Source organism: Kushneria marisflavi, assembly GCF_002157205.1.
Classification (GTDB): Bacteria; Pseudomonadota; Gammaproteobacteria; order Pseudomonadales; family Halomonadaceae; genus Kushneria; species Kushneria marisflavi.
Genome location: NZ_CP021358.1, coordinates 2,418,210 through 2,648,895, shown reverse-complemented (window position 1 = coordinate 2,648,895; position 230,686 = coordinate 2,418,210). Strand labels below are relative to the sequence as shown.

Below are 230,686 nucleotides of genomic sequence, written 5' to 3'. Positions count from 1 at the left end.
CCAAACTCCTTCTCGCTGGCCTGCCCCTGAGCCATCTCGGCCATCTGTCCCATACCGGGCAGCTTTTCAAGCAGGCTGCCCATGCCGCCCATGTTCTTGAGCTGCTGGAGCTGGTCACGAAAGTCCTCAAGGTCAAAGCTTTCGCCCTTCTTGATCTTTTTGGAGAGCTGGTCGGCCTTGTCGCGATCAACCTTGCGCTCGGCCTCCTCGATCAGACTGAGCACGTCTCCCATGCCGAGGATGCGCGAGGCCACGCGGTCCGGATAGAAGGGCTCGAGCGCATCGGTCTTCTCCCCCATGCCCATGAACTTGATCGGCTTGCCGGTGATATGGCGTACCGACAGGGCAGCACCCCCACGGGAATCGCCATCGGCCTTGGTCAGGATCACACCGGTCAGCGGCAGGGCCTCGTGGAAGGCCTGCGCCGTATTGGCGGCGTCCTGACCGGTCATGGCATCAACCACGAACAACGTTTCCTGCGGCGAGATGGCACGATGGAGATCGCGAATCTCGCCCATCATGGTCTCGTCGATATGCAAGCGGCCGGCGGTGTCCACCAGCACCACATCAAAGAACTGGATACGGGCGTGGCGAATGGCCGCTTCAGCGATCGCGACCGGCTGCTGCTCGCTGGTCGAGGGGAAGAATTCGACACCGACCTCATGGGCCAGCGTTTCAAGCTGATCGATGGCCGCCGGACGGTAGACGTCCGCCGACACTACCAGCACCTTTTTCTTTTGACGCTCGCGCAAAAAGCGAGCCAGCTTGGCAACGGAGGTGGTCTTGCCCGCGCCCTGCAGACCGGCCATCAAAATGACGGAAGGCGTCTGCTTGAGCTCGAGCGGCACATTGCCCTCGCCCATGGTCGCTTCCAGCTCCTGCTGGACGATCTTGACGAACTGCTGACCGGGCGAGAGGCTTTTGGAGACCTCCTGACCCACGGCTCGCGCGCGAACGCGTTCAACGAAATCCTTGACCACTGCCAGCGAAACGTCGGCTTCCAGCAGGGCACGCCGGACTTCGCGAAGGGTATCCTTGATGTTCTCCTCGGTCAGTCGTGCCTGTCCGGTCACGGATCTGAGCGTATGGGAGAGACGATCTGTCAGGTTATCAAACATGAGCTTCTCCGATGGTGCAGCGGCGGCGGCAGAAACGTGAAAGGCGCCCATGCCGAGACCGGAAAATGTTGGTGCGCATTATAACGGTTCAAGGCGCCGCCATACACCAGCCTGACAAGGATTCGTGAACAACCGGATTTTGATCCACACAAGAGGCCTGTCGCTCCCTCCCCTGACATGTCCGGTTTCGATCAGGGTTGGGTCTCGGTATAGTAGTCAAGCCCCGTGATCTGCATCACGACTCGCACGTCAGGTTCGCGATTTCCATACGGATTGTCATATAACGATGCTCACGCTTTTTTCTGCCCTTGTGGCAGTCGTGTTTTATTGCACCGCCGCCTGCCGTCAGATGCTGTCGCTCACCCGGCGCCTGCCCGTTCGCCAGGGGCTTGTGAATGCGGCCAGCGCACTGGCTGTCGCGGGTCATGGCATCGTGGTCTACACCACCCTGCGCGCACATGAAGGACTGCATCTGGGCATTTCCGAGACCATTTCACTGGTCTTTTTCCTGATCGCAGCCCTTCTATTACTGGCCAGCATTAAAAAACCGCTGATGCCGGCTGCAGTAGGCCTTTATCCCTTGGCAGCCCTGAGTGTCATCGGAGCCGTCGGCTTTCCGCAGTCCAGCATCGAATACGGGTTTACACCGGGCATGCTGGTACACATCGCCACTTCCGTACTGGCCTATGCGCTGTTGATCATGGCCGCCGGCCAGGCCATTTTGCTGGCCATTCAGACGCATGCCCTCAGGCACAACCATCTTCGTGGCATCGTTCAGGTGCTGCCGCCCCTGACGACCATGGAACGGCTGATGTTCGAGCTGATCACCTATGGCATGGCCTTTCTGACCGCCTCGATCATCAGTGGCTTTTTGTTCATCAACGACCTGTTTGCCCAGCATCTGGTCCACAAGACCGTATTATCCCTGCTGGCCTGGGTGCTTTTTTCCATCCTTCTCTGGGGTCGATATCAGCGAGGCTGGCGCGGCTCTCTGGCCATTCGCTGGACGCTGGGCGCTGTTATCGTATTGATACTGGCCTATTTCGGCACCAGGCTGATCGTACAGTTGCTGCATGGCTGATTCGGCCGGCATTCCATGGCAGTTTCTGCCAATGTCGCCTTGACACTCATGACACAAATTTCTAAAAACGACCGATAACTGATTCCGAGGATCCACCGACCTTGAGCGATGACACTCCCCTGGGGCTGATGTTTGCCCTGCTCGTGCTGCTCATTATCCTGTCTGCCTTCTTCTCGAGCTCGGAAACCGGCATGATGTCCATCAACCGCTACCGGTTGAAGCATCAGGCCAATACAGGACACAAGTCTGCCAAACGGGTGCTGCGCATGCTGTCGCGCCCGGACCGCCTGATCGGCGTCATTCTGATCGGCAATAACTTCGTCAATAACCTGGCAGCCTCGATTGGCACCATCATTGCCATTCACTTTTTTGGCGAAGTGTCGGGTCCCGCCATCTCGACGGCGATTCTGACGCTGGTCGTCCTGATCTTTGCCGAAGTCACACCCAAAACGCTGGCTGCCCTGCGCCCGGACAAGATTGCCTTTCCCGCCTCTTTGATCCTTGAACCCCTGCTGCGCGTACTCTATCCACTTGTCTGGCTGGTCAACGGTATTTCCAATGGCCTGCTGCGCCTGGCAGGCGTTCGCGAGATTGATGGCAGCGCCGCCCACCTGACCCGCGACGAGCTGCGCACCGTCGTGCATGAAGCCGGCACCATGATCCCCCGTCGCCACCAGACCATGCTGATCTCGATTCTTGATCTGGAAAATGTCACGGTCAACGACATCATGGTGCCACGTCATGAAGTGGTCGGGCTCAATCTCGAGGACGATCTGGACACGCTGCTGTCAGAAATTCGTACCAGTCAGCACACACGCGTGCCGGTCTACAAGGGCGACATCAACAATATTGTCGGTATTTTGCACCTGCGTAATGCCGCTCGCATCATGTCCCAGCCCAATGTGAGCAAGGCTTCCATTGTACAAGAAGCGCGCGAGCCCTATTTCGTGCCCGAATCCACCCCCCTGCATACCCAGCTGCTCAATTTTCAGCAGCAAAAGCGGCGCATTGGCATCGTGGTCGACGAATACGGCGATGTGCAGGGGCTGGTCACGCTCGAGGATATTCTTGAAGAGATCGTTGGGGAGTTCACCACCGATATTGCCGATACACATCAGGAAATCCATCAGCAGGATGATGGGAGCTACATCATTGATGGTACGGCCAACATCCGTGAGATCAACAAGGTGCTGGGCTGGCAGCTGCCCACCAGCGGCCCCAAGACGCTCAACGGATTGATTCTGGAATATCTGGAATCCTTCCCCGATGCGCCGGCCAGCCTGGAGATCGGCACCGTGCGTCTCGAAATTCTTGAAATCAAGGAAAACCTGATCACATCGACACGCTGCTGGCAGACACAAAGGCGTACAACGCGCGCCGCTGACATGCACCAATAATCAAACCGGACAAATGCGCAAGGGCGCTTTTGGGATTGAATTAAGCCTGTTTTGTTAAGTTGCGCGATATCCATGATGGCCTTTCCAGGAACGCATGATGATATCGCTCACTTTTTCGCACACTTTATGTGCAACAGGTCAACATGATGTTCATGGATAGCCGCCTACTGCGTTTGTGCGCTCTTTGCTGCCTGGCGACGTTCCCGACGCTTGCTGCGATGGCGTATGCCTGCCAGAAGGAAGGCCAGGATGTCTCTCAGGACGAGGTGCTTCAGATGACCGAAAATGGCCATATTGAGCCCTTTCCGGTCATACTCGAGAAAGCGCGCGAATATCGCAGCGGGAAACTGCTCGAGGCCAAGCTCGACTGCGTCGGTCAGCGCTATGTTTACGAAATCGACATGCTCGATCATGATGGACAAATCAGGGCGCTTCGTTTCGATGCCGTCACCGGCAGGCACCTGGATCTGGAAGAAGATTAAAGGGATAACCATGCGGCTGCTATTGATTGAAGACAATGTCCCGCTTGCGGATGAACTGACTGCCCTGTTTACCCAGAACGGCTACGCCGTTGACTGGTGCACGGATGGCCGCGATGCCGCCGTCATGGCCACCAGCGAACCCTTTGACATTATTATCCTGGATCTGGGTCTGCCCGGTCGTCCGGGACTGACGCTGCTGGAACAGTGGCGAGCCGATGGGCTCGACACGCCCATACTGATTCTGACCGCTCGCTCCAGCTGGAGTGAACGCATTACTGGACTGCGTGCCGGGGCTGATGACTATCTGCCCAAACCCTTCCACCCTGATGAGCTGATTCTGCGCCTTCAGGCACTGGTGCGCCGCCGTCACGGTCAGCGTCCCTCTCCAACCATTTCGGTGGCCGGGGTCGTGCTGGACGAAAATGGTCAGAGCGCCTGGCGCACCTCCAATGAAACCCCGGTCAATCTGACCCGAGCCGAGTTTGCGATTCTGCGCTATCTCATGCTTCACCCCGAGCATGTCATCGCCAAGGACCGTCTGCTCGATCACCTCTACGATAGTGAGCACGATCGCAATCCCAACGTGGTCGAAGTCCATATCAACCACCTGCGCCAAAAGCTGGGGCGTGGCGTGATCATCACCCAGCGAGGCCAGGGCTACCGTTTCGGCGGTGATAGCGTCGTCGCCTGATGTCACTGACGCGCCGTCTCGATCTGGGGCTGCTGGCCTCGGTACTGGTAGTCATGCTGTTACTGGCCCACGGCAGCGTGGTGCTTTTTGATTACGTCCTGCGTGACTACCTGACAGAGCGGCTGCGTGAGGACGCCGAAAGCCTGGCCACCCTGCCCGTGGATCGGGACGGCCAGGTTCAGATCGACCCGCTGCGCCTTCGTGCCTCCTTCAATCAGGTCTATTCGGGCCAGTACTTTGTCATCGATATCGACGACAATATCCATCTGCGCTCACGCTCTCTCTGGGACCATCGCCTGAAGCCGGTAGAGGGTGATACCGCCCAGATTCGTCAGGGGCCCGAGAACCAGTCCCTGCTGGCCTGGACCGGCCAATACCATCGCGGCAAACACCATTTCACCATCACCACGGCTCTGGATTACAGCACCGTCACCCGGCGCCTGGACTGGCTCCGCCTGTGCATCTGGGGGCTTGGCGGCATCATGGCGATCCTGCTGGTATTCATCCAGCGCCGCGTCATTCGCCTGGGGCTCATGCCGCTGGAAAAACTGCAGCGCGAACTGGCGCAGCTTCATGAAGGCAAGCGGATGGCGCTGGAAACCCGGGTGCCGGATGAGATCGCTCCATTTGTCGAAGAGCTCAATCACCAGCTCGAACGTATCGAACGTGTGCTCAACCGTTCTCGTGACGGCATCGCCAATCTGGGCCATGCACTCAAGACCCCGCTGTCGGTGATGGAAACCCAGCTGGCACGTCGTGAACTCGAACAGTTTCCCGATCTGCGCAAATCACTTCAGGCGCGTCTGGATGACATTCACCGTCTGGTGGAGAAAGAGCTTCAACGCGCCCGACTGGATACCGGCGAAGTCTCTGCGGCCGCCCGCTTTCAACCGGGCAGCGACATTCAGCCCCTGCTGGACACGCTGCGCGAGATTCACACCAATGTCACCTTCATCAATGACAGCGCACTTCTGGCGCCCCTGCCCTGGGATCGTGACGAGCTACTGGAGATTCTGGGCAACCTGCTGGACAACGCCGGCAAGTGGGCCCATGGCCTGGCACGCCTGACCATGTCCTGTGAAGGGCGACGATTCGTCATGCTGGTGGAAGATGACGGACCCGGTATTCCGGCGGAGCAGCGAAGCCGGGTAATGGGCCGCGGCACGCGCCTGGATGAACAGGTGACCGGCCACGGTCTGGGTCTGGGAATCGTGGAGCAGATCGTTCACCACCACGGTGGCGAGATCAAGCTGGATGAGAGCAATCTGGGCGGACTGGCCGTCACGGTTGAGCTTCCCATGCCGCCAACCCCCTGACCGGGCTGGAAGGTGCCCGCCCTATCCTTTGACCCGACTTTAACCCTGCTCCTGCCGGGACAGGTCGCCATGCTCCAGCGATTCTTCCGGGGCGCGGAAAGGCTTGTTATTGGCGTAACCATCAATACTGGTCTTGAGGGCTGCAACGCTTGCCTGCAGCGACTCTCGGGTCGTCGTCTCGGATGCCATGGGCGCACCAAAACTCAGACAGACCTTCGCGCGAAAACGTCTGGGCATTCCCTTGAAAGGCATACCGCCATAGCGCGATGACCATGATCCCCAGAGGCCGGACAATGCCGCCGGGACCACCGGAACCGGGTCACGCTTGAGAATCAGGTCGATCCCTCGACGGAACTCGTTCATATGGCCATTGCGGGTCAGCCGGCCTTCGGGAAAGAGCATGACCACTTCACCGTTTTGCAGCGCCTTGCTGACCAGATCCAGCGCCCGACGCATGCCCTTGGGATCACGACGCTCCGAAGCCACCGGAATGGCGCCGGCCATGCGGAAGAACCAGTTGAGCCAGGGGGATTCATAAATGGGCTTGTCCATCAAAAAGCGCAGCGGACGCGGGCTGGCCCCCCCCATGACCAGTGCATCCATGAAACTGACATGATTGCAGACCACTATCGCGGCCCCCTCGTCGGGGATATTCTCGATCCCCCGAATGCGCAATCGATACCACATGTTGACCAGTACAAAGATACTGATACGCATCATGGGACGCGCCTGAAGCCCGGTACAGACCAGTGCAGTGAGCAGGGATATGCCTGCCAGCGACGCAAAAAAGGTATGCAGCGATACTTCCAGAATGCCGATCATCACGGCACCAAAGGCTGCTGACAGCACCATGAAAAGCGCATTGAGGATGTTGTTGGCCGCAATCATGCGTGCCCGATGCTCATCACTGCTGCGGATCTGTACCAGCGTATATAGAGGAATAATATAGAGCCCCCCACCGATCCCGATCAGGATAAGATCCAGCAGCATCCACCAGAAGCGCGGCATGCCTACAAGCTCTGCCAGGGTATTGATGCCAGTCCCCAGCGCCGGGTGCACGGCAAAATCGAAACCCGCCAGCGCCAGTACGAAGGCCCCGATGGGAACGAGCCCCACCTCCAGCCGACCAGCCGACAGGCGGGCACAGATCAGCGACCCCAGCCCAACACCCACGGCAAAGGCGGCCAACAGCATGGTCACCGCTCCCGCCTGTCCATGGACGACATGACTGGTCCACAGCGGCAACTGGGTTAAATAACAGGCCCCCAGAAACCAGAACATGCTGATGCCGATCAGGGCTCGAAAGATGCGCGGCGCTCGCCAGGCGCTTGAAAGCACCTGCCAGGATCCCCGCAAGGGCTGCCATTTCAGCTGCCCCCGGAAATGGGCTGGCGCCGGTGGTACCAGCAAGGCCGCCCCCAGTCCGCACAGTGAGACCACCACCAGCGTCATGCCAATCAGCAAACGCGTATGGCTGCCCCCCAGCGCCATGAGGATGCCGGCACCGAGCGTGCCGAGCAAAATGGCCAGAAAGGTGCCCATCTCAACCCAGGCATTGGCCTGCACCAGCTCGGTACGCTGTACATGCTGCGGAAGAATGGCATATTTGACCGGGCCAAAAAGCGCCGACTGGGTCCCCATCATGAACAAAAGCCCCAGCAGCACGGCGTAGGCATCCAGCCAGATGGCCAGCGCCGCACAGGTCATGGTGCCAAGCTCCAGCCATTTAAGCGCGATGATCAGTTGTCGTTTGTCACGATAATCGGCCAGCTGCCCGCCCCAGGCAGAAAACAGCAGATAGGGGAAAATAAAAAGCGCCGCGGCCAGATTGTTGATCAACCCTGCATCCCAGCCCAGTCGGGGAACGGCCACGAAGGTGACCAGCAGCAACAGAACGTTTTTGAAAACGTTATCGTTAAAGGCGCCCAGCGCCTGGGTCCAGAAAAAGGGCGCAAAGAACCGACTGCGCATCAGGCTCAGGACATTTCTCAACGAGCGGCTCCCCCGGCACGCAGACCGGCCAGAATGGTAAACAAAAGCTGATCCAGCAGCTCGGTCACCTCAAGCGCCTGGCCCTGGCCATAGCCCAGCCGCTGATTGAGCCCCAGCTGGACAAGACCGTGCACGCTGCCCCAGAGGGTACGTGCCAGACGGCTGGCCTCAAGATCTGCCATCTGTGGCTGAACTTCCTTGAGGGTGGCCTCGACACGCAGGAAAAGTGCCTCGATCATCCGACCCTGGCGGGTATCGAGCTCCCCCTCTTCAGCCAGTGGATAATCAAACAGCAGCTGCCAGCGATGCGGGTAGCTGTGGGCAAAGTTCCAATAGGCTCTGGCCAGGGCGCTCAGGCGCTCATCGGGGGTACCAGCCTGAAAGGTGTCGATCTGGCCCTTCAGGCTATCCAGCGTTTCAAGGTTGACGTACTGAAGCAGATTGTTGAAGCTGCCATAGAGCTTGAGCAGCGTGCTGGGCGCACAGCCGACATCGCGGGCAATGGAACGCAGTGACAGGGCATGGATGGGATGATCCTTGAGCCAACTGTCGCATGCCGCCATGACGCTGGCATGCAGCTCCTCCGGTGAATGCTGTCTTGGGCGCGCCATGAAAATTCCTGTCTGTTATATTTTGTGATCGAACACTGTTTTCATACAGCATATCCAGCCTGTTTTCAAAAGCAAGAGATATCAGGATGCTTGAAACATACGGGCGGTAAACAATGCTTGTATACGGATACATGATATTTCAGGGGTTGTCATAACCAGACCGCCCATACTGTTCACCATTTTCATGTCGTCAGGAGCGATTGCCATGGCAGGGCGTTTGTACATTGAAGCACTGGATACCGCCCGGCTTCTCGATGATGTCGTGATTGACCACCCTGTCGTGGCCAGCCCCAATCTCGCACCTCGACACTGGCTCTCGATGCTTCGTCTGGAACAGGGCCACATACATCTGGGCCGCGCCTTCTGGGGCATGACACCTTCCTGGCTCAAGGTACTCAATCACGCTCCCCACTGCGCACGTGCCGAGTCGCTGGATGAAAGGCGCATGTTTCGCGAGGCCTTCAGTGCCCGGCGCTGCCTGATTCCCGTCTCCGGCGTCTATATCTGGAAACAGTTGCCGCGCCAGAAGCAGCCCTTTCTGATCACTCGGGTCGACCGTGCCCCATTCATGCTGGCCGGTATCTGGTGTCGCTACATGACCGATACCCGCACGGCCTTCGACTCCATGGCATTGATCACCGTGGACGTTGACGCACCGCTCACGCCCCTGACCGACCGCTTTCCTGCCGTCATCGGTGCCGAGCAGGCAGCCACCTGGCTATCACCCGAGACGCCACTGGTTCAGGCGCGCAAATTACTTGCCCCGGCGCCACCTGCCCTGCTCGGCGCCTTCCCGGTTGAGCGTCTGGTCAATGATCCGGCCAATCAGCAGTGGCACTGTGCACGCCCCACCGGGCATATGCTCACCGCAACACGCGGCGCCATTCACGCTACCGGGCACTAGCCGGTCACCAGAACACTTTCAGCGCACAGGGCAGACCCTGCCCTGGCCGCGCGAGCGATATGGATACCCATGACGACCCCGTCTTCAAACAGTGAACAAGACAAGCGCATCATTCCGGGACCGGGCGACAGCGCCGACTATGAGACGCTGATGCTCGATAACGGCCTGCAGGTACTGCTGGTCCATGACGACAAGGCTGAACGCGCCGGCGCCGCCATGAATGTGGCCACCGGCAGCGCCTTCAATCCTGAACGCTTCCCGGGGCTGGCCCATTTTCTGGAACACATGCTGTTTCTGGGCACCGATCACTATCCGGACCCCAATGACTATCAGCAGTTTTTAAGCGCCCATGGCGGCCATCACAACGCCTTTACCGCCCCTCGCGATACCAACTACTTCTTTGACATTACTCCAGAGGCTTTTGCTCCAGCGCTGACGCGTTTTAGTCGCTTTTTTATTGCACCAACGCTTGATGAGGCTTATGTCGAGCGCGAACGTCACGCCGTCAACGCCGAATATCAGGCGCGCCTGCAGGATGATGGCCGACGCATCGAGGACGCTCTGAGCCAGTCGCTTAATCCCGAACATCCTTACAACCACTTCAGTATCGGCAATCTTGATACGCTCAAGGACCATCCCGACCAGGCCCTTCGCGATGCCCTCGTGACCTTTCACGAAACGCACTACGATGCCAACACCATGTCGCTGGTGCTGATCGGTCCGCAGTCACTGGATGAGCTGTCGTCTCTGGCCCGCGAGCTTTTCAGTGACGTTCCTGATCGCGGTCTGACCCGACGCACCATTGATCAGCCCCTGATCCTCGATGATCAGCTGCCGATGGCCATGGCCGCGCAGTCGCTGGACCAGCAGCATCAGGTCCGCTTTCTCTTTCCCATCCCCGATCCCGAACAGGACTATCGACTCAAGCCGGTCTCATATCTGTCGCACATGATTGGACATGAAGCGCCCGGCAGCCTGCTGGCCTGTCTGCGCCAGCGCGGCTGGGCAGATGGGCTATCGGCCGGCAGCGCCCGCGGTGATGGGCAGCGCGCGCTTTTGATGGTCAATATCGAGCTCACACCACAGGGCAGCGAACATCTCGACGAGATCCAGGCCGCTCTCATGGCCTGGATCGGCCTGATTCGCGACCAGGGGGTCGAGTCCTGGCGCTACGATGAGCAGGCCCGGGTCGTTGAGCAACAGTTTCGCTTTCAGCAGCGCCAGGCGCCGGCCCAGCTGGCCACGGCGCTCTCGGTGGCCATGGCACGCTATCCGATTCAGGAGGTACGCCGGGCCGGCTTTTTGATGGAAGGCTTCAATGCAGCGCGCATTCATGACTATCTAGGCGCCCTGACGCCCGACCGACTGCTGCGCCTATATACCGGCCCCGGGGTGACCGGCGAACAGTGCTCACCGTGGTTCGGTACGCCATGGCAATACGTGCCTATGCATCACGACCGGATCGAGACCGCGCTTGAAGGCCTGGCATTGCCACAGCCCAATGCATTCATCGCCCGGGACCTGAAGCTGATCAACGAAGGCTCGAATGCCACACGATGTATTCTGGACGCACCGGGGCTGGATCTCTGGCTGCATGCCACGGGCGTTTTTGGCGCGCCACGGGTGGAGTGGCGCATCAGCCTGCAGAGCCCACAGGCCGGTCAAAGTGCTCGGCAGTCGGTACTGACCGAGCTGCTGGCGCGCTGGCTGGAAGACAGCCTGTCCGATGTGCTTTATCCGGCACGCCTTGCCGGACAGGGAATGAGTGCTTATGCCCACGCCCGCGGTATGACGCTCTCCTTCTCGGGCTGGCGCGACCGCCAGGTACTGGTGATGACACAGGTCATCGATCAGCTCATGCACGCCGAGATGGAGAGTCACCACCTTCAGCGCGTCAGTCGCAGCCTCAAGCGTCGCTGGCAGGACGAACCTGGTTCGGCCCTGCATGAGCAGCTCAACCGCACGCTGGTTCAGGCCCTGGTAACGCCGGGCTGGACCAGTGAGGCGCGTCTTGCAGCACTTGAAGAGATCACACCCGAGGCTGTGCGAGCGTTTCGTGATCAGTGGCTCAGCGAGCTGCACATTCAGGCGCTCGCTACCGGCGATACCGGCACCGAGCTCGCTCAAGAGATCGGAGAGGCGCTCAGCGCAAGGCTGTCGCCACGGGTAACGCCCGAAGCCATCCCGGATCTGAGCGTGCTTACCCCCACTGCCACACCACCCCTGTTGCGCCCCCGGAGCCGGCGCGGAGATTCAGGCGTGCTGTATTACCTGCAGGGTGAGGGTCGGTCACTGGAGGATCAGGCGCGCCTGGCCATTTTGGGACAGATGATCAGCGCGCCCTTTTTCAATCAGCTCAGAACCGATCAGCAGCTCGGCTATGTCGTTTCGGCGCGCTATCAGCCGCTGCTTGACGCACCAGGGCTGGCACTGCTGGTGCAGTCCCCCGATCATGATACGAGCGTTTTGAACTCGCGTATCGAGCAGTTTCTGGAAGGGTTTGACGAGCTCGTCATGGACATGGGGGAGGAAGACGTTGTGGCCTACCAGCAGGCCGTGGCGGAGCGTCTTGTGGAGCGTGAGCAGCGCCTGGGCCAGATCACCGCACGTCTTTGGCAGGAGCTGGCGCATGGCTGGACCGACTTTGACCGGCGCGAACAGTTGGCGGCGGCCGTCAGTGCCCAGCGAAGCGAGGAGATCCGGGCCGCCTGGCAGGCGCTGCGATCACGCCCGGTGCTGATAACCGGGGCCGATGACGGCGTGGCGTCCAACCTCATGGACGCCCCCTGGCAGCCTTTTCTGATGCTCGCATCATAATCTTTCAGGGCGCCTTGCCAACGGCGCGCTTTCGTCAACGCCTCAGGCCTACCCAAAGGCCTGCGGCGGCATCATGGCTTCAACGTGCATCACCAGTTCCTCGATGCACTGCCGCTCAAGATCGCTCATGTGGCCGAGTTCACCGTTGATCCGTTCGATTTCACGAGCAAAACCGGTCAGCGTCATGGCGGCGACCTTCGGATCGTTCAGACGCTCCCAGCGATCGCTTTCCCAGCGCGTGCGTTCCTGCGAGGTCAGCACTTCCGGGTAGTTACGCGCCTTGTAGCGAAAGAACATCTCTTCCAGACGAGGATCCTGAAAAGAAGGCTTCAGCGCCTCAAGCGTCTCGATCGGAGCCTGTCGGATACGGCCCATCTCGCGCTTGTCACTGTTGGAGAAAAAACCGCCCGAATAGAGCATCAGATCGGGGTCGGCAGGTGGCTCCGGCGGCGCGGCGCTGAACGCCTGCGCCACACGGGTGGCGATATCAGCGCTGCCGGCGAGCTGCTGCCAGTGTCGCTCGGCAGCTTCCCGGTCGATCCCCAGCCGCTCGGCCACGGCATCGTCCACGGCCTTGATCGGCATCAGTACCGGGCTGCGGTTAAGATGAATCACCTTGAGCGGGATGCGCGTCGTCCCTTCTGCCAGTTCGTCGGCGCTGGCAAAGACACGCTCGGCAATCGCCTCGGGACTCAACTCGAACAGCGGCGTCGGGTCCATGGCCAGGTCCACCACAATCACCCCATTGGGGTTGGTGGGATGCATGGCCAGCGGCGCAATCAGGGCACTGCAGCCCCGGCTGGCAGGGTAGCGTCGTGAGACATGCAACATGGGCTTTCGAGTGTTGATATCGAGCAGCGAAGCGACCCGTCGCTTGTCACGCAGCCCCAGCAGATAGTCAAAAAGCTTCTCATTGCGTGCCCGCAAAAGTTTCGCAAGCTCAATGGTCGCCCGAACATCGGCCAGCGCATCGTGGGCATCGCCGTGCTCGATACCATTGGCCACGCTGAGCTTTTCGAGCTTGAAGCTGGGGCTACCGTCTTCACGCATGGGCCACTCGATCCCTTCCGGACGCAGCGCGTAAAAGGCGCGTACGGCATCGATCAGGTCCCAGCGCGAATTGCCGTTTTGCCACTCACGGGCATAGGGATCGATGAAATTGCGATAGAACAGATGGCGTGTGACTTCATCATCAAAGCGCAGCGAGTTGTAGCCCAGCGTGCAGGTATTGCCCTGCTGCATCATCTCCAGAATGCGTCCGGCGAACTCGGTCTCGGGTAAACCTCGGCGCGAGGCCTGCTGTGGGGTAATTCCGGTCAGAAGACACGCCACCGGCTGGGGCAGATAGTCATCGCTTTGGCGACAGTAAAGGACTTCTGGCTCACCGATTTCATTGAACTGATCATCGGTTCGAATGGCGGCAAACTGGGAAGGACGATCGCGGCGCGGGTCGGCACCGAAAGTCTCGTAGTCGTGAAAAAGAAAGGTGACCGACAAGGCAGTGGCTCCAGACAGGGGTTCCAGACAAGGGTCATGGGGCAGGCGAATAAACAATAGCGCCCCTTCAGCAACCTTGATCGCTGAAGGGGCGCCCGGGTGCAGAACTTCAGCCGCGGTTGGGCAGGGTCACGTTCAACTCCAGCACCGAACAGTCATCTTCGCTGTCCAGGCTGATGTTAATGGCGTCCTGCTCGACTTCGACATAGCGCCGGATGACCTCGAGAAGCTCACGCTCCAGCATGGGCATGTAGTCAGGCTGGCCGCGCTGGCCGCGCTGATGCGCCACGATGATCTGCAGCCGCTCCTTGGCGACCGAGGCAGACTTCTTGCGCTCACGCTTTAGAAATTCTAGTAGTTTCACCGACGCCCCCCGCCGAAGATCCGACTCAGAAAACTTTTCTTTTGTAGCAGGTGAAAGCGTAGCGGCTTTTCATCCCCCAAAAGCCTGGCCACGGTATCACTATAGGCCTGCCCGGCGTCGCTGTCCTGATCATGTGTCACCGGTACCCCGGAGTTGGATGCGCGCAGCACCGCTTCAGACTCCGGAATAAGCCCGATCAGTTTGATGGCCAGAATTTCCTGGATATCTTCCAGGTTCAGCATATCGCCGCTGTCCACCCGGTTGGGGTCATAGCGTGTGATCAGCAGACGCTCGACCACGGGGTCCTGACCCTGTTCGGCGCGACGGGTCTTGGACGCCAGCAGCCCCAGAATACGGTCGGAGTCGCGCACCGAGGAGACTTCCGGATTGGTTACCACGATCGCCTCATCGGCGAAATACATCGCCAGCTGGGCACCGCGCTCGATCCCGGCCGGCGAGTCACAGACGATATAGTCGAAGTCTTCCGACAGCTTCTCAAGCACCTGCTCGACGCCTTCAAGCGTCAGAGCGTCCTTATCACGCGTCTGCGAGGCCGGAAGGATATAGAGATTGTCGGAGCGCTTGTCGCGGATCATGGCCTGATTGAGCCCCGCCTCGCCCTGAATGACATTGACCAGGTCGTATACCACACGACGCTCGCAGCCCATGATCAGATCGAGATTTCGAAGGCCCACATCAAAATCGATGACGACGGTCTTGTTGCCTCTCAAGGCCAGACCGGTAGCGATGGCTGCCGCGCTGGTGGTCTTGCCGACCCCGCCCTTTCCTGATGTAACGACGATGATCCTGGCCAAAATGCGCTTCCTGTAACTGTTGCGTTGTAAGGGTGGCTTCGCGGTCAGACGAGTGCTTCTATGGATAACTGATCGTCTCTCAGTCTGACCTGAACCGTCGTATTGAGCAGTGACGGATCGATATCCTCAAGGCGCTTGTAATTGCCGGCGACCGACAGGAGTTCGGCATGCAGCTCATGACAGAAGATGCCGCAGTCACGATCACCGTGGATGCCGGCCAGCGCTCGGCCCCGCAGCGGTCCATAAACGTGGACACTGCCGGCGGCCAATACTTCGGCACCGGCGTTGACAGCGCCAACGACGACCAGGTCGCCCTCGGCGGCGCTGATCTGCTGTCCCGAGCGTACCGTTCCGCGAAAGATACGACCGCCACTGCCAACCTCTTCCATCACGGCCGTTTGCGGTGGCGGGGGCGTTACCGAGGCCAGTGTGCGTGCCTCGCGCGACTCCTGAGGTGGAAACCAGCCCAGCCCCAGTGCCCATGCCGACTGTTTGATGCCTTCACTACCGCCTCTGACTGCCACCGGCAGCAGCTTGTGCGAACGGCATACGGCGCAAAGACGCTCCAGCGCCAGTGAGGTATCATCAAGTTTTTCAACACTCAATACCACTGGCGTATGCTGAAAAAAGGCCGGCGACTGGCTAAGCTTGCCTGCCAGTTGCGCACTGACACGCTCGGGGTCAGGGCTGTTAAGCTCCATGACCGTCATGGGCAGCATGCCGCCCTTGAACGTAAAGGCAGTGGCCGTCTGATCCACCTTGAGACTCATGCCCGGTTTCCTGTCGGATAATGAATGAACGCCCTGAGCGATGATAGTGTTTCCGACCAACGATCATACGGGGTGTGCCGACGTCTGTCAGGTGTCGCCAGTTGCCGACGCCCATCAAGCGCGCGCTGTGCCACAAAGGTAACCCTACGCCACACGTGCGCAGGCCTGTTATCATCTCCCTAACGTCAAAACGCTCATATCGCCCGGTACTCAGCCACCGCCAGTTGCCTGGAAAGACATCGATCTCATGCCCGGATTTCTACAACGTCTGTTTGCGCCGCGCTGGCGTCATAATGATCCCCATATTCGTCAGGAAGCCATTGCCGGCCTGACGGTCGAGCGCGATCACGAAAAACTCGAAACCCTGCTCCATGACGACCACCCCGACGTTCGCCATGCCGCCCTCGCCCGCCTGGCAACGCCCGAGCGCTATCAGACGCTGCTGTCCACGCTGGAACCCGGCGCCGGTCTGTATCGCACATTGCTTGATACGCTGACCGGCAAGGAGCGCACCCTGCTATCGCTGGAACAGCGCCAGCAGGTGGTGGACACCATCGACAAGCCTGACCTTGTTGCGCACATGGTCACACATGCCGACAACCAACAGTTGCGGCTGGCAGCGCTTGCGCGCATCAGCGATGAATCGGCGCTGATCGAGCAGGCCTGTCAGAACTCGATTGCCGGAGTACGTCAGGCCGCCGCCGAGCGCATCGACAGCGATGAAGGACTCGAACGCCTGGCGCGGGAGGCGCGTCGCGACAAGCAGATCATGCGAAGCGCGCGCGACCGGCTCAACCAGCGTCGCGACCAGCGCCGTGAGCAGGACGCCCGTCAACAGCGTCGGGACGACCTGATTGCCGCCATGACCCGTCTGTCGGATCAGCAATGGGAACCCATGCTGCCGGCGCGCTATCGCCACCTGGTGCGCGAGTGGCGCTCGCTGACCGACGATGCCGATGAGTCGCAGCGTCAAAGGTTTCACCAGGTAGAACAGATCACCAGCACCCGCGTAATCGAGCATGACAATGCCGAGCGGGAAGCACGTGCGCGCGAACAGGCCATGGACATGGCCCGCCGCGACAGCCAGCGCATCATTGGTTCGCTCGAGCAGGCCCTGAAGGATCTCGAGCATCACGCCACACTTGATGCCCAGGATGTGGCCCAGCTACAGGCCCATTTCAAGCTGCAGGCCGAACAGTGGCGCGACCTCACTGATCGCATTGCCCCGAGCCAGGAAGACCAGAAACGTTTCGAGGCCCTGTTCCAGAAAGCCAGCGAGCTGACCGCCGCGTGGCAGCGCTTCGAGGACAATGAACAGGCCCTGCGCGGCGCCATCGACAGCCGGGACTTTCAGGCCATCGATCATTCAAGGCGTGCCATTGCCTGGCCGAAGGATCTCCCCTGTCCGACGCTGCTGACCCACCTTCCTGAACCTCCGGCACCGGAAGACAGCACATCCACACGCCCCAGTCTCGACCCTGACCAGTTTCAGCAATCGCTGGATCAGCTGGAAAGCCAGCTGGATCGCGGCGAGCTGCAGGAAGCCACACGCCTGCTCGACAGTCTGATGCAGCGCCGCCTGCGTCTTCCGCCGAACCAGCGTGACCGACTGCAGGCCCGACTCAGCCTGCTCGGGCAGCGCACCCATGAACTGCGCGACTGGCGCAACTTTGCGGCAGCGCCCAAGCGCGAGCAACTGATCGAGGGGATGGAAGGACTTGCGGCCGCCGATATGGATGAGCCCGCCCGTGATCAACAGCATCGCCGTCTGGTACGTGACTGGAAGGCTCTGGGCGATGCTGCCGCCTCACGCGAACGCTCCACACGCTTTCGTCAGGCCTCCGACCGGGTCCGCGAGCAGCTGGCCGGGTTCTATCAGCGTCGTGATCAGCAGCGTGAGACCAATCTGGCCGAACGTGAAAGGCTTTGTGAGCAGCTGGAAACGCTGATTAACCATACGGCAGCCACTTCCGACCCCGACAGTCTGCGTACCATTCGCGATCGCGCCAGAGAGGCCTGGCGTCAGTGGTCACCCGTGCCGAGGGATCGAGAAAGTGAACTGCGTCAGCGCTTTACGAAGTCGCTGCGGGCGCTGCAAACCCTGATCGATCAGCAGGCCCGTGCGGTCGCCCAAGCCAAACAGGCGCTGGTCGATGAGATTCGCGAGCTTGAAGACGCCGACATCGATGACGAACGCCGAGCCAACCAGGCCAAGGCCCTGCAGACCCGCTGGCGTGAACTCGGACGCGCCCCGAGAGGCGAGGAACAGGCCCTGTGGCGCGCCTTCCGTCAGCACTGTGACACCATCTTCGAGCGGCGCAATGCCCAGCGCAATCAACAGCGACAGCAGCGCGACAGCCGGCTCGATCAAATGCAGGCCTTGATCGACCGACTGGATCAGTGGGTGCCCGAGCGCGCCGCTGACCAGACCATCCTTGATGACGCCGAACGCGAAGCCGATGCCCTGATGCCACTGCCCAATGGCCCGCGCACCGGTGGTATGCTCAAGCGCTGGGAAGGGATTCTGCGCGATCGACGCGAGCGGCTGGACCGTCTGGCACTGGGCACCCTGGCCGAACGCTGGCAGCAATGGCAGCCGCTGCTCGAGGCGCATGTTTCGGCAGACAGCCGTGCCTTGAAGGGCGAACCTGCCGACAGTGTCGACACCCCTCTTGCCCTTTCTTCACAGGCGCTGGAGGCCCATCGCCTGCGCAATGAACGTCGTGCCAGCGGCGAGCAGGCCAAGGCACGTGAATGGCTCGAGCACCTTCGTGTACATCTGTCCGTACTGGTGGATGCACCGCTGGGCAGCGAGGACTCTTCTCGCCGACTGGATGTTCAGGTGGCCCGGCTCAATGACGCCATGGGTAACATGCCTGGTCCCATGGAAGAACTTGAGCAGCTGCAGAACCGACTGCTGGCCAGCGGCCCGATCGATCAGGAAGACTGGGCACTCATTGCTCCCCGCCTGGACGAACTCATGGCCATGTTGCAGGAATTTGACACAAACGATTGACACTGTGGCAAAAACGCGTAAGATGCACAGCACGTCGATGCGGGGTGGAGCAGCCTGGTAGCTCGTCGGGCTCATAACCCGAAGGTCGTCGGTTCAAATCCGGCCCCCGCTACCATCGACAATTCATTTGAAAGAGCCGACCTCCGGGTCGGCTTTTTTACGTCTGGTGATCAGCAAGCCACCATCTTCAACGCATCAGCATGACGGTCGTCGGCTCCCTGCTGGTTTCAACATCGACGGGCTCGACGCCCCGCCTTATGGTTTTCGTCATTCATACTGTGACTGATACAGCGGCGCGGGCGCCAGACGCCCGATGCCCGGCCACTTGATGGCCAGATCCAGCGGATCGATCCCGAAGACCAGCCCCAGCAGATTGAATTCAAGCCCTTCATCGCGAGCCACCATGACCCCGAGCAGACCGTAGATCGAGAGCTGATAGCCCGTGCCGCTGGGCGCCGGCCCAATCACCTGCCCCAGAACATGACGGTCATCGATCAGATAGTCCTTGCCCAACGCCAGCGAGGGCATTTCCACATCAAGCTCGGGCACCTGACGAATCAGCCAGGCAATGAAGGTATTGCTGTTGGGACCTGGAAAAACGCGATAGCGCTGCGGCCAGGGGTAGTCATCGACCGCCTGCTCTATATGAGAAATGGCACGCGCAGCCTGAGCACCTCGCAGATCGGCCAGCAGATGTGGAGGCTGTCCGAACCACTCGCGATCCGGTACACCGTCACGCGTGCGCACGGTGGGGCGCCGCCAACCCTGTACTTCATAAGTGGTATAGGTACTGGCCCCCTCCGGCTTGACGGCAATCCAGGTGTGCATGGCAAAGGCACCACGCCAGCTAAAGGCACGTGCCCCATAAAGCTGAACCACCGCGCCATCAAACGCCTCGGCCCGGGGCGCAAGGCCGACAGACTGCCGTCCGGCACTTGACCAGCGCGTCTGGGTATCGATGCCGCCCAGCCACCAGACCCCTGCCGGCCCTGACAGCAGCAGTACCAGAAACGCCAGAACACCTGCCAGCCATTTGATCAGCGTCATGGCACGCTCCCTGCCGATACTCCGAGCACAAGCGCGGTAACCTCTCCTCCGTGATGCATGTTTTGTTCACCCTGTGTGCCGGGCGTCTTGAATTCACCCCGGGTCAGCGCCATAAACAACCCTATATTTGAACGGACCGAGAATCCCTCTTAGCGAGAGCTTGCCATCATGCAGATCGTTGATCCCAAAACCGGTGAACCCATGGGCGCGCCGTCCCCTCAACCCGGCCAGAGCGCCAGCGGCCATGTCGATGCCTCGCAGTTTATCGTCGATGTCGACATGTCCAACTTCCAGCAGGTCGTGCTGGAAGGTTCAATGCAGATCCCCGTGGTCCTGCAGAGCTGGGGCCCTTCAAGCGAGGCCTGCCGAACACTGATCCCGGTACTGGAAAGGCTCGCCCACGAGTACCAGGGGGCCTTCGTACTGGCGAGGCTCAACGTCGAAGAGCAGCCGCAGATTGCCGCCCAACTGGGCATCCGCTCAGGCCCCGACATCAAGCTGATCATGCAGGGCCAGCTTTACGATCAGCTTCACGAAGCGCTGCCCGAGCGTCAGATGCGCGAATGGCTCGGCAAGCACATCGCCGCCCCCGAAGGCGGCACCCAGAGCGTTGAAGAGCAGGTTCAAAACGCTCTGGAAACCGGCGACACGGCCACCGCCCGCGCTCTGCTGACACAACTGATCAGCGATTATCCCGATGATCATGGCTATCGCATCGACATGGCGGGCGTCATGACCCGTGACGGTCATTTCGACGATGCACTGAGCATTCTTGATGCCCTGCCGCCGGAGCATCGCGACGGCGTCAAGGCACGTGGCGTGCGTGCCCGGATCGATTTCGCCCGCGAGGCCCTGTCGGTGGAAGAGATCGAGGCACTCGGCACGCGCGATGACAGCGAGGCACAGTTTCAGCGCGCGCTGCGCGCCGTGGCCGATGGTGATTACGAGCGTGGCCTTGAAGGCTTTCTGGAGCTGATGAAGCGCGATCGCAGTTACGGGGAAGACGCCGCACGCAAGACCCTGCTGCGCGTCTTTGACGCCCTCGGTGGCGACCATCCGCTGACGGTCGCCTACCGTCGTCGCATGTTTACTCTGCTGTATTGATTCCTGCGCAGCCCTATGGCGCCCGGCCCCATTCATGGCCGGGCGCTTTTGTTTTCACGCCCTGTTGTTACACCTCTGACGGCGCCAGCAGCGCATCCATCCGCGTGAGCGCTTTTTCCAGCACGGCGCGCTCGGTGCCAAAGTTAAGTCGCGCAAAGCCGGGCCAGCCAAAATCAGCACCGTTATTGAGCGCCACCCGGGCACGCTTGAGCAGCGCCTTTTGCGGCGACTCGCCAAGACCAGCCTCGCGCAGATCCAGCCAGGCCAGATAGGTCGCCTGCGGGACACTCATCCTTACGCCCGGCCAGCGCGCCACGAACGACTCGATCAGCGCCACATTGTCACGCAGCTGTGCCAGCAGCGCCTGACGCCACGGCTCACCATGGGCGTAGGCGGCTTTCGCTGCCGTCTCGCCCATGATGTTTTCAGACGGCATCAACCCAAGACAGCCACGCTTGAAGCGAGCACGCAGGTCATCATCGCTGATCACCGCACAGGCACTGGTCAGCCCGGCGACGTTGAAGGTCTTGGATGCGGCCCAGAGCGTGATGGTGCGCTTGGCAAGACGGGGCTCTATCATGGCCAGCGGCCGGTGAGCGCTGCCGTCCAGAATCAGGTCGCAGTGCAGCTCGTCGGAGCAGACAATCAGATCATGGCGCTCGATGAAGTCTGCCAGTCGGGCAAGCTCCTCATCATCGAAAACGCGTCCGGTCGGGTTGTGCGGATGACACCAGAGCAGCAGTCGGGTACGCGGCGTCACGGCGGCTTCCATGGCGTCGAAATCCAGTCGCCACAGCGGGTCATTTTCCGTGGGCGCGCGCATCGGTGCCGTCTGGGTGGTGCGCCCGGTATTGTCTGCCACCTTTAAAAAGGGCGGATAGATGGGCGTCACGGTCAGCACGCCGTCACCCGGCTCGGTGAGAGCCAGACTTGCAACATGCAGTGCAGGTACTACGCCCGGCAGCCAGTGCTGCCAGTCGGCGTTGATCTCCCAGCCGTAGCGCTCACGACTCCACTGGCACAGAGTCTGCTTCAGCGTTTTATCGGCATGCGTATAGCCAAAGACCGGATGCGCCAGCCGTTCGGCCAACGCCGTCTGAATGGCTGGTGCCACGGCAAAGTCCATGTCGGCCACCCATAGCGGCAACACGTCTTCATCATACAGATGCCATTTGGTGGTAGGGTACACGCGCCGATCCAGCGGTGTCGTAAAATCAAAGTCGGCACTGTCCTGCGACATGCTGTCTCCCCGAAACTCAGGTCCGGTCAGGCACTGACCGAAACGTGATTGAATGCATGATGTCGTGATGCTGGCGGCATCGTTATCCTTGATTGATCCCACGCTTTTGAACAGATCTCATCATGACCGATAGTGACTTTTATACCAGCGCCATGTCCGGCCTGCCTTCCCTGATCGAGCGCTGGCTCGAGATTGGCGATACCACGCCTGAAAAGCTGGGCATCATTCTGGCCGATACCGCCCGCATTGCCGGGCTCGGAGACCCGGCACAGGACCCGGACGGTGACACGCTCCAACGCTGGGCGGCCCCATGTTCAAACGCGGATCATCCGCCGGCCTGGGCCACGCGAAGCGCGCTTTTTCTGCTTTCCCAGATGCCGGCGCACCCCATGCCTCGGACACCGTCACAGTGTGATGGCTGGGCCTGGGCGTGGGTCCGTCTGCGTCGCTGGGAAAGTCTCGAACAGGCCAGCGAGGCACTGCCGGACTGGCTTGCTCCGGCACTTGAGGCGCGCCTGCCCCAGGCCTGGCATGATCACGGTGCCCAGCGACTCCTTTAAGCGATGCTCATCCGTTCTCAGCGCTGGCGACGACTCGGCGACCTGGGCTTGAAGCCGGCCGGGCGACTCGAGAGCCAGCGGGCAAACTCGGCAATGTCGGGCTGCGCCAGCAGCGCCTCACGCGTGTGGTAGCTTTCAGCCATCTCGCGTTCGCTGAGCATGCGATGAATGTGGTTATGACAGGGCCGACAGATCATCAGGATATCGCCTTTCATCTCCTCGCGGCTGAAGCGCTTGCGAAACCGCTTGCGCCCATGCAGCGCCCGCGGGATCAGATGATGACGCGTCAGCGCCACACCCTGACGCTCGCAAAGCGCACAGCAACTCGAGGGGGTGTCCTCATTTGGTGACATGGCATCTCCCTGACAGTGCCAGAACAGGTTCGCGACCGGACTGACCGTCAGTATAAGATGGTGGTGCACGCCTTGCCGCCGGCCTGGGGCATGTCTATGATGCAACCCCGTTTTCGCACACGCGGCGAGTGCTCTTTTCCTTTCACGATCGTGCGCTTCGTGCCCACGTCGAACTGCCTATCCGACCATGATCATTCGTACCGACCACGCCCCCAGTGACGCCCAGCTCGATATCATCACACAGCAGCTGGGCCGCACACCGCGCGGCCTGCAGGCTGTCAGCGCCGAAGACAGCCACGGCACGCCGCTGGCCCTGCGCGTCGCCCCGCTGGTGGAAGGCAAACCCTTCCCGACGCTTTACTGGCTCTGCAGTCGCGAGCTGACCGTGGCCCTGTCGCACCTTGAAGCCGATGGTGTGATCAAGCGTCTCGAGGCACATCTCAAGGACAACGAGGCGCTGCGTGAGGCCTACCGTCAGAGCCATGAAGCCTACGTGCAAAAGCGCTGGTCATGGATAAGCGAGCAGGAGCGTGCCGAGATCGAGCGACTGGGCTTTACGAAAGCCCTGACCGAACGTGGTGTCGGCGGCATTACCAACTGGCAGCAGGTCCGCTGTCTGCATACGCAGTATGCCCATCACATCAGTGACCATAACGCCATCGGCGCCTGGATCGATGAGCACTATCCGCAGGTTGCCGCAAGCGTTGATTAAACACCGGACCGCGTTATCCGTGTGAACCACCAGCAGCAGGAATCGTCATGAACAGCCATACCCGGCCTTATGAAGGCCTCAGCGTCTGCGTTTACATGGGCTCTCGCAGTGGCCACGCACCGCACTGGCAACAGCTGGCCGAAGCCGTGGGCACAGGCATCGCCCAGCGGGGCTGGCGTCTGGTGTACGGAGGCGGGCGCACCGGCCTGATGGGCGCCTGTGCCAGCGCCGCTCTGGCGGCAGGAGGCGAGGTTGTCGGCGTCATTCCGGACCATCTTGTCGATCGTGAAGTGGCCCACACGGGACTGACCGAGCTGATCAGGGTGCCGGACATGCATACCCGCAAGGCCCAGATGGCGGCCCACAGCGATGCCTTCGTTACGCTGCCGGGGGGCATCGGTACCTTCGAGGAATTTTTCGAGATCTGGACCTGGCGCTATCTGGGCCTGCATGGCAAACCCATCGGGCTGCTCAATCATGAGCACTTCTTTGATCCCCTGCTACAGTTTCTGGATAACACGGTCGAGACAGGCTTTCTCAACGCCGATACGCGCGCCACGCTGATCAGCGCCAGCACGTCGAATGATCTGCTGGATGCCCTGTTCGACTAAATCTCAATTTTTCAGGAGTAGCACTGCATGTACGCCATCGCCGTCAAGGATTCGCACCTTCAGTGGTGTGAGCACAAGGACCTGCCCTCTCCGGGCGGCAGCGAAATTCTGATCGATGTGGCTTGGGCAGGCATGAATCGCGCTGACGTGCTTCAGCGTGACGGTGGCTATCCACCGCCTCAGGGAGCGTCCGAGATTCTCGGTCTGGAAGTCAGTGGCGTGGTCACAAGCGTCGGTCCTTCCGTCGAGCGCTTTCGAGTGGGCGATCAGGTCTGTGCGCTTCTCGCCGGTGGCGGCTACGCCGAGCAGGTTCTCGTCAATGAAGCCCAGGCGCTGCGCATTCCTGAAGGCATGACCCTGCGCGATGCCGCCGCCCTGCCCGAGGTATTTGCTACCGCCTGGCTTAACCTCTACATGGAAGCTGATCTGCGCGAAGGCGAACGGGTACTGCTGCATGCCGGCGCCAGTGGCGTTGGCACCGCCGCCATTCAGCTCTGTCGTGCCTTCAACAACCCATGCTTTGTGACCGTTGGCAGTCAGGACAAGATCGAGGCCTGCAAGTCGCTGGGCGCCGAAGCCGGCTGGAATCGCCACGACGGCAGCTTTGTTGAAGCCGTCCAGAACTGGGGCGGCGTCGATGTGGTGCTGGACCCGGTCGCCGGCGAATATATCGAATGGAACCAGCAGGTGCTCAACCTCGATGGCCGCATCATTTTGATCGGCTTCATGGGTGGTCGGGAGACCCAGGTGGATCTGGGCCGCATGCTGATGAAACGCCAGCGCCTGATCGGCTCGACCCTGCGCTCGCGCTCACCGGCGGGCAAGGGCAGCGTCATGGACGCCCTGCACGCCCATGTCTGGCCGCTGCTGGAGACCGGCCGGGTCAAGCCGCTGGTCGATCGCACTTTCTCCATTCAGGAAGCTGATGAAGCCATGCGCTACCTGGAAGAGAACACCAGTACCGGAAAGGTACTGATGGGCGTTTCCGGCGCCTGAGACCATTTGATCCGGTGACAAACGTCGGACATTAAAAAAGCCCGAATCCAGTGGATTCGGGCTTTTTCGTGTTCTCACCGGAGCCTGGGTCTTCGTTACTGCAGGGCAGGCGCGCTCGCAGAGATCGAGGTCATCTGCCGTACACCCGTAGACGCATCGTCTACCAGACGCCAGTGGCGCGAGCGTTCGGGGTCGACCGGCAGTCCGAGCTCACCATGATCAAAGGCGCGGGACAGGCGCTGCGCAGCACCGGCATGGCCGGCTTCGGCCGCACGGGCATACCAGGTCACTGCTCGATCCACACGACGCGCGATCTGGGTGCAGCCATGCTCATAGATATGACCGACCTGGTACTGCGCTTCGGGATGACCGGCCTCGGCGGCCTGAACGACGCAGCGCACGCCCCGGGCCTTGTCGCGTGCCGACTGGCCACGGCGAAACAGCATCACCCCATAGGTGGAGAGTGCATCCACATGACCGGCATTGGCACAGCGACGAAACAGATGAAGGGTCAAACGACGCTTGTGCGCAGAGCCTTCCAGCCATGGGGCCTGCATCAAACGCGATGCCAGACGATATTCAAGCTGTGTGAATACTTGAGCAGACCGCAGCATAACAACCAACCTTGTGAGTTCCAGCGTTCGATTCATGCCCTGTCTGGCCTGTAGCGTGGCAGGGATCGGGCACTGATGCGAATGACTGTTGCCGTGAAGGTGACTTATCACCTGCAGAACAAGAACAAAAAAGAGGGATAGCCTCAATGTTGTCGCACCTTCGGGTGTTGTTCACCCGGGGCAGCGAGGCCGGCAATATACGCCTGTGTGGGAGGTGACTCAAGCCCTGTGTTTGCCCGCGCATCGGCACCCGTCTAACATGGGCATTCACCCGCTTTTAAAGGCTCTGGAGACCCCATGGAAAGACGTCCTCTCGGTGACAGTGGTATTACGGTCAGCCGGCTTTGTCTTGGCACCATGACCTTTGGCGAGCAAAACAGTGAGGCCCAGGCCCACGAGCAGCTCGATCGCGCGATGGCCGCCGGCATCGACTTTATCGATACCGCCGAAATGTACCCGGTCCCGCCGGGTGGCGAGACCCAGGGCCGCACCGAGGCCTACATCGGCAGCTGGCTGAAGGCACGCGGCCGGCGTGACGATATCGTGCTGGCCAGCAAGGTGGCCGGTGCCGGGCGTGGCATGGAGCATTTGCGTGGCGGGCCGAAACTGTCACGCACGCAGATCCATCAGGCGCTCGATGACAGCCTCAAGCGCCTGAATACCGACTATCTCGACCTTTATCAGTTGCACTGGCCGGACCGCCCCGCCAACTACTTCGGCCAGCTGGATTATCACCACGAAGAGGCACCGGACGCGACACCGCTGGAAGAGACCCTATCGGCGCTCAAGGAAGCCGTGGACGCCGGCAAGATCCGCACCATCGGCCTTTCCAACGAAACGCCATGGGGCACGATGACCTGCCTGCGCCTGGCCGAGACCATGAATCTGCCGCGTGTGGTATCGATCCAGAACCCCTACAACCTGCTTAACCGCAGCTACGAGATCGGCATGGCCGAGATCAGTCATCGTGAAAATGTCGGGCTGCTGGCCTATTCGCCGCTGGCCTTTGGGGTGCTGTCCGGCAAGTACCTGGGCGGCGTCAGGCCGGACGGGGCGCGGCTGACCCTGTTTGATCGCTTCCAGCGCTATAACTCGACGCTGGCCGAGGAAGCCACCTGGGCCTATGTCGATATTGCCCGACGCTTTGATCTCAGCCCGGCCCAGATGGCGCTGGCATGGGTCAACACGCGCCCCTTCCTGACCAGCAACATCATAGGGGCCACTACGCTCGAGCAGCTCGATCACAACATCGCAAGCGAAGGCATGACGCTTTCCGATGAGGTTATCGAGGCCATCGAAGGCGTCCACAAGCGTCTGCCCAACCCCTGCCCCTGAGCCTTACTCCGCACACCCGGAAACAGGCTTTCCCCTCTGGCCTGGCACTGACTTAAGGCAGTCTGACGCCAGCGCCGGAGGGGGTATAATCAGTGACATCATGAGCGGAGAATCTGCATGCTGAGCGTGCTGTCCCCAGCCAAGACGCTGGATTTTGAAACGCCGTCCAACGTGACGATTGCCTCGCAACCGGATTATCTGGACCAGAGCCGGCAGTTGATCGACATTCTGCGCGACTATTCGCCGCAGGCGCTGTCGAAGTTAATGGGCATCAGCGACAAGCTGGCCGGGCTCAACGTGGCCCGCTTCGAGCAGTGGCAGACACCGTTTGATCAGGACAACGCCAAACAGGCGATCCTGGCCTTTCAGGGCGACGTCTATACGGGCCTTGAGGCCTCAGGGTGGCATGAGGATGACCTTGAATGGGCGCAGTCGCACCTGCGGATTCTGTCAGGGCTCTACGGCATGCTCAGGCCGCTGGATCTGATGCAGCCCTATCGTCTGGAAATGGGGACGAAACTTGAAAACCCGGCCGGACGCGACCTTTACGCGTTCTGGCGCGAGCGACTGACACAGGATCTCGATCAGGCCGTGCGCGAGAGCGGCGGTGATCGGGTACTGATCAACCTGGCCTCCAACGAATATTTTGGCGCCATTGATCGCAGGCGTCTTGGCAGTGATGTCATCACGCCGGTGTTCAAGGATGCTAAAAACGGGCAGTACAAGGTCATCAGTTTTTATGCCAAGAAGGCGCGCGGCATGATGAGCGCCTGGATGGTGCAGCAAAGACTTGAAAAGCGTGATGATCTGAAAGCCTTTGACGGGGGCGGCTACCGGTTCAACGCGGAGCTTTCGGATCAGCGCAGCTGGGTATTTACCCGCGAGACGCCGCAAGCGTAATGATGGTCGGTTGACCACCACTCAATGATGCATTTATCGGGAGGATCTCTCATGCGTCATCTATTGATTACCCTGCTCATCGGTCTGATGAGCTTTGGCCTGGCGGTCGAGCACGCCGACGCCAAGCGTTTCGGCGGCGGCAAGAGCTTTGGCAGCTACTCGCGCTCGGCCAGCCCAAGCAGCAGTCAGGCCACGACACCGCCACGGCAGGCCCAGCAGGGCACTCGTGCCGCCGGTGGTGGCATGTCGCGCTTCATGGGCCCGCTGGCAGGCATCATGGCCGGCGGCCTTCTGGCCTCGCTGTTTTTCGGCGGCGCCTTCGACGGTATCCGCTTCATGGATATCCTGCTGATCGCGCTTTTGGGCTTTATTGCCTGGAAGGTGCTGGCCGCACGGCGTCGAGCCACCAATACCGGTGCCCACGACGCGCATCAACAGCCTCAGCAGCGTCAGGCGCACGATTTTGGTGGCACCTCCAGCGGCACGGCTGGTGCCATGGGCGGTGCGGCCATGGCCAGCGAGCCTGCCTGGTTTAGTCGCGAGCAGTTTCTGTCCGGTGCCAAGGAGCACTTCATGAACCTGCAACGCGCCTGGGACAACAACGACTTTGAAAAGATTCAGGAGTTTGTCACGCCTGAACTCTATAACCTGCTGCGCAAGGAGCGTGCCGAGCAGAGCGCCAATAACCAGACCGAGATCGTGCGTCTGTTTGCTGAGCTTGGCGATGTACGCGAATACGGTCAGCAGGCCGAGGCTACAGTGTTGTTCCACGGCATCATGAAAGAGGATGGCCAGGAAAACGAATTCAACGAAACCTGGCATTTGATTCGTGAAGTCCGCGACCAGGCGCCCTGGTATATTCAGGGCATCGAACAGAACAACGTCTGACCCGCCTTGCCGCCGCCCCATCCGGGGCGGCGGTTTCTTTTTTTCTCGCCATCAAGCCATGCTCATCCATCCCGGATGGTTGACCGAGCCTGCCTGTCAGAACACAAGCCTTTTGGTGGCCGTAATGGCCAATGACACCCTGGCTTTCGATCTGCTTATCTGCATCGACCATTCGATACTGTGCACTCCCATCGGATCCGCGTAACGTGATGTTTTGACACGACGCCACCGGAGAGAGCATGTGCCGCCTAAAAGCCATTGGCCCTAACGTGGCACAGCGTGGGCCCACCAATGACAGGTGATTCTCGCCAACGAAAGGTCAGATACCGTCGTGCGCTGATCATGGTGGCGTTTGGCATTGCCCTGGTCATTTTCATGTGGCAGGGCGCACGACTGGCCCGTGAGCAGGCACTGACGGAACTGCGTCATGCCGCTGGCAACGCCCTGCAGCTGTCTCGTGCCAACCTGACCGGCTACCTCACCCGTCACGACTATCTGCCCCACCTGCTCGCCACTCGCGAAAGCGTGCGCCGCTTTCTCGCCCAGGGAGAGGATGAGCTTGCCCCCCTGACGCTCAACCAGCTGCTGGATCGCTCACGCGCCTATGCCGACGTTTCGGACATTTATCTGCTTGATCATGACGGCACCACCATAGCCGCCAGCAACTGGCAGCGCTCCGACAGCTTTCTGGGAAAGAACTACGCCTTTCGCGGCTATTATCGTCAGGCGATCAACGGCCGCAGCGGTCGCTTCCACGCCCTTGGTACGCAGTCGGGCACACGCGGATACTATTTTTCGGCCCCCGTTTGGGCCAGTGGTCAGGCTTCGGATACGCCCCCGGATGGTGTGATGGTGGTCAAGGTAGGCCTCGAAGAGATCGAGCGTGAGTGGCAAAGCCTCGATGCCACACTGCTGGTGGCGGACATCAACGGTATTATCTTCATGTCCAGCGATCCCGACCTGCGCCTGACCGCACTACAGCCGCTCTCCGAGAGCGCCCGCAAGGGGCTGTTATCGACCCGGCGTTATGCTGATGAACCACTGCCAGAGGCAGGGATTGAGGTGCTTGAGCCCCTCCCCGGCGGCGCTCGACGGGTACGCCTTGGCCATCAGGACTATTTGAATCTTTCACAGCCGCTGGCGCGCTTTAACTGGAGCCTGAACATTCTGCAACCAATGAGCCCGGTCAAGCAGGCACAGTGGCTGGGCGCACTGGGGGCCGGCGGCGGCTGGATGCTGATTGCCCTGGGGAGCGCCATTGGCTGGCAGCGTCGGCGATTGCGTCGTGAACGTGAGCGCTTCGCCGAACGCGAGCGTCACACCCTGGCACATGCTCGCGATGAGCTGGAGCGCCACGTGGCAGCTCGTACCCGCGAGCTGGTCACCTCCAACCATCATCTCTCACAGGAAATAGAAGAACGAAAGCGTGCCGAGGAGAGCCTGCGTCAGACTCGCGACGAGCTGGTACAGGCGGCCCGGCTGGCCGTTCTGGGTCAGTTGGCCGCCAGCATCAATCACGAACTCAACCAGCCCCTTGGCGCGATTCGAGCCTATGCTGACAATGCCCGTATATTGCTGGCACGCGACCGCGTCGATGATGCCGACAGCAACCTGGCGCAGATTTCCGAACTGGTAGAACGCATGGCCGCCATCAGCGCTCAGCTCCGCCAGTTCTCTCGCAAGGGGGGCGAGATGCTGAGTGACGTCTCGGCTCAGGCGTGCTTTGACTATGCGCTGCGTCTTTTTCGCGCGCGTCTGGAAGAATCAGACATCACGGTCGTATCACAAATGAGTGAGACCACCTGCTGGGTGCGTGCCGACCCGGTACGACTTGAGCAGGTGCTGGTCAATCTGATCGGCAATGCTCAGCAGGCGATGAGCGAGAGCGTCGAACGCCGGTTAATACTGGTCGTCGAAAAAAACGATGATCAGGTGATCCTGAGCGTTGCCGACAGCGGCCCCGGACTCAGCGAGGAGGTACTTGATCATCTTTTCGAGCCCTTTTATACCACTCGCCCGGCCGGTAATGGCCTGGGTCTTGGGCTGTCGATCTCGCAGCGCATTATCAGCGATCTCGGTGGCCGCCTCGAAGCCCGTAACCGTCCCGAGGGAGGCGCCCTGTTCATGATCCAGCTACCCGCCGCTACCACGCCAGATTCACCACTATCAGAGAGCCCTGCTGATGCCTGACCGCCCGGCCACGCCCGTCATCATCGTTGATGATGAGCCCCATATGCGCTTTACCACCAGCCAGACCCTGGAGCTGGCCGGCTACCAGCCGCTGCCAATGGCCAGTGCAGAAAAGGCACTGGAGGCATTGGAGAAAGACTTTCCCGGTGTGCTGATCAGTGACATTCGCATGCCGGGCATGGATGGCATGGCACTGTTGCGTGAGGTAAACGCTCGCGACCCGGAGCTGCCGGTGATTCTAATTACCGGTCATGGCGACGTCTCCACCGCGGTCACCGCCATGCGTGACGGCGCCTGGGACTTCGTCGAGAAACCCTTTGCCGGCGATGAGCTGATAGAAGTAGTACGCCGCGCCGCCGAAACCCGGCGGCTGGCCCTGGAGAACCGCCATTTGCGGGCCGAACTGGAGGCTCAGCAGTCGGCACCGGGACCACGGCTGGTGGGCCGCACAGCAGCGATCGCCCAACTGGCCACCATGGTGTCACGCATCAGTCAGGTAGAGACAGATGTTTTGCTGTTCGGTGAAACCGGTGCCGGCAAGGATCTGGTCGCCCGAGCCATCCATGAGCGTAGTCGCCGCAGCGGGGCGCCTTTCGTCGCCATTAACTGCGGTGCCGTGCCGGAGAGCATTATCGAGTCGGAACTGTTCGGTCATGAAAAGGGAGCCTTCACCGGCGCGGTAGAGCGACGTATCGGAAAGTTTGAATACGCCCAGGGGGGCACCGTTTTTCTCGATGAGATTGAATCCATGCCACTGGCGCTGCAGGTACGGCTGTTGCGGGTACTCCAGGAGCGTGCCATCGAACGTCTTGGCGCCAATGACGCCGTCGAACTGGATATTCGCGTAATCGCCGCGACCAAGGTGGACCTGAAAGTGGCCGCCGAAAAGGGGCTCTTTCGTGAGGACCTTTACTATCGGCTCAACGTGGTCACCCTGCCGATTCCACCGCTTCGCGAGCGGCGCGAGGATATCCCGCTTTTGTTTCAGCATTTTGCCGTGGTCGCGGCGACCCGCAGCGGCCTTGAGGCGCCTCCACTCGACGGTGCCGGCGTATCTGCATTACTGACCCACGACTGGCCCGGCAATGTGCGCGAACTGCGCAACCTTGCCGAGCGCTATGTATTGATCGGCAGTGCTCACGATTACCGCCTGGACGTCCTGCTTGGCAGTGTTGAGGGCGATGGCGGTGAACTGTCACTGGCCCGCCAGGTCGAGATGTTCGAAAAAAGTCTGATCGATCAGGCGCTGGCCCGCTGTCGCGGCCGCATCAGTGAGGCCTGTGAGCATCTCGACATACCGAGAAAAACCCTCTATGACAAGCTGAAAAAGCATGACCTGCGTGCCGAAGCGTATCGCCGTGACGGCAGCGATGAAAACTAGGCACAGCCACTGACCGCTCAAGAGCGGCACTATCCCTGCTTCGACGCTGCCTTCACCGTTATACTTTAGCCTCAAATAGCGTCCATTCGGCGGCGTTGGCAGCCTCTCCCCCTTCCTGATCACATCATTGTGCGGATTTCCGCACACCTCTCATGTCCGAAAGTGCGGATATCCGCCACTAATCTGCCCTTCTCCACGCGACCAAAGTTGAAACAAAAAGTTTCAAGCCAATGAAATAGTTGAACAAAATGGCAAGTGGCGCATCGCTTGCCACTCCTGATATGTGACGTACAACGACGCCGTGGTCGGTGTCCTTCAAAAAAGTCCAATCATAACGGGAGCTTCATCATGCCTACCCTGTCACGCAATACCCTTGCCCTGACTGTCGCGGCGTCCATGACGACGGCGGCCTCGCTTGCGACCATCGGCGCAGCCCAGGCCGGCGATAGCGTTGACCGCAGTGACTGGCCAGGCAGTATCACCGTGGCCACCGCAAGCCAGGGCGGAACCTACTATGTCTATGGTTCTGGCTGGGCCAACCTGATCGCTGATGAACTGGGCATTTCCGGCGGCGGCGAAATCACCGGCGGCCCGACACAGAACATGGCACTGGTTCACAGCGGCGATGTTGCGCTGGGCCTGACCACCATGGGGCCCGCAGACCAGGCCCTCAAGGGCGAAAGTCCGCTGGCGCCGGGCATGAAGATGGATAACGTCTGTGCGCTGTTCCCGATGTATGAAACGCCCTTTTCGGTCGCCGCCCTTTCCAGCAGTGGTATCGACAGCATCGACGGCATCCCCGATGGCGCCCGTATCGGCTTCGGCCCGGCGGCTTCCACCTCCGACACCTACTTCCCGGCGATTCTTTCCGAACTGGGTGTGGATTATGAACGACGCAACGGCGGCTGGTCCGATCTCGGTAGCCAGCTACAGGATGGCCTGATCGACGTGGTCGCCTTCGCGGCCGGCATCCCCATCCCGGCCGTCAGCCAGCTGGAAGTACAGACCGGCGTCAATTTCATCGAGTTCACCGAAGCACAACAGGAAAAAATCGTCGACGACTTCCCGGTCGCGCCGTTCACCATTCCGGCCAGCACCTATAGCACGCTGGATCACGATCTACGCGCCGTATCGATGTGGAACTTCACCATCGCCAACTGCGATCTGCCTGAAGACTTCGTCTATCAGGTCGTCAAGCTGAGCATGGAAAACAACGACCGCATGCGCGACATCCACCGCAGCGCTGCCAACAGCGTCCCGGAGAACCTCAAGTACAACACTGTACTGCCCTACCACCCGGGTGCCGTGCGCTGGTACGAGGAGAACGGTTACAACATCGACCCCTCGCTGACCCGTCAGTAAGACTCGTCGCCGCCTCGTACGCGGGGCGGCGCCGTTTTTCGAATCACTCGGGGTGACCACCATGTCCAATCAGTACAAGAATCAGACGCCTGAAGATGACCGGATCATCGCCGACGGCGTTGACAGCGATGTCGTCGAGCCAGGCCGGCGTGTCTTTTCAGGCAGGCTCTGGTGGGTGTTCGCCGCCATGGCCGTGGCCTATACCAGCTTTCATCTAATTTCGCTCAATATCTATCCGATCGAAACCTGGACGTTTCGTATCCTTCACGTCTGCGGCGCGCTGATTCTCGGCTTCGGTCTCTATACCGGGGCGCGCTTCGCCGAGGAGGGTGGCAAAACCTCCCCTCGCTGGCTGGACGGTATCGCTGCCATTATGCTGCTGCCTGCCCTCTACGCGCTGGCACAGGTGTTCATGATGCACCAGGCCATGGCCGACGGTGCCATGCGTATTGATCCGGCCATCGAGACCTGGCACTTCGGCGCTCCGCTGATCGTCGCCACCGTAAGTGCCATCGTGCTTTCCTGGGTGATTCGCCGCCCGCGCGGTCATCTCCCCATCGCCGAACTGGTATTGATGGTCTGCGCTGCCACGGCCACCAGCTATCTGCTGCTCATGTTCAATTCACCGCTGCGCGCCGCAACCGGCACCGCTTTCGCACCCATCGGTATCTCGTGGGCAGCCATTGCCGGTTCAATGCTGATTCTGGAGCTGACCCGTCGGGTGGCCGGCATGGCACTGGTGATCATCGCTGCCATCTTCATCGCCTATGTCTTTGCAGGCCCCTTTTTACCTGGTTTTCTCGGCTATCCGGGACTGACGCTCAACCGCTTTTTCAGCCAGGTCTATACCGATGCCGGCGTTCTGGGGCCAACAACTGCAGTCTCTTCGACCTATATCATCCTGTTCATTATCTTTGCCGCCTTTCTGCAAGCGTCAAAGGTGGGGGATTATTTTGTCAATTTCGCCTTTGCCGCTGCCGGCCGCGCCCGAGGTGGCCCAGCCAAGGTCTCCATTTTCGCCTCCGGCCTGATGGGCATGATCAACGGCACCAGTGCCGGCAACGTCGTCTCGACCGGCTCGCTGACCATCCCGCTGATGAAAAAGGTGGGCTACCCGGGGCGCAGTGCTGGCGCCATTGAGGCTGCCGCCTCGACGGGGGGGCAGATCATGCCGCCGATCATGGGGGCAGGCGCCTTCATCATGGCCGAGATTACCGGCATTCCCTATACCGAAATCGCTATCGCAGCGGTCATTCCGGCCATTCTTTATTTCGCCTCGATCTATTTCATGGTCGACTTCGAGGCTGCTCGCAAGGGCATGCGTGGCATGACCCGCGACGAGATTCCGAAGTTCTCGAAGCTGGCCCGTCATGCCTATCTGTTCGCCCCCATCATCATTCTGGTGGCAGCGCTGTTCATGGGCTATTCGGTGATCCGCGCCGGCACCCTGGCCACTGCCTCGGCAGCCATTGTCAGCTGGATCTCACCCAACAAAATGGGACCGGCCGCCATTCTGCGCGCCCTGCAACTGGGGGGCACGATGTCGATCCAGATCATTGCGGTCTGTGCCTGCGCCGGTCTGATTGTCGGCGTCATCGGGCTTACAGGGGTGGGGGCGCGCTTCTCTTCGCTGCTGCTGGGCCTGGCAGGCGTCAGTCAGCTGCTGGCGCTGTTCTTCGCCATGCTGATCAGCATTTTGCTGGGAATGGGGATGCCTACCACCGCCGCCTATGCAGTGGCTGCCTCGGTCGTGGCGCCGGGACTGATTGGCATCGGCATTCAGCCGCTGGTGGCGCACTTCTTCGTTTTCTACTTCGCGGTGGTCTCGGCGATCACACCGCCGGTGGCGCTGGCCTCCTACGCCGCAGCAGGCATTTCAGGAGATAATGCCATGGGCACCTCGGTGGCCTCGTTCAAGATCGGGCTGGCCGCCTTCATTGTGCCCTTCATGTTCTTCTACAGCCCGGCAATGCTAATGGAGGGCAGCTGGCTGGAAATCGCTCGGGTTGGCGTGACCGCCACCATGGGTATCGTACTGCTCTCCGCCACCGTTCAGGCATGGTTTTTCGGCCCGGTAAAGGCCTGGCAACGTGCCGTGATGTTTATCGGAGCGCTGTGCATGATCTATGGCGGTATCTATACCGACCTGGCGGGGGTCGCCATTGCTGCCGGATTGATCGTCATGCAGCGTCGTCACCACAACGGCAGCAACACGCCGAAAATGGCAACGACCTGAAAGGAGAAAGTCGCCATGACAAGGGCCCCACAGTCGGGGCCCTTGTTGTTGAAGACGTTCAGGCATAGACCGGCGCGTAACCCTCAAGTGCCTTTTCAAGTGCGGCCACGCCTGCGGGCACATCAACCGGATACCCCAGCGTTCTGATGCTTGCACCCAGCGCGTGCACGGTTCGAAACAGGTGATGCGTCCGACACTGTTCGCCCATCTGCCCGATACGCACGATGTTGGCACCGAAGGCACCGGAAATTTCTACACCGTGATGGCGCGAGATATGCGCCATCAGATCGGCCTGCGCCAGGCCCTCGGGCAAATGAATGCCCACCACCGAACTCAGCCGCGAGGGCCCTTCGATATAAAGTTCAAGACCCAGCCCCTCTATACCCGCCTGCAGTGCTCTGGAGCAGCGCAGATGACGATCAAAGCGTTTCGGCAGGGTCTCCTGACACACCAGACGCAGCGCCTCGTGCAGCGCCAGAATGCCCGATACCGGCGCCGTATAGTGATAGGATTTTCGGTACCAGAACTGATGTGCCAGTCGAGCATCAAGACACCAGTGGGTCAGGGTGCGCTCACGCTGCTCAATGACCTCCCAGGCACGGTCGGAAAAGGCAATCAGCGACACACCGGGGATTGAACTCAATCCCTTCTGGCCGCCGGTAATCACCACATCAACGCCCCAGGCATCCATCTCCAGCGGCATCGTACTCAGCGTACAGACCGCGTCACAGATCACCAGACAGTTGGCCTCGGAAGCTGCGCGACAGATGGCCGGCAGGGTGTGGTTGAACACGGTGCTGGAGGTCTCCCCCTGCACGATGGTCAACACACGCGGACGATGCGTCCTGATGGCCTCGATAACGTCTGCCTCACTGGCGGCGCAGGCGACGCCGGCATCCAGCTCCACCACCTCTCCACCGGCGCGGCGGGCCATCTCTCCCAGGCGACTGCTGAAAAAGCCATTATTGACCGTCAGCACCCGCGTACCGGGGTCGACCAGGTTGATCACCGCCATTTCCATGGCGGCCGAACCCGGGCCGGCCACGCCCAGAATATGGCGTGATTCGGTCTGAAAGACGTAGCGCGACATCGCCTTCACCTGCTCGATGATGCGCGCCATGGTCTCACCCAGATGATTGATGACGATACCGTTGGCCGCCGCCACCCTGGCCGGAATGGGCACGGGGCCCGCGCCCATCATGAGCAGCGGCTCATCAGGCAAAATGGCTTCCAGGGGGTCGATATCAGGCACGGCATAAGGCATCACCATCTCCTTGAGATGACATCAAACAAAATTGCAGCGCCATGGCGCCGGCATGAACCTTCCAGTATGCCTACGCTCTGAAAACGTCGACAAGCGAAAGATCACCATGATCTGATCAAGGTAATACCTCAGGTCCGAGCGGACATTAGGGGACTCGCAGGTGAAAAAGCCGTTTGAACAACGAGGAAAAGGTGAGGGGCATAGCGGGTCTGCAGGCGCCGAGCGACCCCTGCAGACGTTGGAAAAACGTCAGACGTTGTCCCAGTGCATGGTGTTGTCAAACGCGCCGGGCAGCAGGGAGGTGACCGCATGCACCCGCGTCATGAGCGTGGCATAGTCATCGGCCACCACATTGATGTGGGCCAGCTTGCGCCCGGCGCGGGGCGATTTGCCGTAGCGGTGCAGATGCACCCCCTCAAGTGCGAGCAGCGCAGCGCTATCGCCCTCTTCGCTGATAACATTGACCATGCAGGTCAGACCGCGCGCACTTGTATCACCCAGCGGCAGTCCGGCAATGGCTCGCAGGTGGTTTTCAAACTGGCTGGTGACGGCACCATTCATGGTCCAGTGACCCGAGTTGTGCACTCGGGGCGCCATCTCGTTGGCCAGAAGCCTGCCGTCGCGTGTCTGAAAAAGCTCCAGCGACAGCACGCCGACATAGTCCAGCTCATCCAGCAGCACCTGGATGTAGCCATCCGCCGTGGCCTGCAGGGCCTGATCCACATCCGGCAGCGGCGCCACCGAATAACGCAGAATGCCCTCTTCGTGCTGGTTCTCCGTAATCGGGTACGAGCGCACCTCCCCATCGCGCCCGCGCACGGCAATCAGGGAGACCTCCCGCACGAAATCCACGAACGCCTCGACCACCAGCTGATCGTGGCCGATGCTCTGCCACGCCTCGCTGGCCTGTTCGGGCGTGCGCAGCACGGCCTGGCCCTTGCCGTCATAACCTTCGGTCGTGGACTTGGCCACCACCGGGCAGCCCAGCTCACGGGCGGCCGCTTCGAGGGCCTGCGCGCTGTCGACCAGTCGATACTCGGGCGTCGGGATACCCAGCTGCGAAAACAATGCCTTCTCTTTGGCGCGATGCTGGCACACCGCAATGGCACGGCTTGACGGGTAGACCGGTCGAACCTGCTCAATACGCTCCAAAAGCGTGACCGGCAGGTGTTCGAATTCATAGGTGACCACATCAGCGCGGTCGATGAACGCCTCAAGGGTGGCGTCATCACTACCGGTCAGGAGTTCACCGATGCCGGCACTGGGCGTGCCATTGGGGTCCAGAAGGGTAAATTGCTGACCCAGCGGCAGGCCCGCCAGCGCCATCATGCGTCCGAGCTGTCCTGCTCCCAGAATGCCGATCTGCATGGCCGTCTCTCGCTCATAAACAGGGGGTGAAGGAATCTGCGCCAGTACTTTCAGCAGTACTGTTTTTAGTCGTATTACTCTGCGTCAGGGTCGGGATTATCCAGTACGTTCCGGGTCTGTTCGGCGCGGAAGGCCTCAACGGCGCGACGCACCTCAGGGTCATGCGTGCCGATGATCTGAGCCGCCAGAAGCCCCGCATTGGTGGCGCCGGCCTTGCCGATCGCCAGCGTCCCCACGGCGATACCGCCAGGCATCTGAGCAATTGAAAGCAGCGAATCCATGCCCTTGAGCGCCTTGGACTCGACCGGTACACCCAGCACGGGCAGCGGCGTTTTCGAGGCCACCATACCGGGCAGATGTGCGGCACCACCGGCGCCGGCGATGATGACTTCAATGCCCCGCTCGGCGGCGGTGCTGGCATACTCGAACATCAGATCCGGCGTACGGTGCGCCGAGACAACACGAGTCTCGTAAGCCACTCCCAGACGCGTCAGCATGTTGACGGCATGTTCCATCACCGGCCAGTCCGACTTCGATCCCATGATCACTCCCACGCGCGGCTGCATCGGCACTCCCCTTTTCGGCAATGAACATTCGACAGGAAACAGCGCAGCGCCGGCGATGGCCGGGGCACTGCGTCATGTTGGAAAACCGTGCAGGATACCCGCTCGGGCCAGGGGGGGGAAGTCACCAGAGCCCGGGCAGTGCCGCCGGAGGCGCAACGACCATACCGGCGTAGGGCTTAGCCTGAGTGGCGAAAGCGCTCGGGGATGGTGCGCTCGAAGCTTTCACGCTGTTGAATGTTGTCCCACCAGCGCTGCACGCCCGGATAATCGGCCATGATGTCGCGGCCTTCCGGGGTCATCACCACGTAGGCCATGATCGGCGCCAGCAGAAAATCCACGTAGGAAATGGGGCCGGCCACCAGCCAGGTGCGGTTGCCCAGCGACTGCTCCAGCAGCGAAAACTGATGGCGTACTTTCGGCAGCGCCGCAGCAATGACCGTTTCATCCACCGGTCGTTGCAGCAGGGGATTGATCACGCGCTGCCAGACCAGCTCCATGATCATGGTCTGGTAATAGTAGTTGTTGATCACCGCCGCCCACTGGCGCATGTCGACCCGGTCATCCAGCTGCCGTGGCACCAGCGCCGGCGCCGGAAAATGCCCTTCCAGAAACTCGGCGATGGCGTCGGTCTCATACAGGATACGCCCACCGGTTTCCAGCGCCGGCACCTTGCCAAAGGGATGGCGGCGCAGATGTTCGGGCGAGTGGGTCTCCCCCTTGAGCACATCGACCGAAACCTGATCACAGGTCACGCCCTTTTCCATGAAGAGCATGCGCACCGTGCGCACGTAGGTGCTGCCATCAAAACCATAAAGAACAAAATCGCTCACGCGCTACTCCCTGAAGCGTCGGGCCTGCTGCGCGGTGCCTATCCATCGGCACAGCACATTGACAGGCGTTAACCCAACCGTAGACGTATCGGACCGCGATGCGCCATATCCGGTGACAGTCGCTGCCCTCGGGAAAGAATATCGAGGCGACCCTGACGGGCAAGCTCGAAGGCCACCCGGCGAACGTCATCCATGTGCTCGCGCCAGTGCGCCTCATCAAACAGCTCGCGCGCCACCTCCGAAGGACAAAGGCTTTTGTCATGTCCGCGCCGCCCGGCCAGCACCATCAGCGTTTCAGCAATGGCGGTATCATCCGGGTCACTCATGAAATGGCGCCATCGTGCTGTCATGGACAAAGCAGAGCTTGTTGCCTTCGATATCGCGGCAGTAGGCGGCATAAAAATCCGGTCCGTAACAGTCGCGCACGCCCGGTGGACCTTCGCTGGCCCCACCGCAGGCCATGACCCGACGCCAGACCTCGTCGACACTCTCTCGACAGGGCGACATGAAACTGACCTGAGTACCATTGCCCCAGGTCGCCGGCAGGCCATTGAAGGGATACTGAATGACAAACAGCGGCCACTGCCGGCCCGGATAGTGCCAGATGGCATCAGGTGGACCACCATCGCGCTCGCCTGGCAGACGAACCAGACCCAGCGGCGTCAGAACATGATCATAGAAGGCCGCAAGACGAGGCAGATCGCGCGCACCAAGCTGAATATGGGTAAACATGGATTATGCGTACCCCCTGTCGATGGTGGGGCTCATGATGTGCAACGGGGAAGGATATTCTGGGTGGGCAGGCCGACAGACGGTACTCATGCTGCAGAACTCCTCGAGGTTATTGTTGGGGAGTAAGCTTTTACAGCCGATGCCCTCATACCATAGCCAGCCTTCAGGACAGAAACACCACCCTTTTTGTGACGATGCGTATGCCACCAGAGCCTATCGGCAGAGTCCGTAACCACGCATGCCAAAATGAAAGTGATCACGATGGGCCGCGTTATATTCCGGGCCCAATGAATTGCCAAAGACATCGCAGCTGCCCTTGAAGGCCCGCTTCAGCAGCGCACCGCGTGGTCCCTCATCTTTCCAGTGTCCGACAACCGTTGCTCGGGTGCCATCCTTCAGGCGCAACCCGATCACATCGAAGGCCTCGGCCGTGGCATGTTCGCTGCGTCGGCCACTGGCACGGTGATAGACATTGCGACAGGCAAAGCTGCCGACGTGGTCTACACGAGCAATATCCTGGCCGAATATGTCACGCGCTGCCGGCTGCAGGCGCTGTCGCTCGAACACCACCCAGGACAGCGCAAGCGGACAACTGGCCAGAAAGCTGGTGCCAAATCGGACTGACGTCGAGCGTACCCGCACGGCGTGATCCAGCTGGCATGCACCAATCTCGGGGCTGCCCACTTCAATGTAATCGATGGCTCCCTGTTCACGCGCCCGAGCGAGCGCTGCCAGACAGCGTTGCGGATCCTGATCCAGCGCCTTGAGTTTGAAACGGGTAAGCGGATTAAGCGGATCATCCACATTGAAGGGTGCGAAGGGATTGTATCTTGAAGGTACACGCTCGCTGCCCGGCCACTGCTGCCAGAGCCCGACAGCGACCAGTACCGGAATCAATAAAACGATCAGTACGACGTAGCGCATCTCCCCTCCCGAGCGTTCGACAGGCAAAAAAAATCCCGCATGAAACACATGCAGGAAAGAAGGGGGTGTTGCATTGCATCATGGATGCAAAATGAAGCAGCTTCGAGTCTGGCGGCTCGAAACATGATCAAGGATAAGGATCGGGTGGTTAACGGGCTAATCATCATTGCGGATCATCGAAATAGTCAAAGATGATCGGATCGACCCAAAAAGCCAACCCGACACTATCAATGTGAACCGCCACCCCTTAATCCGACTCGATCTGCCCGGTTCCCCGATCCCGGTGGATTCGACGATTTTTTACCCCCGGTGAGCGGCGAATACGCTCGGCATGGGTATCGGACATCTCATCGGCTTCAAAGGCATCCGCTCCGACCGGTGTTTCATTGTGCTGACGATAGAGATTGAGCAGCATCTGTTTGCGATCGGCCCGCAGCTCCTTGAGCAGTACATAGACCATGCCGTAGATGATCAACGTAAACGGCAGTGCCGATACCACGGCCGCCGACTGCAGACCGCTGAGTCCGCTCTCCCCTCCGGCCGAAATCAGGATCAGACAGATGGCGGCAATCAACACGCCCCAGGTCACTCGCTTGTAGAGCGGCGGATTGAGCGAGCCCTTGTCCGTCATCTGCCCCACGATATAGGCCGCCGAATCGGCCGAAGTGACCAGAAAGATGAAGATCAGGATCATCGCCACGATCGACAGCGGGAAAGAAAACGGCATCTGATCAAACATCACGAACAGCGCCGAGGTGATGTTGTCACTGGTTGCCTGCGCCAGATCCGTCCCCTGAAAGATGTCCATATGGATGGCAGCCCCACCAAAGACGCCAATCCACAAACAGGCCAGCATGGGCGGCACAATCAGTACCCCGAAAACATATTGCTTGATGGTGCGGCCACGCGAGATACGCGCCACGAACGTACCCACAAACGGCGACCAGGCAATGACCCAGGCCCAGTAGAACACGGTCCAGCTGCTGGCCCAGTCGGTATCGGTATAGGGGCTCAGACGCAGACTCATGGTGAAGAAATTTTGCAGGTAGTCGCCAAGCCCTGTGGTGATGGTGCCCAGGATGGCCACGGTCGGCCCGGTAATCAGAATGTAGGCCATCAGGGCCAGACAAAGCCCCATATTGAGGTTGGACAGGCGCTTGATGCCCTTGTCGAGCCCGGAGACCGTTGAAAGCATGTAGCAGATGAACATCGCAAACAGGATGATGCCCTGCCACATCAGTCCTTCGGTGACATCAAAGACGGCATGCAGCCCGCCGTTGATCTGCAAAACCGCAAGGCCGATGGAGGTCGCCACGCCCATGACGGTGGCGACCACCGCAAAGGTATTGAGTATCCCCCCGGCCAGCACACGCCCGCGGCCAAGCTTCGCCGTCAACGGTGCCATGACCGTTGAGACCAGCCCGGTCTGTCCCTTGCGAAACTGGGTATAGGCGATGATCAGCCCTACGACGGAAAAGGCCGCCCACTGATGAACGCCCCAGTTAAAAAACGCATATTGAATGGCCAGCCGGGCGGCCTCGGGCGTTTCTCCCTCGACATCGCCAAAAGGCGGGCTGGAAAAGTGCGTCATTGGCTCGGCCATGCCGTAAAACACCAGCCCTACCCCGAAGCCGGCGGCCAACAGCATGCTGACCCAGGAAAAGAAGTCGTAGGTCGGCTTGCTTTCCTGGGGGCCGAGACGAATCTTGCCGTATTTGCTGAAGGCCAGAATCAGCAGGAAGATGACAAAGCCGAAGACCGAGAACAGATAAAACCACCCAAAGAGATGGGTCACACCGCTGAGTGCGGCGCTGGCCCCGGCACTGAACTGGTCAGGAAAGATGGCACCCATGGCCACAAGAACCACGATAATCATCGTGGAAGCGACAAAGACACGCTGTCTGGGAGCAATAACCATAAGAGCGTCGATCCCCTGTCATTGTTGGATTGTCGTTAAAGACTAGTTCAAAACATCAAGATCAATGCATGAAGGGCGTCGGCGCTTATTGCCGACTGCAGGACAGGGCTGGCCGAAAACGCCCGGGGACTGATCGTTGATGTGCTGGCAGCGCGCATCCGGTACTCAAGAGCACGCCCGGCGCTCACAAAAAAGGGGACACATTTGTGTCCCCCTGTCTTTCTTCACGCCTAAGGACCATTACATCCTGGCATCAATAACGACCACTATCCATAACGTCCCGTTATGTAATCCTCGGTCTGCTTCTTGCCTGGATCGGTGAATATCTGATCGGTCTGACCGCACTCGATCAGCTCGCCCAGATACATGAACGCCGTAATGTCGGACACGCGCGCCGCCTGCTGCATGTTGTGCGTCACGATCACGATCGTATAGTCGGTCTTCAATTCGTGAATCAAATCCTCGATATAGCCGGTCGAGATCGGATCCAGCGCCGAAGTCGGTTCATCAAGCAGAATCACTTCCGGCTTGACCGCGATGGTGCGCGCGATACACAGACGCTGCTGCTGACCACCGGAAAGGGCCTGCCCATTGGTCTTGAGCTTGTCCTTGACCTCATTCCACAGCGCGGCCTTTTTCAGCGCCCACTCCACGCGCTCATCCATGTCACGGCGCGACAGCCGCTCATAGAGCTTCACCCCGAAGGCGATATTGTCATAGACCGACATCGGGAATGGGGTCGGTTTTTGAAACACCATGCCGATCCGGGCACGCAGCAGGTTGATGTCGACACCGGAAGCATGGATGTCCTGGCCATCAAGCAGGATGCCACCTTCGGTCTTCAACCCGGGGTAGAGATCGTGCATGCGGTTGAAGCAGCGCAAAAGCGTTGACTTGCCACAGCCCGAGGGCCCGATATAAGCGGTCACCTGATTGGCCGGAATATCCATCGAGACCTTCTTGATGGCTTGGAAATTACCGTAGTAGAAATCCAGCTCCTGGACCGACAGCTTGGCAGGAGCTGCCGCATGGGGAGTTCCGGAAGCGTTCCTGGAGGTCTGCCTGGGCGCCATGGTGAAATTCTCTGATCGCATGTTCATGAAATGAAAGCCCCTTGATGCCTACTTCTGTGACCGCGCCGCACTGACGCGCGCCAGAATATTGAGCATCAGCACCGCCACCGTCAGTATCAGTGCCCCTGCCCACGCAAGCGACACCTGGGCGGGAATAAACGAATTGATGGTCATGTTCTGGTAAAGCACCATCGGCAGGTTGGGCATTTCGCTGCCCATGTTGAAAAAGTTCCACTGATTGGTATTGAGCGCCGTGAACAACAGCGGTGCCGTCTCGCCACTGATACGGGCACACCCCAGCAGCACACCAGTGGTAATCCCGGCACGAGCGCCGCTGTAGCAGACCCTGAGCACGATCAACCAGCGATGTGCGCCCAGCGCTGCGGCCGCCTCACGCAGTGAATTGGGCACCAGCAGCAGCATGTCCTCGGTCGAGCGAATCACGACCGGAATAATGATCACCATCAGCGCGGCCACCCCGGCCCAGCCCGAAAAGTGTCCCATCGGCAGCACCACCACGGCATAGATATACAGACCGATGATGATCGAGGGCGCCGAAAGCAGCACATCGTTAATAAAGCGAATGGTATTGGCCAGTCGAGAACGACCGCCATATTCGGCAAGCCAGGTCCCGGCGGCAATACCGATGATGGTCCCCCCCACGGTCGCCAGTGCCGTCATGATCAGCGACCCCAGAATGGCATTACCCAGCCCGCCACCGGACATGCGGGTACGCTCGGTAAACACGTCAAGCGACAGCGCCGGCACGCCCTTGGTGACCAGGGTCAGGAGAATCAGAAACAGCCAGATGACCCCAAAGGCCGAGGCCAGCAGTGATGCCGTCATGATGATGCGATTCACCATGCGACGCCGACGATAAACGGGATTCATGACAGCCTCCTTCATGACGGTGCACGCTGGTTCATGCGGTTGAGCATGAAGCGGGCAAGTGCCAGCACGGCAAAGGTAATCAGAAACAGAACCAGACCCAGTAACAGCAGCGCCGAGCGCTGCAGCCCGTCAGCCTCGGAAAACTGATTGGCGATCAGGGCGGCAATCGAGGTGCCCTGCCCGGTGAGCGTGGCGCTCAAAAACAGGTTGTTACCGATTACGAAGGTCACCGCCATGGTTTCTCCCAGTGCTCGTCCCAGCCCGAGGATGACGCCTCCCAGCATGCCGGCCTTTACGGACGGAAAGATCACATGACGCACCACCTCCCAGGTCGTGCAGCCCAGCCCGTAGGCCGATTCACGCATGATGGGTGGCACGGTATGCATCACATCGCGGGTGACGGCAGTGATAAACGGGATGATCATGATGGCCAGAATCAGTCCGGCCGTCGTCAGCCCGGTCCCGGCCGGAAATATCGACGGGAAATGAGACTGCAGAAACGGCGCGAGCACTTCCATGCCCCACATGCCGTAAATGATCGATGGGACGCCCGCCAGCAGTTCAACCATGGTCCCGATGGTGCGGCGCAGCTTCGGCGGACAGATTTCGGTCAGAAAGATCGCGATGCCCAGCGACACCGGAATGGCAATGGCAATCGCAATCAGGGAGGTCACCAGCGTGCCGTAAATGGCCGGCAACGCCCCGAAACGGTTGATGTTGGCCGCCCAGCGGTCATCGGTAAAAAAGGACAGTCCCAGCTCTGACAGAGCCGGCCACCCGGCCAGTATCAGGGAACCGGTAATGGTGCCCAGAAGCAAAAGCACCATCAGTGCCGAGCCTCTGGTCGTGATTTCAAATACCCGATCCACGAGGCCGTTGCGCCTGAGCGCGCTCCGCTCGTGGGCACTTGCCGACAGCTTCTGCATCCGATCGCCCTCTGCGGCCTGTGGTGTGACGCTGCTGCCGGTCGTCATGGCTCATACCTGTGCATAAACGTAGGAGTTGTCAGGTGGACAAAGGCCAGGGCACATGGCCCCGGCCCGAGACATCGAATCAACCGGGATTACTGCTGCCAGATGGCCTTGCCGCTGCTGTCCTTGATCTGCGACCAGACATCCTTTTTGACCATGCTGACCACACTGTCCGGCATCGGGATGTAATTCAGCTCGGTGGCCATGTCGCCGCCGTTTTCAAACGACCAGTCGAAGAAGGCAAGCGCATCACTCGCGGCTTTGGCGTCATCAACCTCGGTGTGCATGAGAATGAAAGAAGCCCCTACGATCGGCCAGCTCTTGTCACCCGGCTGGTTGGTCAGCACCAGGTACATGCCTTCGGCATTTTGCCAGTCGGCATTGGCAGCTGCGGCCTGGAAGGTATCGCTATCGGCGGTCACAAAGTTGCCGGCCTGATTTTTCAGCTGAGCCACGTTCAGATCGTTTTGCTCGGCATAGGCTGATTCGACATAGCCGATCGCACCGTTGATGCCACTGACCTGGCTGGCCACACCACCATTGGCCTTGGCCCCGACACCGGCCGGCCAGGCCACTGACTTGCCTTCACCGATCTCGTTTTTGAACGACTCGCTGACCTGGGCCAGATAGTGCGTAAAGAGGAAGTTGGTGCCGGAGCCTTCTGCGCGATAGACCGGAGTAATCTTGGTATCGGGCAGCGTCAGATCGGGGTTGAGCTGTGAAATGGCATCATCGTTCCAGGTGGTGATTTTGCCCTGATAGATATCGGCCAGTGTCTGACCATCCAGACGCAGTGCACCGTCGTCGACACCTTCCACGTGCACGACCGGCACCACACCCCCCATGATCTGCGGCCACTGGACCAGATTGTTCTTCTTGAGCTCCTCCGGCGTCATCGGCGCATCGCTGGCCCCGAAGGTGACCGTACCGGCCGTAATCTGCTGGATGCCGCCACCGGAACCAATGGCCTGATAGTTGAGGCCGTTGCCGGTCTCGTCCTGATAGCCATCGGCCCACTGCGAATAGACCGGATAGGGGAAGGTCGCACCGGCACCGGTGATGGTAGCGGCCGAAGCGGTGGCCGCCAGCGAGGTAGCGATGAAGGCTGCAGCGACTTGCTTGATCATCAGATTGCTCCGTTACCCTGCGCCAGGACGTTGAGTCGCCCTGCTGATTATCTTGCCGGCCTGTCGAAAAAGGCGCGGCGGCTTCAATACGACGCCAGGTTAGCAACCAAATATGTCAGTTTTATTGCAGCACTGTCATAAACCTCTCTTCCTCATTAGCGCAGCCACTGCCGCACAAGAGCCACACAGGCCATTCCAAGCGCCGTCATCAGCAGCGAACCGGCAAGATGGGCGCCAATGCCGGCCAATGCATTCAGATAGCGACCTTCCTGCAGTTGCCCGGTCATTTCCAGCGAAAAGGTCGAAAAGGTCGTCAGCGCGCCCAGAAAACCGGTCACGACGAAGAGTTTCCAGTGCGGACTCAACTCCGGCAGCAGATTAAACAGCGCAAAGGCGATGCCGATCAGCCAGGCGCCCAGCAGATTGGCCACCAGCGTGCCGGGCGGCAGGGGCGGAAACAGCGCATTGAGCATCAGCGACAGGGCCCACCGCAGATTGGCGCCCAGCGCCGCGCCAAGCCCGATGGAAAGAATGGACAACCACATGCAGCACTCCTCGAATCTCTCAATAATGTCGAGGCCACGGGCGGCAACATCGTGTGATCACGAACCTGCGCCCGTCCCCCGGGGCGTTGCAGGCATCATCAATCACGACGTGTCAGAACGCGATGGTTCGAAGCACATGCTTCGGGAGGCATGCCATCTCCTTTGGAAAATCATTGCACTGCCATGGGGTCGTGACAAGCCATGCCCATGAAGGGTCTTCCCCTGCCCGCCATCGTCGCGTTTGCGTTAACATGGCATTTTTATTCTGTTCACGGGGCGTGACCATGCCGGCAATGGGCCGTTTCAATACGCTTGAAATCCTCAGGACGTCCTCCATCGGGCTTTTCCTCGATGGCGGCACGCTGGGCGATATTCTTCTGCCGACGCGCCAGATACCGCGAGGTCTATCCGCGGAGCCGGGCGATTCGCTACGGGTCTTTTTGTATCTCGATAGCGAAGACCGCCCGATCGCGACGACCGAGCGACCCAAAATTCAGGTCGGCGAGTTTGCCGCGCTCGAAGTGGTCGAGCGCACCCCGGTAGGTATCTTTCTGGACTGGGGGCTGCCCAAGGACCTGCTGCTGCCGCATTTTGAAGAGCGTACCCACCGCCCCCTGCGCCAGGGTGATCGCTGTGTGGTGGTTGCCTATCTGGATGATCGCACCCGGCGCATTACGGCCTCCATGCGACTGGACCGCTACCTGAGCCAGGAGCCGGCCAATTACGCGCGTGATGAGGAAGTCGATCTGCTCATTACCGGCCCGACCGACCTGGGTTTCAACGCCATCATCAACCATCGCCACTGGGGGCTTTTGCACAAGAGCGAAGCGATTCGTCCTCTGCGCATGGGCACCCGGACCAAAGGCTACATTTACCGGATACGCGATGACGGCAAGGTGGATCTGAGTTTGCAGCCCCGCCGTGAAATACTGGCCGAACCGCTTGCCGAGCAGATTCTCGAACGCCTGCAAAAGGCCGGAGGGATGCTTGCCATCAGCGACAAGAGTGACCCTGCCCTGATTCAGCGCACCTTCGGTGTCAGCAAGGGCAACTTCAAAAAGGCCATTGGCGGTCTCTATAAACAGGGGCTGATCACCATCGATGCCGATGGCATACGACAGGTCGACAGACCATGACCAGCGCCAGGCGCTGAGACATCCATATTCCTCATTAACGTTCAGGGATCTTCATGGGCAAGACAACGGGCATTATCGGTACTGCAGCAGTCATCATCGTGGTCGCAGGCGCTGCAGCGCCCTGGTACACCGGCAAGCAGATCGAACAGGAATTCCGCCATGGCGTGGCACAGATCTCCGACAGCGCCCCGACCCGGGTCATCGAGTATGACCGCGGCTGGCGCACTTCCGATGCCGTGACCCGTACCGTGATCGATACTAGGGAAGGCCCCTGGCAGATCGATGTCCATCACCATATCACTCATGGCCCCTGGGGATTTGGCTGGGCACGCATCGATAGCGTCCCCGACTTTGGTGACCAGCAGACCACCGTCGCGCACTATTTCGGCGACCGGCCGGCGCTTGAGGCTACCACCACCGTAGGCTTTGGCAATGATGTCAACGTTGACTGGCAGTCGCCGGCCTTTGACGATACCGAAATTCCCGAAAGCCCCGGCGCGCGACTGGTTTGGGGCGGCATGAAAGGCCATTATCAACTTGACGGCGACCGTACCACTTCCAGTGTCTCGATCCCCTCTCTGGACTTTCAAAGCGACGATGCCACGCTGACGCTCAATGCCCTGAAAATGGACAGCAGCGGTGCCGGCGGCCCCGACTGGCCCAACATGGATAACTTCTGGGACGCTCGTTTCAGGACGACACTGAATCAGCTCAATCTTCAGGATAAGGCAGAGAGCGTGACCCTGAAGCTGGGTCTGGACGGTCAGGGCCAGCTGCGCGACAACGGCGACGACGGCCTATCGATGAACGCCTCCTGGCAGATCAGCAATCTGCTGATGAAGGATCCGACGCTTGCCGAGCCGCTGATCGTTAATAGCGCCACCCAGACTCTGGCACTCAAGCACCTCCCCCGCGATGCCACGCGCCGTCTGTTGACAGAGCTTTCGGATGTGGATGATTCGCTGGACGAAGACCAGGTCTCGGGCCAGGTACAGAATATAATGACACGGTATCTGCTGGAGGCCCTGAAGGGGACGCCCTCGGCCGAAATCACGGTCGCAGGCCTCAATACCCCTCAGGGATCTCTCGAAGGCAAGCTGGCGCTGAACTTCCGTTCGATGAATACCGAGGGCGAGCCGCTCGCCACAGCGCTTGAGCGCGGAAACCTGACGCTGGACATGGCCTCGGACCGTACGCTGCTCACGCACCTGATGACGCTCACAGACCCCAACGCCCGTCCAGAACAGACGCTGGCAGGACTCGAGCAGGAAGGGCTTTTGGCGCGTGATGGCGATCGATTCCGCATGGATATCGAGATGAACAGCCAGGACCTTCGCGTCAATGGTGAATCGCATCCCGAGCTTTACATGATGCTGCCACTACTGCTGATGTCCCTCAACGGCTGATCCATTCGGCCTGGCGTGCACGCCAGGCCATGGTCGCGCTGTGTTGCGTCCCGAGAGATGGCTATAGTGGGAGCGCCGTCAGCGATAAACGACCCAACCGTTACCCTGACGCATCACGTATGACCGGGGTATTTCTTCATTTTTTGTCTACAGCGAGTCATGACGATGTCCCAGAATCCTTCTCGCCCGCTCTATATCGTACATTCAGGGCCCACCCTTCTTGAAACGCCGCTGCTCAACAAGGACAGTGCCTTTTCGCTCGAGGAGCGCGTTCAGTTCAACCTGATGGGCCTTTTGCCGCAAAACATCGAAACGATCGAAGAGCAGGCCGAGCGCGCCTACCAGCAATATGACCAGCAGGGCAGCGATCTGGATCGTCATATCTATCTGCGCTCGATTCAGGACAGTAACGAGACCCTGTTCTTCCGCCTGCTGGAAGATCATCTCGAAGAGATGCTGCCCATCATCTATACGCCTACCGTCGGCGAGGCGTGCCAGTCCTTCTCCCAGATCTATCGCTCTCACCGCGGCATTTTCATCTCCTATGATCACCGCGATTACATTACCGATATCCTGCACAGTGCCACCAAGGACAACGTCAAGGTCGTCGTCATCACCGACAGTGAGCGTATCCTCGGTCTGGGCGATCAGGGCATCGGCGGCATGGGCATTCCGATCGGCAAACTCTCGCTCTACACCGCCTGCGGCGGTATCAGCCCGGCCTACACCATGCCCATCGTGCTGGACGTCGGCACCAACAACCAGGACCTCCTGGATGACCCGATGTATATGGGCTGGCGTCACGAGCGCATCACCGGCGAGGCCTATTACGAGTTCGTCGACCAGTGCATTCAGGGCATCAAGCGTCGCTGGCCCAACGCTATCATCCAGTTCGAGGACTTTGCCCAGGCCAACGCCATGCCGCTGCTGGAGCGCTATCGCGACGAGATCTGCTGCTTCAACGATGACATTCAGGGCACCGCCTCTGTCGCACTGGGCACTTTGTTCTCGGCCTGCAAGGCCAAGAATGAAAAACTCTCCGAGCAGCGTGTCGCCTTTGTCGGTGCAGGCTCCGCCGGCTGCGGCATCGCCGAACAGATCGTACTGGCAATGCAGGAAGAGGGCATCAGCGAAGCCGAGGCCCGCAAGCGCATTTTCATGATCGACCGCTACGGCCTGCTGACCGATGACATGAGCAACCTGGTCAACTTCCAGCGGCGACTGGTGCAAAAGCGTGCCGACATCAGCGATTGGGACACCGGCGGCGGTGACCTGGCCCTGATCGACGTGGTACGCAATGCCAAACCGACCATTCTGATTGGCGTCTCGGGTCAGCGCGGGCTCTTCACCGAAGAAGTCATCAAGACCATGCACCAGCACTGCAGTGAACCGCTGGTGATGCCGCTGTCCAACCCGACCTCACGCATCGAGGCCACCCCGCGCGAAATCCTGGAGTGGACCAACGGTGAGGCACTGGTGTCGACCGGCAGTCCCTTCAAGCCGGTGACCATTGGCGATCGCAAGATCCCCATTGCCCAGTGCAATAACTCCTACATCTTCCCGGGTGTGGGCCTAGGTGCCATTACCGCGAAGGCCTCGCGCATCACCGATGGCATGCTGATGGCAGCCTCCAGAGCGCTGGCCGACTGCTCGCCGGTCGCCCTTGAAGGCAAGGGCGCCGTTTTGCCGCCGCTGTCAGACATTCAGGACGTCAGCCGAAAGATCGCCATCGCCGTAGCCAGGCGCGCCCAGGAAGATGGCGTGGCCCTTGAAACCGATGACGACACCATTCGTCAGGCCATCGATGCCAACTTCTGGCGACCGCGCTACCGTCAGTATCGTCGCGCCTCCTACTAGGCCGAACCATATTGACCACAAAAAGGGCGCCCGACGGCGCCCTTTTCATGTCCAACGATCAACAACTCCTTTCAACGTGCCAGCATGGTTTCGATGACGCAGGCGTGCTGAAGAAGCTGCTCGTCCTGTCCCTGAGGCCGTGACACCATCAGGCCGATAGGCAGCGTCTCGTCCGGCATAAAAAAAGGCAGAGAAATCGAGGCCGCGTCGAGATAGTTGAAGACGCTGGTATTACGCAGTGCCAACCGATTGGCTCGCTGGAACGCCACGGCGTCTTTTTCAATGGCAGCGCGCTTCGGTGGCAACGTTGCCACGGTAGGCAGCACTACCGCATCAAAACCGGCCATCTCGTGTTCGAAACGCTGCTGCCAGCCAGTACGCGGCCAGAGGCGCTGGAGATAGTCGGCCGCGCTGATGTCACGCCCCCCCCTGAGTCGCTCGGCGATTAATGGATCGTAGTCGGCCTCGGCACGCTCGAGCTGTTCACGATGCAGCGCCGCGGCCTCCGGCACGACGAGACCGCCCTGGCGATTGATTGAAAGCGCCTCATCAACCGCCTCAAGTGACAGGCGCTCAACGTGGCAGCCCGCAGCCTCCAGCCGGGCGAGGGCCACCTCGAAACCATCGCGCACGCCGTCATCCAGCTCTTCAAGCAGACCGCCTACGGGCACCACCAGCCGCAGCGGTCGCGGCGTCGGATCAAGCGTGGGCATCGGACTGGCCGCGAGCACCGACCAGAGCTGCGCGCAACACTCGACGCTGGGCGCAATGGGACCGACACAGTCCAGGCTCGGAGACAGCGGGTAGGCGCCCTCCCCGGGAACGCTCCGCTGACTCGGCTTGAAGCCCGTCAGGCCACAGAAGGCGGCTGGAATTCGCAGTGAACCGCCGGTATCGCTGCCAAGCGTTGCCGCAGCCAGACCGAACGCTACCGACGCTGCCCCGCCCGACGTTGAACCACCGGTGATGCGCTCGGCGTCGAAGGGGTTGGGCGGCGTACCGCAGTAATCATTGAGGCCGAGTCCGGAGAAGGCGAACTCGCTCATGGTGGTGCGCCCGGTCAGTACGCTCCCGGCTCGGCGCAGTCGAGCAATGGCCGGCGCATCCTGTGTCGCCGCGTGTGACTCGGCAAGGACTCTTGAGGCGGCGCCGGTCACTTCACCATGCACGTCAAAGAGATCCTTGATGCTGATTGGAAGCCCCGCAAGCGATGCGTTCTGTTCGAGCCGTGACCATTGGTTGCGCAGCCTGTCGGCATCGAAATCGACAAAAGTGGTGGCGGCAACCTCGGGCTGTGCCTCGACTCGCTCAATGAGTGCCTCGAGTGCATCCAAAGCGTTGAAGGCCCCGGACGCCAGCGCCGCCTGCCAATCTACCAGCCGGCGCTGCCTCACGGGGTGAGCCCAGAAGGCCCGCGCGGCCTTAATGCCGCTCACTGGGCGACCTCAAGCTCGATGACGTGGTAGCGGTGACTCAGACGACGGTTCAGGACCGGGTCGTGGAGCGTCATCGAAAAGCATGCGCCGGGCCGAATGCCACCGATGGCAGGTACGGTACCGCACAGCAGCAGAGTATTGGGGGCAAGCGACGCCCCCTGCCTGAGGTTCTCGGGCAGTTTGGCCAGCAGCGTGTCCACGTCCAGCAGCTCCTTGAGTGTCCCCTGCTGATAGGTGACGGAATGACCGCCCTCCTCGATCTCGCTGCCGAGCTCCAGTGCATCCCAGTGCTTGATAATTTCATCCAGTGCCCAGGCCTGTGTGGCGATCGGCTTGGCGCAGAGCTGCTTGGATTCGGCCACCCCCACGGCTTCCAGCTTGCGGTCAGTATGGTCAGATGCAAGCGATACCCAGAGCCGCCCGTCTGCATCGCTCACAAGGCATACCTCTGCTTCGCCCGAGCCTTCACCACCGAGCATCTCGACATTCTCGGCCTGTGTCAGCAGCTGAGCGCTGGCGCGGTAGAACAGCGGTACGCTTGAGGGCGGCTTGACGCCAAGCTCGGCCAGTTCCTCGATGTGATGCTGAACACCGGCCTGATCACGGCCAGCCCAGCCCGCGATGGCCAGTCGTTGCGGAGTAACGGTAACAGGGCCCTGAGGGGTATCAAAAGTCAGCATGATTGGTTTCCGAAGTCATAGGATGAAACTCACAGCGAGTCGGGCAGCCACAGCGCAATTTCCGGGAAGATCACCAGCAAAACAGCCATCAACAGCATGGCAGCGATAAAGGGCAGCGTGCCGACGATGACGTCCGAGAACGGCTTGCCACGTCGCGAGGCCTGAACGATATAGAGGTTGAGCCCCACCGGGGGCGTGATCAGTGCCATCTCCACGAACAGGATCATGACAACGCCAAACCACACCTTGTCGAAGCCGGCGGCGACAATCAGCGGTGTGACGATGGGAATGGTGATGACCATCAGCGACAGTGTCTCGATGAAAAAACCGAGCACGATGAACAGCGCAATCACTGCCAGCAGCAGCGCATAGGGCGAGAGCTCCCAGGCGTTGAGCAATTGGTTCAGCTGCTGAACCAGTCCCGAGGAAGTGAGTGCGAAGTTGAGAAATGATGCCGCCAGGATAATAAACAGCAGCATTGAGGTGGTCTTGACCGTGCCATCGAGGGCGGCCATCAGCATTTTTCGGTCCAGTCGTCGATTGGCAGCCGCCAGCACCAGCGAGACGATGACACCAATCGCAGCGGCTTCGGTGGGCGTGGCCCAGCCGAGATAAATCGAACCGACAATCACCGTAAACAGGATCAAGAGTGGCGTCAGAAACGCCAGACTCCGCAGGCGTGCGCTCCAGCTGGCGACACTGCGCGGCCCGCCAAGCGCCGGCTTCCACAAACAGAGCACCAGCGCCGTCGCCATGAACAGCAGTGAGAGCGTAAGCCCCGGGATCAGGCCGGCCATGAAAAGCCTTGGAATCGAGGTCTCGGTGAGAAACCCGTAGACGATCAGGTTGATCGACGGCGGAATCAGAATGCCCAGCGTGCCACCGGCCGCGATACTGCCGCAGAAAAGTCGTGGATCATAATTGAGCTTTTCGCCCTGCGGCAGTGCCACCGTGGAGATCGTCGCGGCAGTAGCGACGGAAGAGCCCGAGGTGGCCGAAAACAGTGCTGCGGTGGTGATGTTGGCGTGGATCAGCCCACCGGGAAGCCATGAGAGCCAGTGATCCATGGCGCGATATGCCTTTTCGGCAATGCCCGCACGCACAATGACTTCGCCCATCAGCACGAACAGCGGAATGGCAATCAGCAGAAATGAATCCGCCGCCGACCACAGGTTTTGACCCAGCGCACGGGTCAATGGGAAGAACGAGAAAAACTGGTCAATGCCGAAGGCAAGCAGAAAAAGCGTCACTGCTACAGGAATGCCAGCGAGAAGCAGTACCAGAATGCCTATTGAGAGAAACCCAAGCATCAGCGTATCTCCTCGGTGGGCGGCATTTCGGCGAGTTCGCCGTTATCCATTCCAGTCAGCGCATCGAGCGTCGGCACGTCGCGCTGAAACAGTGCCACCAACACCCGAAGCCCCATGATACTGGTAGTGAAAGCAAACCAGCCATAGCCGGCTGCCCACAGAAGCTGGGGAATCCACAGCGGTGTGGCCAACGGCGTGTTGGCGGTGGACCCGTTGGCCAGTGACTTTGCGAGTACAGGCCAGGCGTTGAGAGCAATCACCCAGGCGACAAGATTGAGCGCCAACAGTGATACGACGTTCAGCGTATGCTGCGACAGCGCCGGCAGTCGGCCGTGGACGACATCGATACGGATATGCGCTCTCTCAAGCAGCGTATGCGAGATTCCCCACGCTGAGAGTATTGCCAGCACGTAGCCCGAGTATTCATGAACGCCGGAAAGCGAATGCCCCGCCAGCTTGCGCATCACAATCTCGGCGCCGATGAAAATCACGACGGCCAGCAGCGCCAGACCTATCACGCGTGCAGCAAACCGGGACAGGCCGCGCGTGAAGCACACCAGCCCGTCGAGTCCCTTGATAAAGGTAGACATGAAGCGTTTCTGCCTGTCGAAGGTGGCGATGTCGAGTTGCCGCCCCAGGGGCGGCATCTCGACGCGCGAGGGTCAGGGCGCGTCGGCCTTGAGATCGACGACCTGGCCGACACTCTCGTTCCACTGCCTGATCGTATCCGCATCGACACGTTTAGCCCATGCGGGCAGTACCACATCCTTCAAGGCCTGACGAGCACGTTCGGTATCGGCCTCGGTCGGCTCGACCAGGGTCATGCCAGCGGCCTCACCGGCAGGGCACTCGCCCTGTCCCGTGAGGCAGGCGATGCCGCGCTGGGTTTCGCTTTTCGCATTGGCCCAGACCGGCATCGTGAACTGCTCGTCGATCTGCTTCTGGATCAATTCCTGTTCGTCGGCATCCAGGCTCTGCCACTTGTCCTGATTGATGGCAGTAATGACGTAGTCCCAGCCACCGATGGGTAGCGGTAGTACGTGACTCGATACGTCATACCAGCCGGCGCTGTAACCGGACATCGATCCGGTCACGGCGCAGTCAATCACGCCGCGCTCAAGTGACCCGGGCACTTCATTGAAAGCAATGTTGAGACTCTGGGCGCCAAGCGCCTCGAGAAATTCCCCGGTAGAACGACCGCTACCGCGTACTTTCTTGCCTTCGAGATCGGCCAGACCCGAGATCGGCGTGTTGCAGAACAGCACCTGCGCGGGATAGGGCACGATGGCAAGCACGTGGCTGTTGAAGCGTTGGTTGAGCGCGTTTTCGGCAATGGGACGAAAGGCTTCTGCCACTGCCCGGGCATCTTCACTTTCGGTCGTCATCATGGGCAGATCGAGGCCCTCGAGCTCGGGGGCATCGCTGACGGTGTAGTCTCCTACCGTCATACCTACGTCGAACAGGCCGTCGCCGAGATAGCGAAAGACGTCGCCACTGGCGATCCCCATCTGATCGAAACTGGTGACCTGAGTGGTTATCTCACCGTTGCTTGCCTTTGGCAGCGTTTCACTCCAGAACGGCTGTTCGAACTTCTGATGAAGCTCCAGGCTTCCCCAGCTGCCAACGACGTTGAGCGAGGTATCTGCCGAGGCCGTGGTGGTGACACCGGCACCTATCGTGGTGGCCAGCAGTACAGCAGATAGATGAGAACGAGTACGTGGTTGTCTGGACTGGATCATGGTGATGGGCCTCGCTATTGATATTTGTTGTTGGTGTTGTTTCAAGCCATGACGTAGTGATGAGCTTTTGGATATTACCCGGGTGCAGGCGCGAGTGTCGAAGATGACAGTTTGACTGGAGCGGTGGGACATGAAGGCCCTGTCCTCGCCCGACTCGTGCCGATCTGACAGATCACGGGCATTGGATGCCTCGTGTTGTCATTGTTTCTCGACAATAAAAAGGCAGGAGCGATAAGGCAAATCGATTTTTCTGATCCTTAATGATCGGAAAAACCTTTCATATTCGCATTATGGGGCACATGACAGCGTTTTATGCGTGGCATGAGATGACAGAAAGTTGTGCCAGCGAGGCATTAAAGGGAGTACTGGGGATAGCGCGCCTGGTCTTCACGGGCAATTTCAATGGCCAGTTCAGCAACGCCATCGGCCAGCGACGTATCCAGATGTCGCGGCCAGGACGCTGTAAACTCAAGTTCGGGCAGCTCGATGGGCAGCTCGATCAGCCTCGACTGAACGAGCTCATCATGTACCAGCCTCGGAGGAATGGCCCCGATACCGATACCATCGAGCGTCATGCGAACGATCGTCCATACCGACCCCGAACAGTGGAGCTTGAGATGTGTTAGATGCTGATGGTGAAGCAGATTGCCCAGCTCGCGGTAGGGACGACTGTCTCTTGCAAAGGTGATCAGGGCCAGCTCTGACACCTGCTGAAGTGAAAAATCGACAGGATCAATGCCCAGGTCCGGACTGGCGATCAGTCCCATCTTGTAGTGACACAAAAACCGGTTGAGCACCTCCGGCGTATTGACCGGTCCCATCAAAAAGGCCATATCCAGGTCACGATCATGCAGCTTTTTGGCAAGCCCTGGTGAGCTATCGACTTCAAGCTCCAGCGTCATCTCTGGAAAGCGACGCGCCAGTTCGGCAAGAAATCGTGGCAGCCAGCTATGCGCGATCGACTCAACGACGCCCAGACGTAATGTTCCCTGAAAAGGCGTGGCCAGCGCCAGCATCGCCATGGCTTCCTGGCGCGCCTCCATCAGGACGAGCGCATGCCGGTGAAACTGACGTCCTCTGGGCGTTGGCTTGATAGGACGCTGCGTGCGGTCGAGCAAGGGCTCGCCCACCAGTGACTCCAAACGAGCGATACGATCCGAGACCGAAGGTTGGGTCAGATGAAGGTGACGAGCGGCCAGGCGGAAGGATCCCAGCCGCACGATCCAGACAAAGGCTTCGATTTCCTTGAAGTCGAACATGATTCCCTATCGGTCACGGATAATCCCGGCGAGCATACCTTAATCGCAAGGCCTGGCGCGCATGGAAGTGTCCCCTGCCGATGTCGAAAAACGCTACCCCATAAAAAATGAAGCCCTTTTGCTTCCTATATGCGAGACGCACTGCCCTTCGCGGCCTTTTTGCGTTTGGCCGGGAAGAAGGTGCCGTTACGTAGATCTGCTTCGATTTCCTCGAGCGAGCGTCCCTTGGTTTCAGGCACATAGCGCACGATAAACACCAGGGCGACGATGGTAATCAGCGCATAGAGCCAGAAGGTCCCCGAGGTGCCCAGCGCCCCGATCAGCGACAGCGTGGTCAGGGTCATCAGCAGATTGAAGATCCAGTGACTGAAGGCCCCAACACTGGCCCCTTTGCCGCGTACGAACAGCGGATAGACTTCGGCATTGATCAGCCACAGGCAGACGCCAAAGCTTGAGTTGAGTGCCATGTAGATGGCCAGACACGCCACCAGCGTCCACTGCGCGGCAGGGTTGTCAGGGGAGCCGCCGATAAATAGCGCGCCCATGATGATCAGCGCCACAGCCGAGCCCGGCACCATCCAGAGCAAAAAGCGCTTGCGCCCGATCCGGTCGACCAGAAAGATGCCCAGCACAGTGGCCAGATTGATCAAAACGGCACCGCCCACGGCGGCCAGCACCGAGGCGCTGTCGCCGAAACCGGCATCACTCAGAATGGTGGGCGCATAGTAGATCAGCGCATTGTTGCCGGTAATCTGGGAGAACATCGCAATGCCAAAGCCCGCAATCAGGGCCGGCCGCACCCATGAGCTGAACAGATCCTTCCACTGCCCTTCCGGCTGCGCGGCAATCTCCTTGATCTCGTCGAGTTCCTGCTGCGCGCCCTCTCGATTGCCTCTTACGCGCTCCAGAATGCCCAGCGCCTGAGCTTCACGATGTTTACCCAGCAACCAGCGCGGGCTTTCGGGCAACAACAGCATGCCGATCATTAAAATGACCGAAGGGATAATGCCGAGCGCAAACATCCAGCGCCACTGATGCCCCAGCGCATAGCCGGTGAGATAGGCGACCAGGATGCCAAAGACCACCATGAACTGGAACATCACCACCAGCTTGCCGCGATGCGCCGGTGGCGTGACCTCGGCGATATAGACCGGAATGATCTGTGTGGCACTACCCGCCGATAGCCCCAGAATAAAGCGGGCCAGAATCAGTACGCCCACGCTGGGTGCTGCGGCTGACAGAATCGAGCCAATGGTAAAAACCAGACCGACCAGAGCAATCGACCAGCGCCGCCCGATTCGATCGGAAATGGGGCCGGTGCCCAGGCACCCGACCAGCGCCCCGAGAATAATGGCCCCGGTCACAATCTGCTTGAGCGTGTCATTGAGTGCGAAATCGCGCGCCAGCCCCAGAAGGGCCACACCGATGATGCCGGTATCATAACCAAACAGCAGCCCACCCAGCGCCGCAATGATCGACACCACAACGACCAGGGCTCTCCCGCGAAGCCCCTTCTGTGCGTGCCCTGCATGATGATCCATGAAAACTCCTGAAGCTGGCTGAATCGTGTCAGCGTGACTCTCAAAAAAATGCTCTGATGCAAACATCAGAGCCTGACCGGGATTGTAACCTGAAGCCACACTGATACGATCATTCATTGGCCGCAAGTGAGCCCCTAAATAGTGACATCGTGTTAAAAAATGTCGCTCTATTTATAGAAAGCGAATACAGGCCCCATCCCAGCCGATGCGCCGGTCAGCGCGCACGCGGGTTGCCTCGATGCGCTCGGCATTGGGTCGATCGGTACTGGCCACCCACGCTTTCGCGTCAGCCTCGCTACGCCCAAAGCGCATATGCCGCTCGACCAGCCACTGCTCGCGCAGCTCGGTGTCAACCTCGACATACCAGACCTCATCAAGCAGCGGCCTGACGCGACCCCAAGGCGTTTCCTCCATCAGAAGATAATTGCCCTCGGTGACCACCAGTGGCGTCTGCGGTAATACCGCAATACTGGCCGCGATGGGCTCCTCGATCTGGCGATAAAACCCGGGGGCGTAAACGGTTTCATCCGCTTCTGGCGTGCGAAGCCGCTCCAATAACGACACGTAACCGGCACTGTCGAACGTATCCGGCGCCCCCTTGCGCTCGGCGCGCCCAAGGCGGGCCAGTTCACGATTGGAGAGGTGATAGCCATCCATCGGTACCACCTGCATCTCCTCACCCAGCCGGCTCAGCAAGGCTTCGCTGACGCTGGACTTGCCAGCGCCCGGCGCGCCGACCAGCCCCAGCAGTGCCCGGGGGCGCCCCTTGATCAGTGCTCGGGCAGCGTTGACCACGGCCTCATCGATCATGAGACCTGCAGTATCGTTTTCAGACGTCGTCATCTTCTCTCAAACATCCTTTCTCGCGCTTTTGACATGATATGACCACACAAAAAGGGCCGGCTCCAGAGGAGCCGGCCCTTGAGTCTCAAGCGCGGTATTTACAGGCGCTTTTCGATCATGCCTTCAAGCTTTTCCTGGTCTTCGGCAAACTTGCGGATCCCTTCGGCCAGCTTGTCGTTGGCCATGGCATCCTGGTTGTGCTCCCAGCGGAACTGCCTTTCGGTCATGGGCTCGATTTTCTTGTCACCGGCGCCGGTGTCAGTCACCTTGCGCTCAACCTCACCTTCGGTATTGGCGAGCTTTTCCAGCAGGTCCGGAGAGATGGTCAGACGGTTGCAGCCGGCCAGTGCCAGAATCTGATCAGTGTTGCGGAAGCTGGCGCCCATGACCACGGTGTCGTAGCCATAGTTGCTGGCGTAATCGCATACGCTGCGGACGAACTTCACACCCGGATCTTCCTCGGGGCTGTAGTTTTCGACGCCGTCACGCTGCTTGTACCAGTCAGTGACACGGCCCACGAAGGGTGAGATCAGAAACACGCCGGCCTCAAAGCAGGCACGTGCCTGTGCGTCGCTGAACAGCAGCGTCAGATTGCACTGAATGCCTTCCTTTTCCAGCACTTCAGCGGCGCGAATGCCTTCCCAGGTCGACGCCAGCTTGATCAGCACCTTGTCACGACCGATGCCGGCATCGTCATACAGGTCAATCAGTTTGCGTGCCTTGTCGATACTGCCCTGCTGATCGAAGGAAAGCTTTGCGGCCACTTCAGTGGAGATGCGTCCAGGCACGATATTGGCAATTTCGGTACCAATGACCACGGAAAGGCGATCCACGGCGTGCTCAAGCTGCGCCTCGCGCTCCATACCGCTGGCTTCCTTCTTCACATCGGCCAGCGTCTTGTCGATCAGCTCCTGATAGCCGTCCAGATCGAAGGCCTTGAGCAGCAGCGACGGATTGGTGGTGGAGTCATGCGGCTGATATTTCTTGATCGCTTCCAGATCACCGGTATCAGCGACGACCTTGGAAAGCGCCTTGAGAGACTCGAGCTGAGTTGCCATGTATCACTCCATCGTAACGATTGGGATCAGCCGACGAGCCAACATCGGCTGACCGCGATATTCATGCACGAGCGGTACGCGACCGCCTGCAACGTAAATCCTACCGTGTCAGAGCTTCAGGATAGCGGTCTTTAAGCGTTTGGGCATAGTCTGCATAGACATCTGCATAGCGCGAGACGTTATCCCTGTCAGGGGATGTGAGGGTGGATCGGTCAATATCAACCGCATGGCGGCAGATATCGCCCAGCGCCGTCTTGCGACCCTGCATGTATTCATCGCACCACTGCGCCTGCAGCGCGCCTCCCAGTGCGGCGGCCTCGCGAATCACCGGGCAGACCAGCTCGACATTCATGATGTCGGCAATCATCTGTCGCCAGACTGAACTGTTGGCACCGCCGCCGACCAGACGCAGCTGATCGGGACGAATATCAAACGCTGACAGCAGATCCAGACCGTAGCGCAGCCCAAAGCTTGTGCCCTCCATGACCGCGCGACAGAGGTTGTCTGCCGAGAAGTTATGCGCCGAAAGCCCCAGAAAACTGCCGGTGGCGTCCGGCAGCATCGGCACGCGTTCGCCGTTGAAAAACGGCAGTACTCTGACGCCTTCGGCGCCAATGGGCGCACGTGCCACGGCTGCATTAAAGGCCTTCACATCATGACCCAGCACCTGACTTAACTGACTGGTCGCCGAGGTCACATTCATCGTACAGATCAGGGGCAGCCAGCCACCGTGGCTTGAGCAGAAGTTCGCCACCAGACCGTTGTCGGTAATGGCCGGCTGGCTGGCACTGGCATAGATGGTGCCTGAAGTGCCAAGGCTCATGGTTACGGCGCCGGGCTGAATATTGCCGGTGCCGATGGCACCCATCATATTGTCGCCGCCACCTGCCGAAACGATCACGCTATCCCCCAGCCCCAGACGTCGAGCTACCTTATGGCGCACGGTTCCGGCCGGCTGATGCGGCTCAACCAGCCGCGGCAGCACCCGCTGTGGATCCAGCTCGGGCGCCACCTTCGAAAACGCATCACGATGCCAGCAGCGCTTGCGGGTGTCGAACCACCCCGTGCCCGAAGCATCGCCATATTCGGCAGTATATTCACCGGTCAGATAGAAGTTGAGATAGTCATGCGGCAGCAGGATGTGAGCGATACGGTCATAGGCGTCGCGATGGTGCCGACGCAGCCACATCACCTTGGAAGCGGTGTACCCGGTCTGGGGAATCACCCCCAGCATATTCAGACAGCCCTTCTCGCCACCGAGTGCTTCAACGTACTCTGCATTTTCCTTCGAGGACTCGGTATCGTTCCAGAGCTTGCCCGGATAGACCGGCACCCCCTGATCATCAAGGGCCACCATGCCGTGCTGCTGGCCGGAAACACCGATGCCGCGAATGGCGCCGGCATCGATCCCCGCCGCCTCGATGGCCTGATGGAAGGCGGCCTCGAACGCTTTGACCCACCATTCGGGGTCCTGCTCGCGACGCCCGCTCTCGCGGCTGATCAGCTCGTGGGCCTGCTGCCCTTCACCGATGATGACGCCGTTTTGAGTATCCAGCACCACCACCTTGGTACTCTGCGTTCCGCAATCCACGCCGATATACATGAGCTTGTCCTGTCCGAAAATACTGTCGTGGCAATGGCCTAGCGTACCGATTCCACCGTGGCCCGTGCACCCTGCTGATGCAGACGGGAAAGCGCCTGGGTATAGGCTTCCACAAAGCGTTCGTTATCGACCAGATCACCGAACACTTCCCGGTTTTCGATAAAGGCCAGCGGGTTGGCGCGATTGTGCTGTGCAATCCCGTGAAGTTCATCTCGCATGCGATCGACGATCTCGATCGGTTCATTCTGCTCATCGATGCCTTCAGCATAGCGGGCCCAGCTGGCCACGACCGCCGCAGAGCGCTTGATCTCGCCATCACGCTCGAGCTGCTCGCGGATCACCGGCAAAAGCCACTTCGGGATGCGATCGGAACTCTCGGCGCACAACCTTGCCAGAGTGTCGCGAATCTCGGGGTTGGCAAAGCGTTCGATCAGGGTGCGGCGATAGTCATCGAGATCAACCCCCGGTACGGGCGAGAGCGTCGGCGTGCCCTCCTCGACCATGTAGTTGAGCAGAAAATCAGCGTAGAGCTCGTCCTGACAGACCTCGTGGGCATAGCGATAGCCGTCGAGATAGCCAAAATAGGTCAGGGCCTGGTGACTGGCGTTCAAAAGGCGCAGCTTCATCAGCTCATAGGGCATGACGTCATCGACGACCTGAACACCGACCTCCTCATAGGCGGGGCGCCCCTGATTGAAATGATCCTCGAGCACCCACTGGGTGAAGGGTTCACACACTACCGGCCAGCCGTCCTCGATGCCAAAGCGCTGCTTGATCTGCTCACGATCCTCATCGGTCGTCACCGGCGTGATGCGATCCACCATCGAGTTGGGAAAGTTCACTTCCCTTTCGATCCAGTCGCCCAGCGCCGGATCACGGCGGCGCGCAAAGGCCACAAAGGATTCCTTTGCCACATCCCCGTTGCCCTGGATGTTGTCACACGACATGATCGTAAACGGTGCCATGCCCTTCTCGCGACGGCGCGCGAGTGCTTCGACAATCAGTCCGAAGAAGGTTTTCGGCGCCTTGCCGGCATCCAAGTCATGTCGTACCTCCGGGTGGTCAAAGTTGAACTCGCCGGTGACGTGATGGAAGTTGTAGCCCCCCTCGGTGACGGTCAGCGAGACGATGCGGGTCGTCTCACTGACCATGCGATCAATGACCGCTTCAGGGTCGTCCGGGGCATAGAGGTAGTCAACGATCGAACCGATCACCTGCGCCTCCCAGCGCCCGTCAGGATGCTTCAGCACCAGGGTATAAAGCCCGTCCTGCGCCTTGAGTACCTCCTGCATGCGCCGGTCTCCCGGCATGACGCCGACACCACAGATGCCGAAGTCCATCGCCTTGTCCTCATTCATCAGCGCATCGAGATACATGGCCTGGTGGGCACGGTGAAAGCCCCCGACACCGAAGTGAAGGATGCCAACACTGACATCATCACGGTGGTAGCGAGGCAGTGTGACATCACCGCCCAACTGATCAAGATTGCCTGCCTTCAGCGCTGTCATGAAGTCACTCCCTGTGTTGTCGGACGCCCGTTGTCGAATGTCGGAGCCGCCCGGGATCTGATTACGCGGTGGCCTGTACCGAGGATGCTGCCGGGTCTGTCTCAAGCCCCAGCGCCTTGTCACTGTCGGCATCAAAAAGATGGACATGATCCGGGTCAAAGGCCAGTGCCAGGGTATCACCAATCTGTACATCCAGATGCGCCGCCAGCTGCGCCGTCACGAGCGTTTCTCCCACACGCACCTGCGCCATGGTCACCGGCCCGAGAGGTTCGACAACTTCGACGCTTCCCTCAAGCCGCCCACTGCCACTGACCTCATCGGCTCGATGCAGATGCTCGGGACGAATACCCAGCCAGCACTGCGAACGCTGGGCACTGTCACCCAGCGCCGACTGCTGATGCGGGTTCAAGGTGCAGGAGAAGCCCTCACCCTTGAGGGTGCCGCCCTGATGATCGGCCTTGAGGAAGTTCATTGACGGCGTGCCGATAAAGCCGGCCACAAAGCGGTTAACCGGGCGCTCGTAGAGATTGTAGGGCGTATCGATCTGCTGAATGCGACCGTCGCGCATGACCACAATACGCTGACCCATGGTCATGGCCTCGGTCTGGTCATGGGTAACGTAAAAGGTCGTCACGCCCAGCCGCCGATGAAGCCGCGTAATTTCGGCGCGCATTTCGACACGCAGACGGGCATCCAGATTGGACAGCGGCTCATCCATCAAAAAGACCTGAGGCTGGCGCACCAGTGCCCGCCCGAGTGCCACGCGCTGGCGCTGCCCCCCGGAAAGCGCCCGCGGCTTGCGATCCAGCAGGTGCTCGATATCGAGAATTTTGGCCGCCTCATGAACGCGCCTTTTTACTTCATCCTTGGGCGTTTTCTTGAGCTCGAGTGCGAAGGCCATGTTGTGATAGACGCTCATGTGCGGATAAAGCGCGTAGCTCTGAAAGACCATGGCGATGTCACGATCACGAGGCTCGACATTGCTGACGTCCTGACCGTTGATGCGGATCTCGCCGGCCGTGTTGTGCTCAAGACCTGCGATCATGCGCATGGTGGTAGATTTACCGCAGCCGGAGGGTCCGACAAGTACCACGAACTCGCCATCCTTCGTGATCAGATTGAAATCCTCGACCGCATTGGCGTGCTCGCCGTCCTTCTTGCCCGGCATGCTGTCGTAGCGCTTGGCCACATCTTTAAGTTCTACAATCGCCATTGAAGTGCTTCCTTTTCCAGGCACAGCCCTGCGGCTGCGCAGATCCATTCGATGCGCCTACTTGACGGCGCCAAAGGTCAGTCCGCGAACCATCTGACGCTGAGCAAACCAGCCCAGCACCACGATGGGCGCAATGGTCATTACCGAGGCGGCCGATAGTCGCGCCCAGAAAAGCCCTTCACCACTCTTGAACGAGGCCGTGTACACGGCAAGCGTTGCCGCGTGATAGTCGGTCATGGTCAGGCTCCAGAACGACTCGTTCCAGGCCAGAATCAGGGCCAGCAGTCCGGTCGAAGCAAGCCCCGGCAGCGCCAGCGGCAAAATCACGCGAAACATGGTCTGGGTCGTGCTGGCACCGTCAATGCTGGCGGCCTCAACGATATCTACCGGGATGTCGCGAAAATAGGAGTACACCATCCATACCATGATGGGCAGGTTCATGGAGGTGAACAGCATCGTCAGCCCAAGACGCGTGTCCAGAAGCCCCAGCGAGCGGTAGACCAGAAAGACCGGGATCAGCACGCCCACGGCCGGAATGAATTTGGTCGACACCATCCAGACCAGCGTAAAGTCGGTGCGCTTTGAGGGATAAAACGCCATGGCATAGGCTGCCGGTATCGCCAGCGCCAGACCCACCAGCGTTGACCCCAGCGCCGTGATGACCGAGTTGATGGCGTAGTGCCAGTAACCACTGCCCTGGGCCAGCGCGCTTTTGAAGCTGTCGAGCGTCGGCGAGAAAATGAAACTCGGCGTCATGCTGAATGCCGTCTGCTCGGTCTTGAGCGCCGTCAGCACTACCCAGAGAATCGGAAAGAACATGGTGATGCCGATCAGCCAGGCCAGTAGCGTCAGCAACGTGCCACCAAAGCCCTTTTGGCGCCCGGGGGTTTGATCAACGGTAGATGAAGTCATCGCTGGCTCCCTGCGTTGAGGTTACCGGCCACAAACCGGATCAGGAATATGGCGCAGATGTTGGCAAGCACGACAGCGCCGATGGCCGCCGCCGAAGAAAGCCCGATGTCATACTGGAAAAACGCACCCAGATAGATGTAATACGGCAGATTGGTGGTCGCCGTCCCCGGGCCACCACTGGTGGTGGCGTAGATCTCGGCAAAGGAGGTCAAAAAGAAGATGCTCTCGAGCATGATGACGACATAGAGCACCTGCCCCAGATGCGGCAGTACGATATGGCGAAATTCCTGCCAGCGATTGGCCCCATCCAGACGTACTGCCTCGAGCTGATCCTCGGGCAGCGACTGAAGCCCGGTGAGCAGGATCAACAACGCAAAGGGCGTCCACTCCCAGCTGATCATCATGACCACCGACAGCAGCGGATAGCTGGAAAGCCACTGAACAGGCTCAAATCCCATCGAGCGCATGACCCATGAAAACAGCCCGTAAACAGGGTCCAGCAGCATGTACTTCCAGATCAGGCCGGTGACGACCGGCATGACAAAAAACGGCGAAATGGCCAGCGTTCTGGCAATGCCTCGTCCTACAAAGGTGCGATTGAACAAAAGCGCCAGCGCCAGCCCTGCCACGACCGTGACCAGAAGGCAGGTCGCGACCAGAAGCAGCGTGTTGAGCAGTGCATCCCAGAACACGGGATCGGTAAAGAGCAGCTCATAGCTCAAAAACCCGGCGAAGCCGCGCATATCCGGCATCATCAGGTTGTAGTCCTGCAGCGAGTAGTACAGCGTCATCGCCAGAGGAACGATCATCCAGACCAGCAGAAACAGCACTGATGGAGCCATCAGTCTTTTGGTAGGCGCACGCCGTTTGGGTGACGCATTGGAGGGAGGAGCACTCATGTCGCGGGCCTCGAATGGCGGAAGTCATCAACGGAGGAAACCACGCGGGAAGGCGCCCGCGTGGTCGAACGTATTACCGACGATCAGTCACCGGTGATGGCTCGATTATTTGGCGACATCGGCACGACGCATCAGTCGCTCGGTAAAGGCCTGCGCCTGGTCAAGGCCCTGATCCACGCTGGTCTGACCGCTCAGGATGCCGGCCATGATCTGACCCACTCGCGTACCGATGGCCTGGAACTGCGGAATGCTGATGAACTGAATGCCGGTATAGGGCACGGGATCAGCCGTCGGGTGCTCCGGGTCGGCACTTTGAATGGCTTTTTCGACCAGACCGGCAAAGGGGGCGACGTCCTGGTACCCTTGGCTCTCATAGGTCGATTCACGCGTACCCGGCGGCACCGACAGCCAGCCGTACTGGTCAGCCACGCTCTGGATGTAATCAGCCGAGGTTGCCCAGTCAACAAAGGTCTGTGCCGCTTCCGGGTGATCTGCCGATTCAGGCACTGCCAGGGCCCACGCATACAGCCAGCTTGAGCCGGCCTCGGTTTTCTCGTGTGGCGCACGAGCAAAGCCCACCTGATCGGAGACCTTTGAGTTGTCCGGGTTGGAGAGATAACCGGCCGCTACCGTCGAGTCCACCCACATGCCGCACTGGCCGTTGGCAAAGAGCGTCTCGGACTCGGTGAAACCATTGGAAGTCGAGCCCGGCGGTCCGTACTGCGTCAGCATCGTCTTGTAGGCGTTGGCGGCGTTTTTCCACTCCTGAGACGTCAGCTGGGGTTCCCACTGCTCGTTGAACCAGCGCCCCCCAAAGCTGTTGACCATGGTGCTGAACAGCGCCATGTTTTCGCCCCAGCCCGGCAAACCGCGCAGGCAGATGCCATAGACGCCATTTTTGGGGTCGTGCACTTTCTGGGCAAATTCTTCTATCTGGCTCCAGGTGGGCTGGTCAGGCATCTCGATGCCGGCCTTTTCAAACAGATCCTTGCGGTAGTAGGTCATCGAGGACTCTGCATAAAACGGCAGGGCATAGGGCTTGCCTTCATAAGAAAGGCCCTGACGAACACTGGGAATCAGATCGTCGACCCGGTAGCTTTCCGGCAGATGATCCATCGCCTTGAGCCAGCCATTTTTGGCCCAGATGGGCGTTTCATAGTTGCTGACCGTAATGACGTCATATTGGCCACCCCCGCTTGAAATATCGGTCGTGATCTTTTGACGCAATTCGTTCTCGGCCAGGGTCACATAGTTGACCTTGATATCCGGATGCGCCTCGTTGAAGGCCTTGGTCATCTTCTGCATGGTGACCATATCTGGATTATTGACGGTGGCCACCGTAATGGTGGTCTGTGCCTGCGCAAGGCCTGCGCACCCAAGTCCCGCCAGCAGCATGATCCATGGTGTTTTCATTGTAGAGATTACCCCGGGTGTTGGTGGGCCCCTGTGGCAAGAGGCACAGAAATGATTGATATGTTTTTGTCATTTTTTAACATTTGCCATCATGCGCCTATCGTTCAACAGGACAGGCGTTAAGGCAACCTTGCCTGCCTGTAAAAAATACAATAATATCATTAACTTAATTTTTATTAGACCAATTGACGTGTCCATGTAGAAAAGCAACAAGTCTGTATACCGACGAATGGCGTAGCTTCCAGAAGCACTTTGAAGGCGCCGATGATGACAAAAAATGATAGATACTGATGAACGCATCATGACACGACCAATGCCGTTCTTGTCGCCACCACAGATCAGGACACCTCATGGAGCCGCCATCACCTTCCACAAGAGTTCGTCTCAAGGATGTTGCCCGCGCCGCAGGGGTCAGCACGATCACTGTCTCCCGCGCTTTCAGCGCCCCTGAACAGTTGCATCCCCAGACTCGTCAGCGTGTACTCGACGCGGCACAGGCAATGGGGTACGTGGCAAGACAGCGTCCGACCGGCGAGGAAAACCGACGCCCGGTGATAGGCGTTATTAACCCTCAGCTGGACAATCCCTTTTTTCATGACCTGGCCTGTGCTTTCAGCCAACAGGGAGAAGCGCGCCGCATGGACGTGCTGATCATGGATTCCCATGATTCAGCCGCTCAGGAAGAAGCTGCCGTGGATCGCCTGATCGCCTGCGGTGTGGACGGCATCATCCTGACCGTCATCTCCGCTGATCGACGTTATCGCCCTCCCTATTTCGAGCGTCTGGAAAAGGCAGGCATTGCCGTTATTCTGGTGGACCGTGAGGTCACGGCCCCCCACTATGGCGGTGTCTACATCGACAACCTGGACTGCGGCTATCAGGCGGGAATGTGGATGAGAGAACAGCCGGTCGAGCGACTGCTGATTCTCTCCGGACCACCGGACTCGCTGGTGACCATCGGGCGGGTATCAGGGATACGCGAGGCCATGGCAGGCAGTCGCATCACGCTTGAGGTGAACTATGGGGATTTTTCCATGACGCCTGCCGAGCAGTTTCTGGAGAAGAGACTCGATCAGCCCCCGCTGCCTGATGCCCTGATTGGCATCAACAACCAGATCACGCTGGGCATTCTGGCGGCCTATCGACGGGCCGGCCTCCCCCTGCCCGGGCAGCCCGGCGGCCCCCGTCTTTTCTGCATCGACGGGATCGCCTGCGCCGAACTGCTGGGTATGGATATGCCCTCCATTCGTCATGATCTAAAGACCATGGCCACCCAGGCCATGGATCTTGTCGAGGATGCCCTGCGCTCCGGCAGCCGACGCGGGTCTCGCCAGGTCGTGCGAGGCCATCTTCATTTGCCGGGAGAGACGGCCTGACTGACGGTTCAGGGACGCGCAGCCCCACCGCCCGGCGCATCACCATTCGGTGCGCCGCCGGTATCCGATCCTTCGTCATGTGAGTCGGGAGGCGCGACCATAACGTCCTGACCCTCCCGTCGCACTTCGCCCGAGCGCGCCCCTTGCAGATGCTCCAGCAGGCCATCAAGGTTTTCCAGATGGACACTGGTGCGCGGTACGGCCAGGTCGAAGCCTTCTTCATCCATACGACGCTTGAGGCGCAAATTGAATTCTCGCGTCACCTCCCACTGCATGACCGGAGCAGTCCGAAAACGGGCCCGTACGATGGCCGAGCCCTCGGTAAAGCTTTCCACTCCCTGCATTTCGAGCGCCGACCAGATCTTGAAGCGAAACAGCGGATCGTTGCGCATACCGCCGGCCGTCTCCTCGATCATCTCGATGGCCCGATCGATGGTCATGCGCTGCGGAACGCGTACGCGGAACATGGCGTAGCCAAACTCTCGCGAATAGTTCTGCACTGCCTTGATCTGACTGAAAGGTACCGAATGCACGATGCCATCCAGATCACGCAGCCGGATGGTGCGCAGGCTGAGCTTTTCGACCGTGCCCAGATTGCCGCCCACATCCACAAAGTCATCGATGGCCAGCGTGTCCTCTACCAGAATGAAAATGCCGGTAATCAGATCCTGCACCAGTGTCTGGGCACCAAAGCCGACGGCCAGACCGATGACCCCGGCACCGGCCAGAAGCGGCGTCACGTTAACGCCCAGGTTGGCCAGTGCCACGATCGTGCCGATCACCAGGATGGTGACAAACACCACATTGCGCATCAGCGGTGTGATGGTTTCGGCCCGCGCCCGACGTGCGCGCCCGCGCTGGGAACGCGAGGTGGAAGTCATGGCACGATGAATGGCCGTATCGGTCAGAATCCAGATCAGCCAGCAGATCAGCACCGTCAGACCGATACTGATCAGCGGCTGGGCAATACGCTCGCCCACTCCACCGGTTCGTCCGAAATTGAGCAGCGAAAAGCCCCAGGCCTGAGCGGCACACTCGGCAAAGACGACCCAGCAGGCCAGATGGCACAGCACATAACCAAATCGGGTCAGACGTCGAATATAGAGTGAGCGGCGCGGCCGCTGGCGCACCTGCTGACTGTTGCGACGCAAAAGGCCTGTCACGATCAGGGTCACGATCATGAGGCCGGCCGTTAAAAGCGCGCGCGCGAAGACCGAGCGTACATCACCGCTGTAGGTCAGGATGGCCAGCAGCGAGGCGGCCACGATCAGCAGCGCCGGAATGTGCCAGACCTTGCCCAGCACTTGAATCAGGTCACTGATGGCCCCGCCCTGGCGACGCTGGCTTAACGGTCGGTTTCGAATCAGATGACGAATCGGACGACGAAAGCGCACCACGAAAAAGCCGGTCAGCACGACCGCCGTGATGTTGATCACTTCCGCACTGAAGCCAGCCAGCTGGCTGCCGAGTGCCTCATTAAGCAGTGAAGCGTTAAGGGCATCTCCCAGCGCGGCCACACTGCCGATATAGAAAAGAGGCCAGGCCGCCTGCTGACGCAGCAGCCGCAGCGCCGTACGTCGATGCCCCCAGGAAAACAGCGAAAAGACCACCTCACAGACAGAGGCAAAGACCATGCCGCATAGCGCCGCCCACCCAAGCGTAGTGGCCAGGATCATGCCGGGTGAGGGACCCATTCGAAAAATCATCACCAGGGTGACGGCAAAGGCCACCCCCATGGGCAGCAGTCGACGCAAACAGTAGCGTATCAGCGTGACGGCGGTCGGCTGCTCGGGCAGTCGCTGCACGACACCATAATGCTTGCCCACCAGCCTGATCAGCGCGTAAAGCAGCAGTCCGATCACCATCTGTACTGCCAGCGTCATCAGAAAGTCACGAATTAATGACCAGCGACTGTCGTGACTGCCAAATCGTTCGGACATATCCTCCAGCGCGCTGTTGCCTCGGCGCTGCCAGCTCTCGACCAGGCTGCGACCCTCTCCGTTCTGACCGGTTACCTCCTCAAAGGTGGTGGCCAATGCGCCCAGCAATCCGCGCCCGGACGTCCCCTCGGCATTGTCGCCGTCGATACGCGCCTGACTGGCCTCGCGAAGTTCGCGCAGCCCCTTTAGCAGCGAATCGCGCTGCTGGCTGTTTTCAAGCGTCGAGATCAGCTGATCCAGCGAGTCGCGCATCTGCTGGGGAGAGACCTGCTCACTGCCGCTGGCGCCGTCCTTGTTACCCGCTCCTAGCCCGGCAAGTTCGGCAGCCGAAGCGTTCGCCTTCGGCACCCCTGCCAGTACGATCACCACCAGCATGACGATTGCGCCCAGCCGGCGCATGGCTGTCAGCGCCCAAAGCCCTGTTGTCGCCTGCATCCCCTGATATTCCTTTACTGTCCAACCGGCAGGCAGCGTGACCTGGTCAAGCCTGGTCGACAAGTCATTAAGCCCCTTTGCGGACAAAACGCTGCTTATCCTTGTGGGTGGGATCATTTTTCACGATCATAACGGCTGAAAACCGCCCATATGGGTCGAGCCTGACCGGAAAACGGTTGAAAAAATCTTGACGCTGGCCCATCATACCCGGCCATTAAATTTGGCTGACCAACATCTTTCCGGAGCGCGCCATGAAAGCAGGCATCCATCCCCAGTACCGCACGGTGATCTTCCACGACACCAATGCCGATACACACTTCAAGATTCGTTCGACGGTAAGCACCAGCGAAACCATCGAGTTTGAAGGCGAGACCTATCCGCTGGTACGTCTGGATATTTCTTCTGCATCGCATCCCTTCTATACCGGCCAGCAGCGTCAGGCCAGTTCCGAAGGTCGTGCAGCACAGTTCCGTCGTCGCTTCGGCAACTTCGGTACGCGCAACAACGCGCAGTAAGACTCCGGGCGCGCTTCGCCCGCGTCATACGGCCTTGTTCGGGCCGATATTCCGAACATTGCAGCGCTCCTGTATGCCCGAAAGGCTTTCTTTCGGGCGTCAGGGCTGCCCCGCCCTACCCCGCAAGATACGCAATCCCCCCTCGAAATATCCCCTGACATAAAACTGAATCACGCAATTGGGCATGAACCTGCCACACGCGCTATTGTCTTATTATCAGCCATTTTGATTCAGCCACTACCCGTGAGGAGTGTTTACATGGCAGATCAGAGTTATAACGCCGCCTGGCGCATGGCCGAAGAGATGAAGACACGCGCCCGGGCCGCGCAACCCTCTCGCCAGCCCGGTGCCCTGAAAATGCTGGGCGCCTGGATGGTATTTGGTCTTCTCCTGATGCTCGGCAGCGTACTGGCCCTGTTTTTCGTTCTGCTGGGCTGGGCCATGATGCCCCTGGTGCGCCACCGCATGAAAAAGCATGCCGAGCGTCAGGGACAAACATGGCAGGGGCAGACAGCTGCCGGTGGCGGCCACGCCACGCTTGAAGGTGAATACGAGATTCGCCGTGACCCACATGCACAGCATCACTGATCTAAATACCCTGATCCGTTGCTGAAAAAAGCCGGCACTGCCGGCTTTTTTTGTGACCGATCACACGCTCCTGCCTTCCTCCCCATTGAATTACCGATAGCATGCCCCGACGTCACACATGATAAGCCTGCTAATGATATGCTGGCGGCAGCGCTACTTCGCAATCAACAGAGGCCACCATGTCCCTACTTGCCAATACTCGCCTGTCCGTACTGGATCTGGCCCCCGTGCGTCAGGGCGGCACCATCAGTGAGACGTTCGACAATACGGTGACTCTGGCGCGTCATGCCGAGGCGCTGGGCTATCATCGTTTCTGGCTGGCCGAGCACCATAACGCCGCCGGCATCGCAAGCGCCGCCACCTCGGTGTTGATCGGCCATGTGGCCGGCGCGACTTCGACCATCCGGGTCGGTTCCGGTGGCGTCATGCTGCCCAACCATCCCCCGCTGGTGGTGGCCGAGCAGTTCGGCACGCTGGCCACGCTCTATCCGGACCGCATCGATCTGGGGCTGGGGCGCGCCCCGGGCACCGATGGCGCCACCATCGCCGCGCTGGGTCGCAATCCTCAAAGCGGCGTGCATGACTTTCCTCAGCAGGTTGCAGAACTTGCTCGCTACCTTGGTGATGAGCAGCCAGGACAGCGCGTCAGCGCCTGGCCGGGACAGGGCACTCATGTGCCGCTCTGGTTGCTGGGCTCCAGCGGCTACAGCGCTCAGCTCGCCGCACACCTGGGGCTGCCGTTCGCCTTCGCCGGCCAGTTTGCGCCTGGCTACATGATGGAAGCGCTACGACTGTATCGGACCCAGTTTCAGCCTTCAGAGGTACTCAGCGAGCCCTACGCCATGGCCGGCATTCCACTGATCGCCGCTGACACCGATGAAGAAGCGCAGTATCAGGCCACCACCCAGCAGCAGAAATTCCTGTCACTCATCCGCGGGCGTCGTATTCAGCTGGCGCCACCAGTACGGGAGATGGACTGGAGCCCGCACGAGCAGGCCGCCATTTCCAACAATCTGGGCGCCTCCATCGTGGGCGGACCGGACACCGTTCGACGGGAACTCGAAGCCTTTATCGAGCGTACGGGGGTCAATGAAGTGATGATCAACTCGGATTTCTTCGAACATGCCGACCGGCTGCACAGCTATGAAATCCTCGCCGAACTCCGGTCGGGACGCCGTTAAATGCCCCGACCGGCAGGCGTCAGGCAGGACTGCCTGACGCCCCCACCCTATCCTTTGCGGCCAGTGCCCGGTTGGTGACAAACACAACCACTGCGATTGCCGCGCCGGCAATATCGGTCCAGATACCCGGGAAGATCAGCATCAGCGCGCCCACCAGTGACAGCAACCGCATGATCATGTTGACCTTCGTCCACAGATACCCCTCGGCGGCCACCGCCAGCAGGGTGACCCCGGCCACGCTGGTCACCAGTACCATCGCGATATTGGCGATCGTTGAGTCAATCATCAGCATTTCGTGGGCGAACACGAACATGAAGGGCACCACGAATCCGGCAATGGCCAGCTTCATGGCCTGAAAGCCCGTGGCATTGGGCGAGCCCCCACTGATGCCGGCACCGGCATAGGCGGCCAGCGCCACCGGCGGGGTCAGGTTGGCAAAGATGCCGAAGTAGAAGACAAACATGTGCGCCACGAACACGGCCGTGTCATTGCTGCCGGAGAGCTCGCGAAACAGCGGGAGGTTCAAAAGGATCGGCGCTGCCATGGTGCTGGTAATGATGTAGGTCGGGATACTCGGCAGCCCCATGCCCAGCACGATGGATGCCAGCATGGTCAGAAGCAGCGTGACCATCAGCTGGATCATTGGGCTGGGAATCTGCGAACCCAGCGCCACAACGGCATCAGCTGCTTCCAGCGCGATACCGGTGAGCGTGGCAACCCCCACGATGATGCCCACCGCCCCACAGGCGACGGCCACCGGAATGGCGTTGCGAATGCCCCCTTCCATGGCATCGACACAGTCACGCGCGGTCATGGTTTCGGCAACGATGCCCTTTCTGGCTCGCAGCGCGTTGACCATCACCGGCACCGCGATCACCGCCAGCAGCCACAGTCGATCAATGCCGACATCGGGAATGCCGCGACCCACGATCAGACCCTCCAGCTGCGGCTGAAAGATCAGCGCCAGCAAAATCAGCGACAACCCGATCACCACACGGCGCGTACCGCAGATTAACACCGTGGCACCGATCGACCAGAAGGCGGCAAAAAACGGTGCGCGACCATCGGCCAGTAGCCAGATCAGCACCGCCATGGGAATCAGAAGATGGCCGCGCTCGACCATAACGGCCCGCACCGGCGAAAGCTGGTCCCGCGGAATGCCCTTGAGACCGTTGCGCAGCGCGCGCAGATGGACCTGGATCAAAACACCGAGATAGAAGAGCAGTGCCGGAATGATGCCGGCCAGCATGACCTGGGTATAGGGCACCGACAGCACCTCGGCCATGATGAAGGCAGCTGCCCCCATGATGGGCGGCAGGATCTGACCACCCACGCTGGCCGCGGCTTCCACGGCGCCGGCAAAGTTCGGCTTGTAGCCGGTCTTTTTCATCAGCGGAATGGTGAAGGCACCGGTCGTAACCACATTGGCAATCGCTGACCCGTTGATCGAGCCCAGAAAACCACTGGCGATGACCGCCACCTTGGCCGGCCCGCCCCGGGAATGCCCGGCGACCGCCAGCGCCAGATCATTGAAAAGCTGACCAAGCCCTGACTTGCCCAGAAAGGCGCCAAAGAGAATGAACAGGATGATGTAGCTGGCCGATACGGCAATGGCCGAGCCCAGCAGGCCTTCAGTGATGTAGACCAGATGCGACATCAGCTGACGACCGATCGCCATCAGGATGTTCGGATTAAGCTCGGGGTAGAACGACAGCCGGGCGTAGATGCCATAGGCCAGAAAGGCCGTGGCCAGCAGTGTCAGTCCCCAGCCGGTCACACGACGGGTGGCATCCAGTACCAGCAGGATGGCCACGATACCGATCACCATGTCCAGATCCGTAATACGCCCGGCAGCCAGAATGATGCGCTGGGTGGAAAGGATCATGTACACGCCGATACCAAGCGCCACTACCGCCAGAATCACATCGCGTATCGGTACCCGGTCCCGCGCCCCCTTACGAGTAAAGGGATAGAGCACAAAGGCCAGTGCCAGCAGCGTATAGAGGTGAATGCTGCGCTGCTGAATATCGATCAGCGGTCCGGCCGTTGACGTATAAAGATGGAACAGTGCCAGCAGCACGCCAATGACGGTGACCACACGGGCAAACAGTGGCGGAAGGCTGTGGCGAATGGCGCTTTCGCGGTCATATTTCTCGAGCAGAGCCGGGTCCAGTGCTGCCGTATCCTGCGTCCCGGCCAGACCGCCGGGCAGCTCGGCGCCATCATGCTTGTCATCCGGGGTATTGCGGCTATCCACCCGTGTGTTCATGTTGTTCTCTCCGTACCGACCCGGGATTTTGATGTTCACGGGTCATTCGGTGCCACCAGGGGCGCCACAGGGCAGCCATGACCATGATCGGCGGCAACCGTTGTTGTTGGAAGTGCAGAATCGGCGCCGGTCCGAGCGCAGCGAGGTCGAACCAGTAGCCACCATATTCAAGGCGATAGTGTTCGCGCTCGGCGGCCTGTACCAGCAAGGGATCTACCGACCGATGGAGGCCCTCGAGCACGACCCAGCCGTGCTCGAGACGGCTGGGTCGGCCGGTGTCCGGCACACCGGCGCCAAAGGTCTTGAAGCGACTGCGCACCACATCGACGCCGCCCTGGGTCAGCTCGAAGGTTTCAGTCCAGTCCTCCCGCTCGACCGAATGCTGCCAGCGCAGCGAAAACCGCGTGCCATCATCGCCGGAGAACGCGTAGCGCCGCTCATCAGCGCTCCCGGCATGAAGCTCGCTGACCACCAGCCACGGCCGGGGCCAGCAAAGCACCAGCAGCAACATCAGGGCATACAACAAAAGCCAGCCGCGACGATGCGACACGCGCTGGCTCAGGTAGCGTCGTTGCTGTTGGCGTTGTTATCGGCCGCATCGCTGCCACCGGCGTCAAATCCGGCATCACTGCCCTGAGCGCTCTCCTGGCGGCTGTCGTAATAACGCTTTGCCCCGGGGTGCACCGGCAGAACCAGATCCTTGTCCAGCGTGTCGGAACCCACTTCCTTCAGGGCACCCACCGCGACCTGCCCGGAGCCCAGATATTCATCAAAGCGGCGAGCCAGATCCTCGGCCACATCATCACGCATGCTGGCCGGCGCGATCAGAAGATTACGGATGGAGACGGTGTTGACGGGCTCGGAGAGATCGTAACGTTCGGCTGCGCCGGCAGGAATGGTGTAGCTCTGGTAATAGGGGTAGTCAGCCATCAGTTTTTTGGCGGTATCGCCATCGATGTTGACGAACTTGATGTCCCGGCTTTGCATCAGGCCGGTAATGTTGCTGTTGGGCACGCCCGAGGTGAAAAACGCAGCATCGAGATTACCGTTGCTCATTTCGGTCACGCTGTCGGCATAGCCGGTATGACTAACGCGCGCCAGATCATCGTAATCAATTCCGGCGGCGGACAGAGCGATCTTGGCACTGGCTTCCACGCCCGAACCTACCTGACCGACACCGATGCGCTTGCCGGCCATATCCGCGATGCTGTTGATACCGCTGTTATCCAGCGCCACGACCTGCACCACGTTGGGATACAGCCCGGCAATCGCCGTGATATCGGCAGGGTTGTTCTCGAACTGGTTCTTGCCGTTGACGGCGTCATAGGCCACATCGCTCATGACGATGGCCAGCTGATTCAGGCCGTCCTGAATATTCTGAATGTTTTGTACCGATGCACCGGTCGAGACGACCTGGACGTTGCTGATCACCGGGCTGGCTTCCAGCACGGACTTCAATGCGCCGCCCAGCGCGTAATAGGCGCCGGAGGTGCCACCGGTCCCAAAGACCAGCTGAACCGGCTCTGCCGCAGCCTCGCTATTGCCGTCCTGCGTTTCGGCACTATCCGGTTGGGCGCTTGCAGCGCTGTCGGCCTTCTGGCTGTCGCTATCATCGCTGCAGCCACCCAGCATCAGCAGTGCCAGTGAGGCCGCGATCAGTCCGCTCTTGTAATCCATGGTGCCATCCCCTGATTCATTGGAATTCGCACGCCCTTGAGTCATCAGGCGCTGTCATGCGGGATCAATGTATACAGGGGCCATGTCGTAACACAATGTACCTGACGCTCTCCGAGCGCCAGGCATGGCATCCATTGGTCGTATTGAAAATATCAGACTGCTCTGATTCAAGCATTTCAGGGCAAGCGAAAGCGACCGGCGAAATCATCGATCAGCCCGGCCAGCGCTTTTGGCATTTCCATCGGCAGCAGATGGCCGTGATCGGGAATGACTTCAAGACGCGGCGAAGCGAACTGACCCAGCACCAGAGCTTCCTGCGTCTTCGGAGGTAGTGAAGGGTCCTGATCACCCACGACAATCAATGTGGGATAGTCCAGCACACCGACAATGTCGGAAAAATCCTCCCGACTGCCGTGACGCGGCCAAGCCTGCCAGGCCGCAGGTGAGGCCCGCATGGCATCTTCCACGGCATCCTGATAGCGCGCAGGAGAAATGCCCTGGGCAATCGCACCATCGATAAAGGCTTCGGCCTGCTCACGACTGTGATCAAAGGCCTGCTGAAACTCGCGCTCTTCATCGCTGACCGGCTGCGGACCGGCCGGAGCCGGGGCCACCAGCACCATCGAGATGAGCCATTCGGGCCGCCGAGCGGCAAGCACCATGGCGACCTTGCCGGAAAAGGAATGACCGACCAGCACCACGCGCTCAAGGCTCAGCGCATTGATAGTCTGCTCGACCTGATCCGCCATGGCACGAGTATCAAAGCCCTCGATATCGGCAGCGTCACCAAATCCCGGCAGATCGAGTGCAATACATCGATGCTCAGGCCCCAGATGCTCGATGACCTCGAGCCATTCCCGATGTGAATTGCCGAAAAAATGCAGCATGACCAGCGCGGTATCGCTCTGGCCCCGATCGATCAATGGCAGCATGTTCTCTCCCTGACGCATGCGTTGAACAAACGTATTGAGCATAGCTGTCGTCACTGCATGTGACAGTGAGGGATTGTCGGGGATAGCGCAGGCATGTCTATACTGATGCCCATACTCCGGTAATGCCGGCCCCTCGAACGATGACAGAGGATGCATGCCCATGAATGCCAGCGGTTATATTGTGGCCAGTGACAGCGCCATCATTGGCATTGGAGAGACCATCAGGGAGGCTGCCACGCAGGCACTTAAATGGAGCGATGATTATGACGGCATCGATGCGCTGATCTCGGATATGGAAAGCGATCTGGAAAAGGCGCACGAAGAGGATGGCAAGCCCTACCTGAGGCGTGCCACCGCCGCCCTTATGGATGCCGTGGAAAAGGGGGGCACGCCGGAACAATGGACCATCATCGATAACATTGCCTGTACGGCCGAAGAGGCCATCGAGCACAACAGCTAGCGCCCCACCCTTTCCTGTCACGACGCTGCTTCAGAGCAGCCGTCGAATCCCAGGCAGACTCCCCAGCCACTTCTGAGCCCGGACCAGCAGATTGCCGGGCTCTTTCGTCAGCCTCTGGGCCTGATTATCCTCATCCACCGTGACCCACGACAGTTGCCCCTGGTCATCCAGCTCGACCCTGAAGCTGCTGTCCGGGCGAAGGGCACGCTCGATCACCTCATCAAGTTCTGACGCCAACCCTTCATGATCGACGTTCAGCCCCATTTCGTTGTTCCACCAGGTCGAGCGTGGATCAATATTGAAGGAACCGATAAAGAGTCTCCTGTCGTCCATGACCATGGCCTTGCCATGCAGGCTGGACGCCATGATGCCGAAATGATGCCTGCGACGACGGTGGCGTGGCTTGTGGCCGTGTCGCAGCTCATGCATATGCGCTCCCTTCTCGAGAAAGCGTCGCCGCCAGGGCGAATAGCTGCCATTGACGATCGGCGTATCACTGGCCTGCAGGGAGTTGGTCAGCACGGTCACATCCACGCCTCTTTCCAGCAAGGCTTCGATGTCGATCACATCACGCTCACTGGGAATGAAATAGGCCGAGACAATTTTGATCCGGGTTTGGGTGTCAGCCACCATCGCCCCGATGGCCGGCCCCATGATCAGATCACGGGAGGGATAACCCGGCTGGCATGGCTTGTCCGGATGGTCCCAATACAGCTCACCGTGGGCCTGAACCAGCTCGCCCAGGCCCTCTTCAAGCGCGCGCTGCTCGCCATGGTGGATGGACAAAAAAGCCGAATCCGCCAGCTCTTCACCGGATAACTGCTGCCGAAGCTCTTCACGCAGGTCCTGCCAGTCATGATCTGGCGTTTCCGAGATCAGGGAGGTCAGCGTGCTGACACAATGCCCATGCCAGTACTGGCTGAAGCATTCACGCATCTGCGCGGCCACCGGACCGTCGGCCACAAGCATATCCAGATCAGCAAAATTGTATTCACTATTGGTGATGAAATAGTCATCACCGAGATTGCGGCCGCCGGCAATTCCGACCACGCCATCCACCAGCCAGAGCTTGTTGTGCATGCGTCGGTGCGAGCGCCGAATGGTCAGAGCCATGGCCAGTCGATGGCTCCAGGTATAGCGCCGCCAGAAGGTCACCGGATTAAACAGGCGCACCTCGATATTGGGATGGGTCTGCATGGCGCGCAGCATGCCCTGCACACCGATTGCGCTCATGTCATCCACCAGCATCCTGATTTTGACGCCGCGCTCGGCCGCAAGCAGCAGCTCGGCCATCAACACTCGGGTGGTAACGCCGTCCTCAAGGAGATAGCTCAGGCTGTCGATGCTGTCCTGAGCGTAGCGTGCCAGATGAGCACGCACTTCAAAGGCGTCAAGGCCATCAGAGAGCAGCCGCATGCCGCTGGTGCTGTCTGACGCCTGCCCATGCTGTTCCGCCCAGCGTTTCAGGGCATCGGCATTGATATCATTGGTCATGGAAGGACTCATGGTCGCGATGCTTCAGCGACCGATTGCGGTAATAGCGACGCAGCAGAGCAGCGTAAAGCGCTGCCACGAGCATGGCGGCCAGGACGAGACCCTGGGACGGACGTTTCAGATGCTCAGGCAGCAGGGTCTCAAAGAGCACGATCAGAATAAAGCCGATGGCCTGAGCGGAGATGGCAATAATTCTTGGCGTATCGCGACGCCGGGAGCGTCTGGCGCGGAAGTCGGGCATGAAAATCACCGGCAAACATGGATCAGCAAGCATGACCGGACACGCCGGCCTGTCCAATTCTAACGCATGATGGAAAAAACGAATGGATCTTCCCGAGCGTATCCTGCTCTCTCCGATACCGCTGGCCGTAGCCTGCGCCACTGCCACCCTGTTGACGGCACACCTCATCAGCCCTTCGACACGGGCCACCACAACGCGCTGGGCACTGGGCGCGCTGGTGTTCTGGGCGGTCGGCGCAGCGCTTCTGCCATGGTTTGGCGGTCCCGGCGCCTTCAGAGTGCCATGGCCCGCGCGGCTCGGATACCTCGAACTGGCGCCCGCCGGCGGATTGATCGCTCTGCTGGCGTGGACGCTGTGGTACTGCCGCCAGCGCTCCGGGCTACGCAGACGCCTCTGCCTCGTGATCATGGTATCCAGCGGCCTCTGGTGGGGACTGGAGCAGTGGCGCACGACGCTGGCACCGCCGCTGCCCGACACCCTGCCCACGCTCAGCCTTGAGTCTCTTGAGGGCCGCTCGGTCACACCAGCCAATGAAACATCAAACCGTTATCTCCTTTTATGGCGCAGCGACTGCAGCACCTGCCGACAATGGCTTCAACGGCTGGCCGAACAGCCCATCGGACAACAGGGAGAGCTGATACTGGTCAACCAGGGCGAATCGCTTCTCAGCGCGATCCGCTATCTGGACCAACATCCTGACCAGCGTCTCGAGCTCGAGGATACCGCGCTACTGATGGACCCACGCCAGCACCTGCTGGCCCTGACCGGGCAGCGCCACCTGCCGGTACTGCTGCACGTGGCGCCGGATAACACCCTGACGCGCATCTCCAATCTGTCGACCATCATGGGGGATAGATCACAGCGGCAGTAACCTCTGCTCACATCAGTGCCCCGCCGCCCCTCTCTTTTGGTTAAGATAGGCACCCTTTTCGAAGGTCACCGCCCCAGGGCCATGCTGCATGGCAGGCCATGGTAGTGACCCACGGCAGTTCATCCCCCGTCGATGACCGATTCACATCTGTACCCGCGCGCCCGAGAGGCGACATTTTCGAGGCATCATGAGCAATTTTACTCCCGGTCAACGCTTCATCAGTGACGGCGAAACCGAGCTGGGCCTTGGCACCATACTGAACTGCGACGCGCGTAGCGTGACCGTCCTGTTTGCCGCCAGCGATGAAACCCGAACCTACAGCGTGCGCGAAGCGCCCCTGACCCGCGTGGTCTTCGGTCGCGGTGACCGTATCGATACCGATGACGGCCAGGTGCTGCTGGTCAGCGAGCTGCGCGATGAGGGTGGTCGAATCATCTACATCGGCCAGGACAGCAACGGCGAGCGTGAGCTGCCGGAATCGCGCATCAGCGACCGCATGCAGTTTCATCAGGCTCGTGACCGACTGCTGACCGGCCAGATCGACCGCAATGATGCCTTCAATCTGCGCTATCGCAGTCTTCAGCATCTGGCACGCGTCGAGCGCCATCCCGGCTTCGGCCTGTCCGGCCCGCGCATCGACCTGATTCCGCACCAGCTGCATATCGCCGATGATATCGCCAGTCGCCGTCTGCCCCGCGTACTGCTGGCCGACGAGGTCGGCCTTGGCAAGACCATTGAGGCAGGCCTGGTGCTGCATCGCATGCTGCTGACCGGTCGCGTCGAGCGCGCCCTGATTCTGGTGCCGGACAGCCTGGCGCATCAGTGGCTGGTCGAGCTGCTGCGCCGCTTCTCCATCGAAGTCACCCTGCTCGATGAGCAACAGAGCAAGGCCCGCGGCAACGATGGCAATCCATTTGAGTCGGCACAGCTGGTACTGGCCAGCCAGCAGTGGCTATTTGCCAACCCCGAGCGCCAGAGTCAGGCCCAGGCCTGCAACTGGGACCTGCTGATCGTGGACGAAGCCCAGCACCTTGAATGGGATCCGGAAAACGGCGGCGATACCGGTTACCAGTGCGTGGAAGCGCTGGCCACCCAGCACACCGGGCTGCTGCTACTGAGTGCCACGCCGGAGCAGATGGGCGACGTCAGCCACTTTGCCCGCCTGCGCCTGCTGGACCCCGAGCGCTATCACGACATTGATGCCTTCAGGGCCGAACAGCGCGGCCACGCAACGCTTGCCGAGGCCATCGAGGCGCTGGAACACCTGCCGGAACAGCCAGAGCATCGCGATGTCCTGCATCCCATCGTCGCAGACGATCCACAGGCGCTCGCCCTGCTCGAGCAGCTGATGGGAGCCGGAGAGGATAAACAGCCCTCGCTTCGTGAGTCGCTGCGGCGCGTGCTGCTTGACCGCTATGGCATCGGCCGGGTCATGTTCCGCAACAGCCGTCGCCATGTCAGCGGCTTCCCGGTACGTCACCTGCACGTCAGCGAGCTGGAAAACCCGGGCGCCTATCGCCGCATCGAGCAGCGCATCAGCCGCGACGAAGACTATCTGGACAGCCTTCTGATCGAAACCGGTCTGGATTACCCGGAAATTCTGCTCTACCCCGAAGCGACCTTCGAGGCGCGCCGGCAGGATACCCAGGACGATGAGCGCTGGTGGCGGCTCGATCCGCGCATGGCCTGGCTGCGTGAATGGCTCAAGAGCCACCCGGGCGAGAAGGCACTATTGATCTGCCATTACGGCGAAACTGCCCGCGAACTGGCTGCCGGCCTGCAGGTGCTGACCGGTCTACATGTGCCGGTCTTTCACGAAGACATGACGCTGATCGAGCGCGACCGCGCGGCGGCCGCCTTTGCCGAGGCCGAGGATGGCAGCCCGCTGTTGATCTGTTCGGAAATCGGCTCGGAAGGACGCAACTTCCAGTTCTGCCATCATTTGATCCTGTTTGATCTGCCGCCGCACCCTGACCAGCTGGAACAGCGTATCGGGCGCCTGGATCGAATCGGCCAGCAGCACGACGTCGAGATTCATCTGCCGATCATGACCGGCAGCCCGACCGGCGCGCTACTGCGCTGGTATCAGGAAGCACTGGCGGCCTTCGAGGCGCCCAGCGGCCTGGGCAGCGTGGTCAGCGATGCCCACGGCGATGCACTGTTCGATGCGCTGCTGGACCAGGAGGCACTGGACGAGGTCATCGAAGAATCCCGAACGCTGGCCGTGCAGACGCGCCAGGAGCGGGAAGCCGGTCGTGATCGCCTGCTCGCATGGAGTTCATTTGACGCCGGTCACGCCGATGAGATGATCGAGGCCGTACAGGCACTCGATGATGATGCAATGCTTGATCGTTACCTCGATCAGGCACTGGACGTCTTTGGCATTGACACCCGGGAAACGGATGAAGGACTCACCTATCTGCACCCCGGGTCTCACATGGTCGATGGCATGCCCGGCCTGATCCGTGGCGAGGAAGGTTTTACCGCTACCCGTTCACGTCAGCGCGCACTGGCCCGCGACGATCTTCAGCGCCTGTCCTGGGAACACCCGCTGGTACGTGAAATGCTCTCCCGAGCGACCAACGAGAGCATGGGTAATACGGCACTGGCACTGCTGGCCCATCCTTCCATTCCGGGCGGCCGATTCATGCTGGAGGCCATCTTTCGAACACGCACCAGTGCGCCGAAGGCGCTTCACGTCAATCGCTTTTTCCCGCCCGCCACCGTGCGTGTGCTGCTCGATGAATCAGGCCAGGTGCTTTCCGACAAGGTGTCCTTTGGCGGACTGGCCAGGAACCTGCGTCACGTCAAGAAAGGGGTCGCCCGGAATCTGGTACGCGAGCGCCAGCAGCAGCTGCGCGAGCTGTTTGATCAGGCCGAGCAGCAGGCCGAAGCAGAACTACCCGCGCTGGTAGAAGACGCCCGCGCACAGATGGCTGCCCAGCTGGAGGGCGAGATCGATCGACTGACGGCACTGGCACAGCGCAACCCGGACGTGCGCGCTGAAGAAATTGACATGCTGCGTCACGAACGCGCCGCGCTGGATGAGGCCATCGCCGGCACCCGTCTGCAGCTCGATGCCGTGCGTGTCATTGTGACCGTCGACCCGCAGTAAGCGGGCCGCCGGTCAAATGGGCATGTCGCGCCGCTCAGGCGGCGCGACGCTCGATGGCGGTCAGTGCCTTTTCAAGCGTAGGGTATTCAAACCGGAATCCGGCGGCTTCAAGCCTTGCCGGCACCATTCGGGCACCGGTCAACAGCAGCTGCGACATTTCCCCTAGCGCCAGTGATACTACGCTTCCCGGCATCACAAAGGGTGCCGGCCGATTCAGGCTGGCCGCCAGCGTGCGCGTAAATTTCGCATTGGTTACTGGCGCAGGAGCGCCGGCATTCCAGGCCCCCGAGATGTCGTCGCGCTGAAGCAAAAAGTCGATGATGCGCACCAGGTCATGACGATGAACCCAGGGCATGTACTGACGCCCCTTGCCCAGTCGCCCACCGAGCCCCAGTCGGAACATGGGGCGCATGGGCTTGAGCATTCCGCCATCCCGGTCCAGTACCAGTCCGATCCGAAGACAGGCCACTTGCATCTGATCCGTGGCCAATTGCTGCGCAGCCTCCTCCCACTCTCGACAGAGTCTGTGGGCGAACTCCTTGTGCGGCGAGGTCTGCTCGGTCACTTCCCGACTGCCCTGATCACCGTAGTATCCCATCGCCGAGCCCGAAATCAGGCGAGCCGGCGGTGTTGCCAGACGCTGGCAAAGCTCGCCGACATCATGTGTGGCCTTGAGACGCGAATCGATCAGCTTCTTTTTTTGCGCCTCGCTCCAGCGCCGATTAAAGATGGGCTCCCCGGCAAGATTGACGATCGCCCCCACGGACTGGTCGGCAAAATCGATCGCCGAAGAGCGTGCCATCACGGGCACCCTGATGGTGGCCTGAGCCTTGTCCGACTGGCGAGACACCACCATCAGCGTATGTCCCTGCTCATGCCAGTACCGGCACAGCGCCTGACCGACAAAGCCGGTGGCTCCGGTGATCACTATATTCACGTCGCTCTCCCCCGATCCAACGCATGGCAATCGCAAGGATTCGCCATGACTGTTGATCATTGCGTGGAAACTTTTATCGAACCGTTTTTAACGTCAACGCCGTTCTGGTACATATAACGTACAAGATTTATCCGGGTTTCGCCCGATACCTGCGGCGCAGCCATGACCGTTTCCCTTCAGACAATTTGAGGCCTTCGTGGACTTCTTGCACAATATAGCCGTCATTGGCGCCGGCATGGCCGGGCTGTCTGCCGCGCGGGCGCTACAGCAGGCGGGAAGGAATGTACAAATTTTTGACAAGGGTCGACGCCCGGGTGGACGAATGTCCTCCAGGCACAATGACCATGGTCTGTTCGATCTTGGCGCCCAGTATTTCACTGTTCGCGACCCCGAGTTTGCACAATTCATCACGGCTTTCGAACAACAGGGCAGCGTCGCGCGCTGGCCCGGTATCATGGCGCGCCAGATCGACGGGCAATGGCAGGCGCAACCTCCCGAACATCCCAGATATTCGGGCATGCCCTCGATGGCGGCGCTGACCGATGCGCTGTCCGAACCCATGAAGGTTCATCAGCAGGTGCGTATCACCTCAATGACACGTACCGGCTCGACCTGGACACTCGAGGATCAAAAGGAGCAGCAATGGTCGGGATTCGATCATGTCATCGTGGCCATACCGGCACCGCAGGCAGCGTTGTTGCTAAAGGGGATCAGCACATCGCTTCGACCGCAGACCAACATGTCCCCCTGCTGGAGCACGTGGGTGCGATTCAGGGGCGCTCTGGACATGCCCTCGGGCATTGAAAACTGGCATGGGGCCCTGCTGGAGTCGTCACCGGTGCTGCGCTGGGCAGGGCGCAATCAGACACGGCCCGGGCAGCATGAAGGTGAGCGACTCACGCTTCTGGCCAATGACGACTGGTCTGACAAACACCTGGAAGACGCCGCCGACCAGGTGGCCGACAGGATGATCAAAGCCTTTCAGGACTGTTATCCCGCGCCGCTTCCAGCCATTGATGCCTGCGGCGCGCACCGATGGCGATATGCCCAGCCCTGCCAGACGCCAGAGAACACCCCAGGCTATCTCATTGAAAAGCCGACGCAGCTATCCCTTTGTGGCGACTGGTGTATCGATGGTCGCGTCGAGGCCGCCTGGCTATCGGGCAGCCGGCTGGCACAGGCCCTATGTGGCCAATGACAACATTTACCCATGCACATGAACGGCCAACCCAATACTTTGCTGACTCAGGAATGATACCGATATGACAACTGCACTGATCGTACTGGCCCACGGCTCCACGGACAGCCGCTGGCAGGCACCGTTTGAAACGCTGGAACAACGTCTCAAGGCGCGCATGACCACACCGGTACGACTGGCCTATATGGAGCTTTGTGACCCACTGCTCGAAAACGTGGTCGCCGAACTGCATGCCGATGGGTTCAATGACATCGATATCCTGCCGCTTTTTTTTGCGGCGGGTCGCCATCTGCGTGAAGACGTGCCGGGACAGCTGGATGCCCTGCGTCAAACGCATCCCGAGCTTTCCTTGACCCTGCTCGACCCGGTAGGACAGCACCCATCATTTGCTGATGTCGTGGTCTCGATCGTGGCCGAAAACCAGCGTGACAGCACTTGTACAGAATAAAGTTTGGCGTACAACATCTGTGCAAATACTGCTACACTATAGACATACACAGGTTAAATTTATTTGTTCGACCATGATGGCTAACGCAATCATGCATGCAGGTCGAATTGCTCATTTTCGCAACGTGGCGTACCAATCGGTATTCACGTTCCTGCCAGCAGGAACTGCGAAGGAGGCTCTCGTTTATTATGACTGAGAAAGTGGCAAGTGCTGTCGGCGGACCGCTCTATCCCATCAGGGAAGTTTCGCGTCTGACCGGCGTCAATTCGGTAACGCTGCGTGCGTGGGAGCGCCGTTACGGGCTGATTCAGCCAAGACGTACCCCAAAGGGACATCGTCTTTATGCTCGCGAAGACATCGAGCGGGTTGAACGTATCCTGCAATGGCTCAACCGGGGGGTTCCGGTCAGCCAGGTGGGGGAACTGCTCGATCAGGCTTCGACCGAGACTTCAGCTCAGGAAGATGGCGGTCAGGCACCGACTTCCGATGAATTCGCGCCGGATCATGACTGGCAGGGTCAGCGTCAAGAGGTTATCGATGCCGTGTCCGAATTCGATACCAACAGGCTCGAAAATCTGTTTACTCGAAGCATGGGGCTGTATCCGGTCAACACGGCCATTGCCCGCCTATGGCAACCAGTTGTCGAGCATCTTGAAAAGACCTGGGCGGAGCATTCTACCCCCATGGCCCAGCGCTGCTTTCTGGAATCCTTTCTGAGAACCCGCCTCGGCCTGCGGCTGTACCATGGTAACCATGAAAATACCGAGCCGCGCATCCTGATGAGCTATCTGCCCGGGGGCTGTAGTGCACTCTGGCAATTGCTGTTCGCCTTTACGGCCAGCAGCGCCGGCTTCTACATTACGCTGTTTGATGGATCGGTGCCTCTCAGCGAGCTGATTGAGGCCGCCCGGTGCAAAAACGCCAGAACCATCGTTCTCTCCGGTGCCATGGAAGCCGATATTAACGGACTGCGCCAGCAGCTTTCAGAAGCGTCCTATCAGGGGATTTTGCCCATCCGCGTGGCAGGTTCCATTACGCGACAGCTGCGTGACACGGATGAGGATAACCTGAGTGCATTGGCCAGCGACCCCGCGCGAGCCATCGCGCAATTGAGACTGGCCACTGCCCGTCATGGCTGATGCCGACAATGTCATGGATCGACTGCAACCCGCCTTATGGCGGGTTGCTTGCGAAAGGAGCCTATGAATGGGTAGCAAGCGACAGCTGGTCTGGTTCAGGACCGATTTAAGGTGTGAAGATAACACGGCCCTTCATCATGCAGCGCAATGCGGCCCCGTCATCGGTGTGGTCTGCTGGACCCCGCAACAATGGCGGGAGCATGGGCATGGCGATAACAAGCTCGACTTCTGGCGCCGCGGTATAGAGGCGCTGTCGAATCATCTTGACCGTCTCAATATTCCTCTCAGGATCATTGACGCCGAACATTTCGGAGCATTGCCTGACCGGCTTCTTGAGCTTGCAGAGACGCTCGAATGCGAGGCCATACACTTCAACGATGAGTATGGGCTTAATGAGCGATGTCGTGACCGACAGGTCAGCGAAGGCTTTCATCAGCGCGAACTGGCCGTGCACCGCTATACCGATCAGATTGCCTTCACACCCGGCGAACTTCTGACCGGAGACGGCCGCTATTACAGCGTCTTTACACCTTTCTATAAAAGCTGGCTCAAAAATATTGGCGCCAACCAGCTGCAGCAGTTTGATGCTCCAGAAGCACAGGCTGCCTTGAGCGATGTTGTTAGCGATGAGCTTCCCGAACTCAAGGCCAGTCATGCGGTGATCAATAGTGACGACTGGCCTGCCGGTGAAGAGGCAGCGCAGGATCGTCTGGCCCGCTTCCTGCAAAAAAGAGCGCATCAATACGACAGCGGACGCGACTTTCCTGCCATGAAGGCGACCAGCGGGCTCTCGGCCTGGCTGGCGCTGGGCATGATGTCATGGCGTCAGTGCATCAACGCCGCTGCAGCCAGAAATGGCGGACATCTTGGTGACGGAGACAGCAATCTAAAAAGCTGGATCAGCGAGATCATCTGGCGCGAATTCTATCAGCACGTTCTGGTCGGTTTTCCCCGCGTCAACCGCCATCAGCCCTTTCAGGAGCATACGAAGGCACTGGCCTGGCGAGACAGCGACGAGGACTTTCAACGCTGGTGCGAGGGCAATACCGGCTATCCGCTGGTCGATGCGGCCATGCGCCAGCTGACTACGACCGGATGGATGCATAACCGCTTAAGAATGGTCACCGCCATGTTTCTCAGCAAGCATCTGCTGATAGACTGGCGGCGCGGCGAGGCCTTTTTTTTGCAGCATCTGGTTGACGGTGAACTGGGTGCCAATAACGGAGGATGGCAGTGGGCAGCCTCCACGGGAACGGATGCGGCGCCCTATTTCCGCATCTTCAACCCGACCACCCAGTCCAGACGTTTTGACCCGGAAGGCATGTTTATTGCAGAGTTTGTGCCCGAACTGGCAAACGTTGAGGCTAAAAAGCGTCATGCGCCCGATGCCGCCACCTGCAAACACATCGGTTATCCGTTGCCCATGGTGGATCATCGCGCTGCGCGTCAACGAGCGCTGGACGCCTTCAAGGCATTAAGTTAAACGTAGCTGAAGAGCGATGCCGAGGCTGCAGGCCCGCCCACTGGCGCTGGCGTGCATTTCGCCACCTCTATCAGTACACTAAGCGCGCTCCGTCAGGAGTACCTATTCCTTTGATTTCCGGAACATCTCAGTGACCACGCAACACTCCTTTAACCGTGATCAGCTGCTCGCGTGCAGTCAGGGCGAACTTTTCGGCCCTGGGAATGCACAGCTGCCAGCACCGAACATGCTGATGCTGGATCGCATCACCAACATTCAGGAAGCGGGTGGCAAATACGGCAAGGGCGAGCTGATCGCTGAGCTGGATATTAACCCTGACCTCTGGTTTTTCCAGTGCCACTTCCCGGGCGACCCCGTCATGCCGGGCTGCCTGGGCCTTGATGCCATGTGGCAGCTGCTGGGTTTCCACCTGGGCTGGCTGGGCAACCCCGGCCGCGGCCGCGCGCTGGGATGTGGTGAGGTCAAGTTCTCCGGACAGATCCTTCCGGATGCCGAGAAGGTCACTTATCATATTCATATCAAGCGGGTGATCACGCGCCGCCTGATCCTTGGCATCGCCGATGGCGTTCTGTCCGTGGATGGCCGCGATATCTACGAAGCCAACGACCTGCGCGTTGGCCTGTTCACCTCCACTGCGAATTTCTGATGGGGAGGCTCCCATGCGACGAGTGGTAGTCACTGGCCTGGGCATTGTCTCCTGCCTGGGCAACGATCAGCATCAGGTCCTTCAGTCCCTGAAGGAAGGCCGTTCGGGTATTCGCTTTCGCGATGAGTATGTCGAACGCGGAATGCGAAGCCATGTTGCAGGCGTTGTGGACATCGACCTGGACGCTCTGGTCGACCGCAAACAGCGCCGTTTCATGGGAGATGCGGCCGCCTACGCCTATGTTTCCATGCAGCAGGCCATAGAGGACTCCGGTCTTTCGCCTGATCAGGTGTCCAACGTGCGCACCGGTCTGATTGCAGGCTCGGGCGGCGCGTCATCTGCCAACCAGGTAGAAGCCGCTGATATTCTGCGCGACAAGGGGCTACGCCGAGTTGGCCCCTATCGCGTGACCCGAACCATGGGTAGCACCGTATCTGCCTGTCTGGCCACACCCTTCGCAATCAAGGGGATCAATTACTCCATCTCCTCGGCCTGTGCGACCTCGGCTCACTGTATCGGCAGCGCTGTCGAGCAGATTCAGCTGGGCAAGCAGGATGTCGTCTTTGCCGGCGGCGGTGAAGAAGAGCACTGGACCCTGTCGTGTCTGTTTGATGCCATGGGCGCACTGTCCACCAGCTACAACGACTGCCCCGAGAAGGCATCTCGCGCCTATGACACGGCACGCGACGGCTTTGTCATCGCAGGCGGTGGTGCCATGCTGGTGCTCGAAGAGCTTGAGCATGCCAGGGCACGTGGCGCCAAAATCTACGCCGAGGTGGTGGGCTACGGTGCCAACTCCGATGGCCATGACATGGTGGCCCCTTCTGGTGAAGGTGGCGCTCGCTGCATGCAGCAGGCAATGTCGACCGTCAAGGGCGACATCGACTACATCAATACGCATGGCACTTCGACACCGGTTGGCGATATGTGCGAGATCAAGGCCCTGCGTGATGTCTTCGGTGACAGGGTTCCGGCACTTTCCTCGACCAAGTCGTTGACCGGACATTCTCTGGGTGCCACCGGCGCACAGGAAGCGATTTACTCGCTTCTCATGATGCAACACGATTTCATCTGCGCATCCGCCAATATTGATGAAATCGACCCGGAAGCCAGCGATCTGGATATCGTGACAAAGCGTCGCGACGGTGTACGCCTCGAGCGTGTCCTGTCCAACAGCTTTGGGTTTGGCGGCACCAATGCCTGCCTGATCTTTCAGCGCATGGCCGACCAGCCGTCCTGACCGCCAGCATCGCAATGCCAGGCAGTACTAGGTAAAAGCAGTACTCAGGCAAAAAAGGGCGCCCCAACGGGCGCCCTTTTTCATGCCATCCAGCGCCTTGTTTTTCGGCACCTGTCACGATCGACCTGATTCTATAGTGCGCTGGCAGAAGCTTCTTCCAGTGCCGGCCTGGACACCTTCGAAATACGTGCCAGCTCCTGCTCGATCCACTGCTCGACTTCCCGCGTCACCTCATCCGGCTTGCGATCCCGAGTGACAATGGGCTGCCCAATGACGACATTGATTTGCCCGGGCGTTTTGATAAACCCCTTGCCAGGCCAGTGCTCACCGGCATTGTGGGCGACCGGCAGTATCGGCACCCCGGCCCTGCAGGCCATGTGTATACCACTCTTGTTGAAGCGGCGACGCTCACCGGGCGGCACGCGGGTACCTTCAGGAAACAGCAGGACGGAAAGCCCGGAAGCCAGACGGGCCGCACCTTCAGTCAACACCAGCCTGAGTGCCCTCGAGGGTTTTGATCGGTCCAGCGGAATCGGTCTGAGCATTCTCAGCGCCCAGCCAAAAACCGGAATCTTCAGCAACTCCTGCTTGAGCACCGTACACATGGGCGATTTGATGGTCTGAAGAAACAGGGTTTCCCACTCGCTTTGGTGGTTGGACAGCAGCACGCAGGCCCCATCAGGGATATGCTCACGACCTTCCACACGATAACGTACGCCGCAGCAGAGGCCGAACCAGAACACGATGAAGTGGTTGTAAAGGTTCAGGACCCTAAAGCGTCCGTTGAGCGGCAGAAAAAAGGCCAGCGGCACGAGAGTGACGGCACTGACAATAATGGCCATTAGATAGCCGGTATAAAACAATAGACTGCGTAGCGCCTTCACGGCCCCTTCTCCTCGTCAAAGCGTGCCTGACACCACTGCTCAAGCATGGCATCCAGCGCCAGCCGCCAGGGCTTTTGATGAACGCCAAAGGTCTCAAGCATCTGACGACAGTTGAGGACGCGTCTTAGCGGCTGATCATGATGGTGGTGCAGCGGCGTGATCTCGCCAAGGGTCAGATCAATGTTTCTTCTGGCGAGCTGAATCTCCAGCTGATGGCGCACAACGCCATGAAAGGTATAAAGACTGACCGGTTCCACGCCGGCGAGATGATAGGCCCCCCAGGCGTTGGCACCCGAAAACTGCTGCGACAGCATACCGATCACGGCACGGGCCACGGCCTGAGCGGGCGTTGGACAGACAATTTCATCTTCTGCAGCACGCTGGCACTTGCCGTCCACCAGCTCATCCAGCATGCGCGCCAGCCAGGCATTGCGACCTTCCAGCGCCATCAGCGGCCCGGTCCGTACGATAAAGTGCTCGGCCAGCCCTGAACGAATCCGGTTGCCCGTCTCCAGCAGACGCTGCAGCCCCTCATCCCGGGGCGAGGGCAGTACGCTTTCTTCGATGGGCATGTCCGACCCGGCATCAAAGATCTGATCGCTGACGAACCAGACCAGCGGCACGCCATGTTCGCGACAGGCCGTCATGACAGCTTCTACCTGTTCGACATGCTCGATTATCTCGGCGTAGTCGACACCGGCCGGACACAATAATGGTGGAAAAATGACAGCGTCCGGCGCCCATGCCTTCAACTGCGGCAGCGGGCATTGACGGGAACGCTCGATGATCAGCTCGACATCGCTTCGCGAGTCGCTTTCATTGATGAGCGCCCGACCAAGGCAGTGATCGGCATCAAGCAGTAATAGTTTCATTGAGTTTGCGGCCCGACAGAAAATGACGTCACTCTTGGCGGGCAGTGACGCGGCAGGCCCGACACTTTACAAAAAAAACCCATGGGTTGCACTGTCCGGAGGCTGCGTCATGCCAAAGGCCATACGGCGGCAAGCCCTTGATCATCGTCTATGATCAGTCAAGGACTCACGAGACGTTCACCAGACAAGAAGCCTGCCTGAATGACAAAAGAAGCCACCATCGTAACGCGCCATCGCAGCGGCAAGGGGTTTACATATCGCGACGCTGCGGGGAAAACTCTGAAGGACCAGCAATGGCGGGAATGGATCAAGGGCCTTGCCGTTCCGCCAGCATGGCGCGACGTGACCATCACGCTCGATCCCGAGGCGCGCATTCATGCCACGGGAAGAGACAGTGCCGGGCGCAAGCAGTATGTCTACAACAGCCAGTGGCGTGAGCAGCGGGAGAAGATGAAATTCGATCGCATCGTCGATTTTGCCCAGCGGCTATCGACCATGCGACGCATTACCGGTCAGCACATGGCCCGCGATGGCATGCCACGAGAGAAGGTACTGGCCTGCATGGTCAGACTGCTGGATACGGCCTATTTTCGCCCCGGTAACGACAGCTATAGCGAGCAGAACGATTCCTATGGGCTGACCACCATGCGCTCACGCCATCTGACCATCAACGGCGACGAGCTGATTTTCGACTACCAGGGCAAAAGTGGCCAGCAGCAGCACAAGGTGGTTGAAGATGAAAAACTGGCGCAGATTGTTGGGGAGCTTGACGACATCCCGGGCTATGAAATCTTCAAGTACTTTGATGATGATGGACGCAAGGTACGTGTCGATAGCCAGGACCTTAACGACTATATCCATGAGGTCATGGGGGAGCGCTTTAGTGCCAAGGACTTTCGGACCTGGGCCGGCACCTCCATTGCAGCGCTCGCCCTCGATGAACTGGGCATCGGCGATGATGACGATGCCAGCCAGTCGTATATTCGTGAAGCGGTAGAGCGCGTCGCTGCTCGACTGGGTAATACGCCCAGCATTGCACGAGCAAGCTATATCGACCCGCGCGTCATCGAAAACTATCTTGACGGTCGCTTGCTAAGACATTTTCTGGAGCAGATCGAGGATGCCCTTGATCAGGATGATCTGACAGGCCCTGAAGAGCGGGCCATCCTGAAGCTTCTTCAGGCCCGTCTGAAAAGAAAACGCTGACCTCATGAAAAGACCCGCCGAGGGCGGGTCTTAGCAACGCTTGGCAACAGCTGATAACTAGAACGGAATTTCGTCGTCGAAATCATCGAAGCTGCCAGGGTTGGGGGCGCCACTACCCTGACCCTGCTGGTTGCCCGGGCCACCACCCTGCTGGTTACCCTGACTGCCCTGCTGAGGACCTTGACCATAGTTGTTCTGGCCCTGCCCGTAGCCACCCTGATTCTGACCACCCGCGGGGCTGTTCTGGCGGGCGCCGCCGCCCTGCTGGTCGTAACCGCCCTGCTGGCCATAGCCACCGCCACCCTGACCACCGAAGTCACCGCCCTGAGCACCGCTGCGGCTATCCAGCATCTGCATGTCGTTGGCCACGATCTCGGTTGAATAACGATCCTGACCATCCTGGCCCTGCCACTTGCGGGTCTGAAGACGCCCTTCGATGTAAAGCCGCGACCCCTTTTTGACATACTGCTGCGCAATTTCGGCCAGCTTGTTGAACATCACAACGCTGTGCCACTCGGTGCGCTCCTGACGCTGACCGCTCTGGCGATCGGTCCAGGTATCGGTGGTTGCCAGACGCAGATTGCAGACAGGACTGCCGGAGGGCAGAAAACGTACTTCCGGGTCCTGACCCAGATTACCGATCAGTATGACCTTGTTCACCCCACGGGCCATGTTTCTCTCCAGTGCCGGCTGGCATGTTTAAACGAATGAACTGACAAGGCCATTGCCTTGACATGATCGTCTATAATAACTGTATGGATATTCACTGCAATGCAGGCCTTGCCACGCATATCCCCGAACGGACAAAAGCGCCACTTTGCGCGGCGACTTTTCATGTGCCCTGACAGGCACCTGCCCTTTGTGGCGTGCAGCCCCTATTTTACCGGGCTGGGCACCACATGGAAAACGCTGTGCACTGCATTTTGCGCCTCGCTTTCAACTCCTTCTATAGTGTCTTTCCGACGCCGGCGATGAGGTAGGTATGGATCGTATTTCGGTGAGTGGGGCCCGCACCCACAACCTGAAGAACATTGATGTCGAGCTGCCCCGTGACAAACTGATTGTCATTACCGGGCTCTCCGGATCAGGCAAGTCTTCTCTGGCCTTTGACACCCTGTATGCAGAAGGGCAGCGTCGCTATGTCGAATCGCTGTCGACCTATGCACGCCAGTTCCTCTCGATGATGGAAAAGCCCGATGTTGACCACATCGAGGGGCTGTCACCGGCCATTTCCATCGAACAGAAATCCACATCGCACAATCCGCGCTCGACCGTTGGTACCATCACCGAAATATACGACTACCTGCGCCTGCTCTATGCCCGGGCAGGGACGCCGCGCTGCCCCGATCATGAACTCGATCTCGAGGCGCAGACCGTCTCACAGATGGTCGATCAGACGCTGGCGCTGGAAGAAGGCACCCGTGTCATGCTGCTGGCCCCCATTATCAAGGGCCGCAAGGGCGAGCATCAGCAGGCGTTAACCGAACTGCGTACCCAGGGTTTCGTGCGTGTCCAGATCGATGGTCAGACGTATGAATTCGATGAGCTGCCGACGCTGGACAAGAACAAGAAGCACGACATCAGTGTCGTGGTGGACCGCCTGAAGATCCGCGAGGACATCGAACAACGTCTGGCAGAGTCCTTCGAAACCGCGCTGGGGCTTGCCGATGGTGCCGCTGTGCTGCATTTCATGGACGACGACCGCGAAGACATGATTTTTTCATCGCGCTTTGCCTGTCCCATCTGTGGCTACTCGATCGCCGAACTCGAGCCGCGCATGTTCTCTTTCAACAATCCTGCTGGCGCCTGCCCGAGCTGCGACGGGCTGGGGGTGCATCGGTTCTTCGATCCCGACAAGCTTATCCGTCAGGACGAACTCTCCCTGTCTGAAGGCGTCATCAAGGGATGGGACAGACGCAGCATCTACTATTTCAACCAGCTGGAAGCCGTGGCGGCGCACTACAGGTTCGAGCTGGAAACGCCCTGGAAGCAGTTGCCGCAGCGCGTTCGCGATGTCGTTCTGCATGGAAGCGGTCGCGAATCCATTTCGTTTTCCTACGTCAATGACCGTGGCAAGAAGGTCTCACGCGAGCATGCCTTTGAAGGCGTGCTGCCCAATATGGAACGCCGATATCGGGAAACCGATTCAAGCATGGTCCGTGATGATCTATCGCGCCATCTGGCCGTACGCCCCTGCCCGACCTGTCATGGCAGCCGCTTACGCCGCGAAGCGCGTCATGTTTTTGTCGATGACCACTCACTACCGTCGGTCGTGACCAAACCGATCGGAGAGGCTCGAACCTTTTTTGGCACCATGGACCTTCCCGGTCGCCGCGGAGAAATTGCCTCACGAATTCTGTACGAGATCACCAGCCGTCTCGAATTTCTGGTCAACGTCGGTCTCGACTATCTGACGCTGGAGCGCAGCGCCGATACCCTGTCGGGCGGTGAGGCTCAGCGCATTCGACTGGCCAGTCAGATCGGAGCCGGACTGGTAGGGGTCATGTACATTCTTGACGAACCCTCCATTGGCCTTCACCAGCGGGATAACGATCGTCTCCTGCAGACCCTGACCCGTCTTCGCGACCTGGGCAATACGGTCATCGTGGTTGAACACGATGAAGATGCCATCCGCTCTGCCGACCATGTACTCGATATTGGCCCTGGCGCCGGGGTCCACGGCGGCCAGATTATCGCTCAGGGCACGCCGGATGAAATCGAGGCCAGTCAGCACTCGCTGACCGGCCAGTATCTGTCAGGCACTCGGCGCATCGAAATCCCCTCGCCGCGCACGCCGATCAATCCGGAGAAGATGCTGCACCTGACCGGAGCCTGCGGCAATAATCTGGACGATGTGGATCTGGCACTGCCGCTGGGGCTTTTTGTCTGCGTAACGGGTGTGTCGGGCTCCGGCAAGTCCACCCTGATCAATGCCACCCTGATGCCAGTGGCTGCCCGGGAGCTCAACAAGGCCACAACACTGACGCCCTCTGCGCACAAGGCCATCGAGGGTCTTGATCAGCTCGACAAGGTCATCGATATCGATCAGAGCCCCATTGGACGAACACCTCGCTCCAATCCTGCTACCTATACCGGGATCTTTACGCCCATCCGCGAATTGTTTGCCGGCACGCCCGAGGCCCGCTCGCGCGGGTACAAGCCGGGGCGTTTCTCGTTCAACGTCAAGGGCGGGCGCTGTGAAGCGTGCCAGGGTGAAGGCATGATCAAGGTGGAGATGCACTTCCTGCCGGACATTTATGTACCCTGTGACGTCTGTGGCGGCCGCCGATATAACCGGGAAACCCTGGACGTGCTCTACAAGGGTCAAAGCATCCACGATGTGCTGGAGATGACGATCGAGGAGGCCGTGGAATTTTTCTCTCCGGTGCCCGCCATCGCCCGTCGCCTGCAGACCCTGATGGATGTCGGACTGTCCTATATCAAGCTTGGGCAAAGTGCGATTACGCTCTCGGGCGGGGAGGCGCAGCGCGTCAAGCTGGCACGCGAGCTGGCCAAGCGTGATACCGGCAAGACGCTTTATATACTCGATGAGCCTACTACGGGACTTCATTTCGAGGACATCAGACAGCTGCTGGGCGTTCTTCACCGACTGCGCGACCAGGGTAATTCGGTCGTGGTCATTGAACACAATCTTGATGTCATCAAAACAGCCGACTGGGTCGTTGATCTGGGCCCCGAGGGCGGTTCCGGAGGCGGACACATCATCGCCGAAGGCACTCCCGAAGAGATCAGCGAGCAGGACGTTTCGCATACAGGACGCTTTTTGAAACCGCTGCTGGCGCGCGGCTACTAACTCTTGAGAAGTAGCTCTCTACAAGCCGGGGAGGACACGGCCGGAAGCCATCGTGCTTCCGGCCCTTTTATGCGGCAGTGACAGCGCTGAGACAATCCGGATCAATGTCGGGCAGGGCCTGAAAGGCGGGCCTTGCATAGTAATAGCCCTGATGACGCGTGATACCCTTCTGGTAGAGCCAGCGCGCCTCTTCCAGCGTTTCGACGCCTTCAGCCACCAGCCCTATCCCGAGAGTCTGTGCCATCGAACAGATATGGCCCATCAGGTTTTGACGCCGCACATCCTGGCCAATATTGCTGATCAAAATCCGATCGAGCTTCAGATGACTCGGGGATAAAACCGTCAGAAGATCGAGATTGGCATGGCCGGTCCCAAAGTCATCCAGCGCCACGCTAAATCCCATCTCGTGATATTCCTCAACGATGTGACGCAGATGATCCCGGTCGGTCACATGCTCGTTTTCGGTTATCTCGAAAATCAGGTTATTGAGGGACCACCCTACCCGCTCGGCCACTTTCAGAGTCGCACGTATGCAGGCGCGCGGCTCGTAAACGGCATTAGGCAGAAAATTGATTGACAGCCTTGTGGTCATGCCAAGCTGGCTGGCCATCTCGATCGCCCGCACCCGACAGGCCTGATCAAAGGCATAAAGATCCTTGGGGGTGACCTGTGACAAAACCGACCAGGCAGACTCTCCATTGACACCACGCACTAAAGCTTCATGCGCAAAAATGCCGCCGTTTTCCAGATCCACGATAGGCTGAAAAGCCATGGTGAAAGAGAAAGGCAGATCGCTTTGGCAGTTCTCACATTCCCCGTTGATGAAATGACATCCCACGACAGGTACTCAAAAGGCTGATTGAACCGTCAGTATGGGTGAGAAAACCTTTTTTCAGAGACAAAAAAAGCCGACCCGGAGGTCGGCTTTTCTGACGATAGCAGGAAGAGCGGTTTATTCTTCGCCGCTGGCTTCTGCTGCTACCGGGCGATCAACCAGCTCGACATACGCCATGGGCGCATTGTCGCCAGCACGGAAACCGCACTTGAGAACGCGAACATAACCACCCGGACGGGCGTTGTAGCGCGGACCCAGCTCGTTAAAGAGCTTGCCAACCGTATCCTTGGAGCGGGTACGGCTGAACGCCAGGCGGCGATTGGCCACACTGTCATTTTTCGACAGAGTGATCAGCGGCTCAATATAACGACGCAGCTCCTTGGCCTTGGGCAGCGTGGTTTTGATCATTTCATGCTCGACCAGCGAGATGCACATGTTCTGGAACATGGCATTACGATGCGAGCTGTTACGGCTTAGATGACGACCGGTTTTACGATGACGCATGGATAAGATTCCTTACCAATCTGGGGCGCGAGTCACCCGTTCAGGCAGAGGCCTTGTCGTCTTTCAAACTCGCCGGCGGCCAATTATCCAGCCGCATGCCAAGTGAAAGATTACGGGCCTCGAGAACGTCCTTGATTTCATTCAACGACTTCTTGCCGAGATTGGGTGTTTTAAGAAGCTCTACTTCGGTGCGCTGAATCAGGTCACCGATATAGTAGATATTCTCGGCCTTGAGGCAGTTGGCACTTCGGACAGTCAATTCGAGATCGTCAACAGGACGCAGTAGAATCGGATCAATTTGATCTTCCTCTTCCTCTACTTCCTGTTCTTTCTCGGCTTCAAGATCGACGAAGGCAGCCAGCTGCTCCTGCAGAATGGTTGCAGAGCGGCGGATGGCCTCTTCGGGATCCAGCGTGCCATCTGTTTCCAGATCAATGACCAGCTTGTCGAGGTCGGTGCGCTGTTCAACACGCGCCGCTTCAACAGCATAGGAAACACGGCGAACCGGCGTATACGTGGCGTCAAGCTGCAGACGTCCGATAGCGCGTGACTCGTCATCACGCTCGGCACGAACATCTGCAGGCTCGTAACCACGGCCGCGCATAACGCGCAGCTGCATTTTCAGTTCACAGCCATCATTGATATGAGCAATGACGTGATCCGGATTGACAATCTCGATGTCATGATCGGCGGCGATGTCGCCGGCGGTCATGATGCCCGGGCCCTGCTTGTTTAGCGTTAATACAACGTCATCGCGGCCATGCATCTTGATGGACACGCCCTTCAGATTCAGGAGGATTTCAATAACATCTTCCTGAACACCTTCGATTGCGCTGTACTCATGCAGAACGCCTTCGATCTCTGCTTCTGTAATCGCACACCCGGGCATGGATGACAGCAGAATACGACGCAGGGCGTTCCCGAGAGTATGACCAAAGCCGCGCTCGAAAGGCTCGAGCACGATCTTTGCATGATTCGCGCTGACTTCTTCGACCTTGATGTCGCGAGGTCTTAGAAACTCTGTCACTGAACGCTGCATATGAACACCTATCAGGCTGCCAAACGGTTAATCCAAAAAAGCTCAATGCTTATTTGGAGTACAGCTCGACAATCAGGTTTTCGTTGATGTCGGCAGACAGGTCGCCGCGCTCAGGCAGAGCCTTGAAAGTGCCTTCCATCTTCTTCGAGTCAACGTCGACCCAGCTTACATCGCCACGGTTGCCAGCAAGCTCGAGGGACTGCTGAATACGCGACTGATTCTTGGCCTTTTCACGAACGCTGACCACATCACCGGGACGGACCTTGTAGGACGCCACGTTGACGGTACGACCGTTGACGGCGATGGCCTTGTGGCTGACCAGCTGGCGAGATTCGCTGCGAGTCGAGCCAAAGCCCATGCGATAAACGACGTTGTCGAGGCGAGTCTCGAGGAGCTGGAGCAGAACTTCACCAGTGGCTCCCTTCTGACGCGCGGCTTCCTTGTAGTAATTGCGGAATTGCTTTTCCAGTACGCCGTAGTAACGACGGACCTTCTGCTTTTCACGCAGCTGCGAGCCGTATTCGGAAAGACGCTGACGGCGCTGACCGTGTTGACCCGGGGGAGTCTCTGACTTGCATTTCTTCTCGAACGCCGTAACACCGCTCTTCAAAAAGAGGTCGGTGCCTTCGCGACGAGAGAGCTTGCACTTCGGACCAGTATAACGTGCCATGAGTGTGTCTCCTTAAACGCGACGCTTTTTCGGCGGGCGGCACCCGTTGTGCGGGATGGGTGTCGCGTCGGTAATGCTCTGCACGCGAAAACCGGCGGCATTCAATGCGCGCACGGCGGACTCACGGCCGGGCCCCGGGCCCTTGACCAGTACGTCGACGTTTTTCACACCATACTCGGCTGCAGCGGTAGCTGCACGTTCACTTGCCACTTGGGCAGCGAACGGGGTGCTCTTGCGAGAACCACGAAAACCCGAACCACCGGCAGTGGCCCATGAAAGAGCGTTGCCCTGGCGGTCTGTGATCGTCACGATCGTATTGTTAAAAGAGGCATGGATGTGGGCAACCGCATCCACTACCTGCTTTTTAACCTTTTTACGGTTACTGCGCGGGTTAGCCATGTTTGATGTTCCTGAATTCTAAACGCCGGACATGCGTTTATTTGCGAATCGGTTTACGCGGTCCCTTGCGGGTACGCGCATTCGTCTTCGTGCGCTGCCCGCGCATCGGAAGACTGCGACGATGGCGCAGACCACGGTAGCAACCCAGATCCATGAGACGCTTGATATTCAGCGTAATCTCACGGCGAAGGTCACCTTCCACGGCATATTGGCCAACTGCAGTACGCACTTCGTCGAGTTTCTCGGCGGAGATATCTCCAACCTTGACGTCGGGTGCGATACCCACCTGCGCACAGATTTCCTTAGCGCGGGTGCGACCAATACCGTAGATGTAGGTCAGCGAGATCGCCGCATGCTTGTTGTCCGGGATATTGACGCCTGCAATACGGGCCATCAGCTTTCTCCGAATTTGAGCGGCTTGCTCGGTTAATCGTCTGTAAAAGGCGCAATAGCATATCTCCCCTGATAACTCTTGGCAAGGGGTATGCATTACAACCTGTCTCTTTGGCAGTGAAGCTCAAGCTTCCCGCCCTTACCGCAATCACAGTGAAACTGTATGACGGCATGATCAGACCGTGCGGCCTGAGTGGCAAATGGCAGGCCTGAACAACGACCTGCCATCACCGGGAGATGTCAGCGCATTACACCGCCGCTGCCATACCCCTTGAGGTTTGACTTCTTCATTACGGACTCATACTGACTGGACATCAGATGAGACTGAACCTGCGCCATGAAATCCATGACCACCACCACCACGATCAGCAGCGAAGTGCCGCCAAAGTAGAAGGGCACCTGCCATGCCACCATGAGGAACTGGGGCATGAGGGAAACCAGGGTAATGTAGAGAGCGCCAAACAACGTAAGACGCGTCATGACCTTGTCGATATAACGCGAAGTCTGCTCGCCGGGGCGAATGCCCGGCAGGAATGCTCCCGATTTCTTCAGATTATCTGCTACATCCTTCGGGTTGAAAACCAGAGCGGTGTAGAAAAAACAGAAGAAAACAACGGCAGTGGCAAACAGCAGAATATACAACGGCTGACCCGGCCCGAGAGCCTGGGAAATGGTCGTCAGCCACCCCATGTTTTCGCCCTGACCAAACCACTGTCCCAGCGATGCCGGGAAAAGCAGAATGCTCGAAGCAAAAATGGGCGGAATAACGCCGGCCATGTTGACCTTCATCGGCAGATAACTGCTCTGGCCGGCATACATCTTGTTGCCGACCTGTCGACGCGGATAGTTGACCGTAATACGGCGCTGTCCACGCTCGATGAAAACCACAAAGGCGACCGTTGCAATACCCAGTACACCGAGTGCCAGCAGCGGCAGTACATTCCAGGCACCATCATTGCGCGCCAGTTCGAATGACTGCCCGAGCGCACCGGGCAAACCGGCAACAATACCGGCAAAGATGATCAGCGAAATACCATTGCCGATCCCTTTCTCGGTAATCTGCTCACCCAGCCACATCAGGAATACGGCACCAGCCACAAACGTGGTGACTGCCGTAAAGTAGAAGCTGAAATCGGCGCTGTAAGCGACCCCGTTACTGACAAGCCCTACTGACATGCCGATCGCCTGGATCAATGCCAGCAACACCGTGCCGTAGCGAGTGTACTGGCTGATCTTTCGACGGCCGGCCTCGCCTTCCTTCTTCAGCTGTTCAAGCTGCGGCGAAACCACGGTCAGAAGCTGCATGATAATTGATGCAGAAATATAGGGCATGATGCCCAGTGCAAAAATACTCATGCGCTGCAGGGCACCACCCGAGAACATGTTGAACATGCTCAGAATGGTGCCCTGATTTTCTCTGAACAAGGCAGTGAGCTGGTCAGGATCGATACCGGGGACTGGAATGTGGGCACCGATGCGATACACCACGATTGCGATAAAAACGAACCGTAGGCGAGCCCATAGCTCGCCCAGACCGCTTTGCATGTTAGCCGGTACTTTTCCTGACTTTGCCATTTAGTCCTCTACCTTGCCACCGGCGGCTTCAATGGCAGCCCGTGCACCCTTGGTGACTTTCAGACCACGTACGGTAATGGCGCGATCGAGGGTGCCAGACAGCACAACCTTGGCAAAACGCGTGGCATTTTTCAGTACGTTGGCCTTTTTCAGGCTTGCCAGATCCGCAACGTCGCCTTCGACATTGGCCAGGTCGTTAAGACGAACTTCTTCGCTGACCAGTGACTTGGCGGACGTAAAGCCGAATTTGGGCAGACGACGCTGAAGCGGCATCTGACCACCTTCGAAACCCGGCTTGATGGAGCCGCCGCTACGAGAGGTCTGACCCTTGTGACCGCGACCAGCGGTCTTGCCCAGGCCGGAACCGATACCGCGACCAACACGCTTTTCAGCGTGCTTGGCACCCGGTGCCGGGCTCAGGCTATTCAGTTTCATGGTCATTACTGAGCTCCTTCAACGCGAACGAGGTAGTTGACCTTGTTGATCATGCCACGAACGGCAGGTGTGTCTTCAAGTTCAACCGTATGGTTGATACGACGAAGACCCAGCCCGCGCATGGTGGCCTTGTGCTTTTCAAGTACGCCGATCGTGCTGCGTACCTGAGTAACCCTGATTGTGGCTGACATGGCGCTTACCCCGTAATCGCTTCGACGGACAGGCCACGCTTTGCCGCAACGTCCTCGGGAGAACGCATGGAAGCGAGGCCCTTGACGGTTGCGCGCACGACGTTGACCGGATTGGTCGAGCCATAGCACTTGGCCAGAACGTCATGTACACCGGCCAGTTCCAGTACCGAACGCATCGCACCACCTGCGATGATACCGGTACCTTCAGAAGCAGGCTGCATGAAGACCTTGGAAGCGCCATGGTTGGCACGTACCGGATACTGCAGCGTGTTACCGCGCAGCTCGACCTTGATCATGTTGCGATGAGCCTGATCCATCGCCTTCTGGATCGCGACCGGCACTTCACGCGCCTTGCCACGGCCAAAACCGATACGACCATTGCCATCGCCTACGACGGTCAGAGCGGTGAAACCGAAAATACGGCCACCCTTGACCACTTTGGCAACACGGTTGATCTGAACAAGCTTTTCCTGCAGATCGCCGTTGCCCCTCTGTTCGTTATTCGCCATCGTTGAACCCTTTAGAATTGCAGGCCGCCTTCGCGCGCGGCATCAGCGAGGGCCTTGACCCGACCATGGTACCTGAACCCGGAACGGTCAAAGGCAACTTCAGTAATTCCCGCTTCCTTTGCGCGCTCGGCCAGCAGAGTACCAACGCGAGCAGCGGCGTCGGCATTGCCGGTCGCATCTTCACGCAGCGACTTGTCGAGCGTGGAGGCGCTGACCAGTACCTGGCCACCGTCTGCGGAAATAATCTGAGCGTACATGTGACGCGGTGTGCGATTGACACTCAGACGATTGATACCAAGTTCGCGGATCTTGGCGCGCGTGCGGCGGGCACGACGGAGACGAGCTTCTTTCTTCGCGTTCATAACCCTGCCCTATTTCTTCTTGGCTTCTTTACGAAGGATGCGTTCATCGCTGTAACGAACACCCTTGCCCTTGTAGGGCTCCGGCGGACGGAACGAACGAATCTCGGCAGCCACCTGACCAAGACGCTGCTTGTCAGCGCTCTTGAGAACGATCGTGGTGTTTTTGGGCGTTTCAACAACCACGCCTTCAGGCACCTTGTAATCGATCGGGTGAGAGAAACCAAGTGTCAGGTTGAGTGTCTGACCGTTGGCCTGAGCACGATAACCTACGCCGGTAATTTCCAGCGAACGGGTAAAGCCTTCAGTAACACCAACGACCATATTGTTGACCAGAGCGCGGGTAGTACCGGCCATGGCCCAATTCTTGGCTGAAGCGCTGGGTTCGAACGTCAGCTGGTCTTCCTGCTGACCAATCACAACATCGTTGTGAACGTTCATTTCCAGCTGCCCCTGACCGCCCCGGACGGTCAGCCTGCCTTCCTCGAGCGTGACTTCCACACCGCTGGGCAGCTTAACCGGGTATTTTGCAATCCTGGACATCATAGACTCCTAGAATACGGTGCAGATGACTTCACCGCCGACGCCTGCCTGGCGCGCCGCACGATCGGTCATGACACCTCTGGAGGTGGACACAATGGCCACTCCCAGACCGTCTGCTACGCGCGGCAGCTCATCCTTGCCCTTGTAGCTGCGAAGGGAAGGCTTCGATACACGCTGAATGTGCTCGATGACCGGCTTGCCTTCGAAGTACTTGAGGACAATCGTCAGGTCAACCTTGACGTCGCCTTCAACGGAGAAGTCGGCAATGTAACCTTCTTCTTTCAAAACACGCGCGACTTCGACCTTGATCTTGGAAGACGGCATGGTCACCGTCTCCTTGGTCGCCATCTGCGCATTACGGATACGAGTCAGCATATCCGCGAGTGTATCCTGCATGCTCATCGATAACGCTCCTGATGCGATTACCAGCTGGACTTGGTCAGGCCCGGCACGTCACCGCGCATGGCCGCTTCGCGCAGTTTGTTGCGCCCAAGTCCGAACTTGTTGTAATAGCCGTGCGGACGGCCGGTGACGCGGCAGCGATTGCGCTGGCGCACCGGGCTCGAATCACGCGGCAGTTTCTGCAGCTGCAGCTGCGCATCGAAGCGCTCTTCGTCCGAACTGTTGACGTTGCTGATGATCGCCTTGAGCTCTGCACGACGGGCTGCATACTTGTCTACCAGCTCGGCGCGCTTGCGCTCGCGCTCAACCATGCTTTTCTTTGCCATGATTACACCTTTATTTCCGGAAGGGGAAGTTCAGCGCACTCAGGAGTGCACGAGCTTCTTCGTCGGTGCCGGCAGACGTCGTGATGGTGATATCCAGCCCGCGAACACGGTCAACCTTGTCGTATTCGATCTCGGGGAAGATGATCTGTTCACGCACACCCATCGAGTAGTTCCCACGACCATCAAATGATTTCGCATTGAGGCCACGGAAGTCACGAATACGCGGAATCGCGATGTTTACCAGCCGGTCAAGGAAGTCCCACATACGCTCGCTGCGCAGGGTCACCTTGGTACCGATCGGCCAGCCTTCACGTACCTTGAAGCCCGCAACTGACTTGCGAGCCAGAGTTACGATTGGCTTCTGGCCGGAAAGCTTTTCCAGATCAGCCACGGCATTATCGATCAGCTTCTTGTCGCTGGTCGCATCACCGACGCCCATATTCAGGGTCACCTTGGTGATCCGGGGCACCTGCATTACGTTGGCGTAGCCAAACTGCTCTGTGAGCTTGGCCATCACCTCGTCTTTGTACTGCTCTTTCAAGTTCGCCATGTTGCCACCCGAATCGCGTTAGGCGTCGATCTGCTTTTGCGTCGACCTGAAGATACGGATCTTGGTACCGTCGTCATTCATCTGAAAGCCGACCCGATCCGCCCTGCCGGTCTCCGTATTGAAGATAGCAACGTTAGAACCGTGGATCGGAGCCTCACGCTCAACGATACCCCCTTGATTGCCGGCCATCGGGTTGGGCTTGGTGTGACGCTTGATCATGTTCACACCTGAAACCACGTAGCGCCCGTCCTGCAGAACCCGCTTGACGGTACCGCGCTTGCCCTTGTCCTTGCCGGCGATGACGACGACTTCATCATCACGTTTGATCTTGCGCATAATTCCGCCTCGCTCCTTACAGCACTTCGGGCGCCAGGGAGATAATCCGCATGAACTTCTCGGTACGAAGTTCGCGGGTTACCGGCCCGAAAATACGAGTGCCTACCGGCTGCTCGTTGGCGTTGTTCAATAAAACCGCCGCATTGCCATCGAAGCGGATAAGAGAACCATCCGGACGGCGAATTCCGCTGCGTGTGCGTACTACAACGGCCTTGAGCACCTGACCCTTTTTGACACGGCCACGCGGAATCGCTTCCTTGACCGTGACCTTGATGATGTCGCCAACACGGGCGTAACGGCGGTGAGAGCCACCAAGGACCTTGATGCACTGGACCCTGCGCGCTCCGCTGTTGTCAGCGACATCCAGCATTGTTTGCGTTTGAATCATCGGTTTTCTCCAAACCTGAACTGATGCACGGGTTTAGGCAGATGCCTTACCCTCTGGCCTGCTCGACGACTTCAACCAGAGTCCATGCCTTTTTCTTTGAAAGCGGCCGACACTCTTCGATGGAAACCAGATCGCCGATGTGGGCCTGATTGGTTTCGTCGTGCGCATGCAGTTTGGTGGAGCGCTTCATGTACTTACCGTAAATCGGATGGCGCTCACGACGCTCGATCATGACAACGATCGATTTTTCCATCCGATCACTCACCACACGACCGGTGAGCCTGCGTGCTTGCTTTGCCTGTTCTTCGGCCATTTCAGTCCACCTTCTCGTTGAGCACAGTCTTCACGCGCGCGATGTCGCGGCGAACCTGTTTGAGCAGATGGTTCTGGCTCAACTGACCGGTAGCCTTCTGCATCCGCAGGTTGAATTGCTCGCGCAGCAGTTCGAACAGCTGCTCATTGAGCGCTTCGGTCGACTTGTCACGAAGTTCCTGAGCTTTCATTACATTACCGTCCGTTTCACAAAGGTAGTGGCAACGGGCATCTTCTGAGCCGCGAGACTAAACGCTTCACGCGCCATCTCTTCCGATACGCCTTCAATTTCATAGAGAACCTTGCCGGGCTGAATCTGAGCGACCCAGTACTCGACGGAACCCTTGCCCTTACCCATACGGACTTCGAGCGGCTTTTCGGAAATCGGCTTATCCGGGAACACACGGATCCAGATCTTGCCACCACGTTTAACATGACGCGTGATAGCACGACGGCCGGCTTCAATCTGACGAGCAGTGATACGACCACGGCCGGTCGCCTTGAGGCCGTACTCACCGAAGCTCACGCTACTACCGCGATGCGCCAGACCGCGGTTGCGGCCCTTTTGCTGCTTGCGGAATTTGGTACGCTTGGGCTGTAACATCGACTATCCCCTTACTTGGAACCTTTCTTCTTGCCGGGAGCGCCAGTCTGCGAATTATTCTGCTTCGCACGGACTTCTTCGATCCCACCAAGAATTTCGCCCTTGAAGATCCACACCTTGACACCGATGACACCGTAAGTGGTGTGCGCCTCGTAAATCGAGTAATCGATATCGGCACGCAGGGTGTGAAGGGGAACACGGCCTTCGCGATACCATTCCGTACGCGCGATCTCTGCACCACCAAGACGACCGGAAAGCTGAATCCGGATACCCTTGGCGCCCAGACGCATGGCGTTTTGTACCGCCCGCTTCATGGCACGACGGAACATGACGCGACGCTCAAGCTGACCGGCGACATTCTGCGCCACCAGCGCAGCGTCGAGTTCAGGCTTGCGAACTTCCTCGATGTTAACGTGCACAGGCACGCCCATCAGATTGGTCAGGTCGCGACGCAGACGCTCGACATCTTCACCCTTCTTGCCGATCACGATACCCGGACGTGCGGTATGGATGGTAATACGGGCGTTGTTGGCCGGACGCTCAATGTGAATTTTACTGACAGAAGCGCTTTTCAGACGCTCGGACAGAAAACTGCGAACTTCGAGATCGTTATTAAGCTTGTCGGCATAAGCACCGCGCTCGGCGTACCACACGGAAGTGTGGTCCTTGACGATCCCGAGACGAATACCGACTGGATTGACTTTTTGACCCATCTGGTCGACTCCTACTTCTCGGCTACCTTGACGGTGATATGGCAGGTACGCTTCATGATGCGATCCGCACGGCCCTTGGCACGCGGCAGAATACGCTTGAGCGTCATGCCCTCATCGACACAGATGGTCGAGACGCGAAGCTCGTCGATGTCCATGCCGTTATTTTCTTCCGCGTTGGCGATAGCGGATTGCAGTACCTTTCTCACCAGCACAGCCGCCTTTTTGGGCGAAAATGCCAGGATATTCAGTGCTTCTGCGACCGGCTTGCCCCGCACCTGATCTGCCACCAAACGAGCCTTCTGGGCGGACAGGCGAGCGCCGCGCAATTTAGCAGCTACTTCTTCCATTATGGTCCTCTCCCTTACCGCTTGGCTTTCTTGTCAGCCGCGTGACCGCGATAGGTGCGGGTGGCAGCAAATTCGCCCAGCTTGTGGCCCACCATCTCTTCAGAGACGTGAACCGGTACATGCTGGCGACCGTTATGGACAGCAATGGTGAGTCCTACCATATTGGGCAGGATCATCGAGCGACGCGACCAGGTCTTGATCGGTTTGCGGTCGCTCTTTTCCACAGCCGCCTCAACCTTCTTCAAAAGATGAAGGTCAATGAAGGGACCTTTCTTAAGTGAACGTGGCACAGCCGTTACCCCTTAAATACTGATGTTTGGCCTTGCGGCACCGTTTATCTGGCTTTGCGACGACGCACGATAAGCTTGTCGGTACGCTTGTTCTTGCGCGTCTTGTGACCCTTGGTCGGAATACCCCAGGGGGTTACCGGATGACGGCCACCACTGGTACGACCTTCACCACCACCATGCGGGTGATCAACCGGGTTCATCGCGACGCCGCGAACCGTCGGACGTATGCCTCTCCAACGCTTGGCGCCGGCCTTGCCGAGCTGCCCAAGGCTATGCTCGGAGTTGCCGACTTCGCCCAGCGTGGCGCGACATTCAGCCAGGATACGACGCATTTCACCGCTACGCAGACGCACGGTGGCATAGTTGCCTTCACGTGCGACCAGCTGAGCACTGGTACCCGCGCTGCGTACAAGCTGCGCGCCCTTGCCGGGCTTGAGCTCGATGCAATGAATGGTCGAACCAACCGGAACATTGCGCAGAGGCAGAGCGTTGCCCTGACGAATCGGTGCATTGACACCCGACTCCAGGCGATCGCCTTCTGCAACACCGCGAGGGGCAATGATGTAACGGCGTTCACCGTCCACATATTTCAGCAGTGCAATGTGTGCGCTGCGGTTCGGATCGTATTCAAGACGCTCGACGATGGCCGGAATGCCATCCTTGTTACGCTTGAAGTCCACCAGACGATAGTGCTGGCGATTGCCACCACCCACGTGACGGGTAGTGATACGACCGTTGTTGTTACGACCGCCCGAGCGAGATTGTGCTTCGGTCAGCGCCGCATACGGACGCCCCTTGTACAGTCCTTCGGTGACGACCTTCACCTTATGGCGACGGCCGGCGGACGTGGGTTTTGTCTTGACTACTGCCATGATCCGTTCTCCTGCCTCACTCGGCGCCGGTGAAGTCTTCGAGCGTTTCGCCCGCAGCCAGGGTGACGTAGGCCTTGCGATAGCCGCTGCGATGACCTTCACCACGAGCGTTACGCTTGACCTTGCCCTTCATGTTCAGGACTTGGACGCTGTCGACCTTCTTTTCAAAAAGGGCTTCAACGGCCTTTTTGATTTCGGGCTTGGTAGCATCACTGGCGACCTTGAAGACGTACTGATTACGCTCTGCAGCGTAGGCAGCCTTCTCGGTCATGTGCGGACCAAGCAGCACCTGGAATACGCGTTCCTGATTCATGCCAGCTTCTCCTCGAACTTGCGGAGGGCGGGTACGGTCATCAGCACCTTGTCATAGGCAATCAGGCTGACAGGATCCGCGCTCGACGCTTCGATGACATCCACATTGGGAATGTTGCGAGCGGCCAGATAGAGGTTCTGATCCAGCTCGTCAGTCACGATCAGCACCTTTTCCAGACCGAGGTCGGAAAGACGACCAACCAGCTGTTTGGTCTTGGGGCTGTCTACGGTAAAGGCATCAACAGCGACCAGACGTTCCTGACGCACGAGCTCCGAAAGGATGGAGCGCATGGCAGCGCGGTACATCTTGCGATTGACCTTCTGAGAGTGATCCTGCGGACGGGCCGCAAAAGTCACACCACCGGTACGCCAGATCGGCGAACGGATGGTACCGGCACGAGCACGACCGGTACCCTTCTGACGCCACGGCTTCTTGCCACCGCCGCTGACGTCAGAACGGTTTTTCTGTGCACGGGTACCCTGACGTGCGCCTGCCAGATAGGCAGTCACGACCTGGTGAACCAGCGCCTCGTTGAATTCCTTGCCAAAGGTGTCGTCGGAAATCTCGACGGCCCCGGCTCCTGCACCTGCAAGATTGAGATTCATCGTTACCTACCCCTCAGCGAGCTTTGACAGCGGTGCGCACGATCACATCGCTACCGGCAGCACCAGGTACGGCGCCCTTGACCAGCAACAGATTGCGTTCGGTGTCGACACGGACGATTTCAAGGCTCTGAACGGTGACACGCTCGTTACCCATCTGACCGGCCATCTTCTTGCCCTTGAAGACGCGACCCGGCGTCTGGCACTGACCGATGGAACCCGGCGCGCGATGCGACAGAGAGTTACCGTGAGTGGCGTCCTGCGTGCGGAAGTTCCAGCGCTTGACTGCGCCCTGGAAACCCTTGCCCTTTGACGTACCAGTGACGTCAATGAGCTGGCCTGCTTCGAAGAGGGATACGGTGAGCTCGCTTCCGGACTGCGGATCTTCTTCGCCTTCGGAAAGACGGAATTCCGCGAGGAAACGACCGGCCTCAACACCTGCGCTGGCATATTGCCCGGCAATTGCCTTGGTGAGGTGCTTGGCCTTGCGCGAGCCTGCAGTAACCTGCACGGCACGGTAACCATCAGACTCGAGAGTCTTGATACGCGTGACGCGGTTAGGCTCGACTTCAATTACGGTTACCGGCACGGATGCGCCATCTTCGGTAAAGATACGGGTCATACCGCTCTTTTTACCGACTAAACCGATAGACATGTTCAGTCTCCTTTAGTGTACGGGGCTATCACCCGCTATGGCTGCCCTTTCCAGAGCATTCCACTAGCACATTGTGTGACGCCATCCCGGCGTGAGCGGCGGGGCGTATGCCCTAAAATGCCGCGTGAGTGACTAGTGTTGGGTTAATCAACCTTGATCTGTACGTCCACACCAGCTGCCAGATCAAGCTTCATCAGTGCATCAACCGTTTTCTCGGTCGGCTCAACGATGTCCAGCACACGCTTGTGGGTACGAATCTCATACTGATCGCGCGCGTCCTTGTTGACGTGCGGAGAAATCAGGATGGTGTAGCGCTCACGCCTGGTCGGCAGCGGAATGGGACCGCGAACCTGCGCACCAGTGCGCTTGGCAGTATCCACAATTTCCTGTGCGGACTGATCGATAAGACGATGATCAAAGGCTTTCAAGCGAATGCGAATCTTCTGGTTCTGCATTACCCGGGACTCCAGGGAAATTCAAGACGATGTCTGACGCCGATGGGCGCCTGACCGCCTACGCACGCCTTAAAAGGATGCGCATTATAGGCAGGCACTCGCTCAGAGTCAAACATGCATATGACAAAGGGGCCTCCCGACGGAGGCCCCTTTAGATTTCGAGCCGCTAAATCACTCGATGATCTTGGCAACAACACCAGCGCCAACGGTACGACCGCCTTCGCGGATAGCGAAGCGCAGGCCGTCTTCCATGGCGATCGGAGCGATCAGAGTGATCACCATTTTAACGTTGTCGCCCGGCATAACCATTTCAACGCCTTCCGGCAGTTCACAGGTACCGGTCACGTCAGTGGTACGGAAGTAGAACTGCGGACGGTAGCCCTTGAAGAACGGCGTGTGACGACCACCCTCTTCCTTGGACAGGATGTAGACTTCGGACTCGAACTTGGTGTGCGGCTTGATGCTGCCCGGCTTGGCCAGAACCTGACCACGCTCGACGTCATCACGCTTGGTACCACGCAGCAGGGCACCAACGTTCTCACCAGCACGACCTTCGTCGAGCAGCTTACGGAACATCTCGACACCGGTGACGGTAGTCTTGACGGTGTCCTTGAGGCCGATCATCTCGACTTCTTCGCCCGGCTTGACGATACCGCGCTCGATACGACCAGTTACAACGGTACCACGACCGGAGATGGAGAAGACGTCTTCGATCGGCATCAGGAACGGCTGATCAATGGCACGCTCAGGCTCGGGGATATACTCATCCATGGCGCGAACGAGGTTGGCAACGGCGGTAGTACCCATGCCATTGTCGTCCTTGCCTTCCAGTGCCATCAGGGCGGAACCGATGATGATCGGCGTGTCGTCACCCGGGAAGTCGTACTCGGACAGAAGCTCACGAACTTCCATCTCGACCAGCTCGAGCAGCTCTTCGTCATCGACCATGTCAGCCTTGTTCAGGAAGACAACGACAAACGGAACACCCACCTGACGAGACAGCAGGATGTGCTCACGAGTCTGCGGCATCGGGCCGTCAGCTGCGGAACAGACCAGGATAGCGCCGTCCATCTGGGCAGCACCGGTGATCATGTTCTTGACGTAGTCAGCGTGCCCCGGGCAGTCAACGTGCGCGTAGTGACGCGTTTCAGACTGGTATTCAACGTGTGCTGTCGAGATCGTGATACCACGCTCACGCTCTTCAGGAGCGTTGTCGATGGTAGCAAACTCACGCCAGTCACCACCGAATACTTCGGCAGAAACACGTGTCAGGGCCGCAGTCAGCGTAGTTTTACCATGGTCAACGTGACCGATGGTGCCTACGTTTACGTGCGGTTTGGAACGTTCAAATTTTTCCTTGGCCACTGCTATAACCTCTTTATCAGCTAACGGTTATCATTTCTGGTTGATGACGGCTTCGACGATGCTGGACGGTGCCTCATCGTACTTCGCAAACTCCATGGAGTAGCTTGCGCGGCCCTGGGTCTGAGAACGCAGATCGGTCGCATAACCGAACATCTCACCCAGCGGCACCATGGCACGGATAACCTTACCGGAAGTAGTGTCATCCATACCCTGAACAAGACCACGCCGACGGTTAAGGTCGCCCATGACATCACCCATGAAATCTTCGGGTGTTACCACTTCGACGCTCATCACCGGCTCGAGCAGTACTGCTCCGGCCTTGCGTGCGCCCTCCTTGATTGCCATGGAAGAGGCAACCTTGAAGGCATTCTCATTGGAGTCGACGTCGTGATAGGAACCGTCATACAGCGCTACCTTGACGTTGATCATCGGATAACCGGCGATGACACCGTTCTGCAGCTGCTCAAAGGCACCCTTCTCGACTGCCGGCACATATTCCTTGGGTACTACACCACCGACGATCTCGGAATTGAACTTGAAGGTCATTTCCGGATCATCACCGCGATCCTCATCCGTCAGCGGCTCGATGCGCAGGTAGACATGACCGAACTGGCCACGGCCACCGGACTGACGAACAAACTTGCCTTCCTGCTCGACGCTCTTCTTGATCGTCTCGCGATAGGCAACCTGCGGCTTGCCGATATTGGCTTCGACCTTGAACTCGCGACGCATGCGGTCGACAAGAATGTCGAGGTGAAGCTCGCCCATACCGGAGATGATGGTCTGTCCGGTTTCCTCGTCAGTCTTGACGCGGAAAGAGGGATCTTCCTGAGCCAGCTTGCCCAGAGCGATACCCATCTTCTCCTGGTCAGCCTTGGATTTCGGTTCAACGGCAACCGAAATAACCGGCTCGGGAAATTCCATTCGCTCAAGAACGATCTTGGAGTTCGGGTCACACAGGGTATCACCGGTAGTGACATCCTTGAGACCGACACAGGCAGCGATATCGCCTGCGTAAACTTCCTTGATCTCCTGGCGGCTGTTGGCGTGCATCTGAACGATACGTCCAACGCGCTCCTTCTTGTCCTTCACCGAGTTGTAGACCTGGTCGCCGGAGTTGAGCACGCCAGAGTATACGCGGATAAAGGTCAGCGTTCCGACGAACGGGTCGGTCGCGATCTTGAAAGCCAGTGAAGAGAAGGGGGCGCTGTCATCGGCTTCACGGGTTTCAATGGTCCCCGCAGCGTCATCCAGCTCACCTTCGATGGCCTTGACCTCGGTCGGCGACGGCAGATACTCGATAACCGCATCCAGCATGGCCTGTACGCCCTTGTTCTTGAACGCCGAGCCACAGGTTACCAGTACGATTTCGTTGTCCAGCGTACGACGACGCAGACCAGCCTTGATTTCCTCGATGGAAAGCTCACCGCCTTCGAGATACTTTTCCATCAATTCTTCAGAGGCTTCAGCGGCAGACTCGACCATATGCTCGTGCCATTCCTGAGCCGTTTCCTGCAGCTCAGCGGGAATGTCGACGAGGTCATAGGTCATGCCCTTGTCTTCTTCATTCCAGAGAATGGCCTTCATTTGAAGAAGGTCGATGACACCCTTGAATTCATCTTCCGCACCCCAGTTGATCTGGATCGGTACGGCATTGGCGCCCAGACGCTTGCGCATCTGCTCGACAACCATGAAGAAGTCTGCACCGGCACGGTCCATCTTGTTGACGAACACCATGCGGGGAACTTCATAACGGTTGGCCTGGCGCCAGACGGTTTCGGTCTGCGGCTGAACACCGGAGCTACCACACAGTACGACGATCGCACCATCAAGCACACGCAGGGAGCGTTCAACCTCGATGGTGAAGTCAACGTGCCCGGGAGTGTCGATGATGTTGATGCGATGCTCATCGAACTGCTGATTCATGCCGCTCCAGAAACAGGTGGTCGCAGCAGAGGTGATGGTAATACCACGCTCCTGCTCCTGCTCCATCCAGTCCATGACAGCGGCACCTTCGTGCACTTCACCGATCTTGTGAGAAAGACCCGTGTAGAAGAGCACGCGTTCGGTGGTCGTTGTCTTGCCGGCATCAACGTGGGCGCAGATACCGATATTGCGGTAGCGCTTAAGAGGAGTCTTGCGTGCCACGATAGCGTATCCTGTAGTTGGAAGCGCCTTCGTTTGAAGGCGCTTCTATTAGAAGCGGTAGTGAGAGAAGGCCTTGTTGGCTTCAGCCATACGATGGACGTCTTCACGCTTCTTGACAGCAGCACCCTTGCCTTCAGCCGCGTCCAGCATTTCGCCGGCCAGCCTCTGCACCATGGTCTTTTCACCACGATTGCGTGCCGCGTCCACCATCCAGCGCATTGCCAGCGCCTGACGACGGGAAGGACGCACTTCAACGGGTACCTGGTAGGTAGCACCGCCAACACGACGTGATTTAACTTCGACCATGGGCTGGATGGCTTCCAGTGCCTTGTCGAAAATGTCCAGCGGCTCATCATTGGAGCGTTCGGCAACCCGATCCAGCGCACCATATACGATGCGCTCGGCGACGGATTTCTTGCCGCTGATCATCAGATGGTTCATGAACTTGGCCAGGCGCTCACTTCCGAACTTGGGATCCGGCAGGATGTCGCGCTTCGCCGCAATACGTCTTCTAGGCATGATAAGCCCTCAGTCAGAAGAGTCTTTCAGGTAAACCCGGGACCAAACACCTCAGGGTGCGCTGCCCGGCCTTACTCTTATCAGACCGTGTAAATTAAATGGATACCGATCAGGATTTCGGCTTTTTGGTGCCGTACTTCGAGCGCGACTGCTTACGGTTCTGAACACCGGAGGTATCCAGAGCACCGCGTACAGTGTGATAACGCACACCCGGAAGATCCTTTACGCGGCCGCCACGGATCAGGACCACAGAGTGTTCCTGAAGGTTGTGGCCTTCACCACCGATATACGAAGCGACTTCGTAACCGTTGGTCAGACGAACACGGCAGACCTTACGAAGTGCCGAGTTCGGCTTCTTGGGAGTGGTTGTATAAACGCGCGTACAAACACCGCGGCGTTGCGGGCAGGCCTGCAGCGCAGGCACGTCGCTTTTGGCCTGCGGGCGCTTGCGGGGCTTGCGCACCAGCTGATTAATCGTTGCCATAAAAGGCTCGCTCCAATGATGATGATACAAAACAGCAGGGACAGGACGCACCTATCCCTACTGTTAAAGGCTGCGAATTCTAAGGGTTTGCCCACAAGGGCGTCAAGCCCTGCGCCATATCAGACACAGGGCTCGAGTCCCGTTAGAGGTCGTCGTCAGCGTCCAGGGCGGTCAAATGCTCACCCAGCTGCTGTTCGACATCGAAGGCCGAAGGATGCGGATCTCGCGTAGCGCCCTCCTTCCTGCGACGACGTTCGGCATGATGGGTAAGACCCGTACCTGCCGGAATAAGACGGCCAACTACCACGTTCTCCTTCAGGCCACGCAGATAATCGCGCTTGCCGGTCACGGCAGCCTCGGTCAGTACACGTGTGGTTTCCTGGAAGGAAGCCGCCGAAATGAAGGACTCGGTCGCCAGCGATGCCTTGGTGATACCCAGCAGTACACGGTCATACTTGGCAGGGAACTTCTCCTGCTCATGCAGCCGTACATTCTCGGCCAGCACACGTACCAGCTCGACCTGATCGCCCGGAATCAGCGTGCTGTCGCCAGCATCAGTGATCTCTACCTTGCGCAGCATCTGACGCACGATGGTTTCGATGTGCTTGTCGTTTATGCCAACGCCCTGCAGACGATAAACATCCTGGATTTCAGCCGTGATGTATTTGGCCAGCTCACTGACGCCCAGCAGACGCAGGATATCGTGCGGATTGCTGGGGCCATCGGAAATGACCTCACCACGCTCGACGGTTTCGCCTTCAAAGACACCAATCTGACGCCACTTGGGAATCAGCATTTCGACCGGATCACCATCGGTGGGCGTAATCATCAGACGACGCTTGCCCTTGGTTTCCTTGCCGAAAGTGATGGTACCCGTGGTTTCGGCCAGTACTGAAGCCTCCTTGGGCTTGCGCGCCTCAAACAGGTCGGCAACGCGCGGCAGACCACCGGTGATGTCCTTGTTACCGGACGCTTCCACCGGAATACGAGCGACCACTTCACCAATGCCGATAGCGGAGCCATCGTCAACGGAAACAATCGCATTACCAGGCAGCATATACTGTACCGGTGTATTGGATCCCGGCAGGGAAACCGCTTCGCCATGCTCGTTTTGCAGCATGATCATCGGACGCTTGTCGCGGCCGGATGTCGGTCGGTTACCGGACTCGATCACTTCGATGGAGGACAGGCCGGTCATCTCATCAACACTACGGTTGATGGTGACGTTTTCTTCCATATCCGTGAACTGAATACGGCCCTGCACCTCGGAAACGATCGGATGCGTGTGCGGATCCCACTTGGCCACAACCTGACCGGATTCAACCTGCGCGCCATCCTTGATGGACAGCTCGGCACCATAGGGCAGCTTGTAGTACTCACGCTCACGACCATGCTCATCGGCAACGGCCAGAGCACTCGAACGAGACACCACGACCAGCTTGCCGTCGCTGCGCTCAACATGCTTCATGTTGTGCAGTCGCACGCTACCGCCATGCTTGACCTGAACACTGTCCACGGCCGAAGCACGAGAGGCCGCACCACCGATGTGGAAGGTACGCATGGTCAGCTGGGTACCCGGTTCACCGATCGACTGTGCCGCGATAACACCTACCGACTCACCAACGTTGACCACATGTCCGCGGGCCAGATCGCGGCCGTAGCAGGACGAGCAGACACCGTGTGCCGTTTCACAGGTAATGGTCGAGCGCACCACAATCTCGTCAACACCCATGGTATCGAGACGGTTGCACCAGGCTTCATCCAGCAGCGTGTTGCGTGGAATCAGCACTTCTTCGGTCTGCGGATCAATGACGTCACGCGCCACGACGCGACCCAGAACACGCTCGGCCAGAGAGACGATGATATCGCCACCTTCAATGACCGGATGGAGCGTCAGGCCTTCTTCCGTGCCGCAATCGACCTCGGTCACGACCACATCCTGAGCCACGTCAACCAGACGACGCGTCAGATAACCGGAGTTAGCCGTCTTGAGTGCCGTATCTGCCAGACCCTTACGAGCACCGTGCGTCGAGATGAAGTACTGCAGTACGTTCAGCCCCTCACGGAAGTTCGCGGTGATCGGCGTCTCGATGATCGAGCCGTCCGGCTTCGCCATCAGGCCACGCATACCGGCAAGCTGACGGATCTGGGCGGCGCTACCACGCGCACCGGAGTCCGCCATGATGAAGACGCTGTTGAACGAATCCTGCTCAACCTCGTTACCTTCACGATCGGTCACTGTTTCCTTGGAAATACCGGTCATCATGGCACGGGCGACCTTGTCGTTCGCCTTGGACCAGATATCGATGACCTTGTTGTATTTCTCGCCTGCCGTAACAAGACCCGAAGAGAACTGATCCTCGATTTCCTTCACTTCGTCCTCGGCCGCTTCGATAATCTCCTTCTTGGAGTCGGGGATTACGAAGTCGTTAACGCCGATGGAAGCACCTGACCAGGTGGCCAGACGGAAACCGGTATACATCAACTGGTCGGCAAAGATGACGGTTTCCTTCAGACCCACCAGGCGATAGCCGGCGTTGATCAGCTGGGAAATCGCCTTTTTCTTCATGGACTTATCGACCATTTCGAACGGCATGCCGCGCGGCACGATGCGATACAGCAGCGCACGTCCCACGGTGGTGTCCTTGACCGAGATCTGCTCGACAAGCTCACCGCTCTCTTCATCACGCGCCCATTCGCTCAGACGAACACGAACGCGAGCATGAAGATCGACACTCTGGGTACCGAAGGCGCGCTCAACCTCGTTGAGGTCAGAGAAGGCCATGCCTTCGCCCCTGGCCCCGATGCGCTCGCGGGTCATGTAATACAGACCCAGTACCACGTCCTGCGACGGGACGATGATGGGATCACCGTTAGCCGGCGACAGCACGTTGTTGGTCGACATCATCAGTGCACGCGCTTCGAGCTGGGCTTCCAGCGTCAGCGGCACGTGTACGGCCATCTGGTCGCCGTCAAAGTCGGCGTTGTAGGCCGCACAGACCAGCGGGTGCAGCTGAATCGCCTTGCCTTCGATCAGCATCGGCTCGAACGCCTGGATACCCAGACGGTGCAGCGTCGGCGCACGGTTAAGCAGCACCGGATGCTCACGAATCACGTCGGCAAGGATGTCCCAGACTTCGGGCATTTCACGCTCGACCAGCTTCTTGGCGGCCTTGATGGTCGAGGCCTGACCGCTGCCCTGCAGCTTCGAATAGATGAACGGCTTGAACAGCTCAAGCGCCATCTTCTTGGGCAGACCACACTGATGCAGACGCAGTGTCGGACCCACGGTGATCACCGAACGGCCGGAGTAATCGACACGCTTGCCCAGCAGGTTCTGACGGAAACGCCCCTGCTTGCCCTTGATCATGTCAGCCAGTGACTTCAGCGGACGCTTGTTCGAGCCGGTGATGGCACGACCGCGACGGCCGTTGTCCAGCAGGGCATCGACAGACTCCTGAAGCATACGCTTTTCATTGCGGACGATAATGTCCGGCGCAGACAGATCCAGCAGACGCTTGAGACGGTTGTTACGGTTGATCACACGACGATAGAGGTCGTTAAGATCAGATGTTGCGAAGCGACCACCGTCCAGCGGCACCAGCGGACGCAAATCCGGTGGCAGTACCGGAAGCACTTCCATGACCATCCAGCCCGGATGGTTGCCAGAACGATAGAAGGCTTCCAGCAGCTTGAGGCGCTTGGACAGCTTCTTGATCTTGGTATCAGAGTTGGTCTGCGGAATTTCCTCACGCAGACGGTCAATCTCTTCACCCAGATCGATATCGGACAGCAGCGCCTGTACGGCTTCGGCACCCATGCGGGCGTCAAAGTCGTCGCCAAACTCTTCAAGCGCTTCGAAATACTGCTCATCGTTGAGCAGCTGACCACGCTCAAGCGTCGTCATGCCGGGATCGATGACCACGAAGGACTCGAAATAGAGCACGCGTTCAATATCACGCAGGGTCATATCCAGCAGCATGCCGATACGCGACGGCAGCGACTTCAAAAACCAGATGTGCGCGACGGGAGACGCCAGCTCGATATGGCCCATCCGCTCGCGACGTACGGACGCCTTGGTGACTTCGACGCCGCACTTTTCACAGATGATGCCACGGTGCTTCATGCGCTTGTACTTGCCGCACAGGCACTCGTAATCCTTGACCGGACCAAAAATCTTGGCACAGAACAGGCCGTCACGCTCTGGCTTGAACGTCCGGTAGTTAATGGTCTCGGGCTTTTTGACCTCGCCAAACGACCAGCTGCGGATCATGTCCGGAGAAGCAAGCGAAATCCGAATGGCATCAAACTCTTCGGACTGCGCCTGCGATTTAAGAACTTTGACCAGATCTTTCATGGGGTCGGCTCCGTTGCGGAGTTGTCATGAGCGGGGCCCGATTACTCAGGGCCCCGCGGACCTTCATAGGTAAAGGCGGCGTTTAGCCTTCCAGCTCGATGTCGATACCCAGCGAGCGGATTTCCTTGACCAGTACGTTGAAGGATTCAGGCATACCCGCCTGCATGCTGTGATCACCGTCGACGATGCTCTTGTACATCTTGGTACGCCCTTCAACATCATCGGACTTGACCGTCAGCATTTCCTGCAGCGTATAGGCCGCGCCGTAGGCTTCGAGTGCCCACACTTCCATCTCACCGAAGCGCTGGCCGCCGAACTGCGCCTTGCCACCGAGCGGCTGCTGAGTGACCAGCGAGTACGAACCGGTAGAGCGCGCATGCATCTTGTCATCCACAAGGTGGTTGAGCTTGAGCATGTACATGTAGCCAACGGTGACCGGGCGATCAAACTTCTCGCCGGTACGGCCATCATAGAGCGCCATCTGACCGGAGTCAGGCAGGTCAGCCAGACGAAGCAGTCCCTTGATTTCCTGCTCATGGGCACCGTCAAACACCGGCGATGCGATCGGCACGCCTCTCGAGAGGTTCTTGGCCAGTGTCAGCACTTCCTCATCGGTCAGCTCGTCGATGTTTTCCTGGCGCCCACCGCTGGTGTTATACACCTTGTGCAGGAACTCACGAATTTCGGTGAGTTGCTGCTCACGGGCATTTCGCATCATTCGGTCAATCTTGACGCCAAGGCCGTGAGCCGCCATGCCCAGGTGGGTCTCGAGAATCTGACCGACGTTCATGCGTGACGGAACACCCAGAGGGTTGAGCACGATATCGACCGGCGTGCCCTCATCATCGAACGGCATGTCTTCAACCGGCATGATGGCCGAGATGACACCCTTGTTACCGTGACGACCAGCCATCTTGTCACCCGGCTGGATTCGACGCCTGACGGCTAGATAGACCTTGACGATCTTCAGAACGCCCGGTGCCAGATCATCGCCCTGAGTGAGCTTGCGCTTCTTGTCCTCGAAACGCTCCTCCATCTCCTTGCGACGAAGTTCCAGCTGTTCGTCAGCCTGATGCAGCAGCTCATTGAGCGCTTCATCCTGCATACGAATCTTCGACCACTGAGAGCGCGGCAGCTCTTCAAGGTACTCGTCGGTAACCACGTCACCCTTGGAAAGCTTCGGCCCACCGTTGACCGGCTGGCCGGAAAGCGTGCGCTGCAGGCGTTCAAAGGTCGCGTTTTCGGCGATACGATAGGTTTCCTGAAGATCCTTGCGCACTTCATCGAGCTGCTGCTGCTCAATGGAGAGCGCACGCGCATCCTTGTCGACACCGTCACGGGTGAAGACCTGAACGTCGATAACCGTGCCGCGCATGCCGGTAGAAGCACGCAGCGAGGTATCCTTCACATCACTGGCCTTCTCACCGAAGATGGCACGCAGCAGCTTCTCTTCCGGTGTCAGCTGGGTTTCACCCTTCGGTGTTACCTTGCCCACCAGAATGTCGCCCGGGTTGATCTCTGCACCGATATAGACCACACCTGACTCGTCAAGCTTGCCTAGGGCCGCCTCGCCCACGTTGGGGATATCCGAGGTGATTTCTTCGGCACCCAGCTTGGTATCACGAGAAACGCAGGTCAGTTCCTGGATATGGATCGTGGTAAAGCGATCCTCTTCAACCACGCGCTCCGAGATCAGCATGGAGTCTTCGAAGTTGTAGCCATTCCAGGGCATGAAAGCGATACGGATGTTCTGACCCAGAGCCAGATCACCGGTATCTACCGACGGGCCGTCAGCCAGAATATCGCCAATGGCGATCCTGTCTCCCTGGCGCACGATCGGGCGCTGGTTCTGACAGGTGTTCTGGTTGGAGCGGACGTACTTGGTCAGGTTGTAGATATCAACGCCGGCTTCACCACCGATGATTTCATCTTCATTGACCCGAATAACGATACGCTTGGCATCGACGGAATCCACGAGACCGCCACGACGAGCCACGGCGCAAACGCCGGAGTCGCGTGCCACAAAACGCTCCATGCCGGTGCCGACCAGCGGCTTGTCGGCCTTGAGCGTCGGTACCGCCTGACGCTGCATGTTCGAACCCATCAGGGCACGGTTGGCGTCATCGTGCTCCAGAAACGGAATCAGAGCCGCGGCCACCGATACTACCTGACGCGGAGACACGTCCATCAGGGTCACCTTGTCAGGTGCCATGAAGGTGGTTTCACCGCGGTGACGAACCTGCACGAGGTCATCAATCAGCTGGCCATTTTCATCAACGGTAGCCGAAGCCTGAGCGATGATGAAGTCCCCTTCCTCGATCGCCGACAGATGCACCACCTCATCGGTAACCTGACGATTTTCCACCTTGCGGTAAGGCGTCTCCAGGAAACCATAATGGTTGGTGTGGCTGTAGGTGGCCAGCGAGTTGATCAGACCGATGTTCGGACCTTCAGGTGTCTCGATCGGACACAGACGGCCATAGTGCGTGGCGTGAACGTCACGGACTTCGAAGCCGGCACGCTCACGGGTCAGACCACCCGGCCCGAGCGCGGACACACGACGCTTGTGCGTGACCTCGGACAGCGGATTGTTCTGGTCCATGAACTGGGAAAGCTGAGAAGAACCGAAGAACTCCTTGACCGCCGCCGCAACCGGCTTGGCATTGATCAGGTCCTGCGGCATCAGGCCTTCGCTTTCGGCCATCGACAGACGTTCCTTGACCGCACGCTCGACGCGAACCAGACCAACGCGGAACTGGTTTTCGGCCATTTCGCCAACGCTACGGATACGACGGTTACCCAGGTGATCGATGTCATCGACATCGCCAAACCCGTTACGAATATTGATGAGCTCTCTGAGCACATCAATGATGTCGTCATGGGTCAGAACCCCCGGGCCTTCGTCGGTATCACGACGCAGACGACGGTTGAACTTCATGCGACCAACGCCCGAGAGGTCGTAACGGTCTTCGCTGAAGAACAGATTGTTGAACAGAGACTCGGCCGCTTCCTTGGTCGGCGGCTCTCCCGGACGCATCATGCGATAGATCTCGACCAGCGCCTCGAGCTGAGAGCCAGTGGAATCAACACGCAGGGTGTCAGAGATGAACGAGCCGGTGTCCAGGTCGTTGGTGTACAGCGTCTCAATGGTCGTGATACCGGCCTGACCCAGCTTCTCGAGCATTTCAAGCGTCAGTTCGGTATTACAGGCGACCAGCAGCTCGCCGGTGTTGGGATCAACCTGATCCTTTGCCAGCGTCTTGCCAAGGAGATACTCCATCGGCACGTCGAGACGCTCGATACCCGCCTTTTCCAGCTGACGGATATGCTTTTGCGTGATTCGACGGCCTTCTTCAACAATGACGTTACCGTCATTGTCGGAAATATCGAAGCTCGCAGTGTCGCCACGCAGACGCGAGGGCACCAGCTGTACGGAAAAGCCGTTTCTTTCGACGTGATAGACATCGGTGTCGAAGAAATAGCCGAGAATGTCCTCGGCACTGTAGCCCAGTGCACGCATGAGCACGGTGGCCGGCAGCTTGCGGCGACGGTCAATACGTACAAAAACGTTATCGCGCGGGTCAAACTCGAAATCCAGCCAGGACCCGCGATAGGGAATCACACGTGCCGAATACAGCAGTTTGCCCGAAGAGTGGCTCTTGCCCTTGTCGTGATCAAAGAACACGCCCGGGCTGCGGTGGAGCTGAGAAACAATAACGCGCTCGGTACCGTTGACCACAAAGGTACCGTTTTCGGTCATCAGGGGGATTTCCCCCATGTAGACTTCCTGCTCCTTGATATCCTTGATCGCCTTGTTCGAAGACTCGCGATCGTAGATGATCAGACGTACCTTGACACGTAGGGGTGCTGAATAGGTCACACCACGAAGCTGGCACTCCTTGACATCAAAGGCAGGAGTACCAAAGCGGTAACTGACATATTCGAGTGCCGCGTTGCCCGAAAAGCTTTCAATCGGGAACACGGACTTGAAGGCGGCATGCAGACCAATATCATGGCGACCTTCAGGGGCACGATCCTGCTGCAGGAAGTCATAATAGGAATCAAGCTGGATGGCCAGCAGGTAAGGCACATCCATTACTTGGGGCAGTTTGCCGAAATCCTTGCGGATGCGTTTTTTCTCAGTGTATGAGTAAGCCATCTGTAATCCCCAGCTTGTTCACCATGAGTGACTGGCGTGATCGGTACACCAGCGGATTGGCTCCATCAGGCGCCAACGGCAAGCTTCCTGGAAGAAAGCTCGCCGCTTGAAGTTTTCCGGATCGCCTTAGCGTACTAGGCATGGTGCTATGAGCACGCTAAGCCCATCCGGCAACAGAAAAAGGCCGGCGGCGGTCAGCTCATCTGACCGCCACCAGCCGTCATGCTATAACGCTTTCAGGCAGAACACTGATTACTTGAGTTCCACGGAAGCGCCAGCTTCTTCCAGCTTCTTCTTGGCTGCTTCAGCATCGTCCTTGGACATGCCTTCTTTCAGGGTGGCCGGAGCACCGTCAACAGCGCCCTTGGCTTCCTTGAGGCCCAGACCAGTGATCTCGCGAACAACCTTGATGACGTTAACCTTCTTGTCACCAGCGGCAGTCAGAACCAGATCAAACTCGGTCTGCTCTTCAACGGCTGCGGCTTCACCGCCGGCACCCGGACCTGCAACAACTGCTGCAGCGGCGCTGACGCCGAACTTCTCTTCCATCGACTCGATAAGGTCGACGACTTCCATGACGGACATTTCAGCAACAGCGTTGATGATGTCTTCTTTGCTCAGTGCCATGATTGCATTCCTGTACTTTGCGGGGCAAATGACTGCCCGATGAAATTTGCCGGGATGATACGCCGATCAGGCGGCTTCTTCTTCCTGCTTCTGGTCGCGCAGCGCTGCAAGCGTGCGTACCAGTTTGCCGGCAGAAGCTTCCTTCATGACGGACATCAGCTTGGCGATAGCTTCGTCGTAGGTCGGCAGGCTTGCCAGACGATCGATATCCTGCGCTTCGATCAGCTCACCTTCGTAGGCCAGCGCCTTGACTTCAAACTTGGGCTGTTCGCGAGCGAAATCCCTGAGCAGACGCGCGCCGGCGCCTGGATGCTCAAGAGAAAACGCCAGCAGAGACGGACCAACAAAAGTCTCGTTCAGACACTCCCAGGAAGTGCCCTGCAGGGCGCGGCGAGCCAGCGTATTACGCACAACGCGCAGCTGGACGCCATTATCGCGAGCCTTTTTACGCAGCGCCGTCATGGCGCTCACGTCGACACCGCGAGAGTTGGCTACGACAACGGAGAGCGCCTGTCCGGCAGTTTCGCTGACCTCAGCGACAATTGCCTTCTTGTCTTCAAGACCCAGGGGCATATTTTCACTCCTCGTGCCGGTCATCCGAAAGAATGACCATCGTGGTTACCATCTGCTGAAGACATACAGCAGAGTGGATGATGGCGTGTTGCCGGCTGGCAACAGGCGCCATCTGCGCAGGCCACCTGCTCTGGGCAAATGATTAAGCCGCCCCTTGGGACGACACCTGCGGTCTTTGACGGCGCCCCGTTCCACCACGGGCACGGGGACCGCAAAGCAATCTGTTGATATCGATCAATTCAGGTAGGAATGATCGACAGTAACGCCAGGCCCCATTGTCGTGGACAGGGAAACCTTTTTGATATAAACGCCTTTAGAGGTGCTGGGCTTGAGCTTTTTCAGATCATTGACCAGAGCTTCCAGATTGCCACGCAGGGCTTCAGGCGTGAAATCGACCTTGCCGATACCCGCATGAATGATGCCGTTCTTGTCAGTACGGAAACGGACCTGACCTGCCTTGGCATTCTTGACGGCAGTCGCCACATCAGGCGTCACGGTGCCAACCTTGGGGTTGGGCATCAGGCCACGCGGACCCAGAATCTGGCCCAGCTGACCGACGACGCGCATGGCATCCGGCGCTGCGATAACAACATCAAAGTCAAGGTTGCCCTTTTTGACTTCTGCTGCCAGATCGTCCATGCCAACGATTTCGGCACCGGCTTCACGAGCCGCATCAGCCGCTGCGCCCTGAGCAAAGACCGCAACGCGAACGTCACGACCAGTGCCGTTGGGCAGTACGGTAGCACCACGAACAACCTGATCCGATTTACGCGGATCGACACCCAGGTTGACGGCGATTTCTACACTTTCCTTAAATTTCACGGAGGAAATCTCGGACAGCAGTGCAGTCGCTTCATCAACACTGTAGACACGCGAAGCATCAACACGGTCGCGAATCAGCTTCATACGCTTGGAAAGCTTGGCCATGATCAGAGACCCTCCACGTTCAGGCCCATGCTGCGAGCAGTACCAGCAATGGTACGCAGTGCAGCTTCAAGATCGGCAGCCGTCAGGTCAGGCTCTTTCGTGCGAGCGATTTCTTCAATCTGCTCACGCGTGACTGTACCGACCTTCTTCTTGTTCGGTTCACCAGAACCGGACTTGATGCCTGCAGCCTTTTTGAGCAGCACCGGCGCCGGGGGCGTCTTGGTGATGAACGTAAAGCTGCGGTCGGAATAGACGGTGATGACGACAGGCGTCGGCAGACCGGCTTCCATATCCTGGGTTTCTGCGTTGAACGCCTTGCAGAATTCCATGATATTGACGCCGTGCTGACCGAGTGCCGGACCTACCGGCGGACTGGGATTGGCTTTACCCGCTGCAACCTGCAGCTTGATGTAAGCCTGAACTTTCTTGGCCATGATGAACTCCGATTGGGTAATAGCGCCTTGCGGCTCCCCCGACTATCGATGCAGCGTTGCTGCATCACCAGCACCCATGAAGACTAGAGCTTCTCGACCTGCGAGAACTCGAGTTCAACGGGTGTCGAGCGCCCAAAGATCAGAACACTGACCTGCAGACGGCTCTTCTCATAATTGACTTCTTCGACCACGCCATTGAAGTCTGCAAACGGACCATCGGCAACCCGGACGGTTTCGCCGGCATCGAACATGGTCTTGGGACGTGGCTTTTCAGTACCATCCTGTACACGACGCAGAATGGCTTCTGCTTCGTTCGGCGTAATGGGAGCAGGTTTTTCAGGCGTTCCGCCGATAAACCCCATTACCCGAGGTGTTTCGTTAACGAGGTGCCAACTGCGGTCATCCATCGCCATTTCAACCAGCACGTAACCAGGATAAAACTTGCGTTCGCTTTTGCGACGCTTCCCATCGCGCATTTCGACGACTTCTTCCGTAGGCACCAGAATTTCGCCGAAGTGGTCTTCCATTTCGTAAAGCTTCACACGCTCAATCAGTGAACGCATGACCTGTTTTTCAAAACCGGAATAGGCGTGGACAACGTACCAGCGCTTAGTCATGCAAGCTCCTAACCAATAAGAGTCGACACCAGCCAACCGAAGAACATATCAATCAGCCAGAGCAACAGGCCTACAATGACAACTGCGCCCAGCACGATAGCGGTCGTTTGAAAGGTTTCCTGGCGGGTGGGCCAGACAACACGCTGAATTTCCTTCTTCGCGTTTCTGGCAAGCGAGGTCAATTCGCGACCCCTGCTGGTCGTCAGTGCAATACCCAGAGCTGCCACTACCAGCACGACAACGCCGATCACTCGATAGATCATCGGCTGATCGGCAAAATAGACATTACCCGCTACCGCAACAGCGACAAGCACCACAGCAGCAGCCCACTTGAGCGCATCAAAACGGGTATCCTGCACTTCGGCGGTCTGTTTCATGGGGAAGAAAACTCCTCAGGAGTGCGGCAATCGATTTACACACAAAAGCTGCCAATCTGAGGAAGACTGGCAGGCCAGGAGGGACTCGAACCCCCAACCTGCGGTTTTGGAGACCGCTGCTCTGCCAATTGAGCCACTGGCCTGTAACATCGTCGTCGTGAACGCCTTTGCGAGCGGCATGCACGATACCAAAAAGCCCGATGCACGACAACCCACACCGGACTAAAAAGGGCGACCCTTAACGGCTCACCCTGAATGGAGCTCATGGACGGAATTGAACCGTCGACCTCACCCTTACCAAGGGTGTGCTCTACCCCTGAGCTACATGAGCATAACCCTTTACACAACTGGAGCGGGCAGCGGGAATCGAACCCGCATCATCAGCTTGGAAGGCTGAGGTTCTACCATTAAACTATGCCCGCTTACCCAATCTTTCAACCCCTCTTTAAGCGGCCGAAAAAAATCTTGGTGGAGGGAGGAGGATTCGAACCTCCGAAGCTCGCGCGGCAGATTTACAGTCTGCTCCCTTTGGCCACTCGGGAATCCCTCCAACTTGGCGGCAAATTATACCGATCCAAGACGGGCTGTCAAGCCCTCGTTCCATTTAACTCGAATGCCTTGCCTCATGGAACGCGGCGCATTCTGTCAGAGCATTTGCGTAAACGCAAGCGCCTTGCGCATTTCCGTCAAATCAGCTGGCACCATCACTTCAGGCATGCCGGCCAGCAGTCCTCGTTTCTCATCCGGGGTCAATGGAAAAAGCACCTCAAGACCCGCATAAACCATGTCCGGCCAGCAGGCATGCGGCAAGCGGAGACCTTTTGAAATCAGTGGAGCATCGCCACCGGTAATCAATAACGGCAACGCCATGTTCTGACTGTCACAGAGCTCCATGTAGAGGCGGTTGATGGCACTGATGGCCGCCATAAAGACCCCATGATTGACAGCGTCCACGGTATTGGTGCCAGGCGACAGCGCATGAAGAGCCTCCTCTTCAGGATCGATCACTATCTTGCGGGTTCCCAGCTTGAGACTCTCCTTCATGAGTCGAAGCCCTGGAATGATATACCCGCCGAGGTGCTGGCCGCTGGGCAGGACGGCATCCATGGTAATGGCACTGCCACAATCCACGGTGCAACATCCTCCCGTCAGCTGATATCCCGAGAGCACCCCCAGCCAGCGATCCACCCCCAGCCGCTCGGGCGTCTCGTAGCCATTGCGGATACCAAGCGCCTCGGGCGTGGAGTGCGCGACATGAATGGCGCCAACGCGTCGCTTCAAAAGCCTGACCGTGTCTTCCAGCACATCCTGACGGGCCACGTTGGAGATACGAATGACATCAACAATCTCCAGATCGGGGATATCCGCACCTGACCGCCATTCATCCCGCGTCCACATCGCACCACGGGCGCGGATGCTGCTGGTATCACGATCCTTGAGGCGCCACTTTGACAGCGTATTGCCAATATCCAGATCCAGAATCATGAGCCGCCACGCAAACTGACTTCGCCACCGGCAAAGCGCTTGTCCTCACCACCGATGCTGACCATCAGATTACCGGTATCATCCACGCCCTTCGCGACCCCCTCACTGACGGTATTACCCTGATAGATTCGAACCGCCCTGCCCTGATAAACGTGATAAGCATTCCACCGATCACGCCACGCGGCAAACCCGGTCTGCTCAAAACGCTCGAGCATTTTTATGTGCGCTTCGATCATGGCGCTGACCAGCACATTGCGTGAAACATGAGGTGCCAGCTCGGAAAGTGTCGCAATCGACTGCCCGATACCGGCCTGCCCCTGTTCGGAAAGCCGAATATTGACCCCTACCCCGATGACCACCTGACAGGGCCCGGAAGTATCCCCTCGAACCTCGACCAGAACCCCCCCTAGCTTGGAGACGCCCTCAGACGTCGACACCAGCAGGTCATTGGGCCATTTCAACTGAATGTCCACACCCTGATTTGATAATAGGTCTGCCATGATCACACCGACCGCCAGACTCAGCCCTTCAAGGGCCCCTACCCCGCTTTCAAACTGCCAGCCGATGGAGAAGTGAATGTTGCCACCCCACTCACTGTAAAACGATCGACCGCGCCGACCACGTCCGGCGCTCTGCCATTCAGCAAGGCACACCTCTGCATGACCGGCCCCCTGAGCAAAGCGCTCCAGCAGGAAGGTGTTAGTGGAGCCTATCGAATCCTCCACAAAAAGATGTCTGAGATGCTGGCGCGCCGTGCGCGACAGGTTGGCTACAATGTCACCTCCGCGAAGAGGCTCCGGCGGATCAAGAAGACGATACCCGCATCCTCTTGCAGTCTCGACAGACAACCCCAGCCCCTCGAGCTTGCGCAGCTGTTTCCACACCGCTGTCCGCGACACCCCGATTTCCTTGCCCAGCGCCTCACCTGAATGGAAGGCACCATCGCTCATCAGTCTGATCAGATCGCTGACACTCATGGAATTGCGTTCATATCCTGAAACCCTTGTATCCGCCTGCACGACGGCATTGTTCTTTAAAACCCTGTGCAAGGCACGAAAACAAAAAGGGTACCCCTTTGGGTACCCTTTGTAATCTCCGAACGCGCGATTTGATCTCAGTGATATCCCTCGCCATGGCGCACCTTGCCTCGAAAGACATAGTAGCTGTATGCCGTATAGGCGAGCACGATAGGCACCAGAATCACATACCCCACGATCAGAAACGACTGGCTGGCGCGCGCCGAAGCCGCATCCCAGAGGGTAATGTTCGGCGGAATGATCAAGGGGAAGAAACTGATGACCAGTCCCGAGAGCCCAAGGAAAAACAGGCCCAGCACCTTGAAGAAAAGCCGACGCTCATGGGAGTGCGTGACACCGTTCCAGATACTCCAGGAGAGCAACGCGACCAGAATCGGCACCGGAGCAAACCATGCAATATTGGGGAACGTAAACCAGCGCTCGGCGATACGTCCATTGGAAAGCGGCGTCCAGACGCTGATCACGATCATGGAAGCCACCAGCAGCAGTGTCAGCGGACGGGCCAGCTGGTAAAACCGATTCTGTAGATCGCCTTCCGTCTTCATGATCAGCCAACCGGCGCCCAGCAGCGCATACCCGGCCATGAGCGCCAACCCGGTAAACAGGGCAAATGGCGAGAACCAGTCAAAGGTTCCACCCTGATAGGCACGCTCCGACACCGACAAACCATTGACGATCCCCCCTAGCACAACGCCCTGACTAAAGGTTGCCACCATGGCGCCACCACTGAAGGCAAGGTCAAACCACTTGCGAGAGCGGTTGGACTTGAAGCGAAACTCAAAGGCAATTCCCCTGAAGATCAACGCCAACAGCATCAGGATCAGGGGAAGATACATGGCCGGCAGAATCACCGCGTAGGCCAGCGGGAAGGCACCATAAAGACCGGCGCCCCCAAGAATCATCCAGGTCTGGTTGCCATCCCACACCGGTGCCACGGTATTCATCATGACATCGCGATTTTCATCACCCTTGATGAAGGGAAACAGGATCCCAACACCAAGACTGAAGCCATCCATCATGACGTACATGGCGACGGCAAAACCGATCAGCAGATACCAGATGACTGGCAGGTCAATTGTCATTGCTCATGGCTCCCAATCAATTTTGCTCTTCGAAACTGCCGTCGGCTGCCGACATTGGCCGCTTGGGCTGACGTTCATGGCCCGGACCACCGGAAGGCACCATATTCATCGGCTCGGATTTGATCAGTCTCAGCATGTAGTAGATCCCGATGCCAAAGATAATGGCATAGACCACCATGAAACCGACCAGCGTTGTCATCATGCTGGCCACACTATGCGTCGAAACAGCATCCTCGGTGCGCAGCATGCCGTAGACCACCCAGGGCTGACGACCGGCCTCTGTCGTAATCCAGCCAGCCAGCAGGGCGATAAATCCTACGGGGGTCGTAAACAGCGCAATCCGCTGGAACCAGCGCGCCTCGTAGAGCTGTCCTCTCCAGCGCAGGAAGAGACCGACAACCCCCATCCCGAGCATCAACATGCCCAGACCTACCATGATTCTGAAACTCCAGAACACCAGTGGCACATCAGGCCATTCATCACGCGGCCAGTCCTTGAGCCCCTGAATCTTGCCATCAAGGGTATGGGTCAGGATCAGGCTGCTGGCATAGGGGACCTTCAGCTCAAAGTGGTTGGCACCATCATCCATGCTTGGCAGGGCGAACAGTACCAGCGGCATCCCTTTCTCATCCGGCTCGTTTTCCCAGTGCCCCTCCATCGCCGCCACCTTGGCGGGCTGGTGTTCCAGCGTGTTGAGGCCATGCATGTCACCGGCAATGATCTGCACCGGCAGCGCTACCAGAATGGCCCACATGGCCATGGAGAACATCTTGCGCGCCGCCTGATCACGGCGATCGCGCAGCAGGTGATAGGCACCAACCCCACCCACAACGAAACCGACCGAGATAAAGGCAGCCAGCCCCATATGGACGATGCGATAGGGAAAGGAGGGGTTGAACATGATTTCAAGCCAGTTCGCAGGCTCGAAGCGTCCATCAATGACCTCATATCCGGCAGGAGTCTGCATCCAGCTGTTGGACATCAGAATCCAGGTCATGGAAATCAGCGTACCGATAGCCACAAGGCAGGTCGCCGAGAAGTGCAGTCGCTTGCTGACCCGTCCTTCACCAAACAACATGATTCCGAGGAAGCCGGCTTCCATGAAGAAGGCCGTCAACACCTCATAGGTCAACAGCACCCCGGTGATGTCCCCCGCCCTTTCGGCAAAGCCACTCCAGTTGGTGCCGAACTGATAAGCCATGACCACGCCGGAGACCACCCCCAGCCCGAAAACCACAGCAAAAATACGCACCCAGAAACGGTACAGATTATGGTAAATCTCATTTCCTGTTTTTAACCACAGTCCTTCCAGCACCATCAGGTAGCTTGCCAGACCGATCGAAAAAGCGGGAAAAAGGATATGAAAGGAAACGGTAAAGGCGAACTGAAATCTCGCCAGGTCTAAAGCTTCAAACCCCAGCATTGGCTTGGCTCTCCTGCTTTGGGTTCTGGATAGTCACGGAAACTATGAAGTTAGAGCATTCAAGCGGAAAAGTGAAAGCCTCGGGACATCATGTCGCATGGCTACAGCACCGCAGCAAGGCAGGGGAATGGCATCAGGGAGGATGGAAAAGACAATGCTGATCGACGAGGACGTCAATACAGCATTGAATGGACTAAACGTTGAGAGACACCGGCAGATCACGCTGCGCCGTTGTGGTTTCCGGTGCAGACTTCTGATAGTCGATGGCCATCACCGCACTCAATACCGTGACGACCAGTATTGAGATACCAAAGAGCTGACGGGCCCAACGGCCATCATCCCCCTGGTGATAACGAGCAACGGCGATATAAAGCCAGTAGAGCGTCATGACGGTCATCACCACCAGATAGACGTAGCCGGTATACCCCGTAAACGTCAAAAGCGTGGCGGCCACCCCAAAGGCCACAATATAGGCAACTGTCTGGCGTTTGGCCGTCGTCACCCCCTTCGCAACAGAGAGCACGGGAATGGAAGCGGCCCGATAGTCTTCCAGCCTGAAAATGGCAATCGCATACGAATGCGGCATCTGCCAGAGGCTGAAAATCAGCAGTACCAGCCATGCCCCCAGGTCAAACTGATTGCTGACGGCACAGTATCCGATGACTGGCGGTGCCGCACCGGACAGGCTACCAATCAGCGTGCCATGGACCGAGTGACGCTTGAGCCAGAGGCTGTAGGCGCCAACATAGATGGCAAAGCCGAACAGGGCCACACCCGCAGACAGCGGATTAGCCACCATCAATAAAAGTAAAAAGCCTGCTGTACCCAGCAGGCAGGCCATGATCAGCGCAGAGCGAACATCGATCGTGCCTTCGACAAGCGCACGCTTTTGCGTGCGCGCCATGTATTCGTCAATGTCACGATCAATGACATTGTTGAACACACAACCGGAAGCAACGACCAGCGACACCCCGATAACGGTGGCGAAAAACAACAGCAGGTCGATGCTTCCTTTCGAGGCCAGAAAGAATCCCCCTGTTACCGAGATCAGATTGCCGAAGACAATGCCCGGCTTCGTTAGCAGGAGATATCTTTTGAGCATCGGGTCAGACTTCTTACATCCCTACCATCAGATTATGGTTGAGATGGAACATGATCCACAGCGAGCCCACTACCACGATGGCCACGATCAGAATCGTGAACCAGAGCGAGATCATGTTCCAGCGTGGCCCTGAGTCTTCATTGAGATGAAGGAAGTACATGACCTGCACCACGATCTGTACGACCGCCATGATCATGATGATCGCAAGCGTTGTCATACCCGATAGTGCGCCGGTCATGACCAGACCAAAGGGAATAATGGTCAGGATGATGGAAAGAATCAGGCCCGTGGTATAGGACTTGACGCTGCCATGATCGTGACTTTCCGGTGATTGATGCTGATTGGACATTAAATGGCCCCCATCAGATAGACGATGGTGAATACACAAATCCAGATGATGTGCAGGAAGTGCCAGAACAGGCTCAGACACATCAGACGCGATCGGTTCATGTCGGTCAGACCCCTGGTGGCAATCTGAATCAACAAAACGATGGCCCAGATACACCCGGAAGTGACGTGCAGACCGTGCGTACCTACCAGCGTAAAGAACGACGACAGGAAGGCACTACGCTGAGGCCCCGCCCCTTCAGAAATGAAGTGATGGAACTCGTAGATCTCGAGACTGACAAACACGATACCCAGTACAAGGGTCAGCGCCAGCCAGAGCATGGTGCCCTGACGATTGCCCTTGTTCATGGCAAGGGTTGAAAGCCCGATCATGAAGCTACTGGCCAGCAGTACAAAGGTTTCTACCAGAACAAAGGGCAGCTCGAACAGCTCATGCGAGGTGGGGCCGCCGGCATAGTTCGTGCCAAGCACTGCATAGGTTGCAAAGATGGATGCAAACAGTATGCAGTCGCTCATGATGTAGATCCAGAAACCAAAGACTCTGGTCGCTACCGGATCATGATGTTCATGCTCATGGTGCTCATGCCCGTGGGCATGAGCGTCCTGATTGGTCATTGATTGAGTCGACATGTGTTACGCCTGATTTGACAATTTTTGATAACGCTGACTTTCGATGCGCTCGACTTCGGCAGCAGGAACGTAATAGTCAATATCGTCGTTGAAGGTACGCAGCACGATGGTGATGAAGATGCCTACAGCCGAAGCAATCGCCAGCCACCAGATATGCCAGATCAGTGCAAACCCGAATACCGCGGCTATGATGCCGATGAAGAACCCGGCCGAGGTATTTTTCGGCATGTGGATGTCATGATATTCGGCAGGCTTTTGTTCACTGACGCCGTTTTCCTTCATGTGCCAGAAGGCATCACGCTCTTCTACAACGGGAATATGCGCAAAGTTGTAGAAGGGTGCCGGTGAAGGAATGGACCATTCAAGCGTACGACCGCCCCACGGGTCACCAGTCTCATCGATGTTCTGATGACGATTCTTGATGCTGACGAAGAGCTGCAGCAGTTGGCAGGCAATACCGCAGGCAACGATGCCGGCACCAATGGCAGCAACGATCAGAGGGAAATGCCAGTCCGGATTGTCATAGCTGTTCAGACGACGTGTCATGCCCATGAAGCCAAGTGCATACAGCGGCATGAAGGCCGTGAAGAAGCCCACGATCCAGCACCAGACAGAAGCCTTGCCAAGCTTTTCATCAAGCTTGAATCCGAACACTTTCGGGAACCAGTAGGTGAAACCTGCCAGGTAACCGAATACAACACCGCCGATGATGACGTTATGGAAGTGGGCAATCAAAAACAGGCTGTTGTGGAGCACATAGTCAGCGCCCGGTACGGCCAGCAGCACCCCGGTCATTCCACCGATCGTGAAGGTGATAAGAAAGCCCAGCGTCCAGGCCATCGGAACAGTGAACTGAACGCGACCTTCATACATGGTGAACAGCCAGTTGAAGATTTTGACCCCGGTCGGGATCGCAATGATCATTGTGGCAATACCAAAGAAGGCATTGACGTTGGCACCGGCACCCATCGTGAAGAAGTGGTGCAGCCAGACGACAAACGACAGCACAGTGATGGCGACCGTGGCGTAGACCATGGAGGTGTAGCCAAACAGACGCTTCTTGCAATAGGTCGCAACAACCTCAGCGAAAATGCCAAAGGCAGGCAGGACCAGAATATAAACTTCCGGATGCCCCCAGGCCCAAATGAGGTTGACGTACATCATCTGGTTGCCACCCATGTCATTGGTAAAGAAATGGGTACCAATGTAGCGATCCAGCGTCAGCAACGCGATGGTGACCGTCAGGATCGGGAAAGCGGCAATGATCAGCACAACACTGCAAAGCGATGTCCAGGTAAACATCGGCATTTTCATCAGCGTCATGCCCGGGGCACGCATTTTCAGAATGGTGACGAAGAAGTTCACGCCGGTCAGCAGGGTACCGATACCTGATATCTGTAGACTCCATATCCAGTAATCCACGCCTACGCCCGGACTGTACTGAATATCGGACAACGGCGGATAGGCAAGCCAGCCTGTAGCAGCAAATTCGCCCACACCCAGAGACACGTTGACCAGAATGACACCAGCCATCGTGAGCCAGAAACTCAGCGAGTTCAGGTACGGAAAGGCCACGTCACGAGCGCCGATCTGAAGCGGCACCACAATGTTGATCAGACCCACCATGAACGGCATGGCCATGAAAAAGATCATGATGACGCCGTGAGCGGTAAAGATCTGGTCATAGTGTTCAGGTGGCAGATAGCCCTCTGCTCCCCCGGAGGCAATGGCCTGCTGGGAGCGCATCATGATGGCATCGGAAAAACCACGGATCAGCATGACAATGGCAACGATGATATACATCACGCCCAGGCGCTTGTGATCCACGGAGGTAATCCACTCTCTCCAGAGATAGCCCCATTTCTTGAAATAGGTGATGGCGGCAACGATGGCCAACCCCAGCAGTCCCGCGACACCAAGAACCACCATAACAATGGGTTCATGGTAGGGGACGGCTTCAATAGTAAGTTTGCCGAACATGTTTACTCCTCAGCCCCATGATGCGAGCTATCGCCCGACGTGATGTAACTGTTGACAATATCGGTATACAGGCCAGGCGTGACGGTAGAGAAGTACTCGACCGGATTGTCTCGACTGGGCTTGGCCAATTCATCGAAACTGTCCTGCTGCAGGGTTTCCGAAGACTGTCGAACGCTTTCGACCCACTGCTGGAAACCTTCATCCGACGTTGCCAGTGCCTTGAAGTGCATACCGCTGAAACCGTGGCCGCTGTAGTTGGCCGACATGCCAGGGTAGGTGCCTTCTTCGGAAGCCAGCAGATGAACGGTATTTACCATCCCTGCCATGGCATAGATCTGGCTGCCCAGCTGCGGAATGAAGAAGGAGTTCATGACGCTCTCGGAGCTCACCCGGAACTCGATCGGTGTATCGACCGGGAAGGCCAGCTCATTGACCGACGCGATTCCCTGCTCCGGATAGATGAACAGCCATTTCCAGTCCAGTGCCATGACCTCAACGACGATGGGATCCCTGTCGGATTCCGGCACGCGATGTGGATCAAGGGCATGCGTACTGCGCCAGGTCAAAACACTCAGAATGAAAACGATCGCCAGCGGGATAGCCCAGACAACCACTTCAATCTTGTTGGAGTGAGACCAGTTGGGCGAGTACTTTGCATTCTTGATGTAGTTATAACGCCACGCGAACAAAAGCGTCATGACAATGACGGGAATGACCACGATCATCATCAGGAAGAACGATGTCATGATCAGGTATTTTTGTTCAGCGCCAACCGGCCCCTTGGGATCGAGGAGACTTGATCCCGTACAACCACTGAGCACAAGTGCGACAGTAGCAAGCAGTGACACCCTTTTAAGAATGTCTGGATAGTTCCATTTTCTCATCTCACGCTCTCTTGAACGGCCAGCTTGAACACTTCGCTTTTGTCCGGCCGGAGGGCCGGAAATGCGTGACAGGTACCTGCCCGTGTCCGATCACGGTCTGACAGCAACGCTCACGGATGGCATTTACCACGTCAGACAGTCTGACATTGCAGGGGTGCCTGATGGTTTTATCGTTGGAAGTGACTGTCCTGGACAGATATTTCCCGTCCTTGACGGCTCACAGCACGGAGGTGACATGGAAGTCATCTGACTGGCTGAAAGCGGCAGGCATGACAGCCCTGCATGGTGCTATAAGCTACCACTGCTATTGTTCAGTTTTTCACCTATTGACTTCAAGTGCTGTGACAAAAGCTTATTTAGACCTTGGCATTAGAAAGCATCTACCAAAAGGGCCTTCAGGTAAGTGAACACTTCGCCATCAACCCATGTGCGACAAGCATTCTGTAGGGGCAGCAGTTAAAAACGGCAGGTGAAAAGCACTGAACCAATGCGACAAAACACCGCGGCATGATACATGGAACCTTTCATCAATTCCATTCGTCACAAGGGGATTCCCCTTTCTGCCCGGATCACCTTGCCGAGTTTCCATGCCCTATCCATTTGCTGCTGAACGGCATGTCAATTTCCTGCAGGCCTGTCAGACCGTTAAAATGATGCCCTGTCACAGGGTTTTCGGAGAATCATGAAACATATTTCACTCAACGCAGGCGAATACCGCGCCATTGCAGGCCTGGGCATGCTGTATGCCTTTCGCATGCTGGGCCTTTTCATGGTATTGCCCGTGCTCGCCCTCTATGCCAGAGACCTGGAAGGCGCGACGCCTTTTCTGATTGGTATTGCATTGGGAGGCTATGGTCTGGCGCAGGCCATCTTCCAGATTCCCTTTGGCACCCTCTCTGACCGGTTGGGCCGCAAGCAGATCATTGCTCTTGGGTTGCTGCTCTTTTTCGCAGGCAGCGTCATGGCAGCGCTTTCAACCACCATCTACGGCGTAATCGCCGGGCGCTGTTTGCAGGGTAGCGGTGCCATTGCCGGCGCACTGATGGCATTGCTGGCAGACAAGACGAGAGAGGAAACGAGAACCACCGCCATGGCAGCCATCGGGATGAGTATTGGCGTTGCCTTTGGCCTGGCAATGGCGCTGGGGCCGTTTCTGGCAGAAGTCTTTGGACTTTCAGGCGTTTTCTGGAGCACCGCCCTGCTGGCTCTTGTTGGCCTTCTGATTTTATGGCGACTCGTACCCTCTGCACCGGCAAGGCAGCATCGTGATGTTGGGGTAGACCCTCGGCAACTGAGAAAAATGCTGTTCAAGAGCGAGCTTCTTCGCCTGAATTTTTCAATCTTTGCCCTTCATGCCATTTTGACCGGCTGTTTCATTGCACTGCCCATCAGGCTCGAAAACCTCGGAATCGATGCCCAGTATCATGGCTGGGTATATCTGCCCGTTATGGCTGCCGGCTTTTTTGCCATGGTGCCATTGATCATTGCAGCCGAGAAGTATCGTCACATGAAAAAGATTTTCATGGGTGCTGTCGCGGCCATGACACTGGCACTTTTAGGCCTTGGTGAGACAGCGCAAACCAAATGGGTATTGATTCTGCTGTTATTGATATTTTTTACCGGTTTCAACCTGATGGAAGCCATGCTGCCCTCCATGATCAGCAAACTCTCACCTGCCGGCGCCAAGGGCACGGCCATGGGTGTGTATTCTACCAGTCAGTTTCTGGGCGCCAGTGTGGGCGGTGGTCTGGGAGGCGCAGTGGCCGGTCATTTCGGTATCGATGCCGTTTTTCTTTTTGCCGCTGCGTTGGGTGCACTATGGTTTTTGACCATCTTGAACATGACCGCCCCCAAACATCTTTCAAGTGAAGTTGTTTCTCTGGAAGGAAAAAGAATTACTAACAGTAGCGCGTGCAGCAGAGAGCTCAAGAACATTGCAGGCATTGAGGATGCACTGGTGGTCAGGGAGGAAAACGTGGCTTATTTGAAAATTGATCGTGACGCCATTGATCGTGAAGCACTGACTCGCTGGCTACAGATATCGCCGTAATATTCTAAAAATTTGCAGTGATAATGGCTCGTTAAAAGGCATCCATCAGGATGCCTTTTTTTGTTGGTATTAATTCGCGACCCAATACAATAATGCTTTCTCGGGAATGTTGTCTTAAGGCCATTATCAGAGTCATTTGTTTCTTCCGTGGAAGCGATTAGAGCCAGCTGAAACGCTGTTATTCTCGGCTGTTAAAGACTGCCCTCACGGGCCAACTTCCTGTTCGTCCGGCCCACACGTCACCCGGCGGCCGACGTGGCCGCCCGGCTGCGAACTGCCGGTATTCTGGTACGCCACTTCGGTACGCCCGGCCTGTCGGACTGGCTGCGCATTTCGATCGGCACCGAGGCAGAGATGACGGCCCTGACCGCCGCGCTGACGGCCATGAACGAGACGTCCTGAGGTGGGGTGCCCTCGCCCGCCGGTCACGCCAGTGACCGGGCAGGGCCGGCCGGCTCATGGCCGGTTTTTATCAAGCATACATAAAAGAACCCCGGTCCATTGGACCGGGGTTCGGAAGGGGTGCCTGACGATGACCTACTCTCACATGGGGAGACCCCACACTACCATCGGCGCGGAGCCGTTTCACTACCGAGTTCGGGAAGGGATCGGGTGGTGCCGGCACGCTATGGTCGTCAGGCAATTCTGCAGACCGGCTGCTTTAAAGCAGCGGGTCAAAATCGGGATCATGCTGATCATTACATCAACGTTTTCGTGTGATGCGAACCACTTGGGTGTTATATGGTCAAGCCTCACGGGCAATTAGTACGCGTCAGCTCAATGCATTGCTGCACTTACACACCGCGCCTATCGACCTCGTCGTCTTCGAGGGCCCTTCAGGGAGCTCGAGGCTCCAGGGAAGTTTCATCTTGAAGGGGGCTTCCCGCTTAGATGCCTTCAGCGGTTATCCCGTCCGCACATAGCTACCCGGCGGTGCCATTGGCATGACAACCGGTACACCAGCGGTGCGTCCACTCCGGTCCTCTCGTACTAGGAGCAGCACTTCTCAAACTTCCGACGCCCACGGCAGATAGGGACCGAACTGTCTCACGACGTTCTAAACCCAGCTCGCGTACCACTTTAAATGGCGAACAGCCATACCCTTGGGACCGACTTCAGCCCCAGGATGTGATGAGCCGACATCGAGGTGCCAAACACCGCCGTCGATATGAACTCTTGGGCGGTATCAGCCTGTTATCCCCGGAGTACCTTTTATCCGTTGAGCGATGGCCCTTCCATACAGAACCACCGGATCACTAGAACCTGCTTTCGCACCTGCTCGACATGTCCGTCTCGCAGTCAAGCACCCTTATGCTCTTGCACTCATTGCACGATTTCCAACCGTGCTGAGGGTACCTTAGTGCTCCTCCGTTACTCTTTGGGAGGAGACCGCCCCAGTCAAACTACCCACCACACACTGTCCTCACACCGGATCACGGTGCGGAGTTAGAACGCCGATGATACCAGGCTGGTATTTCAAGGTTGGCTCCACCCCGACTGGCGTCGGGGTTTCAAAGCCTCCCAGCTATCCTACACAAGTAACATCAGCGTCCAGTGTGAAGCTATAGTAAAGGTTCACGGGGTCTTTCCGTCTAGCCGCGGGTACACTGCATCTTCACAGCGATTTCAATTTCACTGAGTCTCGGGTGGAGACAGCGTGGCCATCATTACGCCATTCGTGCAGGTCGGAACTTACCCGACAAGGAATTTCGCTACCTTAGGACCGTTATAGTTACGGCCGCCGTTTACCGGGGCTTCGATCAAGAGCTTCGCCTTGCGGCTAACACCATCAATTAACCTTCCGGCACCGGGCAGGCGTCACACCCTATACGTCCGCTTACGCGTTGGCAGAGTGCTGTGTTTTTAATAAACAGTTGCAGCCACCTGGTCTCTTCGGCCGGTCAGGGCTAGGGGAGCAAGTCCCGTCACCCTGGCCGGCGCACCTTCTCCCGAAGTTACGGTGCCATTTTGCCTAGTTCCTTCACCCGAGTTCTCTCATACGCCTTGGTATTCTCTACCTGACCACCTGTGTCGGTTTGGGGTACGGTCGCATGTTATCTGAAGCTTAGAGGCTTTTCCCGGAAGCGTGGCATCAGTGACTTCCAGACCGTAGTCTGTTCGTCTCGCGTCTCGGCTTTATAGAGGACCGGATTTGCCTGATCCCCAGGCCTACTCGCTTTTACCAGGACAACCAACGCCTGGCTCACCTAGCCTTCTTCGTCCCCCCATCGCAATAACATCCGGTACGGGAATATTGACCCGTTTCCCATCGACTACGCTTTTCAGCCTCGCCTTAGGGGCCGACTCACCCTGCTCCGATTGACGTCGAACAGGAACCCTTGGTCTTCCGGCGGGGGAGGTTTTCACTCCCCTTGTCGTTACTCATGTCAGCATTCGCACTTGTGATACCTCCAGCATACCTCACGATACACCTTCGCAGGCTTACACAACGCTCCTCTACCGCGCATCCATAAGGATGCACCCGCAGCTTCGGTACCCGGTTTGAGCCCCGTTACATCTTCCGCGCAGGCCGACTCGACCAGTGAGCTATTACGCTTTCTTTAAAGGATGGCTGCTTCTAAGCCAACCTCCTGGCTGTCTGTGCCTTCCCACATCGTTTCCCACTTAACCGGGATTTTGGGACCTTGGCTGGCGGTCTGGGTTGTTTCCCTTTTCACAACGGACGTTAGCACCCGCTGTGTGTCTCCCACGCTGTACTCACCGGTATTCGGAGTTTGCCTCGGGTTGGTAAGCCGGGATGGCCCCCTAGCCGAAACAGTGCTCTACCCCCGGTGGTAATACGTGAGGCGCTACCTAAATAGCTTTCGAGGAGAACCAGCTATCTCCGAGCTTGATTAGCCTTTCACTCCGATCCACAGCTCATCTCAGCATTTTTCAACATACTTGAGTTCGGACCTCCAGTCAGTGTTACCTGACCTTCATCCTGGCCATGGATAGATCGCCCGGTTTCGGGTCTATTCCCAGCAACTAAGTCGCCCATTTAAGACTCGGTTTCCCTGCGCCTCCCCTATTCGGTTAAGCTCGCTACTGAGAATAAGTCGCTGACCCATTATACAAAAGGTACGCAGTCACAGAACAAGTCTGCTCCCACTGCTTGTACGCACACGGTTTCAGGATCTATTTCACTCCCCTCGCCGGGGTTCTTTTCGCCTTTCCCTCACGGTACTGGTTCACTATCGGTCAGTCAGGAGTATTTAGCCTTGGAGGATGGTCCCCCCATGTTCAGTCAGGGTTTCACGTGCCCCGACCTACTCGATTTCACAATGCTCGGATTTCGGCTACAGGACTATCACCTGCTATGGTCAGACTTCCCAGACTGTTCGCCTATCGGTTGCACTGCTTAAGGGCTGGTCCCCGTTCGCTCGCCGCTACTGGGGGAATCTCAATTGATGTCTTTTCCTCGGGGTACTTAGATGTTTCAGTTCTCCCGGTTCGCCTTCATGAGTTATGTATTGGCTCATGAATACTCATCTTGTGATGAGTGGGTTTCCCCATTCGGAAATCGCCGGGTCGCAGGTCATTTGCCACCTCACCGACGCTTATCGCAGGCTGTCACGTCCTTCATCGCCTCTGACTGCCTAGGCATCCACCGTGTGCGCTTAATCGCTTGACCATATAACCCCAAGGGGTCCGGTCTCACAATCACACGACATTTACTGAAATACATACGACATTATGTATCGCAGCAAATTTATACGTTGTCTGCCGGCCGGGTCACAACGCCCATCCGAAGATGAGGTGTTCACCGACCGACAGGTCAGCATGATCCACATTGTTAAAGAGCGTACTGTCAAAAAGACAGTCAGAAATCATGTCGATGATTGTCATCATCATGACTTTTGACTGTGGTTTCATCAGTATCGAGCGAGATTGTGACACCGAGCTGTATGGTGGAGCCTAGCGGGATCGAACCGCTGACCTCCTGCGTGCAAGGCAGGCGCTCTCCCAGCTGAGCTAAGGCCCCGACAGGTTGGTGGGTCTGGGCAGACTCGAACTGCCGACCTCACCCTTATCAGGGGTGCGCTCTAACCAACTGAGCTACAGACCCAGGCATCTTCGCTCTATCCGATCAGGCAATTTGTGTGGACGCGCTGGTTCGCGTGAGCACTTGTCGTTTAAGGAGGTGATCCAGCCGCAGGTTCCCCTACGGCTACCTTGTTACGACTTCACCCCAGTCATGAACCACACCGTGGTGATCGCTCTCCCGAAGGTTAAGCTAACCACTTCTGGTGCAGTCCACTCCCATGGTGTGACGGGCGGTGTGTACAAGGCCCGGGAACGTATTCACCGTGGCATTCTGATCCACGATTACTAGCGATTCCGACTTCACGGAGTCGAGTTGCAGACTCCGATCCGGACTGAGGCCGGCTTTATGGGATTGGCTTCACGTCGCCGCTTCGCAACCCTTTGTACCGGCCATTGTAGCACGTGTGTAGCCCTGCTCGTAAGGGCCATGATGACTTGACGTCGTCCCCACCTTCCTCCGGTTTGTCACCGGCAGTCTCCCTGAAGTTCCCGGCCGGACCGCTGGCAAAAAGGGATAGGGGTTGCGCTCGTTACGGGACTTAACCCAACATTTCACAACACGAGCTGACGACAGCCATGCAGCACCTGTCTCTGCGTTCCCGAAGGCACTCTCCCATCTCTGGGAGATTCGCAGGATGTCAAGAGCAGGTAAGGTTCTTCGCGTTGCATCGAATTAAACCACATGCTCCACCGCTTGTGCGGGCCCCCGTCAATTCATTTGAGTTTTAGCCTTGCGGCCGTACTCCCCAGGCGGTCGACTTATTGCGTTAACTGCGCCACCAAACCCTCAAGGGGTCCAACGGCTGGTCGACATCGTTTACGGCGTGGACTACCAGGGTATCTAATCCTGTTTGCTACCCACGCTTTCGCGCCTCAGCGTCAGTGTCAGTCCAGAAGGCCGCCTTCGCCACTGGTATTCCTCCCGATCTCTACGCATTTCACCGCTACACCGGGAATTCCACCTTCCTCTCCTGCACTCTAGCCTGCCAGTTCCGAATGCCGTTCCCGGGTTGAGCCCGGGGCTTTCACATCCGGCTTGGCAAGCCGCCTACGCGCCCTTTACGCCCAGTAATTCCGATTAACGCTTGCACCCTCCGTATTACCGCGGCTGCTGGCACGGAGTTAGCCGGTGCTTCTTCTGTGGGTGATGTCCTTCATGACGAGTATTAATCATCATGCCTTCTTCCCCACTGAAAGTGCTTTACAACCCTAAGGCCTTCTTCACACACGCGGCATGGCTGGATCAGGGTTTCCCCCATTGTCCAATATTCCCCACTGCTGCCTCCCGTAGGAGTCCGGGCCGTGTCTCAGTCCCGGTGTGGCTGATCATCCTCTCAGACCAGCTACGGATCGCAGCCTTGGTGAGCCTTTACCTCACCAACAAGCTAATCCGACATGGGCTCATCCGATAGCGCAAGGTCCGAAGATCCCCTGCTTTCTCCCGTAGGACGTATGCGGTATTAGCTCGGGTTTCCCCGAGTTATCCCCCACTATCGGGCAGATTCCCATGCATTACTCACCCGTCCGCCGCTCGTCAGCGGGTAGCAAGCTACCCCTGTTACCGCTCGACTTGCATGTGTTAGGCCTGCCGCCAGCGTTCAATCTGAGCCATGATCAAACTCTTCAGTTTATTTTGAAGCTTTGAGATTCTTTATCCGGCCCTGCAAAAGCAGTTCCGAAAGGCGAATCAATCCGGGCTCGAGGTCAAACTAGTACTCTTGACGAGTGTTCGTCTGCTCGATTATCTATGTGACTGGTGTCACACGAGCCAGACGCCCACACAAATTGCCTGATCGACTTGTTAAAGAGCGTCTCGAAGATGTTGCCTCAGTCGCCGTGGCGGCTGCTTCGAGAGAGTGGGCATTTTACAGCCCTGAATCGAAAAGTCAACCTCTTTTTTTCGATCCGGAAGTCGGCGGCTGGATTTGAAATCCTGATTGAGCGACCAAAACCTCAGTCAAAACAATCACCTGCAAACTTCCCCGCTGCCTCGTCGCCGTGTGCTCCGTGGCAGCGGATGCGTACTTTATAGATCAGACCCCGAGCGCGCAACCCCTTTTTTCAAAAAGATTTGCTGATGCCTTTCAAACCACTATCAACACCTTTACACGAGCTGCGGCGCAAGAGCGTTTCCAGCAATTCCCTGACATAAAAGAAAAGCCCGCAGCTGATATCAGCTGCGGGCTTCATGGATCATCCTGATCCTCAAACACCACCATCCATGGTGATGTTTTGAAATTTACACCGAGGCTTCCCTTCCTTGGGTGCAACGCTTCCGTGCGTCCGCTGCCTCGGTGTTTGTATAAGTTATCTGAATGTAGCGGTCATGTCCAATTTTTTTATACCAAAACTGCTGCAAATGTATGACCTGTACAAAAATCAGCTTATGCCTTGTGCAAGCGGACTCTGGCATAACGCTTTTTACCGGCCTGGATCACATAATCATGGCCGACAGCGAGCATATGTCCTGCTTCAACCTTGCTGCCATCCACCCAGACACGCGCGTTTTTCAACATGTCCCTGGCCTGAGCCCCGTTATTGGCAAGGCCGGCACGATTGAGGATCAAGGCGATGGGCGCCTCGGCCATGTCTTCAACAGCCACATCGACCTCCGGCAGATCATCCGGCAATTCGCCTTCCTTAAGCTGATTTCCGCTGGCGCGATGCGCGCTGGCGGCAGCTTCTTCTCCATGAAAGCGGGCCACCAGCTCACGCGCCAGCACCATTTTGATATCGCGCGGGTTGGCGCCACTGTCCACATTACTCATTAATGTCTGGACCTCTTCCATGGGCTTGAGCGAAAGCAGCTCGAAATAGCGCCACATCAGAGAATCCGGCATGGAAACGATCTTGTTGAACATTTCCCCCGGTCGGTCAGTAATGCCAACATAGTTGCCCAGCGACTTGGACATCTTCTGCACACCATCAAGACCTTCGAGCAGCGGCATGGTCAACACCACCTGCGGCGTCTGCCCATAATGCTTTTGGAGCTCGCGCCCCATTAACAGGTTGAACTTCTGGTCGGTGCCGCCGATTTCGATATCGGCTTCCAGTGCGACCGAGTCATAACCCTGTATCAGCGGATAAAGGAATTCGTGAATGGCGATGGGCTGATTGCCGCGATAGCGCTTTTCAAAATCATCGCGCTCCAGCATGCGGGCGACGGTAGTCTGCGCGGCAAGGCCAATCAGATCCGCGGCGGACATGGCCCCCATCCACTGAGCATTGAAGACCACCTTCGTGCGCTCGGGATGAAGCACCTTGAACACCTGCTCCTGATAGGTACGCGCATTGGCCATGACATCTTCTTCCGTCAAGGGCTTTCGCGTCACGCTCTTGCCGGTAGGATCTCCGATGCGCCCGGTGAAATCACCGATCAGAAACAGTACCTCATGACCAAGGTCCTGGAACTGGCGCAGCTTGTTCAGGAGTACCGTGTGCCCCAGATGAAGATCGGGTGCCGTAGGATCGAAGCCAGCCTTGATGCGCAAGGGCCGTTCCAGAGAGAGCTTTTTCTCGAGCTCTTCCTCTACCAGTACCTCGTGGACACCACGCTTGATCAGCGCCAGCGCATCGGCAACATCGGTCATGACCTGCCTCTCCTGTATTTGGATGATTGCAGCTGCCCTCCTCTCGCAGGATCTGCGCAAGAGCAGCAGGAAATGTGGGGCATGATAGCATGGCGTCAAACGCAGAGGCCGCCCCGGCAGGAGTGAACAGATGAGTCTTGTAATAGGTCTGATGTCCGGTACCAGCCTGGACGGTATCGATGCCGCGCTAGTGGAGTGCGACAATCATCATCGCCCCGTTCTCCGGGAAGCCACGGGGATCGACATGCCGGAACCCCTGCGCCGACAGCTATGGCAGCTGTGTCACGCCAGGGAAGCAGCCTTCGACACTCTGGCCGAGACCGAAGAGGCGTTCTGCCGTCTGCAGGCACAGGCCGTCAGCGCATTACTCAAGAAAAGCGACATTGCAATTGATGACATCGCCGCCATCGGCAGCCACGGACAGACCATCGAGCATCGACCAGGCGGCTCATTTCCCTATACATGGCAACTGGACAATCCCTCACGACTGGCCGAGCTGACCGGCTGTCGGGTCGTGGCCGACTTTCGCCGGCGTGATCTGGCCGCCGGCGGCCAGGGAGCACCGCTGGCGCCTGCCTTTCATGACGCTCTTTTTCGTGACCGCCAGCAATGGCGGGTGCTGCTGAACCTGGGTGGCTTTGCCAACGTCACCCTGCTACCACCTGAAGGGAGCGACATTCCGGTTGTCGGCTTTGATACCGGCCCTGCGAATGCCCTGCTGGATGGATGGTATACCCGCCATCATGAGGGACGCTTTGATCGTGATGGCGCCTGGGCCGCCCAGGGGCACTGTCAGAAGCCTCTGCTGGAACGTCTTTTAAATGATCCCTTTTTTGAAAGTGCACCGCCCAAGAGCACCGGGCGGGAGCATTTCCACCTGCCGTGGCTGGAAAGCCATTTAAAGGAAGAAGCACCCGCCGATGTACAGGCAACGCTGCTGGCACTGACGGTTGAAAGTATCGCTCGCGAACTGGAGCGCCATCTTCCCCCGGATACGCAATCAGATGCCCGTGTCATTCCCTGCGGCGGTGGTGCGCACAATATCGCCCTGATGAAGGCGCTGAGCGTCAGACTGTCACCGATCCGGACCGAGCGATGTGAAACACTGGGCTGGTCGCCGGACTGGCTGGAAGCCGGTGCCTTTGCCTGGCTTGCCTGGCGACGACTGGAAGGCCTGGCGGGTAACCTGCCCTCTGTTACCGGCGCCGCAGGCCCACGCATTCTGGGCGGGATATATGAACGCTGACTGACGTGCAAAGGGAGTGATCGGCGCACAAGAAACTCGATTACCCACCATGCTCTTCACGCAGGATCAATCCTTCGGCCGCCAGTCGAGCCATGGCCGCGTCCAGGGTCTGCATGCCCAGCCCGCCACCGGTCTGAAGCGCCGAATAAATCTGCGCCACCTTGTCTTCACGAATCAGATTTCGAATGGCAGGCGTGGCGATCAGAATTTCGTGGGCGGCAATTCTCCCCCCACCGATACGACGGACCAGCTGCTGGGAGATCACCCCTTGAAGCGACTCGGACAGCATGGCACGCACCATCGCCTTTTCATCTCCAGGAAAGACATCCACGATACGATCTACCGTTCTGGCCGCCGAGGTAGTGTGAAGCGTGGCCAATACCAGATGGCCGGTCTCGGCCGCTGTCAGGGCCAGCCGCATGGTTTCCAGGTCGCGCATTTCTCCGACCAGAATGACGTCAGGATCCTCACGCAGGGCAGAGCGCAGGGCGCTGGCCACATTATGCGTGTCGCGCTGCACTTCGCGCTGGTTAATGAGGGCACGCCTGGAGTGATGCACAAACTCGATAGGGTCTTCGATGGTCAGCACGTGCTGAGCTCGGGCCCCATTGATATGATCCACCATGGCCGCCAGCGTCGTGGACTTGCCCGAGCCGGTCGGTCCCGTCACCAGCACAAGCCCATGCGGACAGCTGGCAAGACGCCGAAAAACGTCTCCAAGCCCCAGTGACTCAAGACTGGGGACATGAGCCGGAATGGTACGAAAAACGCCAGCGGCGCCCCTGTCCTGATGAAAGGCGTTAACACGAAAGCGCGAGACGCCGGGGACATCGATAGAAAAGTCGAGTTCCAGTGCCTCCCTGAAATTCTGCTGCTGCGGCTGACTCATGACCGCCATCAGAAGGCGCTCAACGTCCTCGTGTTCAAGTGCTGGCGCGTTGAGGCGACGAATTTCGCCGTCAACGCGCATCATGGCAGGCAAACCGGCCGACAGATGCAGATCCGAGGCGCCCTGTTTTGCCGTAAAAGCCAGCAGTTCGGTAATATCCATGCGTTCGCAGTTCCGGACGTCACAAAGAGTGATCACTCATGAGCGATCAGCAGTCACACGCGACCCCCGATCAGAGCCACGCCATAAAAGGCAATATCGTCGCGATGCGCCACCGACTTGAGCAGGCCCTTGTTAATGCCGGCCGGCCAGCCGACAGTGCGGCGATACTGGCGGTCAGCAAGACCAAACCAGCGGCGATGCTGCGTGCGGCGTTTGACGTCGGACAGCGCCTTTTTGGCGAAAATTATCTCCAGGAGGCGCTGGAGAAACAGCGCTCGCTAACAGATCTTGATGGCATTGAATGGCACTATATCGGCGCGATTCAGTCCAACAAGACGCGAGATGTGGCCGAGCATTTCAGCTGGGTCCATACCGTGGATCGCGAAAAGATTGCCCGACGCCTGAGTGAAGCCCGCCCGCCCGCCATGGGGGCGCTTGATATCTGTCTGCAGGTCAATATCAGCCGGGAAGAGTCAAAATCGGGTGTGATGCCCGAAGCACTGTCGGCATTGGCAGAGCAGGTATTGGCCCTGCCCAATCTACGTCTGCGTGGCTTGATGGCCATTCCGGCCGCCAGCGATGACCCGGCGCAACAGCATCTTTCTCATGCCAGGCTACGCGAGCTTTTCGAGGAATTGACCCGGCGTCACCCTGAAGCGCCTCTGGACACCCTGTCGATGGGCATGAGCGGTGATATGGAGGCGGCCATTGACGAGGGCGCCACGCTGGTCAGACTGGGCACGGCCATTTTCGGCAGCCGCGACTGAATCCCCCCGACAACAAGGACCCTTATCATGGCAAGTCAATTGACCTTCATCGGCGCCGGCAACATGGCCAGCGCCATCTTCGGCGGCCTGATCGATAACGGCTACCCGGCAGAGGCCATTACGGCCACCTCGCCGGATGAAGACATGCTCAAGCAGCATCGCGCGCGCTACGGCATTCAAACCACCAGCGACAATATCGCCGGGGTCAGTGAAGCCGACGTTGTCATTCTGGCCGTCAAGCCACAGATCATGCGCCAGGTCTGCGAACCGCTGCAGGATGCCCTGCAGATCAGCCGCCCCTTGATCATTTCCATTGCCGCCGGCCTGACCATTGAGACGCTGGGTCAGTGGCTGGGCGATGACAGCCTCCCGATCGTGCGCTGCATGCCCAACACGCCGGCACTGGTCGGTGAGGGCGCCACCGGTCTTTATGCACCGTCCGGCCTTGGCGAATCGCATCGCGCCCTGGCCGGCGAACTGCTGTCGGCCGTTGGTATTGTCGAATGGGTCGAAGAAGAAACCCTGCTCAGCGCCGTGACCGCCATTGCCGGCAGCGCGCCCGCCTACTTCTTCTATATGCTGGAAGCCATGGAAAACGCGGGCGTGGAAAGAGGACTGTCACGCGACACTGCACGACGACTGGCGATTCAGACGGCGCTGGGCGCAGCCCACATGGCAAAAGAAAGCGAACATGACCCGAAAACGCTCAAGCAACAGGTCATGTCGCCGAAAGGTACTACGGAGCGTGCCATTGCCAGCTTTGAGCAGGCCGGCTTCGAGAAAATGGTGGACGATGCCACACTGGCCTGCTTCGATCGCGCCGAATCGCTGGCACGTGAACTGCGGGATCAGTAAATTCACTGTATCAGTCATCTTGTGACGACATAACGGAGAGTCTCCATGGGGAGCGCACTGGGCGATACCGGCATCATGCTGGTCAATACCCTGATCAATCTTTATCTGTTTGTGCTGATGCTGCGCTTTTTGCTGCACGCCTCACGTGCCGACTACTACAACCCCATCAGCCAGGCGATCGTCAAGGCGACCTCGCCTCTGGTGGCCCCCGTGCAGCGCATCCTGCGACCGGCCGGACCCATTGATATTGCAACGCTTGTGGTCGCACTGGTGTTCAAGATGGCAGGCATCGCCCTGATCTGCATGGCGATATTCGGCTTTCCGCCCATCGGCCTTCTGGTGGTGGCGGCGCTGGCCGGCGTGGTCAATGCCATTTTGAAAATCTACTTCTTTGCGATGATCATCATGATCATTCTGAGCTGGGTTGCCCCACAGTCCGGCCACCCAGGCGCCCTGCTGGTGTTTCAGATCACCGAGCCGGTCATGGCACCGGTACGACGCGTTATCCCTTCCATCGGCATGATCGACCTTTCTCCCATCGTGGTCTTTTTGCTGATCAACGTACTCGACAGTTTTCTGGTCGGGGCACTCAGCCGCGCTGCCGGACCACTGGCACCGCTGATTTAAGGTCTTGAAAGGCTGCCGTGTCCTCGCACGGCAGCCTCCCGCCAGCACCTCACCCCGATTCCTGCAACGATATGCTACAGTGCGACTCCGACGGCAGGTCGCAATCTCGACCTGCCCAGCCTGACCGGATTTGAGTGCTGATGCCCGAGACACTGTCTTCTACCTCGGTTGGCCTGGTAACGCCGCAGGTCGCCCGCTTCGATACGCCCCTCATGCTTGCCTGCGGCCGTGAACTTCCAGCCTTTGAGCTGGTATATGAAACCTACGGTACGCTCAACGAAACGGCCAGCAATGCGGTCCTGATCTGCCATGCCCTGTCGGGGCATCATCATGCCGCCGGCTATCATCACGTCGATGACCGAAAGCCCGGCTGGTGGGATGCTCATATCGGCCCCGGTAAAAGCATTGATACCCGGCGTTTTTTCGTGATTTCGGTCAACAATCTGGGGGGCTGTCACGGCAGTACTGGCCCTTCCAGCGAAAACCCGGCCACCGGTCGCATCTGGGGCCCTGACTTTCCGCTCATGACCGTGACGGACTGGGTTCATAGCCAGGCGATGCTGGCCGATCGGCTGGGCATCCAGCAGTTTGCGGCCGTGGTCGGCGGGAGTCTGGGTGGCATGCAGGTGCTGCAGTGGGCGATGACCCTGCCAGAGCGCGTGGCCAATGCCACCGTCATTGCGGCCACACCGCGCCTCTCGGCACAAAACATTGCCTTCAATGAGGTCGCACGTCAGGCCATTCGCTCTGATCCCGAGTTTTTTGATGGCTGGTACAGCGAACACCAAACGCTGCCCAGGCAGGGCCTTCGACTGGCACGAATGGTTGGTCATATCACCTATTTGTCGGAACATTCGATGGGCGCCAGGTTCGGTCGCGACCTGCGTACCGACAGCCTCAATTACGGCTACGATGTCGAGTTTGAGGTGGAGTCCTATCTACGCTATCAGGGCGACACTTTCTCGACACGCTTTGATGCCAACACCTATCTGTTGATGACCAAGGCGCTGGATTATTTTGATCCGGCCGGCGAGCACGATGATAACCTGCCTCAGGCCCTGTCGACGGCAAGCTGTCGTTTTCTGGTAGTCAGCTTCTCGACCGACTGGCGCTTTGCACCGGCCCGGTCACGTGAACTGGTCGATGCCCTGCTTCGCGCCGGCAAGCACGTCAGCTACGCCAATATCGACTCCCCTCATGGGCATGATGCCTTTCTGCTACCCAATGAGCGCTACGAAGCCGTGCTGGGCGGCTTCATGACGCGTATCGCCAACGATGTGGAACGTGCTGCCGGAGACCATGCGTAATGCGGGCTGATCTTGCACTGATTTATGACTGGGTGCCTCAGGGCGCTCGCGTTCTGGACCTGGGCTGTGGCGACGGTACCCTGCTGGCGGCGCTCTCGGCGCAGAAACAGGTGACAGGCTATGGACTCGAAATCGACAGCGACGGCATTTCCCGCTGTCTTGAAAAGGGCGTGGATGTCATCGAACAGGATCTGGACCAGGGACTTGCCAATATCCCCGACGACGCCTTTGATCTGGTCATCATGACGCAGGCGCTTCAGGTATTGAGACGCCCTGATCTGATGCTCGATGAAATGCTGCGGGTCGCCAATGAGTGCATCATTGCCTTTCCCAACTTTGCCTGGTGGCGCCACCGCCTGTCGCTGGGACTCAAGGGCCGCATGCCGGTATCGCGCTCGCTGCCGCATGCCTGGTATGACACCCCAAACATCCACCTGTCGACCTTCCGGGACTTTTCCGATCTGTGTCGCATGCAGGGGCATACCATTACTGACCGGGCAGTGGGCAATGGCAGCAAGGAAGGTCAGTGGCGTCACCGGCGCTGGCCCAATCTTTTCGGCCAGGATGCCATTTTCAGGGTCAGGCGATAAAATCCGGCGCTCGAACACCCTGGACTTTGGTAGCATGACCTGATCATTTTGCGACCTCAGCGAGGCCTGGACATGAATTTTCATACCCGCAAGTGGATCAAGCCTGAAGACCTCAACCCCAACGGCACTCTCTTTGGCGGCAGTCTTCTAAAATGGATCGACGAAGAGGCGGCCATTTATGCCGTCATTCAGCTGGGCAATTCGCGCGTCGTGACCAAATACATGTCGTCCATTAATTTCGTCTCCAGCGCGCGTCAGGGGGACATTATCGAGCTGGGCATTACCGCAACCCGATTTGGCAAGACCTCGCTGACCCTGCACTGCGTGGTGCGCAACAAGATCACCCACAAAAACATTCTGACCATCGACGAAATTGTCTTCGTCAACATGGGTGATGACGGCCGCCCGGCACCACATGGCAAGACCCGGATCACCTATCTTCGTGACCGTGACCTGGAAGGCCCGGACAGCGCCACCTGACCCTAGTGAAGACGGCGAAAGCGACAGGCCGTTATCTTCTCCGGGGTAATCTCACAGCCCAGCATCATGACCTCGACGCCTGCCTCGCATGCGCCCTCAAAGGTGCGGGCGTAGGCAGGGTCCAGATGTGCGGCCGGGCGAACGTCATCAATACCGCTGTGGGCGACCAGAAAAACCAGTACGGCCCGGTCACCACCTGCTCGCAAGGCCATCAGTGCTTCAAGATGGCGCCGCCCGCGGGTACTGACGGAATCCGGAAAGTAACCACAGCCCTCTTCCTTCAGCGTCACCTGCTTGACCTCCAGCCAGACGGCCTCGCCGCTCCCGGGCGTCAGCCGAAAATCGAGTCTTGAATCTTCGACCCGGACCTCACGCTGCAGCGCCCACTCCCTGTCCAGGGGAAGAATGCCACCACTTTCGATGGCCTCCTGCACCAGTGCATTGGCACGCCCGGTATGAATGGAGGCCATCGCACCATCCGGCAGCTCGATCAGCTCCCACGTCCATGGCAGACGGCGCTTCGGATTGTCATGCCAGGATACCCATACACGACAGCCGGGGACATTAACGGCGCGCATTGAGCCGGTATTGGGGCAATGGGCCGTGATCACACGCCCATCATCGAGACGAATGTCGGCCAGAAAACGTTTGTAGCGCGCGATAAGCACCCCCGACCAAAGAGGCGGTAGTTTCATGAACTCCCCCCTGCGGCCGATAGTGCAGTGTGAACTACACTCATGAGGTGATTTCCAGTCCTGCAGACTTTTGTTGAGACCAGCTTGCAATCAGCATGGATTTCCTATACATAGCTCTACCCTGAATCATGCGATGCGGTAATCAGGAACAGTCTTGCAGGCTTACGGCATCGCCTTTACCTGCAGTGAGGCAATCTCCCATGGCAGTAGCCGAGACGCAGTCGCCCGATACCTTCACGCCCTATGAGCCAGCGCCGGGCGAAGAGTACATGAATGAAAAGCAGCTGGCACACTTCCGCCAGATCCTGCTCAACTGGAAAAACGATCTGATGGCAGAGGTCGATCGTACCGTTCGTCATCTTCAGGAAGATGCGAACAACTACGCTGACCCCGCCGATCGCGCCACACAGGAAGAAGGCTTCAATCTTGAGCTTCGCACTCGTGATCGCGAACGAAAGCTGCTCAAGAAGATCAACGAGACCATCGAAAACATCGATGAAGATGACTATGGCTTTTGCGAAGCCTGTGGCATCGAAATCGGTATTCGACGCCTCGAAGCCCGGCCCACGGCCACGCTCTGTGTGGATTGCAAAACCCTGTCGGAATTGAAGGAAAAACAGCTCGGAGGCTGAATGCCGGGCACAAGGCATGCTGAACATGGCCCCGCGGTCGTTGGTCGCTTTGCACCAACGCCTTCGGGGCCATTGCATTTTGGTTCCCTGCTGGCCGCACTGGCCAGCTGGCTGGACGTGCGGGCTCGAAATGGGCGCTGGCTGCTAAGAATCGAGGATATTGATCCTCCCCGCTGCCCCCCCGGCGCCAGCGACACCATTCTCCGGCAGCTCGACGCCTTTGGCCTTTATCACGACGGGGCCATCGAGTATCAGCGACATCGTGACAGCGACTATCAAATGGCGCTGGACACCCTTGTCGCGCGTGGCACGGCCTATCCCTGTAGCTGCTCTCGAAAGGAGTGGCAGCGTTTCAGGGTTTATCCTGGCTGGTGCCGCCAGGGGCCCCTGCATCCCGAAAGAGAGTGCGCCTGGCGCCTTCGCACTGATCTCGGTGAGCCAGAAGTCTGCTGGCAGGATCGACGATTGGGCCATCAGCGCTGGTCGTTGCCTGAATTGGGGGATGTCGTACTCAAGCGCCGCGATGGGCTATGGGCCTATCAGCTGGCGGTCGTGGTCGATGATGCCCGTCAGGGGGTAACAGAAATCGTTCGCGGTGCTGATTTACTCGATAACACCCCCTGGCAGATTCGCCTGCAGCAGGTACTGGGGTATCCCACACCCGAGTATCTTCATCTTCCACTAGTGGTTGCCGCAAACGGGCAAAAGCTTTCCAAACAGAACCTGGCGCCTGCCCTCCCCCTTCAACCTGACGCCGTGCGCCTCCTGCTGCATGAAGCGCTGACACTGCTGGGCCAATCACCGCCCGCGGCACTGCGCCAGGCACACGTCAATGATCAGCTCAAAGCCGCTCTTGAGGATTGGCAACCGCACAATCTGTCTATCAGGGATGTTCAACGCACGACATCAAACTGACCTATATCGACCATCGTCGTCTTTTTTTACTGCACGTTACGCGTATGCTGACCCTAACCAACAAAGATAATGCACCAAAAAAAAGCGCGAAGACATTTTTATGCATCTTTATAGTGCAAAAGTGGGGTGCGTCAGGTAACTGAACTTATCGCTGGCTAGCCCAAACAGCACTCTTCTTCGTAACCATATGAATAGAAAGACTTATTTTTTAACTGGCACGTGTTCTGCAAATAATTAGGCGACTGAAGAAGAATAATAGTGATCGCTTGAACCGGCTGATAACAATAACAATGGCCTGACCCCGATCAGACAGACGACTGCGAACAATAACAATACGAACAGTCTGTCAATAACGTGCCCAAGAGCTCATAACAACAATAACGGCTCGCTGGCATACGAGGTTAATAACAACAATAAACGTCCTCCAACTACCAGAACGCGATGTCACTGCAGCGTTGTCAAACAACAACAACACAACCCTGCGACACTCCGGAATAATAACAAAACCACTGGAGCAGCCTGCTGGCTGTCGTCATGGAAGATTGTTTTGAATACGAGATGTTCGCGGCCGTTACTGCACAACAACAAGAGATCACGGGCTATCGCCTTTGGTGAACATGGTACGTATTCAGGGCGATGCGCCATCACGAAGAAAAATACAAGGCAGCACGATGGGCGGGGAGACAGACATTGTCTCCCCGTTTTCATTCTCAATTCCTGACTTGTATGACAGGCTGCTTTGCAAGCTTTTGCTGCTCGGCTACACTGGGCTTCTGATCGGCGTTACGACATATCAGGACGCAGACAGATCGGGACACCATGGCCTTTATAGAACTGGCCCCCGGAATTCTCATCAGGTCAACATGGCTTCAACTTGACGCCCACCATTCTTCCCCGCGACCAGCATCCAATTTCTCGACGAATGCTCAGCGAAAATGCGCTGAAAGTACTTTATCGTCTTAACCAGGCAGGCTTTGAAGCCTATCTGGTGGGTGGCTGTGTCAGAGACTCTCTTCTTGGGCAGGTGCCCAAGGATTTCGATGTTGCCACCAGCGCCACACCAGAACAGGTTCGCAATGTCTTTCGCAATGCCCGCTTGATCGGCCGACGATTTCGTATTGTTCATGTTCGCTTCGGGCGCGAAATCATTGAGGTCACTACCTTTCGTGGCGGCCATGACACCGAAATGGCCGAACGTCACTCACAACAGTCCGAAGAAGGACTTTTGCTGCGTGACAACGTCTGGGGCAGTGTCGATGAGGACGCGCTTCGCCGTGACTTCACAGTCAATGCGCTCTATTACAGCGTGCGCGATTTTGCCATTCACGACTGGACCGGCGGCCTTGAAGATCTGGAGCACCGTGTCCTTCGTTTGATTGGAGACCCGGATCTTCGTTATCGGGAAGATCCGGTTCGCATGCTTCGCGCCGTGCGATTTGCCAGCAAGCTTGATTTCACGCTGGCGCCCGAGACGGAATCACCGCTGGCGGACTGTGCTCCCCTGCTGCTGCAGATTCCATCAGCTCGCCTGTTTGAAGAAGTGCTCAAGCTCTTTCTTTCAGGTTACGCCCTGAGCACCTATCAGGGGCTCAGGCGTTACGGACTCTTTGCCATGCTCTTCCCGGGCACCGAAGAATCGTTTGCACAGCTGAGCTGGGCTGAAAAAATGGTCGAGCAGGCGTTGATCAACACCGATGAGCGTATCCGTGCTGACAAGCCGGTCACTCCGGCCTTTTTGTACGCGGCGCTACTCTGGCCGGCCACAGTGGCCCAGACGGCGCAGTTGATCGATGAGGGCATTCCACCTGTCCCGGCTGCACAGCAGGCCTCGCAGCAGGTATTGAACCGTCAACTGCAGCATACGTCCATTCCCAAGCGTTTCAGCCTGCCCATGCGCGAAATCTGGGACATGCAGCTGATGCTGCCGCGAAGGCGGGGCAAGCGGCCCTATCAGACGCTGACGCATCAACGTTTCCGCGCGGCCTACGACTTTTTGCTGCTCAGGGAAACGGCCGGTGAAATCGCCTCGGGCCTGGGGCTCTGGTGGACCCGTTTTCAGGAAGCCAGCGAGACCCAGCAGCGCGAGATGGTGCAAAAGGTCGAGCAGGGACAGGACGATATTGCTGTCGACGACGATGCGCCTGAAAGCATGCCCATGCCCTCGCGCAAGCCCAGACGTCGCCGAAGACGTCGTACGCCACGGGATGGTCAGGAGTGAGCCACAGAGCGTGGGTCGGGCTGAGCAGTAATCTGGACCATCCTCAACGGCAGGTATCCATGGCTTTCGAGGATCTGGCAGGACTGCCCCTGACCACGCTCAAGACTCGCTCATCGCTTTACAGCAGCCGTCCGGTCGGTCCACAGGACCAGCCTGACTTCGTCAACGCCGTGGCGGTGCTGGAGACGCGGCTTTCTCCGCTGGCACTGCTTGATCAGCTTCAGGCGCTGGAGCAGCGTCACCGGCGTGTACGAAAGCGTCACTGGGGACCACGTACGCTGGATCTGGACCTTCTGCTTTATGGTGACCAGGTGCTCAATCTCCCACGCCTTGTCGTGCCTCATCTCTGGCTATGCGAGCGTGCCTTTGTGGTCCAGCCCATGCTGGAAATTGACCCTGAACTTCGCCTGCCCGGTGGCCTGTCATTGAGGCAGCTTCCGTCAGCATCGCCCACCAATGACTTGAAGCGCCTGCCTCTCTGACCCTAGACTCGATCAGCCATATTGGCTGCCAAACGTCGAGGGATGCATGACCCGCCCCATTACCATCAGAACGTTGAACGAACGTCGAGCAGCGGGAGAGCCCTTCAGTTGCCTCACCGCCTATGACGCCACCATGGCAACCCTGGCAGGCAATGCCGGCATCGAGGTTCTGCTCATCGGAGACTCCCTGGGCATGGTGCTACAGGGACATGCTTCAACCCTGCCCGTCACACTGGAAGACATGGTCTATCACACTCGTTGTGTCGCAAGGGCAGAAACGCCCAGCCTGATCATGGCGGATCTCCCTTTCATGACCAATATCACGCCATCCCGGACCATGGAGGCGGCCGGACAGCTGATGCAGGCCGGCGCTCACATGATCAAGCTCGAAGGTGAGGCCTGGCTTGCCGAGACCGTGACGGCCCTGACGCAACGCGGCGTCCCTGTCTGCGTGCATATGGGACTGACGCCGCAAAGCGTTCATGCGCTGAGCGGCTATCGCGTTCAGGGACGTGACACCCAGCAGGGCGATGCAATGCTCAAGGCTGCCAGAACACTGGAACAGGCTGGGGCCGGCATCATTTTGCTTGAATGTGTGCCTCGCGAGCTGGCCGGTCGCATTCGAGCGGCACTCAGTGTGCCGGTCATCGGCATTGGCGCCGGCCCCGATGTTGACGGTCAGATTCTGGTCATGCACGACATGCTGGGCGCCACGACAGGACAACCACCGAGGTTCGTCAAGGACTTCATGACAGAATCCGGCAGTATCGAGGGTGCTTTCAGGGCCTATCACGAGGCAGTCAGGACACGCAGCTTCCCCGCGCCAGAACACTGCTTTTGATCTTGAACATGGATATGACACGTCATGCAAACGTTTGACGATATTACAAACCTTCAGTCAACACTGTCGACATGGCGCCGCAAAGGCTATCGAATCGCGCTGGTGCCGACCATGGGCAACTTACATGAGGGTCATCTGAGACTGGTGGATGCTGCACGGCAACATGCTGATCGCGTCGTGGCCACCATTTTTGTCAACCCACTACAGTTTGGCCCTGATGAGGATCTGGAGCGCTATCCGCGCACGCTTGCCGAGGACCAGCGGCTTCTAACCGAACGCGGCTGCGATCTTCTGTTTGCGCCGAACGTCGACACCCTCTATCCGCAGGGGCAGTCCGCCTTGACCCGAGTCAGCGTGCCGCAGGTATCAGAAGGTTTGTGCGGCACGCATCGCCCCGGGCACTTCGATGGTGTCGCAACCGTGGTCAGTCTTCTTTTCAATCTAACGCGCCCCGATGTGGCCTGCTTCGGAGAGAAGGACTTTCAGCAACTGGCCGTCATCCGAAAACTGGTACGCGATCAGCACATGCCCATCGACATCATTGGCGTGCCCATTGCCCGCGATCACGACGGTCTGGCCCTCTCCTCGCGTAATCACTACCTGGATGACAAGGCACGTGCCAGAGCCGGCCGACTTCATGAATGTCTCCTGGAGAGTGCTCGACGTCTCGAGCAGGGTGAGCCCAGCGAGCAGGCACTGACGAAGGGGCTGCAACAGCTGGAGGGAGCCGGTTTTCAACCCGAGTATCTGGCCCTTTGCGATACCGAAACGCTACGTCCGATCAACACATGGCAGCCCGGCTCGGTACTGCTGGTAGCGGCTCGACTCGGCAGTACCCGACTGATCGATAATCTGAGTTTTCCCACGTGACAGGGTGGCAATCGGCACGGTCCGAGGACATGAATGCATTGATCGAGTGGATCGACTCACCGGAGGGACTGACGCAATGGGGCGGCCCGTCGCTGACATGGCCTGTAGATGCAGCTCGATTGTGGCAGCAGATCGATGCCGACACCCTGCCGTCCTTTTCGCTGAAAGAGGACGGCGAATTACAGGCATTCGGACAGCTGTCGCCGCGTGATCAGCAGACGACCTGGCATCTGTGTCGGCTGATTGTCGCGCCTCATCTTCGCGGCCAGCAGCTGGGCGAAAGGCTTTGTCGTTATCTCGAGGCGCAGGCAGCTCACCTTGGCGGGACACGAGTCACGCTCAACGTTGCTGTCGATAACCAGCCCGCCCTTCGGCTATATCAACGTCTTGGCTATATCAGTAGCGCGCCGGTTGATGAGCGTGGCGTTCAACCCATGGCGCGACAGCTTTAAGACCTGCGTGAACAGACTGCAACCCTGTCCTTCGGATACAAAAAGGGCCTGACTCCGGTCAAACCGGAGCCAGGCCCTTATATCGAAGCCTTCCTGTTACCAATCACAGCGTCAGTCAGACTGATGCTATGAGCCGGCAGCAGGCAGCAGGCATCTGGAAAATTATTCTTCCAGCGTGGCTTCGAAGGCAGCTTTCTCTTCTTCGCCAACTTCCTTGATGGAGAGCTTCACGCGACCGCGGTTGTCGATATCCAGTACCTTGACGGTCACCATCTGCCCTTCGCTGAGGAAGTCACGCACATCGTTGACGCGCTCGGGTACGATCTGGGAGATGTGTACCAGCCCATCGGTACCCGGCATGAAGTTGACGAATGCACCGAAGTCGGCGATGCGTACGACCTTGCCGCGATAGAGCTTGTTGATTTCCGCTTCAGCAGTGATGCCCATGACCGTGTCGACAGCCTTTTGCGCCCCCGCCTTGGTTTCGGCATAGATTCGCACGCTACCGTCGTCGTCGATATCGATCGAGGCGCCGGTATCTTCACAGATCTGACGGATGGTCGCGCCGCCCTTGCCGATGACGTCACGAATCTTCTCGGGATCGATCTTGAGGCGTGCCATGGTGGGCGCATGCTCTGCCACTTCGCCACGGCTCTGCGCGATCACGCGATTCATTTCGACCAGGATATGCTGGCGCGCATGGAAGGCCTGCTCGAGCGCCTTTTCCATGATTTCTTCGTTGATCCCTTCGATCTTGATGTCCATCTGCAGCGCGGTGATCCCGTCAACGGAACCCGCTACCTTGAAGTCCATGTCGCCAAGATGGTCCTCGTCACCCAGGATATCGGTCAAAACGGCGAAGCGATCGTTTTCCTTGACCAGACCCATGGCGATACCGGCCACCGGCGCCTTCAACGGTACACCGGCATCCATCAGCGCCAGCGAAGAACCGCAGACGGACGCCATCGAGCTTGAACCGTTGGACTCGGTGATCTCTGAGACCACACGGATCGAATACGGGAAGTCGTCGGCCGAGGGCAGCATGGCAGCAACACCACGGCGCGCCAGACGGCCATGACCGATCTCACGACGCTTCGGCGAGCCAATAAAGCCGGCTTCGCCTACGCTGTAGGGCGGGAAGTTGTAGTGCAGCATGAAGCGATCGTGGCGCTCGCCATCAAGACCTTCAACCAGCTGCGCATCGCGGGTGGTACCCAGTGTTGTGGTGACGATGGCCTGGGTTTCACCGCGCGTGAAGATGGCAGAGCCATGCGTGCGGGGCAGTGCACCAACTTCGATATCAAGCGCGCGAACGGTGGCATGATCACGCCCATCGATACGCGGCTCGCCGTTAAGCACGCGCTCACGCACGATACGCTTTTCGAGTTTGGCAAAGCCATTGCTGACGTCTTCGCTGCTATAAAGCGCGGCGTCGCCTTCACAGAGCTGGGCCTTCGCCTGAGTCTTGAGCTCACTCAAACGATCCTGGCGGGCCATCTTGTCGGTAATCCGATAGGCCTCACCGATGCCGGCTTCATATCCGCTGGCCAGTGCATCCTTGAGCGCTGCGTTTTCGGACTGCGGCTGCCAGTCCCATTTGGCCTTGCCACCTTCGCTCACGAATTCGTTGATGGCCTTGATGGCCACCTGCATCTCTTCATGAGCAAACAGGACGGCGCCAAGCATTTCATCTTCGGAGAGCTCTCTGGCCTCGGACTCGACCATCAGCACGGCCTTTTCGGTACCGGCCACGACCATGTCGAGCTCGGATGCCTGCAGCTCTTCCTGAGTGGGGTTGATGAAATAGCCGCGCTCGTTGGTAAACGCCACGCGTGCCGCGCCGATCGGGCCGGCAAAGGGCACACCGGAGATCGCCAGCGCCGCCGAGGTCCCCAGCATGGCTGCGATATCAGGATCCTGATGCCGCTCTGCCGAGAGTACCGTACAGACGACCTGCACTTCGTTCATGAAGCCCTTGGGAAACAGCGGGCGGATCGGGCGATCGATCAGACGCGAGGTCAGCGTCTCCTTCTCACTGGGACGCCCTTCACGCTTGAAAAAGCCGCCAGGGATCTTGCCGACCGAATAGGTCTTTTCCTGGTAATGCACGGACAGGGGAAAGAAATCCTGACCGGGTTTGGGGTCCTTGCGGGCCACGACCGTGCACAGCACGACTGTGTTGTCCATGGTGACCAGTACGCTACCGGTAGCCTGGCGAGCCAGACGGCCTGTTTCCAGCGTGACGCTGTGATTGCCGTATTGAAATGTCTTTTTAACCGCGTTCAATGCGCTGTCCTTTTCTCGTAAACCATTCATCTGCTTTCAATGCCATCTTAAAATCAAACGCCCCAGGTGTCACTCTCACCCGACCGGCACCATAAAAAACAGGCGGCTCCCGAAAGGGGAGCCGCCTGTCAGTTCGTACCGGAATGGCGACGCAATCAGCGACGCAGGCCCAGACGAGAAATGATCTGCTGGTAGCGATCAAAATTTTTGCGCTTGAGGTAGTCCAGCAGCTTGCGGCGCTGGTTAACCATGCGGATCAGACCACGACGCGAGTGGTGGTCCTGCTTGTGATCCTTGAAGTGGCTCTGCAGCGTGACGATGTTGTCAGTCAGCAGAGCAATCTGAACTTCCGGCGAACCGGTGTCGTTCTCGGCAGTGGCGAATTCCTTGACGATTTCGGCCTTGCGTTCGGCAGTCAGTGCCATGTTACTTCTCCAGTTTAATATGCCTAAGCATTGATAAATGTCGAAGACCACGCATATTTGCAGTCTTCGCGAACCCTACCGACGCTCGTCGGCAGTATTGATCAGCCGGCGAGGCGAACACTGCCCCGACCCGCTGATGGTGACCACGCCCAGAAGGCTTTGGTCATGATAGAGCCTGGCAACACTACCCTCGGTCAGCTCAAGCGTCTCAAGAGCAATAGGCTGCCCCTGCAGAATACGACGCGCCCCGTCATCATCGGTACTCAGTGCCGGAAGATGACTGATCAGCGCATCCACGGGCAGCAACCTTTCAAGACGCTGCTCATCGCTCATGGACTCGAGCGCCTCGATATCAAGCATGTTGCTGTCATCAAAGGGACCGGTTCTCAGCCGACGCAGCCCCTCAAGATGCGCGCCACAACCGAGCCACTCACCGAGATCCTCGGCCAGAGTACGAATGTAGGTGCCCTTGCTGACGCTGACATCCAGCGAGAAGCCCTGCGCATACCGTGATGTGAGCGCGATATCATAAATGCTCACACGTCTGGGTGCACGCGCAATCTCTCTTCCGGCACGAGCGTGCTCGTAAAGCGGACGTCCCTGATGCTTGAGTGCCGAATACATCGGCGGCACCTGATCGATCTCGCCCAGAAAACCGGACAGCGCGCTTTCGATATCACCATCGCTCAAGGAAGGAACGGCACACTCCTTGAGTATCGCGCCTTCACGATCACCGGTGTCGGTCACGGCGCCCAGACGAACATCCGCCAGATAGCGCTTGTCAGCATCCAGCAGCCAGGATGAAAACTTGGTCGCCTCACCCAGACAGATAGGCAGAAGCCCGGTCGCCATGGGGTCCAGCGTACCGGTATGCCCGGCCTTTTGTGCCTGGAAGAGCCTGCGCACCTGTTGCAGTGCACGGTTTGACGTCACACCTTCGCCTTTATCCAGCAAAAGCACGCCATCAATAGGCCTCCCGCGACGTCGCCTTGCCATCAGTCGCGACGCTCCGAATCCTCATCGTCCTCTTCCGGGGCACGATCACGATCGGACTGCACGGCACGCTCGATCAGACTTGATAGCGCATGACCGCGGCTGACGGACTCGTCAAAGTGAAAGCGAAGCTCGGGCACATGCCTGAGCTTCATGGTCCGGGCAACGCGGGATCTGAGAAATCCGCTGGCGCGCTTGAGCACGGCCAGATTCTCACGAATGCGCTCCGGATCATTTTCACCCATCAGAGTGACGTGAACATCGGCATAGCCCAGATCACGACTGACATCGGCCGACGTCACCGTCACCATGCCCAGCCGGGGATCCTTGACTTCACGCTGGATCAGCTGCGCCAGCTCGTGGGCCAGCTGCTCGCCTACCCGATCCGTACGACTGAATTCACGCATGAATCGCTCCCGTCATGGGTGCAGCGCTCACAGGGAGCGCTGAACCTCGATCTGGTCGAAGACTTCGATCTTGTCACCGACCTGGACATCATTGTAGTTACGTACGCCGATGCCGCACTCCATGCCGTTACGCACTTCGCTGACGTCGTCCTTGAAGCGGCGCAGGGATTCCAGCTCCCCTTCATAGACCACCACGTTTTCACGCAGGACACGGATACGCTTGTTCCGGTGTACGTTGCCTTCAATTACCATGCAACCGGCGACAGCGCCGATTTTCGGAGCGCGGAAGACGTCACGAACCTCGGCCACACCCACGATGTCTTCACGCCATTCCGGCGCCAGCATACCGCTCATCGCCAGCTTGACCTCATCGATAAGCTGATAGATGACGCTGTAGTAGCGCAGATCCAGGCCTTCACGCTCGACGATTTCACGTGAAGAGGCATCGGCACGGACGTTGAAGCCAACGATGATGGCATTCGAGGCCACGGCCAGGTTGGTGTCGGTTTCGGTAATGCCGCCCACACCTGAGGAAACCACAGCCACCTTGACTTCATCAGTCGACAGCTCTTCAAGTGCGCCGCGAATGGCTTCCAGCGAGCCCTGCACGTCGGCCTTGAGTACGATGTTGACCGTTGCGGTTTCGTCCTGACCCATCTGGCTGAACATGTTCTCCAGCTTGGCCTTCTGCTGGCGTGCCAGACGCACTTCGCGATACTTGCCCTGACGGAAGTTGGCCACTTCACGCGCCTTCTTCTCATCGGCCACGACCATGAAGTCATCACCGGCTTCCGGCGTACCGCCCAGACCAAGAATCTCGACCGGCATGGAAGGTCCGGCTTCATCGACCTGCTTGCCCAGCTCGTTGACCAGCGCACGTACGCGACCGTAATGGAGACCGGCCAATACCACGTCGCCCTTTTTGAGCGTTCCGTTTTGTACCAGTACGGTGGCGACCGGGCCACGGCCGCGATCCAGACGGGACTCGACCACAACACCCTTGCCGGGTGCCTCGGGAACCGCCTTGAGCTCCAGAACTTCGGAGACCAGCAGAACGGCTTCCAGCAGTCCATCAATGTTTTCACCGCTTTTGGCAGAAACATGAACGAACTGGGTATCACCGCCCCACTCTTCCGAAATCACACCGCGCTGAGACAGCTCGTTGCGGACACGATCCGGATCAGCACCAGCCTTGTCGATCTTGTTGACCGCCACGACCAGCGGGACACCCGCGGCCTTGGCATGCTCGATGGCCTCAACTGTCTGCGGCATGACACCGTCATCGGCTGCCACCACGAGGATAACGACGTCCGTGGCCTGTGCACCACGTGCACGCATGGCCGTAAAGGCAGCGTGGCCGGGGGTGTCGAGGAAGGTCACATCACCGTTTTCATGCTCGACGTGATAGGCACCGATATGCTGGGTGATACCGCCGGCTTCACCGGTGGCAACCTTTGTACGGCGAATGTAGTCCAGCAGCGAGGTCTTGCCGTGGTCAACGTGACCCATGACGGTAACGACCGGCGCACGCGTGATCTGTTCGCCTTCGTAGGAGATGTTCTCGAGTACTTCCGTCTCGAGTGCGTCTTCCTTCACCAGCTTGGGCGTATGTCCCATCTCTTCAACCACGATCGCGGCAGTATCCTGATCGATGGTCTGGTTGATGGTGACGGCTGCGCCCATCTTGAACATGGCCTTGATGACTTCGTTGGCCTTGATGGCCATCTTGTCGGCAAGGTCTGCCACGCTGATGGATTCAGGGATCGGCACTTCGCGGACGATATTTTGAACCGGCTTCTGGAAGCCATGTGCGTTGTCGCTGCGACCGCTGCCGCCACGACGGCTGCCACGGCGCTGCTCGGCACGCTTGACCTTTTTGCCGCCACGCTTGCGTTCGTTGCGCTCGCTACGCTCATCGGCATCATCGCGACGTTCGTCACGACGACCACCCGCTGACTTGCCACCTTCTCCGCGACGAGCAGTACGACGACTGTTGTCATTGCGCGGCTCGCGGGGAGGCGCTTCAACGGCAGGCGCGCTGTCGCCGGTATCTTCCGAAGGCGCAACAACGGCAGCTTCTACCGGTGCGGCGTTGCTCGCGGTCGTTTCGGTGACAGGTGCTGTCGACTCGGCAGTCGCTGCTTCTGTTGCGGCCTGTGCAGGCGCTTCAGATGCTGTCGGTGCCGCGGCATTGCCGGTCTGCTCGGCCGCGGGCGCCTGATCCTGAGACTCCTGCTCGCCGTTTTCCTCGTCGCCACGCTTGACGTAGGTACGCTTTTTACGAACCTGCACCTCGATGGTCTTGTTGCGACCATCGCCGGTGCGAATCTTGCTGCGCGTCTTGCGCGTCATGGTAATGCGGTTCTTGTTACCGCGTGCACCAGCGCCGCCGTGGCTTTTGGTGAGATAATCGAGCAGCTTCTGCTTGTCTTCTTCCGAAACGGCATCATTTTCTGCCTTGTGAGGCAGACCTGCTTCGCTCATCTGCTCCAGCAGGCGGCTGACATCACGCCCCACCTTGCCGGCAAATTCCTTGACTGTTGTTTCTGCCATTTATGACCTCCTGAACCCGTGACCTGTCGCGATACGATGGATTATTCGAACCACGGCGCCCGGGCCGTCATGATCAGTGCCGCTGCGCGTTCTTCATCCATTCCCTCAATATCCTTGAGGTCTTCAATGGACTGCTCGGCAAGATCTTCCATGGTGATAATTCCTCGCCCGGCCAGTCGGTAGGCAAGATGCTGATCCATACCCTCCATCGAGAGCAGATCCTCGGCGGGCGCGGTGCCGTCCAGTTCTTCTTCGGATTTGATCGCCAGATTGAGCAATTCATCCTTGGCACGCGCACGCAGCTCTTCGACCAGCGACTCATCAAAGCCGTCGACTTCCAGCATCTCTTCCAGCGGGACATAGGCCACTTCTTCCAGCGAAGTGAAGCCCTCTTCCACCAGCAGTCGTGCCATCTCTTCATCAACATCCAGATGGTTGATGAAGTATTCGATATAGCTGTCGAGTTCCTGCTCGCGGCGCCCTTCGGCTTCCTCCTCCGTCATGACGTTGAGCGTCCAGCCTGTCAGCTCACTCGCCAGACGTACGTTCTGACCACTGCGGCCAATAGCCTGCGCCAGATTGTCTTCACCGACCGCGACATCCATGGCATGCGTGTCTTCATCCACCAGGATGGAAGCCACATCAGCAGGGGCCATGGCATTGATGACCAGCTGAGCAGGATTATCGTCCCAAAGCACGATATCCACACGCTCGTTGCGAAGTTCGTTCGAAACGGCCTGAACCCTTGAACCACGCATGCCGACACAGGCACCAACAGGATCGATACGACGGTCGTTGGTCTTGACGGCAATCTTGGCACGAGAGCCCGGATCACGCGCCGCACCCTTGATTTCAATCAGCTGTTCCGAGATTTCGGGAACCTCAATGGTAAACAGCTCCACCAAAAACTCGGGCCGTGTACGGGACAGAATCAGCTGGGCGCCGCGCGCTTCGGGATCCACACGCCATAGCAGGGCCCTGACACGCTCGTTGAGACGATAGCGCTCGCCCGGAATCATTTCACCGCGCGGCAGAAAACCTTCTGCATTGTCGCCCAGATCAATGATCAGGCCATCACGTGTGGTTTTCTTGACACTTCCGCCTACCAGCTCGCCTTCACGCTCGGCGTACTGACGCACGATTTCGGCGCGTTCGGCTTCACGCACCTTCTGTACGATGACCTGCTTGGCTGTCTGGGCAGCAATTCGACCAAACTCGGCCGATTCAATCTGTTCTTCCACCACGGCGCCCAGCCCCAGAGGCTCATCGCGTTCTTCTGCGGCGCCCAGCGGTATCTGACGTGCCGAGGTGATGTAGTCTTCATCAGGTACAACAGTCCAGCGCCTGAAGGTGTCGTAATCGCCGGTATTGCGATCGATACGCACGCGAATGTCGACATCCTTGCCTTCGTAGCGCTTGCGGGAGGCGCTGGCCAGCGCCGCCTCGACGGCTTCGAAAATAATGTCGCGGGGGACACCCTTTTCATTCGATATTGCATCGACGACCAGCAAAATATCCTTGCTCATGCCTGTGCCTCGCCAGAAAAGTCCTTGTTGTCATCAAGCATCAGTTATCAAACCCGGGCACGACACGTGCCTGCTCAATGGTCTCGATAGGAAATCCATACTCTTCGTCATTGAACTGCAGCAGCACTTCATCACCATCAACACCTGCCAGCAGCCCCTTGAAACGGCGCTGGCCTTCAAAGGGCGCGCGCAGCTTCAACGTAATCGTGTGACCGGCAAACCGGGCAAAATGTGACAGGGAATAAAGTGGGCGATCCATCCCGGGAGAGGACACTTCAAGCTGATACTGTCCGGGGAGAGGGTCTTCAACATCCAGAAGAGCACTTACCTGCCGACTAACATCGGCGCAATCATCCACACCAACACCATTTTCGTGTTCGATATAGACAACCAGCTTGGAATGCTTACCCTGGGCACTGTAATCGATGCCCCAGAGCTCGAAGCCGAGCGCTGCGACGGCGGGTTCTATCAGCGTATGCAGTGTTTCTTGCCTGGTTGGCACGACATGGCCTCCTGCAGTGGCATCAGGCACCTGAGCGAAAATACAGGAGAGCAGATGAGGTGACTGATGAGCGATCTTGTTGCGCTGTAACAAAAAGCCCCTTCAATGGAAGGGGCTTTTCGGGAAAAAATTTCCATCCATTGACACTTGGATGGTAGCGGGGGCCGGATTTGAACCGACGACCTTCGGGTTATGAGCCCGACGAGCTACCAGGCTGCTCCACCCCGCATCAATAGCGCAATCAGTATAAGGACTTTGTCCTGCCGAATCAACATGATCCGTCTGTCGCGACTTGCAGCTCCGATGGTGCCGAAGGCGGGACTTGAACCCGCACGACCATAAGGTCACTACCCCCTCAAGATAGCGTGTCTACCAATTCCACCACTTCGGCTTTCGGTTTGACAGAAACCTGCTTTCTGTCTTGCTCGGCATTTCTGCCGAACCAGTGACAAAGCCCTGCTGGATCGAGCGCCTCATCACTGGCGCGAGATTATGCATCCCATGACATGATTCGTCAAGCGATGCATGACCTCATGCATCAATTATCGTTGCTGCTGCCTGTAGAAGGGACGCTCAACCCATCGTCACTACCACTTTCAGTGTCCTGCTGGGCAGCGGGCGCCTGAGGCGCGTCGTCACCATCATCCAGACTCGGCGCACTGGTACGCTGCTGCTCGATCACGCGGGCATCGGGAATACCGCTTTGTGAATCACCGCCACGATCAACCAGCCAGGCAAGCCCCAGCGACGTTACAAAGAACAGCGCAGCGAGCACGCCTGTCAGACGGGCAAGTGTCTTTGAGGCACCCTGCGAGCCCAGTACCGTTTGTGAAGCACCGCCTCCAAAGGCAGCGCCAGCCTCGGCTCCCTTGCCGCGCTGCAAGAGCACCAGCGCAATCAGGCTGATGGCAAGAAGGACGTGAATCAAAATGATGGCAACGTACATTTAATCAACCTGCTGCGTGACAAATCGCAATAAAGTCATCGGGTTTAAGCGAGGCGCCGCCTATCAGCCCCCCATCGATATCCGGCTGGGAAAGAAGATCGGCAGCGTTGTCGGCCTTCATGCTGCCGCCATAAAGCAGGCGCATGCCTTCTCCCAGAGCGGGATCCTTGCCTGACAGCCAGGAACGAATCATGGCATGCACCTGTTGCGCCTGCTCAGGCGTGGCGGTGCGGCCCGTACCAATGGCCCAGACCGGCTCATAAGCAATGACCAGCCGTGAGCACTGCTCCTGTGAAAGCGCATCCATGACCGTTCGAACCTGACCCAGCACCACCGTTTCCACCTGATCTGCTTCACGCTCTTCGAGCGTCTCACCCACACACAGTATGGGAATCAGACCGGCATCAAGGGCTGCCTTGACGCGAACAAGCACGGCCTGGTCATCTTCATTGAACAGGGTACGGCGTTCGGAATGTCCCACCAGCACATGGCTGACACCGCACTCGCTCAGCAGAGAGGCGCTGACTTCACCGGTATAGGCCCCGGATGCTTCAGGGTGGAGCGTCTGGGCACCGAGTTCGACATCACTCCCCTCCAGCATCTTCCCTGCTGACATAAGCAGCGTGAAAGGCGGGATAATGGTGACATCAACACTGGAGGAAATCCGCGCCGACGACAGTGTCTGACTCATGGTTTCCAGCAGCGCCAGCGAACCATTCATCTTCCAGTTGCCGGCAATCAGCGGCTTACGCATGGTGACTTCTCCCTAGCCTGTCGGGAACAGGAAAGTATTGGTAGACGCCTCCGCAAGGAGGGCGATGTTAATGGAGCGATGGCGTGAACACAACCACGCCCCGTTTTCTTCAGCCCTGGGCAGATGTCATTCCCTGCTCGATTTCATCGGCAATTTTCTGTGCCAGCGCCTGAACATCAAAGCGCGGACGGCCTTCAACCATAACGCGAATCAGTGGTTCGGTGCCCGACGGCCTGAGCAGCACACGCCCGGATTCACCCAGCGTCTGCTCGACATCTCGGACGGCCCCGGCCACCGGAGCGCTTTCCATCAGCGCAGTCTTGTCAATGCCGGGCACCAGACGCACATTGACCAGTGCCTGAGGCGCCTTTTCCATGCCTTCCAGAAGCTCTTCAAGGCTACGCTCTTCGATGACCATGGTGGCCAGTACCTGCAGGGCAGAAACAATGCCATCGCCAGTCGTCTGGGCGTGACCGCACAGGATGTGCCCGGAAGATTCTCCACCAAGCTGCCAGTTACGTGCCTGCATCTGCTCGATGACATAGCGGTCACCAACCTTGGCACGCTCAAAGGGAATCCCCAGCGTCTCAAATGCCGAAGCCAGGCCAAAATTGCTCATGAGGGTGCCCACAACCCCACCCCCCAGCACACCACGACGATGACGATCGCGTGCAATGATGTAGAGGATGTCATCCCCATCCACAATACGTCCGGCATGATCCACCATGATCACACGATCGCCATCGCCATCAAAGGCGATGCCGAGATCAGCACCGGTCTCGAGCACTTTCTCTCGCATCACTTCCGGATGCGTCGAACCGACCTGCTGATTGATATTGAGGCCATCAGGCGTCACACCCAGCGTGATGACCTCGGCGCCCAGCTCGCGAAAGACATTGGGCGCAATGTGATAGGTTGCCCCGTTGGCACAGTCGATGACAATTTTCAGGCCATGCAGGCCAAAGCGATTGGGCACTGTCGACTTGCAGAATTCGATATAGCGTCCGGCGGCATCCTCGATGCGCACTGCCTTGCCCAGCCTGTCCGGACCGACCGTTTCCTGAAGTCCTTCAAGCTCACGCTCGATCTCGTCTTCAAAGGCATCAGGCAGCTTGGTGCCATGCTGTGAAAAGAACTTGATACCATTATCCTGATACGGATTGTGTGAGGCGCTGATGACCACGCCAGCACTGGCACGCAGCGTACTCGTCAGATAGGCGATACCGGGCGTGGGCATCGGGCCCAGCAGGGCTACATCTACCCCGGCTGCTGAAAAACCGGCTTCCAGTGCTGATTCGAACATGTATCCGGAGATACGGGTATCCTTGCCAATCAATACACGTGCACGCCGGTTCTGACGCGCAAAGACACGACCGGCCGCCCAGCCCAGACGCAGCATGAAATCTGCCGTAATGGGCGCCTGTCCCACTGTGCCGCGAATCCCGTCCGTCCCGAAATATTGTCTTGCCATTACTATTTGCCTTCCTTGAGTACTGCACGGGTCATGCCAACAGCATCAGCGCTGGCAGCGACATCGTGTGTTCTGATAATCCAGGCGCCCTTGCTGATGGCAAGGGTCGTCAACGCCAATCCACCATAAAGACGCTCATCGACTTCACGAGATAGCGCACGACCAATCATGCCCTTGCGAGAAGTGCCTACCAGCAGGGGGTAGCCCAGATGCTGGAGATACTCTAGGCGATTCATCAAGCGCAGGTTGTGCGCAAGCGTCTTTGCAAAGCCAAACCCCGGATCTACCAGCAGCCGTTCACCAGTGATACCGGCATTGCGACAGCGATCAATCTGATTCGCTAGAAAGGTCGCCACCTCTTCTTCAATAGGATGCGCATATTGCGGGTCATTTTGCATGTTATCGGGCTCGCCCACCATATGCATGAGACAGATGGGCAGCCCCGTGGCCGCAGCCGCCTCTAAAGCCCCGTCACGCTTCAGAGAGCGAACATCGTTAATCATGCCGGCGCCTGCCTTCGCCACGGCCGTCATGACTTCCGGCGCACTGGTATCCACTGATACCAGTGCGCCAAGCTCATCTGTCAGGCGCTCCACAATCGGCAACACCCGATCCATCTCCTGCTGTACACCGACAGGCGTCGCGCCGGGTCGAGTGGATTCGCCTCCTACATCGATAATGCTCGCACCTTCGCGGAGCATTTTTTCAGCACGACGTAGTGCTGCATCACCCACGGCATGGTGCCCACCATCGGAAAAGGAATCCGGCGTCACATTGAGAATGCCCATCACCTGCGGACAATCCAGCGACAGTTGATGATGGTCACCGCACGGCATGAAAGTAGCTGCTTTTGACATGGTGATTCCTGAAGCCTGACCGCTTGATCAGTCATTGTAATCATTGGTCATAAAAAAACCGCCCCGGAGGGCGGTCATCATGATACGTAAAACAGGGATCAATGTCCGGAAGAGCCGCCCAGCGGATCAGAGGGACGCCGCCGTGTATCATCAGCGCTGTCTGCATCTCCATCCGGGTCCTCAACCGGTCGCACATCAGAAGAGCTGGTATCCGGCGCACTCAGACCACCGCTCGGGCCACTGCTGCCAGGCTCCTTGGGCGGACGCGGATCGCGCCCTTCCATGATGTCGTTGATCTGATCGGCATCGATGGTCTCGAACTTGATCAGCGCATCGGTCATCGCATCAAGCTTGTCGCGGTTATCATGCAGAATCTGCTCGGCCTGCTTGTAGCACTCATCAATGATGCGGCGAATTTCGCGATCCATTCTCGATGATGTTTCTGCCGAACTGAACTTGCTGCCACCGCCACCCGGGCCACCAAGGAACTGATGTGACTCATCCTCGTCATACATCAGCGGGCCCATCTCCTGTGACAGCCCCCACTTGGCTACCATGTTATGAGCAAGCTCCGTGGCACGCTTGATATCGTTGGAAGCGCCTGTAGTGACACCATTGGGCCCCAGCGTCATCTCTTCGGCGATACGACCACCAAACAGGGAGCATATCTGGCTGATGATCTGCTGACGTGTATAGCTGTAGCGATCCTCGTTGGGGAGGAACATCGTCACACCCAGCGCACGACCACGGGGGATAATGGTGACCTTGTAGACCGGGTCATGCTCAGGCATCAACAGACCGATGATGGCATGGCCAGACTCGTGATAGGCCGTATTGCGCTTTTCCTTTTCGGACATGACCATTGAGCGCTTTTCGGCCCCCATCATGATCTTGTCCTTGGCCATTTCAAGCTCGGCCATCCCGATCAGCCGGCGATTCTTTCGTGCCGCAAAAAGGGCGGCCTCATTGACCACATTGGCAAGTTCCGCCCCGGAAAAGCCCGGCGTTCCACGTGCAATCATCTCCGGCTTGACGTCATCGGCCAGCGGTACCTTGCGAAGGTGTACACCCAGAATGTGCTCGCGTCCGCGAATGTCGGGAAGGCCCACGGTCACCTGACGGTCGAAGCGGCCCGGACGCAACAGTGCGGGATCAAGCACATCAGGACGGTTGGTGGCGGCAATGACAATGATGCCTTCGTTAGCCTCAAAACCATCCATCTCGACCAGTAACTGATTCAGGGTCTGCTCTCGTTCATCGTGTCCGCCACCCATGCCGGAACCACGCGAGCGTCCTACCGCATCAATCTCATCGATAAAAATGATGCAGGGTGCCTGCTTTTTGGCCTGCTCAAACATGTCGCGCACACGTGAAGCACCCACCCCCACAAACATCTCGACGAAGTCGGAACCGGAAATGGTGAAGAAGGGCACCTTGGCTTCGCCGGCGATGGCCTTGGCAAGCAGGGTTTTACCGGTACCCGGAGGGCCCACCATCAAAACGCCACGCGGAATTTGACCGCCAAGACGCTGAAACTTGGAAGGATCCTTCAAAAAGTCGACCAGCTCTTCGACTTCTTCCTTGGCCTCATCACACCCGGCCACATCCTTGAAGGTTGTCTTGACCTGTTCATGAGACAGCAGCTTGGCCTTGGACTTGCCAAAGCTCATGGGACCACCCTTTCCAGCACCCCCACCCTGCATCTGACGCATGAAGAACAGGAAGATGCCCAGAATCAGCAATATGGGGAAACTGGCAATCAACAGCCGTGACCAGATGCTCTGCTGATCAGGCTTTTTGCCTATTACCGTTACATTGTTGCTGAGCAGATCGTCCATCAGACGCGGGTCTTCCGCAGAAGGACGGATGGTCTGGAAGGTTGACCCGTCATCGCGCTCACCGCGGATGTCGTAACCATCAATGGTGACCTGACGGATCTGGTCATTTTGCACCTGCTCGACGAACTGTGAATAGTTCATCGCCTGCGGCGAATTATCGACGCTGAAATTATTGAATACCGTCAGCAATACTGCAGCGATAATCAACCATAGGATCAGATTCTTGGCCATGTCGTTCAAGGGGACACCCTCACTACGTGATTCTGCCTGCCAGGCGTGGCCCGGTATGTGTCGGATAGCTTGGGGCGCGGCCTGTCAATTACAAGCTCATGCGTAAAAACCGCGACCCAGCAGATATACTTCCCGCGATTCTGGACGCGAGACATAGGGCTTGCGAGTCACTACCTTATCGAACCGAAGGCGCATTTCCTTTAGACACTGATCAAAACCCTCGCTCTGGAAGATCCGGATCAGGAAATCGCCAACCGGCATTAGTGCCTGCTGGGCCATCTGCCAGTTCCACAGGATAGATGGTCCCCGGCTGATCGATGGCCATCTGCCCGCCCAGACGGAGGGCCATGTCTGATAGCACAACGTTGATCTGCCGATTGCCCAGCGCCTCGAGCATAGCATGCAGCGTGCTTTACTTCCGTAAAGTCACCCTGAATGAAATCCACACCCGCAGTGGCATCCATTTCGAGGATATCAGTGGCAACGATATGCCCTTAATCCCCGACTCGGACCATGGCGACCTGACTCCATCCACCACACCCACATCCACTATACTCATATCCGGTTGTAAAAAGACGATCGCGATCATCGATTTCAGGCAGCTTGTAGCTGGCACGAGAACGGTAGCCATCGGCCCGGCTGCGCTTTACCCAGATATCGTCAAAATGCTCCTTCATCCAGCCATTACCGGCTGAAGCCTTACTGCCGGCAGGGGGCATTTTGGCGCGTGTCACGTTAACTTCCGAAAAAAGGGGTTGCCGTGCCATAGCGATCAAACACCAGCATTTGCTCAGGAAAGACACCTGACATGCGACAACCGTTGGCGCCACGGCCGTCGTCTGGAGTAAGATGATTGCACATGAAAAGGGATCGAGAGTTTTCAACATATCATGAGCCTTACAGCGGCACAAAAGAAAACCCTGCGTAGCGTCGGCCATATTCTCAACCCGGTTGTCCGGATTGGTGACAAGGGCCTGACCGAGGGTGTCATGGGTGAGCTCGAGCGAGCACTCACCGACCACGAACTGATCAAGATCAGCATTGCCGGCGCCGAACGCGACGAGCGGGCCGAGATCATTCAGCATCTGCTTAAGCAGTCCGGCGCCGAGCTGGTACAAAGTATCGGCAAGACAGCCCTGCTCTATCGCCACAACCCCAAGGCAGACCCCAGGCTCTCAAACGTGGCCCGCTACACCCAGTAATCATCATATGGTGCTGATGGATGGCACCGGTGAGCTGAACGCAAAAAGCCCCCGACAGTGTCGGGGGCTTTTTTAATGCGTGCCGATCAGATAACGCTGATCACTCAACGTGCTCGACACTATCGATTTCATACTCGACGTCACCGCCAGGGGTGCGCACATTGACAACATCACCTTCGGACTTCCCTACCAGCGCACGGGCGATGGGCGAATTGACCGAAATCTTGCCGTCCTTGATGCTGGCCTCATCCTCACCGACGATGCGGTAGGCCACCTCTTCGTCGGTGTCGAGATTCAGGAGCCTGACCGTGGTGCCAAAAATGACCTTGCCGGTATGCGGCACCTTGGTGACATCAATGACCTGAGAATTGGACAGACGCGACTCGATTTCCTGAATCCGCCCCTCGATAAACCCCTGCTGCTCACGCGCGGCGTGATACTCCGCATTCTCCTTGAGATCGCCGTGCTCTCGCGCCTCGGCAATGTCTGCAATCACGCGCGGGCGATCAACACCCTTGAGCTGGTTAAGCTCTTCACGCAGGGCCTTTTCGCCCTGCACTGTCATCGGAACCCTGGTCATGCCGTTACACTCGTATGGAGTTCCTGAAGTCGCCGCACGGTAATCTCGTTACCATATTCAAGCGCCATGCACACGGCACTGGCCCCTGCCAGCGTGGTGGCATAAGGGACCTTGTGTGACAGCGCCGAACGGCGAATCATGGAAGAATCGTTAATGGCCTGCCGCCCCTCGGTCGTATTCACGATGTAGGCAACCTCATCGTTTTTGATCATATCGACGATGTGGGGACGGCCTTCAAACACCTTGTTGACCGCCTCGACCGGCAGGCCGGCAGCTTCCAGTGCCTGCGCCGTGCCCTGCGTGGCAATCAACGTAAAGCCTAATGTTAACAGAGAACGCGCCACGTCAATAACGCCCTCCTTGTCCGGGTCACGAACCGACAGGAACGCCCGACGGTCACCGGTCAGCGCCGGGATCGCCTCGCCTGCGCCCAGCTGAGCCTTGTAGAAGGCCTCGGCAAAGGTGGTTCCGGTCCCCATGACCTCACCGGTCGATTTCATTTCCGGCGTCAGGATCGGGTCCACACCCGGAAACTTGTTGAAGGGGAAGACCGCTTCCTTGACGCTATAGAAATCCGGAATGTGCTCGCGGGTAAACTCAAGCTCTGCCAGTGTCTTGCCGGCCATAACGCGCGCGGCCAGCTGGGCCAGCGAGCGGCCGATGCACTTGGAGACAAAGGGCACGGTGCGTGAAGCGCGCGGATTGACCTCGATGACATAGACCTCGCCGTCCTGCCAGGCCAGCTGAACGTTCATCAGCCCCACGACATTGAGCTCCAGCGCCATGCGCTGCACCTGATCACGCATGCGGTCCTGAACATCCGCCGGCAGCGAATAGGGCGGCAGTGAGCAGGCCGAATCACCGGAATGCACGCCGGCCTGCTCGATGTGCTGCATGATGCCGCCGATCACGACATCCTTGCCATCGCTGATGGCGTCGATGTCGACTTCGATGGCGGCATTGAGGAAGTGATCCAGTAGCACCGGCGAGTCGTTGGAAACCTTGACCGCGTGGGTCATGTAATTCTCGAGCTCATCAGCCGAGTAGACAATCTCCATGGCGCGCCCACCCAGCACATAGGACGGACGCACGACCAGCGGATAACCGATTTTGGATGCCTTGACGAAGGCATCCTCGAAGCTGCGTGCCGTGGCATTATTGGGCTGCTTGAGACCGAGCTTCTCGATCATCTGCTGAAAACGTTCGCGGTCTTCAGCGCGATCGATGGCATCCGGCGAGGTCCCGATAATCGGCACGCCAGCGGCTTCCAGATCGCGGGCCAGCTTCAGCGGCGTCTGGCCACCAAACTGCACGATGACCCCCACCGGCTTTTCCTTTTCGACAATGGCCAGCACATCCTCGAGCGTCACCGGCTCGAAATAGAGACGGTCGGAGGTGTCATAATCGGTCGAGACGGTTTCAGGATTGCAGTTGACCATGATGGTCTCATAGCCGTCTTCACGCATGGCAAGCGCGGCATGGACACAGCAGTAATCGAACTCGATACCCTGACCGATTCGGTTGGGGCCGCCGCCCAGTACCATGATTTTCTGGCGATCGCTGGGATTGGCCTCGCACTCCTCCTCATAGGTGGAGTACATGTAGGCCGTGGACGTGGCGAACTCGGCAGCACAGGTATCCACCCGCTTGAAGACCGGACGAACATCCAGCGCCTGACGGTGTTCACGGAAGGCCTTTTCGCTGACCCCGATCAGTCGGGCCAGGCGCGCATCGCCAAAGCCGCGACGCTTGTAGAAATAGACCTGCTTGCGGCTGAGGTCGCTCAGGGAGGTCTTGGCAATCTGACCTTCCAGAACCATCAGCTCCTGAATCTGGATCAAGAACCAGCGATCAATTTTAGTGAAGTTAAACACTTCATCCAGTGAGAGGCCGGCCCGGAAGGCGTCGGCCACAAAAAAGATGCGGTCAGCGCCCGGACGCTGCAGTTCGCCCTGCATCAGCTGGCGCGATGCTTCATCAAAATTCGAAAGCTTGGGATCAAGCCCGTCCACACCGATTTCGAGACCGCGAAGCGCCTTTTGCAGCGACTCCTGGAAGGTGCGCCCGATGGCCATGACCTCACCCACCGACTTCATCTGAGTGGTCAGACGATCATTAGCCTGAGGGAATTTTTCGAAGGTAAAACGCGGAATCTTGGTGACGACATAATCGATGGCCGGCTCGAACGATGCAGGCGTGGCGCCACCGGTAATGTCGTTTTGCAACTCGTCGAGCGTATAGCCCACTGCCAGCTTGGCTGCGACCTTGGCAATCGGAAAACCGGTGGCCTTGGACGCCAGCGCCGAAGAGCGTGATACCCGCGGATTCATCTCGATGACCACCATGCGCCCGGTATCCGGATCAACGCCAAACTGCACGTTGGAACCGCCGGTTTCGACGCCGATCTCTCTGAGTACCGCCAGCGATGCGTTCCGCATGATCTGGTACTCTTTATCGGTCAGCGTCTGCGCCGGCGCGACCGTAATGGAGTCGCCAGTATGCACGCCCATCGGATCAAAGTTTTCGATGGCACAGACGATGATGCAGTTGTCGCTCTTATCGCGCACAACTTCCATCTCGTACTCTTTCCAGCCCAGCAGCGACTCGTCGATCAAAAGCTCATGGTTGGAAGAAAGTTCAAAGCCGCGATGACAGATCTCTTCGAACTCTTCACGGTTATAGGCCACACCGCCACCGGAGCCACCCATGGTGTAGGACGGGCGAATAATGCAGGGAAAGCCCAGCTCGGACTGGATCTCCCACGCCTCTTCCATTGAATGCGCCACCTTGGCCTTCGGGCATTCAAGGCCGATATTTTTCATCGCCTTGTCAAAAAGGTCTCGATCCTCGGCCTTCTCGATGGTCCTGGCATTGGCACCGATCAGCTCGACACCGAATTCATCCAGAATACCGCGACGGTCCAGCTCGAGGGCGCAGTTCAGCGCGGTCTGCCCCCCCATGGTCGGCAGCACCGCGTCGGGGCGCTCGCGCTCGATGATGCGCGCCACGGTCTCCCAGGTAACCGGCTCGATATAGGTGGCATCCGCCATGACCGGGTCGGTCATGATGGTAGCCGGATTGGAGTTGACCAGAATGACCCGGTACCCCTCCTCACGCAGCGCCTTGCAGGCCTGGGCGCCGGAATAGTCGAATTCACAGGCCTGGCCGATAACGATGGGGCCAGCGCCAATGATCAGAATGCTTTTCAGGTCGGTACGTTTTGGCATGACGATTTCACTGCGTCGAAAAATGGGATGCGAACAAGTCGGATGCGATGGCGGCCCGACGACGGCAGAAGTCGCCGCCGGGACCGTGTCAGGCTGCCTGACGGCGGCCCTCCATCATGGCCACAAAGCGATCAAACAACGGTGAAACATCATGTGGCCCGGGACTGGCTTCCGGGTGCCCCTGAAAGCTGAAGGCCGGCGTATCGGTCAGCTCGATGCCCTGCAGGGTGTGGTCAAAAAGCGATCGATGCGTTGCCCGCACGTTGGCCGGCAGGGAAGCCTCGTCAACAGCAAAACCATGGTTCTGGCTGGTGATCATGACATGGCCGCGATCGATATCCAGCACCGGATGATTGGCGCCGTGATGCCCCTGCTTCATCTTGATGGTTTTTGCCCCGCTGGCCAGTGCCAGCAGCTGATGCCCCAGACAAATGCCAAAGACCGGCGTCCCGGTGGCCAGAATTTCCTGGATGGCCCGAATGGCATAGTCACACGGCTCCGGGTCGCCCGGACCGTTGGCCAGAAACACGCCGTCCGGATTCATCGCCATCACCTCACTGGCCGGCGTCTGCGGCGGCACAACGGTCAGGCGGCAACCCCGGCTGGTCAGCATTCGAAAGATGTTGTGCTTGGTACCGAAGTCATAGGCCACCACGTGCCAGGGGCGTTCGCGCTGGCGAAAATCGGCGTAACCCTTGCTCAGCTGCCACTCACCGTCATGCCACTCATGAATCTCGCGGGTACCGGCCTCGCGGGCCAGATCCATCCCCTTGAGCCCCGGAAAGGCTTTCGCAGCCGCCAGCGCGCGTGCCACGGCTTCATCACCCTGGGCATCTGCCCCGGCCACAATGGCACCGTTTTGTGCCCCCTTGTCACGCAGAAGTCGGGTCAGACGGCGCGTATCGATATCGGCAATGCCCAGAATGCCGTGGGCAGCCAGATAGTCGTCGAGGGCACGGACGCTGCGGAAATTGCTGACCAGACGGGGCAGATCACGAATGACCAGGCCGGCGGCATGAATGCGGTGGGATTCGACATCCTCTTCATTGATGCCGGTGTTGCCGATATGGGGGTAGGTAAGGGTCACAATCTGGCGAGAGTAGGAAGGGTCGGTCAGGATCTCCTGATAGCCCGTCATGGCCGTATTGAAGACCACCTCGCCACTGGTTTCTCCGTCGGCGCCAATGGAGACGCCGTGAAATACGCTGCCATCCTCGAGCGCCAGAATCGCGGGTTTGATCAATGCAACGTCCTCCACAGGGCAAAAGAAACTGTCAGCGAAAGCGACATGCCACAACGCTGACCGCAAAACCGGCCGTCTGGCGACCCCGTCGACCATGCCCTCCCGGTATGTCCTGGTAACAGACACGCCCCCGGGCTGCAAAAAAGCGGGACGAAACCCTGAAGGGCTTCATCCCGCTTTTGTTTTATCGCCATGGTCTGCGGGTTCGACCCGGCCAAATTGTGCCGATAATATCGGATTTCACCCCCGCATGCCATCACACAATGATCAGGCCTGTGGGTCATCGGACAAGGCCTGCTTGAGCCCCAGCACATCCTGCATGTCGTAATGACCGGCCTTCTGATCCATCAGCCAGTGCGCTGCCCGTACCGCACCACGTCCGAAGGTCAGCCGACTCGACGCCTTGTGGGTAATCTCGATGCGCTCGCCCTCGGCCGCAAAGAGCACGGTGTGCTCACCCACAATGTCGCCACCGCGCACGGTGGAAAAGCCGATTTCCCGTGCACTTCGAGGGCCGATCTGACCCACGCGCTGATAGACGCCATCGGTTTTCAGATCACGACCCAGCGGTTCGGCCACCGCACGCCCCATCATCAGGGCCGTGCCCGAAGGCGCATCGACCTTGTGACGGTGATGGGCCTCAATGATCTCGATATCGAAGCCCGCATCGCCCAACGCGCGTGCGGCCGTGGCGAGCAGGTTGAGTGATAGATTGACGCCGGTACTCATGTTGGCCGCAAACACGAAAGGCACGCTTGAAGCATACCCTTCCAGCGCGCTCAACTGCTCATCGTTGAACCCGGTGGTACCGATCACGAGACGTTTGCCATGTCTGGCGCAGATGGCCAGGTTCTCAAGCGTCAGGGCCGGCGAGGTGAAGTCGATCAGGACATCAAAATCATCGACAATCTCTTCCAGGCTGCCACAAAGCATGATCCCCAGGCGCCCCTGACCGGCCAGCTCACCGGCATCGGCTCCCTTCAGGGAGCTGTCCGGTCGCACAACGGCGCCGGTCAGCCGGGCACTGTCATCACCGTTGACGGCCTCGATCAGCATTTTGCCCATGCGTCCTGCCGCGCCCATGATGGCAATTCGTGTCACACGTCCCCCTGCTTTCTATTCATGTTGATCGTTTGCTCCCAGGCTTCTCTGCCACTATAACCCATCAGACCTTGCAATCGGACGGCGCCATGGCGGACAGACGTACTCACCCCTCCCTTGCAGCAGCCACTCTGGCGCTGTGCCTGATTCTGCTGCCCGGCTGCACCCGAGCGGGCATCGTTGATCCCGGCGGCCCGCCGGGTGGCTCCAGCCCCGTGCGCCTTGATTGGTGCGGCATGCTGGAGCTGCCGGACCGTATGCCCGATGGGCAGCCGCTGGGCGGTCTGTCGGCCCTGGCATTCGATCAGGAAAGCCATCTGCTATACATGCTTTCCGACCGGGGCCGTCTCTACCGCGCCCGCCCCCACTTTGATGATCAACAGCAGCTGACCCGCCTCGAGCTGCTGGATTCGGTGCCACTGCTCGACCATCATGGCAAACCGCTTGAAATGCCCTTGGCAGACAGCGAGTCCATGGCACTGATCAAGAGCCATCAGGGAGAAACAGAACTTTTGATCGGCTTTGAACGCCAGCATCGGCTGCAGCGCTTCACGCTTGAAGGGAAACCCGTGGGAGAGGCACTGCGACCGTCGGCCCTGAATGGCGCGCAGCACAACGGCAGCCTGGAAGCACTGGTCAATCACCCCGAGCATGGCCTGATTGGCGGACTCGAATTTGCCTCAAAAGGCATGGATGACAGCGAAAGCCGCCTGTTTGACCTTGAGGGCCACCAGTGGCGCTGGCAACGCAGCGATGATGACAGCGGCCTGACGGCCATGGCACCGCTGGGCGATGATCTTCTGATGCTGGAACGCGATTTTAAAATCGGCAGACCCCTGATCATCTCGCTGCGCCGGGCTCACCCTTCCAACGCCACACCGGATGGCGTGGTACCGGGCGACACCCTTGCGCGGCTGGTCAGCGATGAAGGCTGGCGGCTGGACAACTTCGAGGGGTTGGCCCGTATTGCTCCCCAGCGCTACCTGATGGTCAGCGACGACAACTTCAGCTGGCTGCAGCGATCACTGCTGGCATGCTTCAACGTCCCGGAGTCTGCCAGATAGCCCGGGCCTGGCTGACGGTTTCAATCGGAGAGCGATTCTGCAGGACCAGCAGCGTTTTCTGCCATCAGCGCCTCAAGCGTCGTCACCTCGCCACAGCGATCCGGCGTGTAGCCCTCCAGAGCGTCCACGCCGGCCAGAAACCGCTTTGAGGCCATATAGCCCAGCAACGCCTGAAGGTTGTCCTGGGCCAGGCGATCGGCATGACAGATCAACAGATAGTGCTCGGTGGCCAGCGGTACAAAATCAAGGCCGAACTGCGCCGCAGCGGCCTCCACGCCAAAGCCCGCATCTGCCATGCCTGCTGCCACGTAGGCCGCCACGGCCGTATGCGTAAACTCCTCATGTCGGGCACCCGGAAAATCGGTGTTATCCATCCCTTCTTCCGCCAGCAGTAGATCAAACAGCATGCGGGTGCCGGAGCGTTCATTACGTTGAATGAACCGGATATCACCAGTCATCAGATCTCTCATGGTACTCACCCGATGACGATCCTCATGACGCAGCATCAGCCCCTGTCGACGCGTCACGAAGCGAATGACGCTCAGGTTCTGCCCGGACAGCCAGGGGCGATAGACCGCCATGACCTGCTCGGCCAGCCGCGGCGCCACCGGCAGGTGAAGACTGGCCAGATCGCACTCCTCACGCCTGAGCCCTTCAAGCGCCTCTCTTGAGGTGCAATAGCGCAGATCAAGCTCCCCCGGGAAATCCGGCAGCAGTGCAACCGCGTAGCCATGGCTGGCATGCAGGCGTAGCACGGAATGGGCGCCATCCAGCAGCTGCTGCAGCTGGTGGTTGAGTTCGGAGGCCATGCTGTCGATCTGAGGCCCCAGCCGCGCGCGTACCCGCTGCTCTGCCCACAAAAGCTTCTCCCCCAATGGGGACAGTTTTGTGCCATGGCCACGGCGCATCTCTACCAGCGACATGCCGAAAAAGGCCTCGGCGCGATTAAGCAGATTCCAGGCATGCCGATAGGAAACGCCGGCCCGGCTGGCGGCCTGGGTGAGCTTGCCGGTCTCGAGCAGACCGGCCAGCAGCACAAACAGCACCGGATCGAGCAGCTCGCCATGCTCGCGATAAAAGCGCCAGGCCGGGACGATATTCAACTTTTTGCTAAGCATTTTCGTTCATATTTTGCCGTCGTATAGAGAGTGCTAATTTGGTCGCGAACGTGACCCTGACTTAAAGCAGTTATGAATAACGATTCCTATAAGACGATCGGATGAGCGCTGTCGCTTTAATCCTCCGACCTGATGAGATCCGGCCATGTCACAGACCCATTCCCCCGTCGCCGATGCCTGGACGCCGGCGCAAATTCAGGCAGTGATTGACGCCCACCGTTCAAGGCCGGGCGCCATGCTGCCGATGCTGCATGCCATTCAGGACCGCTTCGGCTTCATTCCTGACGAGGCGGTGCCCATGATTGCCGACGCCCTGCGCCATACCCGCGCCGAAGTGCACGGCATCATCAGCTTCTATCACCACTTCCGCACGCATCCGGCCGGGCGCAACGTCGTTCAGATCTGTCGCGCCGAGGCGTGCCAGTCGGTGGGCAGCCGCCAGCTTGAGGCCCATGCGCTAAAGACGCTTGGCATCGATTATCACCAGACCACGCCGGATCACGAGTTCACCCTCGAGCCGGTCTATTGTCTGGGTAATTGCGCCTGCGGCCCCTCCATCCGCGTCAACGATGACATTTTTGGTCGCATGACCCCCGCACAGTTCGATGAATTGACAGATGAGCTGTCGACAACCGTCGTGGAGGTGAAGTGATGACCGTGACCGTTTATGTCCCCCGGGACACCACGGCGCTGGCGCTGGGAGCCGACCGGGTCGCTACTCGTCTTGAGCGCGGCGCGAAGGCTCGCAATGTCGATATCAACATTGTGCGCAATGGTTCACGCGGCCTGTTCTATCTGGAGCCCCTGATCGAGATCGACACGCCTGAAGGCCGCATTGCGTTTGGCCCGGTTACCCCAGCAGATGTCGAATCTCTGCTGGAGGCCGGACTGCTTGAAGCTCGCCAGAAGCATCCGCTCTCGCTCGGACTGACCGAAGAGATTCCCTATCTCAAGCGCCAGCAGCGTCTGACCTTCTCGCGTATCGGCATCACCGACCCGATATCGATCGAGGACTACACGGCCCTGCGCGGCTTTGAAGGCCTGAAAAAGACGCTGGCACTGGAAAGCCAGGCCGTCGTCGATGAGGTCAAGACCTCCGGCCTGCGCGGTCGCGGCGGTGCGGCCTTTCCTACCGGCATCAAGTGGCAGACCGTGCATGACCAGCCCCCGGGCCAGAAGTACGTGGTCTGCAACGCCGATGAAGGCGACTCAGGCACCTTCGCTGACCGCCTGGTGATGGAGTGTGATCCCTATCTGCTGATCGAGGGCATGACCATTGCGGGCCTCGCCGTGGGCGCTGATCAGGGCTACATCTATCTGCGCTCCGAATATCCGCTGGCGCACGCCATCCTTGATGAGGCAATCGAGCGCGCCGTCAACGCCGGCTATCTCGGCGACAACATTCAGGGCAGCGGCCGCGCCTTCCACCTGGAAGTGCGTCTGGGGGCCGGCGCCTATATCTGCGGCGAGGAAACCTCCCTGCTGGAGAGTCTTGAAGGCAAGCGCGGACTCGTGCGCGCCAAGCCACCGCTGCCCGCCATCGAAGGGCTTTTTGGCCGGCCTACCGTGGTCAATAACGTGCTATCACTGGCGGCGGTGCCCTTCATCATGGATCAGGGCGGTCAGACCTACGCCGATTACGGGCTGGGCCGCTCGCGCGGCACACTGGCCATTCAGCTGGCCGGCAACGTCAAGCGCGGCGGACTGGTGGAGCTTGCCTTTGGCACCAGCCTGAGAGAACTAATGGAAGGGTTTGGTGGCGGCACCCTGAGCGGACGGCCACTCAAGGCAGTCCAGGTTGGCGGCCCGCTGGGCGCCTATCTGCCTGAAAGCCAGTGGGACCATCCAGTCGACTATGAAGGCTTTGCTGCCTTCGGCGGGGTGGTGGGCCACGGCGGTGTGGTGATGTTTGACGATAGCGTCGACATGGGCGATCAGGCCCGATTTGCCATGGAATTTTGCAGCGTGGAGTCCTGCGGCAAGTGCACGCCGTGCCGAATTGGCGCCGTGCGTGGCGTGGAGGTGATCGATCGCATTCGCGCCGGCGAGTCATTTGAGAAGAACCTCGCCCTGCTCACCGATCTCTGCGACACCATGGTCGATGGCTCGCTGTGTGCCATGGGCGGCATGACGCCGTTCCCGGTCCAGAGCGTCATGAAGCATTTCCCCGATGACCTGACACCTCGACAAGCCGTCACGGCGGGAGGTACGACATGCTGAACTACTTCGATCCCAAACAGGCCGACCCACATACCTTCAATGCAGGGCTGGGCGGTGTCGGTGACTATCAGAACACCTTCAATCCGGCTTTTTTCGACCGCGATCTGGGCACACCGGCGCGCACGTCCGAAACGCCGGTCGAACTGACCATCGACGGCACTGCCATTCGCGTGCCGGAAGGCACCTCTGTCATGCGCGCCGCCGCGCTGGCCGGCATCACCATCCCAAGGCTTTGTGCCTCGGACAATCTCGAGGCGTTCGGTTCGTGCCGACTCTGCGCGGTCGAAATCGAGGGGCGGCGCGGCATGCCGGCCTCGTGCACGACACCGGTCACCGAAGGGATGAATGTCACGACGCAGAACGCCAAAATCGCCAGGCTGCGCCGCAATATCATGGAGCTCTACATCTCCGATCATCCGCTGGATTGTCTGACCTGTCCGGCCAACGGCGACTGTGAGCTGCAGGACATGGCCGGCGTCGTGGGGCTTCGCGAAGTGCGCTATGGCTTTGATGGTGCCAACCATCTCGACGCCGAAATCGACGATTCCAACCCCTACTTCAGCTTCGACCCCAGCAAGTGCATCGTCTGCTCACGCTGTGTCCGTGCCTGCGGTGAGGTGCAGGGCACCTTTGCCCTGACCATCGAAGGGCGCGGTTTTGACTCGAAGGTGGCCGCCAGCCAGAACGAACCCTTCATGGATTCCGAGTGCGTCTCCTGCGGTGCCTGTGTTCAGGCCTGCCCCACCTCAACACTGATGGAAAAGAGTGTCATTGAGGAAGGCGTGCCGGAACACAGCGTCGTGACCACCTGCGCCTACTGCGGCGTGGGCTGTTCGTTCGAGGCGCAGATGAAGGGTGACAAGCTGGTGCGCATGGTGCCCTACAAGGGTGGCGATGCGAACCACGGTCACTCCTGCGTCAAGGGCCGCTTTGCCTTTGGCTACGCCACGCACAAGGATCGCATTCGCGAGCCGATGATTCGCGACTCGATCGATCAGCCCTGGCGCGCCGTCTCCTGGGAAGAAGCGATCGGCTTTGCGGCCCGCCGTCTCAAGGAAATCCAGAACCAGTACGGTCGCGACAGCGTCGGCGGCATCACCTCGTCGCGCTGCACCAATGAAGAGACCTATCTGGTCCAGAAGTTGATCCGTGCCGCCCTTGGCAATAACAACACCGACACCTGTGCCCGCGTCTGCCACTCGCCGACCGGCTACGGCCTCAAGACCACGCTGGGCGAATCGGCCGGTACACAGACGTTTGATTCGGTCATGAAGGCCGACACCATTCTCGTGATCGGGGCCAACCCGACCGATGCCCACCCGGTGTTTGCCTCGCAGATGAAACGTCGCCTGCGCCAGGGCGCGACGCTGATCGTCGCTGATCCGCGCCGCATCGACCTGCTCAGCACGCCTCACGGCGGTCAGGGCCTGCATCTGGCGCTCAAGCCCGGCACCAACGTGGCACTGGTCAATGCCCTCGGCCATGTGGTCGTCACCGAAGGGCTTGAGGACACTGACTTCATCGCGCGCCGCTGCGACACCGAGGGCTATCAGCGCTGGCGCGAATTTATTTCTGACCAGCGCCATGCACCGGAAGCGGTGGAAGCCGAGACCGGCGTACCTGCCCAGAAGGTTCGTGATGCCGCGCACGCCTATGCCACCGCCGGCAATGGCGCCATCTACTACGGACTGGGGGTGACCGAGCACAGCCAGGGCTCGACCACGGTCATGGCGATTGCCAACCTGGCGATGGCGACCGGTAACATCGGTCGCGAAGGCGTCGGCGTCAATCCGCTGCGCGGTCAGAACAACGTGCAGGGCTCCTGCGATATGGGCTCGTTCCCGCACGAGCTGCCGGGCTATCAGCACGTGGCCGACCCGGATATCCGCCAGCGCTTTGAAACTGTCTGGAACGCCAAACTCGATGACGAGCCGGGGCTTCGTATCCCCAACATGTTCGATGCCGCCATCAATGGCACCTTCAAGGCACTCTATGTACAGGGTGAGGACATTGCCCAGTCCGATCCCAATACTCAGCACGTCGAATCGGCCCTGTCGGCGCTGGACTGCCTGATCGTTCAGGACATCTTCCTTAACGAAACGGCGAAATACGCTCACGTACTGCTGCCGGGCGCCACCTTCCTTGAGAAGAACGGCACCTTCACCAACGCAGAGCGTCGCATCAACCGTGTACGTCGGGTCATGCCGCCGGTCGCCGGCAAGGAAGACTGGGAAGTGACTCAGGATCTGGCCAACGCACTGGGCTATGCCATGCACTACAGCCATCCGTCCGAGATCATGGATGAGATCGCCAGCCTCACACCGACCTTTACCGGCGTCAGCTATGACAAGCTCGAACAGCTGGGCAGCATTCAGTGGCCCTGCAATGATGACTATCCGCTGGGCACACCCACCATGCACGGAGTGGACTTCCCGATCGGCAAGGGGCACTTCGCCATCACCGAGTATGTGGCGACCGAGGAGCGGGTCAACGCACGCTATCCGCTGCTGCTGACCACCGGACGTATATTGAGCCAGTACAATGTGGGCGCGCAGACAAGGCGTACCGCCAACAGCAGCTGGCATTCGGAAGACGTGCTGGAGATCCATCCGGCAGATGCCGAGGATCGTGGTCTGCGTGATGGGGACTGGCTGGGCATTCGCAGCCGTGTAGGGCATACCGTACTGCGCTGTCTGATCAGCGATCGCATGGCGCCGGGCGTGGTATACACCACCTTCCACCATCCGGGCAGCGGTGCCAACGTGATCACGACCGACAATTCGGACTGGGCGACCAACTGTCCGGAATACAAGGTGACCGCAGTACAGGTCGAGAAGGTGTCACAACCCTCGTCGTGGCAGCAGCAGTTCCAGCGTTTTGATGAACGCCAACAGCGCTACCTGGCCAACGCCGAGTCACCGGAACCGGCGCTCAAATGAGCGCCGTCATCCCGGAATTCATCCAGCATGCGAGGTTGCCATGAACGATCCCGTTGTTCCGCTGATCAGGATGGTCAATCAGATCAGCCTCAATAATCGCCATCATGCCAGCGATGAGGCAGCGGCCGAGCAGATTGCCGGTCATCTCAAGAAGTTCTGGGCCCGCGACATGAAACGCCAGATCATCAAGTACGCCGAGACTGACGGCAGCGAGCTGGACCCCTTGTCGAAACTCGCCGTGGCACGCCTCAAGACCATGTCTGTTGTGGTCAGGGACTGGGAAGAGACCTCAGATGCAGGTTGACTCCGGCACCGTATTTTTTTGAACCGCTCTACCGATGGCCCTGCCTGCAGGCAGGGCCATTTCCTTCCCTGATATTTCTTGGACCAGAACAGCCTGCCAGGCTGGCTGTTGCCGATCTGTCTGTCACGGACTTTCCCGTGTTCCGCTACTCGACGTCGTGCCTGAAACCTCGCATAATGCCGAAAAAATGCGAATGATAAACCTTATCATCACATGACAGAATGCTGTCTGCCATCCCATTTACAGCGTGTCTCCCCCTCTCTGGCCATTACAATGATCATGAAAAGAAACCTGCTGTTTAGCGCTTTTATGGCACTCGCCCTGCTCTCCGGCGCCGCTCAGGCGAAGGAGGCCGTGGTCACTGACATCGCAGGCCGCGAGGTTCATATCGAAACGCCGGTCAAACGCATGATTTTGGGAGAAGGGCGCCAGATCTATCTGCTGGGCGTGCTGCAGCCGAAGACGCCCTTCAAGGGCGTAGTGGGCTGGCGCGATGACCTCTCCCAGGCTGACCCGGAAACCTGGGCCGCTTATGCCGCCAAATTTCCCGAGATCAGTAATATCCCCACCTTTGGGGGCTTCAAGGATGGCACCTTTGATGTGGAGCAGGCCGCTTCACTCAAACCCGATGTCGTCTTCATGAACATCGAGTCACAGACGGCCACCGAGGATGCCGGTTACGAGGACAAGCTCGCGGCCCTTGGCATTCCCATCGTCTATGTCGATTTTCGAGAAGATCCCATCAAGGACACGCCGGCCTCCATTCGACTCATGGGCGAACTTCTGGGCAAAAGTGATGAGGCGGAGCGCTTTATCAACTTTTCCAACGAACAGATGGCACGCGTCACTGATGTGATCGAGAAGGCCGACCCTGAACGTCCGCGTGTGTTCATTGATCGTGCCGGCGGTTATAGCGATGACTGCTGCATGAGCTTTGGTCCGTACAATTTCGGTGATTATGTACGCATCGCCGGTGGCAAAAACATTGCCGACGATATTATTCCGGGCACCTTTGGCACCCTCAACCCCGAACAGATCATCGCCTCCAACCCGCAGCAGGTTGTGGTGACCGGCGGTGACTGGGAGGCTTATGTGCCGGGGGGTGGCTGGGTGGATGTCGGACCTGGCGCCGACATGGCAGAGGCTCGACGCAAGCTCGAAGCCCTGACACATCGTACTGCCATGACGGGCATCGATGCTGTCGCTCATGACCAGGTCCATGCCATCTGGCATCAGTTCTATAACAGCCCCTACTATTTCGTGGCAATACAGCGGCTGGCCAAATGGTTCCATCCAGAGCTTTTCAAAACCCTTGATCCCGATGCCACCATGCGTGAACTTTATGAACAATTTCTGCCGCTGAGCTATCAGCCAGGGTACTGGGTGTCACTCGAGGCAGAAAATGAATAGGTTGACGGCAGCCGTGACTTCTTCTGCACAGGGACGCAACTTCTATCGTGCCATGGTCCTGCGACGCCAGCTGATCCTGCTGGGGCTTCTGGTCACCCTGTTTTTAAGCTTTTGCATTGACCTGGCACTCGGGCCGGCCCGTTATGACCTGACCCAGGTACTGAGTGCACTGCTGACACCGAACTCGGTCAGCGAACAGCTCAGTGTCATTGTCTGGCAAATCCGCATGCCGGTCGCTCTGATGGCCATTGTGGTCGGCGCCAGCCTATCGATCGCCGGCGCACAGATGCAGACCATCCTGAGCAACCCGCTGGCAAGCCCCTTTACGCTGGGCATTTCCGCCGGCGCCGGATTCGGTGCCGCACTGGCACTGGCGTTTGGGGTGTCGATCATCCCAGCCGCCGTGGATTATGTCGTACCCATCAATGCCTTTCTGGTGGCCATGCTCACAGCGCTGATGATTCACCTTTTGAGCATGCGGCGCGGTGTGACGATTGAAACCATCGTGCTGCTGGGCATTGCCATGGTGTTTATCTTCAACGCACTCATGGCCCTGATTCAGTTCTTTGCCAGTCAGCAGGCGCTGTCGGCGGTGGTGTTCTGGACCATGGGCAGTCTGACCAAGGCCACCTGGCCCAAGGTCTGGGTCGCGCTGGGCGTGCTGGCCATCGCGATTCCGCTGCTGGCACGACACGGCTGGGCGCTGACGGCCATGCGGCTGGGGGATGCCAAGGCAGAGAGCATGGGGGTGCGCCCGCGCCGACTTCGTCTCCAGGTGCTGATGCTGGTCTCGCTACTGGCGTCGGTGTCGGTGGCCTTTGTCGGCACGATCGGTTTTATCGGACTGGTGGGACCGCATATAGCCCGGATGCTGGTGGGTGAGGATCAGCGGTTTTTCCTGCCGGCCTCGGCTTTGTGCGGTGCTCTTATTCTTTCTGTAGGGTCAGTGATTTCCAAGATGCTGATTCCCGGCACGGTGATTCCGATCGGCATCATCACCTCGCTGGTCGGCATTCCGTTTTTCCTCTTTCTTGTTCTCAAACAGAAGAAATCGACATGGTAAGCCTGACGCTTGAACAGGTGACCGCCCACTACGGCAAGCGCGAAGTGCTTTCGAGCATTACCACGCCAACGCTGTCGGGCGGTCAGGTCGTGGCATTGCTGGGCCCCAATGCTGCGGGTAAATCCACGCTGTTTCGACGCATCATGGGCCTGCTGTCCGGCAGCGGTCATGTCCGGATTGCCGGCACACATGCCGAGCGACCGGTGGCCTACATGCCGCAGGAGACCCGCATCGATGCAGTGTTAAGCGTTTATGAAAGCGTGCTGCTGGCACGCATGCAGGGTCGCCGTCTCAAGGTCCAGCCCGAGGATCTGGCCCAGGTGGATGCTGCCCTTGAGGAGCTTAATCTTCAGGCGCTGGCCCAGCGCGACATCGGCGACCTCAGCGGCGGACAGCGCCAGCTTGTCAGTGCTGCCCAGGCGCTGGTGCAGTCTCCTGACATTCTGCTGCTGGATGAACCCACGTCCGCACTTGACCTGCATCGCCAGATCGGGCTTTTAAGCGTGCTTCGTCGACTGGCCGAACAGCGCCAGATGTTGATCATCGTGGCCCTGCACGATCTGGGACATGCCCTGCGCTTTTCCGACCAGTCCATCGTACTGGCAGGGGGAGCGCTCAAGGCATGCGGCCCAACACGCGCCGTGGTGACCGCCGAGCTTCTGCGCGAGGTCTATCAGGTCGATGGCCGCATCGAGAGTTGCACAAGAGGGTGTCCGCTGCTGGTGGTCGAGACCGCGCTTTAGACTCGGTTGATCAAGGCGTTCAGCGCCTGAATCACTTCAGCACTTCCACCCTGACCGGCGCCACGCCGCTGCGGATCATGCCAATCTGCTCGGCCGCCGCGCGGGAAAGATCGATGATGCGCCCTCTGGAAAAGGGCCCGCGGTCGTTGATGCGCACTACGGTCTGGCGCTGATTGTTCAGATTGGTGACGCGCACCCGAGTACCAAAGGCAAGCGTGCGATGGGCGGCCGTCATGGCACTTCTGTTGTAGCGCTCACCGCTGGCAGTACGCGCGCCCTGATGTCGGTCACTGTAATAGGATGCTTCCCCCGAGGCACTCGCCCCCGGCGCGTCAGACATCTGCTGACCGGCGCACCCGGCCAGTGCGAGCAGACACAACAGTGCCAGAATTGGCTGAACTTTTGACCAGTCTCTGTTTGGCATTGACGCTCTCGACATGACTTCATGCTCTCCATAAAAAACGCACCGCAGTCTATCAGAGCTGCGGTGCGTTTTTTTGGGCTGGCGTACGGTGGCGTCAGTGACCCTTCACTTCAATATCGACCTGAATGTTGCCACGCGTGGCCTTGGAATACGGGCACATCTCATGGGCCTGAGCGATCAGCTTTTCTGCTTCGGCCTGAGGCAGCGCCACTTCAGCCGTCAGCTTGACCGACAGGTTGTAGTCATGATTTTCCGCATCCAGCGTGACATGCGCTGCGACCGGAATATCATCAAGCTTGTGGCCCTGCTGGCGCGCAACACCCATGGCGGCGCTGGAGAAGCAGGCCGCATAACCGGCGGCAAAAAGCTGCTCGGGGTTAGTGGCATCAGCACCGCTGCCCGGCATGGCGAGATTGACATCGAGGATGCCATCATCGCTTCTGGCATGCCCCTTGCGCCCGCCTGAAACATTAACAGTGGTTTCATACATGACTGCCATGATGCTCTCCCTGTGTTGAAAACCTGCCCAAAGCGTAGCTGATACCGTTCCGGGACGCCTGCCCGCGTACCGACATAAAAAAACCCTGCCAACGGACAGGGTTTTGAGATCGACTCGAGCGCTTAGGGGCGCATGTCATCGAAAAACTTTTTCACGCCATCAAACCAGCGGCTTTTACGCGGCGAATGGCGCGTATCGGTGCCATCCAGACTTTCCTGGAACTGGCGCAGCAGCTGCTTTTGATCTTCATCAAGGTTGACCGGCGTTTCCAGTACGACCTTGCACATCAGATCACCCGGAGCACCGCCTCGAACCGGCTTGACGCCCTTGCCGCGCAACCTGAAAAGCTTGCCGGTCTGGGTCTCGGGCGGAATGCGCAGCTTGACGCGACCTTCCAGCGTCGGCACTTCGAGCTCGCCGCCCAAAGTAGCATCCACGAAATTGATGGGCACCTCACAATAGAGATCACGCCCGTCACGCTCGAAGATGGCATGCGCCTTGATCGACACCTGTACATACAGATCGCCTGCCGGGCCACCATTAACGCCGGCTTCGCCCTCGCCGTTGAGGCGAATGCGGTCACCGGTATCAACGCCGGGCGGAATCTTGACCGACAGGGTACGCGTTTCCTGAACACGTCCCTCGCCGTTGCACTTGCGGCATGGCGTATCGACGGTCTGTCCCTGGCCATGACAGGTCGGGCAGGGCTGCTGCACGGCAAAGAAGCCCTGCTGCATGCGAACCTGACCCATGCCGTTACAGGTCGAACAGGTGCGCTTGCTGGTGCCGGGCTCGGCGCAGTCACCGTGGCAGCGATCACACTCGACAAGACGCGGCACACGAATATCGACGGTCGTGCCGGCAACGGCTTCTTCCAGGTCGATCTCGAGGTTATAACGCAGATCGCTGCCTCGGGCGGCACCACCGGGGCCACGGCGTCCGCCGCCGCCACCAAAGATATCGCCGAAGACGTCGCCGAAGATGTCGCTGAAGCCGCCCGCGCCACCGGCGCCACCAAAGCCACCGCCACCGAAGCCACCGCCCTGTCCATCAACACCAGCATGACCGAACTGGTCGTAGGCTGCCCGCTTGTCGCTATCGGCCAAGACTTCATAGGCGTCGGAGACCTCGCGGAACTTCTCGGCGGCAGATTCATCGTCGGGATTGCGATCCGGATGATATTTCTGAGCCAGTCGGCGATAGGCCTTCTTGATTTCCTTGTCGTCGGCGCCGCGCTCGACGCCGAGGACCTCATAGTAGTCACGCTTGGACATGGTGTAACGGATCCTCCGAAGTCTGACACCTGCAAAAACAACGCGGGAGCAAGGCCCCCGCGTTGTACAGATCAGGCGTGGAAAGCCTTACTGTTTTTTCTGGTCGTCGTTGACTTCTTCGTAGTCCGCATCGACCACATCATCGCTGCTCTTCTTGGCGCCTTCCGGCTGTTCACCCTGGGCCTGTTCGCCCTGCTCGGCATACATCTTCTGCGCCAGGTTACCGGAAGCTTCTGTCAGGGCATCCAGTTTCGGCTGGATCTGCTCCGGATCGTCGCTCTTGAGCGCTTCTTCCAGTTCGCTGATGGCCGTTTCGATGTTCTGACGATCTTCGTCAGTAGCCTTGTCACCAGACTCTTCAAGCGTCTTGCGCGAGGCATGGATCATGCCATCGGCCTGGTTGCGCAGCTGAACGAGCTCCTCGAACTTCTTGTCTTCGGCCTCGTGCGCCTCGGCGTCCTTGACCATCTGATCGATCTCGTCGTCGGAGAGACCGCCGGAGGACTTGATCACGATCGACTGTTCCTTGCCGGTCGCCTTGTCCTTCGCCGTGATGTTCAGGATACCGTTGGCATCAAGATCAAAGGCGACTTCAATCTGCGGTACGCCACGCGGTGCCGGCGGAATGTCGGCCAGGTCAAAACGACCCAGTGACTTGTTCTGTGCCGCCTGCTTGCGCTCACCCTGCAGGGCATGGATGGTCACTGCCGTCTGATTGTCCTCAGCCGTGGAGAAGGTCTGTGTCTTCTTGGTCGGGATCGTGGTGTTCTTTTCGATCAGCGGCGTCATGACACCCCCCATCGTTTCGATACCCAGCGTCAGCGGCGTGACGTCGAGCAGCAGTACGTCCTTGACGTCACCGCCCAGAACGCCGCCCTGAAGCGCAGCACCCATGGCAACGGCTTCGTCCGGGTTGACGTCCTTGCGTGCTTCCTTGCCAAAGAACTCGGCAACCTTCTGCTGCACCATCGGCATGCGCGTCTGACCGCCAACCAGAATCACGTCCTGAATCTCGCTGTTGGAAAGGCCGGCGTCCTGCATGGCCGTCTTGCACGGACCGAGCGAACGCTGTACCAGATCCTCGACCAGCGATTCGAGCTTGGCGCGAGTAACCTTGACCGCCAGGTGCTTGGGACCGGTCTGGTCTGCCGTGATGTAAGGCAGGTTGACTTCGGTCTGCTGAGCAGAGGAAAGCTCGATCTTGGCTTTCTCGGCCGCTTCCTTCAGACGCTGCATGGCGAGAGAATCGCCAGACAGGTCAATGCCGGAATCGGTCTTGAACTGCTGAACGAGATAGTCGATCAGCTTGAGGTCAAAGTCTTCACCGCCCAGGAAGGTATCCCCGTTGGTGGCAAGCACTTCAAACTGCTTTTCGCCATCAACGTCAGCGACTTCGATGATGGAGATATCGAAGGTACCGCCGCCCAGGTCGTAGACCGCGATGGTACGGTCGCTACCCTTGCTGTCCATGCCATAGGCCAGAGCGGCAGCGGTCGGCTCGTTGATGATGCGCTTGACCTCAAGACCGGCAATACGACCGGCATCCTTGGTGGCCTGACGCTGAGAGTCATTGAAGTAGGCCGGTACGGTGATGACCGCTTCAGTGACTTCTTCACCGAGGTAGTCCTCGGCCGTTTTCTTCATCTTTTTCAGAACTTCAGCGCTAACCTGCGGCGGCGCCATCTTCTTGTCATTGACCTGAACCCAAGCATCGCCGTTGTCAGCTTCAATGATGCTGTAAGGCACCATCTTGATGTCCTTTTGAACAACATCATCCTTGAACTTGCGACCGATCAAACGCTTGACCGCATACAGGGTGTTGTTCGGGTTCGTCACGGCCTGACGCTTGGCGGCCTGGCCGACCAGAGTTTCGCCGTCATCGGTATAGCCGATGATGGAAGGCGTAGTACGCGCGCCTTCAGCGTTTTCAATTACGCGGGTCTTGTCGCCATCGAGCACAGCCACACAGGAGTTGGTTGTGCCAAGGTCGATACCAATAATGCGTCCCATAGTGTCACCTCGAAAAATCTTCTGAACCAAAATTGCTTTCGATGCGCAGCCAACGCTGCGTGGATGTCTGCCTATGTGTGGGCATTACGCTGCTTTTCAAGACCCCACACGTAACGTTACCGACAAATCATCCGAAAAAGGGCCGTCAGGCCTGCTTGCTCACCACCACCATGGCCGGGCGTACCAGACGACCGTTGAGCGTGTACCCCTTTTGCATGACGTCCATGACCGTATTGGGGTCCATGTCCGGATTGGCCACCTGCGTCATGGCTTCATGGTATTGGGGGTCAAAGGGCTCACCGTGCGGATCGAGCTGCTCGACGCCAAACTTGCCCAGCACATCGAGCTGCATCCTGAGCGTCATCGACACGCCTTCGCGATGCGTTTCACTGACATCTTCGCTCATGCTTTCAAGGCCCTTTTCAAGGCTATCCACGACCGGCAGCAGTTCCTTGACGAACTTCTCGAGCGCAAACTTCTTCGCCTTTTCGGCATCCTGCTCGGCACGACGGCGCACATTCTGGGCTTCAGCCGCAGCCCGAATTTGCTGGTCCTTTGCCTGCGCCAGTTCCTGCTCGAGCTCGGCTACCCGGCCGGCCAGAACGTCTGCTTCCTGTTCACTCTGGCTCAGGACGGCATCGTCATCTGACGCCAGCTCGCCTTCGATATCCTCAAGGGTATCCGTATTGTCGGGCTCAAGCGGCTGCGGTTCGGCTTCACGCTCGGCACGCTCGAGTTCTTCATCCCTTGGATCATGCGGCTTGTTGGTCATACCCCACTCCTGACTCGCTGTGTCTACTGTTGGATCATGGCGCTCATCCTGCGCGTGTACCGGCTGTCAGTGCGTCATCCCGTAGAGCGACATTGATGCTGAAAACTGTTTATCCAGATGGGGCATACCGAGGACGATCTCAAGGCGTAATGACGATGAAATTACCAATTCAGGGTATTGAAGCCTGTTTATAGCCGCTGTATAAAAACACACTCACTGTATATAAAGTCAGTTTCTATCCACTAAGCCCAGTCATCTGCGACAACGCACACGGGAGTGGCCATGCTGTCTCAGCTATCCATCAGTAATTACGCCATCGTCGAGCATCTGGAACTGGATTTTCGGGATGGCATGACGGCCATCACCGGTGAAACCGGTGCCGGCAAGTCCATTCTTCTGGATGCCCTGTCGCTTTGCCTGGGTGAAAGAGCCGATGCCGGCAGCGTGCGCCACGGTGCACCCCGTGCCGATCTGGCCGCGCGTTTTGATATCGAAGGACTGCCGGAAGCGCGTACCTGGCTGGCCGAAAGGGACCTGGACGAGTCGGAATGCCTGTTGCGCCGCTCAGTCACTGCCAATGGGCGTTCGAAGGCTTGGATCAACGGTGTACCGGCCACGCTTGCCGACCTCAAGGCCCTTAGCGAGCACCTGATCGATATCCATGGCCAGCATGCTCATCAGACCCTGATGCGCGAAGAGACACATCTGCGTCTGCTGGATGACTTTGCCGGCCACAGCGAGCATGTTGAGCAGCTCACACAGATCTATCGCCAGTGGCAACAGGCCAGTCGACGCTTGAAAGCCGCCCGGGAAAGTGGTGACGAACAGCAGGCACGCTGTCAGCTGCTGCGCTATCAGGTTGAAGAACTCGATGCATTGTCCCTGGGCGAAGAAGAGCTTTCAGTGTTGGAAGAAGAGCAGACCCGCCTGGCCAATGCTGAGGAGCTCATCACTCAGGCACAGTTTGCCGCCGACTGCTGCGACGATGATGAAAGTGGCGCCCTGTCCCGACTGGCGCAGGCCCGACAGCGTCTGGAGCAGCTGCCCGGCAGCGACAATGGCGCCTTGGCCAACATTCTGGGGATGCTTGGTGATGCCTGTATCCAGTTACAGGAGGCAGGGTATGAACTGCATCGCTACGTCAATGCTACCGAGCTTGATCCGGATCGTCTGATGACGGTCGAGTCGCGCCTGGCCGAGATTCATCGCATTGCCCGTAAGCATCACGTCATGCCCGAGGAAGTACCGGCACTGCATCAGCGCCTGCAGGCAGAACTCTCCGGGCTTCAGGATGGCGGGGAAGACATGGATACCCTGGTAGAAGCTACTGAAGCGGCGCGCAATGCCTGGCGCGAACTGGCCCGTCAGATTTCCGAGCAGCGCACCGAAGCAGCTCGCCGCATGAGTGCAGAAGTAAAATCGCAGCTGGCCTTTCTGGGCATGGAAAAGGCGGACTTCACCGTGGACGTCGCACGCAGGGATACCGCTCAGCCCGACGGCATGGATCGGGTCAGTTTCCTGATCAGCGCCAACCCCGGGCAGCCGGCACGTGCCCTGACCCGGGTCGCCTCGGGCGGTGAGCTTTCGCGAGTGAGCCTTGCCATCCAGGTTGTGGCGGCTCAGCACAGCACTATCCCGACGCTGGTGTTTGACGAAGTGGATGTGGGTATTTCAGGCGCTACCGCAGAAATCGTCGGTCAACTGCTGCGCCAGCTGGGCGGTCATGGGCAAATTCTCTGTGTCACGCACCTGCCCCAGGTGGCTGCACAGGGTCATCAGCATCTGCATATCGAAAAACAGGCGGATGAGCGCACCACGCATACCACCATGGCGCTGCTCGATGAGGGCGGACGGGTCAGGGAGCTGGCGCGAATGCTGGGGGGCGTACACCTTTCAGAACGCACGCTGGCGCATGCCCGCGAAATGCTGGACGTCAGTCAACGATCTGCCCACTAACCGGCAAGGCCTTTAATTTGCTGACATCAAAACGCCGCGAACATTCGCGGCGTTTTTGTGATCACCCAAGTGTTCGTCGTTTTGATCAGCGGCGATTGCCACCGCCATCCTGACGCGTCGCGCTGGAGCCCTTGGGACGGACATAAAGCACCAGAGCGTGATCGACCAGCTCGTAGCCGCGCTCTTCGGCAAGTTCACGCTGACGGCGCTCAATATCGCGATCGAAAAATTCGACGACTTCACCCGTTTCGAGACACAGCATATGGTCATGATGCTCTTCCTGAGACATCTCGAATACGGCATGGCCGCCGTCAAAGTTGTGACGTACTACCAGACCTGCGGATTCAAATTGCGTCAGGACGCGATAAACGGTAGCAAGACCGACGTCTTCACCGGAATCCAGCAGCGCCTTATAGACGTCTTCAGCGCTCATGTGCAGATCCTCTTCCCGAGTCGCCTCGAGGATCTGAAGGATTTTTACGCGGGGCAGGGTCACCTTGAGACCCGCCTTGCGTAACTCCTGATTTCTATCGGCCATGGTAGCTCTTCGCAGTCTCTGGATGTATCGGGTATGATCGATCAAGGCAAACGATAGGGAAAGTCCCAGGCAAATGCAAAATACGCTCAAGCTTATAGTTTTTTCTTTACTGATCAGTCTTTTAGCAGCTTGCGTCTATAAGCGCGACCTGCCTCAGGGCAATCTGATCACTCCCGGCATGGTATCGCAACTACAGCCCGGCATGAGCCGTCAGCAGGTAGTGCAGATCATGGGAAGTCCTCTGCTCTACAATGCCTTTGACGATTCACTCTGGAACTATGTCTATCGGCTGAAGGATGCAGACGACAATATCACTGAAAAGCAGGTTTCGCTCGTCTTTAATGGCAATCAACTGGCCAATATCCAGACATCCGGCGATATTGATGCCAACCCTCGGGTACAGCAGGAGGATGCCCCCGCTTCCGCGGCGGCAGCCGGTCCAGGAGAAGTGATTTCACCTCTGGGTCAGCCCACTCCAGGCCCTGATTCGGTCGACCCAACCCTGTAAGACGTTATAACAACCCCGTAAGGCGTTATAAAAGTGGGTGATATTCAGACCTTTCGTCGGGCACGGGCCCGGCGAGCCTGCTTCGGATCGACCTGAAGCGGCCGGTAGATTTCGATGCGATCTTCCTGTTGCACTAGCTGATTGGCGGGCGATTTAACATGCTCACCGAAGATCCCAAGCTTTAACGTCTCCAGAGGCACGTTTTTCAATTCGTCGATCCGGTCACAAAGCCCCGAGGCTTCCAGCGCCCCCAGCACTGTAGTCTCTGGAGGTACGGTGATGACCTCCAGGTACTGAGCCTCGGGTGTGGCCCAGACAACCTCACAGGTAATGCCGTCCACTTCGTGAGTCATCAACGGCCATACACCTTGTCGGCACGCTCGATAAAGGCATCTACCAGCTGACCGGCCAACTGATTGAAAAGCCGTCCGAAAGCCATACCCAGCAATCGACTGGAAAACTCAAACTCGAGATGCAGTTCTACCCGGCAGGATCGGTCATCAAGCGCCACGAATTTCCAGTAGCCTTCAAAGCGTTTAAAAGGGCCGCTGGCTAGAGACAGGTCAATACGATCAAAGGGTTTGAGGGCATTGTGGGTGCGAAAGGTCTGCTCAATCCCTCCCTTGCCCAGGGTCAGCTCCCCAACAAGATGGTCTTCTTCCCTTTCGACCGTACGCGCATTGCGACAGTTGGGCAGAAATTCCGGGTAGCGTTCAAAATCATTCACCAGATCAAACATCTGCTGATCGGTATGGCGCACCATCGCGGAGCGATCAACGGTGGGCATGCCCTTCTCCCATGACGCAGGCACGCTCAGCGCGTACCATGGTTGACGTTTGTTCACACATGCTTGAATGATATCACGCCTCCCCCCATTTTAAGGTGAGCACGCGCATGTGATGTATCGCATGATTTTTATCGTCAAGGAGATGACATTTCGATGGGCAAGAAGAAACATCAGCCCTCAGGCAATCTGATTGCCCAGAACCGCAAGGCGCGCCATGAGTACCACATTGAAGAGAGCTTCGAAGCAGGGCTTGCGCTATCAGGCTGGGAAGTAAAAAGCCTTCGCGCAGGCAAGGCGCAGCTGACGGATACCTACATTCTGGTACGTCGTGGTGAAGCCTGGCTCATGGGTGCCCATTTTACGCCCTTGAATACCACCAGCACGCATGAGATTGCCGAGCCGGCTCGAACCCGCAAACTGCTGCTGCATAGAAAGGAAATTGCCAAAATCTTTTCGCGCACGCAGGACAAGGGGCATACCTGCGTACCGCTGAGACTTTACTGGAAAGGTCATCTCGTCAAATGTGAGCTGGCACTGGTGGTCGGCAAGCAGAAGCATGACAAGCGCGAAACGGAGAAACAGCGGGACTGGCAGCGCCAGAAGGCACGCGTGGTACGCGAGCAACGCTGATCGAGCGAAAGCTTCATTGTCATATGGCGCGGATAGCAATTGGCGCTTACTGCAATTGTTGCTACACTCTACGCTGATCTGGGGGCGTTATGGATTCGACGCCGGTTGCAGATCCTGAGGTGCATGCCGAGAGCGTAACGTATCTCGTAAATACCACGTTACTCTAAAATAGTCGCAAACGACGAAAACTATGCTCAAGAGGGCGCGCTGGCAGCTTAAACCCTGCTGGTAACCTTCTTACCCCGAAGCGATGTGCCTGTTCATCGTAACGGGGCTATGAGCTACAGCTGACAGGATCGTGGTTGGCTTTGTTCTCGCGTCAACCGCTAAACATTAGAGAGCCCGTCGCATCGGATCCTGCTCGTCGGAGCCGGTGCGGTTGAACCAAAAGACGAAACTAAGCATGTAGAGCTGATGGACGAGTGCCGGCGGACGGGGGTTCAACTCCCCCCGCCTCCACCAAACATAAAAAAAGCCGCTGATTTTTTCAGCGGCTTTTTTTATTTCATCCGCTTTTGACAATCAAGTATAGAGATAGATATGTAAATCTTATAAATACCGAGATGGAAAAGCGTTTTTGATACTCGATAAAAAGATCAGGATTTGTAACTGTCATACCACAAAAAATAGTTTGCTAGCTTGTATAGATACTTGTATCAAGTTGAAAGTCTATAATAATTGTCATTATGCACGTTCCAGCCTACCTGTCAGGACAAGCAGCACGATTTAATATCCTGCCCCGCTAACAAGCCTTTTAACTGCTCGGCTTGCAGCGGTAATTATGCAGAAAGTAACAAAAGATACACAAAGTGACTTGCAGCACCACTTCGGCACATACCGGTGGTGAACACGCTGCCAATATAACGCTATCGCAGCTAATGACTATCGGAATGATGTTTCCCATGGATGGTGCCGTAACATTTCTCAGGTCAAACTGAAGAAAATTTACGACTACCTTCATACACGGTTCAGCGAGATATAAAGATATATTATTTCGTTAACCGGCAGGGTTATTCATGGCCAGTACCGGGCATCGCCCGATAGAGCATTCCGATTTAATGGACAGCTGTATCGCAGGGTATCCAAGACTGAAGGAGGGCATATGCCCAGGGCCGTAAAAAACCTGTTTGCCGACTCGCTGACGGCTGAATCGGAGCCTCAAATGAAGAAGCAGGACAGCAGGGTTGTCGATGTGGAGAAAAGGGACCGCATCGATGAGTTCCTGCGCCTGGCGCGTCGCAGCATCATGAATGTCCTTCCTGACAAGTGGCATACAGCGCTTCGTTATCGACGTGTATTTGGCGAATTTCCTGACCTGAAGAACCCGCGCACCTTTAACGAAAAAATTTGCTATCGCAAGATTAACCCTCAACCGATCTATTCCGTGTTGAGTGACAAGATTGCGGCGCGCGACTATGTAGCACATACCATTGGTGAACAGTACCTGGTGCCCTGCTATGCAATAGAGTCCGAGCCGACGCCGGCCACCTATGCAGCGCTGCCGGAAAGTTTTGTCATGAAGGCCAATCATGGCTTCGGGTATAACCTGCTTGTACGTGACAAGGCCGACCACCCGTTTCCCCAGGTGTATAATCTGGGACAGCACTGGCTGGGACAGGATTTCTACGATGTTTGTCGGGAAGCCCATTATCGTCAGATCAAACCACGCCTGATCTTTGAAAAACTGCTTCTGGATGACCTTGGTAACATTCCGAAGGATTTCAAATTTCACTGCTTCCAGCGTGAAGGTGAAGATCCGGTTGTTTTCATCGAAGTTACTCATGACCGCTTCACCAACTACAAGGTCGATTTTTACAATCAGGACTGGGAGCTGGTAGAAATTCGTCGTCCCGAGGTCAGCACCGGGCAGGCGATGCCACGACCACAGCAGCTTGACGAGGCCCTTGATCTGGCACTCAAGCTCGCCAACGGTTTCTCTTACGTTCGGGTTGATTTCTATCTGGTGGGTGATGCCATCTATTTTGGCGAAATGACCTTTACCCCGACGGCAGGCCTAACCAAATTCAAGGATCGAGAGACCGATCATCAGTGGGGCGCTCTGTTCGACATTTAAACGGTCCTGCACGACATGGCAACCGCCGGGTTGCCATGTCAGCATGCATGCTCGCTGCTAAGCATCGGGATTCAGCGGCATTCGCAGATCACGCTGCCATCGGCGTACTTTCAGTCGTTGACGACGTTTGCCCAACTGCTGTGTCCCGATCGTCTCGGGAATGAGACTCAATTTTTTGTCGTCATCATATTTCATGTTGAATCGTCGACTGGCTCCTATCGGACTCGTTTCGGCGCCGAAAATCATGATCAGACGAATTTCAACGCTGCTAAAACCTTCTTCTCCTGTTGGACGACAGCTTTTATCAATGCTGATGTCATGCTCGCTGGCGACCTTTTGCAATAGAGTTCGAAAGGTTCCGGCATTCATGTACTCTCCGGACCCCAACGGCCCCTGTCGTGTCACCTGACGCAACTCCCTCATATCAGCCTCGTTGCCATCTTCGCCCTGCTCATCAACAGTATCCGTAACGTCAGTCACATACTGCCCATCGCTGGTTTCAAGCTTGACGATGATGCTATCGACGAACACTGCAGACTGACTCATGTTGCTGACGATGCATCGCGAATCGATCCCACGCCCGTAGCCATGATTGATAATGATCTGTGGGCGACGCTGCATCCTGAAATTATGCAAAAGCAGCTGCAGATAAACACCCCAGATCAGGAGCATGCCGACACTGGTCAGCCCACTGAAGACCGTGGCATTTTCCTGTATCCAGTCCCATAAATTACTTAAAAAATAAATCACTACTGTCCCCTGAAAATAATACCCCGGATAACGCTTCGGCCATTCAGTGATACAGGCCAGCTACCGGACAAGCATGGCTTAAAAAGCAATTCCCCGCCCGGATACGCATCTCTATCGACCAATAGACGTCTTAAGCAGGCATACAAGGAGATGATGCCAACTATAGTACCAGACAGGTGGGCGCATTCTGGCGACCACTACATGAAGCATGGCTCGTTCGTCAGTGACATCAACGCTGTTGTGGACCCCAAGCGGTCCAGGGAGTGCATCATGATTCATCATGTCTGGGGCCTGATGGCTCACCCTCATCGAGAATGGAAACATATTGAAGATGAACACGAGACCGCGACACACATGTATGCCAGCCATGTGCTGTTATTGGCTGCCATCCCTGTAGTAAGCGCGTTCATTGGCACCACAACCGTTGGCTGGGACTTCGGACGCTCGGCGGTCGTAACGCTTTCGACCACAAGCGCCCTGCAATTGGCAATCCTGTTCTACCTGGCCATCCTGGGTGCCATCGCCCTGATGGGCTTCGTCATTCATCGCATGGCCCAGCGATATACCGTGCATCCCGACCTGAACCGCTGCATCGTTTTTGCCGGATATGTGGCCACCCCAATGTTTCTGGCAGGCCTGGTTGCCCTGTATCCAATGGTATGGCTTTGTGTCGTCGCGGGTGTGGCAGGGCTTTGCTATACGGGATATCTGCTTTATCTGGGCATCCCGGGCTTTCTGGGTATAGATCGCAAGGAAGGCTTCATCGTTTCCAGCTCAACGCTGGGCATTGGCGTACTGGTGCTTGAGGTACTTCTTGCCATTGCCGTGCTGCTGTGGGGATATGGGGCACATCTGGTTTATTAAACTCAGAAGCGTAAACCTGGAATGAAACTGAAAAATATGTAGTGGAGATAAATAAAAAGGGAGCTGCCATTGGCAGCTCCCTTTACAGCAGAATTTAATCTACCGACTTACTCGGGGCGGATTGCAGAAGCCTGCAGACCTTTTTTACCCTGAGTGACGTTGAAGGAGACTTTTTGGCCTTCCTGCAGCGATTTGAAACCTTCTGCCTGAATTTCGGAGAAGTGTGCGAACAGATCGTCGCCACCATCGTCAGGAGAAATGAAACCGAAGCCTTTGCTGTCGTTGAACCACTTAACAGTGCCAGTTGCCATGCTTTTGATACCTGTGCAATAAATTAATGATGGTTAGCCCACCGCGGGCACAAACAAGATAGCCATTCATATGCTCTCGACAGGATCGATTACAACTGACGATATACTGCCTTGTTAACCACCCGAACCATAGTGCACCTATCACTCTACCGGGTCAAGTAACCCTTTGGTAGGGGTATGCGATACGCACACTACAAGTAAGACATTTAACTCAGATAAGAAGCAAAGTCAACAGAAAAGGTAGGCATCAAAGCGCCTGCCGTTACAACTGGCACTTCTGATACTGAAATATCGACTTGAGCCATAAATCGACGACTCGGTCATGCACTTCAGATTGATCCAGGTCTGGCCTGCCTAGTTACAAAAAAACCGCCATGATGGCGGTTTCTTTTATCGATATTGCATTTGTTTAATGCAACTCGAAATGGTGCCGGCTGAAGGAGTCGAACCCTCGACCTACTGATTACAAGTCAGTTGCTCTACCAACTGAGCTAAGCCGGCTTATTCAGCAAGTAATGCGGAATAAAGTGGCTGGGGTACCAGGACTCGAACCTGGGAATGCCGATACCAAAAACCGGTGCCTTACCACTTGGCTATACCCCAGCAGATGGTGGCCAGAGACGGAATCGAACCGCCGACACGGGGATTTTCAATCCCCTGCTCTACCGACTGAGCTATCTGGCCGTTGCCAACGGCTGCGTATTAAATCGAAAACCTCTTCTCAGGTCAATACCTGTTTTGAGATTATTTCAAAAAACTATTGAGACGGGGGAACATAGCCCTCAGCACTGTCGGTCTCTTCGTTATTAAAAAATCGTGTCATCTGCGTCATCAGGTAGTCACGCGTTTCAGGATCAAGCATGTTAAGACGCTTTTCATTGATCAACCGCGTCTGTAGTGCCTGCCATTCCTCCCAAGCCTTTTTCGAAACATTGTCATGAATGTCCTGCCCTCTGGCACCGGGCAGAGGTGGCATCTGCAGCCCTTCCATGTCCTGCTGATACTTGCGGCAAAATACCGTACGAGTCATTGCAATACCTTTTGTCAGGACGCTTTCAAAGAAGCGAAGAGGATGACAGGGATTCCAGCAGCGCCTTGACCGGTGCTGCCAATCCTATGCTGTCAGGTTGGTCCGGATCATACCATCGCCGCCCAGACACGGCGGGATGACCACCGCGTCGAGACAGGTGCGCCTGAACCGGTGTGATCTCAAGTCGAAAGTGCGTGAAGACATGCGTAAAGCACGGCCACTGCTCACCAACAATGCTACCGGGCATCTCCCGGGCCAACCAGGCCCTGAGCGCCTCATGATCGTCAAACTGCGGCATCCCCCATAGCCCACCCCACAAGCCGCTTGAAGGCCGCTGCTCGAGCAGCACATGCCCATTGCCATCACGCAGCATGAGCATCAGTGTTTGACGAACGGGTTTTTCCTTTTTCGGCTTTGACGCCGGGAAGCGATGCTCTTCCCCTCGTGCATGTGCCACGCAGTCAGCTTCAAAGGGACACAGAAGACAGCTGGGACGCCGACGCGTACAGAGCGTGGCGCCCATGTCCATCATGGCCTGAGTGAAGTCGGCACAGCGCCACTGGGGGGTATAGTGCTCGGCCAGCTGCCAGAGCCTTTTCTCCACCTCGGGCTTGCCTGGCCATCCCTCGACACCATGCAGACGCGTCAACACGCGTTTAACGTTGCCATCCAGAATGGGCGCCCGCTGGCCGGTGGCCTGAGCAATGATGGCACCGGCCGTTGAACGGCCAATGCCTGGCAGCGCGCTCAGCGCCGTCACGCTCTCGACCGGAAATACCCCGTCATGCTCGCTGACAACGCATTGAGCGGCACGATGCAGGTTGCGGGCACGGGCGTAATATCCAAGCCCGGTCCAGAGGTGCAGCACCTCGTCCTGCTCGGCCGCTGCCAGCGTCTCGACATCCGGAAAGCGCTGCATAAAACGCTCAAAATAACTGATGACGGTCGTCACCTGGGTCTGTTGCAACATGATTTCTGATACCCAGACACGGTAAGGGCTTCTGTCCTGCTGCCAGGGCAGATGGGTGCGGCCATACTGATCAAACCAGCCCAGTAGCCGGGTGCGAAAATATTCGGCATCCAGCGGCTGCGGGGCCTTGATAAAAGTACTCACGGATTGGCTCTCGCCTGGATAGGAAACTCGAAAGGTGCCGACGCTCTGCTTGAGCAGGGCGCCGGCCATACGACGTGGTGACTGAAAACGGGGTTACTGAAAAAGCCCCTTGATGGCATCTTTCAGGTTGCTGCCGGACGCTTCACCCAGCTTCTCCTCGATCCGCTGCCCCAGCTTGCCTTCCAGCTGGCGGTCTACATGCTCACGCAGCTTTTCCTTGCCTTCATTGGTCGCAGTCTTTTGCAGGATGGCACTAAAGGCGTCGGCATCGAAGCGACACCACTGTGCCGGGGCATCGCTCAGGCTTCCCGAGCAATGTAGTGGCAGCGGTATATGGCTCAAGGTCGAACTGACCGGGCACCCTTGGGTATCAGCGGTGTTGACCAACCGAGCGGCCAGTGCCATATCCAAATCCTGTGCTTTCAGATCGACCTGGCCGTTACCGGTAATATCCACACCGGGCAGCGCCACGTTCAAATCGTCGTTTTGAATGACACCGTCCACAATGTCGACACTGGCGGCAAACCGATCAAACTCGGTGTCGCTTCCCCATTCATGTGAGGTGTTATTGCCCTGAAGCATGGCAGCCGTCGTGCACAGCTGCCCGGGCAAGTTGATGCCCATCATGGCCCCATCAGAGATGGTAAACGACGCCTTGCCATCAAGATGGTCAAGCCATGTGTCATTACCCTCAAGGGTGGATGACAGCGCAGCGCGGGCATTGAGCGTACCGCGAAAAAGATCGTCACGCCCCAGCGCATCCTTTAGCAGGGGCTGCAGCGCCACACCGGTCAGCTGCGGCTCAAACGAAAGCGATGCCGATGAAGCCGCAACATTCATGGCGCCGTTGGCCTTGAGCGCCCCATCATAGAGATCGGCATTCAATCTTGAGAGACGATAATGCCCTTCACGCCCCTGCGCCTTCAGAACGACGTTCTCGAGCTGGAATTTTCGTGCCTTGAGCGTCTCGAGAGTCAGATTCAGATCAAGGTCCAGCGAGCGGGCCAGTGCCAGAGTACTTTCATTGAGGGAAGCCCCGGCGTTAGCGGCCGGCGGTGCGCCATCAGCTCGGGGCTGCGGTGCCTGGTCGGACGATGCCGCACTGGCCGCACTCGGCGGCAAATAGCGATCGAGATCCAGCGAGTCTCCCTCAAGGCTGGCGTGAAGAAGCGGCGACCCCAGCCCCACCGAGACGCTTCCCTTGAGAGCGGTATCATCAATATCGACCGCTAGATCCGTGAATTTTGCCAAGCGCTGGTCGCCTTCAACCCGGGACGACAGTCCCACCCGCTGCAGGGCCTGCGCATCTGCGGTAGCCGGCAGTTTTCCCAGCCGTTCCAGCCAGCTGCGAAGATCGGCAGGCGCCATGTCGATCTGCCCCTGCCAGTGCAAATCATTACTCAACTGACTGGCCTTGCCGCTGCCGGTCAGCCGCAGCAGCTGGCCGCTTGTGAGTGCAAACGAGGTCAGGCTGGCCTGATCCTCCGCCAGCGATACTTCACCACTGGCCTCAACCCCGAGCGGCAAGGCATGCTCGCCCAGCGACGGTAAATAAAAGGTGCCATCAAGAACTGCGCTGTCAACGCTGTAGCGCTGCTGATCAAAATCCGCGGCCAACCTTGCGGCCTTCAAACCAAAACTCTGCTCATGAGTGTCGTCCAGAGCGGACAAATGCATTGCCCCTTTCAGCGCAAGATTGTCGAGACTGTAGACTGCGCTGTTCAGATCGAGGCTGGCCTGGCTTTTCAGGCTGATCGTGCCGTTCATTTCAGGCTGGCTGCCCTTGACAGCGAATGAAAGCTCCAGCGGAAAGGCGCCGCCGGAAGTCACATTGGATGCCTGAAGGGCCAGTGAAGACAGCGTCATGTTCCGGTCATTCTGATGATCTTCGAAATGTACCTGACCATCGCTGACCTGCACGCTGGCGATGTCCATGGCCAGAGGCCGATCGCCGGCCGATGCGACACTCTGTGGCCGTCGTGAGGGAGAAGCCGGCTGATCGTTGCCCTGTCGCGCGACGGTCTCGACCAGTGTTTCCCAGTTGCCATGCCCCTGCGCATCGCGCTCCAGATTGAGACGAAGGCCATCCAGCGTGAAACCATCAACTTCAATATTGCCACTCAACAGCGGGGCGAAGCGTAGCCGCGCCTCAGCCTGTCGAAATGCTGCAAAGGGCGCCTCATCATTACTCTGATCGGGAAGACGGGCCGAAGCATCTTCAACAGTGACACCGATGCGTGGATAGAAGGTCCAGGAGAGCGGACCGTTCAGTGACAGCTCAAGCCCCGTACGCTCGCGCACAGCATCTGCCAGACGCGGCTTGAGATCATTGGGATCAAGAAAGGTCGTCGCATAGATCACCACCGCCACGGCCAGCAGCCCCAGAACCCCGATCGCCGCCAGCACTATCCTGAACAACGCTTTCATTGAATACTCTCCCCAGGATATTTCCCGCCCGATAATCGCATCAACAGACCCCGACATCATGCCAGAGGCCGACCTGTCGGTGGCGGGCGTTAGTGTAGCGGATGGTCACCGCCCTTCTCTATAATGGCGCGCCGATGTCATGGCCCGAATGCCTGACCACAGCATTCTGGCGCATCGAGCCGCGCGGGCGTGAGCCGCTTTTGATATCGTTATGATCCATGACGCCCTTGAGGCGATGATCTTCTTTCTGCAGGGAGCCTTCATGACCCAGTCGCCGCGACGCGCCAGCATCTCACGCCACACCAGCGAAACACGTATCAGCGTTTCGCTTGACCTTGATGGTCAGGGCGAACTCAAGGCCGATACCGGCGTCCCCTTTTTCGAGCACATGCTCGATCAGATCGCCCGCCATGGCATGATCGACCTCACCATCGATGCCGATGGCGATCGCCATATCGATGATCACCATACGGTCGAGGATACCGGCATCACCCTGGGCCAGGCCTTTGCCGAGGCACTGGGTGACAAGCGAGGCATCCATCGCTACGGTCATGCCTATGTCCCACTGGACGAGGCGCTGTCACGGGTGGTGATCGATTTTTCCGGCCGCCCGGGGCTTTTCATGAATGCCGAGTTCACGCGCGCGACCATTGGCGCCTTCGAGACCCAGCTGGTCTCCGAATTCTTTCAGGGATTCGCCAGCCACGCGCGTGCCACCGTCCATATCGATAACCTGAAGGGCGACAATGCCCATCATCAGGTCGAGACCATCTTCAAGGCCTTCGGTCGCGCCCTGCGCATGGCGGTTTCCCCGGATGAACGCATGGCCGGGCGAATTGCCTCGACCAAGGGCAGCCTGTAATTCAACACCATCCGACCGGCGTGTACCCGGTCGGCAAGGAGTGTGTCCAGCATGACGATTGCCATCATCGACTACGGCATGGGCAACCTGCACTCGGTGGCCAAGGCCATCGAGCACGTCAGCCCCGATGAGCGTGTGACCATCACGCGGGATGCCCGCGCCATCAAGGGCGCCTCGCGCGTGGTACTGCCCGGTCAGGGCGCCATCCGTGACTGCATGGGGGAACTTGAACGAACCGAGCTGACGGGTCTGGTCAAGGAACTCCTGAGAGATGCCAGCAAGCCGTTGCTGGGCATCTGTGTCGGTCAGCAGATGCTGATGGAAAAAAGCGAGGAAAACGGCGGTGTACGCTGTCTGGGCTATATGCCCGGCCGGGTGACACGCTTTGACGACACGGCTCTGGACGAACAGGGTCAGCGGCTCAAGGTCCCCCATATGGGATGGAACCGTGTTCATCAGCATCATATGCACCCTCTGTGGGAAGGCATTCTGACCGGTGAGCGGTTCTATTTCGTGCACAGCTATTTCGTACAGGCCGATGACGATGCCCATGCGATGGGCTACATCGATTACGCCGGTAGCCGCGCCCATGTGGCCACCGGTCGTGATGCTGTCTTTGCCGTACAGTTTCACCCGGAAAAAAGTGCCGATGCCGGCCTCAGACTGCTGGCAAACTTTGTGGCCTGGTCGCCCTGACAGCCTCTGCGCCCAGGCCCCTTCACGACAAGGATAAAGGAATTCCCATGCTGGTCATCCCCGCCATCGACCTGAAAGACGGTCAGTGTGTTCGCCTCAAGCAGGGCCGTATGGAAGACTCGACCACCTACGGTGAAGACCCGGTGGCCATGGCCCAGCGCTGGGTGGATGCCGGCGCGCGACGCCTGCACCTGGTGGACCTCAACGGCGCCTTCGAGGGGCGCCCCGTCAACGCCGAAGCGGTCAGGGCCATTGCCGCCCGCTTTCCGGACCTGCCCATCCAGATCGGTGGCGGTATCCGCACCCGCGAGGTGATTCAGAGCTATCTCGATGCCGGCGTCAGCTGGGTCATTATTGGTACCCAGGCCGTGCGCGACCCGGACTTTGTTCGGGAAATGTGTCGCGAATTCCCTGGCCACATCATGGTCGGCCTCGATGCCCGTGACGGCTATGTCGCCACCGACGGCTGGGCAGAAGTGTCCACCATGCGCGCCGTGGATCTGGCCCGCCATTTCGCGGAAGATGGCGTCAGCGCCATCATTTATACCGACATTTCACGTGATGGCATGATGAACGGCGTCAACGTTGAAGCGACCGTCGAAATGGCCAGCCATGGCGGTGTACCGGTGATCGCTTCCGGTGGCGTGACCAACATGGAAGACGTGCAGAAGCTGGCAGACGTGTCCGCATCGGGCATTGTCGGTGCCATTACCGGCCGGGCCATCTACGAAGGCAAGCTTGATCTTGCCGAGGCCCAGACTCTGTGTGACACCATTGAAGCCCAGCGCGGCTGATGGTTCGGAGAAGCACATGACACTGGCAAAACGCATTATCCCCTGTCTGGACGTGGATCGTGGCCGTGTGGTCAAGGGCGTCAATTTTCTGGGCATCCGGGATGCCGGCGACCCGGTCGAGGTGGCACGGCGCTACAACGAACAAAATGCCGACGAGATCACCTTTCTCGACATTACCGCCAGCCATGAGGCGCGTGGCACCACACTGGACATGGTCAGCAGGATTGCCGGTGAGGTCTTCATCCCGCTGACCGTCGGCGGTGGCATTCGCAGCTGCGACAATATTCGTGCCCTGCTCAATGCCGGTGCCGACAAGGTGTCGATCAACACGGCAGCCGTCACGGACCCGGACTTTGTCTATGAAGCTGCCGAGCGCTTTGGCAGCCAGTGCATCGTCGTGGCCATCGATGCCAAGCGGGTCAGTGAGGACGGCGAGCCACCGCGCTGGGAAATCTTTACCCATGGCGGGCGAAAGGCGACCGGGCTGGATGCCGTGGACTGGTCCCGCAAGATGGTGGAATACGGCGCCGGGGAGTTACTGGTGACCAGCATGGATCGTGACGGGACCCGGGAGGGCTTTGATCTGGGGGTGACACGCGCCATCAGCGATGCCGTCTCGGTGCCGGTCATCGCCTCGGGCGGGGTAGGCAATCTTGATCATCTGGTGGCGGGTGTGAAGGAAGGCGGTGCTGATGCGGTGCTGGCCGCCAGCATCTTTCACTTTGGCGAATACACCATCGAGCAGGCCAAGCAGTACATGGCCGATCATGGCATCGAGATGCGCCTTTAGTGCTGCCCTCTACACGGCGTCGACCTCGACGCCGTGTGCCCGCAGGCTCCGCTTCTTGTCTATTCAGCCGTCAGGCCCAGATTACTGACGCCCTCGTTTTTCCCCAGCATTCGCAGCGCACGCAATCCTTCACGATCCAGTGTCTGCGTCTCGACGCTCTCCAGTACTGCCAGCTGGAAGGCCCGCTCGTCGCTCATCAGCTCGTTTTCCTCGATCAGAGCCTCACGCTCGGTATCGTCATGGATGGCGTCACCGGCATTCATCTCGATAAAGCGCTCGACGCCACCAATGGAGAGGCGACTGACGTCCACACTTGCCTCACCTGCCGGGCCTGATAACACATCCACGCAGGCCGACAGGGCCAGGGTCATGTCACGGGCAATACGCGCCCCGAAGCTGTCATCATCTTCCGGCGGTTCACAGGCCACGAGCTTTTCACCCTGGCGCTCGAAATCGATGCGGGCATCGCGAATCCCCAGACTCTCCCAGATCAGCGCCAGCAGGCTGGCCACGCCGTGAGCATCTCCCGCGTCGCCGATCTCGGCATAGAGGCGATAGTTCGGCATCAGTCGTTCACTCAATGCGGCCATGAAGGCCAGCGACTGACGTGGTGACAGCGCCCGCAAACGCTTTTCAAAACCCTGCGCGATCATGGTGGGCATCGCTTGTGCTCCCTGCTCGAAATCAATTCTGCTGATGATGTCATAACCTGCCCGATTTCAGGGATGGCCTGCCAATGCGGGCATGCTCGATAAAATGCGTTTGATCGCCCGTCAGGGCCAGAAAAAATGCGCCGGAATCCGCCCGCGCGCGTCAAATACCACGCCCTCGGCGTTCAACAGCTCGCGCTGCCGGCGGGCCCCGTCATGATCGGCAAGGCGACCGCCGGCAGCAACGACTCGATGCCAGGGCAGCGTATGCCCCTCGGGCAGCAGGCGCAGCAACGCGCCGATCGAACGCGCTGTGGCACCTTCCGTCATTTTGGCGATTGCGCCATAGGTGGTCACCCGCCCTTCGGGAATACGGGCAATAATGGTCGTGGCCTGCTCACGTACCTCGTCACGCATGGGATTTTCCGGTGATTGTCCAGATCGGTGTATGCTGAGTGATCAAATTATCGTTATCCATCATGGCCCTATCATGCATATCTATTTTTTGCAGCATGCGTCTCATTTTGGACCGGCCCGACTGGCGGACTGGCTGACCAGCATGGGCCACAGTTTCAACGTCTGTCGCCTTTATGCCGACGAAGTGCCACCCCGCCCCGGCGACTTCGACGCCCTGATCGTGCTGGGCGGCCCGGAACAGATCGTGGCACACGGCTGGACCAAACGTGAACAGCATCTTCTTGAGCGTACGCTCAAAAGCTCAAAACCGATCATGGGGCTGGGCTATGGTGCCGAGCTGATCGCCGAGGCGCTGGGCGCCATCGTATCGCTCAATACGCACGGTGAGTTTGGCTGGCACGCCGTCCGCGGCAATGAGGACGGCGACCTTGACCTGCCCGAGCGCTTTGACGCCTTTCTCTGGCATCGGCGTATCTTCGGACTGCCGGAAGGCGCCATCTCGGTCGGGGCCAGCGAGGCCAGCCCCCTGCAGGGGTTCACCTGGGACGGCGCCCGGGTAGTGGCCATGCACTGTCATCTGGAAGCCACCCATGACTGGGTAAAAACGCTGGTCGAAAAGGAAGCCGGCAGCCTGGCGGCCTCCGGACCCTGGGTGCAATCGAGCGACGAGATGCTTGATGACAGCCGCCGCTTTGCGCAGCAGGCGGCCGTACTGGATCGGGTCATGATCGACTGGCTGCGTCTTTAACCCTTATTCGACATCACCACTGCGACGCTGCTGGTCGACGGCCTCACGAACGAAGGCCAGCACCTCCTGCCACGTCCCGGTAAACGCCGGCTCATGCTCGTTCTGGCGCAGCTGATAGTGATACATGGGATCGTAGTACTCGCTCAGCAGCGGGGACAACCAGCCATCATGAGCCTGACTGTCATCCGTGGTGACATGGGTCTCGAAAGCCTGCTGCTGAAGCTGCAACAACCGCTCGAGACGCGCATTGCCCAGCCGCTTCCTGAGGCGCACCAGCGCACTGATCAATTGACGGCGCATCAGCGACCAGCCGAGCCACGGGCCATAGGACTGGCGATATTGCGTCCAGAGATCATCGATATAGTCCCGTCGGATCTGAGCCAGCCGCCATTCCAGCGGCATCTCGATCAGCACTCGAGGCGCGGCACAAAGGCCCTGCCAGAGCGGCAGTGGAATCTCGACACTACCAATGCGGCGGGACTCATCTTCAAAGACATAGGGCGCCCGGCGTGCGGCCAGATCCATCGCCAGTGCGTGCTCAAAGTTGATCTGCGTTGGCGGCTGCCCCGGCTGGCGGCCAAAGCTTGACCCCTTGTGACGCGCATGACCTTCCAGGTCAATGCCACTGTCGAGTGCCTTGATCATGTCGGTCTTGGCACAGCCGGTCAGTCCGGCGATCACCAGCGACGGCGCCTCGGCTGCCTGCTCGGTGAGCGACATCAGCGTTCGACGCGCTGCCTTGAATCCGCCTTTCAGACGTGACACCTCAAGCCCCGTCTCTGCCAGCCATTGCTGGGCAATGCCTGAGCGCTGACCGCCACGGGCACAGTAGATCAGGGCATCGGGATGACGTGAGAGTGCCTCGCGCCAGGCCTCGACGCGACTTTCCTTCAAGGCACCGTTAACCAGCTGATGACCTAGCCGGAGCGCGGCATCCCCCCCCTTTTCACGGTGGCAGGTACCGACCAGGGCGCGTTCGTCGTTGTCCATCAGCGGCAGGTTGATGGCACCGGGCAGCGCCCCTTGCGCAAACTCGATCGGCGCACGGACGTCGATCAATAGCGATGCCCCCTTGAGCCGGTCCAGCGTCGGCGTGAGCTGCTCTCCCTTATTGCTGGACATGGAAGACCGCTTCGCCCTCGCGCGCCACACACTCACCGAAGGCTTCAAGCGTCAGGCCGTGCTCGCGACCGATGCGCTCGACGTCATCTTCATAGGCAGGGTCGACCGCCAGCACCAGACCGCCGGAGGTCTGCGGATCACAGAGCCACTGCCAGTGATAGTCATCCATGGCCGGCATCAGTTTGCCCATCGCGCGATGATTACGCTCTGTACCACCGGGGACGGCGCCCTGACGAAGATAGCCATCCGCCTCGGGGATACGCGGCAGACGTCTGAAATCGATCCGGGCAGCCACGTTGCTGGCCGTGCAGACTTCACCCAGATGCCCGGCGAGACCAAAGCCCGTCACGTCGGTCATGGCATGAACGCCCGGCACGGTCGCCAATTTCTGGCCAATGGCGTTGGTACGCAACATGGTGTCACGTGCCAGCCCATGATGTTCCGGCGCCAGCAGGCCACGCTTTTCGGCCGTGGTCAGTATGCCCACGCCCAGCGGCTTGGTCAGATAGAGGCGGTCACCGGGACGAGCGCCGTTGTTGCGCTTTAAATGCGCCAGCTGCACCAGACCGTTGACCGCCAGGCCAAAGATGGGCTCAGGGGCATCGATGGAGTGCCCGCCCGCCAGCGCCAGCCCCAGCTCGCGACATACGGACTGGGCACCGGCCAGCACTTCTCCGGCAACCTTGGGTGAGAGCTTGTCGATCGGCCATCCCAGAATGCCCAGCGCCATGATCGGACGGCCCCCCATGGCAAAGACATCGCTGATGGCATTGGTCGCAGCGATACGACCAAAATCAAAGGGGTCATCCACGATCGGCATGAAAAAGTCGGTCGTGGCGATCAGGCCCTGACCATCGCCCAGATCATAGACGGCGGCATCTTCGCGATCCTGGTTGCCAACGATCAGCTTGTCACTGAAAGCGCCGGGGCCTGCGTTTTTCAGCATGCTATCCAGCACATCCGGTGCAATCTTGCAGCCACAGCCGGCTCCGTGGCTGTACTGGGTAAGACGAATCTGTGTCATGAGCGGTTCCCTTTTTGATCTGCAGTATACTCGATGGCGCCCTCTTTGCTGTGGCACCGCCGCCGGCCTCTCGGCCAGCCATTACCCTTTATCCGGTTTGATCAGATGGCCTCGAGCGCCTCGGAGAGACGATCCACGGCGATCACTTCCATGCCGGCCGGCGATTTTTTGGGCGCGTTGCCCCGCGGAACAATGGCACGGGTAAAGCCATGCTTGGAAGCCTCGATGATGCGCTCCTGCCCGCTGGGTACCGGACGGATTTCTCCGGAAAGACCGACCTCGCCGAACACCACCAGCTCGCGCGGCAGCGAGCGGTTCTGAAGGCTTGAGACCACCGCCAGCAAAACCGCCAGGTCGGCGCTGGTTTCCAGCACCTTCATACCGCCGACCACGTTGACAAAAACGTCTTGATCGCCGGTAAAAAGGCCACCATGGCGGTGCAGCACGGCCAGCAGCATGGCCAGACGCTGGGCATCAAAGCCGACCGCCACGCGCCGCGGGTTGCCCAGCGCCGACTCATCCAGCAGCGCCTGAACCTCGACCAGCAGCGGCCGGGTGCCTTCCCAGACCACCATCACGAGACTGCCGGGCGCCATCTCCTCACCGCGAGAGAGAAAGATCGCGCTGGGGTTTTTCACCTCCCGAAGCCCCTGCTCCATCATGGCGAAAACACCCAGCTCGTTGACCGCACCAAAGCGGTTTTTCTGCCCGCGCAGGGTGCGAAAGCGTGAATCGGAGCTCCCCTCCAGCAGCAGCGAGGCATCAATCATGTGCTCCAGTACACGGGGTCCCGCCAGAGCGCCATCCTTGGTGACATGTCCGACCAGCATCAATACCGTGCCGGTCTGCTTGGCAAAACGGGTCAGCGCGGCGGCCGATTCACGCACCTGGGCCACGCCGCCGGGCGCCGATGAGACATCTTCCAGATGCATGGTCTGAATGGAATCGATGATCAACACCGCCGGCTTTTCCCGCTCGGCCATGCTCAGAATGGTTTCCACACTGGTCTCGGCCAGCATGGAAAGCCCCTGAGTCGGCAGCGATAGACGGTGGGCGCGCATGGCTACCTGAGAAAGCGACTCCTCCCCGGTGACATAGACCACGCGGTGCTGCTGAGCGAGGTGACAGGCCGTCTGTAAAAGCAGCGTGGACTTGCCCGCGCCCGGATCACCGCCCAGCAAAATGGCACCACCGGGCACCAGCCCCCCGCCCAGTACGCGATCGAATTCATCATAAGTGGTCGAAAAGCGCGGCAGTTCGCTCAGATCGACCTTTGATAGATCTGTCAGCGCCACGCTGGCCCCGCCGGCATAGCCCTGACGGGCAGCACCACCTGAACTGCTGCCGGGACGAGCAGCACTCGAAAGGCGTATTTCCGTCAGCGTGTTCCACTCACGGCAGCTGCTGCACTGCCCCTGCCACTTTGAATACTCGGCACCGCATTCGGTGCACACAAATGCACTTTTGGCCTTTGCCATGCTGCCTGTCCGTCCTCTTTGGTGATTTCAGACATGAAAAAGGGCGGCTTGGCGCCGCCCTCTGTTTGATACTGCCCAAAGGGCAGCACTTTCGCGATTACTGCTGTCGGGTCAGACGCAGGGTCTGGCCGTTTTCAAAACGACGCAGCTGCGGATCCACCAGCTCGAGTGTGGAGTCGTTAACACGCTCGAAGTAGTAGACCTGACCTTCACCGGAGGGCGTCAGCTCATACACGGTCGCTGACGGATCATCCTGCATGCCGCTGATCACATCCCAGTTGCCGCTGTAGGTTTCAGTCGGCGGATTCTGCGGATGGTTCTGGTACTGTGCTTCCAGCTCGAACGTCCGATCCTGCGGGTTGGTCGCCTTCTCATCGCCCTGCAGATTGACCGTCAGTGCGATGCCGCTGCAGTTGCGACACGGCAGAGTACCCGTATAGGTGCGCGTTTCGGTCTGGGCCTGTGAAGACGAGGCCGTGGCACCTGTGCTGTCAGTACCCTGCTGCTCACCCCCAGTACCAGCACAGCCCGCCAGTAGCGCCATCAGTGCCGAACCGGCCAGCAACGTTTTCATCTGCATGAAGCTTACTCCTGATGCCTGTTTTTTGGCCGCTCAAGCGACCGGTGCCCCCTAGCATAGCTGCTCGTCGGGGGCACCGGAAAGACACCCGTGCAGATTAGGGTCACTACGGCAGGGTTAATGCCTTTTAGCGTGTCTGATCCGGCAGGAACGGATAATCGGTATAGCCCTTCTCATCGCCACCGTAGAAGGTATCCGGGTCAGGCTCGGCAAGCTCGGCACCAACACGAAAGCGCTCGGGCAGATCGGGGTTGGCAATGAAGGGCCGACCAAAGACCGCGGCATCGGCAATGCCGCGCTCGATCAGATCCACTTCGCCCTGTGCCGTATAGTGTCCACAAAAGAGCAGGGCACCGTTACGAAAGCGTGCACGCAGGGCGCGACGGAAGTCATCGGTCAAATGAATATCGCCACCGGCCCAGTCAGGTTCGTTGACGTGCAGATAGGCCAGCTCACGGACATTGAGCTGTTCGGCCAGATAGAAGGCCATCTGCTCGGACGCCTCGTCCTTGAGGCCGAAGATCTCGATAAACGGTGAGATGCGAATACCGACCCGGTCATAGCCAAAGACGCTGGCCACGGCATCAACGACCTCGAGCACGACCCGGGCACGATTTTCGATCGAACCACCGTAGCGGTCGGTACGCTGGTTGGAACCGGTCGCCAGGAACTGCTGCAGCAGATAGGCATTGGCAGCATGGACTTCGACCATGTCAAAACCGGCGCGTCTGGCGCGCATGGCGGCCTGACGATAATCCTCGACCAGCTCGGGGATCTCTTCGGTTTCCAGTGCACGGGGCGTACTGGCATCTTCCCGACCGGAGCTGCCGTCTTCGAATTCGACAAAGGCCTGAGCGCCTTCACCGCGCAGGGCGCTTGGGGCGACAGGCTGCTGACCGTCAGGCTGGACGCGTTCGTTGGACACACGGCCGACGTGCCAGAGCTGCAGCGCAATGCGTCCACCGCGCGCGTGAACGGCTTCTACCACGCCTTTCCAGCCGGCTTCCTGCTCATCGGTCCAGATACCCGGGGTATAGACATAACCGGCCGCCGTCGGTGAGATGTTGGTGGCTTCGGCGATAATCAGGCCGGCACCGGCACGCTGACCATAATAGATTTCCTGCAGGCGACCGGGGATGCGATCCGGTGTGCGTGCGCGTGTCAGCGGCGCCATGATGACGCGATTGGGAATTTCCAGCGAGCCCAGCTGAAGCGGTTCGAATAGAACATCGTGCATGCGAGAACCTCCTTGTTCGATGACTCTGATAAAAGCAAGGGAATTTGAGTCAGCCTCCTATATGGAGACTGTTAGCCTGCTTATCAAGTCACCCGGTTCAAATTGGCTCATTTCTCCAGGTCAGGGCGAGCCGAATCCTTCGATCAATCGCTGACGCAGGACATCCATTCCCCAGTGTGCACTGTCCTGATTCGGCAACATGCCTGACTGCCAGCCCCATTTTGCAAATTGGTTCAGCACGCTTGAATCCCGGGTCATGACATGCACCGGCACATCCATGCTGGCGCCTTCCCCGGTAATCAGTGAGGCCGGCTGGTGATCTCCCATGGCGATCACGACCAGGTTATCGTCACCGTAATGGGCCACGAAGGAAGCCAGGGCCTCAAGCGCGTAGTCGATGGACTTGAGATACTGTGCCCGAACACGATCACTATCCTGCCAGACCACATCGGGCGGATCTCCGGCATTGGCCCACTGATTGAAGATACGACCATCACCGACCCGATCCCACGCCACCATGGGCGGGATGGGCGTCCAGGGCGCATGACTGGTTAACGTCGCGATTTCAGCCATGACCGGGGCTCGATCTCCGGGAGCCAGTGCCAGCCTTTGAAGGACCGACCAGGTGTACTGATCCGGCATGGTGATCCAGTTAAAGGGGTCGCCCTTGTAACCGAGATTTCGGGCATCGAGCACCTCGTCAAATCGGAAGTAGCGGTTGGCCAGCCACTCGCGGGTCAATGCCGGCTCAACGGCCATGGTCTTCCATCCGGCGCGATTGAAAAGACGCGCCAGCGACACACGATCGGTGCCCATCAGCCAGTTGTAGCGCCGCTGCGAGTCGATCCAGAGCCCTGACTGCAGTGTGGCATGAGCCAGCCAGCTCTGACCACCCACCGTGGGCGAGGCCAGCCAGGCACTGCGCGCGCCAAAACCTGCCTGCCCCAGCTCACTATCGATGGCGGCCATGCGCGAACGCATGACGCCGGCGTAGCGCTCATCTTCAAGAGCTGTACGCCCATAGGATTCGATAAAGACAAAGAGAACATCGCGCCCTTTCAGGCCGGTGAGTAGACGCTCGGCCGGCATCTGCGCAGCAGGGTCGTGAAGGGCATATTCTTTCAGTGCCGCCAGATCACGAAGGTTCTGGCGGGACTGGTCAATGTGCTCAACAATCAGGCGCGATGAACCAGCCGGTCGTGGCACGTCATGCCAGACCAGGCCGGCCAGAGAGATCACAAGCCACCCTGCTGTTAGAGAACGGAGCCATCTGCGCTGACCTGCAGGCTGATTCGACGTGTTCTGGCGCGACAGAAGTGACCACCCTGCCATGGTGATACCCAGCATCAGTAGTAGCGTCGTGACCAGCACACCGGCCAAAAGCCAGGCCTTGTCAGCCCCCACCGTGCCGCTGAAGACATTCCATCCCGGCCCTATAAGACGCCAGTCGGAAACGGGGTCAAAAATGCGCCAATACGCCTGAAGCGCCACCATGTCGGCCAGCTTGATCAGCGCCAACAGCAAAAGAGCAATTGCCACTACTGGTGCCAGAAAACGACTCACACGATATGGCAGGCACCACAGCGCCATTACCATGAGAGGCAGCTCAAGCGGAGGCCACCACGCAACGGGTGAGCCCAGCGCGCCGATTTGATTGGGGAGGGCCAGCACGACATAGCCCAAAAGGAGGGTAACTCCCATGACACTGGTACGCAGGATCTTTCCAGACACCGGTCTGCCCCTCAACATTCAGTAAAGCTCCTGAGATTAGCAGAGACGCATGGGCGAGGCTTGCGAACGCCACGGGCAGGGGTCAACATGATCCTACCGTATTATTCCCTTGCAGAGAGCCACAATGAGCAAGTTCTGGAGTCCTGGAGTAGCAGCACTGACACCTTATGTGCCCGGAGAACAACCCCGGCAGCGCATGATCAAGCTCAATACCAATGAGAACCCCTATCCGCCGGCCAGCGGCGTAGAAGAGGTACTTCGACACTTTTCCTGTGAGCAGCTGCGACGCTATCCGGATCCGGAGTCGCTCGCACTGCGCGACATGCTGGCGCGCACCTATAACGTGACTCGCGAGCAGGTCTTTGTGGGTAACGGCTCGGATGAAGTACTGGCCTTTGCCTTTCGCGCCTTCTTCCTGCGTGAAGGCGAAGCACTGGCCATCCCGGAATACACCTACAGCTTTTATCCGGTCTACTGTCAGCTTTATGGCATCGATCTGGAAAAGATTGCTCTGAACGAGCGGTGGGAAGTGCCACTGGCACATTTCCCCGAGAACGGACATGCCGGGATCGCCTTTGCCAACCCGAATGCTCCGACAGGCCATGCGCACTCGCGTGCAGACATCAAGTTATTGCTGGAGCGTCAGCGTGAACGCGTAGTGCTGGTCGATGAAGCCTATTATGGTTTTGGCAGTGAAAGTGTCGTGCCGCTGATCGATGAGCACCCCAACCTGCTTGTGACAGGCACCTTTTCAAAGTCGCGCAGTCTTGCGGGCATGCGCATTGGCTTTGCTATTGGATCAAGGGAACTGATCGAGGGATTGGAGCGCATCAAGGACTCTTTCAACTCTTACCCCATCGATCCACTGGCCAGCGCCGTGGGGATCGCCGCACTGGAAGATACCCGGCACTATGAGGAGTGCCGTCATGCCATCATGGCGACGCGTGAGGCCACTACTCAGGCATTAGAGGCGCTGGATATCGAAGTGCTGCCGTCACAGGCCAATTTCATGTTTGTTCGACCCAGACGGCATGATGCCGTGTCAGTAGCTGCGCATTTGCGCGCTTCCGGCATACTGGTACGCCATTTTGGTACACCGGGTCTTTCAGACTGGCTGCGTATATCGATCGGCACCGATGCGGAGATGACGGCCCTGACCGACGCCCTCGCCGCACAGGACAGGGCGGGCTGAGACACCGCCCTGCCCGGTCACGTCAGTGACCGAGCAGGGCCGGCCGGCTCACGGCCGGTTTTTATCAAGCGCACATAAAAGAACCCCGGTCCATTGGACCGGGGTTCGGAAGGGGTGCCTG

At 58.4% G+C, this 230,686-nt stretch carries 215 protein-coding genes, 12 tRNA genes, 4 rRNA genes, 1 other RNA gene, 1 pseudogene and 1 riboswitch (2 of these 234 only partly in view); of the genes and pseudogenes, 76 read left to right on the top strand and 157 right to left on the bottom strand.

Going from position 1 to position 230,686, the window contains the following annotated elements:
- Positions 1-1,118, bottom strand: the 5' portion of a protein-coding gene (gene ffh, locus B9H00_RS12105; RefSeq protein ID WP_086901854.1) for a signal recognition particle protein. 295 nt of this gene lie to the left of the window's left edge; the window shows 1,118 of its 1,413 coding nt (coding positions 1-1,118); its start codon is at positions 1,116-1,118; the stop codon falls past the left edge of the window.
- Positions 1,119-1,404: 286 nt separating this feature from the next.
- Here ffh and B9H00_RS12100 point away from each other — a divergent pair, with 286 nt between their 5' ends.
- The 5 genes from B9H00_RS12100 (at position 1,405) to B9H00_RS12080 (ending at position 6,085) form a co-directional block, all read left to right on the top strand.
- On the top strand, positions 1,405-2,199 hold the full coding sequence (locus tag B9H00_RS12100) for a cytochrome C assembly family protein (protein WP_086900856.1): 795 nt from the start codon (positions 1,405-1,407) through the stop codon (positions 2,197-2,199).
- 101 nt (positions 2,200-2,300) lie between these two features.
- Positions 2,301-3,596: an HlyC/CorC family transporter gene (locus tag B9H00_RS12095; protein WP_086900855.1), complete on the top strand. Its 1,296-nt coding sequence runs from the start codon at positions 2,301-2,303 to the stop codon at positions 3,594-3,596.
- 152 nt (positions 3,597-3,748) lie between these two features.
- Entirely contained in the window at positions 3,749-4,078 is a 330-nt protein-coding gene (locus B9H00_RS12090; protein ID WP_147376546.1) for a PepSY domain-containing protein, read from the top strand.
- A gap of 10 nt (positions 4,079-4,088) precedes the next feature.
- Entirely contained in the window at positions 4,089-4,769 is a 681-nt protein-coding gene (locus tag B9H00_RS12085) for a response regulator transcription factor (protein WP_086620708.1), read from the top strand.
- Positions 4,769-6,085 (top strand): sensor histidine kinase, encoded by a 1,317-nt coding sequence (locus B9H00_RS12080; RefSeq protein ID WP_086900853.1) that lies wholly within the window; start codon positions 4,769-4,771, stop codon positions 6,083-6,085. Before B9H00_RS12085 ends, B9H00_RS12080 begins: the two co-directional genes overlap by 1 nt.
- 39 nt (positions 6,086-6,124) lie before the next feature.
- On the opposite strand, the gene B9H00_RS12075 is transcribed toward B9H00_RS12080, so the two are convergent.
- Together B9H00_RS12075 and B9H00_RS12070 are read right to left on the bottom strand one after the other, a co-directional pair.
- Positions 6,125-8,077 (bottom strand): MFS transporter, encoded by a 1,953-nt coding sequence (locus B9H00_RS12075; RefSeq protein ID WP_236944264.1) that lies wholly within the window; start codon positions 8,075-8,077, stop codon positions 6,125-6,127.
- A complete protein-coding gene (locus tag B9H00_RS12070) occupies positions 8,074-8,688 on the bottom strand; it encodes a TetR/AcrR family transcriptional regulator (protein ID WP_086900851.1) in 615 nt (204 codons plus the stop codon). The genes B9H00_RS12075 and B9H00_RS12070 overlap by 4 nt, the downstream gene beginning before the upstream one ends.
- Before the next feature lie 205 nt (positions 8,689-8,893).
- Here B9H00_RS12070 and B9H00_RS12065 point away from each other — a divergent pair, with 205 nt between their 5' ends.
- Both B9H00_RS12065 and B9H00_RS12060 read left to right on the top strand, forming a co-directional pair.
- A complete protein-coding gene (locus B9H00_RS12065) occupies positions 8,894-9,592 on the top strand; it encodes an SOS response-associated peptidase (protein ID WP_086900850.1) in 699 nt (232 codons plus the stop codon).
- 69 nt (positions 9,593-9,661) lie between these two features.
- Positions 9,662-12,409 carry an insulinase family protein gene (locus B9H00_RS12060; RefSeq protein ID WP_086900849.1) on the top strand — a complete coding sequence of 916 codons (2,748 nt, stop codon included), beginning with the start codon at positions 9,662-9,664 and terminating at the stop codon, positions 12,407-12,409.
- A 48-nt stretch (positions 12,410-12,457) separates the two neighbouring features.
- Here B9H00_RS12060 and sbcB read toward each other — a convergent pair whose 3' ends face one another.
- The 4 genes from sbcB to minC form a co-directional block, all read right to left on the bottom strand.
- Positions 12,458-13,924 (bottom strand): exodeoxyribonuclease I, encoded by a 1,467-nt coding sequence (sbcB, locus tag B9H00_RS12055; RefSeq protein WP_086901853.1) that lies wholly within the window; start codon positions 13,922-13,924, stop codon positions 12,458-12,460.
- 91 nt (positions 13,925-14,015) lie between these two features.
- Positions 14,016-14,270 (bottom strand): cell division topological specificity factor MinE, encoded by a 255-nt coding sequence (minE, locus tag B9H00_RS12050; RefSeq protein ID WP_086900848.1) that lies wholly within the window; start codon positions 14,268-14,270, stop codon positions 14,016-14,018.
- Entirely contained in the window at positions 14,267-15,085 is an 819-nt protein-coding gene (gene minD / locus B9H00_RS12045) for a septum site-determining protein MinD (RefSeq protein WP_086900847.1), read from the bottom strand. Before minD ends, minE begins: the two co-directional genes overlap by 4 nt.
- Before the next feature lie 44 nt (positions 15,086-15,129).
- Positions 15,130-15,855 (bottom strand): septum site-determining protein MinC, encoded by a 726-nt coding sequence (gene minC / locus B9H00_RS12040; protein WP_086900846.1) that lies wholly within the window; start codon positions 15,853-15,855, stop codon positions 15,130-15,132.
- Between the two features lie 247 nt (positions 15,856-16,102).
- Here minC and B9H00_RS12035 point away from each other — a divergent pair, with 247 nt between their 5' ends.
- Positions 16,103-18,871 (top strand): DUF349 domain-containing protein, encoded by a 2,769-nt coding sequence (locus tag B9H00_RS12035; protein WP_086900845.1) that lies wholly within the window; start codon positions 16,103-16,105, stop codon positions 18,869-18,871.
- Between the two features lie 38 nt (positions 18,872-18,909).
- Positions 18,910-18,986: transfer RNA gene (locus B9H00_RS12030), tRNA-Met, on the top strand.
- 152 nt (positions 18,987-19,138) lie between these two features.
- Here the strand turns inward: B9H00_RS12030 and B9H00_RS12025 are convergent.
- Positions 19,139-19,918 (bottom strand): DUF3750 domain-containing protein, encoded by a 780-nt coding sequence (locus tag B9H00_RS12025; RefSeq protein WP_086900844.1) that lies wholly within the window; start codon positions 19,916-19,918, stop codon positions 19,139-19,141.
- 168 nt (positions 19,919-20,086) lie between these two features.
- On the opposite strand from B9H00_RS12025, the gene B9H00_RS12020 reads away from it, so the two are divergent.
- Positions 20,087-21,022: a tetratricopeptide repeat protein gene (locus B9H00_RS12020; protein ID WP_086900843.1), complete on the top strand. Its 936-nt coding sequence runs from the start codon at positions 20,087-20,089 to the stop codon at positions 21,020-21,022.
- Positions 21,023-21,089: 67 nt separating this feature from the next.
- Here B9H00_RS12020 and B9H00_RS12015 read toward each other — a convergent pair whose 3' ends face one another.
- A complete protein-coding gene (locus tag B9H00_RS12015; protein WP_086901852.1) occupies positions 21,090-22,262 on the bottom strand; it encodes a MalY/PatB family protein in 1,173 nt (390 codons plus the stop codon).
- A 122-nt stretch (positions 22,263-22,384) separates the two neighbouring features.
- Here B9H00_RS12015 and B9H00_RS12010 point away from each other — a divergent pair, with 122 nt between their 5' ends.
- Entirely contained in the window at positions 22,385-22,822 is a 438-nt protein-coding gene (locus B9H00_RS12010; RefSeq protein WP_086900842.1) for a hypothetical protein, read from the top strand.
- Between the two features lie 17 nt (positions 22,823-22,839).
- Here the strand turns inward: B9H00_RS12010 and B9H00_RS12005 are convergent, their stop codons facing one another.
- Positions 22,840-23,175 (bottom strand): hypothetical protein, encoded by a 336-nt coding sequence (locus B9H00_RS12005; protein ID WP_086900841.1) that lies wholly within the window; start codon positions 23,173-23,175, stop codon positions 22,840-22,842.
- Positions 23,176-23,362: 187 nt separating this feature from the next.
- On the opposite strand from B9H00_RS12005, the gene B9H00_RS12000 reads away from it, so the two are divergent.
- From B9H00_RS12000 to B9H00_RS11990, 3 genes are read left to right on the top strand one after another with little or no spacing between them, the layout of a single operon-like run.
- Positions 23,363-23,887, top strand: a complete 525-nt coding sequence (locus B9H00_RS12000; RefSeq protein ID WP_086900840.1) for a DUF501 domain-containing protein — start codon at positions 23,363-23,365, stop codon at positions 23,885-23,887.
- 47 nt (positions 23,888-23,934) lie between these two features.
- Positions 23,935-24,498: an LOG family protein gene (locus B9H00_RS11995; RefSeq protein WP_086900839.1), complete on the top strand. Its 564-nt coding sequence runs from the start codon at positions 23,935-23,937 to the stop codon at positions 24,496-24,498.
- A 27-nt stretch (positions 24,499-24,525) separates the two neighbouring features.
- On the top strand, positions 24,526-25,494 hold the full coding sequence (locus tag B9H00_RS11990) for an NAD(P)H-quinone oxidoreductase (RefSeq protein ID WP_086900838.1): 969 nt from the start codon (positions 24,526-24,528) through the stop codon (positions 25,492-25,494).
- Positions 25,495-25,589: 95 nt separating this feature from the next.
- Here B9H00_RS11990 and B9H00_RS11985 read toward each other — a convergent pair whose 3' ends face one another.
- On the bottom strand, positions 25,590-26,108 hold the full coding sequence (locus B9H00_RS11985) for a tetratricopeptide repeat protein (RefSeq protein WP_086900837.1): 519 nt from the start codon (positions 26,106-26,108) through the stop codon (positions 25,590-25,592).
- Positions 26,109-26,405: 297 nt separating this feature from the next.
- Between B9H00_RS11985 and B9H00_RS11980 the strand changes: the two genes are divergently transcribed.
- The 7 genes from B9H00_RS11980 to B9H00_RS11950 all read left to right on the top strand — a co-directional run bounded on the left by B9H00_RS11980 (position 26,406) and on the right by B9H00_RS11950 (position 36,400).
- On the top strand, positions 26,406-27,443 hold the full coding sequence (locus B9H00_RS11980; protein WP_086900836.1) for an NADP(H)-dependent aldo-keto reductase: 1,038 nt from the start codon (positions 26,406-26,408) through the stop codon (positions 27,441-27,443).
- Positions 27,444-27,560: 117 nt separating this feature from the next.
- A complete protein-coding gene (gene yaaA, locus B9H00_RS11975; protein WP_086900835.1) occupies positions 27,561-28,343 on the top strand; it encodes a peroxide stress protein YaaA in 783 nt (260 codons plus the stop codon).
- A gap of 51 nt (positions 28,344-28,394) precedes the next feature.
- Positions 28,395-29,231, top strand: a complete 837-nt coding sequence (locus B9H00_RS11970) for a Tim44 domain-containing protein (protein WP_169713440.1) — start codon at positions 28,395-28,397, stop codon at positions 29,229-29,231.
- Positions 29,232-29,522: 291 nt separating this feature from the next.
- Positions 29,523-31,421 carry a sensor histidine kinase gene (locus B9H00_RS11965; protein ID WP_086900833.1) on the top strand — a complete coding sequence of 633 codons (1,899 nt, stop codon included), beginning with the start codon at positions 29,523-29,525 and terminating at the stop codon, positions 31,419-31,421.
- Entirely contained in the window at positions 31,414-32,802 is a 1,389-nt protein-coding gene (locus B9H00_RS11960) for a sigma-54-dependent transcriptional regulator (RefSeq protein WP_086900832.1), read from the top strand. Before B9H00_RS11965 ends, B9H00_RS11960 begins: the two co-directional genes overlap by 8 nt.
- Before the next feature lie 348 nt (positions 32,803-33,150).
- Entirely contained in the window at positions 33,151-34,164 is a 1,014-nt protein-coding gene (locus B9H00_RS11955) for a TAXI family TRAP transporter solute-binding subunit (RefSeq protein WP_120211704.1), read from the top strand.
- A 61-nt stretch (positions 34,165-34,225) separates the two neighbouring features.
- On the top strand, positions 34,226-36,400 hold the full coding sequence (locus B9H00_RS11950; RefSeq protein ID WP_086900831.1) for a TRAP transporter permease: 2,175 nt from the start codon (positions 34,226-34,228) through the stop codon (positions 36,398-36,400).
- Between the two features lie 58 nt (positions 36,401-36,458).
- Here the strand turns inward: B9H00_RS11950 and B9H00_RS11945 are convergent, their stop codons facing one another.
- From B9H00_RS11945 to crcB, 13 genes are all read right to left on the bottom strand, one after another.
- Complete coding sequence (locus B9H00_RS11945) at positions 36,459-37,664, bottom strand: pyridoxal-phosphate-dependent aminotransferase family protein (RefSeq protein ID WP_086900830.1); 1,206 nt, start codon at positions 37,662-37,664, stop codon at positions 36,459-36,461.
- A 249-nt stretch (positions 37,665-37,913) separates the two neighbouring features.
- Positions 37,914-39,032, bottom strand: coding sequence for a 5-(carboxyamino)imidazole ribonucleotide synthase (locus B9H00_RS11940; protein ID WP_086900829.1), 1,119 nt, complete (start codon positions 39,030-39,032; stop codon positions 37,914-37,916).
- Positions 39,033-39,106: 74 nt separating this feature from the next.
- Entirely contained in the window at positions 39,107-39,598 is a 492-nt protein-coding gene (purE, locus tag B9H00_RS11935) for a 5-(carboxyamino)imidazole ribonucleotide mutase (protein ID WP_086900828.1), read from the bottom strand.
- Positions 39,599-39,774: 176 nt separating this feature from the next.
- Positions 39,775-40,428, bottom strand: coding sequence for a glutathione S-transferase family protein (locus tag B9H00_RS11930; protein ID WP_086900827.1), 654 nt, complete (start codon positions 40,426-40,428; stop codon positions 39,775-39,777).
- Positions 40,429-40,496: 68 nt separating this feature from the next.
- The gene (locus tag B9H00_RS11925) at positions 40,497-40,754 is read right to left on the bottom strand and encodes a DUF3253 domain-containing protein (protein WP_086900826.1); all 258 of its coding nucleotides are present in this window, start codon (positions 40,752-40,754) and stop codon (positions 40,497-40,499) included.
- The gene (locus tag B9H00_RS11920) at positions 40,747-41,160 is read right to left on the bottom strand and encodes a VOC family protein (protein ID WP_086900825.1); all 414 of its coding nucleotides are present in this window, start codon (positions 41,158-41,160) and stop codon (positions 40,747-40,749) included. Before B9H00_RS11920 ends, B9H00_RS11925 begins: the two co-directional genes overlap by 8 nt.
- A 213-nt stretch (positions 41,161-41,373) precedes the next feature.
- A complete protein-coding gene (locus B9H00_RS11915; protein WP_086900824.1) occupies positions 41,374-42,084 on the bottom strand; it encodes an extensin-like domain-containing protein in 711 nt (236 codons plus the stop codon).
- A gap of 247 nt (positions 42,085-42,331) precedes the next feature.
- Positions 42,332-44,002 (bottom strand): BCCT family transporter, encoded by a 1,671-nt coding sequence (locus tag B9H00_RS11910; RefSeq protein ID WP_086900823.1) that lies wholly within the window; start codon positions 44,000-44,002, stop codon positions 42,332-42,334.
- Between the two features lie 266 nt (positions 44,003-44,268).
- Positions 44,269-45,096, bottom strand: a complete 828-nt coding sequence (gene pstB / locus B9H00_RS11905) for a phosphate ABC transporter ATP-binding protein PstB (protein ID WP_407656582.1) — start codon at positions 45,094-45,096, stop codon at positions 44,269-44,271.
- Positions 45,097-45,123: 27 nt separating this feature from the next.
- Positions 45,124-45,966 carry a phosphate ABC transporter permease PstA gene (pstA, locus tag B9H00_RS11900; protein ID WP_236944263.1) on the bottom strand — a complete coding sequence of 281 codons (843 nt, stop codon included), beginning with the start codon at positions 45,964-45,966 and terminating at the stop codon, positions 45,124-45,126.
- An 11-nt stretch (positions 45,967-45,977) separates the two neighbouring features.
- On the bottom strand, positions 45,978-46,940 hold the full coding sequence (pstC, locus tag B9H00_RS11895; RefSeq protein WP_236944262.1) for a phosphate ABC transporter permease subunit PstC: 963 nt from the start codon (positions 46,938-46,940) through the stop codon (positions 45,978-45,980).
- Positions 46,941-47,029: 89 nt separating this feature from the next.
- The gene (gene pstS / locus B9H00_RS11890) at positions 47,030-48,064 is read right to left on the bottom strand and encodes a phosphate ABC transporter substrate-binding protein PstS (RefSeq protein WP_086900821.1); all 1,035 of its coding nucleotides are present in this window, start codon (positions 48,062-48,064) and stop codon (positions 47,030-47,032) included.
- 155 nt (positions 48,065-48,219) lie between these two features.
- Positions 48,220-48,609, bottom strand: a complete 390-nt coding sequence (crcB, locus tag B9H00_RS11885) for a fluoride efflux transporter CrcB (protein WP_086900820.1) — start codon at positions 48,607-48,609, stop codon at positions 48,220-48,222.
- Positions 48,610-48,691: 82 nt separating this feature from the next.
- Positions 48,692-48,779: riboswitch (Fluoride riboswitch) on the bottom strand.
- Between the two features lie 114 nt (positions 48,780-48,893).
- On the opposite strand from crcB, the gene B9H00_RS11880 reads away from it, so the two are divergent.
- The 3 genes from B9H00_RS11880 (at position 48,894) to B9H00_RS11870 (ending at position 53,008) form a co-directional block, all read left to right on the top strand.
- On the top strand, positions 48,894-49,745 hold the full coding sequence (locus B9H00_RS11880; RefSeq protein WP_086900819.1) for a CvfB family protein: 852 nt from the start codon (positions 48,894-48,896) through the stop codon (positions 49,743-49,745).
- Positions 49,746-49,798: 53 nt separating this feature from the next.
- Positions 49,799-51,151, top strand: a complete 1,353-nt coding sequence (locus B9H00_RS11875; protein ID WP_086900818.1) for a DUF945 family protein — start codon at positions 49,799-49,801, stop codon at positions 51,149-51,151.
- Positions 51,152-51,316: 165 nt separating this feature from the next.
- On the top strand, positions 51,317-53,008 hold the full coding sequence (locus tag B9H00_RS11870) for an NAD-dependent malic enzyme (RefSeq protein WP_086900817.1): 1,692 nt from the start codon (positions 51,317-51,319) through the stop codon (positions 53,006-53,008).
- A 71-nt stretch (positions 53,009-53,079) separates the two neighbouring features.
- Here the strand turns inward: B9H00_RS11870 and B9H00_RS11865 are convergent, their stop codons facing one another.
- The 15 genes from B9H00_RS11865 to B9H00_RS11795 all read right to left on the bottom strand — a co-directional run bounded on the left by B9H00_RS11865 (position 53,080) and on the right by B9H00_RS11795 (position 70,422).
- Positions 53,080-54,444 (bottom strand): amidase, encoded by a 1,365-nt coding sequence (locus B9H00_RS11865; RefSeq protein WP_211329573.1) that lies wholly within the window; start codon positions 54,442-54,444, stop codon positions 53,080-53,082.
- Positions 54,441-55,124 (bottom strand): DUF2848 domain-containing protein, encoded by a 684-nt coding sequence (locus B9H00_RS11860; RefSeq protein ID WP_086900816.1) that lies wholly within the window; start codon positions 55,122-55,124, stop codon positions 54,441-54,443. Before B9H00_RS11860 ends, B9H00_RS11865 begins: the two co-directional genes overlap by 4 nt.
- 29 nt (positions 55,125-55,153) lie before the next feature.
- Complete coding sequence (locus tag B9H00_RS11855; RefSeq protein ID WP_086900815.1) at positions 55,154-56,434, bottom strand: TRAP transporter large permease; 1,281 nt, start codon at positions 56,432-56,434, stop codon at positions 55,154-55,156.
- Positions 56,434-57,024: a TRAP transporter small permease subunit gene (locus B9H00_RS11850; protein WP_086901847.1), complete on the bottom strand. Its 591-nt coding sequence runs from the start codon at positions 57,022-57,024 to the stop codon at positions 56,434-56,436. The genes B9H00_RS11855 and B9H00_RS11850 overlap by 1 nt, the downstream gene beginning before the upstream one ends.
- A gap of 72 nt (positions 57,025-57,096) precedes the next feature.
- Positions 57,097-58,173, bottom strand: a complete 1,077-nt coding sequence (locus tag B9H00_RS11845) for a TRAP transporter substrate-binding protein (protein WP_086900814.1) — start codon at positions 58,171-58,173, stop codon at positions 57,097-57,099.
- Between the two features lie 353 nt (positions 58,174-58,526).
- Positions 58,527-59,432: a LysR family transcriptional regulator gene (locus tag B9H00_RS11840; RefSeq protein WP_086900813.1), complete on the bottom strand. Its 906-nt coding sequence runs from the start codon at positions 59,430-59,432 to the stop codon at positions 58,527-58,529.
- Between the two features lie 125 nt (positions 59,433-59,557).
- The gene (locus B9H00_RS11835; protein ID WP_086901846.1) at positions 59,558-60,973 is read right to left on the bottom strand and encodes a sugar porter family MFS transporter; all 1,416 of its coding nucleotides are present in this window, start codon (positions 60,971-60,973) and stop codon (positions 59,558-59,560) included.
- 171 nt (positions 60,974-61,144) lie between these two features.
- Entirely contained in the window at positions 61,145-61,816 is a 672-nt protein-coding gene (locus tag B9H00_RS11830) for a nucleoside/nucleotide kinase family protein (protein WP_086900812.1), read from the bottom strand.
- 98 nt (positions 61,817-61,914) lie between these two features.
- Entirely contained in the window at positions 61,915-62,874 is a 960-nt protein-coding gene (tal, locus tag B9H00_RS11825) for a transaldolase (RefSeq protein ID WP_086900811.1), read from the bottom strand.
- 100 nt (positions 62,875-62,974) lie between these two features.
- Positions 62,975-64,477 carry a xylulokinase gene (xylB, locus tag B9H00_RS11820; protein WP_086900810.1) on the bottom strand — a complete coding sequence of 501 codons (1,503 nt, stop codon included), beginning with the start codon at positions 64,475-64,477 and terminating at the stop codon, positions 62,975-62,977.
- A gap of 38 nt (positions 64,478-64,515) precedes the next feature.
- Positions 64,516-65,985 carry a mannitol dehydrogenase family protein gene (locus tag B9H00_RS11815; RefSeq protein WP_086900809.1) on the bottom strand — a complete coding sequence of 490 codons (1,470 nt, stop codon included), beginning with the start codon at positions 65,983-65,985 and terminating at the stop codon, positions 64,516-64,518.
- Between the two features lie 61 nt (positions 65,986-66,046).
- Positions 66,047-67,198 carry an ABC transporter ATP-binding protein gene (locus tag B9H00_RS11810; protein WP_086900808.1) on the bottom strand — a complete coding sequence of 384 codons (1,152 nt, stop codon included), beginning with the start codon at positions 67,196-67,198 and terminating at the stop codon, positions 66,047-66,049.
- Between the two features lie 57 nt (positions 67,199-67,255).
- Positions 67,256-68,110 carry a carbohydrate ABC transporter permease gene (locus B9H00_RS11805; RefSeq protein ID WP_086900807.1) on the bottom strand — a complete coding sequence of 285 codons (855 nt, stop codon included), beginning with the start codon at positions 68,108-68,110 and terminating at the stop codon, positions 67,256-67,258.
- Positions 68,107-69,009, bottom strand: a complete 903-nt coding sequence (locus B9H00_RS11800; RefSeq protein WP_086900806.1) for a carbohydrate ABC transporter permease — start codon at positions 69,007-69,009, stop codon at positions 68,107-68,109. The genes B9H00_RS11805 and B9H00_RS11800 overlap by 4 nt, the downstream gene beginning before the upstream one ends.
- Before the next feature lie 105 nt (positions 69,010-69,114).
- Positions 69,115-70,422, bottom strand: a complete 1,308-nt coding sequence (locus B9H00_RS11795; RefSeq protein WP_086900805.1) for an ABC transporter substrate-binding protein — start codon at positions 70,420-70,422, stop codon at positions 69,115-69,117.
- Between the two features lie 350 nt (positions 70,423-70,772).
- Between B9H00_RS11795 and B9H00_RS11790 the strand changes: the two genes are divergently transcribed.
- Positions 70,773-71,798 (top strand): LacI family DNA-binding transcriptional regulator, encoded by a 1,026-nt coding sequence (locus B9H00_RS11790; RefSeq protein WP_086900804.1) that lies wholly within the window; start codon positions 70,773-70,775, stop codon positions 71,796-71,798.
- 8 nt (positions 71,799-71,806) lie between these two features.
- Here the strand turns inward: B9H00_RS11790 and B9H00_RS11785 are convergent, their stop codons facing one another.
- On the bottom strand, positions 71,807-74,173 hold the full coding sequence (locus tag B9H00_RS11785; protein WP_236944261.1) for a mechanosensitive ion channel family protein: 2,367 nt from the start codon (positions 74,171-74,173) through the stop codon (positions 71,807-71,809).
- 251 nt (positions 74,174-74,424) lie between these two features.
- Here B9H00_RS11785 and B9H00_RS11780 point away from each other — a divergent pair, with 251 nt between their 5' ends.
- From B9H00_RS11780 to B9H00_RS11770, 3 genes are all read left to right on the top strand, one after another.
- A complete protein-coding gene (locus B9H00_RS11780; RefSeq protein ID WP_086620751.1) occupies positions 74,425-74,688 on the top strand; it encodes a type B 50S ribosomal protein L31 in 264 nt (87 codons plus the stop codon).
- Positions 74,689-74,946: 258 nt separating this feature from the next.
- Positions 74,947-75,276: a hypothetical protein gene (locus tag B9H00_RS11775; RefSeq protein ID WP_086900803.1), complete on the top strand. Its 330-nt coding sequence runs from the start codon at positions 74,947-74,949 to the stop codon at positions 75,274-75,276.
- Between the two features lie 179 nt (positions 75,277-75,455).
- Positions 75,456-76,457: an LLM class flavin-dependent oxidoreductase gene (locus B9H00_RS11770; protein ID WP_086900802.1), complete on the top strand. Its 1,002-nt coding sequence runs from the start codon at positions 75,456-75,458 to the stop codon at positions 76,455-76,457.
- A gap of 19 nt (positions 76,458-76,476) precedes the next feature.
- Here B9H00_RS11770 and B9H00_RS11765 read toward each other — a convergent pair whose 3' ends face one another.
- The 4 genes from B9H00_RS11765 to B9H00_RS11750 all read right to left on the bottom strand — a co-directional run bounded on the left by B9H00_RS11765 (position 76,477) and on the right by B9H00_RS11750 (position 81,335).
- Positions 76,477-78,726, bottom strand: coding sequence for a TRAP transporter permease (locus tag B9H00_RS11765; protein ID WP_086900801.1), 2,250 nt, complete (start codon positions 78,724-78,726; stop codon positions 76,477-76,479).
- Entirely contained in the window at positions 78,707-79,276 is a 570-nt protein-coding gene (locus tag B9H00_RS11760; protein WP_086900800.1) for a DUF1850 domain-containing protein, read from the bottom strand. The genes B9H00_RS11765 and B9H00_RS11760 overlap by 20 nt, the downstream gene beginning before the upstream one ends.
- 8 nt (positions 79,277-79,284) lie before the next feature.
- Positions 79,285-80,403, bottom strand: coding sequence for a TAXI family TRAP transporter solute-binding subunit (locus B9H00_RS11755; protein WP_086901844.1), 1,119 nt, complete (start codon positions 80,401-80,403; stop codon positions 79,285-79,287).
- 176 nt (positions 80,404-80,579) lie between these two features.
- Positions 80,580-81,335 carry an alpha/beta fold hydrolase gene (locus B9H00_RS11750; RefSeq protein WP_086901843.1) on the bottom strand — a complete coding sequence of 252 codons (756 nt, stop codon included), beginning with the start codon at positions 81,333-81,335 and terminating at the stop codon, positions 80,580-80,582.
- A gap of 154 nt (positions 81,336-81,489) precedes the next feature.
- On the opposite strand from B9H00_RS11750, the gene B9H00_RS11745 reads away from it, so the two are divergent.
- The gene (locus B9H00_RS11745; RefSeq protein WP_147376545.1) at positions 81,490-81,795 is read left to right on the top strand and encodes a hypothetical protein; all 306 of its coding nucleotides are present in this window, start codon (positions 81,490-81,492) and stop codon (positions 81,793-81,795) included.
- A 30-nt stretch (positions 81,796-81,825) separates the two neighbouring features.
- Here B9H00_RS11745 and B9H00_RS11740 read toward each other — a convergent pair whose 3' ends face one another.
- On the bottom strand, positions 81,826-83,289 hold the full coding sequence (locus B9H00_RS11740) for a phospholipase D-like domain-containing protein (RefSeq protein WP_169713438.1): 1,464 nt from the start codon (positions 83,287-83,289) through the stop codon (positions 81,826-81,828).
- A complete protein-coding gene (locus tag B9H00_RS11735; protein ID WP_086901842.1) occupies positions 83,279-83,530 on the bottom strand; it encodes a hypothetical protein in 252 nt (83 codons plus the stop codon). Before B9H00_RS11735 ends, B9H00_RS11740 begins: the two co-directional genes overlap by 11 nt.
- 82 nt (positions 83,531-83,612) lie before the next feature.
- Here B9H00_RS11735 and B9H00_RS11730 point away from each other — a divergent pair, with 82 nt between their 5' ends.
- A complete protein-coding gene (locus B9H00_RS11730; protein ID WP_086900797.1) occupies positions 83,613-84,401 on the top strand; it encodes a TlpA family protein disulfide reductase in 789 nt (262 codons plus the stop codon).
- 187 nt (positions 84,402-84,588) lie between these two features.
- Positions 84,589-87,516: an RNA polymerase-associated protein RapA gene (gene rapA, locus B9H00_RS11725; protein ID WP_086900796.1), complete on the top strand. Its 2,928-nt coding sequence runs from the start codon at positions 84,589-84,591 to the stop codon at positions 87,514-87,516.
- 34 nt (positions 87,517-87,550) lie between these two features.
- Here the strand turns inward: rapA and B9H00_RS11720 are convergent, their stop codons facing one another.
- The gene (locus tag B9H00_RS11720) at positions 87,551-88,453 is read right to left on the bottom strand and encodes a TIGR01777 family oxidoreductase (RefSeq protein WP_086900795.1); all 903 of its coding nucleotides are present in this window, start codon (positions 88,451-88,453) and stop codon (positions 87,551-87,553) included.
- A gap of 235 nt (positions 88,454-88,688) precedes the next feature.
- Between B9H00_RS11720 and B9H00_RS11715 the strand changes: the two genes are divergently transcribed.
- From B9H00_RS11715 to fabB, 6 genes are all read left to right on the top strand, one after another.
- The gene (locus tag B9H00_RS11715) at positions 88,689-89,651 is read left to right on the top strand and encodes an NAD(P)/FAD-dependent oxidoreductase (protein ID WP_236944421.1); all 963 of its coding nucleotides are present in this window, start codon (positions 88,689-88,691) and stop codon (positions 89,649-89,651) included.
- A gap of 64 nt (positions 89,652-89,715) precedes the next feature.
- Positions 89,716-90,099, top strand: coding sequence for a sirohydrochlorin chelatase (locus B9H00_RS11710; protein WP_086900793.1), 384 nt, complete (start codon positions 89,716-89,718; stop codon positions 90,097-90,099).
- A 188-nt stretch (positions 90,100-90,287) separates the two neighbouring features.
- Positions 90,288-91,238 carry a MerR family transcriptional regulator gene (locus tag B9H00_RS11705; protein ID WP_086900792.1) on the top strand — a complete coding sequence of 317 codons (951 nt, stop codon included), beginning with the start codon at positions 90,288-90,290 and terminating at the stop codon, positions 91,236-91,238.
- Positions 91,239-91,305: 67 nt separating this feature from the next.
- Entirely contained in the window at positions 91,306-92,721 is a 1,416-nt protein-coding gene (gene phrB, locus B9H00_RS11700) for a deoxyribodipyrimidine photo-lyase (protein WP_086900791.1), read from the top strand.
- Between the two features lie 130 nt (positions 92,722-92,851).
- Positions 92,852-93,367, top strand: coding sequence for a 3-hydroxyacyl-[acyl-carrier-protein] dehydratase FabA (fabA, locus tag B9H00_RS11695; RefSeq protein ID WP_086900790.1), 516 nt, complete (start codon positions 92,852-92,854; stop codon positions 93,365-93,367).
- 13 nt (positions 93,368-93,380) lie between these two features.
- Positions 93,381-94,607: a beta-ketoacyl-ACP synthase I gene (fabB, locus tag B9H00_RS11690; protein WP_086900789.1), complete on the top strand. Its 1,227-nt coding sequence runs from the start codon at positions 93,381-93,383 to the stop codon at positions 94,605-94,607.
- A gap of 131 nt (positions 94,608-94,738) precedes the next feature.
- Here the strand turns inward: fabB and B9H00_RS11685 are convergent, their stop codons facing one another.
- Together B9H00_RS11685 and B9H00_RS11680 are read right to left on the bottom strand one after the other, a co-directional pair.
- The gene (locus tag B9H00_RS11685) at positions 94,739-95,491 is read right to left on the bottom strand and encodes a lysophospholipid acyltransferase family protein (protein ID WP_086900788.1); all 753 of its coding nucleotides are present in this window, start codon (positions 95,489-95,491) and stop codon (positions 94,739-94,741) included.
- Positions 95,488-96,363, bottom strand: a complete 876-nt coding sequence (locus B9H00_RS11680; RefSeq protein WP_086900787.1) for a sugar nucleotide-binding protein — start codon at positions 96,361-96,363, stop codon at positions 95,488-95,490. Before B9H00_RS11680 ends, B9H00_RS11685 begins: the two co-directional genes overlap by 4 nt.
- A 201-nt stretch (positions 96,364-96,564) precedes the next feature.
- Between B9H00_RS11680 and B9H00_RS11675 the strand changes: the two genes are divergently transcribed.
- Positions 96,565-97,569, top strand: coding sequence for a DNA topoisomerase IB (locus tag B9H00_RS11675; RefSeq protein WP_086900786.1), 1,005 nt, complete (start codon positions 96,565-96,567; stop codon positions 97,567-97,569).
- 57 nt (positions 97,570-97,626) lie between these two features.
- Here the strand turns inward: B9H00_RS11675 and ssb are convergent, their stop codons facing one another.
- On the bottom strand, positions 97,627-98,241 hold the full coding sequence (gene ssb / locus B9H00_RS11670) for a single-stranded DNA-binding protein (protein WP_086900785.1): 615 nt from the start codon (positions 98,239-98,241) through the stop codon (positions 97,627-97,629).
- Between the two features lie 310 nt (positions 98,242-98,551).
- Between ssb and uvrA the strand changes: the two genes are divergently transcribed.
- Entirely contained in the window at positions 98,552-101,383 is a 2,832-nt protein-coding gene (gene uvrA / locus B9H00_RS11665; protein ID WP_086900784.1) for an excinuclease ABC subunit UvrA, read from the top strand.
- 67 nt (positions 101,384-101,450) lie between these two features.
- Here uvrA and B9H00_RS11660 read toward each other — a convergent pair whose 3' ends face one another.
- The 53 genes from B9H00_RS11660 to cyoA form a co-directional block, all read right to left on the bottom strand.
- Entirely contained in the window at positions 101,451-102,155 is a 705-nt protein-coding gene (locus B9H00_RS11660) for an EAL domain-containing protein (protein WP_086901841.1), read from the bottom strand.
- Positions 102,156-102,335: 180 nt separating this feature from the next.
- Positions 102,336-102,722 carry a 50S ribosomal protein L17 gene (rplQ, locus tag B9H00_RS11655; RefSeq protein WP_086900783.1) on the bottom strand — a complete coding sequence of 129 codons (387 nt, stop codon included), beginning with the start codon at positions 102,720-102,722 and terminating at the stop codon, positions 102,336-102,338.
- A 40-nt stretch (positions 102,723-102,762) separates the two neighbouring features.
- Positions 102,763-103,761 (bottom strand): DNA-directed RNA polymerase subunit alpha, encoded by a 999-nt coding sequence (locus B9H00_RS11650; protein WP_086900782.1) that lies wholly within the window; start codon positions 103,759-103,761, stop codon positions 102,763-102,765.
- 49 nt (positions 103,762-103,810) lie between these two features.
- Positions 103,811-104,431: a 30S ribosomal protein S4 gene (gene rpsD / locus B9H00_RS11645; protein ID WP_086620775.1), complete on the bottom strand. Its 621-nt coding sequence runs from the start codon at positions 104,429-104,431 to the stop codon at positions 103,811-103,813.
- Between the two features lie 12 nt (positions 104,432-104,443).
- On the bottom strand, positions 104,444-104,830 hold the full coding sequence (rpsK, locus tag B9H00_RS11640) for a 30S ribosomal protein S11 (protein WP_009723883.1): 387 nt from the start codon (positions 104,828-104,830) through the stop codon (positions 104,444-104,446).
- Positions 104,831-104,867: 37 nt separating this feature from the next.
- Entirely contained in the window at positions 104,868-105,224 is a 357-nt protein-coding gene (rpsM, locus tag B9H00_RS11635) for a 30S ribosomal protein S13 (RefSeq protein ID WP_086620776.1), read from the bottom strand.
- A 239-nt stretch (positions 105,225-105,463) separates the two neighbouring features.
- Positions 105,464-106,798, bottom strand: coding sequence for a preprotein translocase subunit SecY (secY, locus tag B9H00_RS11630; protein WP_086620777.1), 1,335 nt, complete (start codon positions 106,796-106,798; stop codon positions 105,464-105,466).
- The gene (gene rplO / locus B9H00_RS11625; protein ID WP_086901840.1) at positions 106,799-107,233 is read right to left on the bottom strand and encodes a 50S ribosomal protein L15; all 435 of its coding nucleotides are present in this window, start codon (positions 107,231-107,233) and stop codon (positions 106,799-106,801) included.
- Between the two features lie 5 nt (positions 107,234-107,238).
- Positions 107,239-107,424, bottom strand: a complete 186-nt coding sequence (rpmD, locus tag B9H00_RS11620; RefSeq protein ID WP_086620778.1) for a 50S ribosomal protein L30 — start codon at positions 107,422-107,424, stop codon at positions 107,239-107,241.
- A gap of 5 nt (positions 107,425-107,429) precedes the next feature.
- Positions 107,430-107,933 carry a 30S ribosomal protein S5 gene (rpsE, locus tag B9H00_RS11615; RefSeq protein ID WP_086620779.1) on the bottom strand — a complete coding sequence of 168 codons (504 nt, stop codon included), beginning with the start codon at positions 107,931-107,933 and terminating at the stop codon, positions 107,430-107,432.
- Between the two features lie 11 nt (positions 107,934-107,944).
- A complete protein-coding gene (rplR, locus tag B9H00_RS11610) occupies positions 107,945-108,295 on the bottom strand; it encodes a 50S ribosomal protein L18 (RefSeq protein ID WP_086620780.1) in 351 nt (116 codons plus the stop codon).
- A 9-nt stretch (positions 108,296-108,304) separates the two neighbouring features.
- Positions 108,305-108,835 (bottom strand): 50S ribosomal protein L6, encoded by a 531-nt coding sequence (gene rplF, locus B9H00_RS11605; RefSeq protein ID WP_086900781.1) that lies wholly within the window; start codon positions 108,833-108,835, stop codon positions 108,305-108,307.
- 9 nt (positions 108,836-108,844) lie between these two features.
- Complete coding sequence (rpsH, locus tag B9H00_RS11600; protein WP_086900780.1) at positions 108,845-109,237, bottom strand: 30S ribosomal protein S8; 393 nt, start codon at positions 109,235-109,237, stop codon at positions 108,845-108,847.
- A 20-nt stretch (positions 109,238-109,257) separates the two neighbouring features.
- Positions 109,258-109,563, bottom strand: coding sequence for a 30S ribosomal protein S14 (gene rpsN / locus B9H00_RS11595; RefSeq protein WP_086900779.1), 306 nt, complete (start codon positions 109,561-109,563; stop codon positions 109,258-109,260).
- A gap of 10 nt (positions 109,564-109,573) precedes the next feature.
- On the bottom strand, positions 109,574-110,113 hold the full coding sequence (gene rplE, locus B9H00_RS11590) for a 50S ribosomal protein L5 (RefSeq protein ID WP_086620784.1): 540 nt from the start codon (positions 110,111-110,113) through the stop codon (positions 109,574-109,576).
- Positions 110,114-110,131: 18 nt separating this feature from the next.
- Complete coding sequence (rplX, locus tag B9H00_RS11585) at positions 110,132-110,449, bottom strand: 50S ribosomal protein L24 (protein WP_086620785.1); 318 nt, start codon at positions 110,447-110,449, stop codon at positions 110,132-110,134.
- 16 nt (positions 110,450-110,465) lie between these two features.
- Entirely contained in the window at positions 110,466-110,837 is a 372-nt protein-coding gene (gene rplN, locus B9H00_RS11580; RefSeq protein WP_086620786.1) for a 50S ribosomal protein L14, read from the bottom strand.
- A 46-nt stretch (positions 110,838-110,883) separates the two neighbouring features.
- The gene (gene rpsQ / locus B9H00_RS11575) at positions 110,884-111,150 is read right to left on the bottom strand and encodes a 30S ribosomal protein S17 (protein ID WP_086620787.1); all 267 of its coding nucleotides are present in this window, start codon (positions 111,148-111,150) and stop codon (positions 110,884-110,886) included.
- 1 nt (position 111,151) lies between these two features.
- Positions 111,152-111,340: a 50S ribosomal protein L29 gene (rpmC, locus tag B9H00_RS11570; protein WP_086620788.1), complete on the bottom strand. Its 189-nt coding sequence runs from the start codon at positions 111,338-111,340 to the stop codon at positions 111,152-111,154.
- Complete coding sequence (gene rplP / locus B9H00_RS11565) at positions 111,340-111,753, bottom strand: 50S ribosomal protein L16 (RefSeq protein ID WP_086620789.1); 414 nt, start codon at positions 111,751-111,753, stop codon at positions 111,340-111,342. Before rplP ends, rpmC begins: the two co-directional genes overlap by 1 nt.
- Positions 111,754-111,764: 11 nt before the next feature.
- The gene (rpsC, locus tag B9H00_RS11560) at positions 111,765-112,466 is read right to left on the bottom strand and encodes a 30S ribosomal protein S3 (protein WP_086900778.1); all 702 of its coding nucleotides are present in this window, start codon (positions 112,464-112,466) and stop codon (positions 111,765-111,767) included.
- Between the two features lie 11 nt (positions 112,467-112,477).
- On the bottom strand, positions 112,478-112,813 hold the full coding sequence (rplV, locus tag B9H00_RS11555) for a 50S ribosomal protein L22 (protein ID WP_086620791.1): 336 nt from the start codon (positions 112,811-112,813) through the stop codon (positions 112,478-112,480).
- A 14-nt stretch (positions 112,814-112,827) separates the two neighbouring features.
- Positions 112,828-113,103: a 30S ribosomal protein S19 gene (gene rpsS / locus B9H00_RS11550; protein WP_008959165.1), complete on the bottom strand. Its 276-nt coding sequence runs from the start codon at positions 113,101-113,103 to the stop codon at positions 112,828-112,830.
- A gap of 44 nt (positions 113,104-113,147) precedes the next feature.
- Entirely contained in the window at positions 113,148-113,975 is an 828-nt protein-coding gene (gene rplB / locus B9H00_RS11545) for a 50S ribosomal protein L2 (RefSeq protein WP_086900777.1), read from the bottom strand.
- A gap of 16 nt (positions 113,976-113,991) precedes the next feature.
- Positions 113,992-114,288, bottom strand: a complete 297-nt coding sequence (gene rplW / locus B9H00_RS11540) for a 50S ribosomal protein L23 (RefSeq protein ID WP_086620792.1) — start codon at positions 114,286-114,288, stop codon at positions 113,992-113,994.
- Positions 114,285-114,893 carry a 50S ribosomal protein L4 gene (gene rplD, locus B9H00_RS11535; RefSeq protein WP_086900776.1) on the bottom strand — a complete coding sequence of 203 codons (609 nt, stop codon included), beginning with the start codon at positions 114,891-114,893 and terminating at the stop codon, positions 114,285-114,287. The genes rplW and rplD overlap by 4 nt, the downstream gene beginning before the upstream one ends.
- A 13-nt stretch (positions 114,894-114,906) precedes the next feature.
- The gene (gene rplC, locus B9H00_RS11530; RefSeq protein ID WP_086620794.1) at positions 114,907-115,545 is read right to left on the bottom strand and encodes a 50S ribosomal protein L3; all 639 of its coding nucleotides are present in this window, start codon (positions 115,543-115,545) and stop codon (positions 114,907-114,909) included.
- A gap of 143 nt (positions 115,546-115,688) precedes the next feature.
- On the bottom strand, positions 115,689-116,000 hold the full coding sequence (rpsJ, locus tag B9H00_RS11525) for a 30S ribosomal protein S10 (RefSeq protein WP_019951460.1): 312 nt from the start codon (positions 115,998-116,000) through the stop codon (positions 115,689-115,691).
- Between the two features lie 171 nt (positions 116,001-116,171).
- Positions 116,172-117,365: an elongation factor Tu gene (gene tuf, locus B9H00_RS11520; protein ID WP_086620795.1), complete on the bottom strand. Its 1,194-nt coding sequence runs from the start codon at positions 117,363-117,365 to the stop codon at positions 116,172-116,174.
- 30 nt (positions 117,366-117,395) lie between these two features.
- Positions 117,396-119,513 carry an elongation factor G gene (gene fusA / locus B9H00_RS11515; RefSeq protein ID WP_086900775.1) on the bottom strand — a complete coding sequence of 706 codons (2,118 nt, stop codon included), beginning with the start codon at positions 119,511-119,513 and terminating at the stop codon, positions 117,396-117,398.
- A 48-nt stretch (positions 119,514-119,561) separates the two neighbouring features.
- Positions 119,562-120,032 carry a 30S ribosomal protein S7 gene (gene rpsG / locus B9H00_RS11510; protein WP_086620797.1) on the bottom strand — a complete coding sequence of 157 codons (471 nt, stop codon included), beginning with the start codon at positions 120,030-120,032 and terminating at the stop codon, positions 119,562-119,564.
- Positions 120,033-120,141: 109 nt separating this feature from the next.
- A complete protein-coding gene (gene rpsL / locus B9H00_RS11505) occupies positions 120,142-120,516 on the bottom strand; it encodes a 30S ribosomal protein S12 (protein ID WP_086620798.1) in 375 nt (124 codons plus the stop codon).
- A 142-nt stretch (positions 120,517-120,658) separates the two neighbouring features.
- On the bottom strand, positions 120,659-124,873 hold the full coding sequence (gene rpoC / locus B9H00_RS11500) for a DNA-directed RNA polymerase subunit beta' (protein WP_086900774.1): 4,215 nt from the start codon (positions 124,871-124,873) through the stop codon (positions 120,659-120,661).
- 82 nt (positions 124,874-124,955) lie between these two features.
- Positions 124,956-129,032 (bottom strand): DNA-directed RNA polymerase subunit beta, encoded by a 4,077-nt coding sequence (rpoB, locus tag B9H00_RS11495; protein WP_086900773.1) that lies wholly within the window; start codon positions 129,030-129,032, stop codon positions 124,956-124,958.
- 252 nt (positions 129,033-129,284) lie between these two features.
- On the bottom strand, positions 129,285-129,659 hold the full coding sequence (gene rplL / locus B9H00_RS11490; protein ID WP_086620801.1) for a 50S ribosomal protein L7/L12: 375 nt from the start codon (positions 129,657-129,659) through the stop codon (positions 129,285-129,287).
- A gap of 66 nt (positions 129,660-129,725) precedes the next feature.
- The gene (rplJ, locus tag B9H00_RS11485; protein ID WP_086900772.1) at positions 129,726-130,232 is read right to left on the bottom strand and encodes a 50S ribosomal protein L10; all 507 of its coding nucleotides are present in this window, start codon (positions 130,230-130,232) and stop codon (positions 129,726-129,728) included.
- A gap of 234 nt (positions 130,233-130,466) precedes the next feature.
- Entirely contained in the window at positions 130,467-131,159 is a 693-nt protein-coding gene (gene rplA, locus B9H00_RS11480; protein WP_086900771.1) for a 50S ribosomal protein L1, read from the bottom strand.
- A 2-nt stretch (positions 131,160-131,161) separates the two neighbouring features.
- Positions 131,162-131,593: a 50S ribosomal protein L11 gene (rplK, locus tag B9H00_RS11475; protein WP_086620803.1), complete on the bottom strand. Its 432-nt coding sequence runs from the start codon at positions 131,591-131,593 to the stop codon at positions 131,162-131,164.
- 83 nt (positions 131,594-131,676) lie between these two features.
- Positions 131,677-132,210, bottom strand: a complete 534-nt coding sequence (gene nusG, locus B9H00_RS11470) for a transcription termination/antitermination protein NusG (protein ID WP_086620804.1) — start codon at positions 132,208-132,210, stop codon at positions 131,677-131,679.
- Positions 132,211-132,218: 8 nt separating this feature from the next.
- Positions 132,219-132,587, bottom strand: coding sequence for a preprotein translocase subunit SecE (secE, locus tag B9H00_RS11465; protein WP_086620805.1), 369 nt, complete (start codon positions 132,585-132,587; stop codon positions 132,219-132,221).
- A gap of 67 nt (positions 132,588-132,654) precedes the next feature.
- Positions 132,655-132,730, bottom strand: a tRNA-Trp gene (locus tag B9H00_RS11460).
- Between the two features lie 113 nt (positions 132,731-132,843).
- Positions 132,844-132,918 (bottom strand) — tRNA-Thr (locus tag B9H00_RS11455).
- Between the two features lie 17 nt (positions 132,919-132,935).
- Positions 132,936-133,009, bottom strand: a tRNA-Gly gene (locus B9H00_RS11450).
- A gap of 44 nt (positions 133,010-133,053) precedes the next feature.
- Positions 133,054-133,137, bottom strand: a tRNA-Tyr gene (locus tag B9H00_RS11445).
- Between the two features lie 95 nt (positions 133,138-133,232).
- On the bottom strand, positions 133,233-134,072 hold the full coding sequence (locus tag B9H00_RS11440; RefSeq protein WP_086900770.1) for a type III pantothenate kinase: 840 nt from the start codon (positions 134,070-134,072) through the stop codon (positions 133,233-133,235).
- Positions 134,069-135,049, bottom strand: a complete 981-nt coding sequence (locus B9H00_RS11435; protein WP_086900769.1) for a biotin--[acetyl-CoA-carboxylase] ligase — start codon at positions 135,047-135,049, stop codon at positions 134,069-134,071. The genes B9H00_RS11440 and B9H00_RS11435 overlap by 4 nt, the downstream gene beginning before the upstream one ends.
- Before the next feature lie 137 nt (positions 135,050-135,186).
- A complete protein-coding gene (cydB, locus tag B9H00_RS11430; RefSeq protein WP_086900768.1) occupies positions 135,187-136,191 on the bottom strand; it encodes a cytochrome d ubiquinol oxidase subunit II in 1,005 nt (334 codons plus the stop codon).
- 16 nt (positions 136,192-136,207) lie between these two features.
- Positions 136,208-137,614 carry a cytochrome ubiquinol oxidase subunit I gene (locus B9H00_RS11425; protein ID WP_086900767.1) on the bottom strand — a complete coding sequence of 469 codons (1,407 nt, stop codon included), beginning with the start codon at positions 137,612-137,614 and terminating at the stop codon, positions 136,208-136,210.
- A 193-nt stretch (positions 137,615-137,807) separates the two neighbouring features.
- Positions 137,808-138,716 (bottom strand): heme o synthase, encoded by a 909-nt coding sequence (gene cyoE / locus B9H00_RS11420; RefSeq protein ID WP_086900766.1) that lies wholly within the window; start codon positions 138,714-138,716, stop codon positions 137,808-137,810.
- A gap of 13 nt (positions 138,717-138,729) precedes the next feature.
- Complete coding sequence (gene cyoD, locus B9H00_RS11415; RefSeq protein WP_086900765.1) at positions 138,730-139,065, bottom strand: cytochrome o ubiquinol oxidase subunit IV; 336 nt, start codon at positions 139,063-139,065, stop codon at positions 138,730-138,732.
- Complete coding sequence (gene cyoC, locus B9H00_RS11410) at positions 139,065-139,694, bottom strand: cytochrome o ubiquinol oxidase subunit III (protein WP_086900764.1); 630 nt, start codon at positions 139,692-139,694, stop codon at positions 139,065-139,067. Before cyoC ends, cyoD begins: the two co-directional genes overlap by 1 nt.
- A gap of 3 nt (positions 139,695-139,697) precedes the next feature.
- The gene (gene cyoB / locus B9H00_RS11405) at positions 139,698-141,674 is read right to left on the bottom strand and encodes a cytochrome o ubiquinol oxidase subunit I (RefSeq protein ID WP_086900763.1); all 1,977 of its coding nucleotides are present in this window, start codon (positions 141,672-141,674) and stop codon (positions 139,698-139,700) included.
- 2 nt (positions 141,675-141,676) lie between these two features.
- On the bottom strand, positions 141,677-142,558 hold the full coding sequence (cyoA, locus tag B9H00_RS11400) for a ubiquinol oxidase subunit II (protein WP_086900762.1): 882 nt from the start codon (positions 142,556-142,558) through the stop codon (positions 141,677-141,679).
- 682 nt (positions 142,559-143,240) lie between these two features.
- Between cyoA and B9H00_RS11390 the strand changes: the two genes are divergently transcribed.
- Complete coding sequence (locus B9H00_RS11390; RefSeq protein WP_086900760.1) at positions 143,241-144,608, top strand: MFS transporter; 1,368 nt, start codon at positions 143,241-143,243, stop codon at positions 144,606-144,608.
- Between the two features lie 255 nt (positions 144,609-144,863).
- Positions 144,864-145,010: a hypothetical protein gene (locus tag B9H00_RS16805; RefSeq protein ID WP_169713437.1), complete on the top strand. Its 147-nt coding sequence runs from the start codon at positions 144,864-144,866 to the stop codon at positions 145,008-145,010.
- Between the two features lie 122 nt (positions 145,011-145,132).
- Here B9H00_RS16805 and rrf (B9H00_RS11385) read toward each other — a convergent pair.
- From rrf (B9H00_RS11385) to tyrS, 7 genes are all read right to left on the bottom strand, one after another.
- A 5S ribosomal RNA gene (gene rrf, locus B9H00_RS11385) occupies positions 145,133-145,248 on the bottom strand.
- A 101-nt stretch (positions 145,249-145,349) separates the two neighbouring features.
- Positions 145,350-148,242 (bottom strand): 23S ribosomal RNA (locus B9H00_RS11380).
- Positions 148,243-148,517: 275 nt separating this feature from the next.
- Positions 148,518-148,593 (bottom strand) — tRNA-Ala (locus tag B9H00_RS11375).
- Positions 148,594-148,600: 7 nt separating this feature from the next.
- A tRNA-Ile gene (locus B9H00_RS11370) sits at positions 148,601-148,677 on the bottom strand.
- 68 nt (positions 148,678-148,745) lie between these two features.
- Positions 148,746-150,285, bottom strand: a 16S ribosomal RNA gene (locus B9H00_RS11365).
- Together the 16S, 23S and 5S rRNA genes with 2 tRNA genes alongside form the textbook arrangement of a ribosomal RNA operon.
- 431 nt (positions 150,286-150,716) lie before the next feature.
- Positions 150,717-150,845: a hypothetical protein gene (locus B9H00_RS17125; RefSeq protein ID WP_257789414.1), complete on the bottom strand. Its 129-nt coding sequence runs from the start codon at positions 150,843-150,845 to the stop codon at positions 150,717-150,719.
- Between the two features lie 194 nt (positions 150,846-151,039).
- A complete protein-coding gene (gene tyrS / locus B9H00_RS11360; protein ID WP_086900759.1) occupies positions 151,040-152,245 on the bottom strand; it encodes a tyrosine--tRNA ligase in 1,206 nt (401 codons plus the stop codon).
- Positions 152,246-152,375: 130 nt separating this feature from the next.
- On the opposite strand from tyrS, the gene B9H00_RS11355 reads away from it, so the two are divergent.
- Entirely contained in the window at positions 152,376-153,491 is a 1,116-nt protein-coding gene (locus tag B9H00_RS11355) for an anhydro-N-acetylmuramic acid kinase (protein WP_086900758.1), read from the top strand.
- A 40-nt stretch (positions 153,492-153,531) separates the two neighbouring features.
- On the opposite strand, the gene B9H00_RS11350 is transcribed toward B9H00_RS11355, so the two are convergent.
- Positions 153,532-154,542 carry a type IV pilus twitching motility protein PilT gene (locus B9H00_RS11350; RefSeq protein ID WP_086900757.1) on the bottom strand — a complete coding sequence of 337 codons (1,011 nt, stop codon included), beginning with the start codon at positions 154,540-154,542 and terminating at the stop codon, positions 153,532-153,534.
- A 38-nt stretch (positions 154,543-154,580) separates the two neighbouring features.
- Here B9H00_RS11350 and B9H00_RS11345 point away from each other — a divergent pair, with 38 nt between their 5' ends.
- The 6 genes from B9H00_RS11345 to B9H00_RS11320 all read left to right on the top strand — a co-directional run bounded on the left by B9H00_RS11345 (position 154,581) and on the right by B9H00_RS11320 (position 159,168).
- Positions 154,581-155,309, top strand: coding sequence for a YggS family pyridoxal phosphate-dependent enzyme (locus tag B9H00_RS11345; RefSeq protein ID WP_086900756.1), 729 nt, complete (start codon positions 154,581-154,583; stop codon positions 155,307-155,309).
- A gap of 27 nt (positions 155,310-155,336) precedes the next feature.
- Entirely contained in the window at positions 155,337-156,164 is an 828-nt protein-coding gene (proC, locus tag B9H00_RS11340) for a pyrroline-5-carboxylate reductase (protein WP_086900755.1), read from the top strand.
- A 45-nt stretch (positions 156,165-156,209) separates the two neighbouring features.
- Complete coding sequence (locus B9H00_RS11335; RefSeq protein WP_086900754.1) at positions 156,210-156,791, top strand: YggT family protein; 582 nt, start codon at positions 156,210-156,212, stop codon at positions 156,789-156,791.
- A gap of 140 nt (positions 156,792-156,931) precedes the next feature.
- Complete coding sequence (metX, locus tag B9H00_RS11330) at positions 156,932-158,098, top strand: homoserine O-succinyltransferase MetX (RefSeq protein WP_086900753.1); 1,167 nt, start codon at positions 156,932-156,934, stop codon at positions 158,096-158,098.
- Positions 158,098-158,688 (top strand): methionine biosynthesis protein MetW, encoded by a 591-nt coding sequence (metW, locus tag B9H00_RS11325; protein ID WP_086900752.1) that lies wholly within the window; start codon positions 158,098-158,100, stop codon positions 158,686-158,688. The genes metX and metW overlap by 1 nt, the downstream gene beginning before the upstream one ends.
- Before the next feature lie 72 nt (positions 158,689-158,760).
- The gene (locus B9H00_RS11320) at positions 158,761-159,168 is read left to right on the top strand and encodes an acyl-CoA thioesterase (RefSeq protein ID WP_086900751.1); all 408 of its coding nucleotides are present in this window, start codon (positions 158,761-158,763) and stop codon (positions 159,166-159,168) included.
- A 2-nt stretch (positions 159,169-159,170) separates the two neighbouring features.
- Here the strand turns inward: B9H00_RS11320 and sfsA are convergent, their stop codons facing one another.
- The gene (gene sfsA, locus B9H00_RS11315) at positions 159,171-159,863 is read right to left on the bottom strand and encodes a DNA/RNA nuclease SfsA (protein WP_086900750.1); all 693 of its coding nucleotides are present in this window, start codon (positions 159,861-159,863) and stop codon (positions 159,171-159,173) included.
- 200 nt (positions 159,864-160,063) lie between these two features.
- Between sfsA and dksA the strand changes: the two genes are divergently transcribed.
- The 7 genes from dksA to B9H00_RS11280 all read left to right on the top strand — a co-directional run bounded on the left by dksA (position 160,064) and on the right by B9H00_RS11280 (position 166,273).
- Positions 160,064-160,495 (top strand): RNA polymerase-binding protein DksA, encoded by a 432-nt coding sequence (gene dksA / locus B9H00_RS11310; protein ID WP_086900749.1) that lies wholly within the window; start codon positions 160,064-160,066, stop codon positions 160,493-160,495.
- Positions 160,496-161,410: a tRNA glutamyl-Q(34) synthetase GluQRS gene (gene gluQRS / locus B9H00_RS11305; RefSeq protein ID WP_086900748.1), complete on the top strand. Its 915-nt coding sequence runs from the start codon at positions 160,496-160,498 to the stop codon at positions 161,408-161,410.
- A 922-nt stretch (positions 161,411-162,332) separates the two neighbouring features.
- Complete coding sequence (gene pcnB / locus B9H00_RS11300; RefSeq protein ID WP_086900747.1) at positions 162,333-163,628, top strand: polynucleotide adenylyltransferase PcnB; 1,296 nt, start codon at positions 162,333-162,335, stop codon at positions 163,626-163,628.
- A 59-nt stretch (positions 163,629-163,687) separates the two neighbouring features.
- Entirely contained in the window at positions 163,688-164,110 is a 423-nt protein-coding gene (gene folK, locus B9H00_RS11295) for a 2-amino-4-hydroxy-6-hydroxymethyldihydropteridine diphosphokinase (protein WP_236944260.1), read from the top strand.
- Between the two features lie 46 nt (positions 164,111-164,156).
- Positions 164,157-164,951: a 3-methyl-2-oxobutanoate hydroxymethyltransferase gene (gene panB, locus B9H00_RS11290; protein WP_086900745.1), complete on the top strand. Its 795-nt coding sequence runs from the start codon at positions 164,157-164,159 to the stop codon at positions 164,949-164,951.
- 24 nt (positions 164,952-164,975) lie between these two features.
- A complete protein-coding gene (panC, locus tag B9H00_RS11285) occupies positions 164,976-165,821 on the top strand; it encodes a pantoate--beta-alanine ligase (protein WP_086900744.1) in 846 nt (281 codons plus the stop codon).
- A gap of 29 nt (positions 165,822-165,850) precedes the next feature.
- Positions 165,851-166,273, top strand: a complete 423-nt coding sequence (locus tag B9H00_RS11280; protein ID WP_086900743.1) for a GNAT family N-acetyltransferase — start codon at positions 165,851-165,853, stop codon at positions 166,271-166,273.
- Between the two features lie 162 nt (positions 166,274-166,435).
- On the opposite strand, the gene pnp is transcribed toward B9H00_RS11280, so the two are convergent.
- The 15 genes and pseudogenes from pnp to B9H00_RS11205 all read right to left on the bottom strand — a co-directional run bounded on the left by pnp (position 166,436) and on the right by B9H00_RS11205 (position 181,781).
- Positions 166,436-168,559 carry a polyribonucleotide nucleotidyltransferase gene (gene pnp, locus B9H00_RS11275; RefSeq protein ID WP_086900742.1) on the bottom strand — a complete coding sequence of 708 codons (2,124 nt, stop codon included), beginning with the start codon at positions 168,557-168,559 and terminating at the stop codon, positions 166,436-166,438.
- 155 nt (positions 168,560-168,714) lie between these two features.
- Positions 168,715-168,984: a 30S ribosomal protein S15 gene (gene rpsO, locus B9H00_RS11270; protein ID WP_086900741.1), complete on the bottom strand. Its 270-nt coding sequence runs from the start codon at positions 168,982-168,984 to the stop codon at positions 168,715-168,717.
- A 75-nt stretch (positions 168,985-169,059) separates the two neighbouring features.
- On the bottom strand, positions 169,060-169,980 hold the full coding sequence (gene truB, locus B9H00_RS11265) for a tRNA pseudouridine(55) synthase TruB (protein WP_086900740.1): 921 nt from the start codon (positions 169,978-169,980) through the stop codon (positions 169,060-169,062).
- Positions 169,980-170,384, bottom strand: coding sequence for a 30S ribosome-binding factor RbfA (rbfA, locus tag B9H00_RS11260; RefSeq protein ID WP_086900739.1), 405 nt, complete (start codon positions 170,382-170,384; stop codon positions 169,980-169,982). The genes truB and rbfA overlap by 1 nt, the downstream gene beginning before the upstream one ends.
- Positions 170,385-170,411: 27 nt before the next feature.
- Complete coding sequence (gene infB, locus B9H00_RS11255; protein ID WP_086900738.1) at positions 170,412-172,937, bottom strand: translation initiation factor IF-2; 2,526 nt, start codon at positions 172,935-172,937, stop codon at positions 170,412-170,414.
- A 41-nt stretch (positions 172,938-172,978) separates the two neighbouring features.
- On the bottom strand, positions 172,979-174,463 hold the full coding sequence (gene nusA, locus B9H00_RS11250; protein WP_086900737.1) for a transcription termination factor NusA: 1,485 nt from the start codon (positions 174,461-174,463) through the stop codon (positions 172,979-172,981).
- A 40-nt stretch (positions 174,464-174,503) separates the two neighbouring features.
- Positions 174,504-174,965 (bottom strand): ribosome maturation factor RimP, encoded by a 462-nt coding sequence (gene rimP / locus B9H00_RS11245; protein ID WP_086623267.1) that lies wholly within the window; start codon positions 174,963-174,965, stop codon positions 174,504-174,506.
- Positions 174,966-175,117: 152 nt separating this feature from the next.
- Positions 175,118-175,194 (bottom strand) — tRNA-Met (locus B9H00_RS11240).
- Positions 175,195-175,269: 75 nt separating this feature from the next.
- A tRNA-Leu gene (locus B9H00_RS11235) sits at positions 175,270-175,356 on the bottom strand.
- Positions 175,357-175,503: 147 nt separating this feature from the next.
- Positions 175,504-175,911, bottom strand: a complete 408-nt coding sequence (gene secG / locus B9H00_RS11230; RefSeq protein WP_086900736.1) for a preprotein translocase subunit SecG — start codon at positions 175,909-175,911, stop codon at positions 175,504-175,506.
- Between the two features lie 4 nt (positions 175,912-175,915).
- Positions 175,916-176,665 (bottom strand): triose-phosphate isomerase, encoded by a 750-nt coding sequence (gene tpiA, locus B9H00_RS11225; protein WP_086900735.1) that lies wholly within the window; start codon positions 176,663-176,665, stop codon positions 175,916-175,918.
- A 109-nt stretch (positions 176,666-176,774) separates the two neighbouring features.
- The gene (glmM, locus tag B9H00_RS11220; RefSeq protein ID WP_086900734.1) at positions 176,775-178,136 is read right to left on the bottom strand and encodes a phosphoglucosamine mutase; all 1,362 of its coding nucleotides are present in this window, start codon (positions 178,134-178,136) and stop codon (positions 176,775-176,777) included.
- 2 nt (positions 178,137-178,138) lie between these two features.
- Positions 178,139-178,993 carry a dihydropteroate synthase gene (gene folP / locus B9H00_RS11215; RefSeq protein ID WP_236944259.1) on the bottom strand — a complete coding sequence of 285 codons (855 nt, stop codon included), beginning with the start codon at positions 178,991-178,993 and terminating at the stop codon, positions 178,139-178,141.
- 98 nt (positions 178,994-179,091) lie between these two features.
- Positions 179,092-181,071: an ATP-dependent zinc metalloprotease FtsH gene (gene ftsH, locus B9H00_RS11210; RefSeq protein ID WP_086900732.1), complete on the bottom strand. Its 1,980-nt coding sequence runs from the start codon at positions 181,069-181,071 to the stop codon at positions 179,092-179,094.
- An 87-nt stretch (positions 181,072-181,158) separates the two neighbouring features.
- Positions 181,159-181,781 (bottom strand): annotated as a pseudogene (locus tag B9H00_RS11205) (RlmE family RNA methyltransferase).
- A 171-nt stretch (positions 181,782-181,952) separates the two neighbouring features.
- On the opposite strand from B9H00_RS11205, the gene yhbY reads away from it, so the two are divergent.
- A complete protein-coding gene (gene yhbY / locus B9H00_RS11200; RefSeq protein ID WP_086900731.1) occupies positions 181,953-182,264 on the top strand; it encodes a ribosome assembly RNA-binding protein YhbY in 312 nt (103 codons plus the stop codon).
- Between the two features lie 100 nt (positions 182,265-182,364).
- On the opposite strand, the gene greA is transcribed toward yhbY, so the two are convergent.
- The 4 genes from greA to dapB form a co-directional block, all read right to left on the bottom strand.
- Complete coding sequence (greA, locus tag B9H00_RS11195) at positions 182,365-182,844, bottom strand: transcription elongation factor GreA (RefSeq protein ID WP_086900730.1); 480 nt, start codon at positions 182,842-182,844, stop codon at positions 182,365-182,367.
- Entirely contained in the window at positions 182,841-186,071 is a 3,231-nt protein-coding gene (gene carB / locus B9H00_RS11190; RefSeq protein WP_086900729.1) for a carbamoyl-phosphate synthase large subunit, read from the bottom strand. The genes greA and carB overlap by 4 nt, the downstream gene beginning before the upstream one ends.
- 88 nt (positions 186,072-186,159) lie before the next feature.
- Complete coding sequence (gene carA / locus B9H00_RS11185) at positions 186,160-187,314, bottom strand: glutamine-hydrolyzing carbamoyl-phosphate synthase small subunit (RefSeq protein WP_174678724.1); 1,155 nt, start codon at positions 187,312-187,314, stop codon at positions 186,160-186,162.
- A gap of 267 nt (positions 187,315-187,581) precedes the next feature.
- A complete protein-coding gene (gene dapB, locus B9H00_RS11180; protein ID WP_086900728.1) occupies positions 187,582-188,415 on the bottom strand; it encodes a 4-hydroxy-tetrahydrodipicolinate reductase in 834 nt (277 codons plus the stop codon).
- Positions 188,416-188,504: 89 nt separating this feature from the next.
- Here dapB and B9H00_RS11175 point away from each other — a divergent pair, with 89 nt between their 5' ends.
- Positions 188,505-189,479 carry an esterase-like activity of phytase family protein gene (locus B9H00_RS11175; RefSeq protein ID WP_120211741.1) on the top strand — a complete coding sequence of 325 codons (975 nt, stop codon included), beginning with the start codon at positions 188,505-188,507 and terminating at the stop codon, positions 189,477-189,479.
- Between the two features lie 20 nt (positions 189,480-189,499).
- Here B9H00_RS11175 and B9H00_RS11170 read toward each other — a convergent pair whose 3' ends face one another.
- Positions 189,500-190,597 carry a substrate-binding domain-containing protein gene (locus B9H00_RS11170; protein ID WP_086900726.1) on the bottom strand — a complete coding sequence of 366 codons (1,098 nt, stop codon included), beginning with the start codon at positions 190,595-190,597 and terminating at the stop codon, positions 189,500-189,502.
- 145 nt (positions 190,598-190,742) lie between these two features.
- Here B9H00_RS11170 and B9H00_RS11165 point away from each other — a divergent pair, with 145 nt between their 5' ends.
- The 7 genes from B9H00_RS11165 to B9H00_RS11135 all read left to right on the top strand — a co-directional run bounded on the left by B9H00_RS11165 (position 190,743) and on the right by B9H00_RS11135 (position 199,276).
- The gene (locus B9H00_RS11165) at positions 190,743-191,249 is read left to right on the top strand and encodes a formate dehydrogenase subunit gamma (protein WP_086900725.1); all 507 of its coding nucleotides are present in this window, start codon (positions 190,743-190,745) and stop codon (positions 191,247-191,249) included.
- Positions 191,249-192,817 carry a formate dehydrogenase beta subunit gene (locus B9H00_RS11160; protein WP_086900724.1) on the top strand — a complete coding sequence of 523 codons (1,569 nt, stop codon included), beginning with the start codon at positions 191,249-191,251 and terminating at the stop codon, positions 192,815-192,817. Before B9H00_RS11165 ends, B9H00_RS11160 begins: the two co-directional genes overlap by 1 nt.
- The gene (gene fdhF / locus B9H00_RS11155) at positions 192,811-195,756 is read left to right on the top strand and encodes a formate dehydrogenase subunit alpha (RefSeq protein WP_086900723.1); all 2,946 of its coding nucleotides are present in this window, start codon (positions 192,811-192,813) and stop codon (positions 195,754-195,756) included. The genes B9H00_RS11160 and fdhF overlap by 7 nt, the downstream gene beginning before the upstream one ends.
- A 40-nt stretch (positions 195,757-195,796) precedes the next feature.
- Positions 195,797-196,060 (top strand): formate dehydrogenase subunit delta, encoded by a 264-nt coding sequence (locus B9H00_RS11150; protein WP_086900722.1) that lies wholly within the window; start codon positions 195,797-195,799, stop codon positions 196,058-196,060.
- 279 nt (positions 196,061-196,339) lie between these two features.
- Positions 196,340-197,470 carry an ABC transporter substrate-binding protein gene (locus tag B9H00_RS11145; RefSeq protein ID WP_086901838.1) on the top strand — a complete coding sequence of 377 codons (1,131 nt, stop codon included), beginning with the start codon at positions 196,340-196,342 and terminating at the stop codon, positions 197,468-197,470.
- Entirely contained in the window at positions 197,463-198,533 is a 1,071-nt protein-coding gene (locus tag B9H00_RS11140) for a FecCD family ABC transporter permease (protein ID WP_086900721.1), read from the top strand. Before B9H00_RS11145 ends, B9H00_RS11140 begins: the two co-directional genes overlap by 8 nt.
- Entirely contained in the window at positions 198,527-199,276 is a 750-nt protein-coding gene (locus B9H00_RS11135; RefSeq protein WP_086900720.1) for an ABC transporter ATP-binding protein, read from the top strand. Before B9H00_RS11140 ends, B9H00_RS11135 begins: the two co-directional genes overlap by 7 nt.
- A 31-nt stretch (positions 199,277-199,307) precedes the next feature.
- Here B9H00_RS11135 and B9H00_RS11130 read toward each other — a convergent pair whose 3' ends face one another.
- The 5 genes from B9H00_RS11130 to grpE form a co-directional block, all read right to left on the bottom strand.
- Positions 199,308-199,700 (bottom strand): septal ring lytic transglycosylase RlpA family protein, encoded by a 393-nt coding sequence (locus B9H00_RS11130; RefSeq protein WP_086900719.1) that lies wholly within the window; start codon positions 199,698-199,700, stop codon positions 199,308-199,310.
- A gap of 94 nt (positions 199,701-199,794) precedes the next feature.
- Positions 199,795-200,199, bottom strand: a complete 405-nt coding sequence (locus B9H00_RS11125) for an organic hydroperoxide resistance protein (protein ID WP_086900718.1) — start codon at positions 200,197-200,199, stop codon at positions 199,795-199,797.
- A 122-nt stretch (positions 200,200-200,321) separates the two neighbouring features.
- The gene (gene dnaJ / locus B9H00_RS11120) at positions 200,322-201,473 is read right to left on the bottom strand and encodes a molecular chaperone DnaJ (protein ID WP_086900717.1); all 1,152 of its coding nucleotides are present in this window, start codon (positions 201,471-201,473) and stop codon (positions 200,322-200,324) included.
- Positions 201,474-201,560: 87 nt separating this feature from the next.
- Entirely contained in the window at positions 201,561-203,483 is a 1,923-nt protein-coding gene (gene dnaK, locus B9H00_RS11115; RefSeq protein ID WP_086900716.1) for a molecular chaperone DnaK, read from the bottom strand.
- 145 nt (positions 203,484-203,628) lie between these two features.
- Positions 203,629-204,255: a nucleotide exchange factor GrpE gene (gene grpE, locus B9H00_RS11110; protein WP_086900715.1), complete on the bottom strand. Its 627-nt coding sequence runs from the start codon at positions 204,253-204,255 to the stop codon at positions 203,629-203,631.
- 282 nt (positions 204,256-204,537) lie between these two features.
- Here grpE and recN point away from each other — a divergent pair, with 282 nt between their 5' ends.
- The gene (gene recN, locus B9H00_RS11105) at positions 204,538-206,211 is read left to right on the top strand and encodes a DNA repair protein RecN (RefSeq protein WP_086900714.1); all 1,674 of its coding nucleotides are present in this window, start codon (positions 204,538-204,540) and stop codon (positions 206,209-206,211) included.
- Positions 206,212-206,296: 85 nt separating this feature from the next.
- On the opposite strand, the gene fur is transcribed toward recN, so the two are convergent.
- The gene (gene fur, locus B9H00_RS11100; RefSeq protein WP_086620854.1) at positions 206,297-206,749 is read right to left on the bottom strand and encodes a ferric iron uptake transcriptional regulator; all 453 of its coding nucleotides are present in this window, start codon (positions 206,747-206,749) and stop codon (positions 206,297-206,299) included.
- A 73-nt stretch (positions 206,750-206,822) separates the two neighbouring features.
- Here fur and B9H00_RS11095 point away from each other — a divergent pair, with 73 nt between their 5' ends.
- Positions 206,823-207,257: an outer membrane protein assembly factor BamE gene (locus B9H00_RS11095; RefSeq protein ID WP_086900713.1), complete on the top strand. Its 435-nt coding sequence runs from the start codon at positions 206,823-206,825 to the stop codon at positions 207,255-207,257.
- A gap of 44 nt (positions 207,258-207,301) precedes the next feature.
- Here B9H00_RS11095 and B9H00_RS11090 read toward each other — a convergent pair whose 3' ends face one another.
- Both B9H00_RS11090 and B9H00_RS11085 read right to left on the bottom strand, forming a co-directional pair.
- Entirely contained in the window at positions 207,302-207,610 is a 309-nt protein-coding gene (locus tag B9H00_RS11090) for an RnfH family protein (protein WP_086900712.1), read from the bottom strand.
- Positions 207,610-208,044, bottom strand: coding sequence for a type II toxin-antitoxin system RatA family toxin (locus B9H00_RS11085; RefSeq protein ID WP_086900711.1), 435 nt, complete (start codon positions 208,042-208,044; stop codon positions 207,610-207,612). Before B9H00_RS11085 ends, B9H00_RS11090 begins: the two co-directional genes overlap by 1 nt.
- Positions 208,045-208,197: 153 nt before the next feature.
- Between B9H00_RS11085 and smpB the strand changes: the two genes are divergently transcribed.
- The 3 genes from smpB to B9H00_RS11070 all read left to right on the top strand — a co-directional run bounded on the left by smpB (position 208,198) and on the right by B9H00_RS11070 (position 210,748).
- Complete coding sequence (smpB, locus tag B9H00_RS11080) at positions 208,198-208,674, top strand: SsrA-binding protein SmpB (RefSeq protein WP_086620858.1); 477 nt, start codon at positions 208,198-208,200, stop codon at positions 208,672-208,674.
- An 80-nt stretch (positions 208,675-208,754) separates the two neighbouring features.
- Positions 208,755-209,136: a transfer-messenger RNA gene (ssrA, locus tag B9H00_RS11075) on the top strand.
- Positions 209,137-209,776: 640 nt separating this feature from the next.
- On the top strand, positions 209,777-210,748 hold the full coding sequence (locus B9H00_RS11070) for an ATP-grasp fold amidoligase family protein (protein ID WP_086900710.1): 972 nt from the start codon (positions 209,777-209,779) through the stop codon (positions 210,746-210,748).
- Positions 210,749-210,805: 57 nt separating this feature from the next.
- Here B9H00_RS11070 and B9H00_RS11065 read toward each other — a convergent pair whose 3' ends face one another.
- Complete coding sequence (locus B9H00_RS11065) at positions 210,806-211,498, bottom strand: hypothetical protein (RefSeq protein WP_086900709.1); 693 nt, start codon at positions 211,496-211,498, stop codon at positions 210,806-210,808.
- A 270-nt stretch (positions 211,499-211,768) separates the two neighbouring features.
- Between B9H00_RS11065 and B9H00_RS11060 the strand changes: the two genes are divergently transcribed.
- Positions 211,769-212,362, top strand: a complete 594-nt coding sequence (locus tag B9H00_RS11060) for a Yip1 family protein (protein ID WP_086900708.1) — start codon at positions 211,769-211,771, stop codon at positions 212,360-212,362.
- A 107-nt stretch (positions 212,363-212,469) separates the two neighbouring features.
- Here the strand turns inward: B9H00_RS11060 and B9H00_RS11055 are convergent, their stop codons facing one another.
- From B9H00_RS11055 to B9H00_RS11025, 7 genes are all read right to left on the bottom strand, one after another.
- The gene (locus B9H00_RS11055; protein ID WP_086620861.1) at positions 212,470-212,673 is read right to left on the bottom strand and encodes a cold-shock protein; all 204 of its coding nucleotides are present in this window, start codon (positions 212,671-212,673) and stop codon (positions 212,470-212,472) included.
- Positions 212,674-213,098: 425 nt separating this feature from the next.
- Positions 213,099-213,174, bottom strand: a tRNA-Thr gene (locus B9H00_RS11050).
- A 27-nt stretch (positions 213,175-213,201) separates the two neighbouring features.
- Positions 213,202-213,276, bottom strand: a tRNA-Gln gene (locus B9H00_RS11045).
- Between the two features lie 5 nt (positions 213,277-213,281).
- Positions 213,282-213,357, bottom strand: a tRNA-Phe gene (locus B9H00_RS11040).
- A gap of 73 nt (positions 213,358-213,430) precedes the next feature.
- Positions 213,431-213,703, bottom strand: coding sequence for an oxidative damage protection protein (locus B9H00_RS11035; protein WP_086900707.1), 273 nt, complete (start codon positions 213,701-213,703; stop codon positions 213,431-213,433).
- A gap of 25 nt (positions 213,704-213,728) precedes the next feature.
- Entirely contained in the window at positions 213,729-214,817 is a 1,089-nt protein-coding gene (mutY, locus tag B9H00_RS11030) for an A/G-specific adenine glycosylase (protein WP_236944258.1), read from the bottom strand.
- 93 nt (positions 214,818-214,910) lie between these two features.
- Positions 214,911-217,244 carry an AsmA family protein gene (locus tag B9H00_RS11025; RefSeq protein WP_157663216.1) on the bottom strand — a complete coding sequence of 778 codons (2,334 nt, stop codon included), beginning with the start codon at positions 217,242-217,244 and terminating at the stop codon, positions 214,911-214,913.
- 262 nt (positions 217,245-217,506) lie between these two features.
- Between B9H00_RS11025 and hisB the strand changes: the two genes are divergently transcribed.
- From hisB to hisF, 4 genes are read left to right on the top strand one after another with little or no spacing between them, the layout of a single operon-like run.
- Positions 217,507-218,106 (top strand): imidazoleglycerol-phosphate dehydratase HisB, encoded by a 600-nt coding sequence (gene hisB, locus B9H00_RS11020; protein WP_086901837.1) that lies wholly within the window; start codon positions 217,507-217,509, stop codon positions 218,104-218,106.
- Between the two features lie 51 nt (positions 218,107-218,157).
- The gene (gene hisH, locus B9H00_RS11015; RefSeq protein WP_086900704.1) at positions 218,158-218,802 is read left to right on the top strand and encodes an imidazole glycerol phosphate synthase subunit HisH; all 645 of its coding nucleotides are present in this window, start codon (positions 218,158-218,160) and stop codon (positions 218,800-218,802) included.
- Positions 218,803-218,849: 47 nt separating this feature from the next.
- Positions 218,850-219,596, top strand: coding sequence for a 1-(5-phosphoribosyl)-5-[(5-phosphoribosylamino)methylideneamino]imidazole-4-carboxamide isomerase (gene hisA / locus B9H00_RS11010; RefSeq protein ID WP_086900703.1), 747 nt, complete (start codon positions 218,850-218,852; stop codon positions 219,594-219,596).
- A 16-nt stretch (positions 219,597-219,612) separates the two neighbouring features.
- The gene (gene hisF, locus B9H00_RS11005) at positions 219,613-220,386 is read left to right on the top strand and encodes an imidazole glycerol phosphate synthase subunit HisF (RefSeq protein ID WP_086900702.1); all 774 of its coding nucleotides are present in this window, start codon (positions 219,613-219,615) and stop codon (positions 220,384-220,386) included.
- 59 nt (positions 220,387-220,445) lie between these two features.
- On the opposite strand, the gene B9H00_RS11000 is transcribed toward hisF, so the two are convergent.
- A complete protein-coding gene (locus B9H00_RS11000) occupies positions 220,446-221,048 on the bottom strand; it encodes a YjaG family protein (RefSeq protein ID WP_236944257.1) in 603 nt (200 codons plus the stop codon).
- Positions 221,049-221,159: 111 nt separating this feature from the next.
- The gene (locus tag B9H00_RS10995) at positions 221,160-221,453 is read right to left on the bottom strand and encodes an MGMT family protein (protein WP_086900701.1); all 294 of its coding nucleotides are present in this window, start codon (positions 221,451-221,453) and stop codon (positions 221,160-221,162) included.
- Positions 221,454-221,526: 73 nt separating this feature from the next.
- On the opposite strand from B9H00_RS10995, the gene B9H00_RS10990 reads away from it, so the two are divergent.
- Positions 221,527-222,201 (top strand): type 1 glutamine amidotransferase, encoded by a 675-nt coding sequence (locus B9H00_RS10990; RefSeq protein ID WP_086901835.1) that lies wholly within the window; start codon positions 221,527-221,529, stop codon positions 222,199-222,201.
- 3 nt (positions 222,202-222,204) lie between these two features.
- On the opposite strand, the gene mnmH is transcribed toward B9H00_RS10990, so the two are convergent.
- From mnmH to B9H00_RS10960, 6 genes are all read right to left on the bottom strand, one after another.
- The gene (gene mnmH, locus B9H00_RS10985) at positions 222,205-223,323 is read right to left on the bottom strand and encodes a tRNA 2-selenouridine(34) synthase MnmH (RefSeq protein ID WP_086900700.1); all 1,119 of its coding nucleotides are present in this window, start codon (positions 223,321-223,323) and stop codon (positions 222,205-222,207) included.
- Positions 223,310-224,347: a selenide, water dikinase SelD gene (gene selD / locus B9H00_RS10980; RefSeq protein WP_086900699.1), complete on the bottom strand. Its 1,038-nt coding sequence runs from the start codon at positions 224,345-224,347 to the stop codon at positions 223,310-223,312. The genes mnmH and selD overlap by 14 nt, the downstream gene beginning before the upstream one ends.
- A 101-nt stretch (positions 224,348-224,448) precedes the next feature.
- Complete coding sequence (gene radA, locus B9H00_RS10975; RefSeq protein ID WP_086900698.1) at positions 224,449-225,825, bottom strand: DNA repair protein RadA; 1,377 nt, start codon at positions 225,823-225,825, stop codon at positions 224,449-224,451.
- A gap of 97 nt (positions 225,826-225,922) precedes the next feature.
- Positions 225,923-226,405 carry a copper resistance protein NlpE N-terminal domain-containing protein gene (locus tag B9H00_RS10970; RefSeq protein ID WP_086900697.1) on the bottom strand — a complete coding sequence of 161 codons (483 nt, stop codon included), beginning with the start codon at positions 226,403-226,405 and terminating at the stop codon, positions 225,923-225,925.
- Positions 226,406-226,532: 127 nt separating this feature from the next.
- Positions 226,533-227,642: an alkene reductase gene (locus B9H00_RS10965; protein WP_086900696.1), complete on the bottom strand. Its 1,110-nt coding sequence runs from the start codon at positions 227,640-227,642 to the stop codon at positions 226,533-226,535.
- Between the two features lie 120 nt (positions 227,643-227,762).
- Positions 227,763-229,343 (bottom strand): sulfatase-like hydrolase/transferase, encoded by a 1,581-nt coding sequence (locus B9H00_RS10960; RefSeq protein ID WP_169713436.1) that lies wholly within the window; start codon positions 229,341-229,343, stop codon positions 227,763-227,765.
- A 154-nt stretch (positions 229,344-229,497) separates the two neighbouring features.
- Between B9H00_RS10960 and hisC the strand changes: the two genes are divergently transcribed.
- Positions 229,498-230,565 carry a histidinol-phosphate transaminase gene (gene hisC, locus B9H00_RS10955; RefSeq protein ID WP_086900694.1) on the top strand — a complete coding sequence of 356 codons (1,068 nt, stop codon included), beginning with the start codon at positions 229,498-229,500 and terminating at the stop codon, positions 230,563-230,565.
- Positions 230,566-230,681: 116 nt separating this feature from the next.
- On the opposite strand, the gene rrf (B9H00_RS10950) is transcribed toward hisC, so the two are convergent.
- Positions 230,682-230,686 (bottom strand): 5S ribosomal RNA (rrf, locus tag B9H00_RS10950); it runs 111 nt beyond the window's last position.

Bases quoted from the DNA above. Each gene is read 5' to 3' on its own strand.
- B9H00_RS11880 (WP_086900819.1), top strand. From the start codon at position 48,894: ATGCCGGCAATGGGCCGTTTCAATACGCTTGAAATCCTCAGGACGTCC.
- B9H00_RS10990 (WP_086901835.1), top strand. From the start codon at position 221,527: ATGCATATCTATTTTTTGCAGCATGCGTCTCATTTTGGACCGGCCCGA.
- B9H00_RS11955 (WP_120211704.1), top strand. From the start codon at position 33,151: ATGCCTACCCTGTCACGCAATACCCTTGCCCTGACTGTCGCGGCGTCC.
- B9H00_RS11945 (WP_086900830.1), bottom strand. From the start codon at position 37,664: ATGCCTTATGCCGTGCCTGATATCGACCCCCTGGAAGCCATTTTGCCT.
- dnaK (WP_086900716.1), bottom strand. From the start codon at position 203,483: ATGGGACGCATTATTGGTATCGACCTTGGCACAACCAACTCCTGTGTG.
- truB (WP_086900740.1), bottom strand. From the start codon at position 169,980: ATGGCAAGGCGACGTCGCGGGAGGCCTATTGATGGCGTGCTTTTGCTG.
- metW (WP_086900752.1), top strand. From the start codon at position 158,098: ATGCGGGCTGATCTTGCACTGATTTATGACTGGGTGCCTCAGGGCGCT.
- fdhF (WP_086900723.1), top strand. From the start codon at position 192,811: ATGCTGAACTACTTCGATCCCAAACAGGCCGACCCACATACCTTCAAT.
- secE (WP_086620805.1), bottom strand. From the start codon at position 132,587: ATGAAACAGACCGCCGAAGTGCAGGATACCCGTTTTGATGCGCTCAAG.
- rpsD (WP_086620775.1), bottom strand. From the start codon at position 104,431: ATGGCACGTTATACTGGTCCGAAGTGCAAGCTCTCTCGTCGCGAAGGC.
- B9H00_RS11990 (WP_086900838.1), top strand. From the start codon at position 24,526: ATGTACGCCATCGCCGTCAAGGATTCGCACCTTCAGTGGTGTGAGCAC.
- hisB (WP_086901837.1), top strand. From the start codon at position 217,507: ATGACCCAGTCGCCGCGACGCGCCAGCATCTCACGCCACACCAGCGAA.
- B9H00_RS11995 (WP_086900839.1), top strand. From the start codon at position 23,935: ATGAACAGCCATACCCGGCCTTATGAAGGCCTCAGCGTCTGCGTTTAC.
- B9H00_RS12080 (WP_086900853.1), top strand. From the start codon at position 4,769: ATGTCACTGACGCGCCGTCTCGATCTGGGGCTGCTGGCCTCGGTACTG.
- gluQRS (WP_086900748.1), top strand. From the start codon at position 160,496: ATGCCGGGCACAAGGCATGCTGAACATGGCCCCGCGGTCGTTGGTCGC.
- B9H00_RS11035 (WP_086900707.1), bottom strand. From the start codon at position 213,703: ATGACTCGTACGGTATTTTGCCGCAAGTATCAGCAGGACATGGAAGGG.
- B9H00_RS11355 (WP_086900758.1), top strand. From the start codon at position 152,376: ATGAGTCTTGTAATAGGTCTGATGTCCGGTACCAGCCTGGACGGTATC.
- B9H00_RS11350 (WP_086900757.1), bottom strand. From the start codon at position 154,542: ATGGATATTACCGAACTGCTGGCTTTTACGGCAAAACAGGGCGCCTCG.
- metX (WP_086900753.1), top strand. From the start codon at position 156,932: ATGCCCGAGACACTGTCTTCTACCTCGGTTGGCCTGGTAACGCCGCAG.
- phrB (WP_086900791.1), top strand. From the start codon at position 91,306: ATGGGTAGCAAGCGACAGCTGGTCTGGTTCAGGACCGATTTAAGGTGT.
- nusG (WP_086620804.1), bottom strand. From the start codon at position 132,210: ATGACTAAGCGCTGGTACGTTGTCCACGCCTATTCCGGTTTTGAAAAA.
- B9H00_RS11165 (WP_086900725.1), top strand. From the start codon at position 190,743: ATGTCACAGACCCATTCCCCCGTCGCCGATGCCTGGACGCCGGCGCAA.
- B9H00_RS12005 (WP_086900841.1), bottom strand. From the start codon at position 23,175: ATGTCACCAAATGAGGACACCCCCTCGAGTTGCTGTGCGCTTTGCGAG.
- B9H00_RS11025 (WP_157663216.1), bottom strand. From the start codon at position 217,244: ATGAAAGCGTTGTTCAGGATAGTGCTGGCGGCGATCGGGGTTCTGGGG.
- proC (WP_086900755.1), top strand. From the start codon at position 155,337: ATGGCAAGTCAATTGACCTTCATCGGCGCCGGCAACATGGCCAGCGCC.
- B9H00_RS11730 (WP_086900797.1), top strand. From the start codon at position 83,613: ATGGATCTTCCCGAGCGTATCCTGCTCTCTCCGATACCGCTGGCCGTA.
- B9H00_RS11965 (WP_086900833.1), top strand. From the start codon at position 29,523: ATGACAGGTGATTCTCGCCAACGAAAGGTCAGATACCGTCGTGCGCTG.
- rplD (WP_086900776.1), bottom strand. From the start codon at position 114,893: ATGAATCTCAATCTTGCAGGTGCAGGAGCCGGGGCCGTCGAGATTTCC.
- B9H00_RS11775 (WP_086900803.1), top strand. From the start codon at position 74,947: ATGGCAGATCAGAGTTATAACGCCGCCTGGCGCATGGCCGAAGAGATG.
- B9H00_RS11830 (WP_086900812.1), bottom strand. From the start codon at position 61,816: ATGACGACGTCTGAAAACGATACTGCAGGTCTCATGATCGATGAGGCC.
- B9H00_RS11980 (WP_086900836.1), top strand. From the start codon at position 26,406: ATGGAAAGACGTCCTCTCGGTGACAGTGGTATTACGGTCAGCCGGCTT.
- rplX (WP_086620785.1), bottom strand. From the start codon at position 110,449: ATGCGCAAGATCAAACGTGATGATGAAGTCGTCGTCATCGCCGGCAAG.
- rplR (WP_086620780.1), bottom strand. From the start codon at position 108,295: ATGAACGCGAAGAAAGAAGCTCGTCTCCGTCGTGCCCGCCGCACGCGC.
- B9H00_RS11660 (WP_086901841.1), bottom strand. From the start codon at position 102,155: ATGGCTTTTCAGCCTATCGTGGATCTGGAAAACGGCGGCATTTTTGCG.
- B9H00_RS11440 (WP_086900770.1), bottom strand. From the start codon at position 134,072: ATGATTCTGGATCTGGATATTGGCAATACGCTGTCAAAGTGGCGCCTC.
- B9H00_RS11985 (WP_086900837.1), bottom strand. From the start codon at position 26,108: ATGCTGCGGTCTGCTCAAGTATTCACACAGCTTGAATATCGTCTGGCA.
- tyrS (WP_086900759.1), bottom strand. From the start codon at position 152,245: ATGACCGATGTTGCCGATGCGCTGGCGCTGATCAAGCGTGGTGTCCAC.
- rplE (WP_086620784.1), bottom strand. From the start codon at position 110,113: ATGGCGAACTTGAAAGAGCAGTACAAAGACGAGGTGATGGCCAAGCTC.
- greA (WP_086900730.1), bottom strand. From the start codon at position 182,844: ATGACCAGGGTTCCGATGACAGTGCAGGGCGAAAAGGCCCTGCGTGAA.
- hisC (WP_086900694.1), top strand. From the start codon at position 229,498: ATGAGCAAGTTCTGGAGTCCTGGAGTAGCAGCACTGACACCTTATGTG.
- B9H00_RS12015 (WP_086901852.1), bottom strand. From the start codon at position 22,262: ATGTCGCAGGACAGTGCCGACTTTGATTTTACGACACCGCTGGATCGG.
- rpsN (WP_086900779.1), bottom strand. From the start codon at position 109,563: ATGGCAAAGAAAAGCATGGTTGAGCGCGAGCGCAAGCGCGCCGAGCTG.
- smpB (WP_086620858.1), top strand. From the start codon at position 208,198: ATGGGCAAGAAGAAACATCAGCCCTCAGGCAATCTGATTGCCCAGAAC.
- B9H00_RS12100 (WP_086900856.1), top strand. From the start codon at position 1,405: ATGCTCACGCTTTTTTCTGCCCTTGTGGCAGTCGTGTTTTATTGCACC.
- cyoA (WP_086900762.1), bottom strand. From the start codon at position 142,558: ATGAGAAAATGGAACTATCCAGACATTCTTAAAAGGGTGTCACTGCTT.
- B9H00_RS11150 (WP_086900722.1), top strand. From the start codon at position 195,797: ATGAACGATCCCGTTGTTCCGCTGATCAGGATGGTCAATCAGATCAGC.
- radA (WP_086900698.1), bottom strand. From the start codon at position 225,825: ATGGCAAAGGCCAAAAGTGCATTTGTGTGCACCGAATGCGGTGCCGAG.
- B9H00_RS11735 (WP_086901842.1), bottom strand. From the start codon at position 83,530: ATGCCCGACTTCCGCGCCAGACGCTCCCGGCGTCGCGATACGCCAAGA.
- rplC (WP_086620794.1), bottom strand. From the start codon at position 115,545: ATGTCTATCGGTTTAGTCGGTAAAAAGAGCGGTATGACCCGTATCTTT.
- B9H00_RS11845 (WP_086900814.1), bottom strand. From the start codon at position 58,173: ATGATCCAGTCCAGACAACCACGTACTCGTTCTCATCTATCTGCTGTA.
- B9H00_RS11055 (WP_086620861.1), bottom strand. From the start codon at position 212,673: ATGGCAACTGGCACTGTTAAGTGGTTCAACGACAGCAAAGGCTTCGGT.
- B9H00_RS11755 (WP_086901844.1), bottom strand. From the start codon at position 80,403: ATGGATTACAAGAGCGGACTGATCGCGGCCTCACTGGCACTGCTGATG.
- rplQ (WP_086900783.1), bottom strand. From the start codon at position 102,722: ATGCGTCATCGTAAAACCGGTCGTCATCTAAGCCGTAACAGCTCGCAT.
- rpsE (WP_086620779.1), bottom strand. From the start codon at position 107,933: ATGGCGAATAACGAACAGAGGGGCAACGGCGATCTGCAGGAAAAGCTT.
- crcB (WP_086900820.1), bottom strand. From the start codon at position 48,609: ATGTGGTTGTCCATTCTTTCCATCGGGCTTGGCGCGGCGCTGGGCGCC.
- B9H00_RS11770 (WP_086900802.1), top strand. From the start codon at position 75,456: ATGTCCCTACTTGCCAATACTCGCCTGTCCGTACTGGATCTGGCCCCC.
- grpE (WP_086900715.1), bottom strand. From the start codon at position 204,255: ATGACCAACAAGCCGCATGATCCAAGGGATGAAGAACTCGAGCGTGCC.
- tal (WP_086900811.1), bottom strand. From the start codon at position 62,874: ATGGCAACTCAGCTCGAGTCTCTCAAGGCGCTTTCCAAGGTCGTCGCT.
- B9H00_RS11960 (WP_086900832.1), top strand. From the start codon at position 31,414: ATGCCTGACCGCCCGGCCACGCCCGTCATCATCGTTGATGATGAGCCC.
- B9H00_RS11950 (WP_086900831.1), top strand. From the start codon at position 34,226: ATGTCCAATCAGTACAAGAATCAGACGCCTGAAGATGACCGGATCATC.
- B9H00_RS11870 (WP_086900817.1), top strand. From the start codon at position 51,317: ATGTCCCAGAATCCTTCTCGCCCGCTCTATATCGTACATTCAGGGCCC.
- dnaJ (WP_086900717.1), bottom strand. From the start codon at position 201,473: ATGTCCAAGCGTGACTACTATGAGGTCCTCGGCGTCGAGCGCGGCGCC.
- B9H00_RS11675 (WP_086900786.1), top strand. From the start codon at position 96,565: ATGACAAAAGAAGCCACCATCGTAACGCGCCATCGCAGCGGCAAGGGG.
- yaaA (WP_086900835.1), top strand. From the start codon at position 27,561: ATGCTGAGCGTGCTGTCCCCAGCCAAGACGCTGGATTTTGAAACGCCG.
- secY (WP_086620777.1), bottom strand. From the start codon at position 106,798: ATGGCAAAGTCAGGAAAAGTACCGGCTAACATGCAAAGCGGTCTGGGC.
- uvrA (WP_086900784.1), top strand. From the start codon at position 98,552: ATGGATCGTATTTCGGTGAGTGGGGCCCGCACCCACAACCTGAAGAAC.
- B9H00_RS11160 (WP_086900724.1), top strand. From the start codon at position 191,249: ATGACCGTGACCGTTTATGTCCCCCGGGACACCACGGCGCTGGCGCTG.
- B9H00_RS11145 (WP_086901838.1), top strand. From the start codon at position 196,340: ATGAAAAGAAACCTGCTGTTTAGCGCTTTTATGGCACTCGCCCTGCTC.
- fur (WP_086620854.1), bottom strand. From the start codon at position 206,749: ATGGCCGATAGAAATCAGGAGTTACGCAAGGCGGGTCTCAAGGTGACC.
- rpsQ (WP_086620787.1), bottom strand. From the start codon at position 111,150: ATGGCCGAAGAACAGGCAAAGCAAGCACGCAGGCTCACCGGTCGTGTG.
- B9H00_RS11705 (WP_086900792.1), top strand. From the start codon at position 90,288: ATGACTGAGAAAGTGGCAAGTGCTGTCGGCGGACCGCTCTATCCCATC.
- yhbY (WP_086900731.1), top strand. From the start codon at position 181,953: ATGAGCCTTACAGCGGCACAAAAGAAAACCCTGCGTAGCGTCGGCCAT.
- B9H00_RS12020 (WP_086900843.1), top strand. From the start codon at position 20,087: ATGCAGATCGTTGATCCCAAAACCGGTGAACCCATGGGCGCGCCGTCC.
- B9H00_RS11740 (WP_169713438.1), bottom strand. From the start codon at position 83,289: ATGACCAATGATATCAATGCCGATGCCCTGAAACGCTGGGCGGAACAG.
- B9H00_RS11875 (WP_086900818.1), top strand. From the start codon at position 49,799: ATGGGCAAGACAACGGGCATTATCGGTACTGCAGCAGTCATCATCGTG.
- B9H00_RS11085 (WP_086900711.1), bottom strand. From the start codon at position 208,044: ATGCCCACCGTTGATCGCTCCGCGATGGTGCGCCATACCGATCAGCAG.
- panC (WP_086900744.1), top strand. From the start codon at position 164,976: ATGCAAACGTTTGACGATATTACAAACCTTCAGTCAACACTGTCGACA.
- sfsA (WP_086900750.1), bottom strand. From the start codon at position 159,863: ATGAAACTACCGCCTCTTTGGTCGGGGGTGCTTATCGCGCGCTACAAA.
- hisA (WP_086900703.1), top strand. From the start codon at position 218,850: ATGCTGGTCATCCCCGCCATCGACCTGAAAGACGGTCAGTGTGTTCGC.
- B9H00_RS11130 (WP_086900719.1), bottom strand. From the start codon at position 199,700: ATGCCAAACAGAGACTGGTCAAAAGTTCAGCCAATTCTGGCACTGTTG.
- rpoC (WP_086900774.1), bottom strand. From the start codon at position 124,873: ATGAAAGATCTGGTCAAAGTTCTTAAATCGCAGGCGCAGTCCGAAGAG.
- rpmC (WP_086620788.1), bottom strand. From the start codon at position 111,340: ATGAAAGCTCAGGAACTTCGTGACAAGTCGACCGAAGCGCTCAATGAG.
- secG (WP_086900736.1), bottom strand. From the start codon at position 175,911: ATGTACGTTGCCATCATTTTGATTCACGTCCTTCTTGCCATCAGCCTG.
- purE (WP_086900828.1), bottom strand. From the start codon at position 39,598: ATGCAGCCGCGCGTGGGAGTGATCATGGGATCGAAGTCGGACTGGCCG.
- panB (WP_086900745.1), top strand. From the start codon at position 164,157: ATGACCCGCCCCATTACCATCAGAACGTTGAACGAACGTCGAGCAGCG.
- B9H00_RS11780 (WP_086620751.1), top strand. From the start codon at position 74,425: ATGAAAGCAGGCATCCATCCCCAGTACCGCACGGTGATCTTCCACGAC.
- rpsJ (WP_019951460.1), bottom strand. From the start codon at position 116,000: ATGCAGAACCAGAAGATTCGCATTCGCTTGAAAGCCTTTGATCATCGT.
- rapA (WP_086900796.1), top strand. From the start codon at position 84,589: ATGAGCAATTTTACTCCCGGTCAACGCTTCATCAGTGACGGCGAAACC.
- rbfA (WP_086900739.1), bottom strand. From the start codon at position 170,384: ATGCGTGAATTCAGTCGTACGGATCGGGTAGGCGAGCAGCTGGCCCAC.
- B9H00_RS11925 (WP_086900826.1), bottom strand. From the start codon at position 40,754: ATGAGTGACCCGGATGATACCGCCATTGCTGAAACGCTGATGGTGCTG.
- pcnB (WP_086900747.1), top strand. From the start codon at position 162,333: ATGCTCAGCGAAAATGCGCTGAAAGTACTTTATCGTCTTAACCAGGCA.
- rplN (WP_086620786.1), bottom strand. From the start codon at position 110,837: ATGATTCAAACGCAAACAATGCTGGATGTCGCTGACAACAGCGGAGCG.
- B9H00_RS11650 (WP_086900782.1), bottom strand. From the start codon at position 103,761: ATGCAGCGTTCAGTGACAGAGTTTCTAAGACCTCGCGACATCAAGGTC.
- xylB (WP_086900810.1), bottom strand. From the start codon at position 64,477: ATGTATATCGGCGTGGATTGCGGAACGCAGAGTACCAAGGTGGTGGTG.
- cydB (WP_086900768.1), bottom strand. From the start codon at position 136,191: ATGACAATTGACCTGCCAGTCATCTGGTATCTGCTGATCGGTTTTGCC.
- pstB (WP_407656582.1), bottom strand. From the start codon at position 45,096: ATGCGATCAGAGAATTTCACCATGGCGCCCAGGCAGACCTCCAGGAAC.
- B9H00_RS11750 (WP_086901843.1), bottom strand. From the start codon at position 81,335: ATGCTGCCATTGATCGATCGGGGCCAGAGCGATACCGCGCTGGTCATG.
- B9H00_RS11170 (WP_086900726.1), bottom strand. From the start codon at position 190,597: ATGCTTAGCAAAAAGTTGAATATCGTCCCGGCCTGGCGCTTTTATCGC.
- B9H00_RS11920 (WP_086900825.1), bottom strand. From the start codon at position 41,160: ATGTTTACCCATATTCAGCTTGGTGCGCGCGATCTGCCTCGTCTTGCG.
- hisH (WP_086900704.1), top strand. From the start codon at position 218,158: ATGACGATTGCCATCATCGACTACGGCATGGGCAACCTGCACTCGGTG.
- fabB (WP_086900789.1), top strand. From the start codon at position 93,381: ATGCGACGAGTGGTAGTCACTGGCCTGGGCATTGTCTCCTGCCTGGGC.
- rpsM (WP_086620776.1), bottom strand. From the start codon at position 105,224: ATGGCCCGTATTGCAGGCGTCAATATCCCGGACAACAAGCATGCGGCG.
- B9H00_RS11745 (WP_147376545.1), top strand. From the start codon at position 81,490: ATGCCCATGAATGCCAGCGGTTATATTGTGGCCAGTGACAGCGCCATC.
- rplA (WP_086900771.1), bottom strand. From the start codon at position 131,159: ATGGCCAAGCTTTCCAAGCGTATGAAGCTGATTCGCGACCGTGTTGAT.
- B9H00_RS11715 (WP_236944421.1), top strand. From the start codon at position 88,689: ATGGCCGGGCTGTCTGCCGCGCGGGCGCTACAGCAGGCGGGAAGGAAT.
- B9H00_RS11390 (WP_086900760.1), top strand. From the start codon at position 143,241: ATGAAACATATTTCACTCAACGCAGGCGAATACCGCGCCATTGCAGGC.
- B9H00_RS11785 (WP_236944261.1), bottom strand. From the start codon at position 74,173: ATGCAGGCGACAACAGGGCTTTGGGCGCTGACAGCCATGCGCCGGCTG.
- B9H00_RS12090 (WP_147376546.1), top strand. From the start codon at position 3,749: ATGGATAGCCGCCTACTGCGTTTGTGCGCTCTTTGCTGCCTGGCGACG.
- rpsG (WP_086620797.1), bottom strand. From the start codon at position 120,032: ATGCCTAGAAGACGTATTGCGGCGAAGCGCGACATCCTGCCGGATCCC.
- rplF (WP_086900781.1), bottom strand. From the start codon at position 108,835: ATGTCCAGGATTGCAAAATACCCGGTTAAGCTGCCCAGCGGTGTGGAA.
- rplL (WP_086620801.1), bottom strand. From the start codon at position 129,659: ATGGCACTGAGCAAAGAAGACATCATCAACGCTGTTGCTGAAATGTCC.
- B9H00_RS11840 (WP_086900813.1), bottom strand. From the start codon at position 59,432: ATGTTCGACTTCAAGGAAATCGAAGCCTTTGTCTGGATCGTGCGGCTG.
- rpsC (WP_086900778.1), bottom strand. From the start codon at position 112,466: ATGGGTCAAAAAGTCAATCCAGTCGGTATTCGTCTCGGGATCGTCAAG.
- B9H00_RS12035 (WP_086900845.1), top strand. From the start codon at position 16,103: ATGCCCGGATTTCTACAACGTCTGTTTGCGCCGCGCTGGCGTCATAAT.
- B9H00_RS11765 (WP_086900801.1), bottom strand. From the start codon at position 78,726: ATGAACACACGGGTGGATAGCCGCAATACCCCGGATGACAAGCATGAT.
- B9H00_RS11095 (WP_086900713.1), top strand. From the start codon at position 206,823: ATGCAAAATACGCTCAAGCTTATAGTTTTTTCTTTACTGATCAGTCTT.
- dksA (WP_086900749.1), top strand. From the start codon at position 160,064: ATGGCAGTAGCCGAGACGCAGTCGCCCGATACCTTCACGCCCTATGAG.
- B9H00_RS12065 (WP_086900850.1), top strand. From the start codon at position 8,894: ATGGCAGGGCGTTTGTACATTGAAGCACTGGATACCGCCCGGCTTCTC.
- pstC (WP_236944262.1), bottom strand. From the start codon at position 46,940: ATGACGACCGGCAGCAGCGTCACACCACAGGCCGCAGAGGGCGATCGG.
- B9H00_RS11060 (WP_086900708.1), top strand. From the start codon at position 211,769: ATGATTCATCATGTCTGGGGCCTGATGGCTCACCCTCATCGAGAATGG.
- B9H00_RS11280 (WP_086900743.1), top strand. From the start codon at position 165,851: ATGAATGCATTGATCGAGTGGATCGACTCACCGGAGGGACTGACGCAA.
- B9H00_RS12000 (WP_086900840.1), top strand. From the start codon at position 23,363: ATGATCATTCGTACCGACCACGCCCCCAGTGACGCCCAGCTCGATATC.
- rpsL (WP_086620798.1), bottom strand. From the start codon at position 120,516: ATGGCAACGATTAATCAGCTGGTGCGCAAGCCCCGCAAGCGCCCGCAG.
- B9H00_RS11915 (WP_086900824.1), bottom strand. From the start codon at position 42,084: ATGCGCTACGTCGTACTGATCGTTTTATTGATTCCGGTACTGGTCGCT.
- ssb (WP_086900785.1), bottom strand. From the start codon at position 98,241: ATGGCCCGTGGGGTGAACAAGGTCATACTGATCGGTAATCTGGGTCAG.
- B9H00_RS12070 (WP_086900851.1), bottom strand. From the start codon at position 8,688: ATGGCGCGCCCAAGACAGCATTCACCGGAGGAGCTGCATGCCAGCGTC.
- B9H00_RS11000 (WP_236944257.1), bottom strand. From the start codon at position 221,048: ATGCCCACCATGATCGCGCAGGGTTTTGAAAAGCGTTTGCGGGCGCTG.
- B9H00_RS10970 (WP_086900697.1), bottom strand. From the start codon at position 226,405: ATGCAGATGAAAACGTTGCTGGCCGGTTCGGCACTGATGGCGCTACTG.
- B9H00_RS10995 (WP_086900701.1), bottom strand. From the start codon at position 221,453: ATGCGTGACGAGGTACGTGAGCAGGCCACGACCATTATTGCCCGTATT.
- B9H00_RS11345 (WP_086900756.1), top strand. From the start codon at position 154,581: ATGAGCGATCAGCAGTCACACGCGACCCCCGATCAGAGCCACGCCATA.
- B9H00_RS10965 (WP_086900696.1), bottom strand. From the start codon at position 227,642: ATGCACGATGTTCTATTCGAACCGCTTCAGCTGGGCTCGCTGGAAATT.
- rplP (WP_086620789.1), bottom strand. From the start codon at position 111,753: ATGTTACAGCCCAAGCGTACCAAATTCCGCAAGCAGCAAAAGGGCCGC.
- B9H00_RS11910 (WP_086900823.1), bottom strand. From the start codon at position 44,002: ATGGTTATTGCTCCCAGACAGCGTGTCTTTGTCGCTTCCACGATGATT.
- B9H00_RS12010 (WP_086900842.1), top strand. From the start codon at position 22,385: ATGACCGATAGTGACTTTTATACCAGCGCCATGTCCGGCCTGCCTTCC.
- B9H00_RS11800 (WP_086900806.1), bottom strand. From the start codon at position 69,009: ATGAGTGCTCCTCCCTCCAATGCGTCACCCAAACGGCGTGCGCCTACC.
- B9H00_RS11335 (WP_086900754.1), top strand. From the start codon at position 156,210: ATGGGGAGCGCACTGGGCGATACCGGCATCATGCTGGTCAATACCCTG.
- minC (WP_086900846.1), bottom strand. From the start codon at position 15,855: ATGAGTCTCAAGGTGGATCAGACGGCCACTGCCTTTACGTTCAAGGGC.
- hisF (WP_086900702.1), top strand. From the start codon at position 219,613: ATGACACTGGCAAAACGCATTATCCCCTGTCTGGACGTGGATCGTGGC.
- B9H00_RS11795 (WP_086900805.1), bottom strand. From the start codon at position 70,422: ATGAAAACACCATGGATCATGCTGCTGGCGGGACTTGGGTGCGCAGGC.
- B9H00_RS11425 (WP_086900767.1), bottom strand. From the start codon at position 137,614: ATGCTGGGGTTTGAAGCTTTAGACCTGGCGAGATTTCAGTTCGCCTTT.
- tpiA (WP_086900735.1), bottom strand. From the start codon at position 176,665: ATGCGTAAGCCGCTGATTGCCGGCAACTGGAAGATGAATGGTTCGCTG.
- cyoD (WP_086900765.1), bottom strand. From the start codon at position 139,065: ATGTCCAATCAGCATCAATCACCGGAAAGTCACGATCATGGCAGCGTC.
- rpsH (WP_086900780.1), bottom strand. From the start codon at position 109,237: ATGAGCATGCAGGATACACTCGCGGATATGCTGACTCGTATCCGTAAT.
- rplJ (WP_086900772.1), bottom strand. From the start codon at position 130,232: ATGCCCCTGGGTCTTGAAGACAAGAAGGCAATTGTCGCTGAGGTCAGC.
- B9H00_RS11135 (WP_086900720.1), top strand. From the start codon at position 198,527: ATGGTAAGCCTGACGCTTGAACAGGTGACCGCCCACTACGGCAAGCGC.
- B9H00_RS11860 (WP_086900816.1), bottom strand. From the start codon at position 55,124: ATGCTGACTTTTGATACCCCTCAGGGCCCTGTTACCGTTACTCCGCAA.
- B9H00_RS11810 (WP_086900808.1), bottom strand. From the start codon at position 67,198: ATGGCGATTGTAGAACTTAAAGATGTGGCCAAGCGCTACGACAGCATG.
- B9H00_RS11805 (WP_086900807.1), bottom strand. From the start codon at position 68,110: ATGACTTCATCTACCGTTGATCAAACCCCCGGGCGCCAAAAGGGCTTT.
- B9H00_RS11970 (WP_169713440.1), top strand. From the start codon at position 28,395: ATGCGTCATCTATTGATTACCCTGCTCATCGGTCTGATGAGCTTTGGC.
- B9H00_RS12025 (WP_086900844.1), bottom strand. From the start codon at position 19,918: ATGACGCTGATCAAATGGCTGGCAGGTGTTCTGGCGTTTCTGGTACTG.
- rplW (WP_086620792.1), bottom strand. From the start codon at position 114,288: ATGAATCAGGAACGCGTATTCCAGGTGCTGCTTGGTCCGCACATGACC.
- B9H00_RS11320 (WP_086900751.1), top strand. From the start codon at position 158,761: ATGAATTTTCATACCCGCAAGTGGATCAAGCCTGAAGACCTCAACCCC.
- B9H00_RS11680 (WP_086900787.1), bottom strand. From the start codon at position 96,363: ATGAAACTATTACTGCTTGATGCCGATCACTGCCTTGGTCGGGCGCTC.
- B9H00_RS12085 (WP_086620708.1), top strand. From the start codon at position 4,089: ATGCGGCTGCTATTGATTGAAGACAATGTCCCGCTTGCGGATGAACTG.
- rpsK (WP_009723883.1), bottom strand. From the start codon at position 104,830: ATGGCTAACCCGCGCAGTAACCGTAAAAAGGTTAAAAAGCAGGTAGTG.
- B9H00_RS11090 (WP_086900712.1), bottom strand. From the start codon at position 207,610: ATGACTCACGAAGTGGACGGCATTACCTGTGAGGTTGTCTGGGCCACA.
- B9H00_RS12060 (WP_086900849.1), top strand. From the start codon at position 9,662: ATGACGACCCCGTCTTCAAACAGTGAACAAGACAAGCGCATCATTCCG.
- B9H00_RS11940 (WP_086900829.1), bottom strand. From the start codon at position 39,032: ATGCAGATCGGCATTCTGGGAGCAGGACAGCTCGGACGCATGATGGCG.
- folK (WP_236944260.1), top strand. From the start codon at position 163,688: ATGGCTTTCGAGGATCTGGCAGGACTGCCCCTGACCACGCTCAAGACT.
- B9H00_RS11710 (WP_086900793.1), top strand. From the start codon at position 89,716: ATGACAACTGCACTGATCGTACTGGCCCACGGCTCCACGGACAGCCGC.
- recN (WP_086900714.1), top strand. From the start codon at position 204,538: ATGCTGTCTCAGCTATCCATCAGTAATTACGCCATCGTCGAGCATCTG.
- B9H00_RS11815 (WP_086900809.1), bottom strand. From the start codon at position 65,985: ATGACAGCGCTGAAGGCAGGCAATCTTGATCAGTTGGGCGGTGATGTC.
- B9H00_RS11125 (WP_086900718.1), bottom strand. From the start codon at position 200,199: ATGGCAGTCATGTATGAAACCACTGTTAATGTTTCAGGCGGGCGCAAG.
- selD (WP_086900699.1), bottom strand. From the start codon at position 224,347: ATGACACAGATTCGTCTTACCCAGTACAGCCACGGAGCCGGCTGTGGC.
- B9H00_RS11435 (WP_086900769.1), bottom strand. From the start codon at position 135,049: ATGAGTGTCAGCGATCTGATCAGACTGATGAGCGATGGTGCCTTCCAT.
- cyoC (WP_086900764.1), bottom strand. From the start codon at position 139,694: ATGTCGACTCAATCAATGACCAATCAGGACGCTCATGCCCACGGGCAT.
- glmM (WP_086900734.1), bottom strand. From the start codon at position 178,136: ATGGCAAGACAATATTTCGGGACGGACGGGATTCGCGGCACAGTGGGA.
- rplB (WP_086900777.1), bottom strand. From the start codon at position 113,975: ATGGCAGTAGTCAAGACAAAACCCACGTCCGCCGGCCGTCGCCATAAG.
- rplO (WP_086901840.1), bottom strand. From the start codon at position 107,233: ATGAAACTGAATAGCCTGAGCCCGGCACCGGGTGCCAAGCACGCTGAA.
- B9H00_RS11790 (WP_086900804.1), top strand. From the start codon at position 70,773: ATGGAGCCGCCATCACCTTCCACAAGAGTTCGTCTCAAGGATGTTGCC.
- B9H00_RS11070 (WP_086900710.1), top strand. From the start codon at position 209,777: ATGCCCAGGGCCGTAAAAAACCTGTTTGCCGACTCGCTGACGGCTGAA.
- pstA (WP_236944263.1), bottom strand. From the start codon at position 45,966: ATGAATCCCGTTTATCGTCGGCGTCGCATGGTGAATCGCATCATCATG.
- B9H00_RS17125 (WP_257789414.1), bottom strand. From the start codon at position 150,845: ATGAAGCCCGCAGCTGATATCAGCTGCGGGCTTTTCTTTTATGTCAGG.
- rpoB (WP_086900773.1), bottom strand. From the start codon at position 129,032: ATGGCTTACTCATACACTGAGAAAAAACGCATCCGCAAGGATTTCGGC.
- rplV (WP_086620791.1), bottom strand. From the start codon at position 112,813: ATGGAAGAAGTAGCTGCTAAATTGCGCGGCGCTCGCCTGTCCGCCCAG.
- cyoE (WP_086900766.1), bottom strand. From the start codon at position 138,716: ATGCTCAAAAGATATCTCCTGCTAACGAAGCCGGGCATTGTCTTCGGC.
- B9H00_RS10960 (WP_169713436.1), bottom strand. From the start codon at position 229,343: ATGGGAGTTACCCTCCTTTTGGGCTATGTCGTGCTGGCCCTCCCCAAT.
- folP (WP_236944259.1), bottom strand. From the start codon at position 178,993: ATGTCAAAAGCAGCTACTTTCATGCCGTGCGGTGACCATCATCAACTG.
- rpmD (WP_086620778.1), bottom strand. From the start codon at position 107,424: ATGTCAGCCACAATCAGGGTTACTCAGGTACGCAGCACGATCGGCGTA.
- B9H00_RS11140 (WP_086900721.1), top strand. From the start codon at position 197,463: ATGAATAGGTTGACGGCAGCCGTGACTTCTTCTGCACAGGGACGCAAC.
- mnmH (WP_086900700.1), bottom strand. From the start codon at position 223,323: ATGTCCAGCAATAAGGGAGAGCAGCTCACGCCGACGCTGGACCGGCTC.
- rplK (WP_086620803.1), bottom strand. From the start codon at position 131,593: ATGGCCAAGAAAGTTCAGGCTTACATCAAGCTGCAGGTTGCAGCGGGT.
- B9H00_RS11850 (WP_086901847.1), bottom strand. From the start codon at position 57,024: ATGTCTACCTTTATCAAGGGACTCGACGGGCTGGTGTGCTTCACGCGC.
- pstS (WP_086900821.1), bottom strand. From the start codon at position 48,064: ATGATCAAGCAAGTCGCTGCAGCCTTCATCGCTACCTCGCTGGCGGCC.
- nusA (WP_086900737.1), bottom strand. From the start codon at position 174,463: ATGAGCAAGGATATTTTGCTGGTCGTCGATGCAATATCGAATGAAAAG.
- rpsO (WP_086900741.1), bottom strand. From the start codon at position 168,984: ATGGCACTGACTGCCGAACGCAAGGCCGAAATCGTCAAGGAATTCGCC.
- infB (WP_086900738.1), bottom strand. From the start codon at position 172,937: ATGGCAGAAACAACAGTCAAGGAATTTGCCGGCAAGGTGGGGCGTGAT.
- B9H00_RS11835 (WP_086901846.1), bottom strand. From the start codon at position 60,973: ATGGATCATCATGCAGGGCACGCACAGAAGGGGCTTCGCGGGAGAGCC.
- B9H00_RS11175 (WP_120211741.1), top strand. From the start codon at position 188,505: ATGGCGGACAGACGTACTCACCCCTCCCTTGCAGCAGCCACTCTGGCG.
- B9H00_RS11855 (WP_086900815.1), bottom strand. From the start codon at position 56,434: ATGCTTGGGTTTCTCTCAATAGGCATTCTGGTACTGCTTCTCGCTGGC.
- cyoB (WP_086900763.1), bottom strand. From the start codon at position 141,674: ATGTTCGGCAAACTTACTATTGAAGCCGTCCCCTACCATGAACCCATT.
- carB (WP_086900729.1), bottom strand. From the start codon at position 186,071: ATGCCAAAACGTACCGACCTGAAAAGCATTCTGATCATTGGCGCTGGC.